206 protein-coding genes and 2 tRNA genes (1 of these 208 cut by a window edge) are annotated in these 230686 nt (G+C 58.2%); 76 read left to right on the forward strand and 132 right to left on the reverse strand.

Translation table 11 applies throughout. From position 1 onward, the window contains the following. Positions 1-283: 283 nt before the first annotated feature. The 4 genes from purT to CLR77_RS09945 are packed head-to-tail and all read right to left on the reverse strand — an operon-like array spanning position 284 to position 2830. Positions 284-1477: a formate-dependent phosphoribosylglycinamide formyltransferase gene (gene purT, locus CLR77_RS09930; protein ID WP_097460505.1), complete on the reverse strand. Its 1194-nt coding sequence runs from the start codon at positions 1475-1477 to the stop codon at positions 284-286. A 27-nt stretch (positions 1478-1504) separates the two neighbouring features. After that, positions 1505-1705, reverse strand: a complete 201-nt coding sequence (locus tag CLR77_RS09935; RefSeq protein WP_097460506.1) for a DUF1289 domain-containing protein — start codon at positions 1703-1705, stop codon at positions 1505-1507. 4 nt (positions 1706-1709) lie between these two features. Further along, positions 1710-2237, reverse strand: coding sequence for a gamma carbonic anhydrase family protein (locus CLR77_RS09940; protein ID WP_097460507.1), 528 nt, complete (start codon positions 2235-2237; stop codon positions 1710-1712). Between the two features lie 11 nt (positions 2238-2248). Further along, complete coding sequence (locus CLR77_RS09945; RefSeq protein ID WP_097460508.1) at positions 2249-2830, reverse strand: NUDIX hydrolase; 582 nt, start codon at positions 2828-2830, stop codon at positions 2249-2251. 314 nt (positions 2831-3144) lie between these two features. Between CLR77_RS09945 and CLR77_RS09950 the strand changes: the two genes are divergently transcribed. Next, positions 3145-3687 (forward strand): NUDIX hydrolase, encoded by a 543-nt coding sequence (locus CLR77_RS09950; RefSeq protein WP_097460509.1) that lies wholly within the window; start codon positions 3145-3147, stop codon positions 3685-3687. Positions 3688-3701: 14 nt separating this feature from the next. Here CLR77_RS09950 and CLR77_RS09955 read toward each other — a convergent pair whose 3' ends face one another. Next, positions 3702-4013: an NGG1p interacting factor NIF3 gene (locus CLR77_RS09955; RefSeq protein ID WP_097460510.1), complete on the reverse strand. Its 312-nt coding sequence runs from the start codon at positions 4011-4013 to the stop codon at positions 3702-3704. A gap of 661 nt (positions 4014-4674) precedes the next feature. Continuing rightward, entirely contained in the window at positions 4675-8574 is a 3900-nt protein-coding gene (gene purL, locus CLR77_RS09960) for a phosphoribosylformylglycinamidine synthase (protein ID WP_097460511.1), read from the reverse strand. A 448-nt stretch (positions 8575-9022) separates the two neighbouring features. Between purL and mltF the strand changes: the two genes are divergently transcribed. Continuing rightward, positions 9023-10462: a membrane-bound lytic murein transglycosylase MltF gene (gene mltF / locus CLR77_RS09965; RefSeq protein ID WP_227519876.1), complete on the forward strand. Its 1440-nt coding sequence runs from the start codon at positions 9023-9025 to the stop codon at positions 10460-10462. A gap of 24 nt (positions 10463-10486) precedes the next feature. Here the strand turns inward: mltF and CLR77_RS09970 are convergent, their stop codons facing one another. Next, positions 10487-10960 carry a regulatory protein RecX gene (locus CLR77_RS09970; protein ID WP_097460513.1) on the reverse strand — a complete coding sequence of 158 codons (474 nt, stop codon included), beginning with the start codon at positions 10958-10960 and terminating at the stop codon, positions 10487-10489. 224 nt (positions 10961-11184) lie between these two features. Here CLR77_RS09970 and CLR77_RS09975 point away from each other — a divergent pair, with 224 nt between their 5' ends. Continuing rightward, positions 11185-13884: a DUF349 domain-containing protein gene (locus CLR77_RS09975; RefSeq protein WP_097460514.1), complete on the forward strand. Its 2700-nt coding sequence runs from the start codon at positions 11185-11187 to the stop codon at positions 13882-13884. Positions 13885-13940: 56 nt separating this feature from the next. On the opposite strand, the gene CLR77_RS09980 is transcribed toward CLR77_RS09975, so the two are convergent. Then, positions 13941-14207: a late competence development ComFB family protein gene (locus CLR77_RS09980; RefSeq protein WP_097460515.1), complete on the reverse strand. Its 267-nt coding sequence runs from the start codon at positions 14205-14207 to the stop codon at positions 13941-13943. 255 nt (positions 14208-14462) lie between these two features. Between CLR77_RS09980 and CLR77_RS09985 the strand changes: the two genes are divergently transcribed. The 4 genes from CLR77_RS09985 (at position 14463) to CLR77_RS10000 (ending at position 21258) form a co-directional block, all read left to right on the forward strand. Further along, on the forward strand, positions 14463-15671 hold the full coding sequence (locus tag CLR77_RS09985; protein ID WP_097460516.1) for an acetyl-CoA C-acetyltransferase: 1209 nt from the start codon (positions 14463-14465) through the stop codon (positions 15669-15671). A gap of 26 nt (positions 15672-15697) precedes the next feature. Then, entirely contained in the window at positions 15698-17848 is a 2151-nt protein-coding gene (locus tag CLR77_RS09990; RefSeq protein WP_097460517.1) for a 3-hydroxyacyl-CoA dehydrogenase NAD-binding domain-containing protein, read from the forward strand. A 305-nt stretch (positions 17849-18153) separates the two neighbouring features. After that, a complete protein-coding gene (locus tag CLR77_RS09995; RefSeq protein ID WP_097460518.1) occupies positions 18154-20340 on the forward strand; it encodes a carboxy terminal-processing peptidase in 2187 nt (728 codons plus the stop codon). A gap of 21 nt (positions 20341-20361) precedes the next feature. Beyond that, entirely contained in the window at positions 20362-21258 is an 897-nt protein-coding gene (locus CLR77_RS10000; RefSeq protein WP_227519877.1) for a helix-turn-helix domain-containing protein, read from the forward strand. A gap of 63 nt (positions 21259-21321) precedes the next feature. On the opposite strand, the gene mtnA is transcribed toward CLR77_RS10000, so the two are convergent. After that, positions 21322-22389: an S-methyl-5-thioribose-1-phosphate isomerase gene (gene mtnA, locus CLR77_RS10005; protein ID WP_097460519.1), complete on the reverse strand. Its 1068-nt coding sequence runs from the start codon at positions 22387-22389 to the stop codon at positions 21322-21324. A gap of 173 nt (positions 22390-22562) precedes the next feature. On the opposite strand from mtnA, the gene CLR77_RS10010 reads away from it, so the two are divergent. The 4 genes from CLR77_RS10010 to CLR77_RS10025 are packed head-to-tail and all read left to right on the forward strand — an operon-like array spanning position 22563 to position 26167. Beyond that, on the forward strand, positions 22563-23906 hold the full coding sequence (locus CLR77_RS10010; RefSeq protein WP_097460520.1) for a TRZ/ATZ family hydrolase: 1344 nt from the start codon (positions 22563-22565) through the stop codon (positions 23904-23906). Positions 23907-23951: 45 nt separating this feature from the next. Continuing rightward, positions 23952-24683, forward strand: coding sequence for a bifunctional 2-polyprenyl-6-hydroxyphenol methylase/3-demethylubiquinol 3-O-methyltransferase UbiG (gene ubiG, locus CLR77_RS10015; RefSeq protein WP_264754692.1), 732 nt, complete (start codon positions 23952-23954; stop codon positions 24681-24683). Then, positions 24684-25376, forward strand: coding sequence for an HAD-IA family hydrolase (locus CLR77_RS10020; protein WP_097460521.1), 693 nt, complete (start codon positions 24684-24686; stop codon positions 25374-25376). It begins immediately after the preceding gene. 20 nt (positions 25377-25396) lie between these two features. Continuing rightward, on the forward strand, positions 25397-26167 hold the full coding sequence (locus CLR77_RS10025; RefSeq protein WP_097460522.1) for a YciK family oxidoreductase: 771 nt from the start codon (positions 25397-25399) through the stop codon (positions 26165-26167). Here the strand turns inward: CLR77_RS10025 and CLR77_RS10030 are convergent. The 4 genes from CLR77_RS10030 to CLR77_RS10045 all read right to left on the reverse strand — a co-directional run bounded on the left by CLR77_RS10030 (position 26157) and on the right by CLR77_RS10045 (position 29582). Beyond that, positions 26157-26357: a DUF2788 domain-containing protein gene (locus CLR77_RS10030; protein ID WP_097460523.1), complete on the reverse strand. Its 201-nt coding sequence runs from the start codon at positions 26355-26357 to the stop codon at positions 26157-26159. The two genes, CLR77_RS10025 and CLR77_RS10030, sit on opposite strands and share 11 nt — an antisense overlap. Positions 26358-26457: 100 nt before the next feature. Beyond that, positions 26458-27231, reverse strand: a complete 774-nt coding sequence (gene yaaA, locus CLR77_RS10035; RefSeq protein ID WP_097460524.1) for a peroxide stress protein YaaA — start codon at positions 27229-27231, stop codon at positions 26458-26460. A 21-nt stretch (positions 27232-27252) separates the two neighbouring features. Further along, positions 27253-29298: a tetratricopeptide repeat protein gene (locus CLR77_RS10040; RefSeq protein ID WP_097460525.1), complete on the reverse strand. Its 2046-nt coding sequence runs from the start codon at positions 29296-29298 to the stop codon at positions 27253-27255. Between the two features lie 38 nt (positions 29299-29336). Then, positions 29337-29582 carry a glutaredoxin family protein gene (locus CLR77_RS10045; RefSeq protein ID WP_097460982.1) on the reverse strand — a complete coding sequence of 82 codons (246 nt, stop codon included), beginning with the start codon at positions 29580-29582 and terminating at the stop codon, positions 29337-29339. A 130-nt stretch (positions 29583-29712) separates the two neighbouring features. On the opposite strand from CLR77_RS10045, the gene rdgC reads away from it, so the two are divergent. Continuing rightward, on the forward strand, positions 29713-30639 hold the full coding sequence (gene rdgC / locus CLR77_RS10050) for a recombination-associated protein RdgC (protein WP_097460526.1): 927 nt from the start codon (positions 29713-29715) through the stop codon (positions 30637-30639). Between the two features lie 4 nt (positions 30640-30643). On the opposite strand, the gene CLR77_RS10055 is transcribed toward rdgC, so the two are convergent. Then, positions 30644-33391 (reverse strand): bifunctional acetate--CoA ligase family protein/GNAT family N-acetyltransferase, encoded by a 2748-nt coding sequence (locus CLR77_RS10055; protein WP_097460527.1) that lies wholly within the window; start codon positions 33389-33391, stop codon positions 30644-30646. 171 nt (positions 33392-33562) lie between these two features. Here CLR77_RS10055 and CLR77_RS10060 point away from each other — a divergent pair, with 171 nt between their 5' ends. Next, positions 33563-34492: a histone deacetylase family protein gene (locus tag CLR77_RS10060; RefSeq protein ID WP_097460528.1), complete on the forward strand. Its 930-nt coding sequence runs from the start codon at positions 33563-33565 to the stop codon at positions 34490-34492. Between the two features lie 58 nt (positions 34493-34550). Here the strand turns inward: CLR77_RS10060 and fliS are convergent, their stop codons facing one another. From fliS to CLR77_RS10085, 5 genes are all read right to left on the reverse strand, one after another. Then, positions 34551-34946 (reverse strand): flagellar export chaperone FliS, encoded by a 396-nt coding sequence (fliS, locus tag CLR77_RS10065; RefSeq protein WP_097460529.1) that lies wholly within the window; start codon positions 34944-34946, stop codon positions 34551-34553. Positions 34947-34979: 33 nt separating this feature from the next. Then, the gene (fliD, locus tag CLR77_RS10070) at positions 34980-36986 is read right to left on the reverse strand and encodes a flagellar filament capping protein FliD (protein ID WP_097460530.1); all 2007 of its coding nucleotides are present in this window, start codon (positions 36984-36986) and stop codon (positions 34980-34982) included. Between the two features lie 115 nt (positions 36987-37101). After that, the gene (locus CLR77_RS10075; protein WP_097460531.1) at positions 37102-37596 is read right to left on the reverse strand and encodes a flagellar protein FlaG; all 495 of its coding nucleotides are present in this window, start codon (positions 37594-37596) and stop codon (positions 37102-37104) included. Positions 37597-37664: 68 nt separating this feature from the next. Then, the gene (locus CLR77_RS10080) at positions 37665-39773 is read right to left on the reverse strand and encodes a flagellin N-terminal helical domain-containing protein (RefSeq protein ID WP_097460532.1); all 2109 of its coding nucleotides are present in this window, start codon (positions 39771-39773) and stop codon (positions 37665-37667) included. Between the two features lie 246 nt (positions 39774-40019). Beyond that, positions 40020-42068: a motility associated factor glycosyltransferase family protein gene (locus CLR77_RS10085; protein ID WP_097460533.1), complete on the reverse strand. Its 2049-nt coding sequence runs from the start codon at positions 42066-42068 to the stop codon at positions 40020-40022. Between the two features lie 370 nt (positions 42069-42438). Here CLR77_RS10085 and CLR77_RS20510 point away from each other — a divergent pair, with 370 nt between their 5' ends. Together CLR77_RS20510 and CLR77_RS10105 are read left to right on the forward strand one after the other, a co-directional pair. Beyond that, on the forward strand, positions 42439-44577 hold the full coding sequence (locus tag CLR77_RS20510) for a flagellin N-terminal helical domain-containing protein (protein WP_097460535.1): 2139 nt from the start codon (positions 42439-42441) through the stop codon (positions 44575-44577). A 601-nt stretch (positions 44578-45178) separates the two neighbouring features. Beyond that, positions 45179-45577 (forward strand): class I SAM-dependent methyltransferase, encoded by a 399-nt coding sequence (locus CLR77_RS10105; RefSeq protein WP_143269396.1) that lies wholly within the window; start codon positions 45179-45181, stop codon positions 45575-45577. A 72-nt stretch (positions 45578-45649) separates the two neighbouring features. Here the strand turns inward: CLR77_RS10105 and CLR77_RS10110 are convergent, their stop codons facing one another. The 15 genes from CLR77_RS10110 to pseB all read right to left on the reverse strand — a co-directional run bounded on the left by CLR77_RS10110 (position 45650) and on the right by pseB (position 65348). Continuing rightward, positions 45650-47374, reverse strand: coding sequence for a glycosyltransferase (locus CLR77_RS10110; RefSeq protein WP_097460538.1), 1725 nt, complete (start codon positions 47372-47374; stop codon positions 45650-45652). 41 nt (positions 47375-47415) lie between these two features. After that, positions 47416-48603 (reverse strand): glycosyltransferase family 4 protein, encoded by a 1188-nt coding sequence (locus CLR77_RS10115; protein WP_143269397.1) that lies wholly within the window; start codon positions 48601-48603, stop codon positions 47416-47418. Between the two features lie 16 nt (positions 48604-48619). Then, complete coding sequence (gene asnB, locus CLR77_RS10120; protein WP_158227166.1) at positions 48620-50437, reverse strand: asparagine synthase (glutamine-hydrolyzing); 1818 nt, start codon at positions 50435-50437, stop codon at positions 48620-48622. A gap of 47 nt (positions 50438-50484) precedes the next feature. After that, positions 50485-51678: a class I SAM-dependent methyltransferase gene (locus CLR77_RS10125; RefSeq protein WP_097460541.1), complete on the reverse strand. Its 1194-nt coding sequence runs from the start codon at positions 51676-51678 to the stop codon at positions 50485-50487. A gap of 44 nt (positions 51679-51722) precedes the next feature. Further along, positions 51723-54056, reverse strand: coding sequence for an HAD family hydrolase (locus CLR77_RS10130; RefSeq protein ID WP_097460542.1), 2334 nt, complete (start codon positions 54054-54056; stop codon positions 51723-51725). Positions 54057-54236: 180 nt separating this feature from the next. Continuing rightward, on the reverse strand, positions 54237-56504 hold the full coding sequence (locus tag CLR77_RS10135; RefSeq protein WP_097460543.1) for a hypothetical protein: 2268 nt from the start codon (positions 56502-56504) through the stop codon (positions 54237-54239). Continuing rightward, the gene (glf, locus tag CLR77_RS10140) at positions 56501-57664 is read right to left on the reverse strand and encodes a UDP-galactopyranose mutase (RefSeq protein WP_097460544.1); all 1164 of its coding nucleotides are present in this window, start codon (positions 57662-57664) and stop codon (positions 56501-56503) included. Before glf ends, CLR77_RS10135 begins: the two co-directional genes overlap by 4 nt. After that, the gene (locus CLR77_RS10145) at positions 57661-58617 is read right to left on the reverse strand and encodes a glycosyltransferase family 2 protein (protein WP_198962733.1); all 957 of its coding nucleotides are present in this window, start codon (positions 58615-58617) and stop codon (positions 57661-57663) included. The genes glf and CLR77_RS10145 overlap by 4 nt, the downstream gene beginning before the upstream one ends. A 69-nt stretch (positions 58618-58686) precedes the next feature. After that, a complete protein-coding gene (locus CLR77_RS10150) occupies positions 58687-59349 on the reverse strand; it encodes an HAD family hydrolase (RefSeq protein ID WP_097460545.1) in 663 nt (220 codons plus the stop codon). Continuing rightward, complete coding sequence (locus tag CLR77_RS10155; RefSeq protein WP_158227167.1) at positions 59346-60362, reverse strand: ATP-grasp domain-containing protein; 1017 nt, start codon at positions 60360-60362, stop codon at positions 59346-59348. The genes CLR77_RS10150 and CLR77_RS10155 overlap by 4 nt, the downstream gene beginning before the upstream one ends. 8 nt (positions 60363-60370) lie before the next feature. Further along, positions 60371-61423 carry a UDP-2,4-diacetamido-2,4,6-trideoxy-beta-L-altropyranose hydrolase gene (gene pseG / locus CLR77_RS10160; protein WP_158227168.1) on the reverse strand — a complete coding sequence of 351 codons (1053 nt, stop codon included), beginning with the start codon at positions 61421-61423 and terminating at the stop codon, positions 60371-60373. Next, positions 61413-62531 (reverse strand): pseudaminic acid synthase, encoded by a 1119-nt coding sequence (gene pseI, locus CLR77_RS10165; protein ID WP_097460548.1) that lies wholly within the window; start codon positions 62529-62531, stop codon positions 61413-61415. The genes pseG and pseI overlap by 11 nt, the downstream gene beginning before the upstream one ends. Further along, the gene (gene pseF / locus CLR77_RS10170; RefSeq protein WP_097460549.1) at positions 62492-63211 is read right to left on the reverse strand and encodes a pseudaminic acid cytidylyltransferase; all 720 of its coding nucleotides are present in this window, start codon (positions 63209-63211) and stop codon (positions 62492-62494) included. Before pseF ends, pseI begins: the two co-directional genes overlap by 40 nt. Continuing rightward, positions 63211-64350: a UDP-4-amino-4,6-dideoxy-N-acetyl-beta-L-altrosamine transaminase gene (gene pseC, locus CLR77_RS10175; RefSeq protein WP_097460550.1), complete on the reverse strand. Its 1140-nt coding sequence runs from the start codon at positions 64348-64350 to the stop codon at positions 63211-63213. The genes pseF and pseC overlap by 1 nt, the downstream gene beginning before the upstream one ends. After that, positions 64347-65348, reverse strand: a complete 1002-nt coding sequence (pseB, locus tag CLR77_RS10180; protein WP_097460551.1) for a UDP-N-acetylglucosamine 4,6-dehydratase (inverting) — start codon at positions 65346-65348, stop codon at positions 64347-64349. The genes pseC and pseB overlap by 4 nt, the downstream gene beginning before the upstream one ends. A 262-nt stretch (positions 65349-65610) precedes the next feature. Here pseB and CLR77_RS10185 point away from each other — a divergent pair, with 262 nt between their 5' ends. Beyond that, entirely contained in the window at positions 65611-67614 is a 2004-nt protein-coding gene (locus CLR77_RS10185; RefSeq protein ID WP_097460552.1) for a tetratricopeptide repeat protein, read from the forward strand. A gap of 31 nt (positions 67615-67645) precedes the next feature. On the opposite strand, the gene CLR77_RS10190 is transcribed toward CLR77_RS10185, so the two are convergent. Genes CLR77_RS10190 through arsS form a run of 3 tightly spaced genes read right to left on the reverse strand, consistent with a single transcriptional unit; the run spans position 67646 to position 70029 of the window. After that, positions 67646-68323, reverse strand: coding sequence for a TIGR04282 family arsenosugar biosynthesis glycosyltransferase (locus CLR77_RS10190; RefSeq protein ID WP_097460553.1), 678 nt, complete (start codon positions 68321-68323; stop codon positions 67646-67648). A gap of 10 nt (positions 68324-68333) precedes the next feature. Then, positions 68334-69116, reverse strand: coding sequence for a TIGR04283 family arsenosugar biosynthesis glycosyltransferase (locus CLR77_RS10195; RefSeq protein ID WP_097460554.1), 783 nt, complete (start codon positions 69114-69116; stop codon positions 68334-68336). Next, positions 69067-70029: an arsenosugar biosynthesis radical SAM (seleno)protein ArsS gene (gene arsS, locus CLR77_RS10200; protein WP_097460555.1), complete on the reverse strand. Its 963-nt coding sequence runs from the start codon at positions 70027-70029 to the stop codon at positions 69067-69069. The genes CLR77_RS10195 and arsS overlap by 50 nt, the downstream gene beginning before the upstream one ends. Before the next feature lie 274 nt (positions 70030-70303). Here arsS and CLR77_RS10205 point away from each other — a divergent pair. After that, positions 70304-70380, forward strand: a tRNA-Arg gene (locus CLR77_RS10205). 262 nt (positions 70381-70642) lie between these two features. Here the strand turns inward: CLR77_RS10205 and CLR77_RS10210 are convergent. The 7 genes from CLR77_RS10210 to CLR77_RS10240 form a co-directional block, all read right to left on the reverse strand. Beyond that, entirely contained in the window at positions 70643-72019 is a 1377-nt protein-coding gene (locus CLR77_RS10210) for an aspartate aminotransferase family protein (protein ID WP_097460556.1), read from the reverse strand. Between the two features lie 116 nt (positions 72020-72135). Beyond that, a complete protein-coding gene (locus CLR77_RS10215; RefSeq protein WP_097460557.1) occupies positions 72136-73002 on the reverse strand; it encodes an alpha/beta hydrolase in 867 nt (288 codons plus the stop codon). After that, positions 72999-73763, reverse strand: a complete 765-nt coding sequence (locus CLR77_RS10220; protein WP_097460558.1) for an MtnX-like HAD-IB family phosphatase — start codon at positions 73761-73763, stop codon at positions 72999-73001. The genes CLR77_RS10215 and CLR77_RS10220 overlap by 4 nt, the downstream gene beginning before the upstream one ends. After that, positions 73756-74649 carry an HlyD family secretion protein gene (locus tag CLR77_RS10225; RefSeq protein WP_097460559.1) on the reverse strand — a complete coding sequence of 298 codons (894 nt, stop codon included), beginning with the start codon at positions 74647-74649 and terminating at the stop codon, positions 73756-73758. The genes CLR77_RS10220 and CLR77_RS10225 overlap by 8 nt, the downstream gene beginning before the upstream one ends. Next, positions 74646-75422 (reverse strand): ABC transporter ATP-binding protein, encoded by a 777-nt coding sequence (locus CLR77_RS10230; protein WP_097460560.1) that lies wholly within the window; start codon positions 75420-75422, stop codon positions 74646-74648. The genes CLR77_RS10225 and CLR77_RS10230 overlap by 4 nt, the downstream gene beginning before the upstream one ends. 75 nt (positions 75423-75497) lie before the next feature. Then, complete coding sequence (locus CLR77_RS10235; RefSeq protein ID WP_097460561.1) at positions 75498-76619, reverse strand: FtsX-like permease family protein; 1122 nt, start codon at positions 76617-76619, stop codon at positions 75498-75500. Beyond that, positions 76619-78025: an efflux transporter outer membrane subunit gene (locus tag CLR77_RS10240; protein WP_097460562.1), complete on the reverse strand. Its 1407-nt coding sequence runs from the start codon at positions 78023-78025 to the stop codon at positions 76619-76621. Before CLR77_RS10240 ends, CLR77_RS10235 begins: the two co-directional genes overlap by 1 nt. A 308-nt stretch (positions 78026-78333) precedes the next feature. On the opposite strand from CLR77_RS10240, the gene CLR77_RS10245 reads away from it, so the two are divergent. Beyond that, complete coding sequence (locus CLR77_RS10245) at positions 78334-79053, forward strand: response regulator (RefSeq protein ID WP_097460563.1); 720 nt, start codon at positions 78334-78336, stop codon at positions 79051-79053. A 29-nt stretch (positions 79054-79082) separates the two neighbouring features. Continuing rightward, positions 79083-80210 carry a sensor histidine kinase gene (locus CLR77_RS10250; protein ID WP_097460564.1) on the forward strand — a complete coding sequence of 376 codons (1128 nt, stop codon included), beginning with the start codon at positions 79083-79085 and terminating at the stop codon, positions 80208-80210. 18 nt (positions 80211-80228) lie between these two features. Here CLR77_RS10250 and CLR77_RS10255 read toward each other — a convergent pair whose 3' ends face one another. The 4 genes from CLR77_RS10255 to CLR77_RS10270 form a co-directional block, all read right to left on the reverse strand. Beyond that, positions 80229-81152, reverse strand: coding sequence for an FAD:protein FMN transferase (locus CLR77_RS10255; protein ID WP_097460565.1), 924 nt, complete (start codon positions 81150-81152; stop codon positions 80229-80231). A gap of 22 nt (positions 81153-81174) precedes the next feature. Beyond that, positions 81175-81423 (reverse strand): DUF4266 domain-containing protein, encoded by a 249-nt coding sequence (locus CLR77_RS10260; protein WP_097460566.1) that lies wholly within the window; start codon positions 81421-81423, stop codon positions 81175-81177. A gap of 20 nt (positions 81424-81443) precedes the next feature. Further along, on the reverse strand, positions 81444-81953 hold the full coding sequence (locus tag CLR77_RS10265; RefSeq protein WP_097460567.1) for a peroxiredoxin family protein: 510 nt from the start codon (positions 81951-81953) through the stop codon (positions 81444-81446). A gap of 86 nt (positions 81954-82039) precedes the next feature. After that, the gene (locus CLR77_RS10270) at positions 82040-83551 is read right to left on the reverse strand and encodes a DUF3570 domain-containing protein (RefSeq protein WP_097460568.1); all 1512 of its coding nucleotides are present in this window, start codon (positions 83549-83551) and stop codon (positions 82040-82042) included. A 244-nt stretch (positions 83552-83795) separates the two neighbouring features. Between CLR77_RS10270 and dsbD the strand changes: the two genes are divergently transcribed. After that, positions 83796-85640: a protein-disulfide reductase DsbD gene (dsbD, locus tag CLR77_RS10275; protein ID WP_158227169.1), complete on the forward strand. Its 1845-nt coding sequence runs from the start codon at positions 83796-83798 to the stop codon at positions 85638-85640. Positions 85641-85660: 20 nt separating this feature from the next. Here dsbD and CLR77_RS10280 read toward each other — a convergent pair whose 3' ends face one another. Further along, entirely contained in the window at positions 85661-86596 is a 936-nt protein-coding gene (locus CLR77_RS10280; protein ID WP_198962734.1) for a YHYH protein, read from the reverse strand. A gap of 125 nt (positions 86597-86721) precedes the next feature. Continuing rightward, on the reverse strand, positions 86722-87687 hold the full coding sequence (locus tag CLR77_RS10285) for a hypothetical protein (RefSeq protein ID WP_097460570.1): 966 nt from the start codon (positions 87685-87687) through the stop codon (positions 86722-86724). An 875-nt stretch (positions 87688-88562) separates the two neighbouring features. On the opposite strand from CLR77_RS10285, the gene CLR77_RS10290 reads away from it, so the two are divergent. Both CLR77_RS10290 and CLR77_RS10295 read left to right on the forward strand, forming a co-directional pair. Next, on the forward strand, positions 88563-89714 hold the full coding sequence (locus tag CLR77_RS10290) for an SIR2 family protein (protein ID WP_097460571.1): 1152 nt from the start codon (positions 88563-88565) through the stop codon (positions 89712-89714). A 98-nt stretch (positions 89715-89812) separates the two neighbouring features. Further along, positions 89813-90688 carry a DUF5677 domain-containing protein gene (locus tag CLR77_RS10295; RefSeq protein WP_097460572.1) on the forward strand — a complete coding sequence of 292 codons (876 nt, stop codon included), beginning with the start codon at positions 89813-89815 and terminating at the stop codon, positions 90686-90688. A 398-nt stretch (positions 90689-91086) separates the two neighbouring features. Here CLR77_RS10295 and CLR77_RS10300 read toward each other — a convergent pair whose 3' ends face one another. Beyond that, the gene (locus CLR77_RS10300) at positions 91087-92304 is read right to left on the reverse strand and encodes a methyl-accepting chemotaxis protein (protein WP_097460573.1); all 1218 of its coding nucleotides are present in this window, start codon (positions 92302-92304) and stop codon (positions 91087-91089) included. 271 nt (positions 92305-92575) lie between these two features. Between CLR77_RS10300 and atpD (CLR77_RS10305) the strand changes: the two genes are divergently transcribed. The 8 genes from atpD (CLR77_RS10305) (at position 92576) to CLR77_RS10340 (ending at position 98846) form a co-directional block, all read left to right on the forward strand. Next, the gene (gene atpD, locus CLR77_RS10305) at positions 92576-93994 is read left to right on the forward strand and encodes a F0F1 ATP synthase subunit beta (RefSeq protein WP_097460574.1); all 1419 of its coding nucleotides are present in this window, start codon (positions 92576-92578) and stop codon (positions 93992-93994) included. After that, the gene (locus tag CLR77_RS10310; protein ID WP_097460575.1) at positions 93991-94401 is read left to right on the forward strand and encodes a F0F1 ATP synthase subunit epsilon; all 411 of its coding nucleotides are present in this window, start codon (positions 93991-93993) and stop codon (positions 94399-94401) included. The genes atpD (CLR77_RS10305) and CLR77_RS10310 overlap by 4 nt, the downstream gene beginning before the upstream one ends. Continuing rightward, positions 94398-94670 carry an AtpZ/AtpI family protein gene (locus tag CLR77_RS10315; RefSeq protein WP_097460576.1) on the forward strand — a complete coding sequence of 91 codons (273 nt, stop codon included), beginning with the start codon at positions 94398-94400 and terminating at the stop codon, positions 94668-94670. Before CLR77_RS10310 ends, CLR77_RS10315 begins: the two co-directional genes overlap by 4 nt. A 27-nt stretch (positions 94671-94697) precedes the next feature. Next, positions 94698-95369 carry a F0F1 ATP synthase subunit A gene (locus CLR77_RS10320; RefSeq protein ID WP_097460577.1) on the forward strand — a complete coding sequence of 224 codons (672 nt, stop codon included), beginning with the start codon at positions 94698-94700 and terminating at the stop codon, positions 95367-95369. Between the two features lie 108 nt (positions 95370-95477). Continuing rightward, the gene (gene atpE / locus CLR77_RS10325; protein WP_097460578.1) at positions 95478-95744 is read left to right on the forward strand and encodes an ATP synthase F0 subunit C; all 267 of its coding nucleotides are present in this window, start codon (positions 95478-95480) and stop codon (positions 95742-95744) included. Positions 95745-95768: 24 nt separating this feature from the next. Further along, positions 95769-96515: a F0F1 ATP synthase subunit delta gene (locus tag CLR77_RS10330; protein WP_097460579.1), complete on the forward strand. Its 747-nt coding sequence runs from the start codon at positions 95769-95771 to the stop codon at positions 96513-96515. After that, positions 96508-98010, forward strand: coding sequence for a F0F1 ATP synthase subunit alpha (locus CLR77_RS10335; RefSeq protein WP_097460580.1), 1503 nt, complete (start codon positions 96508-96510; stop codon positions 98008-98010). Before CLR77_RS10330 ends, CLR77_RS10335 begins: the two co-directional genes overlap by 8 nt. Then, positions 98007-98846, forward strand: coding sequence for a F0F1 ATP synthase subunit gamma (locus CLR77_RS10340; protein WP_158227170.1), 840 nt, complete (start codon positions 98007-98009; stop codon positions 98844-98846). The genes CLR77_RS10335 and CLR77_RS10340 overlap by 4 nt, the downstream gene beginning before the upstream one ends. Here the strand turns inward: CLR77_RS10340 and djlA are convergent. The 5 genes from djlA to CLR77_RS10365 form a co-directional block, all read right to left on the reverse strand. Continuing rightward, positions 98821-99606, reverse strand: coding sequence for a co-chaperone DjlA (gene djlA / locus CLR77_RS10345; RefSeq protein WP_097460582.1), 786 nt, complete (start codon positions 99604-99606; stop codon positions 98821-98823). The genes CLR77_RS10340 and djlA overlap by 26 nt on opposite strands. A 61-nt stretch (positions 99607-99667) precedes the next feature. Beyond that, on the reverse strand, positions 99668-100429 hold the full coding sequence (locus CLR77_RS10350; protein ID WP_097460583.1) for an ABC transporter permease: 762 nt from the start codon (positions 100427-100429) through the stop codon (positions 99668-99670). Continuing rightward, the gene (locus CLR77_RS10355) at positions 100426-101352 is read right to left on the reverse strand and encodes an ABC transporter ATP-binding protein (protein ID WP_097460584.1); all 927 of its coding nucleotides are present in this window, start codon (positions 101350-101352) and stop codon (positions 100426-100428) included. The genes CLR77_RS10350 and CLR77_RS10355 overlap by 4 nt, the downstream gene beginning before the upstream one ends. 411 nt (positions 101353-101763) lie before the next feature. After that, the gene (locus CLR77_RS10360; protein ID WP_097460585.1) at positions 101764-102066 is read right to left on the reverse strand and encodes a GNAT family N-acetyltransferase; all 303 of its coding nucleotides are present in this window, start codon (positions 102064-102066) and stop codon (positions 101764-101766) included. A 72-nt stretch (positions 102067-102138) separates the two neighbouring features. Continuing rightward, entirely contained in the window at positions 102139-102837 is a 699-nt protein-coding gene (locus CLR77_RS10365; RefSeq protein ID WP_097460586.1) for a pirin family protein, read from the reverse strand. Between the two features lie 146 nt (positions 102838-102983). Here CLR77_RS10365 and CLR77_RS10370 point away from each other — a divergent pair, with 146 nt between their 5' ends. Further along, entirely contained in the window at positions 102984-103895 is a 912-nt protein-coding gene (locus CLR77_RS10370; RefSeq protein ID WP_097460587.1) for a LysR family transcriptional regulator, read from the forward strand. Positions 103896-103899: 4 nt separating this feature from the next. Here the strand turns inward: CLR77_RS10370 and CLR77_RS10375 are convergent, their stop codons facing one another. After that, positions 103900-104562 carry a cupin domain-containing protein gene (locus CLR77_RS10375; RefSeq protein WP_097460588.1) on the reverse strand — a complete coding sequence of 221 codons (663 nt, stop codon included), beginning with the start codon at positions 104560-104562 and terminating at the stop codon, positions 103900-103902. Positions 104563-104642: 80 nt separating this feature from the next. Then, complete coding sequence (locus CLR77_RS10380; RefSeq protein WP_158227171.1) at positions 104643-104954, reverse strand: glutaredoxin family protein; 312 nt, start codon at positions 104952-104954, stop codon at positions 104643-104645. Between the two features lie 74 nt (positions 104955-105028). Between CLR77_RS10380 and CLR77_RS10385 the strand changes: the two genes are divergently transcribed. After that, positions 105029-105739 carry a haloacid dehalogenase type II gene (locus tag CLR77_RS10385; protein ID WP_097460590.1) on the forward strand — a complete coding sequence of 237 codons (711 nt, stop codon included), beginning with the start codon at positions 105029-105031 and terminating at the stop codon, positions 105737-105739. Here the strand turns inward: CLR77_RS10385 and CLR77_RS10390 are convergent. After that, positions 105724-107334 carry a GMC family oxidoreductase gene (locus CLR77_RS10390; RefSeq protein WP_097460591.1) on the reverse strand — a complete coding sequence of 537 codons (1611 nt, stop codon included), beginning with the start codon at positions 107332-107334 and terminating at the stop codon, positions 105724-105726. The genes CLR77_RS10385 and CLR77_RS10390 overlap by 16 nt on opposite strands. Before the next feature lie 151 nt (positions 107335-107485). Next, positions 107486-108502 (reverse strand): histone deacetylase family protein, encoded by a 1017-nt coding sequence (locus CLR77_RS10395; RefSeq protein ID WP_097460592.1) that lies wholly within the window; start codon positions 108500-108502, stop codon positions 107486-107488. Between the two features lie 393 nt (positions 108503-108895). Here CLR77_RS10395 and CLR77_RS10400 point away from each other — a divergent pair, with 393 nt between their 5' ends. The 3 genes from CLR77_RS10400 (at position 108896) to CLR77_RS10410 (ending at position 112988) form a co-directional block, all read left to right on the forward strand. After that, positions 108896-110527 (forward strand): long-chain-fatty-acid--CoA ligase, encoded by a 1632-nt coding sequence (locus tag CLR77_RS10400; protein WP_097460593.1) that lies wholly within the window; start codon positions 108896-108898, stop codon positions 110525-110527. Continuing rightward, entirely contained in the window at positions 110524-112263 is a 1740-nt protein-coding gene (locus CLR77_RS10405; protein WP_198962735.1) for an aldehyde dehydrogenase family protein, read from the forward strand. The genes CLR77_RS10400 and CLR77_RS10405 overlap by 4 nt, the downstream gene beginning before the upstream one ends. 95 nt (positions 112264-112358) lie before the next feature. Continuing rightward, on the forward strand, positions 112359-112988 hold the full coding sequence (locus CLR77_RS10410; RefSeq protein WP_158227172.1) for a TetR/AcrR family transcriptional regulator: 630 nt from the start codon (positions 112359-112361) through the stop codon (positions 112986-112988). Between the two features lie 36 nt (positions 112989-113024). On the opposite strand, the gene CLR77_RS10415 is transcribed toward CLR77_RS10410, so the two are convergent. Beyond that, the gene (locus CLR77_RS10415; protein WP_097460595.1) at positions 113025-113504 is read right to left on the reverse strand and encodes a nuclear transport factor 2 family protein; all 480 of its coding nucleotides are present in this window, start codon (positions 113502-113504) and stop codon (positions 113025-113027) included. 143 nt (positions 113505-113647) lie between these two features. Here CLR77_RS10415 and CLR77_RS10420 point away from each other — a divergent pair, with 143 nt between their 5' ends. Next, on the forward strand, positions 113648-114226 hold the full coding sequence (locus CLR77_RS10420; RefSeq protein ID WP_097460596.1) for a TetR/AcrR family transcriptional regulator: 579 nt from the start codon (positions 113648-113650) through the stop codon (positions 114224-114226). A gap of 80 nt (positions 114227-114306) precedes the next feature. Here the strand turns inward: CLR77_RS10420 and CLR77_RS10425 are convergent, their stop codons facing one another. After that, positions 114307-115248, reverse strand: coding sequence for a GGDEF domain-containing protein (locus CLR77_RS10425; protein WP_097460597.1), 942 nt, complete (start codon positions 115246-115248; stop codon positions 114307-114309). Positions 115249-115579: 331 nt separating this feature from the next. On the opposite strand from CLR77_RS10425, the gene CLR77_RS10430 reads away from it, so the two are divergent. Continuing rightward, positions 115580-116803 (forward strand): ABC transporter substrate-binding protein, encoded by a 1224-nt coding sequence (locus tag CLR77_RS10430; protein WP_198962736.1) that lies wholly within the window; start codon positions 115580-115582, stop codon positions 116801-116803. A gap of 56 nt (positions 116804-116859) precedes the next feature. Here the strand turns inward: CLR77_RS10430 and CLR77_RS10435 are convergent, their stop codons facing one another. Beyond that, on the reverse strand, positions 116860-117729 hold the full coding sequence (locus CLR77_RS10435) for a LysR family transcriptional regulator (protein ID WP_097460598.1): 870 nt from the start codon (positions 117727-117729) through the stop codon (positions 116860-116862). Between the two features lie 122 nt (positions 117730-117851). Between CLR77_RS10435 and CLR77_RS10440 the strand changes: the two genes are divergently transcribed. Then, entirely contained in the window at positions 117852-119240 is a 1389-nt protein-coding gene (locus CLR77_RS10440; RefSeq protein ID WP_097460599.1) for an MFS transporter, read from the forward strand. Here the strand turns inward: CLR77_RS10440 and CLR77_RS10445 are convergent. The 10 genes from CLR77_RS10445 to CLR77_RS10490 form a co-directional block, all read right to left on the reverse strand. Continuing rightward, positions 119205-119888, reverse strand: a complete 684-nt coding sequence (locus tag CLR77_RS10445) for a VC0807 family protein (RefSeq protein ID WP_097460600.1) — start codon at positions 119886-119888, stop codon at positions 119205-119207. The genes CLR77_RS10440 and CLR77_RS10445 overlap by 36 nt on opposite strands. A gap of 142 nt (positions 119889-120030) precedes the next feature. After that, positions 120031-121296 carry a hypothetical protein gene (locus tag CLR77_RS10450; protein WP_097460601.1) on the reverse strand — a complete coding sequence of 422 codons (1266 nt, stop codon included), beginning with the start codon at positions 121294-121296 and terminating at the stop codon, positions 120031-120033. Between the two features lies 1 nt (position 121297). Next, entirely contained in the window at positions 121298-122011 is a 714-nt protein-coding gene (locus CLR77_RS10455) for an ABC transporter ATP-binding protein (RefSeq protein ID WP_097460987.1), read from the reverse strand. A 78-nt stretch (positions 122012-122089) separates the two neighbouring features. Beyond that, entirely contained in the window at positions 122090-123319 is a 1230-nt protein-coding gene (locus CLR77_RS10460) for an ABC transporter permease (RefSeq protein ID WP_097460602.1), read from the reverse strand. After that, entirely contained in the window at positions 123319-124536 is a 1218-nt protein-coding gene (locus tag CLR77_RS10465; protein WP_097460603.1) for an ABC transporter permease, read from the reverse strand. Before CLR77_RS10465 ends, CLR77_RS10460 begins: the two co-directional genes overlap by 1 nt. After that, positions 124533-125297, reverse strand: coding sequence for an outer membrane lipoprotein-sorting protein (locus CLR77_RS10470; RefSeq protein ID WP_097460604.1), 765 nt, complete (start codon positions 125295-125297; stop codon positions 124533-124535). Before CLR77_RS10470 ends, CLR77_RS10465 begins: the two co-directional genes overlap by 4 nt. Next, complete coding sequence (locus CLR77_RS10475; RefSeq protein WP_158227173.1) at positions 125294-125908, reverse strand: TetR/AcrR family transcriptional regulator; 615 nt, start codon at positions 125906-125908, stop codon at positions 125294-125296. Before CLR77_RS10475 ends, CLR77_RS10470 begins: the two co-directional genes overlap by 4 nt. Positions 125909-126137: 229 nt before the next feature. Next, positions 126138-127523 carry a hypothetical protein gene (locus CLR77_RS10480; protein WP_097460606.1) on the reverse strand — a complete coding sequence of 462 codons (1386 nt, stop codon included), beginning with the start codon at positions 127521-127523 and terminating at the stop codon, positions 126138-126140. Between the two features lie 96 nt (positions 127524-127619). Further along, entirely contained in the window at positions 127620-128435 is an 816-nt protein-coding gene (locus tag CLR77_RS10485) for an SDR family NAD(P)-dependent oxidoreductase (protein WP_097460607.1), read from the reverse strand. A 13-nt stretch (positions 128436-128448) separates the two neighbouring features. Next, positions 128449-129471: a fatty acid desaturase family protein gene (locus CLR77_RS10490; RefSeq protein ID WP_097460608.1), complete on the reverse strand. Its 1023-nt coding sequence runs from the start codon at positions 129469-129471 to the stop codon at positions 128449-128451. A 112-nt stretch (positions 129472-129583) separates the two neighbouring features. Between CLR77_RS10490 and CLR77_RS10495 the strand changes: the two genes are divergently transcribed. After that, positions 129584-130006, forward strand: a complete 423-nt coding sequence (locus tag CLR77_RS10495; protein ID WP_097460609.1) for a helix-turn-helix domain-containing protein — start codon at positions 129584-129586, stop codon at positions 130004-130006. An 85-nt stretch (positions 130007-130091) separates the two neighbouring features. Here CLR77_RS10495 and CLR77_RS10500 read toward each other — a convergent pair whose 3' ends face one another. Next, positions 130092-130325 carry a DUF5062 family protein gene (locus CLR77_RS10500; RefSeq protein ID WP_097460610.1) on the reverse strand — a complete coding sequence of 78 codons (234 nt, stop codon included), beginning with the start codon at positions 130323-130325 and terminating at the stop codon, positions 130092-130094. A gap of 460 nt (positions 130326-130785) precedes the next feature. Here CLR77_RS10500 and CLR77_RS10505 point away from each other — a divergent pair, with 460 nt between their 5' ends. Beyond that, positions 130786-131949 (forward strand): methyl-accepting chemotaxis protein, encoded by a 1164-nt coding sequence (locus CLR77_RS10505; RefSeq protein WP_097460611.1) that lies wholly within the window; start codon positions 130786-130788, stop codon positions 131947-131949. 68 nt (positions 131950-132017) lie between these two features. On the opposite strand, the gene CLR77_RS10510 is transcribed toward CLR77_RS10505, so the two are convergent. The 6 genes from CLR77_RS10510 to CLR77_RS10535 form a co-directional block, all read right to left on the reverse strand. After that, positions 132018-133352 carry a ferredoxin reductase family protein gene (locus CLR77_RS10510; RefSeq protein WP_097460612.1) on the reverse strand — a complete coding sequence of 445 codons (1335 nt, stop codon included), beginning with the start codon at positions 133350-133352 and terminating at the stop codon, positions 132018-132020. A 374-nt stretch (positions 133353-133726) separates the two neighbouring features. Beyond that, positions 133727-135166: a carbon starvation CstA family protein gene (locus tag CLR77_RS10515; RefSeq protein ID WP_097460613.1), complete on the reverse strand. Its 1440-nt coding sequence runs from the start codon at positions 135164-135166 to the stop codon at positions 133727-133729. Positions 135167-135277: 111 nt separating this feature from the next. Next, positions 135278-135970: a response regulator gene (locus CLR77_RS10520; protein WP_097460614.1), complete on the reverse strand. Its 693-nt coding sequence runs from the start codon at positions 135968-135970 to the stop codon at positions 135278-135280. Beyond that, the gene (locus CLR77_RS10525) at positions 135967-137637 is read right to left on the reverse strand and encodes a sensor histidine kinase (protein WP_097460615.1); all 1671 of its coding nucleotides are present in this window, start codon (positions 137635-137637) and stop codon (positions 135967-135969) included. The genes CLR77_RS10520 and CLR77_RS10525 overlap by 4 nt, the downstream gene beginning before the upstream one ends. Before the next feature lie 55 nt (positions 137638-137692). Continuing rightward, positions 137693-138130 (reverse strand): acyl-CoA thioesterase, encoded by a 438-nt coding sequence (locus CLR77_RS10530; protein ID WP_097460616.1) that lies wholly within the window; start codon positions 138128-138130, stop codon positions 137693-137695. A 12-nt stretch (positions 138131-138142) separates the two neighbouring features. Further along, positions 138143-138730, reverse strand: a complete 588-nt coding sequence (locus tag CLR77_RS10535) for a TetR/AcrR family transcriptional regulator (protein ID WP_097460617.1) — start codon at positions 138728-138730, stop codon at positions 138143-138145. 156 nt (positions 138731-138886) lie between these two features. Between CLR77_RS10535 and CLR77_RS10540 the strand changes: the two genes are divergently transcribed. The 4 genes from CLR77_RS10540 to CLR77_RS10555 all read left to right on the forward strand — a co-directional run bounded on the left by CLR77_RS10540 (position 138887) and on the right by CLR77_RS10555 (position 143282). Further along, the gene (locus CLR77_RS10540; protein ID WP_097460618.1) at positions 138887-140110 is read left to right on the forward strand and encodes an oxygenase MpaB family protein; all 1224 of its coding nucleotides are present in this window, start codon (positions 138887-138889) and stop codon (positions 140108-140110) included. Positions 140111-140297: 187 nt separating this feature from the next. After that, on the forward strand, positions 140298-140927 hold the full coding sequence (locus CLR77_RS10545; protein WP_097460619.1) for a peroxiredoxin: 630 nt from the start codon (positions 140298-140300) through the stop codon (positions 140925-140927). Positions 140928-141179: 252 nt separating this feature from the next. Next, the gene (locus CLR77_RS10550) at positions 141180-142241 is read left to right on the forward strand and encodes a Glu/Leu/Phe/Val family dehydrogenase (RefSeq protein ID WP_097460620.1); all 1062 of its coding nucleotides are present in this window, start codon (positions 141180-141182) and stop codon (positions 142239-142241) included. 396 nt (positions 142242-142637) lie between these two features. After that, the gene (locus CLR77_RS10555; RefSeq protein ID WP_158227174.1) at positions 142638-143282 is read left to right on the forward strand and encodes a response regulator transcription factor; all 645 of its coding nucleotides are present in this window, start codon (positions 142638-142640) and stop codon (positions 143280-143282) included. A 14-nt stretch (positions 143283-143296) separates the two neighbouring features. Here the strand turns inward: CLR77_RS10555 and CLR77_RS10560 are convergent, their stop codons facing one another. Continuing rightward, a complete protein-coding gene (locus tag CLR77_RS10560) occupies positions 143297-144169 on the reverse strand; it encodes a formylmethanofuran dehydrogenase subunit E family protein (protein ID WP_097460622.1) in 873 nt (290 codons plus the stop codon). Positions 144170-144385: 216 nt separating this feature from the next. Continuing rightward, the gene (locus CLR77_RS10565; protein ID WP_097460623.1) at positions 144386-144610 is read right to left on the reverse strand and encodes a hypothetical protein; all 225 of its coding nucleotides are present in this window, start codon (positions 144608-144610) and stop codon (positions 144386-144388) included. A 63-nt stretch (positions 144611-144673) separates the two neighbouring features. On the opposite strand from CLR77_RS10565, the gene CLR77_RS10570 reads away from it, so the two are divergent. Beyond that, on the forward strand, positions 144674-145420 hold the full coding sequence (locus CLR77_RS10570) for a DUF1223 domain-containing protein (protein ID WP_158227175.1): 747 nt from the start codon (positions 144674-144676) through the stop codon (positions 145418-145420). A gap of 56 nt (positions 145421-145476) precedes the next feature. On the opposite strand, the gene CLR77_RS10575 is transcribed toward CLR77_RS10570, so the two are convergent. Further along, positions 145477-145860, reverse strand: a complete 384-nt coding sequence (locus tag CLR77_RS10575; RefSeq protein WP_097460988.1) for a DUF2750 domain-containing protein — start codon at positions 145858-145860, stop codon at positions 145477-145479. 330 nt (positions 145861-146190) lie between these two features. Between CLR77_RS10575 and CLR77_RS10580 the strand changes: the two genes are divergently transcribed. Beyond that, positions 146191-146979, forward strand: coding sequence for a substrate-binding periplasmic protein (locus CLR77_RS10580; RefSeq protein ID WP_097460625.1), 789 nt, complete (start codon positions 146191-146193; stop codon positions 146977-146979). Positions 146980-146992: 13 nt separating this feature from the next. Continuing rightward, positions 146993-147940, forward strand: coding sequence for a haloalkane dehalogenase (locus CLR77_RS10585; RefSeq protein WP_097460626.1), 948 nt, complete (start codon positions 146993-146995; stop codon positions 147938-147940). Between the two features lie 135 nt (positions 147941-148075). On the opposite strand, the gene CLR77_RS10590 is transcribed toward CLR77_RS10585, so the two are convergent. Further along, a complete protein-coding gene (locus CLR77_RS10590; protein ID WP_097460627.1) occupies positions 148076-148717 on the reverse strand; it encodes a hypothetical protein in 642 nt (213 codons plus the stop codon). A 439-nt stretch (positions 148718-149156) separates the two neighbouring features. Between CLR77_RS10590 and CLR77_RS10595 the strand changes: the two genes are divergently transcribed. From CLR77_RS10595 to CLR77_RS10655, 13 genes are all read left to right on the forward strand, one after another. Next, the gene (locus CLR77_RS10595; RefSeq protein ID WP_158227176.1) at positions 149157-150431 is read left to right on the forward strand and encodes a sulfite oxidase; all 1275 of its coding nucleotides are present in this window, start codon (positions 149157-149159) and stop codon (positions 150429-150431) included. A gap of 72 nt (positions 150432-150503) precedes the next feature. Beyond that, on the forward strand, positions 150504-151244 hold the full coding sequence (locus tag CLR77_RS10600; protein WP_097460629.1) for a c-type cytochrome: 741 nt from the start codon (positions 150504-150506) through the stop codon (positions 151242-151244). A 202-nt stretch (positions 151245-151446) separates the two neighbouring features. Beyond that, complete coding sequence (locus CLR77_RS10605) at positions 151447-151785, forward strand: DUF2956 domain-containing protein (RefSeq protein ID WP_097460630.1); 339 nt, start codon at positions 151447-151449, stop codon at positions 151783-151785. Between the two features lie 182 nt (positions 151786-151967). Then, positions 151968-153395: a F0F1 ATP synthase subunit beta gene (atpD, locus tag CLR77_RS10610; RefSeq protein WP_097460989.1), complete on the forward strand. Its 1428-nt coding sequence runs from the start codon at positions 151968-151970 to the stop codon at positions 153393-153395. Between the two features lies 1 nt (position 153396). Continuing rightward, positions 153397-153810 carry a F0F1 ATP synthase subunit epsilon gene (locus CLR77_RS10615; protein WP_198962737.1) on the forward strand — a complete coding sequence of 138 codons (414 nt, stop codon included), beginning with the start codon at positions 153397-153399 and terminating at the stop codon, positions 153808-153810. Next, positions 153807-154151, forward strand: a complete 345-nt coding sequence (locus tag CLR77_RS10620) for an AtpZ/AtpI family protein (protein ID WP_097460631.1) — start codon at positions 153807-153809, stop codon at positions 154149-154151. Before CLR77_RS10615 ends, CLR77_RS10620 begins: the two co-directional genes overlap by 4 nt. 24 nt (positions 154152-154175) lie before the next feature. Further along, positions 154176-154466, forward strand: a complete 291-nt coding sequence (locus CLR77_RS10625; protein WP_097460632.1) for an ATP synthase subunit I — start codon at positions 154176-154178, stop codon at positions 154464-154466. Then, entirely contained in the window at positions 154463-155182 is a 720-nt protein-coding gene (locus tag CLR77_RS10630; RefSeq protein WP_097460633.1) for a F0F1 ATP synthase subunit A, read from the forward strand. Before CLR77_RS10625 ends, CLR77_RS10630 begins: the two co-directional genes overlap by 4 nt. Further along, positions 155179-155457: a F0F1 ATP synthase subunit C gene (locus CLR77_RS10635; protein WP_097460634.1), complete on the forward strand. Its 279-nt coding sequence runs from the start codon at positions 155179-155181 to the stop codon at positions 155455-155457. The genes CLR77_RS10630 and CLR77_RS10635 overlap by 4 nt, the downstream gene beginning before the upstream one ends. Before the next feature lie 2 nt (positions 155458-155459). Continuing rightward, complete coding sequence (locus CLR77_RS10640) at positions 155460-156239, forward strand: F0F1 ATP synthase subunit B family protein (protein WP_097460635.1); 780 nt, start codon at positions 155460-155462, stop codon at positions 156237-156239. Further along, positions 156229-157758, forward strand: coding sequence for an alternate F1F0 ATPase, F1 subunit alpha (locus tag CLR77_RS10645; protein WP_097460636.1), 1530 nt, complete (start codon positions 156229-156231; stop codon positions 157756-157758). Before CLR77_RS10640 ends, CLR77_RS10645 begins: the two co-directional genes overlap by 11 nt. Further along, complete coding sequence (locus CLR77_RS10650; protein ID WP_097460637.1) at positions 157745-158647, forward strand: F0F1 ATP synthase subunit gamma; 903 nt, start codon at positions 157745-157747, stop codon at positions 158645-158647. The genes CLR77_RS10645 and CLR77_RS10650 overlap by 14 nt, the downstream gene beginning before the upstream one ends. Positions 158648-158946: 299 nt before the next feature. Further along, complete coding sequence (locus CLR77_RS10655) at positions 158947-159435, forward strand: Panacea domain-containing protein (protein ID WP_097460638.1); 489 nt, start codon at positions 158947-158949, stop codon at positions 159433-159435. Positions 159436-159480: 45 nt separating this feature from the next. Here the strand turns inward: CLR77_RS10655 and CLR77_RS10660 are convergent, their stop codons facing one another. Continuing rightward, positions 159481-160077 carry an ATP-dependent Clp protease proteolytic subunit gene (locus tag CLR77_RS10660; RefSeq protein WP_097460991.1) on the reverse strand — a complete coding sequence of 199 codons (597 nt, stop codon included), beginning with the start codon at positions 160075-160077 and terminating at the stop codon, positions 159481-159483. Between the two features lie 280 nt (positions 160078-160357). Here CLR77_RS10660 and CLR77_RS10665 point away from each other — a divergent pair, with 280 nt between their 5' ends. After that, a complete protein-coding gene (locus CLR77_RS10665) occupies positions 160358-160555 on the forward strand; it encodes a hypothetical protein (RefSeq protein ID WP_097460639.1) in 198 nt (65 codons plus the stop codon). 77 nt (positions 160556-160632) lie between these two features. On the opposite strand, the gene CLR77_RS10670 is transcribed toward CLR77_RS10665, so the two are convergent. The 5 genes from CLR77_RS10670 to CLR77_RS20010 form a co-directional block, all read right to left on the reverse strand. Then, positions 160633-161271 (reverse strand): LysE family translocator, encoded by a 639-nt coding sequence (locus tag CLR77_RS10670; RefSeq protein ID WP_097460640.1) that lies wholly within the window; start codon positions 161269-161271, stop codon positions 160633-160635. Positions 161272-161326: 55 nt separating this feature from the next. Beyond that, on the reverse strand, positions 161327-162910 hold the full coding sequence (locus CLR77_RS10675; protein WP_097460641.1) for an ABC-F family ATPase: 1584 nt from the start codon (positions 162908-162910) through the stop codon (positions 161327-161329). A 202-nt stretch (positions 162911-163112) separates the two neighbouring features. Next, positions 163113-164171, reverse strand: a complete 1059-nt coding sequence (locus CLR77_RS10680; protein ID WP_097460642.1) for an NAD(P)-dependent alcohol dehydrogenase — start codon at positions 164169-164171, stop codon at positions 163113-163115. 31 nt (positions 164172-164202) lie between these two features. After that, positions 164203-165303 carry an alkene reductase gene (locus CLR77_RS10685; RefSeq protein ID WP_097460643.1) on the reverse strand — a complete coding sequence of 367 codons (1101 nt, stop codon included), beginning with the start codon at positions 165301-165303 and terminating at the stop codon, positions 164203-164205. A 144-nt stretch (positions 165304-165447) separates the two neighbouring features. Beyond that, positions 165448-165642 carry a hypothetical protein gene (locus tag CLR77_RS20010; RefSeq protein WP_143269400.1) on the reverse strand — a complete coding sequence of 65 codons (195 nt, stop codon included), beginning with the start codon at positions 165640-165642 and terminating at the stop codon, positions 165448-165450. 250 nt (positions 165643-165892) lie between these two features. On the opposite strand from CLR77_RS20010, the gene CLR77_RS10690 reads away from it, so the two are divergent. After that, positions 165893-166798, forward strand: coding sequence for a LysR family transcriptional regulator (locus CLR77_RS10690; protein WP_097460644.1), 906 nt, complete (start codon positions 165893-165895; stop codon positions 166796-166798). 4 nt (positions 166799-166802) lie between these two features. On the opposite strand, the gene CLR77_RS10695 is transcribed toward CLR77_RS10690, so the two are convergent. Then, positions 166803-167705 carry an alpha/beta fold hydrolase gene (locus CLR77_RS10695; RefSeq protein WP_198962738.1) on the reverse strand — a complete coding sequence of 301 codons (903 nt, stop codon included), beginning with the start codon at positions 167703-167705 and terminating at the stop codon, positions 166803-166805. Between the two features lie 120 nt (positions 167706-167825). Here CLR77_RS10695 and CLR77_RS10700 point away from each other — a divergent pair, with 120 nt between their 5' ends. The 4 genes from CLR77_RS10700 to CLR77_RS10715 all read left to right on the forward strand — a co-directional run bounded on the left by CLR77_RS10700 (position 167826) and on the right by CLR77_RS10715 (position 172962). Beyond that, the gene (locus CLR77_RS10700; protein WP_198962739.1) at positions 167826-169286 is read left to right on the forward strand and encodes a pyridoxal phosphate-dependent decarboxylase family protein; all 1461 of its coding nucleotides are present in this window, start codon (positions 167826-167828) and stop codon (positions 169284-169286) included. Next, complete coding sequence (locus CLR77_RS10705; protein WP_097460647.1) at positions 169276-170514, forward strand: ATP-grasp domain-containing protein; 1239 nt, start codon at positions 169276-169278, stop codon at positions 170512-170514. The genes CLR77_RS10700 and CLR77_RS10705 overlap by 11 nt, the downstream gene beginning before the upstream one ends. A gap of 63 nt (positions 170515-170577) precedes the next feature. Then, positions 170578-172179, forward strand: coding sequence for a hypothetical protein (locus CLR77_RS10710; protein WP_097460648.1), 1602 nt, complete (start codon positions 170578-170580; stop codon positions 172177-172179). A 135-nt stretch (positions 172180-172314) separates the two neighbouring features. Next, a complete protein-coding gene (locus CLR77_RS10715; RefSeq protein WP_097460649.1) occupies positions 172315-172962 on the forward strand; it encodes a hypothetical protein in 648 nt (215 codons plus the stop codon). Between the two features lie 8 nt (positions 172963-172970). Here CLR77_RS10715 and CLR77_RS10720 read toward each other — a convergent pair whose 3' ends face one another. Together CLR77_RS10720 and CLR77_RS10725 are read right to left on the reverse strand one after the other, a co-directional pair. Then, positions 172971-173594, reverse strand: coding sequence for an L-threonylcarbamoyladenylate synthase (locus tag CLR77_RS10720; protein ID WP_097460650.1), 624 nt, complete (start codon positions 173592-173594; stop codon positions 172971-172973). A gap of 72 nt (positions 173595-173666) precedes the next feature. Next, positions 173667-173999, reverse strand: a complete 333-nt coding sequence (locus CLR77_RS10725; RefSeq protein ID WP_097460651.1) for a BolA family protein — start codon at positions 173997-173999, stop codon at positions 173667-173669. A 146-nt stretch (positions 174000-174145) separates the two neighbouring features. Here CLR77_RS10725 and CLR77_RS10730 point away from each other — a divergent pair, with 146 nt between their 5' ends. The 4 genes from CLR77_RS10730 (at position 174146) to CLR77_RS10745 (ending at position 181631) form a co-directional block, all read left to right on the forward strand. Then, the gene (locus tag CLR77_RS10730) at positions 174146-176305 is read left to right on the forward strand and encodes a DNA topoisomerase III (RefSeq protein WP_097460652.1); all 2160 of its coding nucleotides are present in this window, start codon (positions 174146-174148) and stop codon (positions 176303-176305) included. 323 nt (positions 176306-176628) lie between these two features. Then, positions 176629-177342 (forward strand): response regulator transcription factor, encoded by a 714-nt coding sequence (locus CLR77_RS10735; protein WP_097460653.1) that lies wholly within the window; start codon positions 176629-176631, stop codon positions 177340-177342. Positions 177343-177481: 139 nt separating this feature from the next. Further along, positions 177482-179017, forward strand: a complete 1536-nt coding sequence (locus tag CLR77_RS10740) for a FecR family protein (protein WP_158227177.1) — start codon at positions 177482-177484, stop codon at positions 179015-179017. 10 nt (positions 179018-179027) lie between these two features. Beyond that, complete coding sequence (locus CLR77_RS10745) at positions 179028-181631, forward strand: CHASE2 domain-containing protein (RefSeq protein ID WP_097460655.1); 2604 nt, start codon at positions 179028-179030, stop codon at positions 181629-181631. A 67-nt stretch (positions 181632-181698) separates the two neighbouring features. On the opposite strand, the gene CLR77_RS20310 is transcribed toward CLR77_RS10745, so the two are convergent. Then, positions 181699-183036 (reverse strand): fibronectin type III domain-containing protein, encoded by a 1338-nt coding sequence (locus CLR77_RS20310; protein ID WP_143269402.1) that lies wholly within the window; start codon positions 183034-183036, stop codon positions 181699-181701. A 233-nt stretch (positions 183037-183269) separates the two neighbouring features. On the opposite strand from CLR77_RS20310, the gene CLR77_RS10755 reads away from it, so the two are divergent. Next, positions 183270-183797 carry a GNAT family N-acetyltransferase gene (locus CLR77_RS10755; protein ID WP_097460657.1) on the forward strand — a complete coding sequence of 176 codons (528 nt, stop codon included), beginning with the start codon at positions 183270-183272 and terminating at the stop codon, positions 183795-183797. 1 nt (position 183798) lies between these two features. On the opposite strand, the gene CLR77_RS10760 is transcribed toward CLR77_RS10755, so the two are convergent. The 4 genes from CLR77_RS10760 to rmuC all read right to left on the reverse strand — a co-directional run bounded on the left by CLR77_RS10760 (position 183799) and on the right by rmuC (position 187095). Then, positions 183799-184620 (reverse strand): hypothetical protein, encoded by an 822-nt coding sequence (locus tag CLR77_RS10760; protein ID WP_097460658.1) that lies wholly within the window; start codon positions 184618-184620, stop codon positions 183799-183801. Between the two features lie 102 nt (positions 184621-184722). Further along, the gene (locus CLR77_RS20125; RefSeq protein ID WP_158227178.1) at positions 184723-184881 is read right to left on the reverse strand and encodes a hypothetical protein; all 159 of its coding nucleotides are present in this window, start codon (positions 184879-184881) and stop codon (positions 184723-184725) included. Positions 184882-184978: 97 nt separating this feature from the next. Continuing rightward, on the reverse strand, positions 184979-185419 hold the full coding sequence (locus tag CLR77_RS10765; protein WP_097460659.1) for an acyl-CoA thioesterase: 441 nt from the start codon (positions 185417-185419) through the stop codon (positions 184979-184981). A gap of 59 nt (positions 185420-185478) precedes the next feature. Further along, positions 185479-187095, reverse strand: a complete 1617-nt coding sequence (rmuC, locus tag CLR77_RS10770; RefSeq protein ID WP_227519879.1) for a DNA recombination protein RmuC — start codon at positions 187093-187095, stop codon at positions 185479-185481. 284 nt (positions 187096-187379) lie between these two features. Between rmuC and CLR77_RS10775 the strand changes: the two genes are divergently transcribed. Then, positions 187380-187751: a hypothetical protein gene (locus CLR77_RS10775; RefSeq protein WP_097460660.1), complete on the forward strand. Its 372-nt coding sequence runs from the start codon at positions 187380-187382 to the stop codon at positions 187749-187751. 7 nt (positions 187752-187758) lie between these two features. Here the strand turns inward: CLR77_RS10775 and CLR77_RS10780 are convergent, their stop codons facing one another. The 6 genes from CLR77_RS10780 to CLR77_RS10805 all read right to left on the reverse strand — a co-directional run bounded on the left by CLR77_RS10780 (position 187759) and on the right by CLR77_RS10805 (position 195384). Continuing rightward, positions 187759-188634, reverse strand: a complete 876-nt coding sequence (locus CLR77_RS10780; protein WP_097460661.1) for an efflux RND transporter periplasmic adaptor subunit — start codon at positions 188632-188634, stop codon at positions 187759-187761. Between the two features lie 14 nt (positions 188635-188648). Further along, the gene (locus tag CLR77_RS10785) at positions 188649-188849 is read right to left on the reverse strand and encodes a DUF1656 domain-containing protein (protein ID WP_097460662.1); all 201 of its coding nucleotides are present in this window, start codon (positions 188847-188849) and stop codon (positions 188649-188651) included. Beyond that, a complete protein-coding gene (locus CLR77_RS10790) occupies positions 188839-190947 on the reverse strand; it encodes an FUSC family protein (RefSeq protein WP_097460663.1) in 2109 nt (702 codons plus the stop codon). The genes CLR77_RS10785 and CLR77_RS10790 overlap by 11 nt, the downstream gene beginning before the upstream one ends. Beyond that, entirely contained in the window at positions 190944-191471 is a 528-nt protein-coding gene (locus tag CLR77_RS10795; protein WP_158227179.1) for a MarR family winged helix-turn-helix transcriptional regulator, read from the reverse strand. The genes CLR77_RS10790 and CLR77_RS10795 overlap by 4 nt, the downstream gene beginning before the upstream one ends. A 239-nt stretch (positions 191472-191710) precedes the next feature. Next, positions 191711-193957 carry a YbcC family protein gene (locus CLR77_RS10800; RefSeq protein ID WP_097460665.1) on the reverse strand — a complete coding sequence of 749 codons (2247 nt, stop codon included), beginning with the start codon at positions 193955-193957 and terminating at the stop codon, positions 191711-191713. Then, positions 193954-195384, reverse strand: a complete 1431-nt coding sequence (locus CLR77_RS10805; protein ID WP_097460666.1) for an NADH-quinone oxidoreductase subunit L — start codon at positions 195382-195384, stop codon at positions 193954-193956. The genes CLR77_RS10800 and CLR77_RS10805 overlap by 4 nt, the downstream gene beginning before the upstream one ends. A 101-nt stretch (positions 195385-195485) precedes the next feature. Here CLR77_RS10805 and CLR77_RS10810 point away from each other — a divergent pair, with 101 nt between their 5' ends. Further along, entirely contained in the window at positions 195486-196373 is an 888-nt protein-coding gene (locus CLR77_RS10810) for a LysR family transcriptional regulator (protein WP_097460667.1), read from the forward strand. A 68-nt stretch (positions 196374-196441) separates the two neighbouring features. Here CLR77_RS10810 and CLR77_RS10815 read toward each other — a convergent pair whose 3' ends face one another. The 16 genes from CLR77_RS10815 to thrS form a co-directional block, all read right to left on the reverse strand. Further along, entirely contained in the window at positions 196442-196855 is a 414-nt protein-coding gene (locus CLR77_RS10815; RefSeq protein ID WP_227519904.1) for a thiol-disulfide oxidoreductase DCC family protein, read from the reverse strand. Positions 196856-197156: 301 nt separating this feature from the next. Beyond that, positions 197157-197233 (reverse strand) — tRNA-Pro (locus CLR77_RS10820). Positions 197234-197327: 94 nt separating this feature from the next. Further along, complete coding sequence (locus tag CLR77_RS10825; RefSeq protein ID WP_097460669.1) at positions 197328-198671, reverse strand: DUF58 domain-containing protein; 1344 nt, start codon at positions 198669-198671, stop codon at positions 197328-197330. Next, complete coding sequence (locus CLR77_RS10830; RefSeq protein WP_097460670.1) at positions 198668-199660, reverse strand: AAA family ATPase; 993 nt, start codon at positions 199658-199660, stop codon at positions 198668-198670. The genes CLR77_RS10825 and CLR77_RS10830 overlap by 4 nt, the downstream gene beginning before the upstream one ends. Then, positions 199657-200904 (reverse strand): DUF4350 domain-containing protein, encoded by a 1248-nt coding sequence (locus CLR77_RS10835; protein WP_158227181.1) that lies wholly within the window; start codon positions 200902-200904, stop codon positions 199657-199659. The genes CLR77_RS10830 and CLR77_RS10835 overlap by 4 nt, the downstream gene beginning before the upstream one ends. Then, positions 200901-202352: a DUF4129 domain-containing protein gene (locus CLR77_RS10840; RefSeq protein WP_097460672.1), complete on the reverse strand. Its 1452-nt coding sequence runs from the start codon at positions 202350-202352 to the stop codon at positions 200901-200903. Before CLR77_RS10840 ends, CLR77_RS10835 begins: the two co-directional genes overlap by 4 nt. After that, entirely contained in the window at positions 202342-203328 is a 987-nt protein-coding gene (locus CLR77_RS10845) for a stage II sporulation protein M (RefSeq protein WP_143269404.1), read from the reverse strand. Before CLR77_RS10845 ends, CLR77_RS10840 begins: the two co-directional genes overlap by 11 nt. Then, complete coding sequence (locus CLR77_RS10850; RefSeq protein ID WP_097460674.1) at positions 203325-204008, reverse strand: RDD family protein; 684 nt, start codon at positions 204006-204008, stop codon at positions 203325-203327. Before CLR77_RS10850 ends, CLR77_RS10845 begins: the two co-directional genes overlap by 4 nt. An 81-nt stretch (positions 204009-204089) precedes the next feature. Then, a complete protein-coding gene (locus tag CLR77_RS10855; protein ID WP_097460675.1) occupies positions 204090-204449 on the reverse strand; it encodes a MerR family transcriptional regulator in 360 nt (119 codons plus the stop codon). After that, positions 204427-204732, reverse strand: coding sequence for an integration host factor subunit alpha (gene ihfA / locus CLR77_RS10860; RefSeq protein WP_097460676.1), 306 nt, complete (start codon positions 204730-204732; stop codon positions 204427-204429). Before ihfA ends, CLR77_RS10855 begins: the two co-directional genes overlap by 23 nt. A gap of 4 nt (positions 204733-204736) precedes the next feature. After that, positions 204737-207109, reverse strand: coding sequence for a phenylalanine--tRNA ligase subunit beta (gene pheT / locus CLR77_RS10865; protein WP_097460677.1), 2373 nt, complete (start codon positions 207107-207109; stop codon positions 204737-204739). An 86-nt stretch (positions 207110-207195) separates the two neighbouring features. Beyond that, positions 207196-208194, reverse strand: coding sequence for a phenylalanine--tRNA ligase subunit alpha (gene pheS / locus CLR77_RS10870; RefSeq protein WP_097460678.1), 999 nt, complete (start codon positions 208192-208194; stop codon positions 207196-207198). Positions 208195-208303: 109 nt separating this feature from the next. Beyond that, on the reverse strand, positions 208304-208663 hold the full coding sequence (gene rplT, locus CLR77_RS10875; RefSeq protein ID WP_097460679.1) for a 50S ribosomal protein L20: 360 nt from the start codon (positions 208661-208663) through the stop codon (positions 208304-208306). A 32-nt stretch (positions 208664-208695) separates the two neighbouring features. Continuing rightward, entirely contained in the window at positions 208696-208887 is a 192-nt protein-coding gene (gene rpmI, locus CLR77_RS10880) for a 50S ribosomal protein L35 (protein WP_097460680.1), read from the reverse strand. Between the two features lie 96 nt (positions 208888-208983). Next, the gene (infC, locus tag CLR77_RS10885; protein WP_227519905.1) at positions 208984-209526 is read right to left on the reverse strand and encodes a translation initiation factor IF-3; all 543 of its coding nucleotides are present in this window, start codon (positions 209524-209526) and stop codon (positions 208984-208986) included. Further along, complete coding sequence (thrS, locus tag CLR77_RS10890) at positions 209526-211451, reverse strand: threonine--tRNA ligase (protein ID WP_097460682.1); 1926 nt, start codon at positions 211449-211451, stop codon at positions 209526-209528. Before thrS ends, infC begins: the two co-directional genes overlap by 1 nt. Before the next feature lie 171 nt (positions 211452-211622). Here thrS and CLR77_RS10895 point away from each other — a divergent pair, with 171 nt between their 5' ends. Next, positions 211623-212366, forward strand: coding sequence for a ParA family protein (locus CLR77_RS10895; RefSeq protein ID WP_097460683.1), 744 nt, complete (start codon positions 211623-211625; stop codon positions 212364-212366). A 16-nt stretch (positions 212367-212382) separates the two neighbouring features. Here CLR77_RS10895 and CLR77_RS10900 read toward each other — a convergent pair whose 3' ends face one another. From CLR77_RS10900 to CLR77_RS10945, 10 genes are all read right to left on the reverse strand, one after another. Then, positions 212383-213375 (reverse strand): TAXI family TRAP transporter solute-binding subunit, encoded by a 993-nt coding sequence (locus CLR77_RS10900; protein ID WP_097460684.1) that lies wholly within the window; start codon positions 213373-213375, stop codon positions 212383-212385. A 227-nt stretch (positions 213376-213602) separates the two neighbouring features. Continuing rightward, the gene (locus CLR77_RS10905; RefSeq protein ID WP_097460685.1) at positions 213603-215993 is read right to left on the reverse strand and encodes an efflux RND transporter permease subunit; all 2391 of its coding nucleotides are present in this window, start codon (positions 215991-215993) and stop codon (positions 213603-213605) included. 51 nt (positions 215994-216044) lie between these two features. Continuing rightward, positions 216045-217199 (reverse strand): WD40/YVTN/BNR-like repeat-containing protein, encoded by a 1155-nt coding sequence (locus CLR77_RS10910; protein ID WP_097460686.1) that lies wholly within the window; start codon positions 217197-217199, stop codon positions 216045-216047. Positions 217200-217398: 199 nt separating this feature from the next. Next, the gene (locus tag CLR77_RS10915; protein ID WP_097460687.1) at positions 217399-218784 is read right to left on the reverse strand and encodes a DUF1329 domain-containing protein; all 1386 of its coding nucleotides are present in this window, start codon (positions 218782-218784) and stop codon (positions 217399-217401) included. Positions 218785-219052: 268 nt separating this feature from the next. Further along, the gene (gene pepN, locus CLR77_RS10920) at positions 219053-221689 is read right to left on the reverse strand and encodes an aminopeptidase N (protein WP_097460688.1); all 2637 of its coding nucleotides are present in this window, start codon (positions 221687-221689) and stop codon (positions 219053-219055) included. Beyond that, on the reverse strand, positions 221656-222564 hold the full coding sequence (locus tag CLR77_RS10925; protein ID WP_097460689.1) for a DUF2797 domain-containing protein: 909 nt from the start codon (positions 222562-222564) through the stop codon (positions 221656-221658). Before CLR77_RS10925 ends, pepN begins: the two co-directional genes overlap by 34 nt. Before the next feature lie 18 nt (positions 222565-222582). Next, positions 222583-222846, reverse strand: coding sequence for a YeaC family protein (locus CLR77_RS10930; protein WP_097460690.1), 264 nt, complete (start codon positions 222844-222846; stop codon positions 222583-222585). Between the two features lie 104 nt (positions 222847-222950). Continuing rightward, positions 222951-223826, reverse strand: a complete 876-nt coding sequence (locus CLR77_RS10935) for a rhomboid family intramembrane serine protease (RefSeq protein WP_097460691.1) — start codon at positions 223824-223826, stop codon at positions 222951-222953. Between the two features lie 15 nt (positions 223827-223841). Next, positions 223842-224843, reverse strand: coding sequence for a metallophosphoesterase (locus CLR77_RS10940; RefSeq protein ID WP_097460692.1), 1002 nt, complete (start codon positions 224841-224843; stop codon positions 223842-223844). 56 nt (positions 224844-224899) lie between these two features. Continuing rightward, complete coding sequence (locus CLR77_RS10945) at positions 224900-225784, reverse strand: NAD(+) kinase (RefSeq protein WP_097460993.1); 885 nt, start codon at positions 225782-225784, stop codon at positions 224900-224902. Between the two features lie 96 nt (positions 225785-225880). Here CLR77_RS10945 and CLR77_RS10950 point away from each other — a divergent pair, with 96 nt between their 5' ends. Then, positions 225881-226801: a DUF1853 family protein gene (locus CLR77_RS10950; protein ID WP_097460693.1), complete on the forward strand. Its 921-nt coding sequence runs from the start codon at positions 225881-225883 to the stop codon at positions 226799-226801. Positions 226802-226834: 33 nt separating this feature from the next. Here the strand turns inward: CLR77_RS10950 and CLR77_RS10955 are convergent, their stop codons facing one another. Next, positions 226835-228070, reverse strand: a complete 1236-nt coding sequence (locus CLR77_RS10955; RefSeq protein ID WP_097460694.1) for a DNA repair protein — start codon at positions 228068-228070, stop codon at positions 226835-226837. Positions 228071-228249: 179 nt separating this feature from the next. After that, positions 228250-230298: an FAD-dependent oxidoreductase gene (locus tag CLR77_RS10960; protein WP_097460695.1), complete on the reverse strand. Its 2049-nt coding sequence runs from the start codon at positions 230296-230298 to the stop codon at positions 228250-228252. A 148-nt stretch (positions 230299-230446) separates the two neighbouring features. Here CLR77_RS10960 and CLR77_RS10965 point away from each other — a divergent pair, with 148 nt between their 5' ends. Continuing rightward, on the forward strand, positions 230447-230686 hold the start of the coding sequence (locus tag CLR77_RS10965) for an AraC family transcriptional regulator (RefSeq protein WP_097460696.1). The gene runs 837 nt beyond the window's last position; 240 of the gene's 1077 nt are visible here — the first part of the coding sequence; it begins with the start codon at positions 230447-230449; its stop codon lies off the right edge, out of view.

Consider the following 230686-nt stretch of genomic DNA (forward strand, 5'->3'; position numbering starts at 1 on the left):
TGACGAGCTCTGACCTTAATGTTTCTTACCGAAACATCCCAGTCAGCGCCCACACGAATTACTTGGTCAACTTGTTAAAGAGCTGCGAGCTTTCGCTCAATCAAGGCCGCGTATTCTACCGTAACCTTGTTCGCAGTCAACTGTTTTTTCTCGTTTCCTGCTACTCTCAAATCTGCTTGCTTCGTTACCTTTCGGCCGTTGCTGCCTTGAGAGTGGAGCGCATTCTACAGCCATTGCGGAAAGAGTCAACGGCGTTTTGTAAAAAAATTTCACGGTCTGTTTTTCAATGACCTTCAGGAAGCTCTACCTGAATTGCTGCTGCCGCTTTTGAGGCTTTGCTGCGGGCAGCGTCTATCGACTCGTCCCGTGCCAAAACCACCCCCAAGCGGCGGCGCCCATGAATCTCAGGTTTACCAAAGAGCCTCACCTGAGTATCCGCTTCGAGAAGTGCCGCCTCAATATTATGATAAATCGGTTGCCGGGACTCACCTTCCACCAGCACAACCGCGGAAGCGCTGGCTCCAAACTGGCGTATCCCGGGAATAGGAAGCCCAAGGATTGCCCGCGCATGCAATGCAAATTCAGACAAGTCCTGGGAAATCAACGTCACAAGCCCTGTATCGTGCGGCCGGGGCGAAACCTCTGAGAAGTAAACCGTGTCGCCCTTAATAAAGAACTCGACACCAAAAATACCCCACCCTCCCAGGCTTTCAGTCACCTTGTCCGCCATTTCCTTCGCCCGGGCGAGCGCCACGTCGGACATTGGATGAGGCTGCCAGGACTCACGATAATCCCCATCGACCTGGCGATGCCCTATAGGGGCACAGAAGGAAACACCCGCAGCGTGGCGCACGGTCAACAACGTAATCTCGTAATCGAAATCAACAAAACCTTCGACGATAACGCGTCCTTTACCCGCACGCCCACCTTCCTGAGCGTACTGCCAGGATTTCTCCCTATCGGCGTCGACACGCACGACACTTTGCCCTTTGCCGGACGAACTCATGATCGGCTTAACGACACAAGGCATACCGATCTCATCTATAGCTGCATCAAAATCCTCACGATTATCCGCAAACCGGTATGGCGATGTGCGCAACCCCAGCTCTTCCGCCGCAAGACGACGAATGCCTTCGCGATTCATCGTCAAGTTCGCTGCCCTCGCAGAGGGAATGACATGGTAGCCTTCTGCTTCGAGCTTCAGCAGCTCACCAGTGGCAATAGCCTCGATTTCGGGAACAATAAGATTAGGTTTCTCTTCCTCGACAATTCGCCGCAGCGCTTCCGCATCCAGCATATCGATAACATGACTGCGATGTGCGACCTGCATCGCCGGCGCATCGGCATAGCGGTCGACAGCGATCACCTCCACACCAAAACGCTGCAACTCAATCACCACTTCTTTGCCCAGCTCTCCTGAACCAAGAAACAGGACCCGGAACGCATTACTTTTGAGAGGGGTGCCTATGGATACCATGCCATCATGCCTCATAACCGTGAAATATTAGCGATCACCGCCCGCCTGCCCTATGTAGGCAACGCGCTCGCGTGCGGCCACCTGCTTCATTACCGCGCGCCGTTCATCATCTGTCATCGACCACCACTGGCTAATCTCCTCACCAGTTCGATGACAACCTATACAAATATCCCGCTCGTCAAGTGCGCAGACACTGACACAAGGTGAGCTGACTGGGCCGGAACTCATCGAATCAAGACTCCTGGGGCCTGAGATCACGCAGATAACGCGCCGCGTTCTCCGCGTAATGAAAAGCACTCATTTCCAGTATCTTACGTTCATTGCCCGAAAGCTCACGCTTCACCTTGCCCGGAGAGCCGACCACCAGCGAACCATCAGGCACCACCATACCTTCCGGGATCAGCGTATTGGCGCCGATAAGACAATGATGACCGACACGCGCCCCGTTCAGCACCACAGCATTGATGCCGATGAGACTGTAATCACCGATTTCACAGCCGTGCAACATGACCTTGTGACCAACAGTCACACCCCGCCCCAACGTCAGCCTTATGCCGGGGTCCGTATGCAGAACGGAGCCATCCTGAACATTGGATTCAGGCCCAACGGTAATCAGATCGTTATCACCCCGGATCACCACATTGAACCAGATACTGCTCTTTTCCTGCAGCAACACATTGCCAATTACCGTGGCGTTGTCGGCTACGAATTGGCCTTCGCCCTCAAAGCGGACACGGACATCCCCAAGACTCAATAACATCAAACAACTCCTTAACCAGGCGGCTCCAGCATATCGATACCCGCGTCGAACGCAGCATTCAGCAAATCGACCAGGACAATCGCAGACATCCCCCAGATGTGATAACCCTGCCACTCATAACAAGGCACATACAGCGTGTAATCAAGAAAAGACAGCGTATCCGTTCTCAGACGGCGATCTTCCAGAAAGAAAGAGATGGGCACACTGAATACCGAATCCAGCTCGTCCAGGTTTGGCGTAAATGACATGCCCTCGGGAACCAAGCCGACAAAAGGTGTCACGATAATGCCATAACGGGATACGACCTGACTGAGCATCCCCAGCACCCTGACATCCTCACGCATCAAGCCGATTTCCTCCCAACTTTCCCGCAAGGCGGTATCCAGCAGAGTAGCGTCTTCACGGTCTCGCTTCCCCCCAGGGAACGCGACCTGCCCTCGATGCGTTTTCAAGTGCGCCGCCCGCTGCGTAAAGATGATCTCAGGTTCCACAGGATTGTCTGTCACCGGAACCAGGATACCCGCTTCCGGATAATCGAGCGTCAACTCCCGTGGACGGTAGCGCGCCAGTCGATGCGCCAATTGATCTAACAAATGAATCACCTTTAACTAACGAAATCCGGGGACCGCCAGCAGCTAGAGCGATCGGTCAAGAGGCTCCACAGAGGTATCGAAGGATTATACTGAAGGCCGGATCCAAGGGTGCTTTCGCTCATGCCAGAGAGCACTATAAAGTTGGACGATGCCGTGTCATCCGCTACCAGTCAAGCCTGCTCATCTCAAATGAGCGGAGCGACAACACCTTTTACGAAGGCGCGGCAGCACAACTGAAACTTTGTTACTCTAATACCCCATGTGCGCGCAAACCCAACCTTTAGGTTTGTCCGCCCCCCATGACGAGGTAGTGCATGAAATACTGCAGTAACTGCGGCCAAACGGTTGAACACATCATCCCCGAAGGTGATAACCGCCTTCGTCACGTTTGTCCTTCCTGCGGCACGATTCACTATCAAAACCCGAGAATTATCGCGGGTACGATTCCTGTTTGGGGGGAACAGGTCCTACTGTGCCGGCGCGCCATCGAACCCCGCAAAGGATTCTGGACATTGCCTGCAGGCTTCATGGAGAACGCCGAAACAACGACAGAAGCCGCGATCCGAGAGACCTGGGAAGAAGCCTTGGCGCGAGTGACCATCGGGGGTCTTTATACGATGATCAACCTCCCCCACATTGATCAGGTCCACCTCTTTTTCCTGGCAAACATGACCAGCGAAGCCCATGGCGCAGGAGAAGAGTCTCTGGAGGTTAGACTCTTCGGCGAAGATGAAATTCCCTGGTCTGAGCTGGCCTTCCCAACGGTCAAACAGACCCTGGAGTTGTATTTCGCCGACCGGCAGCGCGACGAGTTCCCGGTCTACGTACACGACATCCGCCGCCCCCGCCGGGATTGATTACCCGACATACGCTAGAATTCAGCAAGCTTATAAACCTCGTAAGCGGGCTCTTCATAAGGATGCGCCTGCTTCAAAGCCTTGATGGCCTCCTCAATGAGCCCGTCATCACAAACCAGTTCGACCTTGTATTCCTCGATCTGCTCAAGCTGCCCCGGTTCACCCAAAAAGGGGTGACTTCCAGCCAGTGGACGAAACTGCCCCGCCCCCAAAACCTGCCACGCACAGCTATCGTAATCACCAATACGCCCGGCCCCTGCATCGAAGAGCGCCTGCTTCGTTTCCGTCAAATGCGACACCGGAACGAAATAACAAATCTTGTACATAGCTCCCCCTTCACAAAACCCTTTGATCAGTTCCCGCAGAATCCTGAAAAGCTTTTCATAATATGCCTGCTATTCCGCTTCCATACTATTGACAACTTCCAGAAATGAGCGGAAACCGCTCTGCTATTCCCTGATTACAGACGAAAAATTGACCGATTACGTTACTCACAAAATCTGTGGATAACTCTGGGGAAAAAGTCTGGGTACCTGGCTCTAATCCGCACGGTTATGCGCCTTGGCTCAAATTGGCGACAAATTCACCTAAAGAATTTTTCTTTTAAAATTCATGCAGTTAAATTATTGGCGAACAACTGAACAGAAAGATATGAAGCAGAGTTCATTAATAAAGTCTACCAATTTCGGGATGTGAATAAATTTTTGATGTCAAGCCAAAAGGTGCCTTTTCACTGCCACAAATTCAGCACTCACAGCAGGCACGACACGCCATTAAAATGTCAACCTCAGAATCGGAAGTTTCGACTGGTTACAGGGCATGGCGAAACGTTACGAGCCGTAACAGAAGAAATGCGCCCAGGAAAGAAGATCCCAAACTCTTCACGAGCGAGGCGTGAGAAAGAAAATTTCCCCAAAAGGGAACAAATAAAAAAGGCGGTGCAGAATACTTCCTGCAACCGCCCTCAAAGACCGATCAAGACCGGCTTCAGCCAAGCCAGACTCGCGCGTTCCGGAACATACGCAACCAGGGCGCATCTTCAGACCATCCAGCCGGATGCCAGGAGTTTTGCGTCGCCCGGAATACCCGCTCAGGGTGGGGCATCATGATCGTTACACGACCATCGCTGGAACACAGCCCTGTAATGCCGGCAGGCGACCCATTTGGGTTGCGCGGATACGTTTCCGTGACCTGGCCATAGTGATCCACATAGCGCATGGACACCAATCCAGCGGCCTCAAGGCGTTCTCGTGCTCCTGGCACGAACTCCGCCCGCCCCTCACCATGCGCCACTGCTATGGGCATCCGTGAGCCAGCCATGCCGGACAGGAACACGGACGACGAATCCTGCACCTCAACCATGACAAAGCGAGCCTCGAACTGCTCCGACCGGTTCCGAACGAAATGCGGCCACGCCTCAGTTCCCGGAATCAATTCGTGCAGGTTGGACAACATCTGGCAGCCGTTACAGACACCCAGCGTCAATGTGTCAGCACGCTCAAAGAAAGCCGCAAACTGGTCTCGGGCCCGGCTGTTGAACAGAATCGACTTGGCCCAACCCTCACCGGCACCAAGCACATCGCCATAGGAGAAGCCGCCGCAGGCTGCAATGGCCTTGAAATCATCCAGCGTTACGCGCCCGGACAGGATATCGCTCATGTGGACGTCAACGGCAGTAAAGCCTGCGCGATCGAATGCCGCCGCCATTTCCACCTGACCATTAACACCCTGTTCCCGAACGATCGCCACACGCGGCCGCACGCCGGTCTGGATAAACGGCGCGGCAATATCGTCGTTTTGATCGAAGGTTGTGACAACAGACAACCCAGGGTCATCCGCATCATTCAACAGATCGAACTCTTCGCGGGCACTGTCAGCATTGTCCCGCAGAGACTGCATCCGGTAGCTGGTTTCCGCCCATATCCGATGATAATGAGTCCGGGTCTGGTCGAGCACGGGCTCACCATCGAAGGTAAAACGGATCCGGTCACTGTCATTGGTGGTACCGATCACCGACACCTGATCACCCAGGCCGGCAGCCGTAAACTGTTGCAGGACGAAGTCACAGTCAGCGCGACGAACCTGAAGCACGGCACCCAACTCTTCGTTAAACAGTTCCCGCGGGAAATGACTGGCATCTTCGGCCAAGCCATCCAGCCGGATATCGATGCCACAGTGCCCGGCAAACGCCATTTCGGCCAGCGTGACAAAAAGCCCTCCATCAGAACGGTCATGATACGCCAGCAGTTTGCCGTCCTGGTTCAGCCCCTGAATCACTGCGAAGAACGCCTTGAGGTCTTCCGGATCGTCCACGTCGGGAGCGACGGCCCCCACCTGCCGATAAACCTGCGCCAGTGCCGAGCCGCCGAGACGATTCTTGCCACCCCCCAGGTCGATCAATATAAGATCGGTCTCCCCGGCATCCGTAACGAGTTGCGGCGTCAAGGTTCGACGCACATCCGTCACCGGAGCAAATCCGCTGACAATCAACGAAAGCGGTGCCGTAACGCGTTTTTGCTCACCGTTGTCCTCCCAAACCGTCTTCATGGACATCGAGTCCTTGCCGACAGGAATGGTAATACCCAACTGCGGGCAGAGTTCCATGCCCACCGCCCGAACGGTTTCGTACAGGCTTTCGTCTTCGCCCGGATGTCCGGCGGCGGCCATCCAGTTGGCGGACAGACGAATATCGGAAAGCGCCTCGATGGCCGCCGCAGCCATATTGGTAATCACTTCACCAACGGCAATGCGGCCTGAGGCCGGCGCATCGATACAGGCTACCGGCGTCCTTTCCCCCATGGCCATCGCCTCACCGCAGTAACTGGTAAAGGACGCCGCGGTCACCGCAACATCTGACACCGGCACCTGCCAGGGGCCAACCATCTGATCACGCGAAACCAGTCCAGTAATCGTGCGATCACCAATTGTTATCAGGAAACTTTTGCTGGCAACGGACGGCAATTTCAGGATGCGCTCTGCCGCTTCATTCACATCGATGCGCGAGGAATCGAACATCGGCTTGGTAAACAACGACCGCTGAACACTGCGATGCATGCGCGGCGGCTTACCGAACAGCACGCTCATGGGCAGGTCGACGGGCAGGTTGTCAAAGTAACTGTCGGCCAACTCCAAGTGTTTTTCTTCCGTCGCTTCGCCGATGACGGCGTAAGGGCAACGTTCACGACGACAGATCGCATCGAACTTTTCCAGGTTCTCCGGCGCGACGGCCAGAACATACCGCTCCTGGGATTCGTTACACCAGATTTCGAGCGGCGACATGCCAGGCTCATCACTGGGAATCTTGCGCAAATCGAAACGACCGCCCCGACCGCCATCCTTGACCAGTTCCGGCATCGCATTGGAAAGACCGCCAGCCCCTACATCGTGAATAAAGCTGATCGGATTGGAATCGCCCAACTGCCAGCAACGATCGATCACTTCCTGACAACGGCGCTCCATTTCCGGGTTGTCCCGCTGGACCGACGCAAAATCCAAATCCTCATGGCTGGAGCCGGAATCCATCGAAGACGCGGCGCCGCCCCCGAGTCCAATCAGCATTGCCGGGCCACCCAAAGCGATCAGTTTGGCGCCGACCGGGATCTCTCCCTTCTCCACATGCTGTGCACGGATATTGCCCAAACCACCAGCAATCATGATCGGCTTATGGTAACCACGGACTTCTTCACCCGCCGCACTGGCGACACGCTCCTCGAAGGTCCGGAAATAGCCGGTCAAATTGGGTCGACCAAACTCGTTATTAAAGGCTGCTCCACCGATGGGGCCTTCGAGCATGATATCCAGGGCGCTGGAAATACGATCGGGCTTGCCGAACCCACCTTCCCAGGGCTGCTCAAAACCGGGGATGTTCAGGTTGGAGACCGTAAAACCGGTCAATCCGGCCTTGGGTTTGGCGCCACGCCCGGTCGCCCCCTCATCGCGAATCTCTCCACCCGATCCTGTGGAGGCCCCGGAATGCGGCGAAATCGCGGTGGGATGGTTGTGGGTTTCGACCTTCATGAGGATATGGATATCCTCTTCCTCATAACCGTACTCACTACTGGAGGCGTCAGGGAAGAAACGTTGGGCGCGGTGGCCGCGAATGACGGCAGCGTTGTCCTTATAAGCAGACAGGACGCCCTCACTCCGCATCTCATAGGTATTGCGGATCATCGCAAACAGGGATTTCTGTTGCGCTTCACCATCGATGTCCCAGGACGCATTGAAAATCTTATGCCGACAATGCTCCGAATTCGCCTGGGCGAACATCATCAGCTCGACATCCGTCGGGTTCCGCTGCAATTCCTTGAAGGCATCGACCAGATAATCGATCTCATCATCCGCCAGGGCCAGGCCGAGTCGCTGATTGGCCAACACCAAGGCGTCATGGCCGCCTTCCAACAGGTCGACCGACGTCATGGGCCGCGGCTCGTCGTGACCAAACAGGAGCTGGGCGCCCGCCATTTCATGGAAGACGCGCTGCGTCATGCGATCATGCAGTCGGGCTGCGATGGTCTCGCGCTGCTCCAGCGTCAGTTTCTCCACCGCCTGAACATAATAGGCAATGCCTCGCTCGATCCGGCGGATTTGGCGCAAACCGCAATTGCGGGCGATATCGGTGGCCTTGCTCGACCACGGCGAAATGGTGCCGGGCCGGGGAACCACCAGAAACAGGACACCGTCGGTAGACTGGGATTCGGCATGAGGACCATAGGTCAACAAGCGATCCAGGATGTCCTGCTGAGCACTGTCCAGCTCAGCCGAGACATCGACGAAATGCATGAATTCGGCGTACAGGGACGAAACGCCGGGAACCAGGTCCCGAACCTGCTGCAGTAACTTGTCCGAACGAAACGCCGAGAGGGCTGGCGCGCCTCGCAATTCCAGCATCGTAAACTATGCCTCGCGCTGATCTGAAAATGGGTCTGAAGAGAAGGCCAATATGATAATGGAAAGCGCTGCGCGGATACAGGTAATGCCACCCCAAGCCCGCCTAAAATAGAAAAGACGCCCGAGAGTACGTATTTGTCGCAACTTCCACCAAACCCTTACCCAGTGCGCACTTCGTTACAGATTTACAAACTTTTTCACCGACGCCACTACCGTGGGATTGACTAAAAAATGACAGGTCGGCGATCATTCCCGAACTCAGGACGAGTTCTGCTGCAACCGAGTGTAGTGACAATGACGGGAGCGTATCCGGTGCCGGGGCGCAGATCCCTAACGAGAGGTCGGGGCTTTGGCCGACCGCAAACGTCAGAGGGCGATGGAGTTGGCAATAGCAACGAATTTCAGCGCAAAGACCGCTGTGGGGCGAACGTGGGCCTCAGGGTTGGTCATGTTGGCTGGTTGCCTGCTTTCAGCCTGTTCGCCGCCGTCGACACTCGAACGTATCCATCAGGAAAAAGTCCTTCACATCATCACCCGCAACGCGCCTTCCGTCTATTATGAAGGCCGCGATGGTCCTGCCGGCTTCGAATACGAACTGGCCAAACGGTTTGCCGACGACCTCGGTGTGCGCCTTCAAGTGCGGGTTGCCGACAACCGCAGCGAAATCTTTTCTGTCCTGAACAAAGGCTACGCGAGTTTTGCCGCCGCCGGTCTCGCGATCACGCCTGAGCGGGCCAAGCGCTACAAGCTGTCACCCGTTTACCTGCACGCGCATCCCATGATCGTCTATCGCGATGGGACACCGCGTCCCGACAAGCCCGAAGACCTGGTCGGCCGCTCCATCATGGTCATTGCCAACAGCAGCCATGTGGCCGATCTGAAAGCCCTGCAAAAACGCTATCCCGGCATACGTTGGGAAGCGCATAAGGACATGGACACCGTCGACCTTCTGCAGGCGGTGAACGACGGCAAAACCGATCTCGCGGTCGTCGATTCCAACGAACTGGATATCAACCAGGCCTTCTTCCCGAAAGTTCGCAAGGGCTTCCAGTTTGCCCGTGAGGATTCCTTTGCCTGGTTCTTCCCTGCCAGCGAGGACAACTCCCTGGTCGACAAGGCCAAGGCCTTCTTCAAGAAAATCGAGGCTGACGGCACCCTTGCCCAGCTCCGGGAGCGCTATTACGGACACCAGAATCGCCTCAGTTATGTCGGCGCCAGGACATTCGTCTATCACGTCCGCAATCGATTGCCGAACTATGAGGATGTCTTCCGGGAGGCTGCCAGCACCTACAAACTGGATTGGCGCCTGCTCGCTGCGATTGGCTATCAGGAGTCCCACTGGCGTCCGAATGCCGTCTCGCCCACCGGCGTGAGAGGCTTGATGATGCTCACCCTGGATACCGCCCAGGACCTCGGCATCAACAACCGCCTGAATCCGGAAGCCAGCATTCTGGGCGGCGCGAAGTATTTCTCGCAGATCCTGCAGCAGATACCCGACCACATTCCCGAGCCGGATCGCACCTGGTTTGCGCTGGCCTCTTACAACGTCGGCTACGGTCACGTGGAAGACGCGCGCATCCTCGCGCAAGCTGCCGGAAAGGATCCCGACAAGTGGGCCGACGTCAAAGACTACCTTCCGCTGCTGGCACAGAAAAAATGGTATAGCCGCACCAAGCACGGCTATGCGAGAGGCCAGGAAGCAGTGGTCTATGTACAGAACATTCGCCGTTACTTCGATGTCCTGGCCTGGATGAACCAACCGGCGAGTAATGGCGAAGTCGTTGCCAGCCAAACCGAGCTGAAACAAGGCGGCACGCCGGATAAGCAGCACGCCATGGCCGACGTCAAATTGCCGGCGGGCCTCCAGCTCACACCGCCGACGCTGTAACGACCGAGGCGATAGGGGCCGGCCCTATTCACCGCCGGATTGCGTCAGTGCAAAGTCGATGTGTTCCATCGTAAAGCCCCGTTGCGCCAGATAGCGCCCCTGGCGACCACGCTCGCTCCAGTCGTCAACCACCTCGCCGCCGAACCTACGGACCCGCATCCGCAGCGCCAGCTCGCGCCATTCGGCATCAGGGACCGCAGCCAACGAAGCAGGCATACCCTCAATCCCCCTTTGCTGCAGTTCGGCCTGAATCCGTTGTGGTCCGTACCCCGCCTCACAACGCTGACGCACGTAGATATCGGCAAATCGCTCATCGTCGAGCCAGCCTTCACGTTCGAACTCATCGAGCACCGCGACAATCGTCTCCGCGTCATAACGCCGCTGGCGCAACTTGAGGTCCAACTCCAGACGACTGTGCTCACGACGAGCCAACAACTTCATGGCCGTCGCTCGCGCTTTTGCCAGCAGGTCGTTGGCGACACGGTCAGCATCGGTCATAAAACCACCAGTCATTGCGATATAAGGGTCGGGTTTACACCTTTCCGGCTGCACACCGATTCCAGAAGTGAAGCGGAGCATATAGACTAGTCGATCTGAAGTTCAAGTGATTGACTGCCAGTCTCTCCGTTTGGGAAGGTGGGGAGCGGACGGGTGTTCCAGATGCTACGCCTTGCGCGTTGTGCCCGTTGGATGGCTGTCAGAGCCGCATACAGGATGAAGCTATGCCAGCGTTTCTAAAAGGCCTGTTCAAGAACAACAAATCCGCGGAAAAACCTCAGCCAGCGCTGAGCCGAGTACAAAAAGCGGACCCGACCGATCCTAACGTTCGCCAGGAACTTATTGAGCTCGTTCAACAGAGCGACGACACCGCACTGCGACAAGTCGCCCTGGAGCGGCTAAACCGCATGGAATGGCTGATCCCACTGTATCCGGAGGTTTCCCGGCGCGAACGCGATCAGATCGCTGTACAGGTGGCGGAACTGGCCCGCCAACCCGGCAAGTTGGAGCAGGCTCGTGCCGCCCTGACCGATCCGGCACACCGCCAATTATTAGAGCAACTGGCTGCAGCTCCCGATGAAGACACCCTGCCTGAAGCACTGCTAAACGATGCCGCTCAACTTGAGCGACTGGCTGTCGAAGGACGCACCTCCAAGCAGCGCCTGGCTGCCATTGAGCATGTTGAAGACGAGGACGCTCTTCAGCGTATTGCCAAAGCCGCCAAGGGACGCGACAAGACGATCTATCAGACCGCTCGCCGCCGCCTGCAACAAATACGGGAGGCCGCTGCAGCCGACGAAGCGCGTCAGCGAGGCACCGAACTGGTGATTGCCGCTATGGAAGCCCATGCTGCGACTGACTCCACGCAGCTCTATGAGGCCCGCTTCGAAGCCCTGCAACAGCAGTGGAACAATCTGCCTGCCGATATCGAAATCGCGCTGCAACAACGCTATCTCGACGCGTTGCACCGTTGTCGCGAGCGGATCGCCAAGCTGCATGAAGAAGCGGCATCCGAGGCGGCGTCACAGGAAAAGCAGGAACAACGCAAAGCCACGCTGGAGGTACTGGAAAGCACCCTCTCCAGTCTGCAACACGATATACCTGCCCAAGGCCCGTCACTTGCCGGTCTGGACGCCGTGCTCAAGACACAGGAGAACCGCTGGTTGGAAGCCACCCGGGAAACCTCGGTCGAACGCAATGAACAGAAGCACTACCAGGAGCTGATGCATGACCTGCGCGTCTACGTGCAGGCACTGAGCCATCTCGAACGCAGCCGACTGGAACTTCGCGAGGTCCTGGATCAGCCAGAAGGCGCCGAAACAGATGAGGCGGCACTGGCAAGTCGACGCAAAACCCTGCAGCGGCTGCTCCAGGAAATCAACTGGCCTGAAGGTTATGCAGAACCGGAACTGGTCACCGAAGTCCGGCAACGTCTCGGTGCAACCCAGGCCCGGCAACACCGGGTCGCGGAAGACCAGAAAAAGCGCCAGAAATCACTGCGCCAAGCCATGGACGACCTGGACAAGGCACTTGAACAACGGGTCTTGAAGCAATCCCGTCATATCTACAAGGAAGTCCAGCACCTCTTTGCCGAGCTCGATAATCACCACGCCGACCCTTTCAAGGCACGGTTGCACCTGCTCGGAAAGCAACTGCAGGAACTCCGCGACTGGGAAGGCTTTGCCACGCGCCCCAAGCAAATCGAACTGTGCGAACACATGGAGTACCTTGCTGGCCAGCACATGGTGCCGGAAGCCAAGGCCGAGCGAATCAAAGAACTGCAGAAGGAGTGGCGCGAACTCGGTGGATCATCCGACCAGAAGCTCTGGCAACGCTTCAAGGATGCCTCTGACCGCGCCTACGCACCCTGCCATGACTTTTTCGTGGCTCGCTCGGAACTCAAGCATGCCAATGTCCATAAACGGCAGATGATCTGCGACCAGTTGGTCGAATTTCTGGAAAATATCGATTGGCACGGTTGTGACTGGAAAGCGGTGGACCAGATCCACCGGCGCGCCCGGGAAGAATGGCGGTCAGCCTGGCCTGTCGACTTCCGCGAGAACCGCCCGGTACAAAAGCAATTCGACCGTCTGTTGCGCGACATCGAGCACCATCTCAGCGAGGAATATGCACGTAACCATGCGCTGAAGCAGGATATCGTCGATCGGGCAAGAAGTCTGGTCGATGCAGAGCCCCTGCACAGTGCCACAGATGGCGCCAAGGCTCTGCAACAGGAATGGAAAAAGATCGGGATGACCCGCCCTCGCGACGATCGCCAGCTTTGGCAGGCTTTTCGGGAAGCCTGTGATGCCGTTTTCGCACGACGCGACAAACAACGGGCCGAACAGGCTCAGCATAACAGCGATCAACTGGCGAAAGCCGACGAAATCCTGAAGGACATGGCGCAATTGCAGCAGCAGGAGTCGATTGACAGCATCAAGGTCGATGAACTTCGCCGCAACTTCCAGGGCCTGACCCTGCCGCGGGAGCACAAACAGGGGATATTGAAGCGCTTTGGTGAACTGAGTGACCAACTGAAAAGCCGAATCAACGACCTTGATCGCAAGGAACACCTTCAGCATTGGCTTCAGTTCCTCCAGCAACATGCTGGCGGCGAAACCATTCGGGAACCGGCGGAATGGTCGGCATTTCCCTGGGATACTGCACCTCAGGACCCTCAGGAACTCGCCATCAGGGCGGAAATCGTGGCGGGCCAACCCTCTCCGGAGGAGGATCAGGCCCTACGCATGCAGCTTCAGGTCAACCGGCTAGCTCAAGGCCTGAATCACGGACAGACCTGGCGGAGCCCAATGGAGGAGATGGGCTTTCTCGTTGCCTGCTGGTGCCGCATCCCTGCCGATTCCAGCGACAACCGGCAGCACTGGCGCGGCAGGCTGGAAGCGGCATTACGGTCGCTGGCATAAGCGCCGCCTCAAACCACCCGGTCAGCGCCTGACCACCGGAGAGGTCGTCCCGGTTGTCAGGCGCGCTGATGCGTCAAAACAAACTCCATGGCATCCTTGACCACCTCGCGTACCCGCTGCTTCATCTCGACCATTTCCTGGTCCGCCAGATAAAACACCATATCCACGCTGTGCCGGTAATAACGCGGTGGCAGGCGGTTCAAGGCGACGCAGACCACATCTTCGGTGAAGTCTTCCGTCCACTCCTCATGCTCCGGCATGCCTTCCAGCACTTCGACGACCAACCGCTCATAAAAGTTATCAATGCTATCCAGAATCGACATTGTGCAGCCCTGTTGTGTATGTAGCCTTGCAGTTAATACAGTCCTACCGTTAGTGCAGCCTTATCGTTGATGCAGTCCCTTTAATAGGGTTAACCGCCAGTCATTCGTGCAACTGTGGATTGGCGCAGGCCTTTGCCCCCATTGAGCTATTTCGCCAATCCATTTGGAGTACATCGTCATTACCGATGCGACCCTTTACCAGTATGGTTGATGATAGCCAATATGGCGTAACGCCCAATAAATAGAGAGAGCCCCATGACGATCGATGCCTTTATCTTCGATGCCGTCCGCACACCGCGAGGACGCGGCAAGAAAGACGGCACCCTGCATGAAGTCAAGCCGGTAGCCCTGCTATCGACAGTACTCGATGCCTTGCGCCAACGCCATGACCTGGATACCTCCCAAGTCGACGATATCGTAATGGGTTGCGTCACACCGATTGGGGATCAAGGCGCCGACATCGCCAAAACCGCCGCTATGGCGGCAGACTGGGATGAATCCGTCGCTGGCGTGACACTGAGCCGCTTCTGCGCCTCCGGCCTGGAAGCAGCCAATCTGGCCGCCATGAAGGTTCGCTCAGGCTGGGAAGATTTGGTGGTAGCCGGCGGCGTCGAATCCATGTCGAGGGTTCCGATGGGATCGGACGGCGGCGCCTGGGCCCTGGACCCGGCCACAAACCTGCACACCGGCTTCATGCCTCAAGGCATTGGGGCCGACCTGATCGCCACCCTGGAAGGTTTCAACCGTGAGGACGTCGATCGTTTTGCGCTGAACTCCCAACAAAAGGCCGCCCATGCCAGCAGCAAAGGCTATTTCGAAAAGTCCCTGATTCCGGTCCGGGACCAGAACGGTCTGATCGTGCTGGATCACGACGAGTTTATTCGCCCGGGCACTACCCTGGAAGGGCTCGGCCAGCTCAAACCCTCTTTCCAGATGATGGGCGAAATGGGCTTCGACGGCGTCGCCCGTGAGAAGTATCACTACGTCGAACGCATCGACCATGTCCATACGGCCGGCAATTCCTCGGGAATCGTCGACGGCGCCACTGCCATGCTGATCGGCAGCGAAGCCAAGGGACGTGAACTGGGTCTGAGACCCCGAGCCCGAGTGGTTGCCACGGCCGTCACCAGCACCGACCCGACCATCATGCTCACCGGCCCTGCGCCGGCAGCCCGCAAGGCCCTGCAAAAGGCCGGGATGCGAGCCGATCAGATCGACCTGTTTGAGGTCAACGAAGCTTTTGCTGCTGTGGTCATGCGTTTCCAACGGGAACTGGACGTGCCTGACGACAAAGTGAATGTCAATGGTGGAGCCATCGCCATGGGCCATCCGCTGGGTGCTACAGGCGCCATGATCCTGGGAACGCTGCTCGATGAACTGGAGCGCCGCAACCTCCGGTTCGGCCTCGCCACACTCTGTGTCGGCGGCGGCATGGGTATCGCCACCATTATCGAGCGCTGCTGAGCATCGGCTACCGGAGACATCGCATCATGACTGCTATTCGTTACGAAAAAGACAACGACAACATCCTTACCCTGACCATCGACATGCCTGGCCAGAGCGCCAACACCATGAACGCGGTCTTTCGTGAGGCGCTTGAGGAAACGGCCCACAAGGTGGCCGCAGAAGCAGACAGCCTGGCCGGCATCATTATCACCTCGGCCAAGAAGACCTTTTTTGCCGGCGGCGACCTGAACGAACTGGTGGCGGTCTCACCGGCGGACGCCAATACCTTCTTCGGGATGGTGCTCGCGCTGAAGGCCCAGATGCGCAAGCTGGAAACCCTGGGCAAGCCTGTCGTCGCAGCCATCAATGGCGCAGCGCTGGGCGGAGGCCTGGAAATCTGCCTCGCCAGTCATCACCGTATCGCCCTGGATGACGACAGTATTCGACTCGGCCTGCCGGAAGTTACCCTGGGTCTGCTGCCCGGCGGGGGCGGCTGCTTGCGCCTGCCGCGCCTGCTCGGCCTCGAAAAATCCCTGCCCTTCCTGCTGGAAGGCAAAAAGGTGTCCCCCAAAGACGCCCTCAAAACCGGTCTCATCGACGAACTGGCCAGCGATCGTGACGATCTGATGGCAAAGGCCCGCGCCTGGATCAAGGCGAATCCAGCAAGCGCCCAGCCCTGGGACCAGAAGGGCTTCAAGATCCCCGGTGGCGGCCCGACGCACCCCAAGGTCGCCCAGATGCTGGCCATCGCTCCCGCCATGCTCAGAGGTAAGACCAAAGGCTGCTACCCAGCACCGGAAGCCATTCTCTCTGCCGTCGTGGAAGGCTTATCCGTCGATTTCGATACTGCCGAGCGCATCGAGAGCCGCTATTTCACCCAGTTGGTCACCGGCCAGGTCAGCAAGAACATGATCGGCACCTTCTGGTTCCAGTTGAACGACATCAAGGCCGGAGGCAGTCGCCCCGACGGTTTCGAGCGCCGCAAGATCGGCAAGGTGGGCGTACTTGGCGCAGGCATGATGGGTTCCGGAATTGCTTACGCCAGCGCCAGTCGTGGGCTGGACGTTGTCCTGAAAGACGTGTCCCTGGCCAATGCCGAGAAAGGTAAGCAGTACAGCGAGGGCCTGCTGTCCAAGAAGGTCTCCCGTGGCAGGATGACCCTGGAGAGCAAGCAGTCCGTGCTCGACCGCATTCATCCCACGGAAAGCGCCGCAGACCTGGCCAGCTGCGACCTGATCATCGAGGCAGTCTTCGAAGATAGTGCGCTGAAGGCGGGTGTGACCAGGGAATCGGAACCCCAGTTGGCGGAGGGAGGCATTTTTGCCTCCAACACCTCGACCATCCCGATCACGCAATTGGCCGAAGCGGCGGACAAGCCGGAAAACTTCATCGGCCTGCACTTCTTCTCTCCCGTCGACAAGATGCCGCTGGTCGAGATTATCGTGGGCGAAAAGACCTCCGACGAAACCCTGGCGAAAGCCTTCGATTACGTTCTGCAGATCGACAAGACGCCGATCGTCGTCAACGACAGCCGGGGCTTCTTCACCTCCCGGGTTTTCGGGACCTTCGTCAACGAAGGTGTCGCCATGCTGGGAGAGGGCTTCCACCCTGCCTCCATCGAAAATGCCGCCATGTTGGCCGGGATGCCGGTCGGGCCACTGGCCCTGTGCGACGAAGTGAGCCTGGGCCTGATCACCCATATCCGCGACCAGTCCCGCAAGGACCTGGAGGCGGAAGGCAAAACCTGGAAGGCACACCCGGCGGAAGCCGTGATCGACCGGATGTTCAGCGAATTCGACCGCAAGGGCAAAGCGGCGGGCGCCGGCTTTTACGAATATCCAAAAAGCGGTCGCAAGCATCTGTGGCCCGAACTGGAAAACGTGTTCGTCGATAAGGAAAAGGCGCGCAATGCCGATCTCCAGGACCTCAAGGACAGGATGTTGTTTATCCAGTCGCTGGAAACCGTGCGCTGCCTGGAAGAAAACGTTCTGCGCAATGTCCGCGATGCCAATATCGGCAGCATCTTTGGTATCGGCTTTGCCGCCTGGACGGGAGGTGCGCTGCAATACATCAACCAATATGGCGTACGAGCCTTTGTGCAGCGAGCTGAAGACCTTGCCAGCCGCTTTGGTGAGCGTTTCTCACCGCCACGCATGCTGATCGAACTGGCGGAACGCAACGGTCACTTTGAGTAATGGCAGATGGGATGTACGTCGATTTTCCGGCGTACATCCCGTATCGAACAGCTTTCATCCCCGCCAATCTTGATCTCGGTTGCCTGATTGTCATGTAAACAGGTTCAAATTCGCACTCAAGCCGGTAGCGGTTGACGGCATGCTTGCCTACAATGAAGCGATTGGCCACGTTCTGTCATGGCACGGTGCCGGAACAGGATGACGGAAATCTCCGGTGACTGTGACGGTGACGGAAGGACGTAGACCAAACGCCGAGTGAATCGTGCCTATCACTCTGATTTCCCTGATGACGAATCGTAACCAGCATGCCCTTGACCAGACTCAGTCTCGATCTAAGACAAAGCCGTAAAAACACGCCGCGCTTCCATCTCTTCACCCTGCTTTTTGCCCTCCTGTTCAGCCTGGCGCCGACACTGGCCTCAGCAAAGAGCGGCATACCGGAATCGCCGCAGGAACCGAAGACTTATATCCCTGCGAAACCAACGGTGGAACAGGCGCGAGCCAATATCCTGATCGCCAGGGCATTGCAGTTTACCCATTACCTGCACCTGAAAATCGATGACAAGCTGGCGCACAAGGTCTTCAACGATTACCTCAATGATCTGGACGGTCAGCACCTGTATTTCCTGCAGAGTGACATCGACCATTTCAACCAATATCTGCCGACGTTCGCCACGGACCTGAAAACCGGCCAACTGGACCCGGCGTTCGACATCTATAATACCTTCGAGCGACGCATCATTCAGCGCATCCACTACATGCTGAACCTGGTCAACCAGGGCATCGACAAGCTCGACTTCAATAAAGAACAAACCATGCTGCTCGATCGCAAGGATCAGCCGTGGGCTACCAGCCAGTCTCAACTGGACGCTGTGTGGCACCGCCGCTTCAAGAACGCGGTATTGAGCATGCGGCTGGCCGGCAAAGACGACAAGGCCATCGTCAAAAGCCTGCGTCAGCGCTACGAGAGTCAACTGGGGCGCGCCTATCAGGTACATAGCGAAGATGCCTTCCAGTCTTACATGAATGCGCTGTGCGGCGTCTGGGACCCGCACACCATGTACTTTTCACCGCGCACCTCGGAAAATTTCAATATCAATATGAGCCTGTCGCTCGACGGCATAGGCGCAGTGCTGCAGAGCGACAACGAGTACACCAAGGTTGTGCGCCTGATTCCCGGCGGCCCGGCTGCGCGTCAGGGGCAACTGAAACCGGCTGACCGGATTATCGGTGTCGCCGAAGGTGCTGATGGCGAAATGAAAAATGTCGTCGGCTGGCGACTGGATGATGTGGTATCGCTGATTCGCGGTCCCAGCCAGTCTGTCGTGCGCCTGGAAGTGATTCCTCCGGGTGCAACCGATGAGTCTCACGCCAAGGTTATCCAGATCACCCGCAGCAAGGTGAAGCTCGAAGAACAGGCGGCGCAGAGTCATCGCATCGAATTCAAGCGTGACGGCAAGACCTGGCACATCGGCGTCATTGAGCTGCCGGCCTTCTATGCCGACTTCCAGGCCATGCAGCGTGGCGACCCCAACTACAAGAGTACGACCCGCGATGTCCGCCGACTGATTGCCGCTCTACAGAAGAAAGGCATCGACGGCCTCGTACTGGACCTGCGCAATAACGGCGGCGGCGCCCTGCAGGAGGCCAACGAGCTGGTCGGCCTCTTTATCGGCGATGGCCCCACCGTGCAGATCCGCAATTCCGACAACACCGTTGACGTGCTGACAGATCCAGATCCCAACGTGGTCTATGCCGGTCCCCTCGTCGTGCTGGTCAACCGCCTGAGCGCCTCTGCATCGGAAATTTTCTCCGGTGCCATCCAGGACTATGGCCGGGGTCTGATCGTCGGCTCCCAGACCTTCGGCAAAGGCACCGTTCAGGCCGTTCGTCCGCTGAACCATGGCCAGTTGAAGATCACGCAGTCCAAGTTCTATCGGATTTCCGGGGCAAGCACCCAACGTAAGGGCGTGACACCCGATATCGTATTGCCCGGTCGCATCGATGATTCCGAGATCGGCGAAGACACGCTGCCGGCCGACCTGCCCTGGGATCAGATCCCACCGGTGCCGCACGTACACTATTACGACTTCCAGAAAATCCTGCCGAAGCTTCGCAAGGAGCACGATGCACGCTTCGACAGCAACCCGCATTATCAACTGCTGCTGAAGGAAATCGCCTTCCTCAAGGCGCAGCGTGAGCGGAAAACCATCAGTTTGAACTACGAAAAACGCAAACAGGAACAGACGAAGCTGCAGAACGAGCAACTGGCGCTGGCGAACGAACGACGCAAGCTCGACAACAAGGCGCCGTTCAAGAGCTGGAAAGCCTTCGATACCTGGCAGCAGACCCAGACAGAAGACCCTGAGAACAAGCAACGTAATGATTTCGTGGTCAAAGAAGGCGGTGAGATCATCGTCGACATGCTGAACCTGAACAGCAAGATCGCTTCCATCAACGATGTAACACCCACTGAAGTGGCAGCGCAATAAGGCGCACTAGAGGGAACCAGGATGGCTACCGATGAAGAGAAGGCGCACGCACTGGAGGATTTGCTCAAGGATTCGCTGCACACACTCGAGTCCCTGAACGAACTTCAGCGGCTGCAATCTCTGGATTCGGAGACTCAGGAAAAGGAGCCATCACCGGAACCCTCGGCGAAATCGGCAGAAAAAAAGGCGGCACCCGACAAAAGTGCCGCCCGCCCTCCGGTCTCACAGGAAGAAGCCTCTCTGCTAGACCGGATTGGCGAGTTCACCGGTTCTGCCTTCCGCTTCGCAAGACGCACGACGGACACCTCTCTTAAGGTCGGGCGGGCGCTCATGCGCTCGCAGGACCAACTGAGAGTGATGCTGGCCGCCGGCGAATCGTTGCGGGATGTCCGTGAAGTGGCTGGCTTGACACTCAACGAATTGAGCGAAGCCCTCAATCTCAACGACAAGACCCTGCTCGAAGCCGTCGAGAACGGCACCGCAACGCTGTCCTTTGAGTTGATTCTGCGCTTGGCCGCACTCTTTGCGCGAAACGATCCCATTCCTTTTGTCCTTCGTTACTCCCGTACCTACAGCCCGGAAACCTGGAAAATCCTGAATGACTGGGGTGTCGGACGTCTTCCCCTGCAGTTCGAACGCGAACGGCAGTTCATCAACATTTTCCGCAGCCAGGATTCCGCCCGGAAGCTGTCTGATGAAGGTTTTGCCAAGGTACTGGAATTCACGCGCTCGTCGTTCGAGATGTCGCTACACTTCATCGCCGAACAGGAAGCCGCCTTAGCGAAGGCTAAATCGGAGTTGGAAGCGGATCACCACACCACAAAGAAAACCGCTTCGGGTAAGGATAAAGGCACAAAACCAAAGGCCGGAAAAGAACACCGCGGCAAGAGTGCCTCATCCGGTAAGACGGCCGACTGAACCTGCCGGCCTCAGGGTGTGACGGCTCTCGACTCCCCACCGATATCTACTGCCCGCCGATCTCTACTTACCGCCAAACAACGCCACCATTTTCTCCTGCGTGGGCTGTTCAATGACGCCTTTCTCGGTAACGATCACGTCGATCAGGTCGGCAGGTGTGACATCGAATACCGGATTGAACACTTCGACATCCTCCGGTGCGATAGCGATACCGCGGATTGCCCTCACCTCTTCACCCGTCCTCTGCTCTATAGGGATGTCCCGGCCGGAGGCCAACTGCATGTCGACCGTGCTGCTCGGCGCCACCACCATAAAGCGAACCCCGTGAAAGCGGGCCAGAACAGCCAGCCCATAAGTACCGATCTTGTTGGCAACGTCGCCATTGGCGGTAATCCTGTCAGCACCGACAATGACCCATTTAATGCTGCCGCCAGCCATCAGGTGCGCCGCAGCGCTATCGGCATTCAAGGTGACGGGAATGCCGTCGCGTTGCAGTTCCCAGGCCGTCAGACGGGCGCCCTGCAGCCAGGGCCGGGTTTCATCCGCATAGACGCGACTGAGCTTGCCGCTCTTCCAGAGACTGCGAATGACGCCCAAGGCCGTCCCGTAGCCGCCCGTCGCAAGCGCGCCGGTATTGCAATGGGTCAGAACGGAAATCGGTTCAGGCGCATCGCGGCCGATCACTTCCAGGGCCAGGGCCCCCATATGCAGGTTCGCCGCCAGGTCTTCCTGGTGAATCCTTACCGCCTGACGCTCCAGTTGCTCGACGGCTTCCAGCGCCGAGGCGACTACAGCCAGTGGCTCTCGCATCCGCCGTAGCGCCCAGAACAGGTTGACCGCTGTCGGACGCGACTCGGCCAGGTTTTCGATGGCGGATTCGATACGGGCCAGCCAGTCCTCACTCTCCAGGGCCGATCGCGCCGCCAGCACCACGCCGTACGCTGCGCTGATACCGATCGCTGGCGCTCCGCGAACCACCATGTCCCTGATAGCGGAGAAGACTTCGTCGGCAGTCGACAATGTCAACCAGCGTTCCTCTCCGGGCAGGAGGCGCTGATCCAGCAGCGCCAGGCTGTCTCCCCGCCATTCCAGGGCGACGACGCCGATATCCCTTGTTGTCTCTGCTTGCATGACGTGACACCTCTCAGTCGAATGCCGTGCATTATAACGGAAGCAGGCGCCGGCGCATGCGGTCCTTAACCGTGGCTGACGGTGGTTGCGGACGGCGCCTCTCGCTATACTGCCGTCTTTGACGAAGCCGCACTGTTGCGGCGATTTTCGGTGCTGATACCAGGACTCGCATCATGAGTGAAACTGCCGCCGCGCCTCAGGCGATCGACCTTTTGATTTCCGCACGCTGGATTGTGCCCGTGGTGCCGGAAAACATCGTCCTGGAGCACCATGCCGTGGCTGTCGATGACGGTCGCATTATCGCGGTGCTGCCCCTGGCGGAGGCCGAAGCGCGCTTTCAACCGAAACAGAAAAAGGCCTTGGGCCGACATGTGCTGCTCCCGGGCCTGATCAACATGCACGGCCACGCGGCCATGACCCTGTTCCGCGGCCTGGCCGACGACCTGCCGCTGATGACATGGCTCAACGATCATATCTGGCCCGCGGAGCGTCGCTTCGTCGATGAAAACTTCGTTGCTGACGGTACGCTGCTGGCGATTGCCGAGATGATTCGAGGTGGCACCACCACCTTCAGCGATATGTATTTTTTCCCCGAGGTGACCGCTGAAGTTGCGCACAGCCACCGCATCCGCAGCCAAATCTGCTTTCCTGTACTCGACTTTCCCACCAGTTGGGGAAGCGGTCCCGAGGAATACCTGCGTAAGGGCCTTAACCTTTACGATCGCTATCGCAACAGCGAATGGATCAACGTCGGTTTTGGCCCTCATGCACCCTATACCCTGTCCGATGGCCCGATGCGGCAAATCGTTTCGCTGGCCGAAGAGATCGACGCCACGATTCAGATTCACCTGCACGAGACGGCGTTTGAGGTCCAGGAAGCCATTAATAACACAGGCCTGCGGCCGACCCAGAGACTCGCTGAACTGGGGATGCTGACGCCCCGTACGCAGTGCGTCCATATGACTCAGATCGATGATCATGACGTCCGGCTACTCGTCGAGTCCGGCGCCACGGTGGTCCACTGCCCGGAGTCCAACCTGAAACTGGCCAGCGGTTTCTGCCCGACAGAAAAGTTACGCGCCGCCGGCGTCAACCTCACCCTGGGCACCGATGGCGCGGCCAGCAACAACGACCTCGACCTGCTGGGCGAAATGCGCACCGCGGCTCTTCTGGCCAAGGCCGTATCCGGCAACGCGGCAGCGCTCAACGCCCATCAGACGCTGGCGATGACAACCATCAATGCAGCCAGGGCCCTGGGACGCGATAATGACCTCGGGTCATTGGAAACCGGGAAACTCGCGGACATCATCGCCATCGATCTCAGTGACGACCTTTGCCAACCGGTCTACGACCCCGTCTCTCACCTTGTGTACAGCGTCAATTCACGTCAGGTGTCCCACAACTGGATCGGTGGTGAGCTGCACCTGGAGAACGGTGAGTTGCTGCGGATCGACCTGCACAGCCTGAGAGAGCGGGTGGCGGATTGGGCAACACGTATTCGCGCTGAAGACCGTTAACGGTCTTCCGAAGTTAAGACCAGATTTCCACGACAGGATCTTTCGATGAATCAAGAAAGTACACAACAGGCTATGCCGGGCAATGTCGACCGCGGCGAGATTGCCAAGTTCGAGGCTCTTGCCAGCCGCTGGTGGGATCCCAGCAGCGAGTTCAAGCCGCTGCACGACATCAATCCGCTCCGCCTCAACTTTATTGACGAGCGGGTATCACTGGCCGGGAAGCGGGTTCTGGACGTGGGTTGCGGCGGCGGGCTGTTGTCTGAAGGCATGAGCCTGAGAGGCGCCCACGTCACCGGTATCGACATGGGTGAAGCGCCACTCTCGGTAGCGCGGCTGCACGGCCTCGAGTCCGGGGTTAAAGTCGATTACCGGCAAACCACCATCGAGGCCCTCGCCGATGCGGAACCGGAAAGCTACGACGTGGTGACCTGCCTGGAAATGCTCGAGCATGTGCCCAAGCCTTCGTCTGTCATCGAAGCTTGCGCTCGCGTGTTGAAGCCCGGCGGACACCTGTTCCTGTCAACGCTGAACCGCAATCCAAAATCCTGGCTGTTCGCGATCGTTGGTGCGGAATACGTTCTGAAGATGCTGCCGCGCGGCACCCACGACTGGAAAAAGTTCATCCGCCCCTCCGAGCTGGCCGATTGGGTTCGCGAAACCGGACTGGATATTCAGGAAGTTACCGGCATGACCTTCAACCCGATCACCAAGAGCTACAAACTGGGTCGTGACGTCGATGTGAATTACCTGATGCATGCGGTCAAAACGGAGTCATAGATGCCGTCGTCAGATGCCGTGTTGTTCGACCTGGACGGAACCCTCGTCGACACTGCGCCAGACTTTATCTACTGCATCAACCTGTTGAGGCATCGCCGCGGCCTGCCCACGCTGCCCGACGGCAGCATCCGGCCGTTCGTATCCAACGGCACCCGAGCCATGATTCAAGCCGGCTTCGGATTGACGGGGGAAGCGCTCGACAACACGCCCCTGATCGACGAATTTCTGGATCTGTACGCCGAACACCTGACCCGGGAAACCCGGCTGTTTCCGGCGCTCGAACAGACACTGGACTGGCTGGACGAGAGCGGTATCGCCTGGGGCATCGTGACCAATAAGCCGCGCCGTTTCAGTTCGCCGCTTATCGCAGGCCTGGGGCTTGAAAAGCGCTGCCGTGCCCTGGTCTGCCCGGACGATGTTATTGCCCGCAAGCCAGACCCCGAGTCCCTGTTGCTCGCCTGCCGGCAACTGGATGCGCTGCCGACCGCCAGTCTCTATGTCGGTGACCATTTTCGCGATATCGAAGCCGGCAGACGGGCAGGGATGAAAACGCTGGCAGCTGCTTGGGGTTATATCGACGATATCGCGACCGTAGCCGACTGGCAGGCCGACACGATTCTGGCGCAATCCACGGATCTGTTACCCTGGCTGAAGCGACGCTATGCGACAGCGCGCAGTGCCGCGCTCGACTGAGATCCAACGCGAGGTGAAACATGTTCGATTATCAAGCCCCCGCAGACTTGCTTAAGGAGAGGGTCATTCTGGTCACCGGCGCAGGCGATGGCATCGGACGCGCGGCGGCCCTGTCCTTCGCCGGACACGGCGCCACGGTGATCCTGCTGGGCCGCACGATCAGCAAGCTGGAAAAGGTCTATGACGACATCGAGGCCGCTGGAGGTCCCCAGCCAGCGATTGTACCGTTGAACCTGGAAGGTGCGACGGCCCAGGATTACGCCTCGGTTGCGGACAGTATCGATGAGAATTTCGGTCGACTGGATGGGCTTCTGCACAACGCCAGCATTATCGGCCAGCGTACTCCCCTCGCCCAATTCGAACCCGCTGTCTGGCAGCAGGTTATGCAGGTCAATCTGACGGCCCCCTTCCTGCTGACACAAGCCATGATTCCACTGCTGCGCCAGTCGAAGGATGCCTCGGTGATCTTCACATCCTCCAGCGTGGGCCGCAAAGCCAAGGCGTACTGGGGGGCCTATGCCGTGTCGAAATTCGGTACTGAAGGGCTGATGCAGCTGACGGCGGACGAGTTGGACGAGCCGTCGTATTCCATCCGCGCCAATAGCGTCAATCCGGGAGCCACCCGCACCTCGATGCGAGCCTTCGCCTATCCGGCAGAAAATCCGTCCGACAACCCTGCGCCGGAAGACATCATGCCCGTCTATCTCTACCTGATGGGACCCGACAGCAAAGGGGTGACCGGCCAGGCATTCGATGCGCAATCCCGGCCGCCAAAGGCTCCTACACCTTAAGGAATTCAACCAGTACGGTCTTGACCAGGAATGCCACCACGCCCAAGCCGAGCACGAAAAACAACATCATGGTGCCGAAGCGGCCAGCCTTGGACTTCTTGGCGAGATCCCAAACAATAAACGCCATAAAAGCGATCAGACCGCCCACCAGGACGGTCACAGAGATATTCGAGAAGGTTTCTTCGGTCATTACAGCCTCCGGAAAGGAGGCGGCATTATACATTGATTATTTTTTAGACTGTAGCCCAAGACCTGGGCCATAGCCCAGGCAACCGACAGAGCGCCCTATCTCACGCTTCTCCGTCGCGCAAAAAGACCCAGGTATCGCCTTTAGACTGTTCCGGACTGAAGTAGTATCCGCCGGCATTGAAGTCTTTCAACGCCTCCGGGTCCGTCACTCGGTGACGAATGATGTAAGCGCTCATCATGCCCCGTGCCTTCTTGGCGTAAAAGCTGATCATCTTATACTGGCCGTTTTTCCAGTCACGGAACTGGGGCGTAATGACCCGGGCATCCAGGCCCTTCGGCTGGACTGAGTGAAAATATTCATTGGAAGCCAGGTTGATCAACACTTGATCGTCCGCTGCCAACTCGCTCCGCAGAGCCTTCGTCAGGCGCTCACCCCAGAACGCATAAAGATCCTTCCCCCGCTGGTTGCGGAAGGATGTGCCCATCTCCAGGCGATAAGGTTGGATCAGGTCGAGCGGTTTCAACAGCCCATAGAGGCCGGACAAAATCCGCAGATGCTGCTGCGCAAACGCAAAATCGTCGTCGGAGAAAGTCTCCGCTTCCAGCCCGGTATAAACATCCCCCTTGAACGCCAGAATAGCCTGGCGCGCGTTGTCCAGGGAGAACGGCAGCTGCCATTGCTGAAAACGTGCCGCGTTCAGGTCACCCAGTTTCGCGCTGATCTTCATCAGCTCGGAGACCTGATGCGGCTCAAGCAGTTTGAGTTGATCGATCAGCTCACAGGAATCGTCCAGGAAAGCCGGCTGGGTGTGCTTCTCGGTAGCCAGTGGACTTTCAAAATCCAGCGTTTTCGCCGGCGATATAACAATCAGCATCGTGTTCCTATCCTGTTCCGTTCAACGAGTGACAGTACGTTCCAACAGATTCTCAAAGGCATCGAATATACGACGTACATAAGGATTCTTGTGCGCCAGAGGGCCATTCCCGGCTTCCGGATGAACCAGCATGGTGGCATTGGCCTCAAAGACCAGAATGCGACCGTCCGGCATCAGCGAGAAATCGATGCCGCCATAGTCGAGGTCGAGGCGCTCACCGATTTCCTGTATCGCGCGAAAACCCGCCTCGCCCAAAGCCCCCTGGGGGTTTTCCAGAAAGGCTCGTTCCTCTTCCAGCTTCCCCTGTGCCGAGACCATGTCGGCGCGGTAGTAATGCACCAGCCAGTCATCGGAAATCGCGAGGTGGTAGGGATACGGGATGCGGTCGACAAAAATCATCCGGTATTTCCGAAAACAGCCCTCCGCAGACCGGTAATCGATAAAAGGCGAAACATAGACCGGCCCGGATTGCCGCGCCTGAAACGCCGCGACGTCCTCGGCGGTGGACAGGCGCTCCAGCCCCACCCCGCCATGAGTATCGACCGGTCGGACCAACAGCGGCAGGTCGTCCATCCGGCGAGCATTCCAGGCGTCCGGTGTGGCCAGGCGCTGCACGTCGGGAACGAGCAGATTATCGATGCCAGCCAGCAAGGCCGGTAGCCGGTGCCGGGCCGTAAGCACCACCTTATCCGGTGGATTCAGCAAGGGACGGTCATTCTGTGCCAGGAAACGCTGCAAGGGCACCTCAACAGGTCCCGTCACATCTGGATCGCCCATGGCATTAAAGACAAGATCGTACGCCGGAAGCTGCGCCATTTGCGCTTCGTCCGCATATTCGATCATCCAGTCGATCAGGTTATTGGTTCGCTCGCTGATCAGGTGCGTCAGGTTCAGGTTGCCCTTGCCCGCATCGAACAGGATGAGCACGCTCCTGCATGCCTGCCGGGAATAGCGCTGAAACAGGTTCTGCCGGGAGTAAGCGGCCCGGCGCAACTGCAGCGCCTCAGCCGATCGCCCCGCCTCCAGGAGCAATTCGGAGAGGTTGATCTGCGCGCTGACATGCCCGGCATCGAGGGACAGCACATCGCGATAGCAGGTTTCCGCGCCGGATAAAGATCCCTGCCGCCCCAACACGACACCCAGGTTGTAGAGCGCATCCACATATCCCGGCCGCTGCTGGAGCGCTCGCTCGAAATGCGCTCGCGCCAGATCCAGTTGCTGCAGCCGTGTCTGAATGACGCCCAGGTTAAACATCACTTCCGCATTGCCCGGCGCAACGGCTTCTGCCAATTCAAAGCAACTGTTGGCATCTGTCAGCTGATCATGCTCCATCAGCAAGCGACCGAGCGCCATGTAGGCCGGTAAAAAATCCGGCTGTAACCGGATAGCGCTCTCAAAGGATTCGGCCGCCCGCCCCACCTGCCCCTGGAGCTGATAGATCGTCCCCATATTGTGACGGGTTTCAGGCAGCTCACCCCCAAGCGCACGACCATAGCTCTCCAGCGCAAGATCCAGGGCACCCTTGTCCTGATAGGCACTGCCCAGGTTGTGATGGGCATCAGCGAATTCCGGCTGCAACAGGATCGCCTGCCGATAATTGTCGATGGCGTCATCCAATCGTCCCTGTGACTTCTGCAGATTGGCGAGGTTATATCGTGCCTCAAAGAAGTCCGGCGTAATCGCCAAAGCGCCCTTGAAGTTCGCCTCAGCCGCGCCGAAATCCCCCATGGCCTGCTGGGTATTGGCCATTCCAAAAAGCACTGATGCCGCTTCAGGTGCCATTTCCCGCGCTTTGACATAGCACGCCAGGGACTGCTCAAGCTGTCCCTGCGCGCGGAATGCCATCCCCAGCGAATTCAGGTAGCCCAGATTGCCTGGAAATAACTCATGTGCGCGGAAGATCAGGGAAACGGCAAGTTCCGAATCGCCCAGCTGGCAGGCGGCATTGCCGAGCAGGTGCAGCGCATCCGCATTATCGGGGTCCTGCTCCAGCACCTGCTGATACAGCTCGATAGCTTCCGCCAGGCGGCCCGCCTGATGATGCTCCAGGGCTTTGCGGATATCCATGACAACCTTTTATCAGTAGAGGGTGGGGGCAGCGAGCCTCAAACGGGCGTCGTTCCAAGAAAAGTCAGGACGTCGTCCACCGAGAAGGGCCACCCCAATTCGGTCCCATCGTCGGAACGGCGTAGAACAGGGATACGAGTGCCATAACGCTCAACCAGCTCCGGCGACGAGGCAATATCCACGACATCCACAGACAGCGGCACCCGCAGCGGCGTTCGCTGCAATATTTCCTCCGCCGCCTCACACAGATGACAACCTTCAGTCGTATAGAGCGTCAGCGTCAGATCGGACATTATGGAAATCCTTGCGACAGTACTTGGCACGCCATCAATAGCGAAACATCGACGGACAACTTTACCCGATTTCAGTTCTTTCCCATAATGCGCCCCTTTCTTTTGCCAGGGAGCGACCGTTATGTGGTTTCGCAATGCCAGATTCTACCGTTTCACCAAGCCCGTCGAACTGACGGCGGAGACACTGGAAAACGCCTTGGCGCAGGCCGCTTTCAAGCCCTGTGGCCCGCAGGACACCTTTCGCCTGGGCTGGACCGCTCCGCTGGGGCGCCACGGCCAACAGTATGTGCACTCCGCCGGCGGATACCACATGGTCTGCCTGCGGAAAGAAGAAAAACTGTTACCCGCTGCCGTCATCAAGGAAGTGGTTGCCGAGCGCGTCGAACAGATCGAGCACGAACAGGCTCGTAAGGTCCGGCGCAAGGAGAAGGATGAGATTCGCGAACAGGTGACGCTGGAAATGCTGCCCCAGGCATTCTCTCGCTCGCGCTTGATTTTCGCCTATCTGGCACCTCAGGAAGATCTTCTGGTCGTGGATGCCGGCTCAGCAAAGCAGGCGGAAGAGCTGACCAGTTTCCTGCGCAAGACACTGGGTTCCCTACCGGTCCGGCCGCCGGCGGTCGAGCAGGCCCCCGCCTTCACCTTTTCCGGTTGGATGACCGAAACACTGGACATGCCACCCTCGTTTTCCCTGGGCCTGGAGTGCGAACTCAAGGACAGCGGCGAAGACGGCGGTGTCGTCCGTTGTCGCGGACTGGATCTGCGCAGCGACGAAATTCGCAACCACCTGGAAACCGGCATGCAGGTCACCCGTATTGCAATGACCTGGGATGACAGCCTCAGTTTTGTGCTGGACGAGGAGCTGGCGCTGCGCCGCCTTCGCTTCGGCGACACCTTCCAGGAACGCCTGGACGATGTTGAGGCCGATGATGCTGCCGCGCGCTTCGACGCCACCTTCAGCCTGATGACATTGGAGTTCGCTCGCCTGATTCCCGCGCTGCTCGAAGCCCTGGGAGGCGAGGACCGTTCTGCGCTGATCGAAGCCTGAGGCTTCAGCGATAAGGGTGATTGCCCAGCCGCTCCTTCTGCCACTCGCTCTGTGGCTGATTGAGCGGCAACTTCACTTCCATCACTTCTTCGTCCGTGCTGTAACGAATCGAGAACCCCAGCCGTTCGGCCAGATGCAACATGGGCTGATTGTCGGGCATCACATTGCCGATCATTTCCACGGTCCCGCGGGAGCGGCAATAGTCGATCATCTTTTGCATCAGGGTCATGCCTAACCCCTCCCCGGTCATGTCATCACGCACCATAACCGCGAACTCGCACTGCAGGTTGTCGGCGTCGGTCCAGACACGCACCGAACCGAGGGTTTCCTCGCCGATGCCGTCTTCCCGCTCTGCATTGGCGATGAAGACCATTTCCCGGTCATAATCTATCTGCACCATCTGCACCACGTCTTCGTGGGAAAAGTGTTTCCTGTACTGGAAGAAACGGTAGCGGATGGACTCGGCCGACTGGCGCTCGTGGAATTCAATATGCTCGGGCTCGTCCTCGGCGCGAATCGGTCGCACAGTGACCTTGCGACCGGATTTCGGCAGGATGATCCACTCCTCCAATTCCCGCGGATAGGGCTGGATGACCAGCCGTCCAGGCTCAGCCAGATCGATCGCCACATCCACCGCTATCGCACCTTCCCGACTGAACAGCAAAGGGAGGATCTCCAACCCCTTGATCTCAGGAATGTCGATCACGATCTGGGAGAGTGTGACCAACGTTTCGCAAACAGCCCGGATATCCTGCTCGGGCCGAAAGCTGTACTCCTTGAGCAGCCGGTACATGTGAGTCCGGCTCAACAGCTCACGCGCCAAAACCATATTCAGGGGCGGCAGTGCGATCTGCCGATCCCCCATCACGTTGACACTTGCCCCTGCTGCACCACAAACCACCAGCGGGCCGAATACCGCATCCCGCGTAATGCCGACACTGAACTCGATGCCTCCGAGCATGGCCTGATCGGCGCGCTGAACGGCAAATCCCAGAAAACCGCTATCGGGAAAATGTTCGCGGTATTCATGAATCAGCAGTTCGGCAGACGCGCGTATGGCCTTGCCTTCATTCAGACGCCTGATTGTCGCCTTATAACGTCCACGCCCGGTTTTTTCCTCCATGAACGGATGGCAGCTCTTTTCATGGATCAAGGTAATATCGATCGGTTCAGCCAGACGATGAAAAACATCGAGCACTTCTTCCACATCGTCGCAATAGAACGCCTCGATCACCGGAATCCCGTAATCGGCGATCAACTCCCGGGCTTCGCGATTGGAAAGATGATTGCGTTTCGCACGCAGGGCGCTGGCAACAATATTACGCCCCTTGGAGCGGTCCACCCCGTGATCGCTAAAGGATTCCGGGGTTTCCAACAGAAGGCGCTGGCTGCGCTGGTGATTGACGTGCTGCATGAAGGCCTTGATCGCCTTCTCCGGCGAGAAGAAGGTAGGAATACCGGCCTTGTAGAAGGCATCCCGGGCATCCATCACCGTACTCTGCCCCAACCAGCAGGTGAAGACGTTCAGGCGCGTGCGCTTGACCGTATTGATTACGGCGTCGGCAATCTGAAGACTGTCCTCCGTCAACGACGGCGAATACATCACCAGGACATTCGAGACATTGGGATCCTTCGCCAGCGCTTCGATGGTTTGGGCATAGAGTGCCGGTGAAGCGTCGTAGTTGAGGTCTATCGGGTTTTTGCGCGTCCAGTAGGGCGGCAGCATCCCTGCCAACGCGTCGATCGTTTCGTTGGAGAGCTGCGCCAGCTCCCCTCCCAGATAGGCCAGCTGATCGACCGCCAAGACGCCCGGCCCGACGCCATTGGCCATTACCACCAGCTCATCCCGCCTCACCGGCCGCATCCGCGACAGGGTTTCCAGCGCATCGAAAAGGTCGTCCAGCCCGTGCACCCGAAGCACACCGCCTCGCTGGAGCACCGCATCGTAGATAGGATCGCTGCGAATAATACCGTCCGGCAGCGGGACCGGAAGCCATTCGGACTCGGGCACCCGCCCGCTCTTGACGGCGATCACCGGTTTGGTGCGCGAGGCGACCCGCACAGCGGAGAGGAATCGACGCGGGTTCGGGATATGCTCAAGGTGCAGCAGGATGGCCCTGGTCTCGCGGTCCTGGGCGAGGAAATCGATCAGGTCGTCATGATCGATATCCATGCCATCCCCCAGCGTCAGGAACTGGGAAAAACCGACACCTCGTGCAAAGGCCCAGTCAATAACGGCACTGGCAATGGTACCGGATTGCCCAATGAAGGCGATCTTTCCGGGCAAGACCCCCATGTGCGCATAGGTGGCATTAATCTGCCGCCCAGGCACCATGATGCCGATCGTGTTGGGGCCCAAGACGCGGATACCGGTTTCCCGGGCGGCATCTCGCACGGAATACATCAGCGGCCGCCCAGTCTTACTGTGCGCCCGGGACATCCCCCCTGTCATCACGATCGCCGTTTTAACCCGGGACTCGCCCAACTGACGCACCATTTTCGGGACGGTTTCCGGCGGCGTACAGATAATCGCCAACTCCGGGCAAAACGGCATTCGGCTGACCTTGCGCACACAGCGAATACCGTGCACATTGTCATAATCATGACTATTGATGACGAGAAGCTGCCCCGGATAGTCGGACGCCATGAGATTTCGCAGGACCATCCCACCCAGGTTGGTCGCCCGCTCCGAAGCACCGACGACCACTATGGACTCGGGATTGAACAGAGCTTCCAGATATCTCGTACTCAAGGTCCAACCTCCGATCTGACACCTATCAATGGATACATTTTAGTCACCCGATAGGCAGGGCAGCCCGTCCACGACCTGATACAATCGACTCAACTACCTGTTTCACGCCGATACAAATACGCGCATTTACAACGAGCGCATACCAACAAAGACAAAAGACGTCGTACGCCCATGAGCACAGCCTATATCAGCCACAACGATTGCACCCTGCACGATATGGGGCCGGAGCATCCGGAAAGCCCGCAACGACTGGCCGCAATTCTGAACGAACTGCAAGGGTCGAAGCTGGAGCAGGACCTGGATTTCGTTCGCGCAGAAGAAGTGAAACGCGAACAACTCCAACGGGTTCATCCGGAACTGTACCTGCATCAACTGGACTTAATCCAGCCCAGCCACGGTAAGATTTTCGCCGACCCGGACACCCTGATGTGCCAGGATACCCTGCGTGCCGCCCGGCTTGCCGCCGGCGCTGCTGTTCAAGGCGTCGACATGGTGCTTAGCGGCCAGGTCGACAACGCCTTCTGCGCGGTACGGCCTCCGGGACATCATGCTGAGCGCTCAAAAACCATGGGCTTCTGTTTCTACAACAACATTGCGGTCGCCGCCATGCAAGCGCTGACATTCCATAGTCTGGAGCGGGTGGCGATCATAGACTTTGATGTCCATCAGGGAAACGGCACTGTGGACATTTTTGGTGGCGACGAACGGGTTCTGGTCTGCACCAGTTTCCAGCACCCCTATTACCCCCACAGCCACTGCTTCAACCAGCCGGAAAATGTCGTTAATACACCATTACCGGCACATACACCGGCGGCTCAGTATCGCAAGCAGGTTGAAGCTGACTGGCTGCATCGCCTGCAGGATTTCAAGCCTCAGCTCGTACTCGTGTCAGCAGGCTTCGATGGCCACAAGCTCGACCCCATGGCCGATTTCGAACTGGAGGAAGCCGATTATCGATGGCTTACGGAAATGATTGTCGATATCGCCCGGCAAACCGCTGCCGATCGCATCGTGTCGATTCTGGAGGGGGGATATAACCTGAAAGCCTTGGGTGCGAGCGCCCAGGCTCACATTGAGACCCTGTTCGAAGCCTCTCGCTGAGGCTTCGAGGGCTTCTATCGGCGCTCATGCAAAACCGATAGAGCCCTGCAGTCACGATTTATGCAGACTGCGGTGAAACGACTTCTTCCCGAATGCCGTCCCAGCCTTCCTTAACCTGCCGCAGAAGGCTTGCAACTTCGTCGAGCTTGCTGACATCGTTATGCAGGTTAGCCTGGAACAGTTGCCGCTCCATATAGTCGTACAGGGACTCCAGACGTCCGGCAAGCTCACCACCTTTCTCGAAATCCAGGAAACCACGCAAACCCGAGATAATTTCGATCGCCTTGTTGATAAGGCGATTCTTACCTTCGTAGTCGTTGGCCTGAACCCGCGCCTTCGCCATGTTAATCCGTTCCAGGGCACCGTTGTACAGGAGCTGAATCAGGTGGTGCGGGTCCGCATCCACAACGCTCGTTTGGGTATTAACGCGCTGATACTGTTGTAATGCATTCATGAGCTAACCTCTTCGCGCCTGTTCATGAGTCACTTAACCGGTTTTCGAGGAACTTGAGCTACCCGAGCTGGAGCTGCCGGAAAGCGCTCCCAACTGTGCGGTCAAAAAACTCATCGTGCTGTTTAACTGGGCAATTCTTGAATCAGCAGACGAAAACTCGCTCTGCAACCGCTGCCGGTAGGAGTTCATCCTATCGGTCAGTTTCGTTTGCTGATCGGAAATGTCTTTGAGCTGCGTTTGATAATAGTCGTTTTTGGCCGTAATCAGACCGTTGGTATCCAGGAACCCGTTAATCAGGTTGACCATTCGGTCACCGAGCCCCTGGATATAGGTCACGGTTCCCCGACTACCGACAGTTCCACCGGAGATCTGGACGGCAAGACCATTGGCATCACCGGTTGTCGATGTCAGATTCTGTCCACTACCGGATGCCGCTGCACCATTGATCGTCCCGGCGACATCCGTTCCTGCGGTTCCCTGTGCAACGGACAGGCCCAAGCTGGTCGCCGAACCAGTACCCACAGCCGTGACGTCAATTTTGGAGCTGCTACCATACGTATTGGAGGTCAACGTCAAGTTGTTGTTTGCGTCAAGTCCAGCGGTAACAGATAGCCCGGCCGACTTCAGTGCATTATTCGAATTGAGCTGGTTCTGGATTTCGTTTACCAGATCCTGCGCCGTCGCATAAGTCCCCTGGGTTAACGTCAGCGATGCCGTGGTCGTGCCGTCAACCTTGAGCGACAAGGTGTTATTCGTGCTATCGATCAGCGTATTGCTACCGATGGCGACCGAGCCAGTATAGCCACCCTGCGCCGCCAGTTGCGTCACATTGACCGCATAAGTGCCCGGTTTAGTATTAACGCTTCCAGTGAGATAACTGACCTGCGAATCGCTGGTTCGCCCCTGAGTACCGAACAGGGCTGCCACATCCTGCGGATGCGCCTGCAACTGACTGGTGAATTTCGTCTGGTCGAAGGACAGCTGCCCCGTCTGGGGATTCGTGGAGATACCCACTTCTGCCAGCGAGCTGATGGCGGCACCGGCCGACGACGGTAACAAAGACGACAACTGCTGCCGAATCTGCGACATTACACCGTTGACGGTTGAATCCCCCAGGAACATCCCCGCGCTTTTAGTGCTCGGGTCATATTTGGTGTCAGTTGCAACCAGGGATTGCAGCTTGTTGTAGGCATCGACAAAATTCTGCACATACGAGGCAGCAGTCGATGTATCCTGAGCAATCGTCAGGGTGGCAGGGCTTCCGTTTGTCAACGTCGACAGATTGAGCGTAACGCCTGGAATGGCATCAGAAACCTGGTTCGACGACCGCGTAACATTAATGCCGTTGATGCTGAACGTCGCATCCTGGGCCGCAACCGTCTGCGTTAGGTTGTTGGTCGTACCGTCATAAGCCAACTGGGACAGACCGCTGCTATCGGTATTATTGCCATCACTGTCCTGCACCGATATGGAAATCGCATTCGCCGTACCCGTCTGCTGCGCACTCATCACGAGCCGATAGCCTGAGCCGGTATTCACCACACTAGCGCTAATACCGAGGTTGCTCGAGTTGATGCTATTGGCAATGCCAGACAGCGTATTATTGCTACTGTTGACCGTAATGCTCTTAGTAGTACTCCCCACCTTGATCGTCAGCGTGCCGGTACCGACCGCGGTTGTATTGGAGTCGGCGAAAGTGCCTGTCGCCAGCGATTGCGCCTGGGCGAGGCTGGTGACGGAAATCGTGTATTGGCCCGGCTGCACAGTAGCAGAGTTATCGACGGTCCCGCTGACCGCACTATTGGACGAGGTGGCCTTGTAGGAAAGGAGTGCATCCGGCTGACTCAGCACCCGCGCCGGTAGACGCAAGTCCGTAATATCGCTCTGGATTTTACCAAACTCTGAAATCTTGGAGTTGATATCGTCCTGTTTGGCGGTCAGGCGTTTGGTTTCCGGGTCGCTCTCGGCCGTGACCAACTTGTCAAGAAGACTGCTGGTCAGTACACCGGACCCAATACCCAATGAAGAGATGCTTGCCATGACAAATACCCCAAACTCTTAAATCGGCTGAATATCGCCGCCTAACCGTTTATCGGCAAATAGGGGCAAAACTTTGCCCCTATTTGGTAACAGAATGTCACTGATAAACCGTTTTTCAGGCTTTAACCTTAAAGAGGCTCAATGGTTCTTCCTGCTGCAAACTTTGAGCCAACTTCAGAGCCAATTCTCCCGGGATCTGCCTTACGACCTTCTGAGTTTGCTGATCTATCACTGTGATTACCGTCTTACCCGTGGACTTATCCACCGAAAAGTGGAGGTCACGACGGGTGGACTGAACGTAATCATTGAGTTGCTTGATCGCCCCCTGAACAGCAGTTTCCTGCTTCTTAAGCTCCTGCGGCGTAATAGCTGCCCTGGGCGGAGCTGAAGTTGCGTTGCTGCTTGTTGAAGGTGACGTTGCCGACGGCTTCACCACACCTGCGCCAGGCTGCGCATGCGCTGTAGCGAAAGCCGGCTGAGCAGTACTGGATGAGACTGGCGAAACGGTAGCACTGGAATTGCTTGAAGGGACAGCCGTCGACACCGTGGGTACGCGAGACGCCACGTCGGCCGGGTTCACATTCACTGTAGTCAATTTAACGTCACTCATGACGCACCTCTGCCCTCAAACGGCTGAGCTGGCCCTCCTCACGGAGAGCCAGCCCTCACCTTACCGCGTTATTGCAAGAGCGAAAGAACCTGTTTCGGCTGGGCGTTGGCCTGGGCCAGGATGGAGATACCCGCCTGCTGCAGCACCTGAGCCTTGGACAAGGCTGCCGTTGTGGAGGCGAAGTCCGCATCCTGAATCCGCGACTGCGCAGACGTCAGGTTGTTACTCAGGCTCTGCAACGTTGTTACCGTACTGGAGAAACGGTTCTGAACCGCACCCAAGGTCGCCTGATTGGAGGAGATTGTCGAAAGTGCGTTATCCACCGCCTGAATGGCCTTGTTAGCACCGTCGACCGTGCTGACATCCAGATCGGAGATCTTGGTGCCGGTTTCCGCTCCGCCAAAGCTGCCAACATTGAAGCCCGACTTGGCGATGTTGGCGGTTTGGCTACCAATCGTAAACTGCCCGGCAGACTGTAACGAAACCGAGGAGACGTTTGTCGCAGCCGTCAGAATACTACCCGCGCCAATCAGGTCAGTTGAAGACCCTACACCACCGGCAGCAACGTCCACGTTACGTCCATCGGCCGCCGTCAGCGCGAACTTATCAGAGCCCAACGCGGATGCTGTTATACCAGTCTGGCCACTTTTCGCATTAACTGCTGCGGTGATCGCCGCCTGAGTCGAGGACGTATCCGCCCCTGCAGTAAAGCTAATATCTACGCCATTCAGTTTAAAGTCATATGCTGTACCACTCGTCAGGCCAGCAATTTTACCGGAATACACATTGGTAGCATCCGTTGTCGCCGTAACACCGGTTTGACCGGATACGCGGTTTATGGCTGCTGCCAGAGAAATACCACTTGCTGATGACTTTGTAGTGGATGCAGTATCGTCTGAAGCGAGCGTCGCCCCTACATCGATCCCATTGATCTGCAAATCACCCGAGGCCAGTGCGCCACGGGTAGCCGTCGTATCAGCATGGGAAACCGCACCGCCATTTACCCCGCTGAAGGTACCAGCAGAGAAACCCGCGTCCTTCCCGATATCACCGGTTGTCGTCGACAGATTAATGTCGTTACCAGCGGTACTATGAAGCGTGACCGTGCCGGTAAACACGGCATTGGTGCTAGCTCCAGCGGACGCCAAACCGTATGCGCTCGCATTGTTAGTGCCGTCGCCTTTCAGCTCGATGTTGCGACCGTCTGCTGCCGTCAAATCAATACGGAAACCATCGCTTGTGGCAACCACAGAAGCGGAGACGCCGGTAGCATCCTGTTTTGTATTGATGGCATCTGCGACACCCTGCAGATCGGTTTTGACATCCGCGCCCGAAGACAACGTAACGGCAATCGTCTGCCCGTTGATGGAAATATTGCCACTTTTGCTGGCACTTGCAGCCGTAACGTCAGTCCCCTCGGCAACAGTCGCATTAGCTTGTGCCGTAACACCGGATTGCGCAGAAACCGCGTTGATGGCAGCCGCTTTTGCAATGGCGCTCGCCGACTGATCGACGGTGGAAGCCGTATCAGAACTTCCTGCCGATGCACCAACAGACACGCCATTGATGACAAGGTCACCCGACGCCAACGCTGGGTTAACACCTGTCGCCTGACCAGCGATTTGCGCGCTCGACAACTGACTGCTTATGCCTGCGGATTGCGCCGTACCCAGCGTGGTGGTATCTACCTTGGCAATGCTCACGCTAATCGTTTGACCAACGTTGGCACCTGTCTGGAACTGGGCATTCTGGAAGCTACCATCCAACAGTTTCTTACCGTTGAAGTTCGTCGTTGTTGCGGTGTTCTGGATTTCCGCTTTCAGCTGCGATACTTCCTGCTGCAACGACTTACGGTCAACGGAGGTATTCGTATCGTTAGCGGACTGAACAGCCAGCTCCCGAATCCGCTGGAGGTTATCGGTAATCGAACTCAAGGCACTGCCAGCCGTCTGCGCCAGCGAGATACCATCACCCGCATTACGAACAGCCTGGTTGGTACCGTTGATCTGCGACTGAAACCGAGTTGCGATCGCCAAGCCCGCAGCATCGTCAGCAGCACTGTTGATACGAAGACCCGAAGACAACCGTTGCAGGGCCGTCTGGTAGCTACCCTGCGACTTATTCAGGTTGTATTGCGCGTTCAGTGACGCGATGTTGGTATTGATAATCTGGGGCATGACGCTTCTCCCGTCTAACCTGCGCTTTATTGATAACCGGTTTGATACCTGGTTGTGAAGCGGTTGAGCTTAATGCTGCTGCTCTCGCCTTCTGTAGTGGTTAGCGGGCCGCTCTTAGAATTCTTTAGGCTCTAAAGCGAATTTTATTGTTACTGAATGTAATGAGGTCATTTAACGAACTGAAGTCGATGCCAAAGCCTTGGGCGCATTACTGCTCCTACGCAACACCCTTATGGCAAAGTGACATCAGACACCTTCAGCAAAGACTTCTTCGTTACCAATAGCCTGCCGGATCCAGGGATCATCCTGCTCGAACGATTTGCCAGTCACTCGCTCAAAATGGTCAGGCAATGCCTGCAGCGCATCAATAAAGGCCGCCCGCCAAACTCGGATGAATTCCTTGCGCCTGTCTCCCCGCCCCATCATCCAGGCATAACTCAGACCGACAAGGATAAACACCCGCACACTGCCTCGGACAAGGTAATACAAACCAGGGGATTTCTTTTCCAACTGCTCTTCCAGGTAGTCATTGATCTGCGAACAGAGACGGGAAACCTCCCACAAGCTATTAAGGGAGCCTCCTCGCAGCATCGCTGTCAGGTCTCGCGACGCTGCGCGCAAGATTTCGCCGGCAAATGCGATCCGTTCCGCTACAGTTTCGCGCGGCAAGCTTTGCGCTTCGGGAGCAAAGAGCTTCGCCAGCAGAGCGCCCTGACCACCTACGCCACAGCTCGACAAACGCTCTAGGATCTGCTCATTGGACAACCAATCCGCCCCTTCAATCTTCGCGCCGTCAGCGCAGGCATGGATCGCTACGGCGTCTCGGTTCTTCCGTCGTACTTCACCGATAACCCGTTCAGTCATGCGCAGCGTCGAAAAGTAGATCGGTGTCGTGTAAACCGGCTCACCCTGCCACCCTTTAACCTCCATCTCTTCAGACGGATCAAAGCCAATATCCGAGAGATTCCCTTTATCCTCAGCCTGGTAGATCGACCGTTTTGAGTGATGGTAGCGACGATCGTGATAACCGAAGTCCATGCCAAACAGGTAAATATCCTGGAAACCAAGATGCAGACTCAGTGCGAGCGCCGCGTTCGTACAAGTGGGAACCCCATGGGCAATGACAGGGTTGCCGTCACCAAAAAATTGCGCAATGCAGTTCTCTTTCTTGAAGTAGATCCGGCTTTGCCCGAACAGGTCGAAGATCAGCGGACAGACATGGGACACTGAAATCAATCTCAAGCGTTTGAGGGTTTCATGATCGAGTGCATCGAGCACGCGAAACGTCACAAAGTCGGACTCCAGCTCGACATGAAAGTCCGGCTCGATCCCGTATTGCAGCAAACTGCGCAATGCAGTCCCACAGCTCACCAGTACGACTTTCTCCCTGAGCTGGCGTATGACGTCGATACGGTCGTCCAACGACGGGCCGTTCCCTACCAGGAACACCGGCATTGACTCAGCACCATCCAGATGGTCAGGAATAAACGGCACCTGGCGGTTAAAGGTATGCAGCGCATTGTTGAACTGTCGGATTTCATCGTCGTAATGTCCCCACGACGAAAGAAACAGCATCATGTTGTGATTGAGCTTGTCGACGATGCGGTTACATTCTGCGTCGCCTCGGTGGGTGAAAAACATCGTACCCACGGGATAGGCTGGGCAATGGCCGATAAGCGCATTCCACAGATCGGAATAGATGCTATCCACCTCCCCCGTCATACCAAGAATAAAACGGATACTGCGGCCAGCCTGCCCCATGAAAGGACGACAAATTTTCTCCCAATCCACGGCATAAAGACTGGCGGCAAAGATGTCAGGCTGAGGCTCTACGATAATGGCGTGTTGAAGCTTTTCCTGCCGGCATAGCCCTTCGACCTGCAATCCGAGACCAACCCCCATAAAAACCATCAAGGGATAAAATTCGAGGGAATAACCAGGCTTCTGAATATCGGCCTGATAGGGCTGAACGAGTTCCCTTAAACGACTGTGCATGAACCTCGGGTAGTAAAGCCCTCCAGTATTGATAGGCGCAACCGTTTTTAGCAATTTCCCCGGCGAGAAAACCTCTCTGAAAGAGGCCACCTCTGCTTTCGCAAAGGCCTTTCCCTGATTCCCATAAAAACTGCCAGACTCCCCAACAATATCAACTTCCTGATCTTCAGGCAGGATATTGAGACGGTAACGAGACATCTTATATTCCGCAAAGAACATATAGATGTTGGGGTAGTGTTCTCGAAAGAACTTCAGGTTTCGCGCTCGTCGCTCAATGAATGCGGTCGCTGCATTACTCACTCTTGGTTTGCTCCTGATAGATCCCGGACAACTGCAAGGCCCCAACGCGGTCGGGTCGATACTTTACGCTGACGGAACTATAGGCACCTATACCTTGCAAGAGCAACTCATTAACCCACCACCTCCAAAGCGGCAATTTCCTGCCACCTCCTTCGTTAACGGCGACAAAATCCCAGCGAATCATCGCCGCTTACAGAATCCCAGAATTAAAAAAAACATCCAGAAATCTGTTTTTAAAAGATTTTTAAAAATTGGCACACTCATCGCTTATACACGGCAAACCGCAAGGTTCATTGCTAACGAACAAGCCGGTCAACGACAGCCCCGAGACCTAAGGGATCGCCGGCTGGTATAGGTTAAGGAGGGTGTCATGCCTCAAATCATCAATACCAACATTGCATCGATCAATGCACAGCGTAATCTCGATAGGTCTCAGTCCGACTATCAGACCGCACTGCAGCGGCTGTCGTCCGGCCTTCGGATCAACTCCGCGAAGGACGATGCGGCCGGCCTGGCGATTTCAACCCGGCTTACCACTCAAACGCGAGGGCTGGCCGTCGCCATTCGAAATGCCGGGGACGGCGTTTCGCTGGCACAGACAGCGGAAGGCGCCCTGGGGTCCATGACCACCAGTTTGCAGCGTATTCGCGACCTCGCGCTGGAATCGGCAAACGCCACAAACAGCAGCGTCGACCGGGAAGCGCTCAACCAGGAAGTTCAGCAGCTCAAGAGCGAAATCAAGCGCGTCTCCGAGCAGACTAACTTCAACGGCACCAAGCTTCTCGATGGCAGCTTCTCGGACGTCACCTTCCAGATCGGTGCCAACCGGGGCGAAAGTGTGACCTTCGGCATCGCCGCCGCCACCACGGATAAGCTGGGAACGTCGCAAACCGACGGCATCAGCTCCAATCCGAGTAGTGCGGACATGGCGGCAGGCGACCTGGTCATCAATGGTATTGCCGTACCGGCATCCACCGGTGCCGACGACTCCTACTCGAGCGCAGGCAACACCGGCAGCTCTATCGCAAAAGCCGCAGCCATCAATAAGGTGACCGACCAAACCGGCGTCAAAGCGATAGTCAACGCCAACTCTGTCGGCGGTTCAACGGCTTTCAGCTCTGCGGGTAGCCCCTCTACCACCGTGACCATCAACGGCGTCAGCATTTCGCTGGTCACCAGTTCCTCGCTGTCTGCCAAGGTCAACCTGGAGAACGTTGCGGGTGCCATCAACGATGTTTCGGGACAAACCGGCGTCAGAGCAGTTACTACCGGAGACCCCAAAACCGGCATAGAGCTGATTGCCGATGACGGTCGAAACATTACGATCGACGCGTCGGGTAGCACTGCGGACCCGAAACTCTTCGGTCTGACGGATATCGGCGGCTTTGGCACCGCAAGCAACGTCAAAACCATCGCTGGGACCTTCACGCTCGTCTCACCTGACGGCAGCAATATTAAGCTCGATACAAGCACCGGTAATATCGCGAATGCGGGATTACAGGTCGGTACCTTCAGCGGGGACAACAGTGGCGCCGTCAGTAAGACGGAGAACAGCAATGCCATGCAAACCGGAGACCTGGTTGTCAACGGTGTCCCGGTTGGCGGCAGCTCTTCCAGCGACGACACGGCTTCGCCGGACAATCCAGCGGGCGCGAGAGCGACCAGCGCCATTGCAAAAGCGGCGGCCATCAATAAGGTCACCGTGCAGACGGGCGTCACCGCGAAGGTGAATGAGACGATCTACAACGGTTCGGCGATCACCACATCGACCACCGCTGAAGCGGCCTCTTTCGACCTCAACGGTGTGACGGTGAACGTCTCCTGGTCGGGTAGCGACTCCCCTGCCGACAGACAGCGTGCCATTGTCACCGCCATCAACAACAAGGCGGGACAAACCGGTATTTCCGCAGAGGCCTTCGGCAGTACCTTCCGGTTGATCGCCCAGGACGGACGAAACATCGTACTGGACAACTTTAACGTCACGTCAGGCGGTCCCGCAGGCAACTCGACCGACCTTGGCTTTGTCGGCGCGGACGGAACAACGGCCATCAGCACGGGCGCGGCCACCGCCAACGATGTCACCCGCGGTTCCGTTACCCTGGAATCTGCAGGTCAGATCAAACTCGGAACGCTTACCGGCGCCATCGCCAACTCCGGTTTCGAAGTCGGAAACTATGGTTCATCCCAGGATGGCGAGCTGGTGAAAGACATCGACATATCCACAGTCGCCGGCGCCTTAAAGGCCCTGACCTCTGTCGATAACGCGCTGAACCAGATCAACTTCCAGCGCGCGCAGCTCGGTGCTATCCAAAACCGTTTCGACTCGACGATCTCGAACCAGCAGATCGCTTCGGAAAACCTGACGACAGCCAACTCGCGCATCACCGATGCGGACTTCGCCGCCGAAACGGCAGCGCTGTCCCGATCTCAGGTGCTACAGCAAGCCGGCCTGTCGATCCTGGCCCAGGCGAACGCCCAGCCGCAGCAGGTGCTGAAGTTGCTGCAGTAACATTTACACAGTCACGATATAAAATAATTGTAAACATTTAGTATCTTCGCATGGCCCGGATGCTTGATCCGGGCCTACTGTTCCAAAAGCGCCCCAACCCCCTTCATCGAGTGCTAGTTCAGAACTAATCTACCAACAGCTTTCAAATACGCTGAATTGTATAGACAATAAAAACTCAGGATGGGCAGGGTAATACAATATGAAAGACTACAGCATAGTGACGAAAGATCATTTAAAATATTGGTTTTCGTCAAAAAACCTCTGACTATCAATTAAAGTCCATAATTTAAAATCTATCCAGGATACAAATATTTTCGCCTACGATGGAACAGGTCTACGCCGACCTATTTGGCGTCGACTATCTATACAAAAACATCCCTGAAATGAAGCACTCCTATTCCTCTATCCCAATCAATGCACACTTAGACCATAAAGATCTCGACCATTTAATAAGTCGAACTTCAGACAAAAATATAAAACTAATATTGGAAGTCGGATCTTTTTGCGGGTCATCTGCATGTTATATCGGGCAATATCTGAAAGAAAACAAATTACCAGCCATCATAACTTGCATTGATGCTTGGTGCGGCGACATTAATATGTGAAAAAATCCAACTTTAAAGAAATTATGTGTCAACATGAAGGGCAGCCAAAGATATTTAATAATTTCATCTGGTCAGTTAAAAACTATGACTTTCAGGATGCAATTATCCCCCTAAGGGCATATTCTGGTGTCGCCGCAAGGATGATAGAAGTTCTTAAATACAATGTCGACATAGTTTATCTTGATTCAGCTCATGAAGCTGGCGAAACTTTCATGGGAATCAATTTATACTACGACCTGCTACGAGAAGGAGGCGTGATATTTGGCAACGATTACAATATACTCCCGGCCGCACGCCATGATGTTGACTTATTTTCAAAAGCCATCAAACAAGAAATCGGCTTCTGCTCATGCAAGGAATCAAATAACCCAACATGGAGCTTTGTAAAGCAATGAATCTAATTATGGAAGGAGCAACCTAATAGTTAACTATAAGAAATCACCACCTGCTAGAGCGCAGAATTTTCTTCAAGCAATTGGGCTCGAGCATGCATTTACATCAAAAGCTCTTCGGGAATGACAACCTATGTCTTCGGCTTCTACTCTTTCGCAGGCAGCAAGGGTTTGTTTGGCCAAAGTAACCGAATCCCTATTTTCGAGAAGATATTTACGCGCCTGACTGCCCTCCCATTTTCTGCGATCAGGGTCAGTTAAAAGTTCACTACAACGAGCCGCCATTGACTCCCAGTCCTGAAATTCGAAAACGTTACTATGTAATACGGGAGCCATCGCTTCCATAACCCCCCCTACTCTCGTAGCGACTACCGGACACCCAACCGACTGCGCCTCCAGAATTACATTGGGCATCCCTTCCATCCGAGAAGTTAACAAGAGAAGATCCGCCGCCCTCAAGAATGGATACGACAAATCCTGCATGCCAGCAAAATGAAGCTGCCTAGTCAAGCCTCGCTCAGCAACGACCTTCTGAATCTGAGATTTTAAGGCTCCATCGCCAACTAAAATGGCATGAGCATCCGGGTGCCGAGACAACACTCGTTCGAAAACATCAACAAAACCTTGAGGACACTTCTCTTCAGAAAACCGCATAACGCCTACGATTAAGGGCGACGTTGCTCCGAGATTGAAACTTTTACGAACATCACTATGCACACTTGAAACCGGCGTAGATACCGCATTTGGCACTACTGAGATTTTCCCCGAGTCCGAAGCAAGACCCAGCCAACGACGGTACGACTCCGCTCCGGACTGACTGTTATTACAGAGGTAAACTCCCGGAAGCTCCAGCAGGGAGCGATAGACACCTTTAAGCTCATGTTTTTTTATAGGAAACCCCCTCAAACCTGGGAATTGACTAGGCGCCACATTTCGGCCTGACATCAAGATCTTGGGTACACCGCTAGCTACAGCGGCAATCGCGGCCACAATATTCGAGTAATCCAGATAGGAAATTAACAGCTCGGGCTTCCGGTCCCAAAGAATTGTCGCTGTAGCGACCATCTCATGTAACGCCGGTAAAACAAAATAGGGCCCCAGATAACTTGCAATAGCTCGTTCTCGACTATCTTCTTCAACTATAGACAAATAATCCCGCTGCGTAGGAAGGATAAAACGGTTGACCCCTGCAAGTCTCATCTCATTCGCCCACGAATCGGTCTTGGGCTGATCTTTACCGATTGTAATAAAGTCGACTTCCCACCCAAGCTTACGCAAACCCAACGCTAGCAAAACAAGCTGTCGCTCAGCACCCCCCTTGGCCAACGCGTAATTCCATAACGCAACTCTATTTTTAACAGGCTTAATAGACTCCGCCCCTCGCATATCATGGAGCGCATGTCTAAGCCTGGAACGCCAGTAAACACGAGCTTCCGAACGGACTTGTTTATCACCCGACAACAAAGGGTAATCTCTGAATTCGACGAAAGGCATAACTACCGGAAATTCTCCATACCTCCTCACCTGCCTTTTAATTTGACGAAAGAATCTTATAGGATCCGCGAATACGACAATCGTTGTTTCAAGAGGGTCGAGCTGGCTCAACACATCCGGCGAGTAAAGAGGAATCCCTGATACCGTCCCCTTGGAGTCGTCCTTCGCTAACCCATCTATTATCCCATCAAACCGATAAGGCGCTTGGAGCAGTAGATACTGCATCGCGCCACCTAATCCCCAAGCATAAGCTTTCCTCTTACCCTCGATAACATCTTTATGGAAAGCTAGGCTTTTACGACTCATAGCACTCTCCCCCAAAGGGTTCCATCAATACAGGCGAAACATCACAACCTGTCCGCAAGCAGATATTTAAATAGCAAATTAGCCTTATTTCGCACGCGTTCCAGACCAAACATTTCACAATATGCGGCAGCAACATCACGACGATTCCACGACCGCGAAGTCAATCGCTTGATACCCTCTGCAATATCAAAGACATCATCAAAGCGTTTAATTTTTACGCCCGTTACATCATCAAAAACGTATTCCTCTATTCCAGTATTTTCAGCAACTAGCAACGGACACCCGGATTCAAGACACTCAACGGCAAACATGGAATGCCCTTCATAGCGAGAAGCTAAGATTGCGCCTGAAACCCGGTAAATCAAGGAAACGACTTCTAAATGCGGCAAATAGTTAACAAAGAGAATGTATGGTTCGATACCTAACCGGACGGCCATATCAAAGAGATTTCGCCTCTCATCCCCATCTCCGATAAATATAATTTTGTTATTGGAAAGGAAGTCAGGATCTTCTTGAACGAGAGCATGAAGTGCTTGCAGTACATTAGGAAAGTTTTTTTGATGAACGCCCTGCCAAGACATACGCCCCAACAATAAGAGCGAGCGGGGACCAGAGGAAAGCCATGCGGATATCTCCGGCGTTATATGAAGCAAGTCCGGCTTTACAGGAGACGGAAAGTTTGGCAGCAATGCATAGTGTGTAGCAGATTGATACTGAGGATTGGTTCTATAGTGCTTTTTATGGAATTCAACATAGTGCCAAGTCGTCGACCAAACATGGCCAATTCGCTCATCCAGTCGCTTTGCGCACTCAAACATATAGCGATAGTACTCGTTGGGTCCGCTTAAAAATGTTTCTGTTTCCGTCGCTGCATGTATTCGGACAGCAACCCTGGAAACTGGCACATCAACGACGTCAAGCAGCACCAAACCCTTATTGCTACTTTCGTATGTTTCAAAAATCACCGCGTCCCAATCACCGTGCAAGCTCTTTACAAAGAGCTTTTCCAGTTCTTCCAAGGAGTCGGTTACAAAGGAATGCAGCCGGACCCCGTAATCAGCCAGCCAATTAGGCAATAGAGCTTCTCGATAACTAATAACGTGGATTTCAAATCCCAGCGAGGCGTAGGCGGCTACAGCATTGATGGAAGCATGTGAATATCCGGACTCGCTAGGAAAAAAATCCGGAACTACGACAAGAATTCGGGTCATTGTAAAGTCACGCGACACGGTATGATCCGTCCGCTTATCCTTGTAATTTAACCTTGTAGGGATGGCTACGTAGCCATAATTCGAGTACTAAAAATGCCCATGCATGATAAAAACCCGACTGAGTCAAACGCTCATGAGCCCAACGCAACAGAGTTTCCCTTGGAATCCAGTTTGCCAACCGGCAGTCGGGCTCAGCGATAAGCGTCATAAGACGATCCAGTACACCATTGCGCGCAACTGAATTCATTGGATCTACACCGAAGCCTTTTTTGGGCCGGTTTAGCCACTGCGCAGGGACATATCGCTCTGCAACCTTTCTTAAAACCCTTTTTCCTCTACCGTCGCCCCACAACGCCGATTGATCCAAGCCTGCGGCAAAGCCCGCCACATCCACGGAAAGATAAGGCGTTCGACACTCCAGTGAATGCAACATACTCATGCGATCGACCTTAGCCAGCACTGTCGGCAAATAATTTTCGACATCAGCTTCCCTGAGTCGATTCAGCAGAGGCCGGGGATCGAGATCTATCTTCCTGCGGCTTTGTATGAGGCGATCCGCTACCATGGAAGGAACCGTACCAAAAAGGTCCTGAAGCTCTGCGTCGATGTAATACAAAACCCGGTGGGAATAGTAATCGCGTCCGATGTGCCAGCGACGTGCAGCTATCTCCTGCCCCCGACCAGCAGCAGCCTCAATACATTGAAAATACCTACCATAACCGCCAAACATTTCATCACCGCCGTCACCGGTTAGCGCCACGGTTACCTGTTCACGGGCAAGCTGCGAAATAGCATAAGTAGGAACACAGGAGCTATCGGCGTTAGGCTCATCCATTTGATAAGCCAAGTCCGCCAAACGACCAAATTCTTCAGGGTGAACAAATTGCTGGTGATGCTCTGTACCCAAGTGACGAGCCATCGCCTGAGCGTCCTCATGCTCACTCTCCACGACGCCGCTAAACCCTATGGAAAAGGTCTTGATCGATCGATTTAGCTTGCGGGCAACCAAAGCGACAGTGGTGGTTGAGTCAATGCCTCCGGAGAGAAATGCGCCGAGAGGTACATCTGACAGAAGCCGACCACGCAATGATCTAACCAGGAGTTCCTCCAGCTCGTCAGCCTGCTCGTCGATCGATGCAGTGGCAGAATGATCTCCAGCGGTGATAAAACTGTGGTATCTGGTCACCTCTCCAGGCCCAAAGTCTCCTACTCGAAGATAACTGCCTGGCGGAAGCTTCGAGCACTTGGAATAAATTGTGTCTGGAGCAGGAATGAACTGAAACGACAGGTAGGAAGCAATAGTGTCAATCGAGATTGACGCGTCGAACCCAGGAATGACAGTTAGGGCCTTCAATTCTGAAGCAAATGCGAACAACCCATCCTGGAACGTGTAGTACAACGGTTTCTCGCCAAACGCATCCCGCGCAAGCAAAAGCTCTCGGCGTTGCTCATCATAGAAACCGAGCCCAAACATTCCCTCGGCAAACGTCAGGAACTGCGCCCCTTGATGCGACAATCCTTCCAGAAACACTTCTGTATCAGAGTGACTTGAAAAGTTGGCGCCTCGGGCTTCAGCCTGCCTTCGCAGAAGGGGGAAGTTGTATAACTCTCCGTTGAACGTCAATGCCTTAGTACCATCACTTGACACCATCGGCTGATGGCCCGCCTGCGTAGTGTCGATAACACTCAGGCGGCGATGGGATAATGCACAAAAGCCATCTTTGGACGACCAGATGCCCTCGTCGTCAGGGCCCCGGTGAATCATTGTTGAGGCCATAGCACCAGCCATTTCCCGCAACGACTCACGACTTCTTCGACGGGAAATATCGAGAACGCCCGCAATTCCACACATAACAACTTCCGTTCTTGGGGCGGCCATCGCACAGCCACCGAAATGGGTTACAGCCGAGTCAGAATATAAGGATAGGCATTCCAAAACGTTTTCACGCCACTTCGTGCCAGAGAAAACGCGATCTGATCAAAATAAATACTGGCCACCAAAATTTGAGCCCCGTCTGGAGCATCTTTGATGTACTTGTCCAAAGGAATCACCTTGATCCCATCACGCACACCACTGTCACTCGTCGTGATAAAGCCATCCGGGCGCCGGCCTAACTGCCGCTCTACCGCCTCGCAAACTCTATCGCCTCCGGCACCAGCGCCATAAATATAAATGGGGTTGCCGCCGTTGAGGCTTTTGAAGTCCGCCTCATGGCGTAAACTGACGACTTGCCAGTCAAGCGATGCGGGTAAAGGGATCCGATCAACCTCACGAGAGCAGTTCGGACCGAAGAAGAGGTATTCGGTGTTAGCCTCTCCCATAACGACTCGCGATAGTTGAAGCCCCTGCCGCTGGACACGAGGAATGACATCAAAGACACGGGTATATTCCATGGGCCAGCCACCCAGCCAGTCCTTGATATCGTGATAAAGATCCATCCCCCGATTCTTCTTATAATTCCTAGCGTGGCGAATCAAGCGCCCCAAGTTCAGTGGGTTGTATTCCAAGATAAACCGCGAAACATAGGAAAGTTCGAACCAGCGCCGCCTGATCGCACTTGCCTTGATATACCGCTGTTTGATATCCAGCCAATATGAGGGGTCTTGAGCCGACCAGTCCGAGTCATAAAGCGCGATATAGAAGAGCCCATCAGACGCCACGCAACGCGCAGCGTTGTCGAGGGCATGCCAAACGGCGCCAGTATGATGTAGAACCCCCCAGCTATAGACCAAGTCATATTTCCCAAGCGACGCCATGAATTCGTCGTCCAGCACAGACCCTTGCATGATCTTCCAGTTATCGGGCCCCCCTAGCATGGCATGCAGACTTTTCGTCGCAAAAACCGAATCAGGATCGTAGTCAAAGCTGACCACTTCCGAAGCACCCGCCTCTATCATAGCCATGCTGTGGATACCGCTACCGGAGCCAATATCCAAAACCCGCATGCCTTCCAGATTTGTTCTTCCCAGGAATTTGAGTAAGTGAGATTTGGCCTGCTCCACCCGCTCACGTGATAGGTTATGCTCTAGAAAGCTTTTCCAGTTCTTACCGAACTCAAATCTGGCTTCATCTTTTTTAGTTGCTGTATCCATGAATACTTGAACCTCAAATTAATACAAAGAGCCAACAGATCCTGTCAGACGGAGAAAATGGTCGGTGAACCGGGGTGATGCCGGTCAATCTGGTGCCGGATATCATCAACAAAAGCGGCAGAAGCTATAACGAAATGTTCGGCCTTGAGAACCTCGGGATCGGTTATCTTTCTGACCGTAAACCCTTCAACGTTAAAACTCCCCATCATTGCCTTACCATCAACAACGGCATCAACAGCTATTCCAGACCGCCGCAATCCCGGCAAAAGACTCAGGAAAAATTCGCCCGCGCCATACACAACAACATTACGAACCCCTTCATCCGACAAATTCCCCAATATCCGCTCGACGTCCATTTGATGCTTTCCATACGCAGAATCGATCTGCAACATTTCCGAAATCCACTTTTCATCCACTTTAGTGATGTCACCTTGCGGCCAAGGGCAGGACAAAATGAACTCATTGATATTTCGGGAAAAGCGACGCCAGAAAATTTCCTTTCCCTGAAGGGCCAGCTCTTTCTGTGTCTGGTCGTTGATAATCGTGTAGCTGTTTTCGGTGCCGAAATTATCCTCATGTACCAAATCACCGAGATGCGCGACCTCTACCGGATGAGGCAACGTAACCAGTCGCTCCAACATCTTCACAAAAGCGACACGGGTTTGTTCGTCCGGCAACGGGACACCATGTCGAAAACTCCAATGTTGGTAGCACTCCACACCCGCCTCAAACGCAGCAATCCAGCGCTGCTGATCTTGAGAGTACTCACCCTTGGCAAGAACGGGTTCAACATTGCCATCCGTCTGTCTGCGATAACCTACGGTGGACTGGCCGGCTCCCACCATGACAGTTTCGAAGATTTCGGGGGAGCGACAGAGAATCGCGATCGCCTTTTTTGTCTCTGCCGTCATTGGTAAAAACGCACTGAATGGAACCTGCGTCGCCCGCTCAAACGCCCGCTCATTGGCATAGAGCAGAAAATTCTGTTTGGCCGCGGGCTCCAGCACCGAGTTCATTTGGGTTTGAATAGTACCTCCTGGCCCCATATCCACAGTGACAAAGTTGGCTTCTCCTTTGAGCAAATGGCCAAAGTAGTCCGAAAGTAGTGATCGAGCCTCAGCAACCAGCTTATAGATGACCGGCTCATGACGTCGGAAATGCTCACCAAGCAGTTCCAAAAGAGATGTATTTCCGACAGCAACTGAGGCCAGCTTTGTCACCGGCAAATGCGCAAAATCCTTTATCCACTGTTCATCCGACGGCATACCCAATTCAGCGATAAGATTTCCCAGCGTATAGTTCCGACGCTGAAAAACCTTAGTGACATCTTCGACAAATCGACTCAAATCTAACGCAGGCAAATAGGTGGAACGACGAGAAACGTATGCAAGGCAAACGTCTATGTTGTCATCAGACTGGGCCGCCAGTTCCGCCAGCATACACTGCCTTATCAGCGCCCCTTCCCTCATCAACGAGACAACCTTAGCGACCCCCAAGCTTCGAGAACGCTCAACCAGCCACCGGGAAAAGCCGGCAAGCACGGGCCCCAGGTAGCATGCGCCATATAGGAAGAAGTACGTTTCCTTTTCACCTAGCTCATCAGGCCGACAAAGCGCAGCAGACCTTCTGGCATGGCGAACTTCGAGAGGTAACCCCACATTGAAGGCATCCTCCCGTCGCAATGTCGCTAATACCCAGTCATCCACTTCAAAATGGATCGCACGGCACCCGGCAGCAACAGCAGAGCGGAAGTCCGCCTGAATATTGTCACCAATATGCAATAGTTCACCGGGTTGAACGTTGAGCTTGTCAATGACATGCCTGAAAAGCCTACTGGAATGCTTGGTATATCCAACGGTGCTGGAAACAAAGAGTGGGGGGTTTACCAACCCTTCGGGCAGGAAGGGGCTGACCGTTTCCATTAAGAATTGCTCAGGCAGATACATATCGGAAATAAGCGCAATCGAAGCCCCTTGAGTCAACGCGAGCCGAAGCAGCTGAAAGGCCATGGGATCTGGCTTGATCACCTCACGCTCAACCTGAAGCTCCAGCTCCCTTAACCGTTTAAGCACCGACGGCTCAAGGGCTAAACAGTCGAAAATTTCCTCAAACCGTATATCCTCCCTGCTGGACCTCGACCGGGCTTGCCGCTCAGCTTCACAACGCATATGGCGATATTCCCAGGGGTCCAATCCAGCAATAAGCCCCTCCGCAAGCGCCAACTCCCCCACTCTTTCAAAAACGAGAGTCGGGTCCGAACACTTCCGGCGAATCAGCGTATCGAACAGGTCAAAGGACACCACCCGAACGCTGCCACTTTCAAGACTACGTTGAAGTGTTTGAAAAATTTCGCTTGCGCCAATCCAGTCGTTTTTCATCGCCTACAACCAAGAAGTTCGCTAATCAGCGGCCCCAGATAAACCGGAGTGAGGACCACCAGAACAATCAAAACCGCCACTGCGGTAGGACCAAGTACCTTATCCATCATTTTTTGACACCCAAACAAATTCAGCCAATTCCGTGCCAATAACGCAGACTCATGGTCCTTAAACATGGCATCAGAAACGTGCTGAATAAATCGACACAGATGCCAAGATACCCCGCTCTGCCGCTTGCAGCATGATGACTTCTTCGATCTGCTCAGCAAATGCCACGGATGCAATGACAAAGCGGGTCACCCCTTCGTCAAAAGCCTTAGAAAGAGGAATGACGGTCACGCCCCCCACCCGGAATGTCCCCGCTTCTGCTTTGCGGTCTATCAAATGGGTTACTTCCACCCCAAGTCGACGCAGTTCGGGAAATAGCGCTTCGAAAAAGAGACCTGCACCATAAACAGCACACCGGCGAACTCCCTCCGATGCCAGTCTCGCCAATATCTGGCTGATAGCCCTAGCTTCATCGGATTCGCCGTTCAAACCTCGAACCGTACGCAACCAATTCGGGGCCATTCGGGTAATACTGCCTTGCGGCCACTTACATCGGTCAAAAAAGAGACTGGGATTCTCATTGTATTGCTGCCAAAAGACCCCAACATCCATCTCAGCAATCAATCTCTCCGCTGAATCACTGCAAATCTTGCCGTTACTTCGCAAACCAAGATTGTCGGCGTGCGTCAGATCGCCGAGCCAGGCGGCTTCTGCAGGTAAGGGAACATCAATTACCCTGGCTAACAGAGACGCAATGACTGTTCTTTGCAGAGGCATCTCCCGCCTATCGCATACAGTCTCCAGATACGCCTGTATGCCCTTTTCGAAAGCACTGCAGGCCGATCTCAACCGTTCATCGGTGACGGGTTGATCCAGAACCGGTTCGACACGTCCGTCAGGAAGGTCTGAATACCCCAACGTTGATCCGCTGGTGCCAGTCAGCAAAATTTCAAAGATTTCCGGATTGCGTGCGAGAGTATTCACTGCGTCTCGCACCCGGTTGCCGCCACTCAGGAAGGCCAGAAAGCCTAACTCATCGATCGACTTCAGCGCTCTGGGATGAAGGAAAAACAACAACGGCGTGATTTGAGTCTTCCCGGCCCCCAGCCCTCTGGCCAAGTTGCGTAAAATGCTGCCCCCGCCCCCAAAATCGAAGACACCCACACGCTCGCCTTCACCCGTTAACTGGGCGAAATAACGCTGTAGACGCTGTCTCGCGAGAACAACCGCCTGCTCAACCATGTATTCGTGCTCCTGTAACCAGGGCACCAGTTCCCCAGACGCCACCTCACTGGCAAGTCCGAGATCTTCGCAAACATCCTCAGCCGAGGCGTACGTCCTCTCCATGACACGACCAACGTCTGTTGCCAGTCGCGTCAAATCCAAGCCTGCAGCAAAGGTCGCTCGGCGCGATATAAAGATGTTTGCAAGCGGTAGCGATGACGACTTATCTGCCCATACTTGTCGGCAGCAGGCTTCGAACAAGGCACCCTCCCGCATAGCGAAAAGAATCCGGTCGAGCCTTAGCGCTTCAGCCAGGTCATATACCCACGTAGCAAAGGCATGCATAACCGGCCCCCAGACCAATCCTCCGAAGTCGAAGAAAAACGCTTCCAGGTCGTGATCATATGGGTTCAATAGGGCCGCTTGGTATCGTAGTGGTGCAGCCCAATCGCCATCGCCTCCGACATAACGGCTTTCAAGTTCCAGCAGTTGGCGGGCATAGTCAGAGGGATAGAAGCGCAAGGCCTGACACCCCAAGCGCTTGGGCGCTCGATAATCCCCCTGTTCGTGATCCCCGACATGTAACAGTTCGCTGGGCACTAATGACAACTCATCCAGAATCAGGCGAAACAACGCACCTGTCGCCTTGGTGGCATTGAAGTCGCTGGAGACAAAAAGAAGACTGTTCGCCGTAGATGCCACAGGCGACAGCATCTGACGAATCACGCTGGGAGGCAGGTACATATCCGATACAAATACCACTTGCTTGCCAGCCGTAAACGCGAGTTCAACCATCTGACGAGCCAGAGGACAGATACAAGCGGCTTCAAGTTCCAAGCGAACTTCTATCTCTTTCAATGTACTGAGAACCTCGCCCGACCACGGAAGGTAACTCAGAATAACGTCAAGGCTGACATCTGCCTGCTGCGATAGCGAACGGGCCTTATTTTCAGCGGCAATGCGATAATCCGCATAAAGCGCCGGTTCCATACCAGGTAACAGGCCTATCTGGATGGCCTGCTGCCCCACATCGACAAACAAGGCTCGGGGCGATGCATATCGGCGAAAAATCAGCGTGTCGAAAACGTCAAAGGAGACGCAACTGACGGCATCCAAAGCTGCCAAAAAACGTCGCATCAAGACAGAACTGTCGCCGCGTCCCACTCCCGAACTCATCGCGAAACCTCCAAGGCCGCAAAGCGCTCCAAGGCATTGGCCACAGCATCATCCATGTTCAGATACCGGTACTCGCCGAGTCGCCCTAAACACTGAAGTCCCGGAATGGTTTTCACCAAGTCGGCATAGCGTTGATAGCGCTGGCGATTCTCTTCGGTAAACACGGGATAGTAAGGCACGTTTCTGGTTTCATCGTGCCGGTCATAGGCCTGGGGATATTCACGAACGATGGTCGTTCGTTCAGAGACTTGTCCGGTCAGTTGCTTGAACTCGGTAATCCGGGTCAGGCCGGGCGCATTGGGGAAATTCACGGTTGCCACTGGCTGGAACTGTGGAATATCCAGTGTTTCGAACCGAAACTGCAGCGAGCGATACGGCAACTCTCCCAGACGATAGTCGAACAGCTCGTCCACCATGCCGGTGTAAATCAAGCTCCCCGCAAAAGGCTTCCCATCAAGAAGGATGTCAGGCGCCGAAATCGTAACCCGCTGTCTCAGCGCTGTGTCCAAGGCAACGTCGATGCCGGGCTGATCGAGCATGCGTCCAATCAGGGCGCTGTATCCCTGCACGGGAATGCCCTGATAGGGATCCTGGAAATAGCGATCGTCCTCCGAAACCACGACCGGCACTCGCGCACTCACGTCGGCGCTGATCTCGTCCGGTCGGCAGCCCCATTGCTTGGCGGTATAGTTAACGAAGACCTTCTCATAGATGAAGTCGGCAAGTGACTTGAGGTCATCGTCATTCGAGCGTCTCAGCTCGAGTATGGGCACCCGCGCGTCCCGGCCATAAGCCGCGACCAGCTTTTCTTCGAGACGCGACGCCTGCGGAGCGCTGAAACAGCGCCGCAGGCTGGTGAGGTTGAACGGAATGGGGATCAGCTCACCGTCGACTTCGCCCAGCACACGGTGCTCATAGCGTCGCCATTCGGTGAACTGGCTAAGGTAGTTCCACACGGCAGCATGGCGGGTGTGAAAAATATGGGGCCCGTAGGTATGAATGAGGATACCGGCGTCGTCATACTGATCGTGGCAGTTTCCAGCGATATGGTTTCGCTGCTCGAGAACCAGTACTCGCCACCCCAACTGACTCGCCAACCGCTCCGCCATGACGGCGCCGGAAAAACCGGCACCCGCAACAATGGCGTCATAGCGACTCATGCCACGGCACCAAACAAGCGCTCACACACCTCTTGTGGCTGATCCTTGTGGGCATAGGCAAAACGGTGTCGGTCATCGAAGAAGCAGCCGTCTTCACTCGCCAGGGTAATAAAATCCCTGAACAGGCTGTCCTTGCCCTGCTTGAGGAAGAAAAGCGCCGCGGCAAAGCGATGATGGGCCTTTCCGGCAGCAATCACACCAGGCTCAACGCCAAAGCGGGCAGCGTTTTCCACAGACTGGACCTGATCGTCCACCACACGGATGCGGCGTGCATCGGACTTCGCGTTCTGGCCGCAGGAGCTGCCCGCATGCAAGCGGTAACGCCCCAGCACCCGATCGATGCGATCGACGGTTCCGCCGAGATAGCCCGCATTGAGGATATGCATGGGATAGTCGAGCAGGATCTGACAACGGTCGTCCACGACCTTATCCAGGTTATCGTGGCGACGGAACATCACGGAACTTGCGTTGAGGAAGCAGCCGTATTTCACCAAATGTTCGACATTGGCCACCGGCGGGACATAACGTGCGTTGTAGTGATCACGGCTGTAAAGATAGAGCGCCTGCCCGGAGTCGTGATCGAACACTTCGGCTTCGTGATAGACAATCGAGCAACCTGGATGCGTATCCAGATAGGCGGTCATTGCCTCCAGCTTGCCCGGGTACGCTATATCGTCGCCATCCATATAGGCGATATATTCACCGCGCGCTTTTGCCAGCAACCGTTTCTGGTTGAAGGCTAACCCTCGGTTCGTTTCATTGCGAAAAAGACGAAATCGGCGATCACCTTCCGCTACCGACAACATCCGCGTCCAGCTATCGTCTGGAGACGCGTCATCGATGATCAACATCTCTGTTTCGAAAGGTGTTTGCTGCGCGCGCAGACCTTCCAGACACTCGTTAACCATCGCACCCAATCGATAAACCGGAACGATGACACTGACCTTCACCATGACGACTCCACTACTGCACTATTTCTTGTTATCGGCGATGACCTTCCAACCTTAAGCGTGGAAGTCAGCTCAGTCCCGGAACCGTTCCACCAGTTCAGCAGGCGACGCGACCTCCATGACCGGTGTCCAGGGCGATGACGGCTCCGCCGCAAACCGCCCCTGCCGAAGCCGTACGGCATCGACACCCAGCCGATCAGCCATGCACAGATCATGCCCTGGATTGTCCCCTATCATCAGCACGGGGCCGTCATAATGGCCTAACAGGGGCAACACCGAGGCTGTATCAGGCTTCGGCGCCTGTTGTGACCAGCAATACACTGTCTGGACAGCCCACTGCGCCACTCCCAGGGCATGGCATTTCCTTGCCTGCATGGACGGCAAACCGTCGGTCACGATGACCACCGAGCCCATGGATGCCAGACTCTTCAGAAGATCGGTCGCACCGGGAAGCAAGGCGATAGCGGGGTCATGCTCCCGATAGATACCCACCAGATGCTCGATGAGATCGCTGGATTGAGAACGCCCCAATGCGGACAGGCACTGGTCCAGGATCCTGTCCCGTCCGACCGTCAGAAAGTGATGATGCAACCAGGCAGCGATGGCCTCTGCTTCCGACGCATCTCGCGCCAACTCGCCAGCAACCGCCGTCAACCCCGAGAGGACGTAGTCCCTCTCCAGATAAAGCGTGTCGTCCAGGTCGACCAGGAAAAGCCGGTAATCGCTCAGTTTCATGGGTCTTTTGGTCCATCGAAAGACAGCACATCCCCACTATCGATAAAATAATCGGCACTGTACCGCAGCATTGTCAGCCCCACCCGTATCGGCCGCGAACGCTCAAATCCATCACGGTCTCCCTGTACCAATGCCACCAAGCGCTCAGGTGTTGCCAGACCGGCTTCGATACCGAGCGCGCAAGCCCCGCCAAAACGGGGGTTGATCTCGATAAGCCAGGGTCCGTCCCCCGGCGAGAAGAAGGCTTGCAGGGTCACCGGACCGTAGAGGTCTATGCGGTCCCCCACATCCAGGACCAGTCGGTCCAGCGCAGGCTCAGCAACCGTGCGGCTGACTTTCGATTCACCCGCCACGATCTCCAGTCGCTCGCGAACAACCCATTGAACCGGCGTCCCCCGAAAATCGAAAAGCGCATCGATAGTGTATTCCGGCAACGCCTGGAAAGGCTGAACCAACCATTCCGAGTCCGATGAATGGGGTGGCATTTCGCTCAGAGAGTCGACCCGGCGGCTCCCCTTTCCGCCAGCACCAAATCTCGGCCGGACAAAAACCGGGAAATCAGGCTCAGCCTCAGGGGCGACCGCCGGCAATACAGGCACGCCCTCCTGCAGACACCATTGGTGGAAAGCGATCTTATCCTGACAACAAAGCACAGAATCCAGCGGCGACGCCATCACCCAGATCTTCGCCTCCGCCAGTCGCTGCGCGCCGCTCAGCAATAACGGCAGTTCAGCATCCCGTGTCGGCACGATCACGCGTACAGAACGCCGCTGGCACGCCTCAATCAAATGATCGATATAATCCGGCGCGCCGTCGGGGCGGCCGAGAAAAGCCTCGTCGGCGGCATAGAGGGCCGGCGCACGGGCGGACACATCCGTGGCGACCAGCTTCAGCCCCACGTCGTTCAATGCCATCCGCAGACGACGGGCAAGGTCCACTTTGGCGGATGCGCTGGTCATGAGCCAGTGTCCGCCGGCAGCCCAGGCGGGAATACCCTCAATCACACTCGCCATTGCCACCATCATCGCCCCTTTTGCCGAATCAGGCTCAGCATCTTCTGGGCGAGACGCCGGCTACCGAGGCCGTCCACCCACCCCGAGGCTTCCCGAATGGCGCTCTCGCGCCATCGAAGATCTTGCCAGAGCCCCCATGCCTGACGAGCGATCCCGGCGGCATCGGAAGGACCCACCTCCAACACCTGACACCAGGAGGCGTGGCCCGCCAGCGTCTCCGCCAGACGTCGCTGATTGTCCGCCACCGCGACCGCAAGCGTCGGTACTGCCGTCGCCGCCAGTTCATACACCGTTGTACCCAGTGCGGATACGGCCAGACCGGCCCGGCTCATCAATGCGTGCATGTCCGCGACATCGTGGAGGTGCTCCACCCCCGTGCCGGATTCAGCCAGCGCTGCCACTTCCGCCACCCGATCTGCCGACATCGCCGGCCCAGTCACCACCCAAATCGGACGAGGCACATCCTCGGCCGGACGGGAGGCGAGCATGGCGCGAAGAACCGGAACGGTGTATCCCATGGGATCGGAGGCACCAAAATTCAGCAACAGGCCGGGGCGATCGGCAAGGCTGCCCGAAGCCTTCGCCGCAAAGGCGGGCCCCAGAGGCGCATACGTTTCCCCCAACCAGAGCGCCGCATTCGGCGCGGACGTTTCATACCCCAACCTGGCCGCACCGGGAAGCGCGTTGATAATGGCGTCGGCTGTCTGTACGGGAGGGTTGTTGAGATCGTCGACCACAACCAGCGGCCGGGACCGACGACGCAACGATTGTCGCCACGCCTCGCCAAAGTCATAGCCGTCAATAACCAGGAGATCGACAGCCTGCGCATCCAGCATAGGGTTTACCGTGGCAACGGTGAGAGGGTCCTGCTGATGCAGCATGACGCCGGCCGCGTCGCAGCGACGGGCCAAAGCCCGGTCTAGAGGCGCAGAGAAGACCAGGGCCCGCGCGCCCTGGGACTGGAGCGCCTGGGCCATGGCCAGGCAGCGCATCAGATGGCCGCCACCCACACGTTCGCCGGCCGCGACCAGAAAGCCGATCGTCGGTGATTCATTGCTCATTGTCCGCCACATGTATCCAGTCCAGCGGTGTCCCCCGCTGCAAGTTACAGGCGGCGCGACGCCCGAGAACCCGATCCCACTCTCTTGGCGGCAGACCATAGCCGGGACGGATCACTTTCAGGCAATCCTCAGTCAGGATCTCCCCTTCCAGGATGTCCCGTGCCACATATATGGACCGCCGAAACTTGAACGAAGCCTGCTCCGCCGCCGCCCCGCCGTAGTGAACCTGCCCCAGGGCGGCATAAGCCCGGTGACATTCCTCGACGAGCAGGCGCATCTCTGCCGGTTCCATGGAAAAGGCCGCATCCACCGCATCGCTGTCGCGAGACAGCACAAAGTGCTTTTCGATGACGCAGGCACCCAGCGCCGTCGCCGCAACGGCGACACCGATACCCAGCGAATGATCACTTAACCCCACCGGCACACCAAATCGCTGATGCATGTCCGGCATCGTCCGCAGGTTCGCGTTCTCCGCCGTGGACGGATAGGTGCTGGTACATTTCAGCAAGACCGGCGGTTGAGCCTTCACCGACGCGATCACACCAAGCATTTCGGCAATTTCCGCCTCACTCGCCATGCCGGTGGACACGATCATCGGCTTGCCGGTCTCGGCGACGCGTCTCACCAAGGGGAGATCCGTCATCTCGAACGACGCGATCTTGTAACAGGGCACATCCAGCGATTCGAGGAATTCCACTGCTGAGGCGTCGAACGGCGAACTGAAGGCCAGCATGCCCCGGTCAGCCGCCCGCTGAAAGACGGCCTGATGCCACTCCCAGGGCGTGTGCGCCTTGTCATAAAGGGCATGCAGGGATTCGCCCTTCCAAAGGCTGTCATCGTCCTCGATCCTGAACCCCGGACCTTCGACGTCCAGCGTCATGGTGTCGGCGGTGTAAGTCTGGAGTTTGATGGCATCCACCCCACAGTCCGCCGCCGCATCGACCAGTGCCAGGGCGGTATCCAGAGACTGCTGATGGTTACCCGACAACTCCGCCACGATCAGCGGCGGATTGGGGCCGCCATAGGACTTTCCGTTCAAAGAAAGGACGTTGGGATTCCCCAGGGATTTCACGGTGAAGCGACCTCTCTCTGCAGGCTTTTGCGCCATGCCTGATGCAGCAGTTCAGCATGTTCCCAGTCTTCGGGCGTATCGATGTCCAGCACCCGATGGCGCGGCAAAGGTAGCGCTATCGCATGTTCTGAGAACAACGGGATCGATTCCAGATAGGCTTCCGGGCGAGCCCAGTAGAACTGCCCGGCATCATGCCAGGCCGGCTCCAGATCCTGGGAACGACAGGGTACGTACTCCGGGAAAAACGGCTCGGTGCCACCGTCAGGAAAGCGCCGCAGCGCACGTTGTATCGGGAAGGCAAAGGACGTCACGGCAAAGGCATAATAGCGGTTGGGCTCTTCTTTAAGCGCCTGCAGCCCCGCCTGTAGATCCTCAGGCTGCAGGAAGGGCGCGGTCGCGTATAGGCAGCAAACCCACTGAAGGGAGATACCTGCATCCTGAAGCCACCGGACCGCATGCGCCATCACCGACCCCGTCCCTGTATGGGCATCACTCAGCGCAACCGGTCGAACAAAAGGGGTCTCAGCACCGAATTCCCGGGCCACCTGAGCAATCTCTTCGCTATCCGTTGACACCAGAACCCGGTCAAAGCAGCCGCTGTCCAGGGCGGCCCGAATCGACCAGGCGATCATCGGTAGCCCATTGAAGGCGCGAATATTCTTGCCGGGGATGCGCTGACTTCCACCTCGGGCAGGAATAATGGCAACGCTTTCCATCACAGCACCTGCTCCAGCGTCTGTATAACGATGTCCTGCTGCTCATCCGTCAAGTCTGGATACAGCGGCAGACTGATCGCCTGATGGTAGAAATGTTCAGCGACCGGAAAGTCGCCTTCCCTAAAGCCGAAACGTTTTCGGTAGTAGGGGTGAAGATGTACCGGCATGTAATGGACCTGAACGCCGATCCCCTGCTCCCGAAGTGCCGCAAACACCCGGGCACGCTCGGCCACATGTATCACATACAGGTGCCAGGCACTCAAGCAACCGGGGTCTGCCGGAGGCAAACCAACCGGCAATTGAGTCAATTTATCGTGGTAACGCGCGGCCAGCTCACGTCGCCGCTGGACGAAGGATTCCAGTCGCCGCAGCTGAGACAGGCCCAGCGCCGCCTGGATATCGGTCATCCGGTAGTTGAAGCCCAGCTCGTGCTGCTCGTAATACCAGTCACCGGGTTTAGGTGCCTTCAAGGCCGAAACGTCACGCTCCACACCATGGGAGCGCAACCGTCTCAAGCGCGCGGCCAGGGCCAGGTCGTTGGTCGTCAACAACCCACCCTCGCCGGTGGTGACAATCTTGACAGGATGAAAACTGAATGTGGTCAGGCGAGCCGTACGGCCATCACCGATGTGCCCCAGCGAATCAACAGCGCCCAGCGCGTGAGCCGCATCCTCGATCAGTGCAACGCCATACTCATCGGCCAGCGCCGCGATTTTTACGCGGTCTGCAGGGCGCCCCGCGTAGTGTACCAGAATGATGGCCTTCGGCAGCCTTCCCGCATCGGCAGCACTTTCCAGCCTTGTGGCCAGCTGCTTGGCACAGAGGTTTCCGGTATCCGCTTCCACGTCCACGAAATCGACATCGGCGCCGCAGTACAAGGCACAATTGGCAGAAGCGACAAACGTCAGCGGAGACGTCCAGACAAGATCCCCGGGGCCAATATCCAGAGCGGCGCACGCCAGGTGCAGAGCTGCGGTTCCACTGCTAACCGCTACCCCCTCGGCGACACCGCAGCGGTCGGCAACGGCACGTTCAAAAGCTGGTATCGCCTGTCCCTGCGTCAGAAAAGCCGAGCGCAATACATCGACAACCGCCTCGATGTCACCCTCATCGACACTCTGGCGTCCGTACGGAATCATTTCATGACGGCCAGATTGAGCGCCCGGATTTCTTCCACCGTCAGGAAGTGTGGGTTGTTATCCGAGCTGTAACAGAATCCATTTTCCGCAGGCGTCCCTTGCTCGCCCAAGGCATTTTTCTCGTAGTCGAAGGTCTCGCTGAAGAAACGTATCGAGGGCTTAATCACAAAGTGGTCTTCGAAAACCAGGGTATTGTGGCTGTCGTCCTGCGGGCACATGGTCTCATGCATTTTTTCGCCTGGGCGGATGCCAACGACCTTATGGCGCATGCCCGGCGCAACGGCTTCCGCCACATCGACGATTTTGACCGACGGTAGCTTCGGGACGAAAATTTCACCACCGTGCATACGTTGAAAACAGCGGATCACGAAATCGACACCTTGCTGCAACGTGATCCAGAAGCGGGTCATATCCTTGTCTGTAATCGGGAGATAGGTGTTGCCGTCTTCAACGAGTTTTCGGAAATAGGGAACGACGGACCCCCGAGAACCCACAACATTGCCATAGCGCACGACCGAAAAGCGGGTATCGGTGGCGCCGGCGAGATTATTTCCCGCCACAAACAGCTTGTCCGATGCCAGTTTGCTTGCGCCATACAGGTTCACGGGATTCGCGGCCTTGTCGGTCGACAGGGCAATGATCCGGGTGACCTGATTCGCCAGGCAGGCTTCGATGACGTTCTCGGCACCGTAGACATTCGTCTTAATACATTCCATCGGGTTGTATTCCGCCGCCGGCACCTGCTTCAGCGCCGCAGCGTGAATCACAAAGTCGATGCCTCGCGTGGCAAGAATCAGCCGGTCCTTGTCACGCACATCGCCCAGGAAATATCGCATGCAGGGGGCGTCGTACTTTTGCTGCATTTCATACTGTTTCAACTCGTCGCGCGAGTAGATGACAATGCGCCGGGGTTTATACCGCTTGAGCAGGGTATCAACGAAACCATGGCCGAAAGACCCGGTACCGCCCGTGATCAGAATGGACTTGCCATCAAACATGCATTTACCCCGTCTACACCGTTGCTACTGCCCCGGATGCCAAATAACCGACATCTTGAAGTTAGGATAGCAAAACCTTTGCCACAATCAGCAGCCCGTTTCTGTATTTCTCCGATAAACAGCAGCTTAGCTTGATACTGAAACTTCAACCATCCCACCTTTGCCGAAAATGGCACGCCTTTCGCTACAACCACCTCAAACCGCCAGAACCTGGCACAGATTTGCCGCCCCGCGTGGCCGGCGCAAGACGAGGTGATCAACCATGCAAGCACAACGCCGTCATCAGAAGGACCAGGCCGAACAGTCTGCCGACGTGGCCCGCAAGCTGATTGAGGCCAACCTTTGCTATCAGGAGTCAAACGACCCCGAGGCCAGCCACTCCCATCGTCTGCAGGCCCGCCGTGAAACCCGGCAATTGCTGAACGAGGTACTGGCGCGCGAGCCGGCGAATGCTTCCGGACTGGGTCTGATGGGCCGCGTTGAAATGGACGACGGCCACATGGACAAGGCGCGGGAATATTATGAGGCCAGCGTCAAGGCCGATCCCGGCAATGCGCAACTGGTGACAAACCTCGGTTACTGGGCCTTGCTGGTCGATGACGCCCAACTGGCGCTCGACTACTTCACCGAAGCCCTGGCCATCGACCGGCAGTCGACCACGGCGTTCTGCGGTGCGGCGCATGCCCATCGCCAGCTCGGGCATTTCGACGTCGCCTACCTTCATTACCGGCGACTGATCGATCTGGCTATCGAGTGGCCATCGATTTTCGCCGGGATGCTGGAGTGCGCTGAAAGCCTCCAGATCGACGCTGCCGACCAGGCCCTGGCCGACGACGCCATCCGCCTCCTGCAGCGTGACGAGCTGCCGCACCAGAACCTGTCCCACTTTATCTGCGCCATCCTGCACCAGCAGTATGACCTGGACAATCCGCACGCCGAGATTTTCCTCGACGCCGCCAGTGAAGACGAGCTGCTAATGCTCGCGCTGGAGCGCACCCTCCTCGCCGATATCAAGGTCGAGGAATTGGTGACCATGCTGCGCCAGGCCATACTGCTCGAAGTGCGGAGCACCGGCACGCTGCGTGAATCCCTGCAACGTCTGACCCTCGCGCTGGGCGTCTATGCCGAACGCATCGGCTATGCGCTGGTACCGTCGGAGGAAGAGGTCCAGTTCATCGGCGATCTGGACCGCATGATCTACCAGAGTCTCAGCCAACGCGGCCCCCTGGAAGACACCTTCGGCGCACTGATGATAACCGCCATGTACAGCGCCATTTTCAACCACGATTATGCGGTCATGCTGGGTCACACGGAGCTTGAGGACTGGCCTGCCGCGATGCGGCCGATGTTGGCCGCGAGCTACTTCAACCGTGCCGAGGAAGAGACCTACCAACACAATTTCGATGAGAAGCAGGAGCAACTGGGCCAGGCCCGGGAAGACCTGCCTCATGCCTGGCCCTGCTGGTCAAACCTGTCGTTCTTCAACAGCCGCTCGCTACGGGAAGAACTTGAGCAGACACTCGGCGTCAGCACCCAGACCTTTTCACCGGTCATTCGCGTCCTGATGCTGGGCACCGCCTCCGGTCAACGTGCGCTGGAAATGGCCCGCTACTACGAAGACGTCGAAATCATCGCCGTCGACGAAGAACTGGCCAACATTGGCCATGCCACACGCCGTGCCCGCGAACTGGGTCTGGAGAATATCGTGTTCTGGCCCTGGTCACTGGCCAGCCGATTTATCAACGACGGCCACCGGGTGCATTTTATCGCCCTTAACCGTGCCCCTTCGGAGCGTGTTCGCGATATCGACATCAGCACACTGATTCGCGATGCACTGGTCCCCAATGGGGTGATTCACCTGAATACCGGTCGCCCCACAGCCAGTCGGGCCGATGAGCAGATCCGGATCCTGATCGAACAGCACCGGCTGTCTCCGACCCGGGATAACCTGCTGCGACTGCGTCGCATGGTCATCAACAATCATGAAGACGAGCAGTGGGCGGAACTGGTAAAGGAGAAAGATTTCTACGCGACAGCCGGCTGCCGCAGCCGCTGGTTCCATCCGGAGAGCAATGAGCAGCTGAGGAACCTGCTGGACGTGCTCAGCAGCGAAGTCGACTGGAAGCTGGTCCGCGCCACCGATGAGGATCAGCATGAACTGGCTACTGCGCCGGTGCTGGCCCAACTGCAGGCCCAACGTCAGGGCAACAGCGTGAGGAGCCTGGTCGGACACGGCCTGAGTCTGTACTTCCAGCGGCGCCGCTAGGTCAGGCGCTGCCACTGACTCCAGTGCGGGATCAAGGTCCCGTTTCGCGGGCCGGTATCACCGGCCCGCCATTTTTCCAGGCGAGAAAACGCTGCCAGTCATTGGCCGTGTCAACATCCCAACGCGATCGTAACAGCGTAAACGACAGTCCATTCCGGCTCAGGGCTTCACAGGTTTGCCGCAGCGCCGAGGAACTGCCCCAGGTCACCCCGTCCAGCATCGAGGGTTGAGTACGGCGAGCGCCGATAAGGACATAGCCGCCATCTTCCGCCGGTCCCAGAACCACATCCTGACGTTCCAGAGACGCCAACGCCTGAGCCACATAGGTTGACTCGACCACAGGACAGTCGCTGCCGACAATCACGACCGATTCATAGGTCTCCAATCCATCAGCTAGCGCATTCAGCATCCGCTTTCCCAGATCGGCTCCCCGTTGCACCAAAACGCCGATCCCCAGGCGCTGAACCTGACGTAACAACGGGGCGGCATCGACCGTCGCAGGACCGGGCGGGCGGTCCCAGGCAATCGCATAATCCCAGGGGCGCTGCGGCAGCTTGGCCAGGCGCAACAGAACCGTCTCGGCCAGCTCCACATGGGCCTGGCAAGCGCCGACTCGCCCCAGCGAGGGAATCAGACGGGTTTTGACACTACCCCGCCGGGGCCATTTGGCAAACTGAATAACCAGGCTCGCCTTCTGTTTCATGTCCATCTACTTCTCTTTACCTCTGCCTGAATGCAGAGTGGGAATCATCCATTGGCGGAGAACAACGCTGCGACGCCGGATAGTAACGCTGCGCCAGGACGGCGGGATCCGCACCCCGCCAATACTGCCACCGTAACCGCCACATGAGCGCAATCGTCCTCCATATTCCCTTCTGCTCCCAGCGCCGGCTGTCCGTTGCTACCGGCGACCGGATCAGGAAAGGTCGCGCCCGCTCAAGCAATCGCCGTGACAGCGCAACATCTTCCATCAACGGAATCCGTGCGTAGCCGCCCACCGCATCAAACCAGGCCCGCCGGACAAACATGGCCTGGTCCCCGGTCGCGATACCGGTCCAGGCAGAACGCAGGTTCATCAGCAAAGCAACGATCCGCAGCAGAGGGTGGCGCCCGGAAAGACAGACATCGAAACGTCCCCATCCGGCATCGGAGCGCATCGCGGTCCTGAGTTGCGCCAGCGCATCGGGAGGCAGGAGGCTATCGGCATGCAGAAATAACAGCCAGTCGCCACGGGCAGCGGCTGCCCCCGCATTCATCTGGGAAGCCCGCCCTTTCGGCGCGGCCAGGACCGCATCCACGTATGGGGCGGCTCTGGTCGGGGTGCCATCCTCGCTGCCGCCGTCGACCAGAAGGATCTCATGCCCCCTCTCCCGCCATGCCTGAAGACCGGCCAGGGTACGTTCGATTCCGGCGGCTTCATTCAAGGCTGGAATGACGACGCTGATCACCCCATTACTCCAGGGCGCCGCCGCAGCTGCTGCCCTGCCCGGCCGTACAGCCATAGCAATGGTCGGCCACGGCAATCGGCAGGCCATCCAGACGCTGCGCCAGCAGGTCACGCAAGTGTGCCCGTTGACGATCGGTGGCGATCAGCGGCATCTCCAGCATCTGGTTGAAATCACAATCGTAGACATAGCCTTGCCAATCCACACTGATCAGCGAACGACACATGACCGAACCCAGGTTTTTTTCGGCGTAGCTGCTCTTGAGGAGCCCCATGTAGTCCTGGAACTGCCCCTTGGACAGCAACACGCTACCAAAGCGGCTGATCGGCATATTGGTGAGCGTCAGCAATTGATTGAAGCGAATACCGAAACGCTCCAGCAACTCCCGCTTGTAGTCCGCCTCCAGGGCAGCCTGCGGCGGCGGCAAAAAGGGACCGCCGGGGTTATAGACGAGATTGAGCAGCCGATCGCTGCCAGGCACACCGTAACCTTTTGCGTTGAGGCGCTGCAGTCCCTCGATACTGCGGGCATAGACGCCCTTGCCGCGCTGCTGATCGACGTTGGACTCCTGATAACACGGCATCGATGCTGTCACCTCCACCGACTGATCCGCCAGGAAATCCGCCAGATCCTCGAATCCGGGCTCGGACAGAATGGTCAAATTGCAGCGGTCGATAACACGCACGCCCCTGCGGCGGGCCTCAGACACCAGATAGCGGAAGTGGGGGTTCATTTCCGGCGCACCACCGGTGAGATCCAGGGTCCGGATAGACTGGGCATCGATAAACGCCAGCACCAGATCCACCAGCTCCCGGGACATCTGTTCGGTGCGGGTCGGGCCTGCCGCCACATGGCAGTGTGTGCAACTTTGATTGCAGGTGTAACCCAGGTTGACCTGCAATGTCTCGAGCGTATCCCGCCGCAGCGGCGGAAAGTCCGAGAGCATCAGCATGGGACGGGTATCCAGCATAAGGACTCCTTTTACAGCAGCCCCTGTCGGGCCACGACTTCTTCATTGATACGCTAGAGCCAGGCAAACCGATGCACAACCCTTTTCATGCACAACCTTTTCAGCGATGTAAAAGTCGCCGGATAACGGTCATTGGCTTGTTAGCCCCGGATTCGGCGGCTATGATACCGCCTTCGCGTCTGGGGACATCGCCCAAGGCACAGAAAATCAGGGTATCCAGGCAGGCCGTAGCCATCGGATCAGGATAGCCCGAAAGACGCTGAATTCGCAAAAAAGCTCCGTAGCTCAATTGGATAGAGCGCACCCCTCCTAAGGGTGAGGTTGCCGGTTCGATCCCGGCCGGGGCTACCATTCCCAACATCGCACGCCCGATACAGCAAACCTCCGAACGACACTTTAATACTGGGACACGTCAAATCCCTGCCTGTTACAGCCGATTTCAGTGAACGTCTCGTCCTCCGTTTATCTGGCGGGAAGCGGTGAGGCGGCGCACCAATAGGGAAAAAGCGCGATCAAGGCGTGCTAGACACCTGAGGGGGAGTCTTCAGGCGTTGAACATCATCGCCTGAAGACCGATACGGCAAGCTCGCCTCCATCAGGGGCGAGCCTTGACTCAGACCGCTTTGGCGCGGGTCAGCAGTTGATCCAGCAGGACCAGCGCCTGATCGATCTCTTCACGGCTGATATGCAGTGACGGCGCCAGGGTGATGACGTTCTTATAGTAGCCGCCAACGTCCAGCACCAGCCCCATCTTCTGCCCCTTCCAGTCCAACTCACCGGCCAGGCCGATGTGAACCATACGGTCGAGCAGTTCCCGGTTCGGTGTGAAGCCGTCTTCCTGACAGATTTCAGCACGCAAGGCGAGCCCCAGGCCATCCACGTCTCCGATTTCCGGATGACGCTTCTGCAGGTCGCGCAAGCCTTCCAGGAAGTGCTCGCCCTTCGCCATGATCATCGACTCGTAGTCCTGTTCGGCCGTCATGCGCATCACTTCCAGTCCAACCGCCGTGCCCAGTGGGTTGGAAGCAAAGGTCGAATGGGTCGAACCGGGCGGGAACAGGGTCGGATTGATCAACTCTTCGCGGGCCCAGAGACCGGCCAGGGGGTTCAAGCCATTGGTCAGCGCCTTGCCGAACACCAGGATGTCGGGCTGAACATCGAAGTGCTCGATCGACCACAGCTTACCCGTGCGATAGAAACCCATCTGGATCTCGTCGACCACGAGCAGGATGCCGTATTGGTCCAGCACCTTTTTCAATCCGCTGAAGAAATTGCGCGGCGGTATGACGTAGCCGCCTGTGCCCTGGATGGGCTCGACATAGAATGCCGCGTACTCGGCCTGCCCCGCCTTCGGGTCCCAGACACCGTTGTATTCGGTCTCGAACAGGCGGGCGAACTCCTGCACGCAGTGCTCCCCATACTCCTCGACAGTCATCCCCTTGGGACGACGGAACGGATAAGGGAACGGCAGGAATTGGGCACGCTCGCCAAAGTGGCCATAGCGGCGGCGATAGCGATAGCTGGACGTGATTGACGAGGCGCCCAGAGTACGCCCGTGGTAGCCGCCCTCGAAGGCAAACATCAGGCTTTTCCCCTGAGAGGCGTTACGCACCAGCTTCAGGGAGTCTTCGATGGACTGGGAACCGCCAACATTGAAGTGCACACGACCGGCATGACCGAATTTCTTCTCGGCATCGACGGCGATGGCCTTGGCCAGTTCGATCTTGGTCGGGTGCAGATACTGGCTGGCGACCTGGGGCAGGACATCCAGCTGGCGCTTCATGACCTGGTTCAGGCGTTCGTTGCAGTACCCGAAATTAACCGCCGAATACCACATCTGCAGATCGAGGAAAGGCGTGTTATCGCTATCGTAGAGATAGCTGCCATCTCCGCGGGCAAAAATCTTGGGCGGGTCCACATAGTGGACCGTGTCGCCAAAGGAGCAGTAACGGGCTTCGTCGGCCAGCAATTGCGCGTCGTTATTTATCATGCATGATCACCTTAAAAAGGCCCGATAACGCGCATCGCGCGCCAAACCGGGCGAGCCAGAACCTGCCTCGCATTGTGAGGCGTCAACCTTGAGTCAGAATTAATGTTGTGTGGATACTATGTGGAGACGCCCGCCGAAACCGGACGCATGTCATCTCCGGCAGGCGCACCCCCTGCCAGGATGTCCTGAAAGAACGCCACTGAACGCTCGATCACCTGCTGTCGTTCCTGATCGATCGTGATCAGGTGGTAGCTGTCATGTAACAGCGAGAAGGACACCGGCCCCCGGACCTTGTCGGCGACCAGCTGCGCATTGCTGACATCGGCGATATCGTCTTCTGCCGCATGCAGAATCAGGCAGGGGGACGTGACCCGGGGCAGATCCTTACGCACCTCCCGCGCCAGCAACACCATTTCCGCCAGCGCCGGCCAGGGGTTGCTTGCCAGGCCCGCCTCCGTACTGTCGCCGCTCATCATGCTGGCCGCCACCCGGGCCCGCAGCCGTTCATTCTTCAGGCCATAGGGCGGCTGCTCGTCAAAACAGCGGTCCTGGAACAGCTTGAAGCGCTTGAACCAGGTCAGGAGGAAATTGAGACGCCTGGCATAGAGAGGGATGCTCCAGCCGTCATAACGGAAGGTGGGACCGTAGACGCCGACGCCGGCGATCCGATCGCCCTGCTCGGCCGCCAGTTTCAGCGCCAGCACCGCGCCCATGGAAAGCCCACCGACGAACAGGTGATCGACCCGCTCCCGCAACTTGTCGGCGGCGGCCTCGACACTGGCATACCAGTCCTGCCACGTCGTCGCCAACAGGTCTTCCTTGGACCCGCAGTGACCGGCCAACTGCACACCAGACACCGTGAATCCCGCGCCGTGCAGCCCCTTCGCCAGAGTCCGCATTTCGTTGGGTGTCCCGGTCAGGCCATGGATCAACAGAACGCCTGCAGGACCGCCCTCCAGCACATATTCGACATTCTGGATCATGCCACCCCCCAGGCTTCGACCGCCACTTCCTGCATCACATGGGGAAGCAGGTCAAGTGCGTCCTGGAACCCCTTGATCGGGTGAAACGCCAGATTGTGCTCACGACAGTGATCGATCAGACGGTCCTTCGCCAGGACCACATCGACCCTGGACGAAACGCAGAAGTCCGAGGTGCCATCCCCCACAAACAGGATCCGCTGGCGGTTTGCCTGCAGTGCAGCCGCCCGGCGACACTTACAGTTCCCGCTGGCCTGGCGGCAGTCGTCGTTGGCATAGGGAAACTCCAGATACCATGCCTGCTCGCCCCGCTGCAGCAAGCGATTGGCCCTGACCGGCAGATGGTCGAGATCAAACCGGGCCAGGATGCGGTGAATGGCATAATCAAGCCCATCGCTCACCACCTGAACCTCGATCCCCTGCGCTTCCGCCAGGCGAACGAACCCGGCGAAATGGGGATCGATGTCGATCGTATCCAGTAACTGGTCGATTTCCGCCTTGGTGGCAGTCAGTCGGGCGATCTGCCCGCTCATGCAGGCTCGCGAACCGATATCGCCGCGCACCCAGGCCGCCTCCAGCGCCTCGCAGCCGTCCCCGCCGAAGCGCTCGATCAGGGCGTCAGAGACGTCGCACTGGCTAATGGTGCCATCGAAGTCACACAGGATGATCCAGGGGGAATCCGCTCCGACCGGCCGCAGGCGATCCAGCACATCGGATGTGCCGGCACCGGCGATGGCGACTTGTACAACGTCTGTTTCACTCATGGAATTTCACCATTACATGTTGTCCGATCAACAAATGGGGAGAAGCTTTCAAGCTTAAAATGCAGTCCACGACCCGCCGCTGCTGCGACTGGGGGTCGACACCCAGCCGTGCCACGCGTAATACCTGCCCGACCCGGACCAATGTCGCAGGAATCGGATGCGCACCCGGTTGTGCATCCAGCGTCAGGGAAGCCGCCATACCGACATGCAACCGGTGGACATAGGCCTCGTTGACCTCGGCCCGCACGATCAGCGGGCGATGGGGAAGCAGTGTCAACACGGGCTTGTCGCCGCCCGGCTCCACACGGCTCCCGGTCTGCACATGGATATCGATAACGGTGCCATCGACCGGCGCCCGCACCGTCAACCACTGGGCCTGCTGCCGCACCAACGTCAGATGTTGTTGCGCCAGCGCCACCGCCGCCCGGGCAACCGCCAGCTTCGCCTGGAGTCGCGCCACCGCATCCTGTGCGCTATCGGCTCTTTCCTGCTCGGCCGCACCGGCCCGGACCGCCGCCGCCCAGCGCTTACGGTCCCGCTGCAGGCTTGGCAACTGCACCGCAAGAACGTGCTCTTGTGCCTTAGCCTGCTGTAATCGCGCTCGGGCAATATCCACATCCAGTTGAGCCGCCCGGCCGTCCAGGCGTAACAACACCTCCCCACGATGCACCTTCTGCCCGGGAGACACCTCGAGATCACTGACCATACCGCAGGTCTTGGGGAACAGAGACAGCAAGCCCCCGCTGACCGTCACTTCACCGCGCCCCATAGCCGCATAATCCGGCGCAGCGGTGACATGCTCCGCGCGCGAATCCGAACACGCCGCCAGTGTCAGGCTCAGGACCGCCATCCAGAAAATCCGTCCAACGTCGTTCAGCGCCCTCATCGTCTGTCCCCCTGAAAGGGCAGCGCCCCAGTATGATCGTCGCTGTGCATGCCCGGCCGGCTGCCGGTATCTCCCGGGCGCCAGTCCCGGTTAATCACGCCATCCTCCATCGCCAGCACACGGTCGGCCCGCTGGATCAGGCGCGGATCGTGACTGACGCAGAGCACCGTCGTACCGTGATCGACCGCGATACGGCGCAACAGGTCGATCACCGTCTGACCGCTGACCGCATCCAGTGCACTGGTCGGTTCATCGGCAAACAACAACTGGGGACGCTTGGCCAGCGCGCGGGCAATGGCGACCCGCTGCTTTTCGCCCCCCGAGAGCTGTGCCGGCCGCATACTGCCCCGGTGGCCGATGCCGACCTCGTCGAGCGCCTGCCGGGCCCGTTGGCGGATATCGGCACGGGACAACCCCATGTAGCCCAATGGCAGTTCGACCTGCTCAAGCGCCGTGAGTGCCGAAAAAAGGTTGAATCCCTGAAACACGAAGCCGGTATGCTTCAGGCGAAAACGTTCCAGCGTACGGGAGTTCTCGCCAGAGAGTTCCTGCCCCAGAGCCCGGACCCGGCCTTCATCTGCCGCCTGCAATCCGGAGAGGATCGACAGCAGTGTGCTTTTGCCGCAGCCAGAGGGACCGGCCACCAGGGTCAGTTCCGCCGGTCGGACACTGACGGAAAAACGCCGCAGGACCTGAATGCTGACCGCACCCGACTCGAACGACTTGCTGATGCTGTCCGCCTCCAGGCTGAATACCGGTGCTGTCGTCGACAACCTCTCGCCTCCTCTAAAACTGTGCCATCGCCCGTCTTGGGCTTCGCACCATCGCCGCGGTCATGTCATCGCACATCAGCGCAACAACAGCGCCGGATCTGCCCGCAACAGGGCCCGCATGGCAGCAATACCCGAAATAACCGCCAGCAGCATGACCGACAGCGCACAAACGACCGCCACCGCTGGACTCATAGCCACAGGAACATCGTTGTGGTGCGCAAGCCAGAGCAATCCTGCACTCAGGCCGCCACCCAGCAGCAGCCCCAATCCGCCGACCCAGGCCGCCAGCTCCAGGACCACCCAACGCAGCGCGCGAACCCCGACACCCAACGCATTCAAGGTCGCAAACTCCCGTGCCGATCCCGCCACCACAGCCATCAGTGCCTGGCTGGCGATCACGACGCCGGACAGCAACACGATCGCGGCCAGGAACAACACCGCCACACCAGCGCCGGTATCGAGCAGCCAATAGAGCTGCGAGCGGCGGGCGAAGGCCGATGAGGTCCAGACCGAATAGGGCCCGAAATCCGAGTGATGATTCAGCCGTTGCGCCACCTGCGCGGCTTTTCCCGAATCCCGTATACGCGCCACCCAATAGGTGGTATACCCTGCCGTGTGATCCAGGCCAGTGGCGGTATTCCAGGACGTAATCATGTTGACGCCCCCCAAGGCACGCAGTCCGGCAATTGCCGCGACGATATGCACCGGGTAGCCGTCAATCCTGCCGTAGGAGCCCACCTGGGCGCCCAACTGATCCAGGTCCGAACGGTCGACGATCACCGCCCCCGGCTCCATCAGGCGCTGCCGCAGTGCGGGTGTCAGCAGCTTATGAAACACCAGGCCGTGGCCCTGCAAATCCACGCCCGAGACATAGACCTCCACATCGCCGCCGTGCTTTGCCCGCCAGTAGCCGTCGACAAACAGCAAGGGGTCCACGGCATCCACTTCCGGGTCCATGGCCATCAACGTCGCCACATCACCGCCGATGGGATGTCCCAGGCTGACACTTTGTGTCCCCGGGTAACCGGCCCAGAGGTTGCCGGCCGAAGCCGTCACATAGACCGCCGCGCTGCCGAAAATTCCCTGCACCAGCGCCGCCTGGACCAGCAGCAACATGGCCGCAAAACAAACGGTCAGGATCGCCGGCAGAAAGCGGCGCCACTCCCGCAGCAACATCTTCCGGGCCAAGGCCACCATCAGGCGCCTCCTGCCTTTGGTGGCAATGGCGGGCCACCGAAAGCCTGATAGAGCGTGACGAAGGCCAGCGCCTGATGATCACGCGCGCTATCCAGCTGGCCTTCGGCCTCCAGCTTCAAACGTTCGACCCGAAGCATTTCCAAGGGGCTGGCCAGTCCCTGCGTCACCAGGCCCTGTTCAGCATTCGCTGCCTCCGTCTGCGCCTGCAGCGCCTGCTCTCGCAACGAAACCTGACGCGATGCGGTGGTCAGGCCGGCAAAGGCGTTCTCTACATCGGCGACCGCCTTCAACACCGTGTCCCGGTAGGCAAAGGCAGCCGCCCTCAACAACGCCCCGCGGGCATTTTCCTCAGCCTTGCGGCGCCCCCAATCGAACAGGGGAATATTGATGATCGGCCCCAGCAGCGGGGTTGCCCGGAAATTCGGCAAGCCGCTGTGGTAACGGGACAGGTTCGTCGACCATAAAATGCCGCCTTCCAGGCTGACCTGCGGGTACCGATCCGCACGTGCAATGCCCAAGTCACCGGCGGCCTGCAGCACCTGTGCCTGGGCCTGTTGAATATCCGGCCGCGTCCGCAAAAGGTCCGCCGGCAATAACGCCGGACTCGGCGGCGTGATGGCGGGTAGAGGCTCCGGCCGGAACCAATCGGCATCGGGTTCCGCTTGCCCCAGCAGCACCGCCAGTCGCTGGGCATGCCGCTGCACCTGGGATTGCACCATTAGCGCCTGGGTCTCGACATCCGCCATGTCGGCGCGCAACGACGCCAGATCGGCATGGGCCGTCAAGCCTAGCCTTATGCGCGTCTGCAACAGGTGCTCGCGTTCTCGGTCCAATTGAATCAGTCGCTGGAGATGCTGGGCCTGGCGCTGCGCCGCCCCCAACTGCAGATACTGCGCCGCCACTTCCGCGACCAGGGCAACACGGACACTAAGCCGATTGGCCTCGGCTTCGTCCACAGCGCCCCGCGCCTGCTCAAGTACGGCCTGGCCCCGCCCGAATAACCCCAGTTCCCAGGAGGCATCCAGACCGAACTGAAAATAGGCATCGGTGGTATTCGGCGGCTGGGCGTTCTGGGTGCCCGCCTGCACCGTTGGATAAAACCGGTGCTGCCGGTCATCCAACCTGTAAGTCGCAGATTTGAGTCGGGCCCGCGCCTGCGCAAGAGACAGGTTATGCGCCAACGCACGCGCCACGAGACGGTTGAGGCGAGCATCGCCAAAAGCCGTCCACCAGGAGTGCAGATCCGGTTGGCGAGCCTGGGAGGCGGCCGCAGGCCCCTCGCGCCAATGCGTCGGCAGCGCCACTTGGGTCGAGGGTGTCGGCAAAGGCGCGCAAGCGGCCAGCAGAAGGCAGGCGCCCACAACCTGAAAAAGCCCCTGGCATTTCGACTTACACCCTAATCCCATGCACCCGCAATCCTAAGCAATCCTTAACATCCCTGATCCACAGTGCTCCCAGCGAAACGCCCATTGTGCAAAACGAAACTTGTCTCAACGTTAAGGCTTTGTGCAGATCTGATGGAGATCATTACCGGTGTTAATGCCCCGATCCGAAGACTGTCATCGATGAAACGGCATGATGTTGGGATTTTTTGGCAAAACGGCTGTCTAAAGCTCGAGGAAATCGGCTTCAATACTTTGGACCGGCTTAACGCCTTTATGCTTAGATGTCTTTTGAAACGGACTTGACGCTACCCTCTATGACCGCACCCGCAATGACCACCAGGCTTCCATCGACGGCGCCCCTGATTCTCATCATCGAGGACGAAGTCGACATCGCCGAGATTCTCGATGCCTATTTCCAGCGCGAGGGTTTCCGCACCCTGCACTGCGACAACGGCCAATGGGGGCTGCAGATGCTGCGACAGCGTCGCCCCGACCTTGTCATGCTGGACATACGAATGCCGGGCCAGAACGGCATCGACGTCCTGCAGGCGATCCGGGCCGAAGGACGGACACCGGTCATCATGCTGACGGCGCTGACCGATGACGTGAACAAACTGCTCAGCCTGCGCCTGGGCGCCGACGACTATATTTCGAAGCCATTCAATCCGGCTGAAGTCGTCGCCCGGGTGCACGCTGTCCTGCGCCGCAGCCTGGCCCCCTCGGAAGCCCCTGAGGAGCGCCTGCATCTGGGTAAGCTGGTGGTCGATCAGGGGAGTCACTCGGCCTTCGTGATGGACGATGACGGCACCGCGACCCAACTCCCCCTGACCCTGACCGAATTCCGCCTGTTGGCATTCCTGATGCGCAAGCCCCGCCGCTGCATGACACGACTGGAGCTGATAGAAGGCTGCCTACCCGAAAGCGATGCCCTGGACCGTGTCATCGACTCCCATCTCAGCAAACTGCGACGCAAGCTGAGCGACGCCGGTTGCGGCCAATTGATCGAAACCGTTCGCGGTGTTGGGTATCGCCTGTGGCCAGACCGTTAAATCGTCTCGGGATTCGATTCGGCGTTTACATGGCGCTGACGGTTCTGCTGTCGATCGGTGTGGTGACTGGCGGCCTGGAGTGGCAGAAACACAAGGAGCAACAGGCCTTCCATCAAAGCCTGCCAACCGCCGTTAAACAGGAACTCCAACAGCTGCGCGACAGCGGCAGGGATCACAGCCAGCGCCTCGACGAAATCTACGACCAGTACTGGCCAGCCCAGGGACCTGGGCTTTCCGTCGAGGTGATCAGCGGGCTGGCCCTCAGCCTGCTGCTGGGACTCGCGGCTGCCGTGCTGTCCGCGCGGATATTCATCCGGCCGATCACTTCCGTCGCCGAAGCCGCCCTGCGCATTTCCCAGGGCGACCTGACGGCCCGCACCCGAGGATTCGCCATTCGCGGCGAATTGGCGGAACTGAGCCGCAACTTCAATCAAATGGCCGACACGCTGGAAACCCTGGAGCGGGAGCGCAAGGACACCGTAGCGGCCATCTCCCATGAATTACGGACCCCGCTGACCATTCTCCAGGGCCGGCTTCACGGTATCTGTGACGGCGTTATCCCGGCCAGCGACCAGGAACATCGCAAGCTGCTGGATCAGGTGCAGCACCTGGTACGCCTGGTCGATGACCTGAATACCCTGGCGCTGGTCGATGCCAACCGCCTGTCGCTGCAATGCACCGATCTCGACCTGGGCGAACTGGTGAATGAACTGCACGCCGTCTACGCCGACCGGGCCCGAGACCACGGCGTACAGCTGGAGGTCGTGGTGAGATCGCTGTGGGTCCATGCGGACCACAACCGTCTGCGCCAGGTCCTGGATAATCTGGTGGAAAACGGCCTGCGTTACGCCGCTTCCGGCAAGTGGCTGCAAATACACGTCAGCACGCACCGGGATCAGGCGGTGATCAGCATCAGCGACCGCGGACCGGGTTTACCCCAGGGCATCATCGATCGCGTATTCGATCCCTTCTTCCGGGCCGACAATTCCCGCTCCCGAGCTTCCGGCGGAAGCGGGCTTGGCCTGGCAGTGGCGCGCAGCCTGATTCAGCAGCAGGGCGGCAGCATCATGGCCTTCAACCGGGAGGACGGTGGTGTGGTTTTCCGTATCGAAATGCCGCTGGCGATGCCGGCCATCCGAAAGGGTGCAGCTGCCTGAGAGGCCGGCTCGCGGTTTTCAGGCCCGTTGAACCCAGTAACGCCCCCCCTGACTGGCCAGAAAGGTTTCCGCCTCGTCGCCCTGCAGCATGGCAAAGGTCGCCAGCATACCGGCCAGCGTACAGGTGGGTTGTGCGACCGATACGCTGTAAGGCGCATTGGGCACCGGCCAACCGGTGCGAGGGTCCAGGATGTGGCCGTAACGCACCCCGTCCCGCAACAGGAAGCGACGACTGTCGCCACTGGTCGCCAGCGCTCCCTGCTTGAGAACGATGGCATCGGCCGCCTGGGCGATGGCCCGGGCATTTTCTATACCGATGCGCCAGCCCGAACCGTCCGGGCGCGGCCCCGAGCACACCAGGTCGCCACCGAAATTCACCAGCAGGCTGTAAGGTGCCCCGGTCTCTCCGATAGCCTGCTGCAACAGGATCAAGGTCCGGTCAACGGCATATTCCTTGCCGACACCACCGAGATCGAGTTCCATACCCTCCGGCATCTGCAGCCAGGGCGCCCGCCACTCCACTCTCTGCCAGCCGATCCGCGGCAATAGCCTTGCCACGGCCTCCGCCTCGGGCAGCCGATCGCTGCCGTCGAAACGCCATGCCTGACGCAGGATGCCCGAAGTGACGTCAAAGCGGCCGTCGCTAAGACTGAAACACTGCTCGGCATAGTCCAGCAGGCGGGCCGTTTCCTCATCCACGGCGACCGGCTGACCGCCGCCACGATTGATGCGGTCGATGATATTGCCGGCGACATAGCGGCTGAATTTCTGTTCGATCCGCCAGGCTTCCTTCGCGGCGATATCCGTCAGCGTACGTGCCACCGGTTCGTCAACACCGTCCATCAGGATCTCGCAGGGGCTGGCCATCGCCTGAAAACGGCCAACCCAGTATCCGTCCTGCCAATCAAGGGACGGCAAGGTCCGGCTGCACGGCGCCGTCATATCGGGTTACCCGCACGGCCGTTCAGTTGCACCCACAGCCCCCGCCGCCAAAACTCTGGCCACCGCTGGTCCCTTCCTTACTGAAATAGATATGTTCATCATAGGCGTGCTGAATAGGGTTCGAGATAAGCTGCATATCCTGGCGCGCCAGCAAATCCCGCTGCCAGGGCTTTACGCCCAAATCGCTGCAGCCTCCCAGCAAGCCCGTCATCAGGCCGATCAACACGCCGGTCAACACCACGGCACCCGGTTTCATCTTAGGTTTGTGCATGCGTATTCCCCCTCCCTCGGTCAGTCCTTGCCGGTGGTTTGCAGCAGTTTGGCAATCGCCGACTCGTAGGCAGCGACGCGGTCGCCATGAAACCCGATATGCTTGGCGCGGATACGTCCATCCGGACCGATCAGGTAACTGCTGGGCATTCCCATAACACCGTAGGCGTTAGGGGTTTTCCCCTGGGGATCGAAAGCGACGGTGAAATCAGCCGGTACCTGCGCGAGGAATTGCTGCGCAGCGCTGCTGTCCTGGTCGAGATTGATGGCGACGATTTTCAGACCTCTGTCCTGGAAACGATCCATCAACCGATTCATCCAGGGAAAAGACTCCCGGCAGGGACCGCACCAGGACGCCCAGAAATCCACCAGCACGACATGCCCCCGCAAACTCTTCAGATGGACGCTGCCATGCCGGGTCGGCAACGTAAAGTCCGGTGCGGTCGAAGCCTGTACCAAACCGCTGAACAGGCCGCCGGCGATCATCAGCAACACCAAAACGGCTATCTGAAGGGAGTGTCTGTTTTGCATTCGGAACCTCAAACCTGTTCGTTATGACCGGGATTCTAGGCCGCCGTTGCTTAACGGCGGCTTAGGTGATCGGGGCGTCCGCCGGCTCAGAAGCTGAAGGTCAGCTCGCCGATAAACGCCTTGGTATCGGGATAAAGCGTCTGTGCACTGAGCTTGCCGATGCCGGCAGGCCCGGTGTTGTGCTCGACGTAATAGGCCAGCCGCAACGCCACTTCCTGATCCTCGTTGATATGGTCGCCCCACTTGAGGCCGATGGTGCGGGTGGTCATATCCCCCAGCCGGTAATCGGCACTGGCCGCATCAAGCAGGACGTTGCCGCTGTTGTACTGGGTCGATGTCAGGTAACGGTGGTAGAAGTCGGCCTTGGTCTGACGGTAGAAACGCACATCCGGCTCGAGGTAGCCGTCACCCAGCTTCCAGCGATAGCTCAGGGTGAAGGTGTTGGAGGTCATCCCCCAGTCGTTGCGCCCGTAGCGATAGGAGCCATCGATGATATCGCCATTGCCCAGCATGTATTTGCTCTGCCAGTAGACCGCCTGCTCCAGTTTGGTCCGCAGTCGTTTTTCGTAGACGTAGACGAAGTTGCCATCGGCGCCGACCAGGTTGCCGCCGTAGTTCGTCCCCGCCTGATCGTCGATCACGCTGAGGATCTTATAGGGGTCGGTCAGGTTGCCCTTCGACTGCGTCACCGAATAGTTGAGCTGGGTCAGCCAACGCCGGCTCAGCACCTGCGTGATCCCGAACATCGCGCCGACGATATTCTTGTTCTCGCTGCCGGCACCGCGGGTTGCGTTATATTCGTTCAGGAACTGTGCGGTGGTCTTGTTGAGGGAAATCGGCATGCGGCTGAAGGGCGTCGGTGTGCCCCCGATAGGCTGCACCGTATCGCGGGAATAGGACAACCCCAGGTTCAGCGTGGTGTTCTTCTCGTTGAAATAGCGGGACAGGCCGCCGGTCACACCGATCGACGTATAGTCGTGCTCGTCCGAATAGTGGCCCCCGAGGTTGTAGAACCAGTCGCGGTTAATGGTATCCGTCCAGGCGGACGACACCGACAGCCGACTGTCCTTGAAGGATTTATCGAGCGGCGTTTCGCCAGGCGCAATCCACTGATCGCTGGTCGATGTCGAAGGGGTTGTGGTCGCCGTTGTTCCCGTCGTGGTGGAGACCGGCGTCGAAGATGCGGTGGACATCGTATGCACCGTGGACCGCGTAGCGGCCGTCCGCGGCGCATTCTTGACGCTCGCCGCGCTGACACCGCTGCTGGTACCGGATGGGCTGGTGAAGACCTGCACCTGATCGCTGGGTGTCGCGCCAAAGGGCGAGGCGCCGCTGAGGGAATCGATCACCAGGTTGATGCTGAAGCGCTTGTTTTCGTCGATATTATCGACGGCGCTGATCGAAGGTTCCGTCGCCCGAACCCTGCCATCGGCTTCCTGGTAATGCAGGATACCGGCATTGACATCCCAGGTACCGGGCTGGCCGCTGGCCTTCGCGGGCAACGACTGCAGACCCAGCAAGGTGCAGGTCGCGGCAGCCAGGGCCAGGCCGACCGGACGGGCGTTTTCAGACCGGGGTGTCTTTTCCGGGGACTGCATGAACGGGCGCCTCCTTCGAAACCGGGCACGGGGTGGAACCGACTGGCGAAAAGGGGCAGCCAGAAGTGCGTGCCGGGGTCACAAAAACATGTGGGTTATCGTCGAATCCCATTCCGGCAATGGCCGTAACAGGCCCGGGCATTCTAAAAACGCTTCACTTAAGAATTACTTAGGAGGCAACACTCTTAAGCCGGTTTTAAGGACCTGCGCACAGAATCCGCTGATCCGAGTCGAGGAGACCGATATGCGTCGTGCGATACAACGGCTGATTCCGGCACTGCTTACCGCCCTGATCCCGCTGATGTTTGCCACCGCCAGCCAGGGGGCAACATCGGCACCGAGCGCAGGGGCTCATCCGGATCCGACGTTTCTCCCGGTCAACAAGGCGTTCAGGCTGACCCTTCAGCGACAGGGCGACCATGTACTCGCGCACTGGGATATCGCCGAAGGCTATTACCTGTATCAACAGCGGATGGGTATGCAGATCGCCGGTACGCCGGCATCGAAGGCGACCTTCTCGCCGGCCCCCACCTACAAGAACGATCCCTATTTCGGGCGTGAGGCGGTGTTTCACCACCAGGTGACGCTGAGCAAACAGCTGACGGCAGCGCCCGCCGGACCGCTTCAGGTCACCGTGCGTTATCAGGGGTGCGCCGAGGCGGGGCTTTGCTATCCGCCGCAAACTCGGCAGCTCAGGGTATCCCTGACCAAACACGTCAACAGGGTGAAGCGTCCTACATCACCGATCAGTACCGCCTCGGTCTCAGCCATACCGGCAACGGCCACACCGGACAGCGCCGACGGCCTCTCACGTTTTCTCTCCCACGCAAGCTGGCCCTGGGTCATTGCGACTTTCTTCGTGCTGGGACTGGGGCTGACCTTTACGCCCTGCGTGCTGCCGATGGTGCCGATCCTGTCTGGCATCATTGTCGGCCAGCGGGAACGGCCCTCCATGCCCCGCGCCTTCAGCCTATCCCTGGCCTACGTACTGGGCATGTCCCTCACCTACGCGAGTCTCGGCGTATTGGTCGGTTACTTCGGTGCGCGCGCAAACCTGCAGGCGTGGATGCAGCAGCCGCCGGTTTTGATACTGTTCAGTGCGCTCTTTGTGCTGCTGGCGCTGTCCATGTTCGGCTTCTATGAACTGCAGTTGCCGGCCGCGGTACGTGATCGCCTGGATGCCCTGAACCGGCGCCAGGAAGGCGGCCAGTTGCTGGGCGTCGGGTTGATGGGCGTCTTATCCGCACTGGTTGTCTCCCCCTGCGTATCGGCGCCGCTGGCCGGCGCCCTGCTCTACATCTCATCGACCGGCAATGCACTGTTCGGCGGCCTGGCGCTATTTGTACTGGCACTCGGCATGGGCGCACCGCTACTGGTGATCGGCACGGCGGGCGTGCGCATACTGCCCAAGGCCGGCGCCTGGATGGAAAGGGTCAAGCAGGCCTTCGGCGTGGTGCTGCTGGGTGTCGCGCTCTGGTTACTGGAAAGGATAGTGCCGGCGCCTTTGAGCCTGGTTTTATGGGCCATGCTGCTCATCGGGGTGGGCATACATCTCGGGGCCCTGGGGAATCATGCTTCAGGCTGGAAACGCAGTTTCCAGGCACTGGGCCTGATGGCGCTGGTGTGGGGCATTTTCCTGCTATGGGGTGCAGCCCAGGGAAGAGGCAGTTTCCTCCAGCCGCTCGGCCCAGGACTCCAAACCGCCAGCATCGAACCGGCCGGTCCGGAAACCCATTTCCACAAGCTGAGCAACCCCAGCGCCCTGACACCGATACTGGCCCAGGGCAAACCGGTGATGGTCGATTTCTATGCCGACTGGTGCGTCAGCTGCAAACTGATGGATCAGGATGTCTTCGACACCCCCCAGGTAGCCCAACTGCAGCGCAAGCTCGATTTCGTCCGCGTGGACGTCACACACTTCAATGCCGCGCAACAGGCCCTGCTGAACCGTTATGGACTGGTGGGGCCGCCCGCGGTCCTGTTCTTCGACGGACATGGCCGGGAAATCCGGCCGGCACGGCTGGTGGGAGAGACCTCCCAGGCGGATTTCCTGAAGGACGTTCGCCAGAGGGTGTTGGGGGAAAGCTAAGGGAGACAACCTATACCCCATCAGGGGAAGCTGCTGATCTGCTGCTTCTGCGCCGCCGTCAAATCGGCGGTCACCGGCGCGCCCTTAAAGCAGCCGATGGTGTAGGGATATTCCGCGGTCAGCACGTAGTGATACATGGTGACCAGGCTGCCATGCCACATCACCGCGCTGGTCGTGCCGTGACAGGCATCCAGGTCACTGGTATGGAGAATCTGACCTGAGGCCAGATCCCGTTCCCCGTAGATGCCGAAACCATCGAGGGCATAGCCCACCAGTCCCGAGGTCGTCTCGTTCGGCATGCAGGAGGACGGCCCATGGAAGTGATACTGTCCGGTTTTCTCAGGATGACCGCCGCAATGGTCCTGCACCTCATGGGCCACAGCATCGTGACCGCTGGCATCGAGTGCATCGTAGATGGCCACACCGTCAGTGGTGAAACCGATCATGCCCATCGGCACACAGGTCGGTGTCGCGGCCACGACCGGGTCGGTCGGCAACGTAATCTGGATCGTCTGCGCCTGAATGGCATTGGGATTGGTGTCGTACTGGTAAGCCGGATCCGTGGACTGGATCGGAAAGATGCCTGTGGTCTGGACAGACGGATCCGGCAAATTGTTTGAGGTAATCGTCATTGTTGTGCCGGAGACACTGACCAGCGTTTGCGCTGCCAGCCAACTGACACTGCCCGCTACCGAGACTTTCTCCGACGGATACCAAAGACTCCCCTGGATCCAGGGGCCATCATGAAGCACCGTCTTGGACCACGATGTCTGACAGGACATCACATAGCCCACCTTCGGCGTCAGTGCGTACAGGCCATCGCCCAAGGGCAGGCTTGCCACCGTCGTTGTTGACGTCGTCGTCGGGGTAGAGGTGTCTGCCCCCGCTCCTCCGCCACCACATCCGGCCAACATCACCGCCAGACTGACGGCCAAACACCCACGCGCGACCTTCATGGCTTACACCGTTTTTTGTTGTTTCAGACAGCATAAACGATGTTTCGAGGATACCGCCAAGGCGCCATCGCAAATCGAATCGAACGTTTCAGGTATTTGGCAGCGAGTGTGACGTGGTACGGGTTTTATGAAGGCCGGTGTCTCTCACTCGGTTCCCTCTTATCCGCCTTGTACCCGACCCACAGAAACAGAAAGGGAATCACATAGATAAGGACATTGCCAAGGACATTACCGCGGACGCCAGTCCCGGCTACCGAGTAGGGCCCACCGAACGCCTCTGCGGTTATCCAGACCATCAGGGAATACAGGATGCCGACGGGAATCAGCAGGCGCAGCCATCTGCCGCTCAGCAGGCCCACGGCAATCAGGGTCTCGGCCAGAGCCACCAGAACGGCAACCAGGACCGGCCCCACGGCATGAACCAGTTCGGCGACGAACGAAAGCCAGACAGCAATCCAGTGCGGCTGACCCGGAATCACCGATGTGATCTGGCTGGCGAAATGCAGCAGGAACGCCGGAAGCCATTTCAACACCGCGTCGAACAGCCACAGCAGGCCGAAAGCGACCCGGGCCGCATGCCACAAACGCCCATCCGCGCTGTGCACATCCGTCCCAGGGCGTTCAAGCACAGGGGCAACCGACAACAGGAACAGGAAAGCGATGGCATAGGCCACGAAAACACCGGGATCGGTCTGCCCGCCCGCATAGGGATATCCGAAGCCGTCCAAGAACACCCAACAAACCAGGCTATAGACGATACCTGCAACGGCCGCGAGGGCGACATTTTTTCGAACCAACAGCGCCACGCCGAGCAGGATAGCCACCAGAACCATACCCCCCGCCGCGATCCCGGCGCCGACGGCTTCGGCTCCATGCAGCCCAATCGTCTGCAGCGGACGGAGCCATTCGGGTACCGCTGAAGTGGATTTCGCGAGCGCATGAATGAAATTGGCCTTGGCGCCGGGAACAACCAGCCAGGCCATCGCCTGAAATCCCGCGTTGACCAGCCAGACCAGGCCGAACACCCCGACCAGAAGATGCAGTTTGGATTCCTGCGCCGTATCGAATGAAACCGCCCTATCAGCTTTCATGCTCATCTCCACAGAGACAGGAATCAGGAGGATCGTGCCCACTCGGACAAACCGTTAAGCACTCATGTCGGCGGGGATTATCAGGCAACAAAGACCTGACCGACCGTCTCTGTAAATGACAACTGGGGGGCATCAAAGTTCAGGCAACGCAGTGCGCTGGCTCCCAACAACCTATGGAGATAACCGACAGCTGTCGCCAATTCCCGGCAGTCCCGCCGAGAAAATTGCCGGACAGCCTGTTTTTGTTTACGAAATGGACTTATCGTATCTGTGGATATACGACAGTGGATTACGCGGTCCACGGTCATCGCTTTCAGAATTTGTCGTCGAATTCGAAATAGTGGCTGCAGGTTTTTCGTTTTAAAACAGTCTATTGCTGGAATATTCGGTTATTGCTGGGTAGGAGATGGGCGGCATCATGATATATGACAGCTGTCGTTGAATTACCTGTTATGCAATTTTTGAGCTCCTAATGAACACGAGAGATATGATTGGCACCTATGCTGCCCATGGGGGCGCTTGGAATCACCTCAAGAAAAACCTTATTCGCGAAGGCCTGAGTGAAGCCTTTGCAGAAGATTTTATATCACGATGCCGATATCGATTAGGTAGGGAGACTGCTGAGAAAGCTCTGCGGGTATACGATTACTGGCTTGCATCTCAGCGTGAGAAAAAGACTAAATTATTCATGGTCTTATTGTCGCCCTGAATGGAGCTGCACGACGCCGGCCGTAGCCCTTTGGGGCGTTTTAGGCAGACAAAGCATAACCAGTCGTTCCAGTTCGTTCCGGCCCTGGCGGGCCTCCACCGGACCGGTTTTCCGTTGCACTCCAAACCGGCCGCTGAACATTGGCGTTAGATGAGCAGATAAGCAAATGAGTGATTCACCAAGATTCAGGATTTTCATTATTGGCGCAGGCTTTTCTGTTCACGCAGGCTTGCCGCTTGGTGAGCAGTTGTTTGAATTTGTTCGACAGTCCGTTAACCGAAAATACGGCTCTGAGAACAAGCTTGAAAGAGATCTGGATTGGTACCTCAAGTATAGGGAGCGGTGTGATCACATTTCTTGTGATGCACCTGTAGATTATGAAAAATTTATGTCCTACTTGGACTTAGAACACTACCTGGGGTTACGTGGAAGTGATACGTGGAGTGACGAAGGTAATGAATCTCAGTTGCTGATTAGAAATGGCATACAAGAAGTTATTTACTCGCGGACACCCAGCACGCCAACAGATGAGTGCATAAGGTTTTGCGAACAACTACGACCTCAAGACATAGTTTTAACTTTTAATTACGATACTTTGATTGAGGATACTCTCGATTTCTTAGAGAAGCCTTATCGTCTCTTCCCGAGCCGTCTTAAAGAAGTAGGGATATCATCATCAATAGTTGATAGTGAAGCCGAGGCAGATGAAATATGTATAAGCAAACTGCACGGCTCAATCGATTGGTATGACAAAATCCCGTTTTTAAAAGATAGAGAACATGCAAGCCAATATGAGTACCCGTGGGAGTCTAGACATCCAGTATTTAAAGATGGCACTGCCGTTTTAAGCTCGCCCCTGATCGATGGGCTTTCCCATGAAGACGATCCACTTAGATATGTTTACCGTGTTGATGATCTATCACAACTCACGAAAGCGCAATTCTGGCAATGTTCTCCGTTGATTTTGTCGCCATCTAGCTCGAAAATTCTCTATGCGAACCCTCTAAAGTCGCTCTGGAGAGGCTTGCAGCAGGCTGGTGGTTTGAACTTTGGTCTGGGCGTTGTTGGGTATTCTTTGCCTCCCTATGATGAGTATGCTCGCCAAGCGCTGTACCATCTAATGCGCAACTACACAGAGTTTGAATATGACTTAGAAATGATGGGCCTTACCAAGGGCCCAGCAAGAATCCTTGATTATTCTCCGCCTGGTTCCTCTGATTGGAAGATCCGTAGGAATTATTCATTCATGAACTGGGAGAGAACTGAATTAAACACTTCCGGCCTCAATGAGAAAAGTATTGATTGGTTAATGCAGTAACAACATCATCTAATCAGTTGCTGCACGCGGATAAATTACTCGCTGCGCTCCTAATTTACCGGCGAGCAAGGCGTTAGCCATACGAAAAAGTACTGAGCATGGATGAAATAGAGAAAATCATAAGCCGATACGATGAGGAATACGTAGGGCAAAGCTTACGAACACTAGATGACATAAATAGATTTACTGGAACTTTTGTTCGGGATGTGGCAGAGATTTATGACTGCATTACTAGAATTCGAAATGTTTATCGCAACTCTACGGGTTTCAGCTTAGAAGATGCTCCAATTTTGGGCTTGCTAACTAGGATATGGAAGCTGCTCAAAGAGATTGTAAATTACTACGAGCAAGATAATGCTGAAATTATAAGTATTCTAGAAAGGCCATTAATCGAAGCCGCAGTGACAGCAGAATACCTGCTGATGAGCGATTCAGATGTAATTGAAGATTACAGAAAGTGCTCTTACAAAGACCGATTGAGGATACTTCGTGAACTCAAAGAAGGTTCTCGCTTCTTTGAGACAAAGGCGGGAAAACGCCTGCTCAAATCTGTTCAGGAGAAGATGGATCTGGAGGGCTTCTCAGAAGACGATTTCAAAGAGCAAAAGAAAAATCGATGGAGACTCCAGGGCAAGACATTCTTCGATATTTTCAAGGAAATCACGGACGAGGATCTATACAAATACACTTACGGAATGATGTCAGAGTCAATACATGGTTCGTGGAACGAATCTATGGATTGGTGCCTTCAAAAGAATGAAGATTCTACGTTTACCGTATATCCGTTCTACCATGAGGCTGATGTGAGATATATATGTCCAACACTCAAGTTTTGCAATGAGTCATACCGACTCTGGTTAGAGCGAATTGATTGCCTAGATGAGAACATGATTAATGTCCTCGATTGGATCGAGAGAGTAAACACAAGAATATTCATGATATTCGATCAAAAATATGATGGACCAAATGGCTAATCGGGTAGCCGGGGGTATCTAGCCCCCAGCCCCAACAACACCCTGCATGCGGCTCCGCACAGGGCGTTTCACTTGGAATGGTGAAGCTTGATCCACCCATCACGAAGGGACACAAGACCCGCAGATTGCAGGAAGGCATTGGATAATGCTTGTTGTATTCCCGGTGTCTTGGAACTTCGCCATGGTCCTTTGCTGGTAATGCCACAAGCCACCGCCGCTCGGACCTCAACACGGGTTCTACCCAGTTTAGTGGACGCGCATCGCTAACTCCACAAGTGACCGGCTCCCCTCTAGCTTGTCCCTTCCAAGTTTCAAATGAAGTTCCGCGTGAAGCCAACCGCTCCGATGTTCGATTGCCCTGAATGAATTCCCCTGCCACATCAGTCAGTGAAAACCAGCTAAACCCGCACCACCGAAACCGCCTTCTCCAGATCGACAATAAGCTGTTGCAAACGCTGGCTCATTTCTGCGCTGTCGACCATACGCTGAACCATGTTTTCAGTGGTTTCGCGAATGCTGTCGATATTCTGTTGCACGGCATCCGTTTCGCCGGACTTGGCATCGGAGGCCTGGGCGATTTCGCGGACGCTGGTGGTGATGGTTTCCACTGCTGCGGTGATTTCCTGCAATGCCTTGCTGCCGGCGTTGGCGCGTTCCACGCACTGGTGTGCACTGTCTGAACTTTGCTGCATGCTGTTGACCGAGGCCTCCAGCGCACTCAGCAGGCGACCGATGGTTTCCTGGATCTGGTCGGTGGAATCCTGGACCCGTTGGGCCAGGCTACGAACCTCGTCCGCCACGACAGCAAAGCCGCGGCCGTGCTCACCCGCTCGCGCCGCCTCGATAGCGGCGTTCAGCGCCAGCAGGTTGGTCTGTTCGGCGATACCGCGGATTTCGTTGACTGACTTGCCGATTTCCTGGCCGTTGCGGGACAGCACTTCCACGCTGGTCGCCGAAGACTCGATATCCCCCGCCAGCTTTTGAATGGCCGACGCCGTTGTGTCCACCAGTTGTTTACCTTCGCCGGCGATCTGGTTGGCCTGCCCGGACTGGGTGCGCGCCACATCGGCCTGACCGGCGATATGCAGGAAGGCCTGCAGCATGTCATTCACGACATTGGCCGAGCGGTCGGCGCCGGACTTCTGCCTGACCAGTTCGTCACGAGCCTCGAGCGTGGAGGTATTCATCCGCTCGACTTCCTCGCGCAACTGCACCACCGCCCCTTTCATGCTGCCAACCACGTCCATGGTCCGGGACTGCATGGCATTGAACGCTTTCGCCATCTCGCCGATCTCGTCTTCCGAAACGACCGTCGCCCGGCTGTTCAGGTCGCCATTCTTCTCCACATCCACCATGATCTGCTTGAGCTGGTTGACGTGCTTTTCGATGAACGAAATCAGGATCTGCGAGATCAGCATCTCCAGCGTCATCAGCACGATGACCACGCCAGCGAAGCCCGGTGCGTATTGCGGGAAGACATCCCAGAAAGACCGATGTCCCTCATTCGCCAAAAGGTTCAGGGAGTAAATTACCAGCAACATCAGGACGGAAAGGACGAAGATATTAACCAGCCAGAACTTGTACTTGAGGCGAAGATTTCGGAAAAATGCTTGCATCGACCAGCAGACCTTCTGTGAATAATCTGTACGACATAGAGGCGCGATACCGGCCCCCTTGCCAGTATAGATGCCAGACACATAACTGCCATTCCAATGCGCAGCGACTCATAGACTTAGCGTTCGCTCCCAGCTTTACGCCCGCCACAGTTTAACGCCTCCGCCCTGTCATTGGGCCAGATTGAGGCGCTCTCCTGATCAGGATCAAAGCATTTATTCTGCACGCGTTTTCTAATGCGGTATGTCCCTCATTCTGTAGCGAATATTCGCCATGGCGACGCCCAGCGCATCGATCAGTGCCCCAGAGGACGCCCCCGCAGACTGGCCGGTGATCGGCCAGATCACGGCCGTCCATGGTCCGGTGGCCGTGATGCGCTGCGACAAGCTCCCTCCGTTGCGCCAGGCGCTCTGCGCGCCGATCGCCGGTGAGCGCTGCCTGTTCGAGGTTCATCAACATCTCGACGAACATCACGTCCGGGCGATTACGCTACACAGCACCTCTGGCCTGAGCCGTGGTATGGCGGTGCACGACACCGGCGCACCACTGCATGTGCCTGTCGACCCCAGTTGTCTCGGGCGTCTGCTGAATATCTTCGGTGAGCCTCTCGATGGCGGCCCGCCCCTGCCGGCGACCCACTATCGCAATATCCACGGCGAGCCTGTCGCCCTTGAGGACGCCATCGCCACTGGCAGCGTTCTGGAAACCGGCATCAAGGTCATCGATCTGCTTTGTCCTTTCATTCGCGGCGGAAAAACGGGACTGTTCGGCGGCGCCGGCGTCGGCAAGACGGTGCTGATCATGGAGTTCATGCATGCCGTCGCCACCCTGCACGAGGGGGTTTCCGTGTTCGCCGGCATCGGCGAGCGTATCCGCGAGGCCCACGAACTCTGGCAGGAGATGGACCAGGCGGGCGTTATGCCGCAGACGGCCATGCTGTTCGGTCAGATGGACGAATCCCCCGGCGTTCGTTTCCGTGTCGGCCTGTCGGCCCTCACCTATGCCGAATACCTGCGCGACACCATGCAGAAGGAAGTCCTGTTCGTGATGGACAACATCTTCCGCTACGCCCAGGCCGGCAGCGAAGTGTCCAGCCTGCTCGGCCGCATGCCGGCAACCGTGGGCTACCAGCCCACGCTCACCACCGAGGTGGCGGAACTGCAGGACCGCATCCAGACCACCCGCCAGGGCTCCATTACCGCAGTCCAGGCCGTTTACGTGCCGGCGGACGACATGACCGATCCCGCCGTAAACGCCATCCTCAGCCACCTGGATACCACCGTCATCCTTTCCAGGGCCCAGGCTGCCAAAGGTATCTATCCCGCGGTCGATCCACTGCAATCGACCAGCAAATTGATGGACAAGTACACCCTGGGCGATCGTCACTACCAAATCGCCGAGGGTGTTCGCGAGCATTTCTCCCGATACCGCGAACTGGAAGACATCATCGCCATGCTCGGTATCGAAGAGCTGTCCCCCCAGGATCGCCAAGTCGTCATGCGGACACGCAAGCTGGAACGCTACCTGACCCAGCCCTTCGCCGTCACGACAGCCCATACCGGCATAGCAGGTGTGTCAGTACCGTTGTCGGATACGTTGGATGACTGCGAAGCCTTTCTACGCGGCAATTACGACGACCTGCCCGAGGAACGCTGCTACATGCGGGGCAGCCTCAAGGGAGGCCAGCCATGAACCGTTTTCTGTTGGTCCTGCAGGACAGTCGACACGTCGAGGAAATCCCGGACGTTTCCTCCCTCGTCGGCGAGGATGCCTCTGGCAGTTTTTCCATCCGGGCCAATCATGCCCCTTTTATGACCATACTCCTGACCGGCCTGGTCCGTTTCCGCCGGGAGGATGAGGCATGGGAATACCTGGCGCTACCCGGTGGACTTCTGGTCGTCGACAACAATAGGGTCACGCTCTCTACCCGTCGCTATTTCCGGGGCGACGATTACGAAGCCGTGGCAACTCGCCTGCGGGAAACGCTCGACGCCGAAGAAGACAACCTGCTGACGGTGCGCGCCAGCCTGCGGCATATGGAAGATGAAATCCTGCGCCGTCTCTACGATGTTCAGCGTCAGGACCGCTTTAGACCGTGAAACAGGACGACGAACTGGAACGCCGTATCCGGCGTCAGGGTCAACGCCTGGACAGGGCAAAACGGGAGCGCCGCTCTCTGCTTGCGGAAACCGTCCATGTGGGCACCCTCGGCCTGGTCTTCGTGCTGCCGGTGGTGGCGGGAGCCTATCTGGGCCGCTGGCTGGACAGCCTGATGTCGGGTTATTCGATGCGCTGGACCCTAAGCCTGATCATCGTCGGCGTCGCGGTGGGCATTTACAGTGTCTACCGGACGCTCAAGGAGCCTTGAGATGAGGCCATCAACAGGAGAGCATGCATGGAAAGCTCAGCCCTGAGCCCCGGCGTGGTTTTTCAGCTCGGACCGCTGATCATCACCAGCACCGTGATCACCACCTGGATCACGATGCTGGTGATTACGCTGTTCTGCCTGATTGCCCGCTCGCGTCTGCAAGAGGAGCCGGGACGGCTGCAAACGGTTCTGGAAGGCATCGTCAGCGCCATCGAAAATGCCGTTATCGAGGTCGAACCCAGCCACGGGGCGCGGATTATGCCGTTCGTCGGCAGTCTCTGGATTTTCCTGGTGATCGCCAACCTGACGGGCCTTGTCCCCGGCCTTCATGCCCCGACCCGGGATCTGTCGACGACCGCCGCCCTCGCCTTCCTGGTGTTTCTCTCGGTCCACTGGTATGGCGTCCGGATACAGGGCTGGCGCGGCTATATGCGGCATTTCCTGGCACCCAATCCGCTGTTACTGCCCTTCAACCTGATCAGCGAAGTCAGTCGCACCGTCGCCCTGGCGGTACGCCTGTTCGGCAATATGATGAGCCTGGAGATGGCCGCCCTGTTGATCCTGGTGGTCGCGGGCTTTCTGGCACCGGTCCCCATCCTGATGCTGCATATCGTCGAGGCGCTGGTACAGGCCTATATCTTCGGGATGCTGGCACTGATTTATGTGGCGGGTGGTATGCAGTCCCAGGGTGAGTTGTGATGTTTTGAGCCTCTGGCGCTGAGTGAACAGACAGAGAGTGCGGGCAGGTATCTCGAAGTGAGGCCCGACGCGCACCTCCCCAAATTGGCAACATAGCGAGAAACGACAATGACAGACCTGGCAACCTTTTCCACCGCCTCCACGGTGGCCGTGACTCTAGCCATCGCCATCGGCGTTATCGGCCCAGCCCAGGCGATGGGGCGCGCCATCAGTCAGGCCCTCGAAGCCCTCGCCCGTCAACCGGAGGCGGAACGGTCGATCATGCGAACCCTGTTCATTGGCCTGGCCATGATCGAGTCCCTCGCCATCTATGTGCTGGTTATCGTACTGATCGTGCTGTTCCGCAATCCGTTGCTGGAATACCTGCTGAAATAGCCACGACTCACAGAGGCTTAGAACGTGGAGCTGAACGCATCGACCTTCTTCCTGGAAATCGTCAATTTCCTGGTCCTGATCTGGATCCTGCAGCGCTTTCTCTACCGCCCGGTGATGTCCGTGATCGCCCGCCGACAGGCCGCCATTCGGGCCCAGGTGGACGAAGCCGGCAAACTGCGGGAGGACGGAGAAGCGTTGCGTCAGCAATACGAAAGCCGACTGAGCGACTGGCAACAGGAACGTGAGCGGGCAAGACTGGATCTGGACGCCGAAATCGACGCATTGAGGACACAGCGTCTGCAGGCGCTGAACGCCGAGCTGGCGAAGGTCCGCGACAAGGCGCAGCTGACACTGGAGCATCAACAGCAGGAAAAACAACGTGAAAGCGAAGCCACAGCGCTGGAGCTGGCCGCAGCCTTCGCGACTCGATTACTGGAACAAATGGCCGGCCCCGCACTGGAAGACCTGCTGATCGACCTCACACTCCAGCGGCTGTCGGCACCCACCGCGGACGATGGCATTGCTCTGAGCCAAACCTGGAGTGCCCCGCCGACTGATATCCTGGTGGAGAGCGCCTACCCGCTGACCCAGGCGCGCCAACAAGCCCTGTCGGAAACCCTTAAGGCGGCAGCTGACCTCTCCGTGCCGGTTGTTTTCCGGCAGTCGTCCGACCTGTTGGCTGGCCTGCGCATCACCCTCGGCAGTTGGATGTTACAAGCCAACCTGAAAGACGAACTGCGCGGTTTCACGGAGTTCGTCCGCCATGGATAAGCCGGTCCCCAAAACGGCGAAGCACACTACGCCGTTGCAGCGGCAGGCTGACTGGGTCGCCGATTACCGCTTCAACGTGCGCCTGCTTGAACGGGGTGAAGTCCTGTCCGTCGGCGACGGCATTGCCTGGGTGGCCGGCCTGCCTTCGGCCGCGCTGGACGACATCCTCCTGTTCGAAGACGGCAGTCAGGGTTTTGTCTTCGATCTCAGCGAATTCCGCATCGGCGCGGTCATGCTGCATCAGACACCCCGCCTCACAGCGGGCACCGCCGTCCACCGCAGCGACCATGCCCTAAGCATCCCGGCTGGCACCAACCTGATTGGCCGGGTGGTGGATCCCCTCGGGCGTCCGCTGGACGGAAAACCGGAACCGGAGGTCGTACGCCGGCAGCCACTGCAACGACGGTCGCCACCGATTATCGCCCGGGAAGTGGTGAATCGCCCGCTCTATACCGGTATCAAGATCATCGATGCCCTGGTACCCATCGGCCGAGGGCAGCGCCAGTTGCTGATCGGGGACGAAGGGCTGGGACGCACCTCGATCGCGCTGGATGCAGTCATCAACCAGCGTGGACGCGACATCCTCTGCATCTATGTGCTGATTGGCCAGAAACGTTCCACCGTGGTCAACGTCATCGACACACTCCGCCGCTTCGACGCCCTTGCCTACACGACGGTCATCGTCGCCGAAGCCAGCGCCCTGCCCGGCCTGCAACACTGGGCACCTTTTGCAGGCTGCGCCCTGGCGGAGTATTGGATGCAACAGGGGAAAGACACCCTGGTGGTCTACGACGACCTGTCGACCCACGCAAAAACCTACCGCGAACTCTCGCTGCTGCTTCGCCGCCCGCCGGGCCGCGAAGCCTACCCCGGCGACATCTTCTCGGTACACGCCCAGTTGCTGGAACGTGCCACCAACCTCAACCCCCATTACGGCGGCGGCAGCATGACGGCACTACCCATTGTCGAAACCCTGCAAGGGGAAATCGCCGCCTATATCCCGACTAACCTCATTTCCATCACCGATGGTCAGATTTACCTGGAGCGACAACTGTTTACCGCGGGATTCCGGCCGGCCATCGATATCGCCCGCTCGGTCTCCCGGATCGGCGGTAAGGCGCAACACCCGGCCATCAAGCGCGAAGCGGGCCGCATGAAGCTGGACTATCTACAGTTCCTGGAGTTGGAGATTTTCACCCGCTTCGGCGCACGACTGGAGGCCAGTATGGAAGCCGCGATCCGGCGTGGCCGAGCCCTGCGCCAGATGCTGAAACAGGAGCGGCTGGCACCGCTGTCGGAAAACGTGCAACTGGCCTGGTTGATCGCCTTCAATGAGCGTTTTTTCGACGGCCTTGAAGCCGCTGGGTTGGATACACGGATGACCGACCTGACCAACCGGGTAGCCACGACCACATTGACCGTGGACAGTGCCCGCGAGGAATGGCTGGATGCCCTACGCCGGTGGTATCCGGCTGCGGAAACGGAGGCCTCATGAGCCGAAGGCACGATCTCGAATGGCAGCGGCATCAGCTGAACGACCTCAACAAGATTCTCGGGTCGATCAAGGCCCTGGCCTTTATGGAAACCCGCAAGATCGGCAACATGATCAGCAACTTGCACGGACTGGTGCAGCAGATTGAAAACGCCGCCGCGACGTTTCTCGCTTTTCACCCGGAATTTCGTGCCAAACAACCAGGGACGACCGTCACAGTGGTTATCGGCTCAGAGCGGGGGTTTTGCGGGGATTTCAACGAGCGCCTGCTACCGGTGCTGCCGGTGACCGACGGGCCGGTGATTGCCGTCGGACGCAAGCTGGAGGCCCTGCTGGCAGAACATCACGACCACCTGACCCTGCTGCCGGGCTCGAATATCGCCGAGGAAACCAGCGACGTGCTGGGAAAGCTGACCGACACGCTTGCAAGCCTTTCCCGGGAGGTGGGCTCCCTGTCATTGTCGGTACTTTATCAAGCCGACAATCGGGAAGCACCGACATTGACCGCGCTGCTGCCGCCATTTGCGAATTTACCGGCACAACCTGCACGGGGGCTGCCGCCCTATCTCAACCTGTCACCCACTGAATTTTTCGCCGGCCTGACAGAGCAGTATGTGCTCGCATCGCTCAACCGCATGCTGTACAGCGCACTGTTGGCGGAAAACCATCGCCGGGTTCAGCATCTGGAGGGCGCGGTGCGACATTTGCAGGAGAATGTCAGCACCCTGGGCCAGAAACTGAACACCCTGCGCCAGGAGGAAATTACGGAAGAAATCGAGGTCATCCTGCTCAGCGCAGAACCGGACTCCGAGGCTACGGAGTCGCCCGGGCGGCCTTGATCACGTCATAGGCATGGGTGATTTCGCGGGTTTTCTGCTCCGCCATGTCACGCATACTTTCCGGCAGCCCCTTACTGGCCAGCTTGTCCGGATGGTTCTGGCTCATCAGACGGCGGTAGGCCTTCTTGATCTCTTCGTCGCTATCCGAGGGCGATACGCCCAGCACCTCGTAGGCATCATCGATCTGCTGACGGCTCGACGTCTGACTGCCAGCCCCGCCTTGCGCCGAGGCACCGCGGAGCATGGCTTCGAGCTGACGCACCTCGGCTTCTGTCAATCCCAACCCGCGTGCCACCCGCAGCAGCATCTGGTGCTCGGCCGGGTGCATCTGGCCGTCGGCGGCGATCGCGGTCAACTGAACCTGCAGGAACATCTGCAACAGCACGCGATGGCCGTGGGTCAGTTGCATCACCTTGGCAAGTTCCGCATCCAGGTCGAAATCCGCCGACTTGCCGCGATTGAACGCCTGCTTGGCCCGTTCGCGATTCTCCGGAGAGAGACGGAAGCGATCGAACAGCACCTCCGCCGCCTGAATCTCCTCCCGCGTGATAACGCCATCGGCCTTACACATGGCCCCCATGACGGCGAAGGTCGACTCCATATACTGGGACTGCGCCTGGGCCAGGCCGCCCTGCACGTTCAGGTTAATGCGACGGGCCTTCTTGGACAGCCAATAGCCCAGCGCCACGCCGACGATCAGCCCCGGGAAACGCCCGATATCGAAGCCGATCAGGCCCAACACAATCATCAGAATGTACATCGTCAGGTCAAACCTATGCCGAAAAGAAGGAGGTCTCTGTGCGCCGACACTTCTCGGCACCTCAGGACTTGAGTCGGTAGCCCGTTTTGAAGATCCAGCTGATGGCAGCGATGCAGGCCGCCATGAACACCAGCGTCATCCCCAGACTGATCCCGACATTGACGTCGGAAACGCCATAAAAGCTCCAGCGAAAACCGTTGATCAGGTAGACCACCGGGTTGAACAGGGAAACCGTCTGCCAGAACGGCGGCAGCATCTTGATCGAATAGAAGCTACCGCCCAGGAATGTCAGCGGCGTGATAACCATCAACGGTATCAACTGCAGCTTCTCGAAGCCATCCGCCCAGACACCGATGATAAAGCCAAACAGGCTGAACGTGATCGAGGTCAGGATCAGGAAGCCGATCATCCATATCGGATGCTCAACGCTGTAGGTGACAAAGAAGCGAGCGGTCAGCAGGATAATCAATCCAAGGATGATCGACTTGGTCGCCGCCGCCCCCACATAGCCGATCAACATTTCCAGATGGGAGATCGGCGCCGACAGGATTTCGTAAATGGTGCCGGTGAACTTCGGCATGTAGATGCCGAAGGATGCATTGGCGATACTTTGGGTCAGCAATGCCAGCATCATCAGGCCGGGAATGATGAAGGCACCGTAGCTGATACCGTCGATTTCCGTCATGTGCGAACCGATAGCGGAACCGAATACGACGAAATAAAGCGATGTGGATATCACCGGCGAGGCGATGCTCTGCATCAGCGTACGCCGGCTGCGCGCCATCTCGAACTTATAGAGCGCGCTGACTCCATGAAGATTCATGAGCGTCCCCTTACCAGATTAACGAAGATCTCTTCCAGAGAGCTCTCCCGCGAACTCAGATCCTTGAAATCGATGCCATGGCTGTTCAGCTGGCGCAGGAGACCGGCAATGCCGGTATGTTCGCTTTGACTATCGAAGGTGTACACCAGCTCATTGCCTTCGTTCGTCAGTTCCAGCGGCAGCCCGCTCAGCTCGGCGGGAATCTGATCCAGCGGATTCTGCAGGTGCAGCCGGAGCTGCTTCTTGCCCAGTTTTTCCATCAGGGCATGCTTTTCCTCCACCAGGACGATCTCGCCCTTGTTGATCACCCCGATACGGTCGGCCATTTCTTCGGCCTCCTCGATATAGTGAGTGGTCAGGATGATGGTAACGCCGTTGTCGCGCAAACCCCGCACCAGTTCCCACATATCCCGGCGCAGCTCGACATCGACACCGGCGGTCGGTTCGTCGAGAAACAGGATTTTCGGCTCATGGGAGAGTGCCTTGGCGATCATGACCCGCCGCTTCATACCCCCGGAAAGCTCCATGATGCGCGAATTCCGCTTGTCCCAAAGGGAGAGGTCTCGCAACAGCTTCTCGATATAGGCCGGATTTGGCGGCTTCCCGAACAGGCCGCGGCTGAAAGAAACCGTCGCCAGGACGCTTTCGAAGGCATCCGTCGACAATTCCTGGGGCACCAGCCCAATCATCGAGCGGGCGGCACGATACTCGCGACGGATATCGTGGCCACCGGCCAGTACCTGTCCCTGAGTGGCGTTTACGATGCCGCAAACAATGCTGATCATGGTGGTTTTGCCCGCCCCGTTGGGACCGAGCAGGGCGAAAATCTCGCCCGGATTGATGGCCAGGTTAACGCCCTTGAGCGCCTGGAAACCGGTATCGTAGGTCTTGCTCAGGTTGTTGACCGAGATGATCGGCTGCACAGGACCTCCTATTGAGTGAATAGCAGAAACGCTGTAGCCAGTTCGCTAACAACGCTCCCCGGAAAACGCGGCTCAAAGAGCACCGTCGATAAAATACGGGATGAATCACTACTGAATGAAGCCGGCATTGATAGACACCAGCTCCGACGCGATCCGCCAAGCATGCGGCGGCAATGGAAATGGCGGCGCCTTCAAAACGGACTCGGCGCGACACAGCTACAGCAAACGCGCATCAGGGCGATGTGGGTACGATTTTCGGGATTTCAAGCATAACATGCCAGCTCAATCGTCATCCTTGAAGCCTGCCGTCATCGCCGCGTACTGTTCGGGCGTCAGGGCCGGCAAATGCTTCACAAACGCTGTGATGCCCCAGATCTTCTGGTCATTGTGGATGGTCCCCGGGCTGACATCTCAGGGCGCCTCGGCCATCACGTCAGCCCATTCCGGGTGCCGCTCGTACTGTGCCCTCACATAGGGACACTGGGGAACGATCCGATAACCGCCGGCCCGCGCGTCTGCAATCAGACGCTCCACCAGCACACGTCCCACACCCCTGCCCTGCATGGCATCAGGTACGCCGGTATGAACAGCCACCATCAAATCCTTACGCAGCCAGCGGTAATCCAGCACCGCTGGCTCCTCAATGCCGTCCAGGCGGACCACATAGCGGCCTTTTTCGCCGAGATTTTCCTGCAATACCGTTAGATCGCTCATTTGACGCCTCCCTGGCTTCCCTATTTTGGGAAGCCTCATTGCCAGCCAGAACCCGTCATCGCCGGGCAACCACTAAGCCACCATATCGAAAACCAGGATCTCAGCCCGATCGCCATCGGTAAACCGTAGGCTATCGACATCCTTCAAGGCAGCACCGTCACCGGTTGCCAGCTTTTCGCCGTTCAGCGAAAGGCCACCGCGAACCACCTGTACCCAGGCGATACGGCCGGCTGCGATCGGCAGTTCCAAAGGTTCGCTACCATCCAGTTTCGCTGCATAGAGGTTGACGTCCTGATGGATCAACACCGAGCCGTCACGCCCATCGGCACTGCCGACCAGCCGCAACCGTCCATCCAGTTCCTCCGGCGCAAACGCCTTCTGCTCGTAGCTCGGCGTCAGCCCCTGTTCCGCAGGCATGATCCAGATTTGCAGGAAGTGCACCGGTTCCTCCTCGGAATGGTTGTATTCGCTGTGACGAATACCGGTGCCGGCCGTCATCCGTTGCACCTCACCGGGCACGATGATCGAGCCGGTGCCCAGGCTGTCCTTATGCTCCAGGGCGCCATCGATGACATAGGAAATGATCTCCATGTCCCGGTGACCATGGGTATCGAAGCCGGCCCCCGGCGTTACCCGGTCTTCGTTGATGACCCGCAAAGGGCCAAACCCCATATGGGCCGGATCGAAATAGTGGCCGAAGGAAAACGTATGCTTGGACTTCAACCAACCGAAACTGGCATCACCACGATCTGCTGCTCGCCGAATATACATGAGGTCTCCTCCTTGGGTTGTATCGTCGCTTTGTCGCTAGAGAACAGCATAATCCAGGCATAAAATTAGACAATACATACAACATAAGCCTTTGTGTCGCCTAATATGCAACAATCAAAGTAATGCGATCTTTTGGAGACCAGGCGATGGATAAATTTGCGAGCTTGAATGCCTTCCGACAGGTGGTCGAATCCGGCAGTTTTGCGCAGGCAGCGCGGGAACTCGGCCTGTCCCGCTCGCAAGTGAATCGCCTGGTCATTAACCTGGAAGACGATCTGGGGGTGAGTCTGCTGGTCCGCACCACCCGCCACGTTGGGCTGACCCCGGCGGGGCAGGCCTTTTACGAGCGGGCCCGCAGTATTCTCAACGAGCTGAGTGAAGCGGAACATCAGATCCAGTCTGATCAGGAAGAACCCCAGGGCGACATCAAGATCAACGCCCCGATGTCCTTCGGCATCCTGCACCTGGGGCCGGCGCTGATCGATTTCATGAAACGGTACCCGCGCATACGGGTGCACCTGGCGCTAAACGATCACTTCGTCGACCCGGTATCGGAAGGGTTCGATATCACGGTCCGGATTGCGGAACACCGGGAGCAACCCTCGCTGATCGACCATGAAATCGTCGAAGTGAAACGCATTCTGTGTGCGGCGCCGGACTTTCTCGCGGAACACGGCACCCCTGCGGCCATTCAGGACCTGTCAGCCCTCCCCTGCCTGCATTACGGTAACCTACTGGCAGGCGGTAGCTGGCACTTGTTCGGTCCGGAAGGTAGCGTTCAGGTGAGGGTTAACGGAGTGCTCTGCTCGAACAACGCGGAGGTACTGAGGGACGCCGCCATCAACGGCCTGGGAGTTGCGCTGCTGCCAACCTTTATTGTCGGACCGGAGCTGCAGACGGGTCGCCTGGTCTCCGTACTCCCCGACTACCATGCGCAGCCTATATACCTGCGCATGATCTATGCCCCCAACCGGCATCTCTCGGCACGGATCCGGCTTCTGGTGAAATTCGTGCAGGCGCGATTCGGAGACCGGCCCTACTGGGATCTGGTCGAATAGCGTTTCAGCCCGTCAGGTGGCCGGTTTTGACGAATAACAAGGCGCCATCGTCCAGGGTATAGGGGCGATGCTGGCTGAGATGCGGGCTGCGCAGCCAGCTTCCCCGGGGGTATGCGCCATGCTCGTCATGGAAGGTCCCGTTCAAGACAAAGATCTCTTCGCCACCCCAATGGCAGTGGGCATCGAACCTGGTGTTCGGCGCCCAGCGCACCAGCGCCACACGCTCGGCGCCATGCTGGTGAAGCGGTTGTACCGACACGCCCGGTGCCCGCCCAGGCAACCACTGACCGCGATGGGTGTCGCGCACGACCGGTACCTGGTCCTCAGGGGAAAACTGGCAAAGTTTGACGAGTATCTGCGCACCGTCCTTTCCAATGCGGGGGGCGTGGCGGGTCCCGATGGGATTGCGCACATAGGTACCGGCCGGATAGCGTCCATGTTCATCGGCGAATTCGCCCGCCAGCACCAGAAACTCCTCACCCCCTCCATGGGTATGGGCCGGGAAAGCCGACTGGGGTAGATAGCGGACCAACGACGTGGCACGGGCAACCTCATCACCCACCCGGTCCAACATCATACGTTCCACCCCTTTTGCGGGCGATGGTACCCACTGATAATCGTCCGGCCGGATCACGGCACGCTGGGTGAAATCGGCATTCAATTGCATGGTTCCCCCTCTCCCTTGCGGGAAATAACCTGATGTCAGCTTACGGTGCCGGAACGGCAACGGACCACGACCCAGATCAATTATCTGGTCGTATCGTAGAGACGCTGGAAAACTGCCGGGTCAAACCCGGTCATGGGTTTGCCGCCGACCAGGATGAAAGGTGTTCCCCTGGCGCCAAGACGGCGAAACATGGCCAGCGCTTTAGGGTCCTTGTCGATATCAAAGGACAGGTAACGGATATGATGGTCCCTGAAGTACTGCTCCGCACCCAGGCACGCCGGGCAGAAATCCTGAGTAAACATGTACACCGAGGGTTGCGCCGTCGCGGCCTCCCCCGCCCGCAGGGGCAGCGAAAACAGCCAGACCATCAGCAACAGGACAGTCTTTTTCATGGCAGTTATGATGCCTTTGTGGAAAAGTGAACCCGCATTGGGGCGCCCCATATTCTAGTCATTCAGGAGGCAACATGACGACCCCGGACAGGGAAACCATCCAGGTTCTGGCTTTCGACGTCTTCGGTACTGTGGTCGACTGGCATGGCAGTGTGGCCCGGGAAGTGGAAAGCCTGGGCCTCAACATCGACGCAGATGCATTCGCCCTGGCATGGCGCGCCGGCTACAAACCAGCCATGGCACGGGTGATGTCCGGCGAGCTCGGCTGGACCCTGATCGACGACCTGCACCGACTGATCCTCGACCAGATCCTGGAGACCTTCGGCGTCACCGGGCTGACCGAAGATCAGAAACGCCACCTCAACAAGGTCTGGCACCGGCTCGATCCCTGGCCGGACACCCTGGCCGGACTCCACCGGCTGAAGTCCCGTTATATGTTGTGCACCCTCTCCAACGGCAATCTCGGCCTGCTCGCCAATATGGCGAAACGCGCCGGGCTGCCCTGGGACTGCATCCTCTCCGCCGAGGTCTTCCGCAAGTACAAACCTGACCCGGACACCTACCTTGGTGTGGCCAGGGTGTTCGATGTGCCACCGTCGGCCGTCATGCTGGTCGCCGCCCATCAGGAAGACCTTGAAGCAGCACGCCAGTGCGGATTACAGACCGCCTACATCGAGCGGCCGCGGGAATTCGGCCCCTCCCGGGACAAGGACATCAGCCCTCACCCAGACAACACCTATCATGCCCGCGACCTGATGGATCTCGCCGATCAGCTGGAAGGCTGATCGGCACGGATCAGGTCCACCGCCTTTTCCGCAATCATGATGGTCGGCGCATTGGTATTGCCGCCGATAATGGTCGGCATGATCGACGCGTCCACTACCCGCAGCCCCTCCACCCCGCGCACCTTGAGATCCGGCCCCACCACTGCGGTATCGTCGACACCCATGCGGCAGGTACCCACGGGGTGATACACCGTATCCACCCGCTTACGCAGAATGGCACGAATCTCGTCGTCACTTTTTACATTCGCGGTAAACAGGTCTCCCGTCATGAATCGCGCCAGGGCCGGTGCCTTCATCAGTCGTTCGGTCATCTTGTAGCCCTCGACCATCTGCGCCATATCATCCGGATCTTTCAGGAAGGCAGGGTCGATCAGCGGCGCCGAGTCAGCGTTGGCGTCCTTGAGGCGGACACTGCCGACACTTTTCGGCCGCAGCAGGCAGACGTGGCAGGAAAAACCATGACCGGTGTGCAGGGTGCGCGCATGGTCATCCACCAGGGCTATCACAAAGTGCAACTGGATGTTGGGAGCCGCCAGCGACGGGTCCGTTTTCAGGAAGCCACCACCTTCCGCGAAATTCGATGAAATCAGTCCACGCCGCTCTCGCCGATAGCGGGCAATCTGCTTTAGCAGGTGCCAGCCCCCCTTGGGTGACAAACCCAGCAGGTTATCGTCCCGCGACTTGTAGGCGAAGATGAAATCCGGGTGGTCACGCAGGTTCTTTCCCACCTCCGGCAGATCATGAACGACAGGAATCCCGTGGACCTTCAACTCGTCGGCATCGCCGATTCCTGACAGCATCAGCACCTGGGGCGACTGCAGGGCACCGGCGCTGAGCAGCACCTCCTTGCGCGCCCGCACCTGCCGCAACTGGCCGTTCTGACGAAATTCGACACCGACCGCCCGCTTGCCCTCGAACAGGATACGCTGAACATGGGCCCCGGTTTCCACCTGGAGATTCGAGCGCTTGCCCAGATGGGGCTGCAGATAGCCGCGAAAACTGCTCCAGCGTTCGCCGTTCTGCTGGGTAACCTGATAGATGCCGACACCTTCCTGCTCGGGCCCGTTGAAATCGTCGTTGATGGGATAACCGACCTGACGCGCGGCCTCGAGGTAGTAATCCTGAAAAGGATTATCCGTCTGCAGCTTGCTGACACTGAGAGGGCCACCCCGACCGTGCCAGTCGTTGTGAATGTCGTGATTGTTCTCGGATTTCTTGAAGTAAGGCAGGACCTCGTCGAAGGACCAGCCGGTATTGCCCAATTCGGCCCAGCGATCGTAGTCGGAGCGATGCCCCCGGATATAAACCATGGCGTTGATCGCCGATGAACCACCCAGCACCTTGCCCCTGGGCTGAAATCCCTTTCGGCCGTCGAGACCGTCCTGCGGCACCGTTTCGAAGGCCCAGTTGTTGATTTTCTTGGGCACCATCAGGACCACTGCCGCCGGTGTCGTGATCAGCCAGTGGTCGCCTTTGCCGGCACCGCTCTCCAGCAAGGTCACCGAAGTCCCTGCATCCTCCGTCAAGCGGCCAGCCAGCACGCAACCTGCCGAACCACCACCGATAACGACGTAATCCGTAACCGATTCAGACATCCTGAAACCCTCTTGTTGTTGTTTTTGAAGGAGTGCCGAGACACGACATCCCTATCGGCGGCCGGGTCATGACGGCCACCCTGTCATACCGGATCAGTTCCAGAGGAAACAACGGCGTTCAGGTTTGAACGCCGTTCAGACCGCCGAACATCTACCCATTGAGTCCCTTGAAGAAGGCACCGACATTCTGCGCCAGACCTTCGAGATAATAACCACCTTCCTGCACCACCAACGTCGGTACGCCGGCGTCGGCAAAACGCGCCCCCAGTCGCTGGAGGCCGTCAGTGGAGACGGAGACCTTTGCCTGCGGGTCGTCGCGATAGATATCAAAGCCCAGCGGCAGCACCAAGACATCGGGGGCGAACAGCTTCAGCGCCGTCATGGCTTCGTCGACACGGGCGAAGAACACCGATTCATCCGAACCATGCGGCATCGGCAGGTTGATATTGAAACCTTCGCCGGCTCCGGCACCACGCTCTTCCTCATAACCCGCCACCACCGGATAGAAGTTGGTGGGATCGCCATGCACCGAGATATAGAGCACGTCGTTACGCTCATAGAAGATTTCCTGAATGCCCTGCCCGTGGTGCATATCCGTATCCAGGATGGCGACGCGGGAAAATTTCTTGCGCAGGGCTTCGGCAGCGATAGCGGCATTGTTCAGGTAACAGAAACCGCCTGCCGCATCGCGACGGGCATGGTGTCCCGGCGGCCGGCACAGCGCATAGGCGCGTGAGTCGCCGGCCAGGATACGGTCCGCGGCGGATAACGCCGATTGCGCTGACCAGTAGGCAGCGTCCCACGTGAAGGGCCCGATAGGGCAACTGCCATCCGCCAGGTAAAAGGCAGCCTCAGCCAGAATCCCTTTCCGCGGATTTGGCGAGCGCACGAAGACATTGGACATGACCTCGTCGCCCCAGTCGTCCGGAATCTCCTTCCAGCGGCGATGGGCGGATTCCAGAAACCGCAGATACCCCAGATCATGGATGGCGGAGATCGGTGCCATCCCATGGTCGCTGGGTGGGGAGACGTTGTATCCCGACAGCGACAGCCCTTCCAATAAATGTTCAGTGCGCTCGGGGATTTCCTGGGGTGCCCGCATCTGGCCGCGGGACAGATAGGTACGGGGAACATGACGTTTCTGATCGGGGTGATAGAACACCTGCATGAGTTAGCCTCCCTTCTCCATTGGCGTCACGTTCGAGGGTAGCGCCTAAGCGGCACGCGAAACAAACCTCGCGTTCGCGGGTGTCATTACCGGCGACCTCTTCCGCACTCTAACCAAAATCTGGACGCTCGACCAAATTTTATTTGACAACATTCATGAATCGGTGAACTCTCGAACCCAACAACAATAATATTCGGCCAAGAGGCCGGCAGGAGGATCTCCATGTGCGACGGACACGAACACCATGTCATGCCTCCGGGCAGGCACCCCCCATCGACGTATTCATCCCGGACTCCCGGCACGTCCACCACAGGCACAGCACGCCCGTTTCCAGCCTCATCGACACCGACACTTTTCCGGCACAACGCCATTCCGACATAAGGAGCGGTACCCATGCTTGGCCAAATGATGCAGCAACCCCTGCTGATCAGTGCTCAAATCGCCCACGCAGCGCGTTATCACCATGACACTGAAATCGTCTCCGTCGAAACCAGCGGCGGCAAACACCGCACAACGTACGGCGAAGTGGAAAGGCGTTCCCGCAAGCTCGCGTCGGCCCTGCTCGATCTCGGCCTCGAAGCGGGCGACCGGGTCGCCACCCTGGCCTGGAATAACTATCGTCACCTGGAAATCTATTTTGGCGTTTCCGGTGCCGGTCTCGTGTGTCACACGATCAATCCGAGGCTATTTGCCGACCAGCTGGTCTATATCATCAACCATGCCCAGGACCGTGTACTGTTTGTCGACAAGACCTTCCTGCCCATCGTGCAGGGCATCCGCGACCGCCTGGAGCACCTCGAACACCTGATTCTTCTGAGTGCGGAAGATGCCGACGCCAGCGAGGCCCTACCCGGCATCGGTTTCTATGACGAACTGGTCGAGCGCGGCAGTGAAGACTATGTCTGGCCGACCTTCGATGAGAACACCGCCTCCAGTCTCTGCTACACATCAGGCACTACCGGCAACCCGAAAGGGGCGCTTTACTCCCACCGCTCCACGGTGCTGCATTCCCTGGCCATCGCCCTGCCCGACAGCATGTGCCTGAGTGCCCGCGACTGCATGATGCCGGTCGTGCCCATGTTTCACGTCAATGCCTGGGGCATCCCCTACGCCGCGGCCATGATGGGCTGCAAACTGGTTTTGCCGGGCCCGAACCTCGACGGCGTCAGTCTGAAGAATCTGATCAACGGCGAGCAGGTCACTATTGCCGCCGGTGTTCCCACACTCTGGCAGGGCCTGATCAGCGCCCTTAAAGAGTCGGGTGAAACGGTGCCCAGCCTCAACCGCACCGTGATCGGCGGCTCTGCTTGCCCACCCTGGATGATCGAATCCCTGTATCGCGACTACGGTGTCGAAACCCTGCACGCCTGGGGCATGACCGAACTCAGCCCGGTCGGCTCCGTGAATACCCTGCTGCACAAGCATTCCCGGCTGTCCGAAGACGAGCAGCTGGTAATGCGCCGTGGCCAAGGCCGTCCACCGTTCGGAATAGACCTCAAGATCATGGACGACCAGGGCAACGACCTGCCCCGCGACGGCCAGGCACAGGGCGACCTTTATGCCAAGGGCCACTGGGTGATCAACGGCTACTTTGACGTCGCCGACGCGCCGCCCCATAGGGACGGCTGGTTTCCCACCGGGGATGTCGCAGTGATCGACGCGGACGGCTACGTCACCATCAAGGACCGCTCGAAAGACATCATCAAGTCCGGCGGCGAATGGATCAGCTCTGTCGAACTGGAGAGTCTGGCTGCCGGCTTCGAGGGCATTGCCGATGCCGCTGTCATCGCCGCCAAGCACCCGAAATGGGATGAGCGGCCGCTGCTGATTGTCGTCCCGGAAGCCTCTTCCACACTGACCGAGGACGATGTGATGGCCTTGTTCGAAGGCAAGGTGGCGTCCTGGCAAAAGCCGGATGCCGTCATTTTTGTCGAGGCACTACCTCGCAACGCAACCGGCAAGATCCGCAAGAATCAGCTGCGTGAGATTTATGAGGATTATCTGCTCAAAGGGGATGCCTCATGAGCAGTACCCAACCGAAACTTGCGGACTGGATGATCGAGCTGGACCGGGACATTGCCACTCTCGATGGAGCAAAACAGGCCTGGACCCGCACTAGCATCGCCGAGCGCATGGCGCTGCTATCTGCCGTTCGCGAATGTCTGTATCCGGTGATCAGTCGCTGGGCGGAACTGGCAGCGCAACACAAGGGTATCCCCGAAGGCTCGCCACTGGCCGGCGAGGAATGGACATCGGGGCCCTATGCGCTCATGTCCGCCTGTAACGCGCTGCTTGAAACCTTCAGCAAGCTGCAGGGCAAAACCTATATCGACGAGTTGCCGGTGCGTGACGTCCCGGGCGGTCGCATCGCCATGCGCGTCCTGCCCCACAATCTCTGGGATCGTTTACTGATGAGCGGTGTCACCGCCGAAGTCTGGATGGAGCCGGGAATCACCAGGGACAATCTCAAGGAGAACACCGCATCGGCCTATGACATCCCGGAAGGCCAGCGTCAGGGAAAACTCAGCCTGGTGCTTGGCGCCGGCAACATCGCCGCCATCGCACCACTCGACTGCTTTCAGAAGCTCTTCACCGAGAACCAGGTCGTCATCCTCAAACTGAACCCGGTTAACGAATACCTGCGCGAAGTGCTCCAACCGGCGCTGAAGCCCCTGATCGACCGCAACGTGCTGCGTATCGTTACCGGCGGCGCGGAGGTTGGCGAATACCTGAGCAATCACCCTGCGATCGAGGAAATTCACATCACCGGATCAGGCATTACCCACGATGCCATTATCTGGGGGCCGGGGGAAGAAGGCCGGCGCAACAAGGCCGCCGGCACACCACGCAACAATCGTCGCATCACCTCGGAGCTGGGAGCCGTCTGTCCCACCATCGTCGTGCCCGGCCCCTGGAGCGAGGCGGACCTGCGATTCCAGGCTGAACAGGTGGCTACGCAGAAACTGCACAACTCCGGCTTCAACTGCGTCGCCTGCCAGATGCTGCTGGTGCCCGAATACTGGCACCAGACCGAGGCCTTCCTGGACCAGTTGCGCGGTACTATGGCAACGGCGCCGGACCGGCCACTCTATTACCCCGGCGCCAAAGACCGCATCGGCACCTATACCGAAAAATATCCCAAGGCCGAACGACTGAGCGCACCGCAAGCGTCGGCGGACCGGGTTATCGTCCCACTGCGCGGGCAAGGACACGACCACGCCCACAACAACGAAGTCTTCGCACCGCTGATGACCGAGATGCGCTTACCCGGCGACACGGCAGAAGCCTATCTGCGCAACGCCATCGAGTACTGCAACACTCATCTCCATGGCACCCTGGGCGCCAACATCGTGATCCATCCGGCGACCATCAAGGAGATCGGCAAGGTGCGCTTCGATGAGCTGATCGCGTCGCTCAAGTATGGCTGCATCGCGATCAACACCTGGACCGGCGTCGGCTTTCTCACGGTTCAAGCCGTCTGGGGCGCCTATCCCGGCCATACGCTCGATGATGTGCAAAGCGGTATCGGCTTCGTCCACAACACCTATCTGTTCGACAGGCCGGAACGCACCGTGGTCACCGCGCCCTGGCGCCCCTTTCCGCGCAACCTGTTGAGTGGAGAGCTGACCCTGCTGCCCAAGCCGCCCTGGTTCGTCACGCACAGACGCGCCCATATCGTCGGCGAGTTGCTGACCCGCTTTCTCTACAAGCCCGGCTGGCTCAAGCTGCCCCGGATCTTCATCAACGCGCTGCGGGGATAAGGCAGCCGTGCAGCGTCAGGCGACAAGTGGGGCCGGTTTTGCTAGTCTGCCGCCCCATTTTCCACCATCACCGCCCTGACGCACGGAGTGAGGCAGTGACCCAATCGACAACCGCCAGCCAGCAAAGGCCCCGCAACCCTCGGCCCGAAAAGTACGCCGAGCGCAAACGCGAGCTGGCACAGACGGCGCTCAGCACCCTCGCCGAACTCGGCTATGCCCGCACCAGTTTGCGGGACATCGCCAAGGCTTCAGGCTGTTCTCTCGGCGTGATCCACTATTACTTTACCGACAAGGTGGAGCTGATCGGCTATTGCGTGGGCCTGTACAAGCAGGATTTCGTCGAAGACATCAACCGCGCCGTGGACAGTGCCTGTTCAGCGGAGATGCTGCGTCGCCAGATGTTCCAGGTGCTGGTGTGCTCGGTTCGCGACAACCCCAAAGAACATCGCCTCTGGTACGACATCCGCGCTCAAGCCCTCTTCGACGAGACCTTCCGTCCCGCCATGTGGGATATCGACAGTCAGATCGAAGCCGCCACGGGGCGCTTTCTCTCCCGTCTTGGCGAACTCAGCCGGCGCCCGGTGCGGGTGGATGCGGGGACGGCCTACGCCCTGCTCGACGGCCTCTTCCAACGCTATCTGCTACGCCACATCATCGGTGAAGAGCGCGCCTGTGAGCGTTTCGAGAAGGATCTGGCTACCGTAGTCGATGGTATGCTCGGCTAACCCACGCCCAACCCCGGGATCAGCCACAAGGCCATATCACAATCCCAGCTCGCTCAACCCCGGATGATCGTCCGGCCGGCGCCCTTGCGGCCAGTGGAATTTCCGCTGCTCGGGCGTGATGGGCAGGTCATTGATCGACGCATGACGCTCCGTCATCAATCCGTTCTCATCAAACGCCCAATTTTCATTGCCGTAAGCCCTGAACCAGTTGCCCGCATCATCACGCCACTCGTACGCAAAGCGCACCGCAATGCGGTGTCCTTCAAAAGCCCAAATTTCCTTGATCAGCCGGTATTCCAGTTCTCGATCCCACTTCCGGCGCAGGAACGTCACGATCTGATCCCTGCCGGTCACGAACTCGGCACGATTACGCCAGCGACTGTCCGGCGAGTAGGCCTTCGAGACCCGTTCCGGATCGCGGCTGTTCCAGGCATCCTCCGCCAGCCGGACCTTTTCCCTCGCGGTTTCATGCGTAAACGGCGGCAGCGGCGGACGATGTTCGAGGGTATCGCTCATTCTGATGTGCTCCTATAGCGGATGGAAACAACGTTGCGACCCATCATCCCCGACAGCACCAAAGGTAGACAGATCTGTCTACAGATTGACATAGACAGACCTGTCTGTCACGATCCTTTTCGCACGCCAAACCCGGAGAGGCCATGGCCCACCCTCAAGGCAAAACCGCCAAACCCGCACGCGACCGCATCCTCGAAACGGCCAGCCGGCTTTTCTATCAGGAGGGACTTCGCGCCACCGGCATTGACCGGATCATTGCCGAATCCGGCGTGGCCAAGATGTCCTTTTACCGCCACTTCCCGTCTAAAACAGACCTGATCGTCGCCTTCCTGAACGCACGGCATCAGCGTTGGATGAGCTGGTTCAAGGGTGAAGTGGACAGGCGCATCGACTCGGAAGGCCGCCTCGACGTTATTGCCGAGGTGCTGGAGGAATGGTTTCAGCAACCCGATTTCAGAGGCTGCGCCTTTATCAATACGGTCGCGGAATCAGGGTCATCCTCCAGCAGAGAACGGGAAATCGCCGTACAACACAAAGCCGAACTGGCCGACTATCTGGAAACCGTGGCCCGCAAGCTCGGCCTGCCGGAGCCGGCAGCGATGGCTGAAGATATGATGGTGATTATCGAGGGCACTATCGTGCGGCGGCAGATGACAGGCGATCGCAGGGTAACATGGGCGTGTCACCGCCTGATCCAAGCCATCAGCCGTCCATACACCTAGGCAAGCAACGTGTTTCCGGACGAGCGTGTCTCATCCGGAAGTACCGCCACGAATGTCACGCCTACGCGGGATTGAAGCCTTTACTGATTGAACTCAGCCCGATTACGTCCGTTCTCCTTGGCCTTGTAGAGCAACCGGTCAACATCCTCGACAAAGGCCATGGCTTCCGTGTTATGCAACGGAATAATGGTGCCTACGCCCAGGCTGACGGTCAGATCAGCACCAATACCGGATTTTTCGTGAGGGATCTGTGCATCGCGGATCATCTGGATGCAACGCTCCGCCACTTTCTTCGCGGCGTCGGCATCGGTCTCCGGAAGGACCAAAACAAACTCTTCCCCGCCAAAGCGACCGACGAAATCCCGGGCGCGGGTGGCGGCTTTGGAGAGGAGCGTGGCAACCTGCTTCAGGCAGTCATCACCCTGGATGTGGCCATAGTGGTCGTTGTACTGCTTGAAGTAATCGATATCGATCATGATGACCGACAGCGGCTGGTGATTGCGTCGCGCATTGACCCATTCGACATCGATAATCGAATCGAACATGCGGCGATTGGCCACACCGGTCAAACCGTCCTTGAAAGACAGCTCCTCAAGCTCCTTCTGCAAGCGAACCAGTTCCTGCTCGGTTTTCTTGCGCTCATTGATATCGAACATGAAACCGATCAGGGCGTCGACGTCGCCGTCCCCGTTGCGTACCACATGAACGACATCGCGAATCCAGATGTAGTCTCCATCCTTGGTCAGGGCCCGGTAGTCGGCCTCATGGTCCGTCCCGGCCTTGGACTGCGCCACACAGAAATTGACCACTCTTTCGCGGTCTTCCTCATGGATACGCGATGCCCAGTCATCGATCCCTTTCCAGCTATCCTGCGGCCAGCCCAGCAGGGCTTCAATCTGAGGGCCGATATAGGCAAAGGTTAAATCACTCCAGTTGATCTTCCAGGGAATAGCCTGCGTCGATTCCAACAGCGTCTTGTAAACCGCGCTGTCGTCCTCCATCTCACTTCTCACATCTGTCATAAGTCGTTATCGCATCAGGCAAAAAGAGGTATATGAAAGGCGGGAAACACCCATTCTGCCGTCAAAAACGGGCAGGCCTTCCGGCATCGTTAATGAGCGCGCACGGGCCACTCGGAAGGGCTTGGCCAACCTCCTTGGCGCTACGGCATAACGTTTATAGCATGAGGAAGGTGGCTCCATATATGAACATAAATTCTTATACTACAGACTTAGAGCAATTTGCTTGCCTTCACGGTAACGACCGGAATAAAGTCAGAAAATGCGTGACCCTTAATCGGTCAACGCTAGCTCCGCAGATAACAAGTCCAATCCGTATTCGAGGAGAAAGAGCGTGAATAAGAATAAAATGCTCAGTAGTCTGGCCCTTGCGACAAGTCTCATGGTCGCGGCGGGCACAGCGAGCGCGGCGAAATTTTCCGACAACGAGATCAAGATTGGGGTGCTCGGCGACATGTCGGGCGTGTATTCCACCGGCTTTAGCGGAAAAGGTGCCGTTGACGCGGTACAGATGGCAGTCGACGATTTTGGCGGCAAGATTGACGGCAAGCCCATCAAAGTCATTTCCGGCGACCACCGCAACAAGGCGGACATCGCCTCTGCAACGGCACGTCAGTGGATCGACCAGGATCATGTGGACATGATCGCTGACCTGACCAACTCCGCCGTAGGTCTGGCCGTACAGCACCTGGCAAACGAGAAGAAGGTCATCACCATCAACACGGGTTCGGCATCATCGGACCTCACGGGCAAAGCCTGCACCAAATACGGCATCCACTACGGCTATGACACCTATGCCCTGCCTCACGGTACGGCATCGGCCATCGTCAAGAATGGCGGCAAGAAGTGGTACTTCATCACGGCTGATTACACCTTTGGCCATTCGCTGGAAGCCAATACCGCTGCCGTCGTAAAACAGCATGGCGGTGAAATCCTCGGTCAATCGCTGGCGCCGCTGGGCACCAACGACTTCTCCTCCTACCTGTTGCAGGCTAAAGCCTCTGGCGCCCAGATCATCGGGCTGGCCAATGCCGGTAACGACACCATCAACGCCATCCAACAGGCACACGAGTTCAACCTGACGGACAGCGGCGTGCAACTGGCAGGCCTGCTGGTGTTGCTGAGCGACGTTCAGGGTCTGGGACTGCAGACGGCACAGGGCCTGTTGTTCACGACTGCCTGGTACTGGGATCATGACGCGGCTTCCCGTGAGTGGGCTGAGCGCTACATGAAGAAGTACGATCAGGCGCCGACCTTCCCCCATGCCGCACTCTACTCCGCGACCATGACGTACCTGAAAGCCGTCAAGGCTGCCGGTACCGACAATCCGGACAAGGTGCGTGCTGAAATGGGCAAAATGAAGATCGACGACTTCTTTGCTCAAGGCGGTCATATCCGCCCGGATGGACTCCTGGTGCACAAGATGTTCCTGGTCCAGGCCAAGAAGCCGGGTCAAGCCAAAGGCAAATGGGATCTGCTGAACGTGGTTCGGGAAATTCCGGCCAATGAAGCCTATCCGCCGATCAGCGAAAGCGTCTGCCCGCTGGATAAGATGTAAGTATGGGACGGGGGTGAGGCTGAATGCCTCGCCCCCTTCAAGCCTTTCCTGCCAGATTACCCCGCCGCCTGAAACACCCTCACGATGGACTCGATCACGGCCCTGACGCGTGCCGTTCGGTTCAGGTCTCCGTGCATGACCAACCACAGATCGAAAGGCCTGAACCGCTCGGGCCAGATACGAACCAGATCCGGATACTGCTCGCCCATATGCGTCGGCAATTCCCCTATCCCCAGACCGGCGCGTACCGCCTCCGCCAACATCAGGCCGGAACTGACTTCTAGCACGACTCGCGCCTTGTGGATCGGTTCGTCACAGAGCGCCTCGCTCTGATGGGCGGAGACCCGGCGCTGGTAAATCACCACATCATGACCCGCCAGCGCCGTCCCTGGCGAGGGTTCACCGCGCTCGGCCAGATAATCCCGGGAGGCATACAAGCCGCTTTCCCGACGGGTCAGGTGACGTGCAATGAGGTCAGGATCTGTCGGACGCACGGGCCTGATCGCCAGGTCCGTTTCCCGCCGGGTCAGATTGGTCAGTCGTGTCGAGGTGCTGAGAATAACGCGGATGTCAGGATGGCATTTATGCAGATCCTGCCAGGCCCGCATCAGATATACCTGAGCGATCGTATCAGTGCTGGCAACTCGCACCGTGCCCGATAGGCGTTCATCGAGCCCCTGCATTTGTCGTTGCAGTTGGTGAGCGGAACTCTCCATGCTCTCAGCCGCCGCAAAAGCCAGCTCGCCCGCTGGCGTCGGGGTATAGCCCGTCGGCGTTCGCAAGAACAAACGCGCATCCAGGGAGCGCTCCAAAGCCGCAAGGCGACGCCCCACCGTGGCCTGATCGATCCCCAGCTCCGTTGCCGCGGCCCGCAATGTGCCCTGCCGATAGATGGCGAGAAAAACGCGCGCGTTATCCCAGTTCATGCTTGATCCTTGCCACAGCAGTGATGCATTTTTGCATCAGTCTACCGCATGGATTCCGATTTTTCGCATACCAATAACGCCTTACCATAGCGTCTACATCTATCACGCGCAGGATCGCCACCATGTCCACTTCCTGTTCAACGGCAATAGCATCTTCCGACGCCGGAACCCGCCGAAGCCATTGGCCGCTAGTCACGGTGGCGCTTGGCTTCGTGATGGCCATGCTGGATGTCACCGTCGTCAACGTCGCCCTCGATCACCTCCAGTCGGATCTGTCGATTCCCCTCTCCGGACTGCTGTGGGTGGTCGACGGTTACACCCTGACCTTCGCTTCCCTGCTGTTGACCGGCGGAGCCCTGGCAAACCGCTATGGCGCCCGGACCATCTATATGACCGGACTGGCCGTTTTCCTCACCGCCTCACTGATGTGCGCCATCGCTCCCAACGGTGACGTACTGATTGCAGCACGCCTGGCGCAAGGGATCGGCGCAGCGCTCTTCATGCCGAGTTCGCTCAGCCTCCTCAGCCAGTCCTATCCCGATGAGAAGGAAAGAATCACCGCACTGGGCATCTGGTCCGCTATCGTCTCGGTGGCTGCGGCCAGCGGCCCCATTGTCGGCGGAGCCATCGTCGCCACGCTCGGCTGGCGCGGGATCTTCTGGCTCAACGTGCCCATAGGACTGCTGGGGCTGGTGATGGCTCGCCGTCACCTCGCCCCATCACCACGACGCGCGCAGGCCTTGAACCCAGTCAGCCACACTCTGGGAATGCTGGCACTCGGCACGCTCGCCTTCGGCTTGATTGAGGGGGGTAACCTGGGCTGGTCTTCGCGAAGCATCATCGCGGCCTTTGTCCTGGCCCTGTTTGCCACAGTGGCCTTCGTTATCCGCGAATGCCGCGAAGCCTCGCCGATATTTCCCCGCGACCTGTTTCAGGACGCCCGCTTCGCTGCAACCAACGGCTTCGGCTTCCTCATCAATCTGGGTGCGTTTGGGCAAATCTTCCTGATCAGTCTCTACGTCGAGCAGGCCCGGGGCAACGACGCCTGGCATACCGGTCTGAACCTGCTGCCCCTGATGGCGATGTTTACGGCCGGGAACCTTATCTCCGCCCGCATCTCGTCCCGCCTCGGCACACGCATCCCGATGCTGTTCGGCGTTGCGGCAGCGGCCATCCTTTGTCCCGTCGTTGTCATCACTGGAATGCGTTTGCCCTATGACCTTTTTATTCCCCTTCTGATGGCCGCCAACCTCGGTGTGGGTATCGCCATCCCGGCCATGACGACCACGGTCATGCAGGTGGCGGGCCAGAGCCATGCCAATATCGCTGCGGCAGCGCTCAACGCCAACCGACAGGTCGGCACCCTGATTGGGGTGGCGGCGATGGGGGTTGTTCTGCATGCATTGCCGGACTGGCATAAGGCCCTACCGGTGGCCTTTGGCGTAATAACGCTGGCGTATGCGGGGGCTGCGCTGCTAGCGGGACGATACCTGGGTGGCAGCCATCGATGAAGCCTGGGCGCGCTGCTTCATCCTCTTCCGGTACCACAAGGTCCACAGGACCAGCGCGCCGGTTATGCCGTACTGCACAAAGGGGGAAATCGCCAGGAAATGCTGGATGGGGAGGGTTTCCGCCATGTCGACGCGAACGGCCGCTTCAACCACCATCCCCGCCCCCCACATCAACGTCATTACCCGCATGCCGGCACGAAACCAGCTCAGGTCCTGCCAGCGGCGATCCCAGGTTGCCACCGCTTCGGGAACGTCGCCGGTGGTCATTTCACGGGCCAGATAAAAAATAATCGGCCTCGGCAGGACCAGGGACACCAGAAAGACCACCCCAACCAACCCCGTCACCAGCGATTCCCTCACCAGCAGCAAACGCGCATTACCGCCCATCGCCATCAGGCCCAGCCCCAGCGCAATACCACCCAGGACCAGAACGGCCATGACATCCAGCCGCCGCCGTTTAAGGAGGCTCCAGACGCTCTCGATCAACGGCGGCAGACCGGAACAGACCAGGGCGATAAAGTTGCTCGTATGCCCCTTGAGCAGCGCATAGATCAGATAGGGTGCCAGCGCATTGACGAGCAAGGTGCGAACAATCTCGAACCGGACGGAACGGGATGGCGTCGAGGGGGAGTTAGAGTTCGATATCAACGACAGGGCTTCCTTGGCATTTTCGAAGAGGAGCGAACCCCATCATAGGCGCTGCATTTTTCGCAAACAACCAGCCGGATACAGGCTGATCATCGAGCGGGAAGCGCGCCGGCTTGACGGAGGCCACTCCTGTTTCAGGCGCTCAAAAATACTGGTTCAAGCGCAGATAGACTTCCCGTGACGGCGCCAGATAGACGCCACTGGCGGCAGACGTTTCCAGCCCGCCGAACTCCGTACCCTGGGGGCCCATCGGCAGTTGCCCCCCTACGATCAAGTCGGTGTTCTCACGCAGCGAATCCGTCATCGTCAGCACGGCCAAGGCGCTGTGATCCCGGACATTGACAATGACACTGGGAGCCACCTGAAAAAGCGGGGTCCACTCCAGCGTACCACCTACCGCCAGGTAGTCGACCCCGGTATTGAAAACCTGGCCACGATCCAGGCGCTGTTGCAGGTCCTGCGGTATATCCGATATCACATAATCGTGACCGGAGAGACCGAAGCCGTTGCGATAGTATTCGACAAACCCGTTGGCGTTGCGGTGCCACAGGGTGAACGCATTGCTGATCACCGCATCCAGGGATATGGCAACGCCTCCTCGATCCTTCAGGGTGGGCACCGCTTCGAGACTCCAGGTAGCATCACCAGCGGGGACCGACAGGTTTGCCCCCAACACGCTATCGCCGTAATCCCGGGCGAGCAGCCAGTTACTCTGCATCGGATATCCCACGCGATGCCAGTGCAGGGCCGCAGAGCTGTTTTGCGGATGCAGGGTTCCGTCAGCCGTTGAACGACGCGGTACGACGATGCCCTGGAGGTCGGAACCGTCGTCGAACAGCCACTGACCATACAGCATATCCGCACCTCGCTTGTACTCGGTGTCCGTCGCTGTGGGTGCAAAGGGGTCGAACAGGTCCATCGGATGAAACACCTGGCCGCTGCCCCAGGTCAGCGCCTGACGACCAACGCGGAACACCAGATGCTGGCTGGCATAGCCGAGCCACACGCGATCCGCCCGCAAATGACTACGGGTCCGGTTCCCGTTGATCCCTGAGGGGTCCAGCCGCCACCAGTCGCTCTGCGCCAGGGTTTCTGTCGGATCGGTCACTCCCGCACCCGCCAGTTGCCGGTCCACCGTAACACCACTGCCATGCTGCCAATCAGCCAGATAGTGAAGATTCCCTTCCCACTGTCCCCAGTGCTGCTGCACCATCACACGAAGCTCCGCACTGGAAGTGCTGCTATGAGAAAGACCCTGTCGCGCCGCCAGACTGTTGCTCGCTGTCGCATCCTGTTGCTGTTGTAACTGCAGCCTCGCGTGGACATCCGCCGCCCCGGCATCCGGCGCCGCCACCCCCATCACGGCACACATGAGGAGCGTGAAGAACGAATTTTGCCGGATCGTCATCCTAAACGGCCGGCGCCATTTCATCTTCAGATACCCGTACATCCTGGTCGATCTGGCCGTCCGTCAGCACGATGCGACGGCGCGTGTGGGCAATGACACGCGGATCGTGCGTGGCGACGATGAAGGTAATGCCGGACTCCTGATTGAGTTCTGCCATCAGCGACAGCAGGGATTCTGCGGTGGCGGAATCCAGGTTGGCGGTGGGCTCATCCGCCAGCACGACGGAGGGCTTGGCCGCCAGGGCCCTGGCAACAGCCACTCGTTGCTGCTGCCCACCGGAAAGCTGGGCCGGACGCCGCGACTCCATACCCGTCAGGCCAACCTGGGCCAACAGCATCCTCGCCCGCTGCCGGCGCTCGGCGGCGCCCACACCTTGCAACTGCAGGATAAACTCTACGTTTTCCTCCGCGCTCAGCACCGGAATCAGGTTATAGGCCTGAAACACGAAACCGATGCGTTGCAGGCGCAGATCGGCAAGATCGCCCTTACTCAGCTGCGACAGGTCCTGACCAGCGATCTTTACGCTTCCTTCCGAAGGGTTATCGAGGCCGCCCAGCACATTCAGCAAGGTGCTCTTGCCCGAGCCGGACGGTCCGGACAGGCTGACGAAGTCACCCTTTTCCACCTGCAGGTCGACACCACGCAAGGCATCGACGGGAACGCTGCCCTGGAAATAGCGTTTTTTCAGGTTGCGACACTCAACAATGACTTCCATGAAAACCTCTCCCGCCCTTTTGCCGTTCACAAAACACGCCCTGGTGGCGCGGCTGACTGCCGTTCCGGTCATCGTTCGTCATGTCCTGGACATCGCCTCCTGAGGGCTGTAACGCCCCGCTCGCCAGCTCGGCCATAGGGAAGCGAGCATACTCAGCCCCCATATCACGACGCTCAGGAGCAGATACTCGGTCCCATCGATGCGGGGATAGAGCACGTGCTGCGCGCCCAGCCATTCGGCACCCTTTGCCAGAAAACCGAGATTGATACCATCGTGCAACGCGCCGACAGTCATCACCGCCGCCAAGACGCCCAAGACAACCCCCAACCCCACCAGCAGGCAGGATTCCGCCAACACCTCACGCATCACATCGCCAGGGCGCAATCCCAGTGCCTGCAAAAGACCAAATTCCCTGACCCGCTCGAAGACGGACATCAGCTGCGTATTGACGATACCCAGCGCCATCAGCACGAACATGATCCACAACCAGACCATCACAAAGCCGTCGGACAGGTTCGACACGGCCTTGGTGAGCGGCTGTAAAATCTGCCAGGGCTGGATATCCAGAGACGGGGCAGCTTTACGCAACGCCTGGATGGCAGGAGTCAGGTCCGACTGGGTCGGCGCCTTGAAGGCGATTTCGGAAAGACGCCCCGGCGCTTTCAACAGCCGCTGGGCGGCAGCCCTACCGATAAAGACGACGCTGTCTTCCATATCCCGCGGTGCCTGGAACAGGCCCACGACCCGGAAGCCTCCCTGCGCCAGGGCGTCATCCATACCCAACCCCATCAGGACCACACGCTTCCCGATCCCCGTTCCCAGGCGGTGGGCAAGATGCTGGCCCAGCAGTATGCCGTTACCGGAGGTACCGCTGAGATAGGCTCCCTGGGTGACCGAAGTGGCGATAAAAGACAGCCCGCGTTCCCGCTCCGGGTCAATCCCCACCAAGGTGATCGGCAGCGTCTTGAATTCGCTTTGGACAATACCCGGTGTGCGGACACGGCCAGACCACCGGGACACATGAGACCCGTTCAGCACCTTGACCAAGGCACCGTCAGCAGGCGGTGTGGCGAAACTGTGCTGGATGGCGGGATCATCCCTATAGCCCTGCGCGTGTATCTGTCCGTCACCGGTCAGCAGGTTCAGACTCGCATCACGACTGCTCCGTGCCCACGCCTCCAACAGCGAGGAAAAGGCCAGGATCGACCAGACGCCCACGGCCACCACAGCCAACGTGATAAGGGTACGGCGACGATTGCGCCAGACATTACGCCAGGCTAGCGGTAGCAATAACAGGAACCGGTTCATCAGGTGGCCCTCATGGCAGTCATCGGGATCATCCGCTGTATGCGCCGGTAGGGAATGAACCCCGTCAGCAGGATACAGACGCCGATCACCAGGGGACCGGCGAGCGTGCTGAACGCCGATAGCCTGGGGTACATCAACCCGGGCAGCCCCCATTGGGCGAATAACGCCTCACCACCCAGCGACAGGCCGTGAATGCTGTACCAGCCAGTCACCGCCAGGCCCAAGACCAGACCGGCCAGCACTCCGAGCGCAGCGAGCAGCGACAACTCCATCCAAACCATCCTGCCGAGTTTTGCGGGCTGCATACCGATAGCCAGCAGGACGCCAAATTCCCGCGTACGCTCGAAAACTGACATCAACAGCGTGTTGAGAAGGATAAAGACCACCACCACGATCAGGCTGACATACCAGAGGCTGGACGTGCTGGCATCCAATTCGATAGCCGCCTTCAGCCCCGGCTCCAGTGCCCCCCAGTCTTGTATGGTCAGGCCCTCCTGGGCGATCCAGGGCCTTGCATCCGCCACGGCCTCATTGACTGCCGCCAGCGAGGGGCCGCCCAACACCAGAGTGTTGACTCGTTTCCCCATGGCAAAATCCGTCTGGAATCGCGCCAGGGGAATCAGGCTCATCTGCCGGTCCAGGTTGTCGTTACCGCTGGCAAAAATACCCTCGACCTTAAGGACGTCGGCCGCCAGGGAGCCATCCCGGTCGGCCCCCAGAAGCGTCACTGAATCACCGACACCGACATGGAGATCCCGTGCCAGCCCCTCGCCCAGCACAATGCTCTGGGCGTCCCCCTCCTGCAGGAAGTGGCCTTTACGGATCGTGTGCGCCAGTACCGACACCTTGGCCTCCGCCTCGGGTGATACGCCAACGACCGCCGCGCCGTAACTGCGGTTGTGGCGAGACAACACCGCGTAGGTCATAGCCCGCGGCGCCACGGTGCTGATACCGGTTTCGGCTTCCAGGCGCTGTATCAGCGCTGCCGGGTGATCGATCGTCTTGCGTAATTCAGGGTCATCCGCGTACTCCGGCGGCTGGACCTGGGCATAGCCGTCGTAGAGCTTCAGCACATTTTCTTTCATGGTGCTATAGGTGCCTTGCTGCAACGCCAACAGGAAAATGGTGACAACGCAGGCAAAGGCAATGGTCAGTACACTCAACACAGTGCGCCGGGGTTGCCGCCAGAGATTGCGCCATGCAAGCCGGGCAATCATTGCAGACTCCAGGGCCGGGGGTTGCGCAAGTTGGACTGGGTAAACAGATAACCGGGTAATGTCAGGTTAAAGCGCCCCTTGGACACCTCGATCCGGGTCCAGTGGCCGGGCTTGTTCAACGGCTTCATCTCCATCCCCACCGGATAGGGACGGTCTCCCAGGCGACCGACCTTGAAGGTCGTCATTTCCCGGACCGGCTGCATATCCTGGTCATAGTAGGTCTCGTCGAGAATGACGCCGTCGTCGCGGATACGCAGGACCTGCTTGCCCCAGACGACCGCGGCGTCGGGCTTGGGTAGCGCTTCGATGGTGTAGACCTTGTGCCCATCTGCCGTCTCCGACTTGAGCAGCCTGTGCCGGTAGTCGGTCAACACCGTATTGGCCTTGGCCAGATCGTTGTAGGAGAAGTCCGAACCCATCCAGGATTGGGCCATCATGCTGGCCGGCAGCTTAATGATCTGGTTGAGTTTTGGATTGAACAACCACATTGCCACCCCCAGTTTGAGGGTGGCATTGCCGGCGTCCTTGGCCGGTCCGGTAAAACGCACCAGTGCATCATCGTCGCCACGGGTCCAGGATTCCATGGCAAGGTCCCGGCTCCAGTCGGGGCGATGAATGCTCATATGGATTTCCGTATAGGATGTGGTCCCTCGCCAGTTGTCGAACGCCGACTTCACCAACGCCGACGGGTCCGGTGCCGCCTGCACTGCCGCTGCGCCCCAGCCCAGCCCAAGAACAACCAGCATTGCGCCAAATTTCATGCCTTTCCTCCAGGTTGAAAGGGGGGGTGCATACCCCTGAACAGGACATCCAGATAGCTATCGAAATAGTTCATCGCAGGCAGGTCCGGTTTGAGCCAGCACTGCAACATCAAACCATCCAGCGCACCGACCAGCAGCGCTGAAAGAGCCGGCACCTCAAGGTCAGCCCGGAACTCTCCACTGCCCTGCCCCACGCGGATGATCATTTCCACCAGGCGTCGGAATTCGTCATACAGATGACGCATCGCACCGGCAAAACGCTCACGCCCTTCACCCGAACCGGCGGCCGCCCAGACTTCCAGCGTCAGCGGATACAACTCCAGATTGCTGGCCAACGATTCCACCGTGACCCGGCCAAGCGCGCGCAACTTTTCGCATGCTGTGGGCGCCGCCTGCAACGCCGCCATTCCCTCTGCCATCGTGCGCTGGTTGAACCATTCGAAGGTGGCGTAAAAGAGGTCTTCCTTGTTTTGGAAGTAGGCGTATAGGGAGCCTTTACTGACACCGGCCTGCTCGGCCACGTCGTCCATGGAGGTCCCCTGAAAACCTTTACGGGCAAACACTTCCACTGCCGCCTCGGTAATGGATGCCCGCTTTGCCTCCTTATCCACAATTCTCGCCATACGCCTGCCATGCACGATTGTTAGGGGATGTTTTCGCTGCTCATTTTATAAATGACCGACCAGTCAGTCATAAAATAAACCAAAGGGTGCCAGCCGGTCAATAAAACACCACCACATCCATTTTCAGGAGAAGCGGCAAGCAAAATCAGCGAGGTAGCAATAGAGAAGGGAGAAAGGGGGCGAGAGGCGCCCCCTCTTCTCAGGCGGGCACGGGCAGCTAACGGAGTTCCAGCGCGTATAAGGTCGCGTTCTCGAGTGTCACTCTCAGGGCAGCCTCGCCCTGGAAAGCAGGCGTCAGCCAGCAGTCCATGTTATCCCGCTGCTCCACCGTTTGAGAAGCAACGCTGCGCCCCCCTACTTCGAAGTCCAGGCGCACGGTCCCCTGCCGGCAGTCCAGGTTCAAGCGCAATTGCCGCCCCTCAAAATCCATGGATTGCAGACACAGCTCCCCCCGCGCGGAATAGGCTCCGACCAGCCGTTCTTTCGGCACCTGCGCGCACCGGATCTTCCAGGTTGGCGCGTCCAGATGCATGGGTAAGTCCTTCTCGCCGACCCCATGCTCGAAATTGCTGTCTGAATAATAGATACGGATTTCGTTCTCTTCGAAAACCGGCGCCGACGCCGTCGTCACCATGCCCCCATCGGCTCCGAAGTTCAGGTCCCAGGGAATCAGCGGCGTATCGCTAAGGCGACGCCATTGTTCGCCATCCGGACTGTAGGCCAGGAAGACCTCCATTTTTCCCTTATTGGTACCGTGGGGCAGCTCGCGATCGATCTCGAATAACCATAGAAGCCCCAGGTAGCCGTCGCCGTAGGCGAAGGGACACAGGCCATAGAAATCTGCCCATGAGAAACCGCGGGATTGGGCAATGGCATGCTCATCCGGCCCCGGTACCCAAAGAGTCTTCACCTCGCTCCATTCGCGGAAGTCGTCGCTGGTGCTGCGGCCGACGCAGCGCAAGGTCCGGTTCTCGTCATCGATGACATAGGTCTTGACCATGGCCGTATAGCCAGACCGGTCCTTGAAACAGGGAGCCACATCGCTGGCCCATATCTTATTGGTGTGCGAGTTCTTATAGAGCAGTGTCGAAATCGCCGGATTATCCGGGTATTCGACAAAACGCTTACCGCTTTTCGAATACAGGACACGGTAGCCTTCCTCACCGAACACGAACATCTTGTAGGGGGCGTCGGTCTCCGGCTCGTAGATCACGCTGGGCATGTGATAGCCGGCCACCAGGTTGGTCAGTTCCAGCGATTCGTCGTCATCCTCCCCGACCGCCGGTCCAGGGATGACGCCAATCCGGTCGTTGCCCTGGACCATCGCATGGGCAGGCGCAGACAGGTCGGTCCGGTTGAGCAGCGGCCGGGTCCAGTTGAAGCCATCACCGGAAACGGCGTAGCCGATGCGCTCGGCAAAGTGGCACTGGTAATACATTTCGTAGCCATTGGCCGACTTAAACACCGAACCGTAAAGGTTGGTCCTATGCCCCTCCCAATGGAACTCAGGTGTCAGCAGGCCCGGACTCGGCGCGATTTCCGCCTGTCGATAGGTAATATTCGTTGCCGCCACTCGGCGGTCATCGGGAAACAGGACCAGCATCAAATCACCTCGACATCGTAAGAACCCAGACTTCAACTTATGTCATGGATTCCGGCCCATCAAGGCGATCGCCGGTCGCTCCTCTTAAGAGCAGGCCTAGGCTGCCGTTTTGCCACCATCCACCGGCCAGACGGCGCCATTGACGAAACCCGCTTCATCGCTGGCCAGAAACGCCACCACACTGGCGATATCGGCCGGCGCTCCCAAGTGGCCCAGAGGCACCGTAGCTATTTCAGCTTTCCTCGCGGACACTGGACTTTCAGTCGCCTCAAACTCAGCCGCCAACATGGCCGTATCCACCGGCCCGGGGCAAACCGCGTTGACCCGAACCCCACACCGCCCCAATTCGACCGCCAGCGCCCGCGTCCAGGACAACATGGCGCCTTTGCTGGCGCTGTAGGCGCTATAGAGTGGCTGTCCAATCAATGCCAGCTCGGACGCGACATTGATGACACTGGCCCTTCCGCTATTTTTCAACATGGGCACCAATGCCCGGGTTATCCGGAAGGCAGCCCTGAAATTTACCGCAAAGAGGGAGTCCAGCAACGCGTCGTCACTCTCCTCGAATTTCCGGGTACGACTGATCCCGGCCGCATTCACCAGGATGTCGCAGCCTTCCGCCAGCACCGTACCGGCGAGTTCTGCGAGCATTCCGTCCAGGGCCAGCGGGTCCGCAATATCTACCTGATAAGGCAGAAAGCGTCCCGGCGGATGCAGCACGTCGATGGTCGCTCGCAAGCGGGCCTGCCCCTGACCATCGCGATCCAGACCATGCACCCAGGCACCGCGGGCAACCAGCGCCTGGGCAATGGCACCACCGATGCCTCCGGCAGTGCCTGTTACCAACGCCCGCCGCCCTTGCAGCGAAGGCGGCACTGCCTGAGCCGCTATTGGTTGCACCTGCTCACTCATGTTGCGATCTCCTTTAGATCACGGTCAGGAAAGACACCCCATGGGCGCCGATAAAGTCATCCGCCCCTCGAACACCTTCGCCCGGCGAGCCATAATCGTCAGCATGGACACGCCGCACCCGGTTGCGGTGCCAGGTACCCAGCAATTCGCTCAATGGCATAACCGCCACCGCCTGACTGCCATAAAGCTCAAGATGGGTCGCGGGCAGCCGATACCAAGGCACGGAGGCGCGCTCATGGTGGGCGTTGTGGTAGCCGAAATTCAGCGTCAGCAGATTGAGCACGGGCCAGCGCCGGGACACCAGGTTGGAGAAGGTGTTGGCCTGTTCGTAAGCGCGGCCCCTGTTATCCAACGGTACAGGTTCGTTCTCCGCAACGAAAAACTGCTCAAAGGTGTGATGGAAGGCATCGAAAAAATTGAGCACATGCAACAGCAGGCCATAGGCCAGGAAATACAGCAGGAACGCCTTGATCGACCAGGCAGCAAGCGCTACCAGCAGAAGGCTCCGCACCAACAGCATCCCCAGCGCCCGTCGCAGATAACGGCGCTGGGAGGCCACAAAAAGCGGTCGCCACACCACCTGCAGATGCATCAGGATTTCCGTGGCGGGAATATAGGCCCATTCGAGGACCTCCAGTACCCGCCTTACTACTGGCCAGCGAGCCAGAACGGCCTTGAAATCGAAACAGGCAATATCCGCCCGGTCACGATGATGCCGAATATGCAGATGCCGAATACGTTCGAAAGCGGCATAGGAAGAGCCCGCGATGAAGCTCATCCACTCACCGACGAACCGGTTGGCATTGGGGCGGGCAAAGAGTGTGTAGTGAGCGGCCTCATGGATGAGATAAGCCGCCAGAATCATCGTATGAGCACACAGCAACACACCAACGATATTAAGCAGGCTGCTTTGCTGGCCCATCAAAACGAAGGCAGCGAGCCACCCGAACGTCGTCCACGCCAGGGCCAGGCTGTTTGGCAAAATACCCTGTTCTTCCCGGAAAAGCTTTCGCTGCTGCGAAACGGCGATCGTCACCTCAGTCACCTCCTGAGAGGGCAAAGCCAATTTACATTAAATTTTACATATAAATTTATATATACTTTTATATAAAAACAACCCATATCCAAGCCAGGCAGGAAAGAATCGAATGAAAACGCCCCAAACCACCGGGTCAGGCCAGCATCAGGGCCCTCCCGCCGCGGACACCCTCAACGGGCAGCGCGCCCGTTTTCTGCAGGCATTGCAGCAGCTGGATGAAGCCTGGGTGATCGCGTTTCACGAAACCGGTCTGAGCGACGTGTATTTTTCACGGTTGTTCACCGAGTTGTGGGAGCGTGGGGACAAGGCCGTATCCAAAACGGACGCCTATAGCCTCGTCAAAGGCGTCAGCCCCCAGACCGCCATGAAATACGTGCACAAAGCCATCAAGGATGGCCACCTGGAAGAGATCGACAATCCAGATGACCGGCGCTCACGCCTGCTGCGCATGTCACCGGCACTGCAACAACGGTTCGAGGAGGTAATCGACCGAGCCCGGTCAGCTTTTATTGAGGTTTTGGCGAAGGAGTGAATGAGTTGCGCAAATGTCCGGGAATGAGGCGAGCGGATTAACCGCCTCCTCTCCAACGGCATCGTCAATCCTAAGAGGGGTCCGTCTAAAGCTTGGACGCCCAGATTGCGATCTTATGCCGCATGGACTGCTGGGAAATCTGGTCTTGGGGAATCGGCTGTATCACCTTGTCATGGACCAGTAGACGATAAATGTATTCGATTTTTTCATTCGCCGAATCAGTCGGCTCAAACTCTACAACGCCTCGTTGCTCGCCATATCTCATGCCTTCCTCAATGGCCTTTTTCACCAATTCCTTTTCGTTTTTCAGTTTCTTCATAGCGACCTCCGAAGGTGCCTGTGTGGGAACCACGGGGGACAGTGTAATCGACAACTGTCATGCCGCGCGATGCCCGCACCCGCGTATGCACCCAGAATCCCTGTAGCGCCAACAGCCAGCAAAAGAAAATCCTGCCCGTTGCGTGATCCGGGAGAAACCGCTCAGCGTATTGGGTCTGGTTAAGCACTACAGCCGGCCAACGGCAGGAGAAGGTATTAGCGCGTCTTAGGCGTCTTCACTGTTTCCGGCATACCGAATGGACTCTCGTCGAATCAGAGGCAGGCGGGTGATGTTTCAAACTCCGCGTTGCAACGGGGTACAGAAACGCAACTCCAGCCGTCTCCGCGTTATCTGCCGACCGCTGAAACTTACTGCATGAAATAAAAATGGTTTGCGCTATTTGCGAACCGCAACCGGTGCACGTCGTCCATTTGACTGAAGAACCCTCCGAGGAGGAGAAATGAGCCGCTTTTCGCTGAAAATTCCACAACTGCTGACCCTGGCATTGCTGGCATGGAACATACTGGTGGTCACTTTGGCGATATACCTGCGTCCAGATACACTCCCTGACGATATAGCGTTAACACTGCTTGCAGTCGCCCAGTTGCCGGCAGCCTGGATCATGGGGAAATATCTCCAGCGATACCTTCTCGGCTATATCGACGAGACAGACAGGATGGCGCGTGGGGACCTGACAATCAGCCTTTCAAACCAGAGTCTTTGCTGGTGTTTCAACGCACTGGCCAATTCATTGAACAAGGCGGTTAAGGGCGTCAACGACATCACCTCCAGCGTGGTTCAGGAAGGCACCCGTATCTCCGAGGCCGTACAGCAGATTCAGTCGAACGGCTCTTCGGTCACCCAGGTACTGGACCGCCATGTCGGGGAGACGAATCAATTAGCCACAGCCGCACAGGAAATGTCGGCAACCTCCACATCTGTTGCCAGCGACGCTGCATCCGCGGCACGGGCAGCGGAACAGGCCAACTTGCAGGGCAACGAGGCGAAGGCTGCTGTCGTAACCGCCATCCACAACATCAAATCGCTCGACACCGAAGTGGATGCCGTTGATAGCTACATCCGTCGAATGGGCGAGGACACCGATCGTATCGCCAGCGTCTTGTCCATTATTGGCGGCATCGCGGACCAAACGAACCTGTTGGCACTCAATGCGGCCATTGAGGCCGCCCGGGCCGGGGAACAGGGACGAGGCTTCGCTGTCGTCGCCGACGAAGTCCGCTCATTGGCGGCAAAAACCCAGGGCTGCACGACCGAAATCGATGAGATGCTAACCCGGCTAAAAGACAGCGCGAAAACCCTGGAAGGCGCCATGGGGCGCACCCGGACCAGCTTCGAGACCTCCAGCGAAAGCGTCATCAATATCGGCAGCTGCCTGGACTCTGTGCTTAACGCCATCATCAGCATCCGGGAACATAACGATCAGATGGCGGCCGCGGCGGAAGAACAGAGCGCGGTCTCACAGGAAATCAATCAGAACATCGCTAACATTCGGGAGATGGCGATGCACCTCCTGGATCTGAACCGCAATTCAGATGAAGCCCCGGCTGCCGTGCGGTCGGCAAACGACTCCTTCATGGGGAATGTAGCGCGCCTGATCCTTTAAGATCGGCCCGGTAGAGAAAAGTGCGGATGCCCTGCAAAGCCCTGCACGGTATCCGCACTGTTCTAGCACTACCGCATATGAAACAACTCCTGATGAAAGCGATCCGGCGGCAAGCCATGGCGTATAAAGTCATCGCGCAGGGCCTTACCGAATCCCGGAGGGCCACAGAACCATAAGCTGGCCGACGACCAATCCGGCACTGCCTTGCGAATAGTCTCCCCATCCAGACGCCCATCCTTACTGTCGACCAACAGGTGCAGGTGCACGCCGGCCGCCTCGGCGTCGGCCTTAAGCTTGTCGATGGCCGCCTGCTCGAAATCTGCGGTGGTATGAAAGAGGTCGATGGCCTTTTCATCCGGTGCTCCGGCCAACTGTTTGAGACGCGCCACAAACGGGGTAATCCCGATGCCCGCCCCGACCCAGATCTGGCGTGGCTGCCCGTCGGCAAAATCAAAACAGCCGTAGGGCCCTTCCACTGAAACCGGCAAACCGATTTTCAGGTGCTCCCGCAACCGGCTCGTATGATCGCCCAGGGCCTTGGTGATAAAGACGATGTGGGGATTCTCCGGGGTCCAGGCTGACGCAATCGTATAGGGATGTGCGCCTTCCTTGCGGCTGGACCTCACAAAGGCAAACTGACCCGCGGCATGGCCGGGCCAGCCTTCCTCAAGTCGAATACCGGTTTCCAGCACCCGCATTTCCGGATAGTAGGTCAGGGCGTCAACGGTCCCCAGCACCCGACGACCGGCCCCGACACGGCCCGCCAGAATCCAGAATGCGGCGGCGGTACCGGACAGCAGCAGGATCGCCAGTAACCAGCCGATAGGTTGCGCCCAGTAACTGGTTTTGGTGAGAATCAGTGCGTGATACACCAGCACCAGGTAGCCGACAGCCAGCCATTTGTGGGTTTTCTGGAACAGGTGATAGGGGAAACGTTTGATCAGGGCCAAGACGATAAGCACCACCACCGCATAAAAGGCCCACTCCCCCAAATTTTCGGCAAACCCACGCTGACTGCGCAGCCATCCGTCTACGTGGCCGAGACCTTGCCCACCGCCGGTTCTGCGCGGCGGACGTGTCAGCCATCCCCAGCCGACCATCCATTTGGTTCCCTGCGCCCACCACCAATGCACGATGGCGACAACCAAAGCGGTAATTCCCAGCCATTTATGCAGGCGATACATCTTGTCCAGACCGTGAAACATGGGTTCCAGCCGATGAGGACGTAACGCGAGCAGCATCGCGATACTCATGACGCCGATGCCGATCACACCGCTATATTGAATAAACACGGCGCGAAACGAAAAATACGTGAAAGGCTCCGGCACCCAGGTATCGGCGAAGAGCCAGAGAATTGTCGGAACCACCAGTATTGCCAGAAATGAAAGTCGGATTGCCTTCATTGCCACCACCCGTCATCCAGCGCTCGGAGGGAGATAGAGAGGGACGTCCTGGGGTCTGCCGGATGCAGTATTATCGATACAGGGTCCCCAAGACGCCGTTTTACGAGTGTGTGACCTTTACCGGACCGCCGCTATCCTTTTACGGCATAAAACAGCCATCTCTTGATATGGCAAAGGTCAATGTGGAGAACGCCATTGACACGGCAGGGTTAAATCGACGAACCAAAGAATGGGCGCTGTTACCAAACGAATGGGGGGATCTACCCGGCGGGGATAGGACAACGCGCAAAACCTTCCTGACGGGAACGCATTGCGCGCAGAGAAGATCATCGCGTCCACCGCCCTATCCCAAGACAGGGCGGTGAACTTCAGGGTCAGGCCTGTTCCGGCGCCAACGCCGTTACCTCGACCTCATCCTGGTCACGGCGGCCACGCAGTAGCAGCCAAGCCAGAACCACCAGGGAGGACGCAATCCCGATGGGGCCGGCCACGCTCAGCGGCAAACCGAACCCGATTTTTGCCGACAGCAGGTAGGCATTGACAACACCGGTCATAAAGGTCGCCGGGATAGTGCACACCCAGTGGAACTTGTCGTGACGCTTCAACCAGGCAGCAGCTGCCCACAGCATCATTACCGCAGTCATCTGGTTGGCCCAGCCGAAGTAACGCCAGATCACATTGAAGTCCATGCGACTGATCAGGAAGCCGACAGCAAACAGCGGGATGGCAAGCATCAGGCGCTTGACGATCGGCTTCTGGTCGAACTTGAGGAAGTCGGACAGAATCAGGCGAGCAGCCCGGAAAGAGGTGTCGCCGGAGGTAATCGGCAAGACCACCACCCCCAGGATGGCCAGAACACCGCCGACGCGGCCCAGCAGCGAGTTCGCCACTTCATTGACGACGGCAGCAGGACCACCATGCGCCAGTGTTGCGTTCAGGGCTTCCGGGCTGTGATAGAAGGACATGCCCAGGGTCGCCCAGATCAGCGCGATCACACCCTCACCGATCATGGCACCATAGAACACGAAGCGGCCGTTTTTCTCGTTTTCCATGCAGCGGGCCATCAGCGGAGACTGGGTTGCGTGGAAACCGGACAGCGCGCCACAGGCAATGGTGATGAACAGCAACGGCCACAGCGGCAGGTGCTTGGGATGCAGGTTTTCCAGCGTGATGCCGGATGCATAGAAGGGCTTGTCGCTCACCATCAGTCCCACCAACAGGCCGACGGACATGAAGACCAACAGGGCGCCAAATACCGGATAGAGGCGGCCGATGATCTTGTCGATCGGCACCACCGTCGCAATCAGGTAGTAGCCGAAAATGACGGCCACCCACACCGGCACGGATGTGCCAGAGAGATTGCCCAGCAGCTTGGCCGGCCCCAGGACGAAGACCACACCGACCAGCAACAGCAGAATGACGGCGAAACCATTCATGAAATGCTTGGCGGCAGTGCCCAGTTCCCGCCCTACGACGGTCGGCACCGAAGCACCGCCGGCACGGACCGACAACATGCCGGAGAAATAATCGTGCACGGCACCGGCGAAGATGGAGCCGATGACGATCCACAACAGGGCGACGGGCCCATACAGCGCGCCCAGGATAGGACCGAAAATCGGACCCAGGCCGGCAATGTTCAACAGTTGAACCAGGTACACCTTCTTGGTGGACATGGGGACGAAATCAACACCGTCGTTATTGGCAATCGCCGGTGTCTGACGTTCGGGTTTGATACCGAAGATCCGTTCGATGATGCGTCCGTAGATGAAATATCCGCTGAGTAACAGCGCTGCTCCCAACAGGAACCACTGCATGGCTTCCCCCTTTTTGTGTTTGTAGGGTTGGTGACGGGAGCGAGCCTAAGGGCGGGATGAGCGGTCGGCAGCCATTTTTTGGCTGAGCGGTCGAAAGCCGTAAGTGAGCGGTCAAAATGGCAGGAGGTATTTTTCCTTCAGTTGTTTCAGGTAACGACGCGACACCGGGATGACCGATCCATGACGGGTTTCGATCTCAGCACCGCCGTCCTTTTGGGCAATCGCCTTGATGGCATCGGGATTGACCAGATACTGACGATGGATACGGATGAGCGGCAGTCGGGCTTCCAGGGTCTTCAGTGGCAACTGGCAATGCAGCGTCTCGCCACCCGCCTCCACCTGGATTCCGGTCAGGTCCACATAGGCACAATCGATATCGTCCGGCGCCACCAGCCGAACCGTGCTGCCCTGATAACAGGCCAGTCGCTCCAACGGTGCGACCTCGCCGATTCCCCGGGCCTCAATGCGTTTGAGGGTGCGGGCTAAACGCTCCGGATCAACCGGCTTGAGCAGGTAATCCAGTGCCGCTTCGTCAAAGGCATCCAACGCATAATGCTGATGGGCTGTCACGAAGACCAGTAACGGCCGCGGGTCGACCAGCAGGCTGCTGACGTCAACGCCAGACAGTCCCGGCATGTCCACATCCAGGAAAATCACGTCCGGATGCAACGACTTTGCCTGCAGCAGCGCCTCCTTGCCATTCCCTGCTTCCCCAATCACCTTCACACCACCGGCATCCTCCAGCAGTGCGGCCAGCTCCTCCCGGGCAAGGGGTTCATCATCCACGATCAGGGCACGAATCACGACAGGGTACCTCTGGGCCAACTCAGCTCGGCACGGGTGTATTGCCCCGCCTGGTGTTGGAGCTGGAGTGTACAAGAGACGCCCAGGGCGGCAAAGCGCTCGCGAACCAGGGTCAGCCCAAGGCCGTCCGTCTGCTCCGGCATCCGGGCGGCACTGTCTTCCACCACCACACAGATGCGATGCCCATCCAGACGCGCCGATAAAAGCACCTGTCCACCTTCTTCCGCTCGCCCGATACCGTGCTTGATGGCATTTTCCACCAGGGTCTGAATGGCCAGCGCCGGCACTTTCTCATCCTCCAGCGTCTCGTCCAGCTCCTCGATAAAACGGAGACGATCCCCGAAGCGCGCCTTTTCTATCGCCAGGTAGTGACTGACATGCGCAAATTCCTGCACCAGGGACACAGTGACGCTATCCCGTCCCAGATTACCGCGCAGGAACGCTGCCAGATGCAATATCAGGTGGCGGGCTTCCTGCGGAGCGCGGCGCAAGACGGCCGCGACCGTATTGAGACTGTTGAACAGAAAGTGCGGATTGACCTTGGCTTCCAGTGCGCGCAGTTCGGCTTCCGCCAATAGCGTCCGGCTGGCCTGCAACTGGCTGTGCAGGATCTGGTTGGACAAGACACCGGCGATCCCCTCCCCCAGGCTGCGATTAAGGTTGCGGAACAGTTTCCGTTTGGGCTCATAGAGTTTGATGGTCCCGATCACCTCATGCTCCCCCTTCAACGGCACCACCAGCGAAGATCCCAATTCGCAGTCGGCGGAGATGGAGCATTGATAGGGAATGGTCAGGCCGTCGGCAAAGACCACCTTATTGTCGCGAATGGCTTCCAACGTAATACCAGAGGAAATCGGGCGTCCCACTTCGTGATGCTCCGCCCCGACGCCGGTAAAGCCAAGGATCTGGGTGCGATCGGTAATGGCAACCGCCGCCACCCCGGTTTCATCCTTGACGACATCGGCGATGGCCTGGGCCGAACGGGCATTGAAACCGTCATCCAGCAAACCGACACAGCGCCGAGCAATACGCAGCGCGCGGTTGGAGATCCGTGACGCCAATTCGTCGGTCTGGAACTTGGCATCACGAATAAATCCCATGAACAGCGCGGAACCCAGGGAATTCGCCAGCATCATCGGCAGCGAGATCGCCTTGACCAACGCCACGGCCTGGTCGAACGGCTTGGCCATCACCAGGATAATCAGCATCTGGCAGCCCTCTGCCACAATGCCCAGCACCAGCGCCTGCCAGGGATTGAATATGCGCTCGGTCTGCCCCCGCCGCTGCCAAAACGCGTGGACCAACCCGGCCAGCAGGCCTTCCCAGGTTGTGGAGATCGCACACGCCAGATCGGTAAAGCCACCCAGCGAGTAGCGATGCAGGCCGCCGGTCAACCCGACAGCTGTCCCCACCAGAGGACCGCCCAGGAGTCCACCCAGAATGGCACCAATCGCCCGGGTGTTGGCAATCGCATCCAGTGTCTGCTGACCGAAATAGGTCCCCATGATGCAGAAACCGGAAAAGATCGCGTACACCATCAGCTTGTGCATCGGCCAGCTGGACAGGTTGGCCAGTGGCCGGAATAACGGAGTTTTCGAAAAAAGATACGCGATCAGCAGATAGACACTCATCTGCTGAAACAACGGCACAACCAGTTGTACGTCCATCGTCTCCATCACGGAATCGGTTGGGTGGGCAGGGACAGGATCCAATGAAGCCGCTTCAGATGCCGGCCAGGTTCACCAGTTTACCGCAGGGTTCCTCGAAGGCTTCCCGGAAAAACGCCGGGATAGCCATTTTTTCGTGGGAGTCGGCCTGAACCATCACATAGGTGATATCGGACACTGCCACCCCTCGCCCTGTTTCATCGTCGTAAAATGCCAGACGGAAGCTGAAGGAGGTATGACCGAATTGGAGAGGCTCGACGGTGATACGCAGTACGTCGTCGAACCTGGCTGACGACTGCCAGTCCGTCTTGAGGGACACCACCTGGTTGTCGATGCCCTGCTCCAGCAATCTGTCGTAGCTACCGAAAAGCGCACGGTAATATTCAGTGACAGCCAGGTCGACATAGTCCCCGTAGCGGGCATTGAAGACCACTTTCTGGGGATCGCACTCGGCATAGCGCACACGTATGAGCATGGTAAATTTGTCAGGCATCGGTGACTCTCCTCAGCGCCCTGCCACGGAAAAAATCAGGGCCTCGGCCGTGGGGGCCAACTCCAGCAAGCGGTCGCCCCGGCCATCGCTGAGAGCATATAGGATAAGCTCGTTGATCCCCGTGACAATCGCTAGAGCCAGGGGCTGTCCGAGTTCTTGTAAAGCAACGCCACTTAGCCGTTGCCGCTCCACCTGTTGCTGCAAAAATCCCGCAAATTGTTCAGCCACACGCCGCCGCACCGCCAACCCGGTTTCCCCGAGGGAGGCCAGCTCGATATAGAGTGCCTTCATCAATGCCGGTTTCGCCTGAATCGCCGTCAGATAAGCCCGGGTGATATCCCGGACCAACGCTGGCCACGCCTGTTCCGGCGCGCTGGCGTGAAGGATCACCTGCATCATGTCCCGGCTGGTGTCTTCGCACAAGGCGAGAAGGCAGGCGTCCTTATTGGCGAAGTGCTCATAAAAGGTACGCCGTGACACCCGCGCCGAAGCCGCGAGGTCCGCCAGCGTAATATCTCGATAGGCTTTGTGCGCCAACGTATCGGCGAGTCCCGCCAACAGTCGCTGGCGGTGGTCGTTCGTGGTGGGAACCGTCGTCATACGGCGATTCTAGGTTACATCGAAGAACGCGTCCATGAACCAAACATCAGGCTCGCCACCAAGATGGTACTCATGAGTACCAATTCGGTGGCGACAGCACTATAGTGGTACCGAGAAGTACCAACTATCTGATTACCACGTATACAGGAGGGCCCTATGCCAGCCTCGTCCACCCCGCTACGTCATGGAGCAAACCGCACTGAAGCCGCCAGCATCGCCCGCCCTCTGGCGTGGTTGATAGGTGACAGAAACCTCGCAGAACCCGACAAGGAGCAATGGCAACACCTGGGACAGACCCTACTGCAGGGCGATCCGCTAGCCGATGACGTGGTGAACTGGTTGCACGCTACCGGCTTCAGCACCGGCCGCCACCTGTTCGAACAGGCCCTCAACCGCGGAATCAACAGCCTCGCCAATCCTCCGCCAGCCCTGCAGGCACTGTTTGCCCGAGTCGACAAATCGCCGGAATGGCTTGACCGGGAACGCCTCCAACGTGGACTCGATGCCAGCGCCCGGTCGGGCAAAACGGGCATGCGAGTCTTACGCGATCTCGGTCTGATGGCGGGTTATCAGGCCAGCGCGATCAATCAGACGCTGGTTAAAACGGGTGCACTGGAGAAAGGGGCGTCGCGCCGCATCGCGGAAACCACCAAATGGTGGATGGACTGCATGACTCCCGGTGGCCTGGATCGCAACGGCGAGGGTTTCAAGACCACGCTGCGTGTACGGGTGATCCACGCCCAAATCCGCCGGCAACTGCTGAACCGACAGGATTGGGACTGCGCACGCTGGGGATTACCCGTCAACCAGTTGGATATGCAGGCGACCTATCTCGCCTTTTCCGTGCTTTTCATCCTCGGGCAACGTCTCATGGGTACATTGGTGTCATCCCGCGAGGCCGAAGACATCATGCATCTATGGCGCTATATCGGCTGGTTGATGGGGGTCGATTCCACGCTGCTCAGCGCGTCGCTCAAGGACGGCTACATCGCCCTTTACCAGAACCTGCTCAGCCAGGCGACCGCCGACGAGACCAGCCAGCAGCTTGGCCGCGCCCTGATGGATGAACCTCTGGGCAGGCACTACCCCCATTTTGGCTGGCTTCTGGCACGCTGGGATAAGCAGGTCCACTTGAGCATGGTGCGCTGGTTTGTCGGGCGGCGGGGCATGAAGGCCTTAGGGCTCCCCGTATGGACCCTGCCCTGGTACCCACTGATGTTTGCACCGGCAAACGCAGTATGGTGCCTGTTGCAACGCGCCCTGCCCGGGGGGCGACAACGGTTGTCGCGCTGGGGACGGCAGGCTCAGAAACGGCAACAGGATATCCTGTTTGGACAGGAACACCGCGACATCACCCAGGTGGCAGGCCATCAGGGATAAGACCGAGACATCATTGATGTGTGTCAACGATGGCAGGCAACCTCTCCATAGTTTCATACTCAGAGTGCTCAGTTTGTGTCACGCTGGCCATTCCCCTGGATTCCAGTGTGAATCCCCTGTCATCGATTCCCTCACGGGTGCGAGCGAAAGACACATCGCATCCCTCAGTCCTCAAAAGGAGATTGATATGACGCTGCATATCGGCGACACAGCCCCCGACTTCGACATCGATACCACCCAAGGCAAGATCCATTTCCATGACTGGATCGGCGATTCCTGGTGTTTTTTCTTCAGTCACCCCGCAGATTTCACCCCGGTCTGCACAACCGAAATGGGCCGCACCGCCCAACTCGCAAAGGAGTTCGAGGCACGCAACACCAAGCCCCTGGGCCTGTCCACCGATACCGTGGAAGAGCACAACAAGTGGATTCTGGATGTGAATGATACCCAGAACACCACACTGGAATTCCCCATCGTCGCAGACCCGGACCACAAGGTGGCCCAGCTTTACGAAATGATTCACCCGGGCGAGAGCAACACTGCGGCCGTACGGTCCGTGTTCATCATCGACCCCAAAAAGAAGATTCGCCTGATGATGACCTATCCGATGTCGGTCGGCCGCAATTTCGACGAGATCCTGCGGGTCATCGATGCACTGCAGATTGGTGACAAGTACACCGTCGCAACCCCTGCCGACTGGCAAAAAGGCGACGACGTGATCATTCCTCCCAGCATCAGCAACGAGGACGCCCAAAAGATGTTCCCGCAGGGCTGGGACGAAATCCGTTCCTACCTGCGCCTCACCAAACTGAAGTAACGATTCGGTAAACCGCCAGCCCGACGGCCCCTGCCACCCCGTGGAGGGGGCCGTCTCCTCTCCCGCTCCCACGTCTCATACCTATTGGCAAGTCCTCGGTGATTGACGGCATCTGCAAAGCGCCTTAGGCTCAAAAAGTGACCCGCCCCAAAAGGGTGCGCCACACTGAAATCAGTTGACCGGCTACCCGCTGGCATAACAACAAGACAACCGCCCAGACCGCGATCCGGTTCGGCGGAAGAGGATTTCGTCATGACACCCTTTAGCCATCCAGAATTCGACAACCACGAACAGCTGACGTTCTTCTGCGATCCCGACACCGGCCTTCGCGCAATTGTCGCTATCCACAACAGCAATCGCGGCCCAGCCCTCGGCGGCTGCCGCATGTATCCCTATGCCAGCGACGAGGCGGCGCTACGCGATGTGCTGCGCCTCTCACGCGGAATGACGTACAAATCCGCCCTCGCCAACCTGGACCTTGGCGGCGGCAAGTCGGTCATTATCGGCGATCCGCGCAAGGACAAATCCGAAGCCCTGCTGGAATCCATGGGACGTTGCCTGGAAAGCCTAAACGGCCGCTACATCGCCGCCGAAGATTCCGGCACCAGCGTACCCGACCTGAGGATCATGGGGCGCCAGACGAGGAACGTGGCCGGTATCACCGATCACCCCGGCTTCGACGGCAAGCCCAGCAACGGCGACCCGTCCCCCGCCACGGCCTATGGCGTCTTCACCGGTCTGCAGGCGGCCGTTCGCCACAAGCTTGGCCGAAGCGATCTGGAAGGCCTCACCGTAGCCATTCAGGGGTTGGGCAACGTGGGCTTTCGCCTGGCACGCCATCTCAAGGACGCGGGCGCACGCCTCTGGGTCTATGATATCCAGCCCGACAATCTGGCTCGAGCCGTGGACGAACTGGGTGCCACACCGGTCACTGCTGACGAAATCCTCGGGCTGCCCGTGGATGTGGTCGCTCCCTGCGCCCTTGGCGCTGTTTTCAACGACGACAGCATTCGCAACCTGCACGCAAAGGTCATCGCCGGTGCCGCCAACAACCAGTTGGCCGAACCCCATCACGACGAAATGCTACGCCAGCGGGGCATCCTGTACGCCCCGGATTACGCCATCAACGCCGGCGGCATCATCGATATTTTCTACGAACGCCACGGCGGCGGTCCGCAAGCGGTCAGGCAGCACCTCGACACCATTGCCCACACACTCACCGAAATTTTCCTGCGCGCCGACCGGGAAGACCTGCCCACCGGCCATATAGCCGACCGTTTGGCCGAGGAACGCTTCAAGCTCCGCAACAGCTAAGTCCCGACCTTGAAGACACCAGGGCCATCCCAAGGATGGCCCTTGGTTACAGACCTGAAGCTACCCTCAGAATAGGGCCACGCCTGCCATGTTGGGCGTCGCCACCATGTTGGCCATCCGACGCGCTGTCCCACCACATCCCATAAACCCCACAGTGCGATTAACAGGTTGCCGACCGCAGGTTGCGTATCCATCCAACGCCGCCGCCAATTGAAATACCTGTCAGCGCCTGGGATTGCTCCAGACCCCACAATCATCTCGGTACAGTCAATAACTCAAACGTTTTATTTTGTGTTTTGATATGATACAAATGTGTGCTTATTGCAATTTTCGGACCCCCCTGCCAGCTCTGAAGCGATTTGTAACGTTGCCCAAGGATTTAGAGTCAAGCGAACGGTGAAAAAGATAAATCGGCTGGCACTCATTGCTCACCACGAAATCGTTCGGTGCGGACTATCCTCACTCATCAATCGTTATCCCAATTGCCACATAGCCTTCGAATGCGGGGACAGCGATGAATTCGAACGCTTCGCGAGCGAACACTCCCTCGACCTGCTCATTCTCGACATGTCGTTGGGGCGGATACCGGGACTGGATGCGCTTCAGCGGATACGACAGACATTCCCCAACTTACCCATTCTGATGCTGGCGGAGACGGCTCTCCCCAGCCTGTATAAGGAGGTCCTTTCTGCCGGCGCCAACGGTTACCTCTTAAAACACGAAGCGCCGTCGGAGTTGAAAAGAGCCATCGAGGCCGTGGCGGAGGGCAAGCAGTATGTCTGCCCTTTAATGGCGGAGAGACTCGCCTGTAACGATAAAGTCGACTGGAAAACCGGCCAGCTCAGTCCACGCCAAACAGAAGTTGCAAAATGCCTGGCGTTGGGTATGACGGTAGCAGAAACCGCAGCAAGGCTGGGCATGAAGCCAAAGACCGTGTCCTCCCACCGCACAGAAATTTTCTCGAAATTAGGGCTGCGAACCACTGCCGACCTTGTCCTTTTCGCCTTGCGTACAGAGCTGATCTCCCTGGACGGCGGTTAACGGCAGGCACCGCTTTATTGATCGGGAACGACAGGACGTTCACGGTAAGGATGATTTTTCAGGCGCGTATCGGTACGCGCAAAGGGATGCGGAAAGCTGAGCGCCGGGTCAACCCAGTCAGACCGCTTGAAGTTGGGAATGACCTTCGCCTGATAGCTGTCTTCAAGGGGATGCGACAGGATATCGTTGACCTGGACCCACTGTTGATGGCGCATCAGGTCGACCTGATAGGGTGTCGGATTGCCGCCGGCATTTTTTACCACGGCCTTGAGCGCCTCAATCTGCTTCACAGAGACCTTTGGCGTCCAATGGATTACTCCCGGCAGCATCACCGGCTCATCGGGAATATTGTTGATCCCCCGCTTCCAGGTCGCCAACACAGCCTGATGGGTATCCTCCCGGTATAGGATGATCGCGTGGCTGTAGCGCTTATCCCGGAAGAAACCCAGGTTACCGTATTGCAGCCGCGCACCGGTAAGGAACGCGACACCGTCCGACCAACAGGGCGACTTTCCGCTGATACCACCCAATACGCTGCGATCGATGATGCCGTCCGGAAACAGGATCTTGAAGGCAACCCAGGCAGCATTGGCGACGTGGATGGTACCCTCGCAATCGTGCCCGTGGAACTTGATCATATCCTTGAGCGTAACCGGGTAGGTATAGGGGTAGTAACGCCCCTGAGTGCCTTGGGTCGCGAGCATTTCAAATGTCGGTGCGTAGGGTTTATCGACCATGGAGGCGTACCAGGTCGGCGACCTGTCCGGCGCCTCTACGCCGGTTTCGACAAAAATGGTCTTTCCTTGGCGATAGGTAGGTTCGGCCGCACTGGCAACGGCGCTGAAAAGAATGAAAAAGGCAACCCAAACACTCTTTGAAACAGACATGGGGTTCTCTCCCTGTTTGCCCGGACTGCGTCAATTTTTGCCAAACGATACCTAGGATCGATCTTAACAATATTCCCGAATTGCGCATGTTGCACAAGGGACGATTCCTTGGCCCACTCGGGAGATCTACCCCCAAAAAAAGCTGGCGAGACAGCAAGACCTCTCAGGCATGCGCATCATGATCATCGCAACGGACGGCGTCTTCGGCCGGAGATATCAGCGCCTTGAGGCCTGCGGATTGGGGAGGTCCGTGATGGTACCGGCTGCCAACTCGCCCGCCATACCGACAGATTCGCTCAGCGTAGGGTGAGCATCTATGGTCAGCGCAACATCATCGGCCGATGCCCCGAATTCGAGGGTAGGGTCAACCGGCGTTGACGCCAACGATTTTAGCGCCCAGTAACCGGCTTCGGCCTGCCGCCCCTTCCCTTTCGAGACCACGCTGTAACCGAGGACACTTTCGTGTGTCTCTGCTTTATGTCGAACTCAAGGGACATGACCTCCATGAAAACGCACTTCCTGGCAGGCCTACTCTGTTGCCTGTTGACCGGCACGGCCGTTGGCGCCAACGCTCATTTTCAGAGCGGACCCGGTGCCGTCGCGGTGATTGAGCTGTTTACGTCGGAGGGCTGCAGCAGTTGCCCACCTGCCGATGCCTGGCTAAACCGCCTGCAAAAAGCGCCCGGACTCTGGCAGCGGTTTATTCCAATCGCCTTTCATGTGGACTACTGGGACGCACTGGGATGGATTGATCCCTTTGAAAGTGCTGCATTTTCCGCCCGTCAGCGCGCCTATCGCACCAACGGCCAACTCAGCGCCGTTTATACGCCTGCAATTATGTTCCAGGGCCATGAGTTTCGGAGTTGGTGGCGATATACCACGCCGCCGGATATCACACTGCCGCCGGTCGGTACGCTCGAGGTGCAGGTCGCAGGTCACCGTATCGCAGCAACCTTTTCACCCTTGACACCGTCAAGCCGCCTTCGGGCAACGGCAGCACTGCTCGGTTTCGGTTTAACCACCCAGGTGCCTGACGGCGAGAATGCGGGGCGCACGCTACATCACGACTTTGTGAATCTCGGGCAGAGCACCCAAACCGCCACACCTCAGCACAACCAGTACCATTGGCAACTTTCGCTGCCGACGCCAAAGGTCAAAACCGCATCCCGCCTGGGAATCGTGGTTTGGGTCTCATCGGAAAACCAGGAAACGCCTATTCAGGCGACCGGTGGCTATTTGACGCCGCAATGAAGTCCGTTGCGGCTAAGGGGAGCGTCTGCATAGACAGCCCTTGGCAAATGAATTGTTTACAGGTTCGACAACTCTTCCTGCAAGTCATTCTTCAATTCCGAAGGTTCTGTGATCCAGAGCGTTTCGTCGGTGCCGGGAAACACACCAATCTCCAGACCATCCTTCTGCAGACCGGGTATCCATTTCTTGAAGAAGTCCGGCAGTGCGATACTTTTGGGCGACAAACCACCAGAATCTTTGGCGTACTCAAGCGCAAAATCAGAGCTGGGCCATACCGGCAAATACTCAAAACCATCATCTTCAGAATAGATTTTCAGGAACTGATTCTCGGCATTGATCAGTATCCAGATTTCCCGTTCTTCGCCGACCTTACTCAAGAAATAATCGAACCGCTCCTCGCCGTTCAACCCCAATACCGCCTTCAACTGTTCGTCATTCATACACAGACCTACGACATGATGATCTTCAATAAAAAAGCGCCGCATTGCGGTTTTCCCACTCCGCGCCGCTGTAAAAATACGCCTGAAACCCAAGTAGATTACGCGTGTTTTGAGATGCTGAACATGGTTCACTCAACCTGATTTGCCCCCGGGAACCGAGATGCTACCAAGAGCCAGGCATGATATTGAGATTACCCCATTGCTGACGCATTCCGTTCCACCCGGTGGGATAAACGGCAATTCCAGGATCTGATCGCGACCATTCCTTTGTTGACAGCCGCAATGGAACAGCGACTATGATTGAACCAATTGCAGTCACCCACAAAAACAATGTCCAGACTACTGCTGTTGGCAATTCTCAGTATGCTGCTGATCGGTCGCGCCGACGCTCGAGACAGCGTGTCCGTTTATGTCGCCTCGCCCAACTGGCAGCCCCTCACTCTCGAACTGACCCGTGACTTCTTTCGTCATTACGATATCGACCTCTCGGTCATGTCCCCCTCCACGCCCTGGCGGCGAGCGATACAGGAGATGCGAGCTGGCCGCCTCGATATGATTCTGACCATTTACAAGACGCCGGCCCGGTCTCGCTATATGGCCTTTACCGTCCCCTTCGCCCAGGTTCCCACCGCTGTTGTGGTGACAGCAGAAAGCCCGTTGTCCTCAGCAGGCATCGACGAATTGGTCGGCTTACGGGGTTTGAAGGTCAGGGGTGCCAGCCTGGGTCAGGCCTTCGAACGTCATCGCCAAAAACTGAACGTCGAGGACACGACGGACGAAGAGATGATGATCAGAATGCTCACACAGAAGCGTGCGGATTATGGCGTAGGCGCCCAGTATAAAATCCAGATAACGGCACAAAAAATGGGTTACACAGACCGGATAAGGGTTCTGTCGCCGCCCCTCAGCTTCAGAGGATTACGGATCGCCTTCTCCCAGAAATCGCGCTACGTGAAGTTTCTCGCCCCGTTTGATGCTTACCTCCAGGAGCGGTTGCAAGAGGACGACATTCAACAACGTATCAAACAGGTTCAGAGGTCACTGGCCGGCAAAACCAGTCAGGGTAACGGACGAGCCTATTTGCCCGGAGTCCAAGTCACAACAAGCCGCCAAGAATAAAAGGAATAGCGCCATGGACTATGTACGCACCCCCGATGATCGTTTCAATCGCCTGCTGGACTACCCCTTCGAACCCCACTACGTGGATGTCGGCGGTCTACGAATGCACTACGTTGACGAAGGCCCACGGGACGCCAAACCGATTCTTATGCTCCATGGTGAGCCATCCTGGTCCTATCTTTACCGGCACATGATTCCCATCTGCGCTGCCGCTGGTCACCGGGTTATCGCGCCGGACCTGATCGGTTTTGGCAAATCGGACAAGCCGCTGAAGATGGATGACTACAGCTATCAAAGCCACATGGACTGGGTAAAGGCCCTGATTGACCAGCTGGACCTGACGGATATCACCCTCGTCTGCCAGGATTGGGGCTCCCTGCTGGGCCTGCGTCTGGCCGCCGAAAATGAAGCGCGCTTCCGAGCCATAGTGGTCGGCAACGGCATGCTCCCCACGGGTGAGCAGAAGGTGCCGAGGGCGTTTCAGCTGTGGAAAGCCTTTGCGGTCTACAGCCCCTGGTTCCCCATCTCCCGTATCGTCAATACCGCCTGCTTCAGAAAGCTGGGGCCGGACGAACTGAAAGCCTACGATGCCCCCTTCCCCAGCAGTAACTACAAAGCGGGCGCCCGCGCCTTTCCGCGCCTGGTGCCAGTGAGTCCGACCGATCCGGCATCCGACGCCAACCGCCAGGCCTGGAAGGTACTGGAGCAATGGAAGAAGCCATTCCTCACCACCTTCAGCAACGGCGATCCCATTATGCGCGGCGGCGACAAGTACCTGCAGGAACGCATCCCCGGCGCCAAGGGACTACCCCACCAAACCCTCGTGGGTGGTCATTTCCTGCAGGAAGACTCGCCGGTACAGTTTGCCCGGGCGATCAATGACCTGTTGGCAACAATGGGGACGGGGGAGCAGGCACGGGGAGCCAAACGTACGGAGTCAGTGGTGGCGGAGGAGTCCTGAGAAGGTGCCGACGACCTGCACCCGGAAGTTGCCCCCAATGCCGAGTTAGGCCACGTGGATGAAGCCTCGGAGAGCAGGTCGATCTGGCGGGTATCGCGTCTACAGGCAAAGCGGACTGATGTTCCTGCTACCCCGCTACCGGCCAATCACTTGAAAATAGTGCGGAAACAGGCGTTCCTGGGCCTCAGCCTGATAGGTTAATAGCGTAAAGCCAACGCCGCCGACATCAAAGTGATATGGCGCTGGCGGCCGTTGCCCGGAGACAATCTCAATCAACGCCTCTCCGCCCGACGCATCCTTTAGCAAGAATTGATCGGTAGTCCAGGACACGGTAACCGGAGCCGGCTCCGAGTGCTTTGCCCCAAGATACGCCAACGAAAAATCCTCAAATCGCAGTTCGAGGTTTTTGATCTTCAATACTCGCTTCTTGAGCGCGGGGAACAGGAGAGCTTCGATATCAGCATAAAGTGCCGATTCAACCTCGCCTCCGGCATTGAATCCGGTGGACGGCGTTTTGAAGTGGCCCTGGTAAACCTCGATCTTTTGGGTCGGCTGATTATCGCCGTGAAAGAATAAATCGATACTTTCGACGTCCGGCCCCCATGACACCATCCTGCTTCCGTCAGCCGGAATCTGCTCAATGCGCTGCATGATGCTTTTTATCGCATCAGCATCGTCGATGGTGACGGAGCCAACCACATCTTGTACGGAAATCGATTGGTACTTTTTGATCTCCAGCCTTGTGCAGCCCGTTGTGTTGAACCAGGGTTTTGTCATTGTGGTTGCTTCGCTATGTCAACAAAGTCCATGCGTTTTCTATTTCTATGTTCCCACCAAATGGTCTCCGCGCTGGAGGCCGAGTAATTGGACTATAGCGCAGAAGGGCCGTCTGCTCGCTCCAACTCCCTGTTTTCCGCCGCCAACAGGCTTATTCAGCCGCACTGATCTGCCTTCGCACCTTGAATATTGCGACCTGAGCACGCTGTTGGAATGGGCGTCCCTGTAGCGCTTTCTTTTTGGCTCTTTTTCAGTTCTCAGCTGCTCGACGGGGGCCCTGACAGGCCGTCAGGCCGCTTCTGGCGGGGCCTCCGGCGAAAATTCATCACCCTCATCCACCAGACTTGAAAAAAATTTAATTTTGTGCTTAGAATCCAGAACAACGGCCGTATCGCACGACAACGAAAACAAGATATCGATGGATCGATGGGAGGCTCACATGTCTAATGATTTGAGTCGTTTTCTTATGTCACGTCGCCGGTTTGGAGCCCTCGCCGGTGCTTTTGGCCTGGCGGTCGGGTTCGCACCGACCCTGATCAGCCGCGCTTTTGCTCAGGCCAAGGAGACGGCCGATAAGATCATTCACGGCAAGTCGCCGGAATTGATCATCCACAACGCCAAGCTCGGTGTCACTGAAACCCCGCTTGAGCTGCTGCGCAAACACAAGCACACCCCGAAAGAAATTCTGTTCTCCCGCTATCACTACCCCCACGAGGGTAACGCCGCGTGGTACGCAACGACGGCGGCACCACCGGCCGAGCTGGTCAAGAACTGGTCGATCCGCGTCGACGGCCTGGTCAAGCGGCCGCGCACGGTGACTATCGCCGATCTGCAGGCTATGCCGCAGGAGCAGCGTGTCGCAGTGCTGCAGTGTGCCGGCAACGGCCGCTCATTTTACGCCGCCAAGCAGAAGGTCGCTGGCGGTCAGTGGCAGAACGGCGGCATGGGCAACGTGGTGTGGGAAGGCGTGCCGCTGAAGCCGTTCCTCAAGGGCCTGGAGATGGAACCGTCGCCGGCCGCTCGCTGGCTGACGGCAGAAGGCTGGGACCAGCCGGCAACCCGCGTAGGCACCGACTTCGCCAAAAGCTACCGACTCGATGACGAGGCGCTCGACCACGCCATACTGGCACTGAAGATGAACGGCGAGCCGATTCCCGCAATTCATGGCGGGCCGGTGCGGCTGATCATTCCGGGCTTCTACGGCAACATGAACGTCAAGCTGCTGACGGTACTCATGCTCGCCGCCGAACAGTCGCCGAGCACCTACCAGTCGATGGCCTACCGCATGCCGTTGGTGCCGGTCGAGCCAGGCACCTTCGGGGCCAACGACTACACCCTGGAGAACAGCAGACCCACCTATGGCCAGGCCATCAAGAGCGTAATCTTCTCACCTCTGCCCAGCGACAGTCCGAAATCCGGCATGGTCGAGATTACCGGCGTCGCCTTCAATGACGGCATGGCGCCGATCACTTCCGTTGAGGTTTCCGCCGACGGCGGCAAGTCGTGGCACATGGCGAAGATAGAGACGCCGGAAAGCCCGTGGGCATGGCATCACTGGTCGGTGAAGACCAGGATCGGCGCCGGCGAGCAGACGCTGATGTCACGGGCGACCGACGCACTCGGCCGCACTCAGCCGATCAACGGCCTGGCGCGGTGGAATCCCCGCGGCTACGAATGGAACGGTGTTGAACGGAGCGCCGTGAAGTTCGCCTGATCCGGACCACCGGGGGGCCGCGCCGTCTGTGCGCGGTCCCTGCGCCCCTGCAACTCAGTGGACGGAAATCTGATGATGCATCAACGCAGGCACCGTTCCCGGCTTTTTACGCGCGCAGGCGGAGTGATCCTTGCTGCCATGCTGCCAAGTGCTGCGGCAGCGGCCGAGATCGAACTGCCACCCGGCCCCAACCGCGACCTCGTCTACGGCACCTGTCGTACCTGTCACGACCTGCAATACCTGAAAGATTCGGCCGGCATCCCGAAGAATGCCTGGAGCGACCTGCTGGACAGCATGAAGCAGTATGGCTTGCGCATCCCCCCGGACCGCCGTACCAAGATCCTCGACTATCTCGGCACCTACCTGGGCCCAAATCCGCCGCCGGCACCGACCCAAGCAGCCGTGGAGTCCACCACTGCAAAGGTTGACGGCAAGACCCTGTTCAACGAGCAGTGCTCAAGCTGCCACCAGCCGAATGGCGCCGGCCTGCCGGGGAACTTTCCACCACTTTCCGGCAACCGGGACCTCATGCTCAACCGGCTGTTTCCGGCGTACGTCGTGATCAACGGCCTGCAGGGCAAAATCACCGTTAAAGGCAAGGAGTACAACGGCGTGATGCCATCGTTCGCGCACCTCTCGGATGCCGAGATCGCGGCAGTGATCGAGTACGTCCGCAAATCCTGGGGCAATGACGCGTTGCGCCCGGCCGACATGGCGCCACTCGACGCCGCGGCGGTCGCCAAGGTCCGGACGACGCCGAAAACCCCCGACGAGGTCCACGCGTACCGGGCCAGCCTTAAGTCCTCACGCTGATGCCCATCAAAAGGGTCAGATTGATTTTAAAATGATCAGTTTGATCACATAGAAATCGACCTGCCCCCTTTAGCGCTATCCTTTTACACGCCAAGACAATCACCACCAATCAAACACGGGACACATGGATCGTGGAAAATTCGACGCAGCCCCCTGCAATGCGTTCCAATAGCAACATCGCAAACAACCCGATCCGAGTCCTATGGCAAAAATCAAAAAGCAGCAACCGTCACCGCAAACCCAAGAGGATGCCTGGACCATGGCAAACGCGACTCAGCGGCCCGGGCAAAGCAAGGAGCAGACAAAACTGATCGCGCAGGGTATAGAGAAAGGCATTGATCAGTACAAAAAACAGCAAAAAGCCAAAGCCCGGGAAAAAGACAAACTGCGCAAAAAGGAAGAACGCCAGACAGCGACCGAATGCGCGGAACAAATCCCTCCAAAATCCGAGGTCCGCTATCGAACCCCATGGTTACCCTGGACGTTGCTACTGATCACTTGGGCCGGAATAGGTGTCTATGCACTGGGCTTCGGGGGGTAAACAGCACGAAAAAGGCACCCCCCTATCCGAGCTACACACCGCGACACCAGCCCCTCTCTCACTCTTGACTCAAATCACCCCACCGCCAATTACCACGCCACACACTTCCCTTTCGCTTCCAACCCACAGATCATGTGTAATAGGTCAATGCAAACCACATGCGTTTCAAGGACAAAGCGGATATGACGTCGCAGGCAGGCACCGGCTCGCTCCCGAGCGATACCAACTACGGCCAGATCACCCGTATCCGCGGTAGCGTCGTCGATGTGCGTTTCCCCGACGCCCTCCCCGCCATCAACGACGCGCTGGTCACCGGCGCCGATGACAACGTCGTTATCGAGGTTGCCACCCATCTCGATGGTGAGACGATACGGGGTATCTCGCTTTCCAGTACCGACGGCCTGGCACGGGGCGACCGGGTAATGGCAACGGGCGGAATGCTGGATGTGGCGGTGGGTGAGCGGTTACTGGGGCGTATGGTCAATGTGCTGGGCAACCCTATAGACGCTGGCGAGCCCTTAACCGGCGGACCGCGGCGGGGTATTCACCAGCCGCCGGTGCCACTCGCCCAACGCCGCATCAGTACTGACGTGTTCGAAACCGGCATCAAGGCGATCGATCTGCTGGCGCCTTTGGAGATGGGGGGCAAGGCAGGGTTGTTCGGTGGCGCCGGGGTGGGTAAGACGGTGGTCATTACCGAGCTGATCCACAACATGCTCAAACGTTATCAAGGCATCAGTCTGTTCTGTGGGATCGGAGAACGCTGCCGGGAAGCGGAGGAACTGTACCGGGAAATGTCCGAGGCCGGGGTTCTGGATCATTCGGTGCTGGTGTTCGGACAGATGAACGAACCGCCTGGGGCGCGGTTTCGGGTGGCACACGCGGCGCTGAGTATTGCCGAGTATTTCCGGGATCAGGCACGACGGGATGTGCTGTTGCTGATGGACAACGTGTTCCGCTTTATCCAGGCGGGTAGCGAGGTGTCTGGGCTGATGGGGCGGTTGCCGTCGCGGGTGGGCTACCAGCCCACCCTGGCCACGGAGCTGGCTGAGGTCGAGGAACGGATCTGCAATTCGGCGACGGGTGCCATCACCTCGGTACAGGCGGTTTACGTACCGGCGGATGATTTCACCGACCCTTCGGCGGTGCACACCTTTGCCCATCTGTCGGCGTCGCTGATCCTGTCCCGCAAGCGGGCCAGCCAGGGCTTCTACCCCGCGGTGGACCTGCTGCGCTCAAGCTCCAAGATGTTGACGCCAACCGTCGTCGGCGAGCGCCATTACCACATTGCCCTGGCCGTGCGCAGAACCCTGGCCGAATACGAAGAGCTGAAGGACATCATCGCCATGCTGGGATTGGAGGAGCTGTCCGAGGCTGACCGCCGCACCGTATTTCGCGCCCGCCGCCTGGAACGATTCCTGACACAACCCTTTTTCACGACCGAACAGTTTACCGGCAAGCCGGGCAAGCTGGTTCGGCTGCCGGAAACCCTGGATGGCTGCGAACGCATCCTGGCCGATGAGTTCGCCGAACACCCGGAGCAGGCCCTGTATATGATCGGCACCATCGACGAAATACCAGCCGTCGCCCCGTCGGTCAAGGAGACTTGAGATGACCGGACCCGTCACCCAGTTGCGCTTGAAGGTATTGCTGCCTTACCGCGTTCTGATCGACGCGGTAGCAACGAAGATCATTGCGGAGGCGGACAACGGTTTCTTCTGCCTCAAGCCACGCCATGTGGATATGGTGGCAGCGCTGGCGCCAGGCCTGCTCTCCTACCTGAATGAGAACAACGAGACGGTTTATCTGGCCGTTGATGAAGGCGTTCTGGTGAAATGTGGCGACGAGGTCCTGGTCTCTACGCGGGATGCAGTGATCGGTAACGACCTGGCCAGCCTGCAGGAGACCGTTGAGACTCGCTACCGGCACCTGGACGAACAGGAGCGACAGGCCCGCTCCGCAGTCGCCCGGCTGGAGGCAGGGGTGGTAAGACGCTTTATCGAAATGGAGAAATTGCTGTCATGACCCCGGAACGCAACCGTCGCAAACCGCTAGCCGAGCAGGTTCGCGGCAAGGCGGAACGCCGTCTGCGAGCGCAGGGGCGGCGGCCGAATATCTTTTTCGGGCTCGGTCTGTTCGGCATCATTGGCTGGTCGGTGGCGATGCCGACGGTGGGCGGAGCAGCCCTGGGGCTCTGGATCGATCATCGCTGGCCCGGCCATGTGTCCTGGACACTGACGCTGCTTTTTGCCGGCGTCATTCTGGGCTGCCTCAATGCCTGGCACTGGGTGCAAAGAGAGACGGAACACGATCAGGCGAATGCCGATAATGTTGACGACACGCACGAGCCACCGACCCAAAACTGACGGAAGCAGAAGGAGAAACAACCGATGAACGCATGGACGATCATCGTAGCCACCCTAGGCGGGCTGCTGCTGGGCCTGTTCTTCTTTGGAGGTCTCTGGTGGACCGTGCAGCGCATTCCGGCCGCCAGTCACCCGGCGGCATTGCTGATGGGAAGCCTGGTGCTACGTATGGGAGTGGCGCTGGCCGGTTTCTACGCACTGTTGCAACTTCACTGGCAGGCTGCCCTGCTGGCACTGGTCGTGTTTACCCTAACCCGTATCTGGCTGCGCTACCGGCTGGGTGATGCCCGGATCAAACGGGAGTCCACGCCATGAACCTGAGCCCGGATGCAGACGTGCTCTGGCAGTGGGGCCCGTTGAAGCTCAATCTGACCCTGCTCTATACCTGGCTCGTGATGGCACTCCTGCTGCTGTTGGCGCGGCTAGCGACGCGAAACCTGAGCGATGACACCAGGATGAGCCGCTGGCAGAACCTGCTGGAAGTGATCGTCAGCGCCCTGCGCGACCAGATCCGGGATGTGGGTCGTCAGGACCCGCTGCCCATGCTGCCCTTTATCGGCACCCTGTTCCTGTTTATCGCCCTGTCCAATCTACTCGCTATCGTGCCGGGCTATTACCCGCCGACAGCCTCACTCTCCACCACAGTGGCGCTGGCCATCTGCGTGTTCGTCGCGGTGCCGCTGTTCGGTATCCGCCGCCAGGGGTTGGGCGACTACCTGCGCCAGTACCTCAAGCCCTCGCCGTTCATGCTGCCATTTAACCTGATCGGTGAGCTATCGCGCACCGTGGCCCTGGCGGTACGCCTTTATGGGAACGTCATGAGCGGCGCCGTGATTGCTGCCGTACTGCTGGGTGTCATTCCCCTTTTCTTCCCCGTGGTGATGCAGGCATTGGGACTGCTCACCGGAATGATCCAGGCTTACATCTTCGCAGTGTTGGCGACGGTCTATATCGCGTCCGCCAGTACGGTTCACCAGAAAGTGGATACCTCGCCCCCGACACCCGATTCGAACACAGGAGACACACCATGATGGACCCCACCTGGATCGGCATCGCCTCGATCATAACCGCCGGTTTGACCATCGCCATAGGCTCCATCGGTCCCGCCTTTGGCGAGGCCCGCGCCCTGGCCCAGGCACTGAGCGCCATCGCCCAGCAACCGGATGAGGCCAACACCATTACCCGCACCCTGTTTGTGGGCCTGGCGATGGTGGAGTCCACCGCGATCTACTGTTTCGTGGTGTCCATGATCCTGATCTTCGCCAACCCCTTCTGGGATTACATGGTGTCCAAGGCCGGAGGCTGAACATGGAGATCGACACCTTCACGGTGATCGCCCAGATCGTCAACTTCCTGATCCTGGTCTATCTGCTAAAGCGTTTCCTCTATCGCCCGGTACTGGATGCCATGGACCGGCGCGAGGCCGGTATCGCCCAGCGACTGCAACAGGCGGCTGACCAGTCCGCCATCGCAACCCAGGAAGCGGAGGCTTTTCGGGCCAAGTCCGACGCGCTGGAGGCGCAGCGGGAAGGCCTGCTACGCGATATGCGCCATGAAGTGGAAGCCCGGCGCGATGCCATGCTGGAAAGCCTGCGCGACGATGTGGCCGACACCGGTCGCCGCTGGCGCGAACAGGTGGAACGGGAGCGCCAGTCCTTTCTGCGGGAACTGCGCCAGCAGCTCTCGGCACAGGTGTGTCATTTAAGTCGTGAGGCGCTGCAGCAACTGGCGGATGCCGAACTCGAGGCCCAAATGGTCCGCGTTTTCCTGCATCGACTCCCCGACCTGCCCGAAGAAGACCGACAACAGTTCAGGGAAGCCGCCGAACGTCAGGAAACCCTGTCCCTGGTCAGCGCCATGCCCCTGGCAGAGGGCCTGCGAACGGAACTGGCGATGGTGGTGCAGACCACACTGGACCTACCCCGGCCCCCTGCATTCAAAGAGGACAGCCAACTGATCTGCGGCCTGGAGCTGCGTGCACCCGGCTATCAGGTCGGCTGGTCCCTGGCTGAACACCTGAACGAAGTGGAATCTAACCTGCGCACCCATCTCGCCACGGCCACCCTGGAGTTGCCCCATGCTGGATGAGCACTGGAGGGCCGTCAGCACAGCACTCGACGACGAGTTACAGCGCCACCAAGTCCTCCGTGCCCGGGAGGCTGGGCGGGTGACGTTCGTTGGGCGCGGCGTGGCGCTGGTCGAGGGCCTACCCGGCGTCAAGGCGCAGGAGTGGGTGAGCTTTGCCGGTGGCGCCGAGGGCATCGCCTTCAACCTCGACCCAGACGAAGTCGGCGTGGTGTTGTTGCGGAATACTGACCTCGGAGCAGGCACCGAGGCGCGTCGAACCGGGCGGGTAATGGACGTACCGGTCGGCATGGGCCTGCTGGGGCGGGTTGTCGATGGCCTTGGCCGCCCGCTGGACGGGGCCGGCCCGATTGAAAGTACGGAACGCTGGCCCCTGGAGCGCCCTGCGCCTGCCATCCTCGACCGGGCACCGGTGCAGCGGCCGCTGGAAACCGGCATCAAGGCCATCGACGCCCTGATCCCCATCGGCCGCGGTCAGCGTGAGCTGATTCTCGGCGACCGACAGACCGGCAAAACCACCGTGGCGGTGGATACGCTCGTCAATCAGGCGGACAAGGGGCTTATCGGCATCTACTGCGCCATCGGCCAGCGCAGTTCCTCAGTCGCACGCGTCATCGAAACCCTCCGCAAGCATGATGCGCTCTCGCAAACCGTCGTGGTCGTCGCATCCGGTGAGGAGCCTCCGGGCATGCAGTACATCACGCCCTACGCCGCCACCAGCATTGGCGAATATTTCATGGCCCAGGGGCATGACGTGGTGATCGTTTACGACGATCTCAGCGCGCACGCCAACACGTACCGGGAGCTGTCTCTGCTGCTGCGCCGGCCGCCGGGCCGTGAAGCCTATCCTGGCGATATTTTCTACATCCACTCCCGCCTGCTGGAACGGGCCACCCAACTCAAACACGATCTCGGCGGCGGCTCCCTGACCGCACTGCCGATCATCCAGACGGAAGCGGAAAACCTGGCGGCCTATATCCCCACGAATCTGGTGTCGATCACCGACGGCCAGGTCTACCTGTCGCCACGATTGGCGCAGAAGGGCGTGTTGCCCGCCATCGATGTCGGCAGGTCGGTGTCGCGGGTCGGCGGCAAGACGCAGCTGCCGGCATTCCGTCACATTGCCAGCGAACTGCGGCTGGCCTATGCCCAGTTTGAAGAACTGGAAGCCTTTGCCCGTTTTGGTACACGCCTGGACGAAGATACCCGCCAACGCATCGAACGGGGGCGTCGCATCCGCGAAGTGCTCAAGCAGGGAGAAGAGCAACCTCTGACCACCACAGAACAGGTGATCGTCCTGTTGGCGGCAACGCAGGGCCTGCTGGACCCAGTCCCCCTGGAACGGATTGCCGAGGCGGAAGCGCGCATCCGCGCAGTGGTGGCAGAACAGGGTCTCAGCTTCGGCGAAACGATTCACGCTGGGGAGCAACTCAGCACAGAGCAGGTCACCGAGATCGCCGCACTCCTCACTGAAGCTTTGCGCGGCGGTTTCCATGAGGAGGAGCCTCATGGCCGCCCTTGAGGAACTGCGGCATTCCATCGAAACCGTGACGGACCTGCAGACAGTCGTCCGCACCATGAAGTCGCTCGCACTGGCCAGCATTCACCAATATGAACAGGCGATGGCCTCCCTCACCGACTACACCCGAACCGTGGAAATGGGCCTTTATGTCGTCCTGCGGGATATGGCCCCTCGCGGGCGGTTACCGAGGCCGCCCGCCCATGCCCCCCGTGCAGTAGCCATTATCTTCGGCTCCGACCGGGGCCTGTGCGGACGCTTCAACGAGGACATCGCCCACTACGCGGTGGAGCGCCTGAACGGCCTGCATATTCGCCATGAAGACAGGCTGCTGCTCAGCGTCGGCACCCGCGTGGACGGCCATCTCGCTGATCGTCACCACGCCACCCAGGAATCCTTTACGGTTCCCTCCTCAATCATGGCTATCGGCGATACCGTGAGACAACTGGTGCAGCGTGTCGATCACTATCAGCGACTGCAAGGCAACACCCAGGTCCTCCTGTTCTACAACCGCAACCTGCCCAACCGCCGTGGCCGCGAGCCCCACATGCTGCGCCTGCTGCCGATCGACCTGGAACGCCTGCACGCCCGTGTTCCCGAGCGGTGGCCCGGGCGTTCCCTGCCAACTTACACCGAGGCGCGCCCGGCCCTGCTCGCCGCCCTCACCCGCCAGCTTATTTTCAGCTCTCTGTTCCGCGCCTGCACCGAATCCCTCAGCAGCGAACACAGCAGCCGCCTCGCAGCCATGCAGGTGGCCGAAAAAAATATCGACGAACATCTCACCGAACTCGGCACCCGTTTCAGCCAGGAACGACAGGAGATGATTACGGAGGAGTTGCTGGACCTGATGGGCGGCTTTGAGGCGCTGACAGGGAATCAGGCGCCAGGATAATCGAAAACCCGGTACTTCAAGGTACCATGACAGTGCCGAAAGGTACCGTTGCAACATGGTATATCCACACTGCAAATTCGCTATAAAAACCCTTATCCATTAGATCAAAAACCACCTCTAACAGATGACAAAACATGGATTTTTGATCCATGTCAGCATATCGTCACAGCCACTCCCGTTAATTTGAGAAGGTCTCTGCGTCGGCTCGTGCCTCAACGACGGTCAGGCGGGCATGCGCGGAAACCATAGGAGAGCAGTACGGAGGGACCTTACTGGATAACAGGCCACAGGGTGCAGCCATGGAACCCAGCAAGCTTTATGCGGTATGCGATTACATCATCCTGTTCATGGAGGAAGAGGGGCTCTTCCTCAATGTGGTGAAATTGCAGCGTCTCCTCTACATCGCCCACGCCTGGCATCTCGCCTTTCACAGCCACACGCCGCTTCTGAGCGAGGGATTCGAAGCCTGGAAGTTCGGACCGGTCAATCGCACCATTCACAACCGTTTCAGGGGACGATCCAGCTTTTACTCCCCCATCACCATAGCCGACCGCTGGTTTAGCGATCCGGCCGAGCCTCTGACGATCCTGTCAGTCTCCGAACGCGAACACCTGGACAATATCCTGAACATCTATGGGGACATGACCACGCTGGAACTGGAGGAAATGCTGCAGCACGAAGACCCCTGGCGCCTGGCCCGTGTTGGACTGTCACCGGAGGAAACCAGCAGCCGGGATATTCCCGATGAGGTGATTTACGCCTATTACAAGCGCGTGTCGCAGATTTGACCTTCGCGCTTCCCGGCAGGACGCCCGGGAAGCGCGAAAAGAGGACTATGCCAGATCGGTCTGACGCTCTATGATCCGGGAGATGATGCCGTACGCAATGGCCTCTTCCGCGTTCATCCAAAAGTCCCTTTCGATATCTTTGGCCACCTTCTCGTAAGGCTGTCCTGTCTGAGAGGCAATCACACGGGCAATCCGTTCGCGAGCCTTCAGAATCTGCTCTGCCTGGATCGCCAGGTCAGACGCCTGACCACCGGCACCGCCTGCCGGCTGATGGATCAGGAAACGGGTGTTGGGCAGGCACACGCGGCGCTCTTTCGGCGGCGACAGGAAAATGTGTGCGGCTGCACTACCGACCCAACCGGCACCGACGACTGTCACTGGCGCGCGGATAAAGCGCATCATGTCGTGGATGGCATCGCCGGATTCCACGTGGCCGCCAGGCGACGAGATGATCATGGTGATCGGCTCGTCCGATTCCTCGGAGAGCGCCAGCAGGCGCCGGCAAACCTCATAGGCCTTCTTATCGTTGATTTCGCCGAACACCAGCACGGTACGCGATTTGAATGCCAGTTGGTCTTCCAACCGGCTGTTTTCGGTCTGCGGAGCCGGTTCTTCTGCTTTTGTCGCAAGTCTGAAGGTCATGATCGATTCCTTGATAATGGGGAGGCAAACGCCTTGGGCCCCGATAATGGCCATGTCGAACGCCAAAGAAAAGCCAAGCCTTTCATAGGACGGTATTCCATTCAATAACTGCGCCTATGTCAGCGGCGATTTAATGATCAGCGTTAAGGCAAAACTAAGGGAAATACGCCATACTGAAAAAATCCAGAAGCCCGAAAAGGCGTATCTGGATAAGCTAGCCCATTCGTGTTCCTTTTCAACATGAGGGGCGGGCCAAACTCATCGGCAGAGGAGTCACGCGATGAATGTAGGATCTTCCTCATCGGCGTTGGCACAGCAGTACCTGCAGCTGGCATCCAGTCAATCACGCCAGCAGGTGCAGTCAAATACGACGAATACAGCCCCAACCACTACCCAGAAATCCGAAGAGGCCGGCGAATCCAAGGCGGCACAGGCAGCGGAAGGGGAAACCGGCGGACGGATCAATACCTACGCCTGATATGTCCAATGTTCCAAGCTTCAGAGAGCCCTCTTCGTGAGGGCTTTTTTATGGCTCATCGTCGAGAGACTGCGCACTCAGGCCCGCTGGCGATGATCGATGGCAAGCCGCACCGCCAGTCCGGCCAATACCGAACCCATGACATAACGCTGCGCCGCCAGCCAGCGGGGATTGCGCCCAAACCACCCGGCGATACCTGCCGCCGACAGAGCGATCATCAGGTTGACGATGAAACTGATCGTGATTTGCGTGGCGCCGAGAATCAGGCTCTGGGCAAGCACAGATCCGTGTTGCGGCGAGATGAACTGCGGGAAGATGGACAGGTAGAAAACGGCAATTTTGGGGTTAAGCAGACTGGTCAGGAACCCCATCATCATCAGTTTCCGCGGGGGCTGCTCCGGCAACACCCGGGGCTCGAACGGCGAGCGGGCGCCAGGCCTGAGCGCTTGCCAGGCGAGATACAACAGATAAAGCGCCCCGGCCCATTTCACCAGGTCGTACGCCACCGGAATTGCCACGAACAGGGCCGTCAGCCCCAACGCCGCCGCCAGCATATGCACCACGAACGCCGCCACCACACCGAACAGTGACATGACCCCCGCCGCGCGCCCCTGACAGATGGAACGCGATATCAGGTAAATCATATTCGGCCCCGGTGTCAGCACCATCAGCAAGGCTGCACCGCCAAACAGGAGCCACTGATCGAGAGGAATCATCCGATAATCTCCAAACTCGTAGTGAACCTTCAGCAAAGCCCCGAGACGTGCGCCCTCAATACCCCTGGCTACGCAGATAGTCTTCGTAGTTGCCGCTGAAATCGACAATTCGACCCGGCTGCATATCGATGATACGGGTTGCCAGGGACGAAACGAATTCCCGGTCGTGACTGACAAAAATCAGGGTACCCGGATAGTTTTCCAGCGCCAGGTTCAGCGCTTCGATCGATTCCATATCGAGGTGGTTGGTCGGCTCGTCCATCAGCATGACATTGGCTTTCTGCAGGACCATCTTGCCGAACAGCATACGCCCCTGCTCACCGCCGGACAGCACCTTCACCGACTTCTGAATCTCATCATTGGAAAACAGCATACGGCCAAGCGTACCGCGGATCAGCATCTCACCGCCCTGAGTCCACTGTGCCATCCACTCATAGAGCGTGGCATCGGCCGCGAAGTCCCGTGCATGGTCCTGGGCAAAATAGCTGATTTGGGCGCTGTCGGTCCACTTGACGCTGCCTGCATCCAAGGTCAGCTCGCCCATCAAACAGCGCAGCAAGGAGGTCTTGCCGATACCGTTAGGACCGATGATAGCAACCCGCTCGCCGGCATCGATCTGAGCGCTGAAACGCTTGATCAGCGGCTCTTCGCCATAGGAAAAACTGATATTTTCCAGCGTGACCGCCTGGCGGTGCAGCTTTTTCTCCTGCTCAAAGCGGATAAAAGGGCTGACGCGGCTGGACGGCTTGACCTCGACCAATTCGATTTTCTTGATCTGCCGGGCCCGGGAGGTCGCCTGGGCAGATTTCGACGCATTCGCGGAAAAGCGCGAGACGAACGCCTGCAGCTCGGCAATCTGCGCCTTCTTCTTGGCATTTTCGTTCTGGACCCGTTCCCGAGCCTCCGTCGACGCTCGCATGTAATCGTCGTAGTTGCCGGGATAGACCCGCAGCTCGCCATAATCCATGTCCGCCATATGTGTGCAGACACTGTTCAGGAAATGGCGATCGTGGGAAATGATGATCATGGTGCTGTTACGCTGATTGAGGATCGTCTCCAGCCAGCGAATGGTATCGATATCCAGGTGGTTGGTCGGCTCGTCGAGCAGCAGGACATCCGGATCCGAGAACAACGCCTGCGCCAGCAACACCCGCAATTTCCAGCCTGGCGCGACGGCGCTCATGGGACCCCAGTGCTGCTCGAGCGGAATACCCAACCCCAGCAGTAACTCACCGGCACGTGCCTCGGCGGTATAGCCATCGTACTCGGCAAACTGCACTTCCAGGTGCGCCACTTCGATACCGTCTTCGTCGCTCATCTCCGGCTTGGCGTAGATGCGGTCGCGCTCCAGCTTGATCCGCGACAGTTCGGAATGTCCCATGATCACAGTGTCGATGACACTGTATTCCTCAAAGGCGAACTGGTCCTGCCGCAGCTTACCGAGGCGAACGTTCTGTTCGACCATCACCTGCCCTGATGAAGGCTCCAGGTCGCCTCCAAGGATTTTCATAAACGTGGATTTACCACAGCCATTGGCACCGATCAGGCCGTACCGGTTGTGGTTGTTGAACTTGACGCTGACGTTTTCGAATAACGGCTTGGCGCCAAACTGCATGGTGATGTTTGCGGTCGAAATCACGAAAAATCCAGATAGAAGCGAGGGAATAAGGGTACTGCAGACCGAGCGAGTCACTTTGGCAAGCGAGTGGGCGGGCGGCAACCTGTCAATCGTGCGCGATTATCGCATTTGTGGGAGGTGGGCGTCACCTTTAACGGGAGTGAATCAGGCCGGACCTCGCGACTCGAAGTCCGGCCTCGATCCAAGTTCCTGCCAGAACCAGTTATCCGGTGCTCTTCAACGTCGCCATGTCGATCACGAAACGATATTTCACGTCGCTCCGCTTCATCCGCTCATAGGCTTCGTTGATGTTGTGGATATCGAGCATTTCGATATCACACCGGATGCCGTGCTCGGCGCAGAAGTCGAGAACTTCCTGGGTTTCCGGCATACCGCCGATCAGCGAGCCGGCCAGGACGCGGCGTTTGCGGACCAGATTGGCCGCGTTCAGGGTGGGGTCAATCGGTTCAATCAGCCCGACCAGGATGTGCACACCGTCGTAGGTCAGCGTCTCCAGATAGGGATTAAGATCATGCGGCACCGGAATGGTGTCGAGCAGGAAATCGAGGCTGCCGGCCGCGGCGGCCATCTGTTCAGGATCGGTGGAAATAATCACATGGTCGGCACCCTGCCGCTGAGCCTCTTCCCGCTTGCCTTCAGAGCGGGTGAAGAGCGTCACTTCGGCGCCCAGCGCCTTGGCGAACTTCACGCCCATATGGCCTAAACCGCCCATACCGACCACGCCCACCTTGTGGCCGGCCTTTACCCCGAAGTGCTTGAGCGGCGAATAGGTGGTGATACCGGCACACAGAATCGGCGCCGCAGCCGGCAGTTCCAGGGCATCCGGCACGCGTACGACAAAACGCTCGCTCACCACCACGGCTTCGGAATATCCGCCGAAGGTCTGGCTTTGGTCGTGACGGTCGCGACCGTTATAGGTCGACACGAAACCACTTTCGCAAAACTGCTCGAGGCCGGAATCGCAGGCCTTGCACTGGCGGCATGAGTCAACCATACAACCCACGCCAACCCTGTCGCCCACCTTAAACCGTGTAACGTCACTCCCGACAGCGGTAACCTTGCCGACAATCTCATGGCCCGGCACCACCGGATAGGTGGTGCGCCCCCAGTCATTCTCGGCAAAGTGGATGTCGGTATGGCAGACACCGCAGTACAGAATATCGATGGCGACATCGTCCGGACGCGGCGCCCGTCGTTCGATCTGCAAAGGCGCCAGGCCCGACGTTGCGGACTGCGCGGCAAATGCGTGGTACTTCGACATAGAGTGCTCCTCGTATCTGATAACCCGGGCGTTAAGCGCCCTGCTCGTCCAGCGCGGGATAATCGGTGTAGCCTTCCGCCCCGCCACCGTAAAGGGTTGCCGGGTTAAGCTCATTGAGCGGCGCGTCCAGTGCATACCGGCGAACAAGATCCGGGTTGGCAATGAAGGGGCGACCGAAAGCGACCAGATCCGCCGCATCGTCCTTCAAGGCAGCTTCGGCCGACGCCTTATCATAGCCATTGTTGGCCATGTAAACGCCGTGGAAACGGTCTCGCAACGCCCGGAAGTCGAAGGTCGGATCGACCTTCCGGTCGCCACCGGTAGCCCCTTCGATCACGTGAATATACAACGGACTCAACGTATTCAGCGCTTCGACGACATAATTGAACAGCGGCTGAGGATGGCTGTCCTTCAAATCGTTGAAGGGCGACACCGGCGACAGGCGCACGCCAACTTTGTCGGCACCAATGGCGTCACAACAGGCCTGCATCACTTCCAGCAACAGGCGCGCACGGTTTTCGATGGACCCCCCATAGGCGTCGGTGCGCTGATTGGCACCGTCGCGGAGGAACTCATCCAGCAGATAGCCGTTGGCGGCGTGGACTTCCACCGCATCGAAGCCCGCTCGCACGGCATTCAGGGCCGATTTTCTGTAATCCTCGATCAGGGTCGGAATTTCGTCCAGTTCCAGGGCGCGGGGTTCGGACACATCGACCATGCCCTCGGCGACGAAGGTCTGTGCCTTGGCCTGGATAGCTGAGGGCGCCACGGGCCTCTGGCCGTTCTCCTGCAGCGACACATGGGAAATTCGCCCCACATGCCACAGTTGCAGCACGATCCGGCCGCCCTTGGCATGAACCGCATCGGTAACGTTTTTCCAGGCCGCGACCTGCGCCTCACTGTAGATACCGGGCGTATTGATATAGCCCTGGCCGTCCGGGCGGATCTGTGTCGCTTCAGCAATGATCAACCCTGCGGTCGCCCGCTGAGCGTAATAGTCGACGGCCAGTTCGGTCGGTGCCAGACCAGCGCCGGCACGGTTTCGAGTCAGGGGGGCCATCACCATCCGGTTCCGAAGTGTCATGGCGCCCAGTTGGAACGACTCGAACAACAGACCTTGTGCTTGTGTCATGGTTTACTCCTTGGTAGCGATGGGCATCACCGGGTTGGCCTACGGCGATACGTCCTGAAAATAAAAAAAGCCCGCGCCTCTGGCAGGATGGGCGCGAGCAGAAGGGGAGCGTGTCAGGCTAACGGCTCCTTGAGTGAGCTCATATCAATCACAACGCGATACCTCATGTCGCCCCCGGGGCAGGCGCTCATCGGTAACATAACTGTCCAGAGAGGCAATAACACCGACATCCAGGAAAACCCGCCCGATACAACCAACCGGCAACTGACCGGCAACTGACCGGCAACTGACCGGCAACTGACCGGCGCATGATGCAGCGGATCCCACTATCTTCGCCATGCCGAAACACACCGTTTTCAGAGGTCCAGGGCAACCCCCACATCGGCCACCAGATGCCGCGGTGTGATGTTGGAAAACGCCGATGAATGCGGGGCCCATGGAGACGCGGGAGCATACCGGTCTCGCAGGCAAAACCTTACCTGCTCGATTGCAGGCAGGATTCTAGAGGACGGATGACTGGTTGAAATACTTATTTTTTGTACCATCAACCATAATATTTATTATAGGTCGACTATACAGAGATTCCGCCATGAGCCACCTGATCCAGCTCCGCACCTTCTTGGAAACCTATCGCAGCGGATCGCTATCTCGCGCCGCACAACGTCTCGGCATGACGCAGCCGGCCGCCTCAGCGCATGTACGGGCGCTCGAAACGACCCTTGGAAAGTCGCTCTTCAGCCGCCAGGCTCGGGGCATGACCCCAACGCCCATTGCCGACGAACTGGCCCGCTCGATCGCCATCCATCTCGATGAACTGGAAGGTAGCCTGGAAGCAATGAAGGCGCACTCCATGGATATCCGCGGCACCCTTCACCTGGCTGGCCCGGCCGTGCTGACGGCGTCCCATATTGCCCCGCTGCTCGCGCCGCTGATGGCAGAAGGGATTTCGTTCCGCATCCAGACCGGAGGTCGGGAAACCCTGCATGCACTCCTTCGCGAAGGCGCCGTTGACCTGGCCATCACCGCCTCGGTCTCGAACAGTCCGGATGTCGCCTTCGAGGAGTTCGCCCGCGAGCGTCTGGTGCTGGTCGCCGCGCCGGATATGGCCCGCCGTATCCTCAGCCGCAAGATCACCCGCGAGACCCTGGAAGCGTTTCCAGCGATTGCCTACGACGAGGAGTTGCCGCTGATCCGCGAGTTTTTCCAGAGCCAGTTTGGCGTGTCCCCTGTCTGGCGGGCACAGACCACAGCACCAGACCTGCGAATCGTCGATGAATTCGTCCGCGCCGGCGCCGGCTGGTCGGTACTGCCGGACTACTTCTGTCAGAGAAGTCTCAACAAAGGGCAGATGGTTGCGCTGCTGCCGCCGGCAAGCGGACCGGAGAAAACGCTTTACCTGGCCTGGAACAAGAGCGCATTACGCCACCCGCGTGTCGCTTTTGTCCGCGACCACTTGCTGGCGGCGCGGGATCAGATCGATACCGCGCCCTATTAGGAGGTTATGAGCGGGCGATGAAATCACTCATTTGCGCCAGCACGATATCCGTCTGCTCGCGGTGGGGAGTGTGACCGCAGTGGTCGATAATCGCCGCCTCTGCCCGGGGTGATTGCGTAACGATCGCGGTCACCTGTGCCTCGGTGGCATACTGGTCTTCCCGCCCCTGCATCACAAGCATGGGGACGTCGATGGACGGCAACACATATTCGATATTCCAGGGCTGAAACGGCTGGCTCAGCCAGGTTCTGGCCCAGGAGTGAAACACCCAATCGGTCTTGTCGCCGTGATAGCGCGTCAGGTTCTTGAGTTTGCCGGCTGCGTAAGCCTCATCGGCCACACGGATACCCGCCAGGGTTTCGGGCTCGATAAAGACGTGGGCGGCTTCGGTAATCGCACCGCGTAAACGGGGATTTTTCTCGGCGGCATGCAGTAGCGCAATGGAACCCCCATCGGAATGCCCGATCACCCAATAATCCTGATCCGGAATCAGCTTATCCAGAACGGCAGGCAACTCGGTCAGCGCCGCCTGGTGCAGATAATGAATCGTCCGCTCCCGGTCCATGGGCGACGATTGGCCATACCCCTGACGATCGTAGACCAGTACCGGACAACCGGTTCGTTCGTTCAGTCGCTGAGGATAGTCGCGCCATTGAGCAATACTGCCCAACCCTTCGTGCAACAGCACCAGCCAGGGTTTATCGGTGGCACCGGCGAATTGGGTGTAGTGAATCTGGAGGTGAGGGGCGAGCGTCAGAAAGGGCACGGCAACATCCTGGACAGTGAGAAGTTGTAAAGGTGAGCAGCGGTGAAGATTACTCAACAGGACACCCTGGCGGCAACCGCTTGCCACAGAGATGTGGGCGGCCAGATACCCGGATCGCCGCAAATGGCGCTCGAACGACATGGGTCCGTTTCTTGCAACACACTGGATAGCGCGGTGTATCCTTATGCCAGAGAACCCTTATTCTATGGGGAGAGCCGGACAAGGATGCCGAGGTACCGCCCAACGACTATAGAGGCCCGTGTGACAACAAAGAGTCTGGATCCCACCGACTGGGACGCCTTTCGTGGACAGGCGCACCGGATGCTCGACGATATGATCGACTATCTGGCGCAGATCCGGGAACGTCCGGTCTGGCAACCGATACCGGATACGGTGCGCGAGCAGCTTCGCGCGCCCCTGCCTGTGCCTCCATCTTCACTCGAGGATGCCCATAACACCTTCATGCATGCGATCCTGCCCTATTCAGTGGGCAACGCGCATCCCGGCTTCATGGGCTGGGTGCACGGTGGCGGTACGCCAGTGGGGATGCTTGCGGAGATGCTGGCCGGAGGCCTCAACGCCAACCTTGGCGGCCGTGACCAGATGCCCATCGAGGTGGAACGCCAGGTCCTGCAGTGGGTGCGGGAACTGTTCGGGTTTCCGGACAGCGCCAGCGGCATCTTCGTAACCGGCACGTCCATGGCGAACCTGATCAGCTTGCTGGTCGCTCGAACGGCGACGCTCGGCGAAGACGTTCGCCAGAACGGCATCGATGCTGCCGGGCGCAAACTGGTCGCCTATGCCTCCGAAGCGGCGCATAGCTGCATCTCCAAGGCCATGGACTTCTGCGGCCTCGGCACCGACGCCCTGCGCCGGATACCTCTCGATGCGCAGCAACGCCTCGACACCCAGCGACTCAGGCGGGCCATTGGCGAGGACCGGGCACGCGGGCTGGTCCCCTTTTACCTGGTCGGTACCGCCGGCACTGTCGATACGGGCGCAATCGACGACCTGGAAACCCTGGCCGATATCGCCCGACAGGAAAAACTGTGGTTCCACGTCGATGGCGCCTTCGGTGCGCTAGGAGTCCTCGCTCCGTCACTGGCGCCACGATTCAAGGGCATCGAACGAGCCGACTCCATTGCCTTCGACTTTCATAAATGGGGACAGGTGCCCTACGACGCGGGCTTTATCCTGATCCGTGACGGCGAACAGCATCGGCGCACCTTCACCACTCCCGCCGCCTACCTGTCGCGGGAATCTCAGGGACTGGCGGCAGGCTCTCCCTGGCCCTGCGATTTCGGCCCGGATCTGTCACGTGGTTTCAGGGCCCTTAAGGCTTGGTTCACGTTGAAGGTGTATGGTACCCGCCAGCTTGGCGAGATGATTGCCAACACCTGCGACCTTGCCCGCTATCTGGCTGAACGCGTGGAAAATGAGCCGAAACTGGAACTCCTGGCGCCGGTATCACTCAATGTCGTGTGCTTCCGCTATCGAGGCGAAGATATGGACAACCTGAACCGGGCCCTGGCGGTCGCGCTTCAGGAATCCGGTGTTGCGGCGCCCTCGACGACAACCCTGAATGGACGAATTGCCATTCGGGCAGCTATTGTCAATCACAGAACCAACACCGGCGACATCGACAACTTGCTGGAGGCGACGCTGGCGCTTGGCGCCAAACTGACTCAATTTTCGGACACAGAGACCACGCATGACTGCTGAGACGCCTGACAATACGACGACAACGCCCGAGCTGCCGCCTCATCTCGGCTTGGCAAACCTGATGACTCGCGCCTTTCTCGGCGAAGACCTGGGACCGGTCGGCGCCGAACTGCTGAACCGCGCACAAAATAACCCCGCCGACGCCAATGCCCTGATGGACCTGTCCATCGTGCTACAGATGCGCGGCGACCCCGAGACAGGGCTGGCGATTCAGTCCCAGGCGTTATCGTTGCAGCAGTTCTATCAGATCCCTGCAAGCCAGCCCGGCGGTCCACGTCTGCTGGCCATCAAAGGGCCCGGCGAAGTCATGTGGAACACGCCGCTGGAGTTCCTGACCGAAGATTCCGACATTGCCCTGGACATGCTTTACCTGGCGCCGGAGTTACCCGTCCCGCCCGGTGTTCCTGATCACGACATACTGATGATAGCCGTGGCCCAATGCGACCGTAACCGCGCACTGCTGGCCTCCTTGGCTGATCTGGCCGAGGAGTGGCCGCGACCTGTCATCAATCAACCCGCTCGCATCTCGCAGCTGACTCGTGACAATGTCTGTCACCTGCTGAGCGGCATTCCGGGCGTCATAATGCCGCTCTCCGTTCGTGTGGAACGGTCCACACTGGAAGCTGTCACCCGGGGCGAGACCCGGATCCAGGATCTGCTGAGCGACGGTGATTTCCCGATTATTGTACGACCGGTGGATTCCCACGCCGGCCGGGGACTGGACCGGGCGGACGACCCCGCGGCCCTGGCAACCTATCTGCAACAGTCTCCGACGGATCAGTTCTATGTTTCCCGATTCGTCGACTACCGCCAGCAGGACGGTCGCTATCGCAAGGCACGCGTGGTGGTCATCGATGGCCAGCCCTTCGTCGCCCATATGGCCATCTCCGATCACTGGATGATCCACTACCTGAACGCAGGCATGGCGGAAGATGCAGAAAAGCGCGCGGAAGAAGCCCGCTTCATGGAGAACTTCGACACCGACTTCGTCCCCCGGCACCAGGCAGCGCTGGACGAGATCACACGGCGGCTGGGGCTTGACTACTATGCGCTGGACTGCGCGGAAACCGCTGATGGTCAGCTGCTGATTTTCGAGGCGGACAGTGCCATGGTGGTTCATGCGATGGACCCCGCAGACGACTTCCCCTACAAGAAAGTGCAGATGCGTAAGGTCTTCGACGCCTTCCGCAGCATGATCGAAAAAAGGTTACAGACGGCGCAAGCCTGATGGGAAAACGGATAGCGGTAGCGGCCGCCAGCCCGAACGCCCGCATCACGAACAGGTAAGGTGATGAAAGCAGTCACGCCCTCCCTGGCGCTGCAGGACAATGTGAGTGACAAGGACCACGAAAGACTGGCGGGCACGGCCAATGCGGTTTTAATGCCAAAAGCCTTTCCATCCACCCCTGAGCTGCTGGTGTCGGGCGGCGATCCACGTATCGAGCTCGACCGCCAATCGGGCGCCAATCGCTATGGCTGCGCCCCCCTTCCCGACCCGGCGCTACTGGCATTCGGCTCATCGACAGCGTCTGTCATTTCCGCAGAGGGCTTCACCGCGGCCGATTACCTGCGCCGACGCATTGCCCATGAAGCACTGCTGACCCCCGCTGAAACCTACAACCGCGAACTCGAGCGTATCCGCCGGGAACTGCATCAGCTCCTGGGATTGGGCGAGACCGATATTATCTTCGGCGCCTCCGGCACCGATGTGCACCTGATCGCTGGACAACTGACGGCTCACATCAGCGAACGGCCTGTCCGCGCCGTCATGGTGGAGGCATCGGAAACCGGAAGCGGCGTCCCTCAGGCGCTATCGGGATGCCACTTCAGCACTCAAGCCGCGCTGGGCATGACGGTCCAACAGGGCACGCCGCTGAACGCGCCGCTTCACCCTGTCGTCGACAGCATTTCCTTACGTGACGCCAATGGCAGGCCCCGTCTTGCCGCCGATGTCGATGCAGAGGTGGTCGCCCGAGTCGAGGACGCCATCCGGTCGGGATTTCATGTCCTGCTGGTGATGGCGGACCTGTCCAAGAGCGGCCTCATTGCCCCCAGCGCGCACTGCATTACCGATATCCGTCAACGCTGGCCGGCAACCGATATCACCGTACTGGTCGATGCCTGCCAGTTTCGCCTGGCACCGGCCACACTGAGAGCCTACCTGGGCGAGGATTTTCTGGTCGCGATCACCGGCTCCAAATTTCTGACCGGCCCAACCTTTAGCGGAGCCCTGCTGGTTCCCGCCGCGCTGGGTAAGCGGTTCGCCGAGCACCCTCTCCCGGCCTCGCTGAGGCACTACTGCGCCAGGGGAGAATGGCCGCAGCACTGGCAAGGGCGATACACGATGGATGATGTCGCCAATTTTGGCCTTCTGTTGCGCTGGGAAGCGGCCCTGCAGGAACTGCGCGCCTTCAGCAACCTCCCGGGAGACCGTATAGAAAGCCTGCTGCAGGCCTTCGCCGAAGCCGTCGAAACACGCCTTCAGACCGACGCCGCGTTCGAGGCCGTGATGCCCCCTCCTCCGGACCGCCAACCGATAGCCCCGGATAGGTGCTGGGATCGCCTTCCCACGATGTTCACCTTCAAGCTCATCCGCTCAGAAAGCGGACGACAACGTCCCCTGGATATGCAGGAAACCCGGCGAATCTATACAAAACTTGCACAAGAACCAAGGAATACCGACACCCCACCTTGCACGCACAGACGGGTCCAGCTTGGCCAACCTATACACTGCGGCAGCGAGGCAGGCCGGCCGATCGGCGCACTGCGCCTCTGCCTGAGTTCCCGACTGATCGTCGACGCCCTCAGCCGGGGCGACACCGGCGTTCGCCAATTGATAGACGATGCCTTCATCGCGCTGGATAAGACGGACTGGCTGATACGTAACCTCTGAAATCCCCGTTGGCTCAGGACCGCGCAGGACAGCTCTCTCCCCAGATAACCGGTATTCCCCTTTGTATGCTCCGGGCACGATTCCTGCTTCGTTTTTTGATGTCATCGGAAATTTGGCAATCGAAGGGGTATTATCATGGGTCTGCTGCAATCCGTCCTTGCCGGTAGCAGTAAGCAGTCCCGCCTGCAGCAGGCCATGCGCGGGCAGGCTCAGGTCAAACCTGCGCAGGACAGCAATAACGCCGGGAACACGACCAGTACTGACGCCAGTCTGACGCTCCGCAGTCAGAATCTCTACATCAATTACAACAAGCGGGTCGATCTGAACCAGTACAAGTCAAACGTGGGTAACGACACCAACTTCGTCCGCGAAACCCTGCGGCACAAAATTGCCGAATACGGGCTCAAACCTGCCACCAAGCTGACGTTGACCAAAGTCGAAACCGGCGGCGTGGCGCTCAGCGGACATGTGCCGCCAGCGACGCTGCAGCAGATCAACAGCGACCTGAACCAGAATCGCAACTTCGTTGACGCCGTCAATCGCCTGAGCGTCAATCAGCCAACACTGAACTACGTGGATAATGTGGTGAAGGTCTCGAAAGCCTACGGCGCCAACAATGCGCTGTTCGACTCTCTGATCGGGGAACAAGGCAACGGTAACCTGCAGGATATCGCACAGCGTTACCAAAACCTTCAGCAGACACGGCAACCGAACGCCGCCGAGGCCGCCGTCGCCGCAATGAACGGCAACGGCTTCAAACTGACCATCAACGAAAACGCCTGACCGGCACCTTAGCCGCCAAACGGCTCGGGATCGCCCTTGCCGACGCGCAGCACTTTTGGCACTTCATCGCTGAGGTCGACGACGGTGGTCGGCTCGGGTCCACAGAAACCGCCGTCGATCACCAGCGCCAGTTCGTGCTCGAGCTTTTCGCGAATATCTTCCGGATCGATCATCGGGTCATCCTCTCCGGGCAGAATGAGCGTCGTGCTCATCAGCGGTTCGCCCAGTTCGGCGAGCAGATCCTGAACGATGCGGTTATCCGGGATACGGATACCGATATGCCGACGCTTCGGGTGCAGGAGACGCCGCGGCACCTCGGAGGTGGCATTGAGGATGAAGGTATAAGGTCCTGGCGTATAGGTCTTGAGCAACCGATAACTCACGTTGTCGACCCTGGCGTAGGTACCGATATCCGATAGATCCCGGCACACGAGCGTAAAGTTGTGCTTATCGTCCAGGCGACGGATCCTCTTGATCTTCTCCGCCGCGTTTTTGTCCCCCAGGTGACAGCCGAGCGCGTAGGCCGAATCCGTTGGATACGCAATCACGCCCCCATTCCGGATAATCTCGACGGCCTGGCGGATCAAGCGGACCTGCGGATTTTCCGGATGAATCTGAAAATACTGGCTCATGCCTGTGGTTCCCTCTTGGACAATGTGCACCTTGGTCTTCTCCCAACCCTGGAGGCCGAAATGCGGGTTAATTCAGGACGCCGGCTGACGCTCGTGCTTAGACCCACCCATACAGTTGGGCGACTCGGGCGCAGGCGCCTCGCGATCGGCCCATTCCTGGCCGGTGTAGAGATGCAGCGCCAGCGCATGTACGCCGCTTCGCAACTCCTCGGCCAACACTTTATAGACCGCCTGATGACGGGCAATCTTGCGCATATCGGCAAAATCGTCACTGACCAGCACGATCTTGAAGTGCGTCTCCGAGTTACGCGGGACACTATGGTTGTGGCTCTCGTTTTCCACTTCCAGCCACTGCACCTGGAAAGCACCCCGTAGTTTTTCGGTAATGACCTGTTGAGCGGACATCAGTGTCTCCCGACAGTAAGTAAACGATTGGACCGGATGCCATATTGTAACGGATATGGCACGTCCAGGTCGCGCCGTTCATCGCTTGACAGGCTTGGCAGCATCGTCCATCTTGCTTGCCCGCTTTATGATAAGCCCAGTATCCCGTGCGCCTCTATATCGCAGAAAAACCCAGCCTGGGAAGAGCCATCGCCGCCGCCCTACCGGGACCGCAACGACGTGGTAACGGCCTGATTCGCTGCGGCGATGAGGCCGTGGTCAGTTGGTGCGTGGGACATCTCCTGGAACCCGCCGAACCGGGCCACTACGAACCACGCTGGCTGCGCTGGCGCATGGAAGACCTGCCGATTTTTCCCCGCCAGTGGGAGGTGACCCCTAAGCCGAAAACCGAGCCCCAGTTGCGAATCCTGGGGCAGCTGCTGCGCGAAGCCAGCGAAGTCGTCCACGCCGGAGACCCCGACCGCGAGGGCCAATTGCTGGTTGATGAGGTCCTGCGTTTTTTCAAGGTCACCTGCCCGGTCCGCCGCGTCTTTATCAACGACCTGAATGGCGAGGCTGTCACCAAGGCCCTGGCAAACCTGCACGACAACCGCGAATACCGCCGCCTGTCCTATTCCGCGCTCGCCCGTCAACGGGCCGACTGGCTCTACGGTATGAATCTCAGTCGCGCCTGCACCCTGCGCTACCGCCAGGACGGCGAGCGGGGGGTCTATTCCGTCGGTCGTGTGCAGACACCGGTTCTCGGTTTGGTGGTCCAACGCGATGACCAGATCCGCGACTTCCAGCCCAAACCCTTTTTCATCCCGGAAGCCGAGATTCATCCGTTCGAACAGTCCGATCAGAGCTTCAAGGCCCGCTGGATACCGGATGAGCGTTACCAGGCGGCGTTGGACGAGGATAATCGCCTGCTCGAACGCGAGGTCGCCGAGCAGATCTGCAACGATGTCAGGGGACAATCAGGGACTGTTGTCGAGTCCCGATTTCGCGACCGCCAGGAGGCGCCGGCATTACCGCTGTCGCTGTCGGTATTACAGATCGAAGCCGCGCGGCACTTCCACCTCAGCGCGCAGCAAACCTTGGATGCCGCTCAGAACCTGTATGAAAAGCATCGCCTGATCACTTACCCCCGATCCGATTGCCGCTATCTGCCGGAAGGGCACTTTGCCCAACGCCTGGGAGTGCTTCAGGCCATCCGCCACAATCTGCCCTCGTTAATGCCAGCTGTGGATGGTGCCGATCCGGACAGACGCAGTGACGCCTGGAACGACCGCAAGGTGGACGCTCACCATGCCATCATTCCCAGCCTCCGCCAGTTGCCCGCCGCTAAGCTGTCAACGGCCGAGCAGCAGGTGTACGAGCTGGTCTGCCGCTTTTACCTGATGCAGTTCTATCCACCGGCGATACACCGCGAAGGCAAGCTGGTCTGCCGTTTTGGCCAACACCGTTTCCGGGCGACGGAAACCGGTATCGTTGACGCTGGCTGGAAAAAACTGGAATTGCGCTCACGCGCGGCACCGGAACAGGAAAAACCGCCCCTGCCGCGCCTCATGGAAGAAAGCCGCGTTCAATGCCGCGACACGACTATCCTCGAGCGCACCACCCAGCCGCCGCTGCCGTTTACCGATGCCACGCTGCTATCGGCCATGACCGGCATCGCCCGTTTCGTCAAGGATACCGACCTACGCAAGACGTTGCGTGAAACCGATGGACTGGGTACCGAGGCAACCCGGGCCGCCATCATCGAAACGCTGTTCCGACGCGAGTACCTGATCAAGGAAGGACGCTATATCCATGCCACGGAAAAAGGCCAAAGCCTGATTCACCGTCTTCCCGACACCGTTGTACGACCGGATATGACCGCTGTCTGGGAATCCACCCTCGAAACCATACGCTTCGGCAGCGGCGACCCGCGCGAATTTATCGCCCGCCTCCAACAGCAGATTATCAACCTGCTGGGAAGCTTGGGCGTGGATTTCAACACTGCCGCTCCAGCACAGAAGGCTTCCGCCCGCTCACCCCACTGCCCCCAATGCCGCGCCCCCATGCGACAACGGGAAGGCCGCTACGGTCCCTTCTGGGCCTGTACACGCTTTCCCGAGTGCCGGGTCACCCGCCCCATCGATCAGGCCGGAGAAGCGACGACCGATGGCACCAGCGAACCGCCCATACCCTGCCCGAAATGCCATGCACCGCTGAAACGCCTCCAAGGCAAACGGGGTTGGTTTTGGGGCTGCAGTAATTACCCCTCCTGCCGATTAACATTGTCTGACCTTAACGGCAGGCCCGACGTCACTCCGCTAAAGTAGGTCATGGCAGACACTTTTTTCGGACACCTGTCCATATTGATGTCGGATGTCACTGATATCCTGATAATATTGTCAGTCCATGCAAAAGCGTTACGCAGTGCAACAGAATAGAACTGAATCACGTTTCAGTATTTGTAAGAATGGAGCGTGAGAAAAACCATAATAAAAAAACGCCACTGGCGCACCCGCCTCAAGCAGGCTTCACTTAAAGGCAGCACTCAAAGAGTACTGACCTACCCACGGCGAAGGCTTTGCCGTGGATGCCGGGCAACGCAAGACACAGCCGGGAAAGCGAAGGAATGGGTGAATTAGGGGGATCAGAAATGCGCATAGCGCTACTCGAAGACGAACAGGAACAGGCTCGCAATGTGCGCGAACTCTTGCGTAGCGCCGGTCACGACTGCGATGTGTACGGTACGGGACAATCGTTCCTGAGCGGTGTTTCGCATCGCAGCTATGATCTGCTGATCATGGATTGGCAGCTACCGGATATGGATGGTATCGACATCCTGAAAATCCTGCGCCAACAGATAAGCTGGCCCATACCGGTGCTGTTCCTCACCCAGCGTGACAGCGAACTGGATATCGTGAGCGCGCTCGATGCCGGCGCTGACGACTATTTGACCAAGCCGGCCCGTCCTGCCGAGTTACTGGCACGATTGCAGGCCCTGGCGCGGCGCAGTAACCCGGACACGGATAAGGTCACCCTGGAATACGGTCCCTTCAAGATCGACACCCAGGGCAGGACCATTCATCTCAACGGAGAACGCCTGACGCTGACGGACAAGGATTTCGACCTGACCCTGTTCCTGTTTCAGAACCAGGGACGCCTCCTCACGCGCGAAGTACTCCTGGAGCGGGTTTGGGGCCTATCGCGGGACATCAACACACGCACCGTCGACACCCATATGAGCCGCCTCCGTCGCCGTCTCGGCGTCAAACCGGAAAACGGTTTCCGCATCAAGACCATCTACCAGCGCGGCTACCGCCTGGAGACAGTCAGTGCCGATTCGGCCATATCCGAAGAGGAAGACTGATATCGTGAGCCGGGTGTTGTGCCGTTGTTCCCGGAGGGTCAGCCACCATTGCGCCCTACCCGGCCTGTTAGCCCTGTGGATGGCGGTATCGCCGACTGCATCGGCCGACGTATCGATTGCATTGGGCTCGGCCGTCGGTATGACAAGTTCCCTTTCGACCGGCTCAGGACAGGTTGCTCAGGGAGAGTGGTCCTACACGCTGCGGCCAGGCGACAACGTGCGCAGCCTGAGCAAGGAAATGCTCGATAACCGTCACACCTGGCTGGAGCTCCTCCGCCACAACAACATCAGCTCGGTCTCTGATCTGCACACCGGCTCCATGCTTCGCATCCCCCTCGACTGGCTACGCCAGAGGCCGGAACCGGCACGCGCCCTGGCCGTCACCGGCCATGCGCTCTTTCGTACACGGGCCGACCAGAACTATCAAACGCTGAGCCGCGGAACGCGACTCGATGTCGGCGACGAAGTTCGCACGGAAGATGGTCATGTCGTTATCCAGCTCGCGGACCAATCCATTGTCCGGCTGGGACCGCGCTCTTCCCTGACGCTCAATCGCCTGACCCGCTTTGGCAAAACCGGGATGGCCGACACCCGCATGCGCCTTGAGCAGGGCAATCTAAGTACGCGGGTTCACCCGTTGAGTGACCCTCGCTCCCGTTTCGAAATCGAGACACCTTCTGCTGTAGCAGCCGTTCGGGGCACCGAGTTCCGCCTCGCCGCAAAACCGGAAAGCACCCGGCTCGAAGTCACCAAGGGCAAGGTTGCGTTCTCCAACGAATACCATCAGGCACTGGTACCGGCCGGTAAGGCAGCCTTCATCAGTGGCATCGATCCCATCGTTATTACAGACCTTCCAAACGCACCCAAGCCGCCGGCGTCGCCGGGCAAAATCCAGAAACTGCCGCAAACGCTAACCTGGCAGCCAGTTCCCGCCGCATCCGGCTATCACCTGAACATTTACAACAGGGAAAACGGCGCCTGGGTGGCCAGTGCCAAACTCGAGCACCCGGTCTATCAACTCGCCGGACTCGATAACGGAAAATACGACGCCCAGCTGTCAGCCGTCGACATCAATGGCGTCCAGGGCTCAGCCAAGCCGGTGAACTTCTCCGTCGACCTCGAAGCCCATGCGGCCGACCTGACAGCGCCGGCTGCCGACGCCAAGACGGCCGCCCAGCGCCCCCTCTTCAAATGGAACTTCCGGGGCGAAAATGAAAAGGCCAGAGTTCAGGTATCGAACGCCGAAGATTTCCAACAAATCGTCGCCAGCAGCGAATGGAGCCCGGCAGCCCAGGCCTCACTGGCACAGCCCCTGGCTCCGGGACAATACTACTGGCGCGTACAGACGCGAGCCGGCGGCAACAGCCGGGCCCAGAGTGCCACCCGGTCCCTCGTCGTACTGGGCAGCATACCCGAGACCCACATCATCACCATCAACTATGTGGATAATCAGGTTCGCATCTTTTGGGAGAAGATCCCGCAGGTCGAAAGCTATCGTCTGCAACTGGCGTCGGACCCCAACTTCACACAGATCCTGCGGGAAGAAACACTACAGGAAACCAGCGTCGCCGCCCGACTGGTACCAGGGCAGCATTATTTCGTCCGCATCAAAGGAGTACCCAAGGGACCGCTGGGTAGTCACTGGGGTCCGGGCCGGGAACTCTACGTGAAGTGAAATCACGCTGATGATGGACACGGACCGCCCTAGCCTCCGAACAAATCGGCGCCAGGCACTGCTGGCCCTGGTCCTGCTGATCCTGATGTTGCAGCTGACCGGCGTAATCCCTCAGCTCAACCTCGGCCTGTACGACGCCATGATTGACGGAGATCGCCTCCCGCCAGCCAGAGACCTGGCCGTCGTCGCCATCGACGAACGAAGCCTGCGGGAACTGGGCCAATGGCCATGGAATCGCCAGGTTCATGCAGCCCTTATCAAGCGCCTCGACCAGGATGGCGTCAAAGCCATCGCCTTCGACGTTCTGTTTACCGAAAGTTCTCCCAATCCATCGGACGACCGAGCACTGGCATCGGCTATGCGCCAGGCACATAACGTTGTCCTTCCTGTCCACATCTACCCGGTCAGTGCGGAACAACCCTTATCGGAATTCCTCCCCACCCCGGAACTGGCCAATGCCGCCGCGGCTCTAGGCCACGTCAATGTCCAACTCGACTCCGATGAAGTGGTCAGAGGCCTGTATCTGCGCCAGGGGCTGGGAGAGGCGGTCTGGCCAAGTCTCGCGGCAGCCCTGGCAACGCTGACTCACCCGGAGGTCAAAATACCAGGCCCGGATGTTTCCGCGCCCCCTTTTGTGAACGTTCAGCAGGACTATGTGCGCACGCCTTTCGCGCCGTCACGCGCCGCTATCCCCACCTACTCCTATGTCGATGTTCTCGAAGGCCGCGTTCCCGCATCGTTGCTGCAGGGCAAAGCCGTCTTCGTGGGTGCAACGGCCGCAGGCTTGGGCGACCGCTTACCCACCCCTGTCTCAGGGGGAAGCGCCCCCATGAGCGGCGTACAGTTCCACGCCAACGTTTACTCGGCACTGATCCAGCACCGCCTCATCCACAGCGTAAGCGGCCTTTGGCAAGTGCTGCTGCTCGCCCTGGTTATTCTGGTAAGCCTGCAAAGCCTGACCCGGCTGGCGCCCCGCTACGCGCTTCCTTTCGTTATCGGACTTTCCAGCCTGATTATCCTGTGCAGCGCCGGCTTACTCTACAGCAGCAGCCTCTGGCTGCCTGTCGGAGCCAGCGTACTGGCGTCATTGCTGGCTTGGCCGGTTTTTACGGCACAGCGCCTGACATTGCTCAACCGCTTCCTGAGCCAGCAGGTCAATCTTTTGGGCCGACAATCCCGGGATACCTTTTGGACAACACGGGAATCGCCCCCCCAGATTTTGGCGCACCTTGTCGAGTTGCTGCTGCCTGCAGGTTGGTGTCTGGTGGAGGATGGCGAAGTCCTTGAGGAAAAACACCTGGCGCCACGCGATTGCCCGCAAAATCCCTCACCAGTGACGGGCAGTTGGCGTCACGAAGGGCCAACGAGCTGGCTACGCATCCGCCGCGGAGACCACCACTTCCTCATCGGCCTGAAGTGGTCCACCGGCATCAACTATAGGGAATTGCAGCGCTACGTCGACCCTCTGACCTTCACTGACCAGCAGCCACTGCGCCCGCGATTTCGCCCCTCGGAGCGCCTTATTCGCAAGATCGAAGAGGTCCAGCAGGCCTCCGTCGCTCTGGCTAATCTCTACGCTTTCACGACCCAGGGCTTTGCCCAGATGCCCAACGGCATCATGGTCGTTGATGCGCTCGGAGTGATTCGTTTCGTCAATGGGCATGTCGCCAGTTGGCTGGGAGAACCTCAGAGCAGCTTGCCTGGTATGGCCCTGGCCCATCTGCTGGACAGCGTTGACCCCGGCGGCGAACACCGCTGGCATGACACCGTCGGTGACACCCTGCTTCACGGCCAGCGACGGGCTCTGGAAATGCGCGTGCAGGCGCGCGATCTCCTGATCGAATTGGTGCCCTTCACCTTTCCGGCAACCCGGGAGGCCGGTGCCATCGCCAACATCGCTGACGTCACCACAATCCGCGACCAGCAGCGACAGCAGCGCGAAGCCATCGATTTCATATCCCATGATGTGCGATCTCCACTGGTATCCCAACTGGCCTTGATCGAACAGCTTAAACGCAGCGGAACCCCAGTCGAACCCGGACAGCTCGAACAGATTGCCAAGCTGGCCAAACGGAGTTACCAGCTCGCGGAAGAGTTCGTGCAACTCGCCCGTGCCGAGCAGATGTCCTCCGTGCGATTCTATGAATGCGAAGCTCTCGCCATCGTCGAGAATGCAACTGACGCGGTACAGGAACAGGCGATGGCGAAGTCCATTACACTGGACCTGAAAGGCACTGAAGATCTCTGGATCTGGGGCAATGCCGAGCTGCTTGAACGCGCCATCATCAATTTGCTGACCAACGCGGTTCAGCACAGCAAGCCCGGAAGTCGGGTTCATGTCTCTGTCGAGCCCATCAACGATAGCGTGCTGGTCAGTGTCGAGGATAACGGCAGCGGCATTGCTCCGGAAGATATGCCCCATCTGTTCGAGCGCTTTCGTCGCCCCCGCCAGAATGAACTGCGTGGCAAGCTCGGTACCGGATTGGGGCTATCCTTCGTCAAGGTGGTCGCAGACAAACACGGCGGCGAAATCGATGTCAGCTCGACCCTCGATGTCGGCACCACCTTCCGCCTCTGGCTACCCGCCGCGACCGGCGAAGAAACCACCGAATAACTCTCGCCCCACGCCAACGAAAACGCCGGCCCTGGGGCCGGCGCTGAATCTGTAAAACACTTCCCCGTCAGATCGTCTTGGTCACCACACTGGACATGGGACTGATATTGCCGTTGGTATCGATGGCCTTGACGGCGAAGTACCACTGGCCACTGCTCAGGTTGGCGATGGTCGCACTCATCGTGTAGGCATCATTGATCGTCATCGTCTGGTTCAGGTTTGAAGGGTCCTGACCGTAATCGATCTCATAGCCTTTCAGTTCCGCCATGCTCAGCGAGGTGCCGTCTTCCCGGGTGGAAGGCGCCTGCCACTGCAGGAGTGCGCTATCGGCCGCGACACTGCTACCGGTCGAGCTGGAGCTGGAGCTGGAGCTGGAGCTGGAGCCGGTGTTGGTGATCGTGGTTGTCGTGGAAGACGTGCTCGAAGACGAACCGGTACCCGAGGATGTCGTCGAAGAGCTGGAGGTTGAGGAACCACTGCTGGTCGGCGCCGACACATACAGTTGAGAGGCGCGGGACTGTGTCACCGCCAGCGACTGCTGAGCCAGGGTATCGGTCGTGGTGCTCTGCAACGATGCAGCGAGAACCGCCGTTTCCATTTCCAACTGGCTGATGGTTACCGCATTTGAGGTGCTGCCGGATGTGGTCGTCAGGTCGCCGTTCTGCAAGATCTGGTTGGAAGCCGTCTGCAGGACCTGCTCAATAGAAGACCATCCAGACTGGTTAACCAGCGCCAGGAAGGCGGCATTGGTCACGGCCAACTGAATAGCATCCGTCGAGGTGGTTGCGCTGTTCAGGTGCGTCAAATCGGGCGGCGCCAGTTGAAGGGTGCCGGCATTCAGGCCAAACCAGTTCTCCACCTGACTATAGGCAGTCTGCAGATTGCTTCCACTGAGACCTTCGGGCGAGCGCTGCGCCAGACTTACGGCCAGTTGGGAAAGAGGCGTCAGGTAAACTTGAGGACTGGTGCTGCTCAGGTCAACGGCCGCACTCAGCTCAAAGCTACTGGACAGTGGAAACGCCTGACCAAAGGGCACCTGGCCACCATTGACATCACAGCTAGGCGTCACGTCGCACACCATGGTTGTCCGATCGTCGGCCTTCAATTCAATCACGACCCAGCCGTTCAATTTCGTCAACACCGGCAGTTGGAACTGGCCACGGCTATTCGTGCGAACGGCCTTACCCATTTGCTGACTGGTCGCCCAGTGTCCGTGAGAGTCTTCCGAGATCTCCCAAGCCGTCACAATACCGTTCTGGACAACCCCTTTTACCGCACCACCGGAAATCGTCACGGAACGGGTAGTGGCGGAGGCCGTGGATGAGATGCTGGACGCGCTGTCCATGCCGCTACCGCCATTGCCGGTGCCGCAGCCGGACAACAGCAACCCGGAGGCTGCAAGCATTCCAACAAACGCAGGCTTTAACAATTTTTTGGCGATATTTGACATATTTTTTCACCGACTTATTGACTCACGATGAAATAATAGCCAAGCCAGATGTGAAATTGTGTGTTTTACGTCATCTTTTGCCTACCTTTTACGACGTTTTTTTGACGCACACATTTTAACCCTGCCTTACTTGTGCCTTTCGGGCCCATCCCGCAGGATAGAGACTGACTCCCGTCGCAGCCGCCGCCATGCAATCATTCGACAACCAGGACACACTGCCCCTTCAGCTCACATTGCGCCCCTATAAGCGCGACCAGGACACCCTTCTCCTTTGTCGCATTTATCGCGAGGCCGTTATGCGCCTGGGCTCGCCCTACTACAACGCGGCGCAGCGCCAGGTATGGGCCCTCTGGAGCCAGTCACCACAATTGGTGGAGCGCATGTTGTCGCAGGGGTGGACGATAGTCGCCGTGAACGGCGGAGAAATGGCGGGCTTCGCACAGCTGCACCCGGAGAGTTACATCAATATGCTCTACGTTGCGCCGAAACACTGCCGGCAAGGCATCGGAGCGGCGCTGTTAAAAGCACTGGAAGAGAAGGTTCTGGTCGCGGGGTTACCGGTCGTCCAGGCACACGCCAGCCTGGTATCGCGGAACCTGTTCCGGAAGATGGGTTACCGTGCCCTCGCTTATGCGCCGGTAACCCGTCACGGTATCGAGCTCCCCCGACACCTGATGGAGAAAACGCTGAGCCAAGCCACCTCTACAGGAAAATGACTCAGGGATGCTGCATCTGTCGAATCAGCTCTCCAAGCGTTCGTGCCGCCTGAGCCGCTGCATCGGGATTGTCCGCCATCCGAAATAGTGGCGAATCATCGCGCGGATCGTATACCCAGCACTCCAGACGGGTCGCCAGGCAATCATCGCGCACCAAGGGGCTCACCCCGTAAACCGTCATCATCGACAGGCTGACCGCTGCCTGGCCATGCTCGTCGAAACGCGTTTCCTGAATGAGCAATTGCCCAGCCTGACCCGCACTCACCCGATAACGGACACCTTGACGGGCATTAGGGCGCTGAATTCGCTGCCCGCCAGTCCAGGCATGAGTTGCCAGAATGCTATTGAGGTGCGAAATCAGCGCATCGCGGGGATTATTGGTGAGATACAGCTTTTCCAGCTGTTTCAGGTTTTGCTCATCGCCAGTCGCCTTGATGGTAGCTACCGGCTTCTTCGAGGACAGGGTCGAATGGGCTCGCTGAGACTCATCGATTGCCGTGATCATCTCTAACGCGCGCGTGTAATGGGCTCCCTTCTGACCCGCCGCCACCACGTAGGCATCCAACGCATCCCGAGCCTCACTCAACTGCCCTGCGTGATACATCACCCGCCCCCGGAGAAACAGGTATTCGTCCGGTTTCTTCTCGACCTTGAGGGCTTCGATATGATTGAGATAGCGAGAGGCATCGTCCCAGCGCTGCGTTTTCACGGCCTGTTCTGTCGCCAGGACCAGGCGACGCATTTCATCCTGGGGAGGCAACGCCCAAAGAGATGTCGCATAACAGCACAGCAGCAGGATTGCTGCCGACAACGCGTTTTTCATAGGCCACCACCTCGGATCCGGTCACGACCGCTATCATCTCCACTCGGAGGACAGGACGCAACCGCCTACTAGGGACTTCAGACCAAAGTCACTGCCACCGGATCAGTCGACGATAATGGTTTCTTCTGCAGAATCATCATCACCGTCGCACCCAGGCAGAGCCACCGGAGGACGGCCGCTCCAGGGAAACGCAGCCATTCCACGTTGCTGGAGACCACGCCAGGAGACATACGCCAGAACCTGCATTCTGTGCTTCATCATAGGGATCAGTGCTCGTCTCTTTGTTGTTATTGCACCCATTTTAAAAGTGGCACCGATCCCATGATGTGAACCAGTCTTCATTCGGACAAGCCCGTCATCAGCCTGCCCGATGTATGCTGAGCGCCTCCAGCTTCTGTCGCAATTCCCCCTCGACGGGGACCGCCGCGTGGGACGCCATGTCCATCAGGGCAAAAGTCACCATTGCGTCGGCGACCAGCGTTTCCGTCCCGTGCAACCAGATGGTCTGCGACACCCGACAGCTTTTTTTACCAATACCTTCGATACGGGTTCTGATTTCGAGATGCTCTCCGGGGAAGGCTGGTCGCCGATAGTTAATATTGGCGTTAACCAGGACAAAGGCGAGTCCTCGCTCCGTAAACGCTTCCACCACGTCATTAGCCTCGAACCAGGCCCAGCGAGCCTCTTCCAGGAACTCCAGATAGCGGGCATTGTTGACGTGACCATAGATGTCGAGATGGTAGCCGCGCACCTTGATCAAGGTAATATGAGCGGGTTCGGCCTGAGCATTGGGCAGCATGAACATTCCTTGGGCAAAAGGCACATTATCCGGAGAACGAGGTCACGGCTTCAGTCGGCCTAGGGCGCCGACTCCCGATCGTCCGCCACCGGCGCGTCGATATCGACATCCACCTCAGCCTGATCCATGACGGCTTTCGGCAACTCCTTCCGCACCCTCACGCCCAGTTCGACAAAACGGTTGGCCTGGGAAATCAGGTTGCCGCGACCTCGAGTCAGGGTATTCATCGCCTGGTCGAACGAACCCTGCGCCGTATGTAACTGCTGCCCCAAGCGCTCCATATGCTCGACAAAGACGCGCAGCTTGTCATACACCGCACCCGCGCGATCGGCTATCTGGCGTGCATTCTGGCTTTGCCGCTCGTAGCGCCAGATATTCTCAATGGTGCGCAGCGTCGCCAATAGTGTTGTTGGCGTCACCACAACGATCTTGCGTTCGAAGGCATCGGCAAACAGCTTCTCGTCATACTGGAAAGCAGCGACAAAGGCCGGCTCGATGGGCATGAACATGAGCACGAAGTCCGGGGAATGGAGACCGTGCAATTGACTGTAATCCTTCTCGCTGAGACTGCGGATATGGGACCTCACCGCCTCGACATGGGCCCGCAGGGCCTGGTCACGAAGCTCGTCCGTCTCTGCGCCAACATATGCCTGATAGGCCTCCAGGGAGACTTTTGAGTCGATAATAATATGTCGCTCGTCCGGCAGATGGACGACCACGTCCGGTCGCAACAACTGCCCGTCGTGATCCCGGTAACTCCCCTGGGTATCGTATTCCACTCCCTTGCGCAGACCGGAGCGCTCGAGAACCTTCTCCAGGATCAGCTCCCCCCAGTTACCCTGGATCTTCTTGTCACCGCGGAGTGCCTTGGTCAGGTTCGACGCTTCCTCGGTGATCTGTCGATTAAGCTCCTGGAGCGACTTGATCTCGCCACGTAACGCCTCGCGATCGCGGGTTTCGTTGGTGTAAACATCATCGACGCGCTTGCGGAAGTCCGCCAGTTGATCGCGAAACGGGTTGAGCAGGCTGGATAAGTGGTTCTTGCTTTGTTCGCTGAAGCGCTCGCTCTTCTGATCGAAAATCCGGTTAGCCAGATTCTCGAACTCCTGCTTGAGCGCTTCACGGTTCTGTTCCAGCAACCGCAGTTTTTCAGCCGTGGAACGCCGCTCTTCCTCGAGAGTGACTTCCAGTTCTCGGGTTTTGACCCGTTCAGCGCTTAGCGCACCCTCTATCCCGGCACACTTCTCCTGCCAGCTATCCCTCTCCCGCTGAAGCTCGACCACCCGCTTCTCCAGGCCGCCAATATCACCTTCCAGGCGCGACAGCCGTGATTGCTGTTCCAGTAGCTGGCGACGCCCGGTTTCAACTTCGGCCTGTACAGCGTCATGGCGGGATTCCAGGTCCTTTCGCCCACTTTCCAGATGGCGACAATGCTGTTCATGAAGCGCCCCCTGCTGCTCCGCCTCGCGCAGTCGCACCATAAGATGCTCGCCGTTGTCCTGGGCAATGCGCAACTGTTCCTGCAGTTGATCACGCTCTTGCATCAATGCCTCGAGCACACCACCAGAGTGCTGACGCCGCCACAGAGCTAGCGCCAGCAGAACCACACCCACCAGCAAACCGCCGAGAACCAGTGGATACCACGCAGATAATGCCGTCATTTCAGCCGGTTGCACCAACACCACTCCTTACATAACAAATTTGCCAAGTTTGTCTCTCTCAACCGCCCGGGGCATGCTACATTTGTGGAAGAGACCTTTGTAATCAATTGTTACAAACTGTTCGAATGATTGATCATGCACGCCATAATACGGGTAGGCTTTCTGGAAACTCCAGTCATGCAGCACCATCCTGCGTCTTCCGTCGTATAACGATCAGGACAGTGAAGGAAAACTCGGCTAGATGGGCTGAATGCCCCGATAGAAGCGTGCATGGAGTGCTTTAACCGTTAGAGACCGTCGTGGAGTTGGTGGACGTGGTCCTGAAATCCCTTTGGCGCAGACAGTCACGAGCCTCGCAGGCATCGGAGCCCTCCCAGCGAAAAGCCGGATTTTCGCTGAGCGACGCCTTGAACTACACCTGTGAACACCACTTGCAACGCCTGCAAAAACTGATAGAACTCCGCTACGGCAACAACTTCGATTATCAACAGGAATTGGGCCTGAAAAAGCTGATCCGCTTCGCCTCGCAGCTGCAGGAGCAGGACATCCAGCGTGAACTACTTCTTTTCTACCTTAACTGCCCTCCCCAGGTACAAACTTTCCTGCGCAGCACCGATGTGCTGGACGAAGCACACTACCTGAAAAACACTCCGCTTCCGAAGCGTGACTGACAGGCTTTCAGCCTGCAGCCAAGACTCCCTTTTTCGGCACATCCACGCTGACGGTACAGGTCATTCCCGCCGCCAGGGTGACCCCTGCCGGAACCCTGACCAGGCGAATACGCACAGGAATCCTCTGTGCCAGACGAATCCAGTCAAAACTGGGATTGACGTCAGCCAATAACCCCCGATCCTGGCCATTCGTAATCGCGCGCGCGATTCCCTCGATCCGCCCCTCGAGGCGGGGACCACCGCTCATAAGGCGCACAGAAACCCGATCTCCCTTGCGCAGCCCCTGGATCTTGGTCTCTTCGAAGTACCCTTCGACACGGAATGAATGACGATCGACCACGGCCATCATCGCCTTACCTGCACTGGCGTAATCTCCCACGTGAACCTGCAGGTTGGTGACATAGCCGTCAACAGGCGCCTGTATTTCGGTGCGAGCCAGGTTGAGACGCGCCGCCGCAACGACGGCTTCCGCCGACCGGACCCGTTGTTGGGCCACCAGTGCTGAAGCTTTTGCCGCCTGCAGACTCTCGTCTGAGATAACGTGATGGCCAAGGTGCTCACGGCGACGAGCCTCCGCCCGCTTCTGCGTATAATCGGCCCTGGCCGCATCCAGGCTCGCTAGCGCTTCCTGCAGGGCAATGCGATAGCGACTCTGATCGACGACAAAAAGCACCTCACCTTTTTTGACCAACCGGTTGTCACCGACATCGACAGCAGTCACCAGTCCGGAAACATCCGGTGACACCGAAATCACATCTGCCTGGATCCGAGCATCCCGGGTCCAGGGACCATACATATAATGATTCCAGAGCCTGTAGGCGAGCACCGCAGCAATCACTACAGTCACCATCGTGACACCTACCCGCAATCCTTGACGCCACATTGCCCCCCTCCTATTCAAAAGCGCACATAGAGGCCCACCAAGCTAAAGACCGCCACAATCAACCCAATTCGAAACAGCGCAGGATGCCAAACCCAACGGAAAACCCCGATTCTGGCCAGCATCAACTCAACGCCCGCATAACCAAACAGCACCAGTAGCAGCTGCAGGAGCAGCCCCGGAATCAGGATGCCGCTGAAAGTGAATTCATGAGGCATGGATAGCGCCCTCCACGGCGGTCAGCGTGAGATCCGGGGTAGCGAGCGCATCCCAATCCAGTAATGCCAACTCAAGTGCCAGCAACGCCGAAAATCGTCGTGCCGCAGACACATCAGCTCCCTGTAATGCCTGCGCCAACTGAAGGCGCCTCGCCTTCACGGCAGGCAGGATATCGCCAACCGCGAAATCGGCCCGGAAAGCCATCGCCGCCGCTACCTGCGACAGGAAACCGGCGTCGATAACGGGATCGTTCTCATCCCGCAACTGCAACAACGCCAACCCCGCCGCCAATACCGTCAGCCCTTCATCGACCCACCGATTGCGAATGGCCTCCCCCTGCATCGGCTGGGTCAGGATTTGCGCCAGCCGGTCCCGTACCCGGCTTTCGAAGCGCGCCCTCGCGTGCTCATCCTCATCAGACAACGCCCTGCCGACCTCCCGGATCAGACTGTGCCGCACACGGCGCTGAACCCAGCGGCTCTGAGGCGGCATAAAGACGGCATAAGCCAGAATGGCCGCGCCCAATCCGATGAACGTCGCCAGACTCTGGTTGAACAGCTGTGTCATATCGAATGTCATTGTGTTGGTCAGGTTCTGCCCGGTCAGCAGCATCAAGCCGAAACCGGTACCGATTCCGGCCGTCTCCTGCCGAGCCATCCACCGGGTACCGATCAGCAGAAACGGCAGCATCGACACCGCGAGCAACAGGAAACCGTCCATGCGAGGCAATACCAGGCCGTAGAAGGCAACCGCAGCCAGGAAGCCCAGGGCAAAGCCCTTCGACATGCCAACGGCCGCTTTCACCGGGTCTGGAGAAGCTGCAAACAGGGAGCTGCCGACAGCGGCCAGCATGATGGCGTAGAAACCGTAGGTCCAATCCGAGGCAATCCAGAAGACCCCGACGGCCAATACCGCAGAGAAAGCCCTCAACCCGGCCAACGACGCCAGCAGGGGGTCAACCTGCGAGGCCGTCGGAGGAATCTCGCGCTCCACCGCATCCTGCGCGGCCGACAGCGCCGCATAACTTTCCATGTACGCCAATACTTCATCGCCGAATTGGCGCAGCTGAAACATCGCTGCCAGCAGGGCTTCATTCGACGACACCGCCAGCGTTTGAGAGAGCGAGGCCAGCGTCGCCTCGACACGCACATCCCAGTTCGACAGCAGCTCGCGAAGGCGAGAAGCGACAGGAACAGCCTCTTGGGCCGATGCCGGAATCCCTCCCGTCACCGTGCGCAGGGCACGATCAAGCTCCGCCGCCATACTGTCGAGCAGCAGCAGGCTCTGGTCATCCGCATAAGGCATCGCACGACGCACACGGTGATAGCTGTGCAATGAGGTCACGGCCTGCATAAAGTCCGCATTAAGACGACGCAGCCTCCCACTCCGCAGCCGGCTATCCGGGGCCTCGAAGTGACTGCCGCCTCGCAGCAGTTCCAGATTGACCACATCGCCGGCGAAGCTCATATGCGCCTCGCGCAACGCCCCGGAAGTCATTTCGGTAGTCAACACCTGCTGACACAAGGTGAGGAAGCGGCACACCTGACCACGTACCAGCCCGATCAGGCTCGATACTGTCGACCTGGGAAAAACAAGCACGCTCAACAGGCCGCCACACAGGATACCCAGACTGACAACGGCCACACGGTCGATGGCCACGTGATAGGCTAGCGCAGGCGTCTCGACGGCGGGAAAACCCACCAGGCAGACGGTATAGCCCGCCAGGATGAAGGCATAGGCACGAAAACTCCGATACCAGGACGAGCCCACCACGGCCAAACCGACCCACACCGCCACGGCCACCGTGAATAACAATCTTTGCTGGGCAAACAGCATGACGAAAACAACAGCCGCTGTGCCGCCTGCGACGGTACCGAGGATTCGGTAGAAGCTTTTCTCCAACACCATCCCAGCCTGGGATAGCGATACGATCAACACGGTAACCGCAGCGCTGCCGGGACGATCCAGGTCGAGACGGAAAGCCAGCCCCAACGCCAGCAACACGGCGCAGGCAGTGCGCAGTGCAAACAGGGTCTGCGCCCCTTCCTCTCGCAAAGCCTGAAGAAACTCCGCACGTTTGGGCAAACGCTGACTCACGGATTTTCTCCCGCATGCCCAAGGTTGTGCAGTTGACGGCGAAGCCCCGCTTCCAACTCCGCCCTTTCTACGGCATCAAAGCCCGTGTAGCGCTGTTCCCAAAGTCGCCACATGATGGGCTGCGCCGCCTTCAGGCACTGCTCCCCCGCCGCAGTCGGCAATACAAAAACGCGTCGGCGGTCGGTCCCGTCCCGCCGACGGTGAATCAGGCCGCGCTGTTCCAGGTCATCGCAAAGATGCGTAATGTTGGTCGGTCGCTCCCCTGTGGCCTTCGCGAGTCCCGAAGCCGTCAACGGATCATCCTGGCAGGAGAACGTCATGACCAGCACCTGATACTGGACATAGGACAGCCCCAGCGGTTTCAGGCGCTGATTGGACAACTCCATCATGCGCTTTTCGACGTTGGCGGCCAGGCGAGACACAAACGCCTGTTCAAAGGGATAGCCCGGAATCCGGCTTCGCAGACCTTCCAGCACACGCTCCAAAGCTTCCAATGTATCCAGTTCGGTTGTCTTTTGGACCATACCCCGCCTCCCGCACATTCGCATGCTGCCGAACACTTAATCCATAATCAAATATTCCAATTTTGGATTTTATAGACACGCTCCCCAACTGGCAATACGCAGTATCGCGAGAGTCTAACGATCAGAAAGATTTCAGCGCCCGGCGAAAGGCAGCTCGCCATCGATAACTTGTTCCCCTGAACAGGGATATCTCCCTGCGTTAGCTGCCTGACCTCTTACCCGGAGACCATCACATCCAGCTATACCGCCCGATACTGCCCCTGGTAAAGCCGCCACAAACAGCCATCCTCATCCAGACGCAAGAGGGTGAGCCAGTGGTTGTCCACTAACTGTTGCACGACGGGCTGACGCCTCACAATGGCTTGCAGTGAGTCGGCGGGAGCCCGGACAACAACACACAGACGTTGTGGCCGGTGACGCCAGTTCTCACCATCATGCACGGACTGTAAAGGCAGCCCGATGCGCAGGTCGCCGCCCTGGCCTTCCAGCACGCCGACCGCCCCCACCAGGTTGTGCAGGATCTTGTTTCCACTACCGTAATGCTCGGGATCGGAAACCGAAGCGTTGTATTGCATGTTGATCCAATGGGTAACCACCATGGGAGCAGTGAGGATGGCCTCGAGCCGGGCAAACCCTTCATCCTGCTCCCAGCGATAGTCATGCAGAAAACTGCGACCGTCGAAGCTCAAATGCCGTGTACGGTCACGCGGGGCGACGATAAAGCAGGCGTTATCGGCCAAGCCCCATTCCGGACGCACCTGCGATCCGTCAAACCCGCGCCGACGCAGGGACTCGCCATCTGTCTCCCCCAGCCGGGGGGCGCGCTCCGCCCGCGCTTGACGGGACGCGGCCACAAGCCATTCCTGAACCGTCTCCTGTACTGGCGAGAAACAATGGAGTTCATCGCTGGTGGTGTCATGCAGGGCCGCGATGAAGCGGCAATCGTCGGGCAAATCGATACCCTGTTCCTGCTTCAACAGCGCGCGAACCGCAGGATCGTTTACCAGTTGCGCGAGCACTCGCACATTCAATTCGCCGCTCTGGCCACCGCAGGCACCGCAGTCCAACCCTGCGGCATGGGGGTTGTTACAGCTGGTGCTGCCATGCCCAACCAGCAGTACCAGTGGCGCCGGCCGGGTCAGCTCCATCGCTTTGAGGATATTCGCCACAAGCGCCGCTTTACGGTGGTTGTCGAGTGGGCCATCTGCATCTTCCAGCACGAACACCCCATCATAGTCGCGGAGCCGACGGTTCAGGGCGGGCGCCGGTGCCGAGGGCCACAGGCTGCTGCGTAGCAGCTTGAAGACATAACCCAGTCCAGCCGACTCGACGGCACCAAAGGTGGCAGGAGAAGCTTGCGTCAACCGATGCCAGCGCCCTATACGCTCCAACACGCCCTGATTCTGCTGAGCCGGAGCCGCTTCCGTCACCCATAAAGTGGGCGCCAAAAGTCCTGGCAGTTGTGGCCGGCGATAGTCACCGCCAGCCGGCCGATAGCCGATAGGTAGTCCGAAAAATCCGGCAAACCCCCGCGTCTCGATAGCTGGATCCTGAGCTTCCAGCGCGCGACGCATGGGTTCGGAGCGGACATCGATACAGAACACCGCCTGCAAGCGGGGCGACTCGCCAGGCGAGGGCTGCACTGCCAGCTCCCGGGCCAGTTCCTGCTGATACGCCATTTCCTGCGCCCGCTGCCAGACGCAGGCAAGGCGCTGATGCTCGCGGTGCGCCTCAATCATCATTGCCAGCGACTGACGCTGCCATCGCGACAACAACGCAGGCCCGGCGAACTGCAGCGTGATCCATTCCCAGGCAAGCCGAATGGCCAGCAATTCGCCTAACCTGTTGGTGGTAACACCCGTCTGCCCCGCCTGCCAGTGAAGATAGGCCGCCGCGGAGGCCCAACCGTTAATGTCGAGCAACCAGCCATGCCCCAGGTCCGCCGCCATCGTGTCGTCAAACCCCAGCGCCTCCCGGGCCATCACCAGCATACGCTCGGGGCTTTCCGGCAACTGGCCGAGCAAGTCCGGCAGCGTGGGACAATCCATCAACAGAGCCAGTCCCTTTTCATCGCGGCAGTGGGCCAACCAGTGCTGGTAGAGGCATCCGTCCGACTCCCAGTAAAGCGCGCAGCACCGACTGATCTGATCGACGACCATGTCCAGCCAGCGCAAACCGTTGGAGCGCTGGTAGAGGGCCGCCAATGAATGCCAATGAGCGGGTGCCGGCAGGTCATCAGCGGCCCTCACCTGCTCGGCATCCACACCGGCCTCCGCCGCCGCCTCGACGAGCACGGCATCGCCGATACCCTGTGCGCGATAGTGGCTGATCGGCATCAGGCAGCGAATACCTCCCAGCGCCGCGAGCTTCGCCGCCACCTCCTCAAAAGGCCGTTCGATCATTGGCCACCAGGGGTTCACGGCAATCAGCCGGTCCAGGGGCCAGGCAGGTGCGATGCGTTGACAGGCGTTATGCAATGCCTTCATGACAGAGACTCCTTTTTCACAATGGCACAGGTCGGTTGCTTGATAGCCGGTGCGGGCCACAGCCTGAGCGTGGCGCGCGTCGCCCAGTGGTCCAGGAATAAACCAGCGTAGAGCCAGTGCCTCAGCGTCACCGCACGACGGTCGTCCAGTCGCCGGAATCCCGCCACCAATACCAGCGCCAGACACAGCACCCAGGCCGTAGCCATCCAGCCGGGAGCGGCCAGTGGCGGCAACAGGTGTTCAAAGAGACTTTTCTGAACCAGATAGACCCCCGTCAGCAGCAGCGCCCTCCCGGCTCCGGCCAGCCAAAGCAGCGGAGCGAACAGCGCCAGGACGGCGGGCGCCACTCCGGTGAGTAGCAGGATCGCGGTCAGCAGTACCGCGACGGGCAGGTTGGGCCGCAGCATTCGCGCGCCGACATGGCGTTCGACCAGTACCCGATTCACCCCATCGCCGGCATAGAGAAAGCTGTGTGCCTTGTAAAAGCTGTGAGCAACCAGATGCAATAACGCCAGGGCGTAGAAGCCGAGGGCGCACTCGAGCAACATCAGCCCCATCTGCGCAGAGGTGGACCAGGCAAGGCCTTCCTTCACCGACGTCTGCACGCTCATCGCCAATGCTGCCGTCACCAGCGTCGTTCCGGCTACCACCAGGATCAGCGCCTGAGCCGCCGGCGACCCGCTGATCAGCGGTGCCGCCAAAATCAGCACATAACCACCCAGGTTAATGACGCCGGCATGCAACAGCGCAGACACCGGCGTCGGCGCCTCCACCACCTGTATGAGCCAGCCATGCACAGGAAGCTGCGCGCATTTGATCAGGGCCGCCAGCGCGATCAATACCGACGCGGTTTTTTCCGCTCCGGTGAGGGGACCCGACACGCTAAACAGTTCGTTCAACCAGAGGCTGTGGTGTTCCAGGTATAGGATCAGGAAGGCGCCGCCGAGTGACAGCTCAGCCAGTCTGGCGAAGATGAATTTCTTATGCGCGGCCAGCTGTGCACGTGGGCGCTCCGGATAGAACAGCAGCAATTGGTGCAAAGCCAGGCTGATACCGACCCATCCTGCCATAAACACCAATACGTGATTGGTGACGACCACCATCACAACGCCTGACAGCAGCCACTGCAAACCCCGCAAAAACGCTTCCTCGCGGGCATCTCCGGCCAGATAACGGTATGAGAAACGCAGCACCAGCCAACCAATGCAGGTCACCACCAGCAGCACCACGGGAGAGGCAGGATGCTGACTGAACCAGTGCGAAGGCACCCCATGACCGAGCCACTGCAAGAGAGCGTTGAGCAGGGCCAGAAGGAAACAGAGCCCTCCCACCCGCATCGCCATTGGCCAGCGAATTCTGCTCAGGGCTGCCAGCGGGTAACTCAACACCAGCAACGTCAGCAGAACATCCAACAACACAACTTTCATTCCTCGCCTCCTCGTCAGCGGATTCGGGAAGGGAGTATCACTGGGACAGAAAGTTAAGTAAAATAGATTTAATACTACAAACCGTTAATAAAAAACGAACGATGAGCCGACTCAATTACCACCATCTCTACTATTTCTGGCAAGTGGCACGCAGTGGCAATCTGACACAGACGGCGCAACAACTGCATATTTCGCAGTCCGCTCTGTCCACACAGATCAGGCAGCTCGAGGACAGCCTGAATCAGCCACTCTTCTTCCGCCAGGGACGCAAGCTGATCCTCACCGAAGCCGGTCAGCAGGTGCTGGGCTATGCCAACGATATCTTCGCCAAGGGGGAGGAACTGGAGGCGCTCATGCGTCGCGGTATCAGCCCCCAGCAGCAACAGTTGCGCATCGGCACAGCAGCTACCATGTCGAGGAATTTCATTGAGGAGTTCATCTCGCCACTGCTGGGGAATCCATCGCAGCGCTTTAGCCTGCAGAGTCTGTCGATGCCCGCACTGCTCGATGGATTGGCCAACCATGAACTGGACCTGGCGCTGACAAATACCAATGTCGGCTCCGATCCGCAACGCCCCTGGCAGGTTCAGCGTATCGCCAGCCAACCCTTGTCTGTCATCGGCCCTCCCGAGCTAAAACCCGAGACCGAATTCCCCAAGGGCTACGAAAGCCTGCGGTGGCTCCTGCCCGGGCAGCGCAGCGAGATGCGTCAGGGCTTCGCGGCATTCTGCAGTCTCTGGCATTTCGCCCCGAACATTCAGGCGGAGGTCGACGACATGGCAATGCTCCGCCTGCTGGCGCGTGACAGCGGCGGCGTGGCGGTGATGCCCAGTGTTGTCGTGCGGGACGAGTTATCAAGCGGGAAGTTGGCGGTGTATTTCGCCATCCCGAATGTGTTTGAGCACTTCTATGCCATCACGGTGCAAAAGCGCATTCAGCCCGATGCACTGCGCCTGGTTATCGACCAGCAAAAACATAAGTGGGACTGAAGCGTTTCTCAAGGAAGAGCGCTGGTTAGCAATGGACTTCACTATGCCCACGGACAAATGAACGCGAGTCAGCGATGGTTGACGCGAGCACAACCTCTTCTACTATCTGAGCCCTCATCGCTATCACTCAAGGGTGTTGTGGAACAGCGACCATACAAACGCTCAAAACGCCGGGCAGCCCAACGTCGGTATAGACGCTCCACAAAAACGCGCCAAAGCGGCAGGGCCAGCAGCTGCCAGATACCACCCAGCGCCGTGTGCTGCCACGCCCTTATGCTGGCATCGACACCAGTCAACCAGCGCCCTTCTTCCGTGCGCAGATGCAATACCCGCAGCAGCGCTTCAATATCGGGTAGGGCTTCGTCCGTTGAGGGCAACCCATGGATGTCGATCAGCTGCAAATTTGGCCCTTTCAAGCGCTGAAGTACTGCCATTTCCTTTCGACAAAGCGGGCAAGCACCATCGAAATAAAGATAGTCCATCACATCACCTCTCCTGACACCGTCTAACATACGCAGCTCGCCATATGGCGGATTCGTCAGGGGCATAAAACAGAGTATCTGTTGTGAGGACACTATCAGCATTACCTGCGGCGCGTATGGCACCAATCCGGACAGCGACGCTACCAGGAAATATGTCGACAAGCAGGGAAAGATGGCCACAGGGACGCAGCCGACTGAAAGTGGGAAGCTCGCTTCTGCTGGGTTATTGCATCACCTGCGAACGCTTTCCAAAAACGACAAAGCCCGGCTCTTCCGAGCCGGGCTTCGTCATCGAAATAATTGGTCGGGACGGAAGGATTTGAACCTTCGACCCCTTGCACCCCATGCAAGTGCGCTACCAGGCTGCGCTACGCCCCGACGGTCGCTAAGAGTATCAACCTCAGCGGCTGCGAATATTACACGAAGCTTTTGGCAAAATAAACAGTTGATCCTGCGAAAAAAGGCCGCCGGACTACAGGCTCCGTGCCTGCTTGATCGCCAGGTATCGGTTGATCACATTGGTTGTCAGGTCGCGAGGTGTACTGTCGACAAGCAAGACCCCCTTACCACGTAACCTGTCCTGCATTGCTCGCCGCTGCTGGGCAAAAACGGCGCTCCCCGTCACCCGCATGGCCGTGTCGAAATCGACTACGTCCAGTTGCCGGGAACGATCCAGAACCGGTTCGCGCAAATTGGCGACGACCACAAGGTGTCGGCGACCGACCAGTTGCACGAATTGCTGGATATCGCCATCGTCCTCGCCCCGCAGGTTGGTCAGCAGCAAGACCAGGGAGCGCTTGCGCTGACGTGCCATCAACGACTCTGCCGCCGCCAGATAGTCAGATGCCCGGTTGCCGGGATACAGGTCGTAAAACTGATTGAGCAGCCGCGAAATGCGCGCCGATCCCTTGAGCGGCGGAATCCAGCGCTGCTCCTCGCCAAAGCTCAACATCCCAACGGCATCGCCATGGCGCAACGCCACATAGGACAGCATCAGGGCGGCATTCAACGCATGGTCGAAATGACTCAGCCCCTCGTCTCGCGACATCATCCTATGTCCGCTGTCGAGGAGCAGTACGACGTTCTGATCCCGCTCATCCTGGTAATCCCGCGCGACCAGCGCCAACCTGCGCGAGGTCGCCTTCCAATCAATCTGACGCAGTGTGTCGCCGTCCCGGTAATCCCTTAACTGAAGGAATTCAGTGCCCTGCCCTCTGCGCTGCCGGCGGTGGGTGCCCGGCAACTGCCGGGCGGTTTCCGCCTGCAGCAGCTGATAACCGGGAATCGCACTGAAATCCGGGAATACGCGACAACGGCTCTCCAACGGATACCAAAACTGAAGCTCCCAAAAACCGAACATCGACGGTACGCGAGCCTCCACACCGGACAACGTCAGCGGTCCACGCTGCATGGGACGAAGCCTATAGGTCACCCGCGTTTGCCGTCCGAGACGCAACTCACCAACCAAAGGCAAAGTACGCACTTCATGACCTTGTGGCACCTCGTCATAGAGACTGAACGCCATAGCCCGATCCTCAGCCGTTGTCAGCGTCAGGCTCACTTCCACGTCGCGGCCAACGGCCAGATTGACCGGCACTTCCCGCTTCAGCGTCCATGCCGGCGCCCGGCGCGACGCTAGCAGGTCTATTCCGCCAACCAGCAAGACCGTCGCCAAAACAACGTAGCCCAGATGCTGGGCTTCATTCACATGACTGACCCGAAACACAGCCATCACCGCAAACACCAACCCGAGTGCCATGACAGCAGACAGCACCCACAGCAAGCGTAAGGAGGGGCGACAACGCTTCAGCTTCATTGCCGGGGCGCTGCAACGCTGTCGAGCAGTTGATCGAGCACCTGATCCGCCTGGACGCCTTCGATTTCCATGTCAGCGCTCAATTGCAGCCGGTGTCGCAATACGGGCTTGGCAATGGTCTTGACGTCGTCCGGGATGACAAAATCCCTGCCTGCCAGGAAGGCCTTGGCTCGCGCTGCCATAACCAGATTGATTGCACCACGCGGTCCGGCTCCCCGCAGCAGCCCCCGGTGCTCCCGGGTGGCCCGGCTCAGTGCTACCGCGTAGCTCAATACAGCAGGGTCCAGCGTGACGGCACGGGCGCGGGCCTGCAGTCCGAGCACCTGCTCCGGCCCGGCGCAAACGGTCACGTTCTGCATGTAATCCATTTCGCTGGGTGTCGACGCAACCGCCTGGACCAGTGCAATTTCATCCTGCTCTTGCGGGTAATCGATAAACACTTTGAGCATGAAACGGTCGAGTTCGGCCTCCGGCAAGGGATAGGTCCCTTCCTGCTCTATAGGATTCTGCGTGGCCAGTACCATAAACGGCTGCCCCACCTGAAGGGATTTGCCTTCAATGGTCACCTGATGCTCCTGCATAACCTCCAGCAGTGCCGCCTGGGTCTTGGCCGGTGCGCGATTGATCTCATCGGCCAGCAACAAATGCGTAAACACCGGTCCCCGGCGAATCTCGAAACGCCGTTCGTTCATGTTATAAAGCGCATGCCCGGTGACATCGCTAGGCATCAGGTCCGGCGTAAACTGGATCCGTGAAAAACGCCCGCCGAAGGTTCGTGCCAGCGCTTTGACCAGCAACGTCTTGCCCAGCCCCGGCGCCCCTTCGAGCAGCACGTGCCCTCCCGCCAGCAACGCTGTCATCACTTCGTCGATCACAGCATCCTGCCCCAGTACGACACGTCTTAACTGGGCAACAATCTGCTCTGCCAGCCGATGGTCGTCCTGAAACGTCGTTTCTGCTTCGGGAGAACTTTGGGGTGCATCGGTCATAATCGATTCCTGATTGCCTGCAACATATTTACGGTATGCGTAAAAGCGTCTCCGTCATTGGTAGACGCCGACATGGCCTCTGCAATACGGGACGGCTCAAGTCCGGTTATACCGGCCAGAAAGGACCACCGGTCGTCCGCCGATAACCGGGCGAAGTCTGCCCGGTGACGCTTGCCTCCCTCGATCACGTCCCGCCGCAATGCCTCCAGCAGCGACCCGGAATGACCGGTTCGCCAAAGATAGCGGGCCGAGGCGTCGAGATGTTCCGCCAACCGCCGACGCTGACGCCCTTCAACCGACTGCAAAGGGCCGAAGCGCGTTCCACGACGCCAGAAAAACACCAACAGCCAACTGGCAAATGCCACCAACAACAAGGCCGCAACCGACCACAGGTAACGCCAGAGTGAAGGCCCCTTTTCGTTGGTCAGCCACCAGAGCGTGCCGTCTGTCGTTAACTGCCACAGCATGTAGGCATGGTCGTAGCAACCGATGTAACGATTGCTCCAAAGGCGTGCGGAGGCCAGCAACGTCACCTGTCCCTTACCGACATTGAATTGGGCGAAGCGAATACCGGTTTTGTCGCCCAGCAGGGCTGCATCGGCATCCTTGGGAACCCGCAGCCGCAGCTGACCGGGAACGGCAATATCGAGAGGGTGCTTATCGCCGTTGAAATGAAACCGGATGGGATGCCCCAGATTCTTGCAGTCCTCTGCCGGTTTATAGGCTGGCCACGGATTCTCCGGGGGCTTTCCCGCTTCCGTCCTGTCATTTTTGCCAGACTCTGAGGTCTTGCGATCACGTTTCTTGGGCTTGAGAGGCTGCTCCCTCACCTGCACCCCCAACGCCTGAAAGATTGGATCTCTCGTGCGTCCGTCGACCTGGATGAATGGATTTTCCGCCGCCATGATCAGTTGCCCGCCTCCGGCCACCCAATGCAGCAAACGCGCGCTACGTGCCGGCGACAGCATCCCATAGGCATCCAGCACGACCATCGCATCATTCCGCGCCGGAAACTTGCGGCTTCCCGGCTGCTGATCCAGGACGGTCAAACCCTGCGTCTTCCTGACATGCAACCCCTGGGCGGACAGGAACTGCCGCGCCGCCAGATAAGGAGCCCGTATGGCTTTGTCTGTGAACCCCATATCCATGGTATGTTTTTCCCAGCGCAGCCGGCTCAGGCCAAGCAGAACAAGGGCACACAACAGGAGTAGCGCCATCGTTCCCCACAACAGGCGCCGGCTCACGCTGACACTCCTGCTGACACGGCCATCTCCCTCTGCACAGCTTCCCAGCCCGCGCGCAGGCGGTTGAAGGTCGCATCGGGCAGCGGGCGATGTGCGTAAGCAACCAGCAACCATTGCCGGGTCAGATCGGCAAGGAACTCGGCCCCGTCCACGTTTTGCGCACGGGCACGGCGTAAACAGTCCGTTTCAGTATCACCTGTGCGGCAGACCAACCCCCGCCGCTCGATCAGCAAAAGCAGGAACTGCCGGTAGAGTGCACCAATAACGGCGCGCTGATTCCCACTCGACCACAACATCTTTAAACGATCCGCTTCCGACTCCGGACCAGAGGTATCGGCATCCTTATCCAGGAAGGTCGGCACCTGCGCAGCCTCCGGCACGCCCTGAGCACCCACCGAAGGAAGCCGCATTCGCCAGTGCCGGTATTGCAGCAGTAGTATGACCAGTATTGCCAGCGCCAGGGCCCAGACCCCGTACTCCAGACGTTTTGCCCAAGCAGCGCTCAGCAGATTCAGCCCCTTTCCCTGCGTCTGCTCTTGGCGACTCCAACCCGGCCACACTGGCGTTCGAACCGTCACCCGATCATGGAAGTCGGGGCCTGCCAACACCGCCTTGACAGACTGCTGTGCGCTTGCGGGCGTCAAGCTTCGGTCAGCGGCATACGCGGATTGATGGACGAACGCTCCCGTACAGAAGATCGCCAGCAGACAGGTCGCAGCCACCCGACCGAGACGCCCGGCAATGCGCCGAAACAGAAGCTCCAGGTCCCAGGCCTCCAGATTGGTACGCCGATTGAGGTACAGGGCAAAGCCGCACCCCACATAAAAAGGCGCCACCAGCATCATGCCGGCCAGCGTTGTCATAAAGACCAGAGGGGCATTGTCGAACAGCATCTTGACGGTCAAATCGCCGAAGATGGCCTGCGGGACCATCACTTTCAAGACGATCCCTATCGAAAGCGTGATCAGCCACTCTGCATTGGAGGCGATACACAGTAACCAGAAGGCCGTGCCGGCATCCTCTCGATGCAGCACCTGTATGCGCGAACGATATCCGCGACCCCGCTGCCCTTCCAGCACAGCAACCGGCATGTCGAAAGAGCGGTAGGGGTTGAAGCGACGCCAGGTCAGCAGCGCAAGGGCATGCTTCCCGGCCAGTGCCGGCCATGCCTTTATCACAGCCCGCAAACCCGGGTCCTCTCCGAACACTCGCCGGCTAAGGAGATAGAGAGGAGCCATTTCATACAGCGGCTTCAGCCACCAGAAAAGACCCAGCTTCCAGCCGACGGACAATGGCAATGACAGAAGGACCAGCGCCACGGGCACCGCCAGTGCCAACCAAGCGACCTGGAGGGAGCGCCACCAGCGACGCACTAACACGCAGCCCAGGTCGATGGCTTCCGGCGCCGGCCGGGGACGGGGGACGAACTGGATATCCTCAGGTCGCACGACGGCGTCCCGCAAAAAGGAAATAGAAGATCACGCTGGACCAGAAGAACAGTCCGGCCGAATATTTGTACCAATTGGGCAAGGCATTATCCGAGGACCAGAACGCCTCCAGACTTGCTGCAATCACCAGCATTCCAGTCACCCCGTAAAGCAGGGACACACCCACCCCGGCCGCTTCACGCAACGCTGTCAGGCGAGTCCTGCTGCCGGGCATGATCAGGGCCGCACCAAGGCGCAGGCCTGCCGCCCCCGCCAACGCGATAGCGGTTAACTCGAAAGCCCCATGCCCCACGACGAAAGGAAAGAAAGTTTGATGGTACCCCACGTTCTGCATATGCGCAGACAGCCCGCCGAATATCAGGCCGTTGAAAACCAGCTCAAAAACAGCCCCCATCATCAGAAAAAGTCCACTGGCAAAGCAACGGAAGGCAATGGCGATGTTATGGAAGATGTAGAAGCCAAACATCTGAATATTGGTATCCGACGCGCGTGCCTGCCCGAGATGCGCCAGACGGGGGTTATACATGGATTCGAAATTCGCAACCTGATTGGGATCGAACAGGCTATAGACGAGTTTGGGGTCCAGATGAATCGCCAGATAGGCAAACAATGCTGGCACTACCAGCAGAAGAATCGCCGGCACAACAACCCGCCATTCCCGCCGGACCAGACGTGGAAATCCGGCCATCGCAAATTGAATCACACGGTCACGAAAGCGATCCCGGCGCACGTACAGTTGATGATGTGCCCGTAACACCCAGTCGTTAAGACGATCGACCAACGCAGCGCCGTAGTTACGCGACTGAGCCTGCGCCAGGTGCTGGCAAAGCAACCGGTAGAGCAGAGGGAGTTCGCCGGTGTCCGGGATATTATTGCGGGATCGCTTCAACGGATGGGTCTTTTCGAGCGCTTCCAGTACCGCAGCAAATTGCGCCCACTGGGCCCGGTGCATCTGCTCGAACTGCTCCTGCCTCACGCCGATCGCCCTATCAGGCTGTTGGCAAATGCCCTGAGACGATTAACGCCCTCTTCCCCGGACTGATGGGTCAGTGGCCCCAGGATATCCGCCAGTTCAACCTGCCGGTCAGCCGACAACTGCTGACGACGCTCGGCGAAGTCGATCAGCCCCCTTTGCTCGACGGTCGACAACGCTACAGGCAGCGGACTCGCTCCGGCATCCGGATCGGGAGCAGCTATAGCCGGTCGCGGCTCGAAGACCACCAAGGTTCCGGCCGCCAAGTCGCCCAGACGCTGAAAACGCTGAGTCATCAACATACTGAACAAACCAAAGACGTAGAACGTCGGCATGATATCGATAATACGAAGCAAGTTACGGATCATAGCGCCACCGAAGGTCAGTGGCGTGCCATCCGCAGACAGGACCCGCAAACGGCAATAGCGCTTGCCAGGCGTCTGGCCACCACGCAGGCCTTCAAATAGTACCGGATAGAACCATTCGAGAAGGAAATAGATAATCAGGAACAGGCCAGATCCGACTCGGCCAAGAAAGTGCAGCGGGATAAAGAAGGCGAGATAGATACCGCAGCGAATCAGCAGGTCAAGCAGGTAAGCATGAAGACGCGCAGAAGGACCAGCTGGCGTCACCACCAACTCAATGCCTTCGGGGGTTTCCAGCGGTAAGCGAGTATCCAGCATCCTTGGTCCAGACTACAAGACGCGGCACATCCTTTGCCCAGGGCGCTCCAGGACAGGCAAAACCCAAAGGCCAGCCATGTATCAACTGGCCTTGAGAACTTCCAATACTTCTTCCAGCTCAGCGATCATCTGACGGATCAACTGCTTGTACTGACTGGCATCGTCCTTAACCTCGGTACTGCTCAACTTCTGCTTCGCACCACCGATGGTGTAGCCCTGATCGTAGAGCAAGCTGCGGATCTGCCGAATCATCAACACATCACCGCGCTGGTAATAACGACGGTTACCACGACGCTTGACCGGCGATAGTTGAGGAAACTCCTGCTCCCAGTAACGCAGCACATGGGCCTTCACGCTACAGAGATCAGCCACTTCCCCAATGGTGAAGTAGCGTTTTCCAGGAATTGGCGGCAGTTCGTTATTGTGGCTGGGTTCCAGCATAAGCTTCCACTTTCTGCTTTAATTTCTGGCCCGGGCGGAATGTCACGACGCGACGTGCGCTAATCGGAATTTCCTCCCCCGTCTTGGGATTACGTCCGGGACGCTGTTTTTTATCTCGCAGATCAAAATTGCCGAACCCGGACAGTTTGACCTGTTCGTTGTGGCTCAGCGCATCCCTGATTTCATCAAAAAAGGCTTCAACCATTTCCTTGGCTTCGCGCTTGTTGAGACCAAGTTCCTCGTACAGGCGTTCAGCCATATCTGCCTTTGTCAAAGCCCCCATTACACTAGCTCCTCAACGTTGCACCCAGCTCAGCCCCCAGATGCGACACAACCCTATTGAAGAGGTCCTGAACCTCCTCATCGTTAAGTGTGCGCTCGGGGTGCTGCCAGAAAAGGCTCAGCGCAAGGCTCTTCTGACCCTCGCCGATATTGCCGCCTTCATAGACATCAAACACTCGCAAGCCTGTAAGGTACTCGCCAGCTTGAGCCCGGATCGCTGTCTCGACCCCAGCATAGCTTGTCCCCTCTGAAACAATAATAGCCAAATCGCGACGAACTTCCGGGAATTTTGAAAATTCTTTGAAATTAGGCACATAACCAGTGAGTACTGGATTTAAGAATAGCTCAAAGAGAAAAATCGCGCCATCCAGATCAAAAGATTTCTGAATTGCTGGGTGAATGGCACCGATGAGTCCAACCACTTGATTGTTATGTACTATTTCAGCGCACTGCCCTGGATGGAGTGCCGCATGCCGCCCGGGACGATACTCAAGGCGCAAACCGAGTACAGCCGACAGGCTCTCCAGGTCGCCTTTTACATCGTAGAAATCGACATTGCCCCGCGCATTCGACCAACGCTCCGGCAAACGGCCACCGCAGACAACACCGGCCAGCATAGGCTCCTGCTCAATGCCCTCACCCTCTTTCACGAAACGCAACCCTGTTTCGAACAGGCGGACGCGCTGCTGCTGACGATTCTGGTTATAGCTCAATGTCTTTAGCAGACCGGTCCAGAGGGTTGTCCGCATCACCGACATATCGCTGGAAATGGGATTTGCCAGCATGATGCCCTGTTGCTCTGGATTGAGCAGTTGCTGAGCCTTCGGATCGACAAAGCTATAGGTGATCGCTTCCTGATAGCCCAGAGACACCAAATGATCACGGACGCGCGCGAGCGGTCGCTTCGCCTCGGGATGGGGACGAAGGCTCAGCCGGCCGACACCTTCGGTTACCGGAAGGTTGTTGTAGCCGTAAATACGGCCGATTTCCTCGATCAGGTCGATTTCCTGACTAATGTCCGGACGGAAACTGGGCACAGCAACCAACCAGCCGTCGGCCTTGAGCTTATCGATGTGCAGACCAAGACGCGTCAGGATTTCCTCGATCTCGGTTCGGTTGATAGCCAATCCAAGAATTGCCGCGACACGCGCTTCCCGCAGATGGATCGGCGCTGCTTCCGGTAAATCCTCTTCACTGAGAGCTTCAATGATCTCGCCAGGCTCTCCACCCACGATATCCAACAAGAGTTTCGTAGCCCGCTCCATGGCAAGGCGCTGCAGGCGATAGTCGACACCGCGCTCGAAGCGATGGGAAGACTCGGTATGAAGACCGTAGGAACGGGCTTTACCGGCTACGGCAATGGCATCGAAGAAAGCCGCCTCCAGGAAGAGATCCCGGGTCTTTTCGGTGACCCCCGAATGCTCTCCGCCCATAACACCTGCCATAGCCACGGCCTTGGAGTGATCTGCGATGACGAGCGTATCTTCGCTCATCGATATTTCCTGGCCATCGAGCAGGCGCAGTTTCTCACCGGACTCGGCCATGCGAACCACGATGCCGCCATCCAGTTCGGCCAAATCAAAGGCATGCATAGGCTGACCCAGCTCGAGCATCACGTAGTTCGTGACATCCACCGCTGGATCGATGGAGCGAATGCCGGAACGACGGAGGCGCTCACGCATCCATACCGGAGACTCCACGCTGAGATCGACATTTCGGATGATGCGTCCCAGATAACGCGGACAGGCCTCCCAGGCACGTACCCGAACATCCAGAATATCGGAATGAACCGGCGCAACCGGCTCGATCACGGGCTCCGATACCGTCAGGCGGTTAAGAACGCCGACCTCGCGAGCCAAACCACGAATGGACAGGCAGTCGCTGCGGTTGGGCGTCAGGTCGACGTCGATAGTGGCATCGTCCAACCCCAGATAGTCACGTAACTGGGTCCCCGTCGGCGCGCTTTCAGGTAGCACCATCAGGCCCTCGTGATTGTCGGACAGCCCCAACTCAGACTCCGAGCACAACATACCCTGCGATTCCACGCCGCGCAGCTTGGCCTTCTTGATTTTGAAGTTGCCCTGCAGGATCGCGCCAATCACGGCGAAAGGCGCCTTCATCCCCTCAAAGACATTCGGCGCGCCACAGACCACCTGGTGAGTCATGGTACCGTCTGACACTTGGCAAACCCGCAGCTTGTCCGCATCCGGATGCGGCGCCAATGCCGTAATCTCACCGACGATAACCCCGGAGAAGGAGCCCGCCACCGGCTCTACATCATCGACCTCAAGTCCAGCCATCGTAATCTGGTGCGCCAGTTCCTGGGTATCGATGTCCGGGTTGACCCACTCACGCAACCACTGCTCGCTGAATTTCATGTTCCTGCCTGTCCTGATCCGGTAAATGGAAAACGCTGTGCCGACCTGCGTCGCTCACGCTAAAAGGCGACAAATAAAGGCGCTACTCAACGGAACTGACGCAAAAAGCGCAGATCGTTCTCAAAGAAGGTTCGCAGGTCATTAACGCCGTAACGCAACATCGCCATACGCTCGACACCCAGACCGAAGGCAAAACCGGAATATTTCTCGGGATCGATCCCGCAATACTCAAAGACACGCGGATGAACCATGCCGCAGCCCATAATTTCAAGCCACTTGATATTACCCTCGCTATCCCGCCCCCACTCGATATCGACTTCCGCGGAAGGCTCCGTGAACGGGAAATAGGAAGGCCGGAAACGTACCGCCAAATCCCGCTCAAAGAAGACGCGCAGGAATTCCTCGATCGTGCTTTTCAGGTCGGCAAAACTGACCTTTTCCTCGACCAGAAGACCTTCCACCTGATGGAACATCGGTGTATGAGTCATATCGGAATCACAACGGTAGACGCGCCCAGGGCAAATGATACGGAACGGCGGCTTGCCCTGCTCCATAGTGCGAATCTGCACCGGCGACGTGTGCGTCCGCAGCAACTGCCCGGGATTGAAATAGAAGGTATCGTGCATGGCACGAGCCGGATGGTGCGCGGGAATATTCAGGGCTTCGAAGTTGTGATAGTCGTCTTCGATTTCCGGGCCCTGCTCAACCGTGTAGCCGGCGCCGGAGAAAAACTGTTCAATACGCTGAATGGTCCGGGTGACAGGATGCAGGCCACCCAAGTCCTGCCCCCGCCCGGGCAGCGTGACATCAATGGACTCCGACGCCAAGCGGGCCTCCAGGACACTCGATTCCAGCGTTGCACGCCGGGCGTTAATCGCCTCCTGAATCTGCACCTTAGCTTCGTTGATTCGCTGACCGGCTGCCGGCCGCTCTTCGGCGGACAGCGCACCCAAACCTTTGAGCAGTTGCGTGAGCTGACCTTTCTTGCCCAGCAGGTCGACACGAAGTGCGTCCAGTGAAGAGAGATCGTTCGCGTTCGCAACCGTCTCCAGACCCTGACGAACCAGTTGTTCGAGATTCTCCATTGACTCCGCTCCAAACAAAAATAGGGGAAGAGCAAGCTCTTCCCCTATTGTCATACGCCGTGAAAATGCTTCGGCGTCACATTACCTCGGCAACAATCGATGCAAGAGCTCAACCGGCCAAAGCGGCCTTGGCTTTTTCCACGACTGCCGCAAAAGCCTGCTGCTCATTCATCGCCAGGTCAGCCAGGACCTTACGATCGATCTCGACTTCGGCTTTCTTCAGACCAGCAATCAGACGGCTGTAGGACAGGCCGTTCATGCGAGCACCAGCGTTGATACGGGCAATCCACAGGGCACGGAACTGACGCTTACGCTGACGACGGTCGCGGTAAGCATACTGGCCGGCCTTGATAACAGCCTGTTTGGCAACACGGAACACACGGCTACGGGCACCGTAGTAACCCTTAGCCTGCTTCAAGATTTTCTTGTGACGACGACGAGCGACGACACCACGTTTTACACGAGCCATGTCTTAATCCTTCTTCCAAATAACCAGGTCAGTTAGCCAGCCAACATACGCTTTACGCCCGCGACATCAGAAGCTGCAATCAGCTTGGTGCCGCGCAGCTGACGCTTACGCTTGGGGCTTTTCTTGGTCAGGATGTGGCTCGTATAAGACTGCTTGTGCTTGAAGCCCTTCGCAGTCTTCTTGAAGCGCTTGGTCGCGCTACTTTTGGTTTTCATTTTAGGCATTACACGTACTCCGCATTCGTCATTAATCGCGCGTAACGCATAAACAGAAAAAACCTCCTGCCCAGAAGGGCGGAAGGTTTCTTCACGCCGTTTGCGTTACTTCTTCTTTTTCGGGGACAGCACCATGGTCATCTGGCGGCCTTCCATCTTTGGCCGCTGTTCGACGACCCCGATCTCACCCAAATCGGTTTCGATCCGATTGAGGAGTTCGAGACCAAGCTCCTGGTGTGCCATTTCACGACCGCGGAAGCGGATCGTGACCTTGCCTTTGTCCCCATTCTCAAGGAAACGTATCAGGTTGCGCAGTTTTACCTGATAATCCCCTTCTTCCGTCCCTGGTCGGAGCTTGATTTCCTTAATCTGCACCTGCTTCTGCTTTTTCTTCGCAGCCGCCTTGGCTTTCTTTTCCTCGAAGATCTTTTTGCCGAAGTCCATGATCTTGCACACGACCGGATCAGAGTCGGCAATCTTGACCAGATCCAACCCCGCTTCCTCTGCGGCCTTCAATGCCTCTTCAATAGGAACAACACCTACCTGTGTTCCATCAGAGGCGATCAAACGAACTTCCGTGGCAGTAATATTCTCGTTGATGGGCGTGCGCGCAGGGCGCTCGCCACGAACGTTTCTCTTATTAATAATCAGATCTCCGCTTTGGTTCTGCTTTTGCGCCGGACTTCCGCCTGCAATGAGGCTATCCATTCGTCCAACGCGAATGTACCCAGGTCTTCACCGGTTCGAGTGCGTACCGCAACAGAGCGATTTTCCACCTCTTTGTCGCCGACAACCAGCAGGTACGGAACCTTGTTAATCGTGTGCTCGCGAATTTTAAAGCCGATCTTCTCGTTTCTCAAGTCAAGCTGCGCACGAAAGCCAACGTTGTCAAGAATTTCGACCACTTCTCGACAATAATCATGCTGATTGTCGGTGATACTCATGACCATGGCCTGGACCGGAGCCAGCCATGCAGGGAAGGCGCCTTCATAATGCTCAATCAGGATACCAATGAAGCGCTCGAAAGATCCCAGTACGGCACGATGCAACATAACCGGCGTGCGACGCTCCTGATTATCCGCGACATACTGAGCGCCCAACCGGCCAGGCATCGAGAAATCCACCTGTATGGTACCACACTGCCAGACCCTGCCAATGCAGTCTTTCAGGGAGAACTCGATTTTCGGCCCGTAAAAGGCTCCTTCTCCCGGCAACAATTCCCAGTCGAGACCCTGGCGATTCAACGCTTCTTCCAGCGCCGCCTCAGCCTTATCCCAGATTTCATCGGACCCCACACGCTTCTCTGGACGCGTCGACAGCTTGTACAGTATCTCGGTAAATCCGAAGTCCGCATAGACTTCATGCAGTAAGGCAATAAAGCGTGTCACCTCTTCCTGAATCTGCGACTCTTCACAGAAGATATGAGCATCGTCCTGGGTAAATCCGCGGACCCGCATCAGCCCGTGCAATGCGCCCGACGGCTCGTTCCGGTGACAGGAACCAAATTCCGCGAAACGCAGCGGCAACTCCTTGTAGCTTTTCAGGCCCTGATTGTAAACCTGGATGTGACAGGGGCAGTTCATGGGCTTGATCGCAAAGTCATGCTTCTCGGATTCCGTGGTAAACATCTCGTCCGAGAATTTATCCCAGTGACCCGACTTCTCCCACAGGGTACGCGATACCACCTGCGGCGTCTTGATCTCCTGGTAACCGTGATGGCGCAACTTGTCGCGCATGTACTGCTCAATCTGCTGATACAGGCTCCAGCCCAGCGGATGCCAGAACACCATGCCAGGCGCTTCCTCCTGGGTATGGAACAGGTTCAGCTTCTTGCCCAGCTTACGATGGTCGCGTTTCTCAGCTTCTTCCAATCGCTGCAGATAGGCTTTCAGCTCCTTCTTGTTACCCCAGGCTGTCCCGTAAACGCGCTGCAACTGCTCGTTGTTGGTGTCCCCCCGCCAGTAGGCCCCAGCGACCTTGGTCAGCTTGAAGGCTTTCAGCTTGCCGGTACTCGGCACATGAGGCCCCCGGCACAGGTCGACAAAATCGCCCTGCTGGTAAAACGACAGCGCCTCGTCTCCGGGAATGTCCTGAATAATCCGGACCTTGTACTCCTCGCCCATCGCCGTAAAGCGCTGAACAGCCTCATCACGGCTCAGCTCAAAGCGCTGAACCGGTAAATCCTGGGCCGCCAATTCCTCCATCCGCTTTTCGATCTTTTCCAGATCGTCCGGCGTAAAGGGACGCTCAAAGCGGAAGTCGTAATAGAATCCATTGTCGATAACCGGCCCTATGGTGACCTGGGCACTGGGGAACAGCTGCTTGACTGCCATCGCCAGCAAATGGGCAGTGGAATGGCGGATAATATCCACACCCTCAGCATCACGTTCAGTGACAATAGCCAGCAGCACATCGCTACTGATGCAATAGGACGTGTCGACCAATTTACCGTCGACTTTACCCGCGAGTGCGGCCTTGGCCAGACCCGGCCCAATATCGGCCGCAACATCGGCAACGGTGACAGGTCCATCGAAGCGACGTTGTTGTCCGTCAGGAAGCGTAATAACTGGCATTGCTGTGTTTCCCCAATTTTTCAGTGGTGACCCGTACGAAAGATCACATGAACCGTAATCGAACGCGGGATTCTAACAAGTCGCAGGCGCCGTGACCATGCCGTAACCACCTTCTCCACGCATTGGCGGCAGAGTTTGCTATGGTTGTCGGACCGGATTAGGGAAGACCTCATGAAACTCATTGCCTTTCACAACATCAAAGGGGGTGTCGGCAAGACCGCGAGCGCCGTCAACATAGCCTACCAGGCCAGCGCCAGTGGTATTCCCACCCTGCTTTGGGACCTTGATCCCCAAGGCGCCGCCAGTTGGTATTTTTCCCGGCAGGCGCCGTCAGACGCCAAGGCGGCCAAGCTGGTAAAGGGTAAAACCCCTATCGGTCGCCTGATCACCGAAAGCGGCCTCCCCCAACTGGACCTGATCCCGTCGGATGTGAGCTTCCGCAATATGGATCTGCAACTGGAAAAGCACGGGCATGCCAACGCACTGCAATCTTGGGTCGAACCCCTGGCCGAGGACTACGCACTGGTCATCCTCGACTGCCCTCCCAGCCTGTCACGACTGGCGGAAAATATCTTCGCCGCCGCCGACCGCATCTATGTGCCGATGATTCCGACCTGGCTATCGGTCAACAGTTGGGAGCAACTACAGGCTTTCGTCAAAGACAAGGGTCTCGACCGGAAACGGTTCCATCCCTTTTTTACATTGGTAGACCGGCGCAAACGCCTGCATCGCGAATTTCTGGAGAAGCCGCCTGAAGACATAAAACGACGGCTGGCAGGCTATATCCCCTACGCCAGCGATATCGAGCGCATGGGCGAATACCGTCAACCGGTGGCACTGTTTGCCCCCCGATCTCCGGCCGCGCTCGCTTATCGGCTGATGTGGGAGCAGATGAGAAAACAGCTGAAATTGTGAAAGATGCCAGCGGCGACTAACGCAACAGGCCGACCTGACGGTAGTAATGTAGCGCACCGGCGTGCAGCGGCGCACTGAGTCCTTCGGACACCATCGCCTTCTTCTCCAGGTGTTGGAAAGCCGGGTGTTGCTCCTTGAACTCTTCGAAGTTCTCAAAGATAGCCTTTACAACACTGTAGATAACTTCATCTGGCACATCCGCCCGTGCCACCAGAGTCGCGCGAACCCCGAAGGTTTTGACGTCTTTCGGATTACCTCGATACATCCCCCCCGGAATGACCGCAGCACTGTAATAGGGACTCTCTCGCACCAAGGCTCTCACAGCGGGATTATCGACGGTCACCAGCACGCTGTCGCAACTGCTGGTCGCTTCCTTGATGGCACCGGACGGGTGGCCCACCGTGTAGACAAAAGCATCGATGCGGTTGTCGCACAATGCCTGGGACTGCTCCGACGGCTTGATTTCCGAAACCTGGGCAAAGTCGTTCATAGTCCACCCCATCTGGTGCATCAGCACCTCCAGGGTGGCTTGCTGGCCGCTGCCGGGCGCCCCGATGTTGACACGCTTCCCCTTAAGATCGGCAAACTTGCGTATGCCGCTATCACGCCTGGCAACAATGGTCAGGGGTTCGGAATGCAGGGAGAGGACAGAGCGTAGGCCCTTGAAAGGGCCGCGCCCCTTGAAGACACCGGTGCCGGTATAGGCGTGATACTGCCAATCTGACTGCACGATCGCCAGATCCAATTCTCCATCACGAAGCGCATTCAGGTTATAGATTGAGCCACTGGTACTATCTACCGAACAGCGGATACCGTTTTCTTTTCGCGCACGATTGACCAATCGACAAATTGCGATGCCTGCCGGGTAATAAACGCCCGTAACGCCACCCGTACCGATGGTGATGAAGCGGGGATCCTTGGTTTCAGCCTGAACCGAACAGGCCACCAGAAATGCCGCTGAAGCAACCACCGCCACCCACAGTGAACGGAATGTATGTCGAAGAGCCATTGAGTGTGTTCTTGGTTTTTTTTGCCGGTATGACAACGGGATAAGACACGCCCCTATCTCGTTGAGCCACTCACCTTAAAGTAGTCGAATAGCATCTCGAAATAAAGGAAAGAAATTTCAACTAACTCTCTGTCCTGCAAAGCAAAGCAAAAACGCAACTGCAACTATCGGACAGGCTGAAAACAACAAGGCCCGCAAAAGCGGGCCTTGTTGTTTTACTGAACGGCTCAGGACTTAGCCGCAGCCGCTCTCGCCTTGGCAACCATGCGGTCGGGCCGCAGCAGGAAACGCGCCAGCGCCGGCAACAACCAGATGGCGCCGATCATGTTCCACAGGAACATGAAGAACAACAGGATTCCCATGTCGGCCTGGAACTTGATCGGGGACCAGATCCAGGTCACCACGCCCAGCGCTAACGTGATGCCTGTAAAGGTGACTGCCCTACCGGTGGAGCGCAACGTCTCGAAATAGGCATCCTGCAACGTCTTGCCTTCCAACAGGAACTTTTCGAGTTTGGTATAGATATAGATGCCGTAATCGACACCGATACCAACCCCCAAGGCAATAACCGGCAACGTCGCCACCTTGATACCGATATGCAATTGCGCCATCAGCGCTTCACACAGCACGGAGGTCAATGCCAGCGGTACGATAACGCAGATAGTGGCCCGGATGGAGCGGAACGTGATCAGGCACAGACAGCTGACAACCGCGTACACAAAGAACAGCATAAGGTCTTTCGCCTTGGCGATAACCTGGTTCGTCGCAGCCTCGACACCGGCATTGCCAGCCCCCAAGACGAACTTGTACTGATCGTTGTTATTCTTCTGGGCAAACGCCTCGGCCACCTTCACGACTCGATTGAGCGTTTCTGCCTTGTGGTCCTTGAGGAACACAATCAGCGGCGTCAGGCTACAGTCCGTATTGATCAAGCCACTGGGCACCTCGCGCAGAGAGGAATTGATCACTCCCTGGTTCGGGGACAATTCATACCACTTGAAGTTGCCCTCGTTGAGCGCCTTGGTTACCAGCTTTGAAATATTGGCAAGCGAGGTTGTGGAGTCGACCCCCTTGGTATTTTCCAACTTCCACTGCAACGCATCCATGGCATGTAGCACAGGATAGCTGGTGCACTGCTGCTTTGGCGTCTCCACCATCACCACCAGGATATCGGCACTGGTGCTGTAATTCTTGATGATGTAGGCATTATCCTGGTTGTAGACCGAGTTCTGCCGAAGCTCCGGAGCTCCCCTCTCCAGGTCGCCGATTTTCAGGTCCTGCTTGTAGTACATACCGATGCCGAGACCCAAAAGTGCAATCAGCAATGAAATCGGTGCCACCCCGGGGTGCGAGAAGAACGACATCAGGCGCCACTTACGATCAACCTTCTCATCATGATTCTGTACGTGCCGGACGCCACTTTTGCTAATGCCAATGTAGGACATCACCAGCGGATGCAGAACCAGGTTGGTGATAATAATCACCGCCACACCGATACCGGCCGCCACCGCCAGGTCCTTGATGACATCGATCTCGATGAACAGCAACGTCAGGAAGCCAATGGCGTCACTCAATAACGCCACCACCCCAGGAATGTAGAGTTGCCGGAACGCCAGCCGCGCCGAGGTCAGCGGGTCGAACCCCTTGGCGGACTCCAGCGCCATGGCGTTGACGACCTGGACCGCATGACTGATACCTATGGCAAAAACCAGGAACGGAACCAGTACCGAGTAGGGATCCAGGCCGTAGCCGAGCAGATGCAGGATACCCAACTGCCAGATAACCGCAATAATGGACGTCAGCAGGGGAATCATCGTGCCAGCGACACAACGGGAATACCAAAACAGGAAGACGCCCGTCAGCAGGATCGTAATGACCGCGAATAGAGCCACATACTGAATGCCGGCAATCAGGTCACCCACCAGCTTGGCAAAGCCGATGATATGAATTTCGATGTTCGGGTTCTGCTTCTCGTATTTCGCGCGAATCTGATCCAGGCGCTTGGACAGCTCCGAATAACTCAACTTGGCGCCGGTCTGCGGGTCCTTCTCATACAACGGAGCATAGATGATGGAGGATTTGAAATTATCCGCCACCAGACGGATTCCCTCCGGTGAACGCAGTACATTCTGCCGCAACTGCTCAAGGCTGTGCGGGGAACCATTATAGCCGTCCGGAATGACCGTTCCGCCCTGGAAGCCCTGCTCCGTCACTTCCAGCCAGCGGATATTCGGCGTCCAAAGGGATTTCAAGCCCGAACGGTTAACACCTTTCAGGTAGAAAATATCGTCATTGATATGCTTAAGCGTATCCATGTAGCTCTTGGTGAAGATGTCGCCATCCTTCACGCCCACCGCCACACGGATAAAGTTGCCCAGATTGTCCAGGTCACCCCGGTGTTTGAGCATATTGACGATATAGGGATGCTTGAGCGGGATCATGCGCTCGAAGCTGGCATTCGGCTGAATCTTGACGGCGTTGTAACCCAGGAACAGGGTAAGAAACAGGAAAAACACCAAGATCAGGACGCGATTGTTGAAAATCAGCCGCTCCAAAAAGGGCTCGGCCTTCGGCGTCAAAAGATAGTGTTCACCCTTGTCGTGCTTGGGGTTAGACATTCAGAAATCCTCTTACTGAAACTCTGGTGGCATCGGGGGCATTAACCGCAATTACATGGGTTTGCCGGTGCCATCCGGCCCCGCCAGCTCGGTACCTTGTTCGCCGACGAGCAGCAGGTTGTCGTTATTGAGCAGTACAGCCGAGAGCAATGCCTCTCGGTCCGCACGCACATGACTCCTGAAGGTCTGGCCAGCGTCGCTACTGACCAAGACGGACCCATCGTTGCCAACCAGGACAATACGTCCTTTGCCATCGGCCACACCCGAGTTCAAAGTCGCGTCAGCGTCCACCGGTACGGCCTTCCAGCTTTTCCCCAAGTCATCGGAACGAAACACGTGCCCACGCAGGCCAAAGGCCAGCACCTCATTGACATTGCCGGTACCCAACGCACCGAAGAACGAACCGCCGTAGGGGCTCTTCACCGACGACCAGGTCATCCCGTCATCCGTCGAGAGATAGACCGTACCCGCCTCGCCTGCGATAAAAAGGGCTCCGCCCTTGACCTGAGCGATGGCGTTAAGGTGATAGCCGTCAGGGTTGGGAACGTGATCAGCCCAGTTGTGCCAGGTCTGACCACCATCATCCGTATGGAAGATCAGCCCATAGGCGCCAATGGCAAAGCCGTATTTGGCATCGCGAAACCATACGTCCAGCAGAGGTTTCCAGGGACCAACCTTCTCATCCGACTTTGCATCTTCCAGAGAAAACTTCAGATTTTCGAGCGAGTCCTGCAATGCTCTCTTCTTGCTTTCAGGCGCGTTGGCTTCCTGCGCCTGCATATCGGTCATCTGTTGCTCGAGCTGAGAGATCACCATCTTCGCTTCCTGGCGACCATCCAACTGCTTGGTCCAGGTGGCTCCCGCATCGCCAGTGTGCAGAATGACGCCGCTGTGTCCTACGGCCCACCCCTGGGTCGGCGTTGGGAAATACACCGCCGTCAGCAGCATCGAAACCGGCACGGAGGCCTGAGTCCACTGCTTGCCGTTATCGTCGGAGTAGATGATGTGTCCGCGCTCGCCGACCGCAACAATGCGTTTTCCCGCATGCGCCACATCGGTCAACAGTTTTTCGCTCGCCAATGTCGTTTCCATGGACGCTGTGTCCAATACATTGCCGACCGCTGCCAGCGCGACCGTACTGGCGCCAGCCAGAGTCAGGCTCAGGCAAACCGCTCCGAAAGTCTTGAGTGTCAACCATTTAGCCATTCAGATTGCCTTTTTTGATGATGTTGATAATTGTCTTGGGGTTCCCGTCACACACCGGCCAGCCATCCCTGCAGACAGGTCATGTGCCGATCCCCTATGCCAGACCGCCCCTCTGGTCCGAATTTATTGTTTGATTATGAGAATAGACCAAAGGCATCAGGCGACAACGCCGCCTGACGCCTCTTTATGCCAATCGGAATTAACGTCCGAAACGACGCAACGAGAATGGAGAGAAGTACCGGGGATCCGGCGCCTTGTTCTCAAACACGTAGGTCGACGGTTCCTCGTTATCCAAACCATGAACGTAATAGCGATGCGCCTGCAGGTCGTAGTACGCGTTCAGCGATGTCCAGACCCCCGGCATGTCGTAAAGATCGGTCAGGAAAGCCATACTGACACGCCATAATTCATCGTGGTTGTCATACTGGTCGACCAGTGCAATACCCCAGCTGTCGGCATCGATATAGAAAACCCGCTTCTTGTAGATGTGGCGTGCAGAAGGCTTCAGGTCCGCCTCCACCACATGGACGCGATGCAACTCCCAACGCGTATACTTCGAGGTCACGTTGGACGCGCCGAGAATCTGCTTGTATTTCAGCTTGTCGGACGCCAGGTCGTAATTGTTGTAGGGAATATAGATCTCGCGGGTTCCCAGGTATTTCCAGTTGTAACGGTCCATGGCACCGTTAAACATGTCCGTGTCGTCCGCGGTCCGCAAGTTGTCCGACGTCGCGATGGGCGAATCGTAGGCCAAGCTCGGTGCCCGCCGCACCCGGCGCTGACCCGCGTTGTATCCCCAGGCTTGACGGGGTTCCTTGATCTGGTTGATCGGTTCGTGAATCAACACCGCGCTGCCCGCCAGGCGGGGCGGCGAATTGGTGAACGCGATATAGTCGAACAGCAGGTTATCCAGGGTGCCTTCGTTACCTTTCGGATTATAAAAGTTGAAGAAGACCTGGTTTTCCGACTCGACCAGTGAATAGTCGCCATTCTGCTGAACCGCCGCCTCACTGAAGCGGTGAGTCACGAACACCCCACGCCAGCGGGTCAGGTGATTCCACATGGCCTCCCAGGCCTTGTGCTCGCTGTCGCCGTAAAGAATCGGGAAGGGATAACCGCCATAGGCGCCGCTGATCCCCGCGCCGTCACCGACCAGGTTGGCATTGGTGGCGTTCTTGTAAATGTTATCCATGACCCACTTGGGAACGGTGTGCGTCCGCCGACTCTGGTAGACGGGCACCTTAAACGTGGTCGGATACTGCTTGATCAGGGCTACCACACCTTTCGACAGGTGGTCCTTGTAGAGATCGACATTCTTCGCCGTAATCGTGAACAGCACCTTGTCATCCGGGAACGGATTCGGGAGATGCTGCCCTTCGTGCGTATAGGATTTGGGCGGAGTCGACAGACCACCGGTCCAGGCCGGAATGGTTCCCGCCTGGTTACCGGCCCGGATGGAGCCAAAAGGCGTCAAATCGGTTTTCAACCGCGCCGCCTCGGCAGGAGAAACACCCGCCTGCGCCAGATTACCCATCAGTGACAGAATAACTGCGCCACCTAAAAGCCACTTTGTTTTTCGAATCATATCGTCTTATCCCACGCGAATCGGATTGCCCTGTTCGCAATCAGGTTGTCTTGTCCTTGTTGTCTGCATCCGTGCCCTGTGCCCGTTGGGGCGGGTACCTGTCCTGAAACATTGGCCAATACGGAGAGCATGAGGCTGCAAGCGCTGCCTACCGTTATGAAGTAAAGGCTAGATAGGCGGAGATCGCCACAAAAAAGCCCGGTATCTCCCTAATTTGAAAAGGGTAGCGGATACCGGGCCATTGTCTATCAGTCTAAAGTGCGATTTTTCAGTCTTTCAGGCTTTTGTGAACCACTTCGTACAGATCGCGGGACAGCGAGCCCTGCTGCATGATGCTTTCAAGCGCCTGCCGCATCTGCGACGCGAAGCGGGCATCGTATTTACGCCACCGGGTCAGGGGGCCTGCAAGACGGGCTGCTATTTGGGGGTTATGTGGATCCAGGCCGATGATCTGTTCCGCCAGGAAGCGATACCCACTGCCATCCTCTGCATGGAATCGTGCTAGATTCTGGTTGGCGAAGACGCCGATCACGGACCGAATCTTGTTGGGATTCTTCCAGTCGAAAGAAGCGTGCCCCAACAGCCCCCGGACGTGCTCGAGCGAACCGCAACGAACACTGCCGGACTGCACCGAGAACCACTGTTCGACCATCTGGGGATCGTTGTGCCACCGCTCATGGAAATGCCGCAGCAAACGCTCCCGTTCCGCGACGAAACCGGAATTGACGATGGCGCGCAGCGCCCCTGCCCGGTCCGTCATGTTGCTCGCGGCTTCGTACTGGTTGAGGGCGATATCACGGGCCATTTCGTCGTCGATATACAACAGCCAGTTGAGCGCCGTATTACGCAGGGCACGCCGGGCTACCGCTTCCGGCTCCAGCGAGAAGGCAGCGCCTCCCGTATTCCGACGGTAACAGGCCAGCAATTCATCTCGCAGGGAGGTTGCCAGTTGTGTCAACACCCGGTCCCTAGCCTCGTGAATGCGATCCGGAGCGGCGGCATCGCTAAGTTCAATCAGATAGGCTTCCGTCGGCAAGGCCAGCATCAGCGATACCAGCGCCTGATCCAGATCAGCATCCGTCAGCAGGCGGCGGTAGGCTTCCACCAGGCGCTCGTCGACCGCATCATCCGAGCCATCCATCAGCGCACGGATCACATCCACGGCCAGTCGCTGACCGGCGTCCCAACGATTGAACCCGTCGCTATCATGACTCATCAGGAACATCAGCTGCTCCCGGGTCCAGGGGTACTGAACGCGCACGGGGGCCGAAAAATGACGCAACAGGGACGGCACAGGACGACGCGGGACGCCATGGAACACAAACCGATGCTCGGGCTCTGTCAGTTCCAGTACTCGGGAGGTCGGGGCATCCGCCTCATCCGCAGACAGTTTCAAGGGTAGATCCCGTCCCAGGTCGTCGAGCAACCCCAGGGCGAACGGAATGTGGAACGGCGCCTTCTCAGTTTGTCCCGGCGTTGGCGGGCAGGACTGGCGAATCGTCAGCGTATAGGTCCCCGCGTCGCGGTCATAATGGTCTTCGATGGTCAGCACCGGTGTGCCGGCCTGCTCGTACCAACGACGGAACTGCCCCAGGTCGCGACCATTGGCATCTTCCATGGCCTTGACGAAATCGTCAGTGGTGACAGCCTGACCGTCGTGCCGACTGAAATACAGGTCAGAGCCTTTGCGGAACCCTTCCGGCCCCATCAGGGTATGGATCATGCGAACGACTTCCGCGCCCTTCTCGTACACCGTGACCGTGTAGAAATTCGAAATTTCCATGTAGGAATCCGGGCGCACCGGATGGGCCATGGGGCCGGCATCCTCGGCAAACTGCGCCGTGCGGATCATATTCACGTCTTCGATCCGCTTAACGGTGGGCGACCCCATATCCGCCGAGAAGCAGGCATCACGGAACACCGTAAAGCCCTCCTTCAGGCTCAACTGGAACCAGTCACGGCAGGTCACCCGATTTCCCGACCAGTTATGAAAGTACTCGTGGGCGACGATGCTTTCGATGCGCTGAAAAGCCAGGTCGGTGGTGGTTTCCGGGTTTGCGAGAACACAGGACGAGTTGAAAATATTCAACCCCTTGTTTTCCATCGCCCCCATGTTGAAGTCGTCCACCGCCACAATCATGAAGATATCCAGATCGTACTCGCGGCCATACACCTCCTCGTCCCAGCGCATGGCGCGCTTCAGGGAGTCCAGTGCATGCTCGGTCTTATGACTGTTACGCGGTTCGACATACATGCGCAGGGAAACGTCCCGCCCCGACTGGGTACGGAAGCTGTCCGTCTGCTCGACCAGGTCGCCGGCCACCAAGGCAAACAGGTAACAGGGTTTCGGAAACGGATCTTCCCAGGTAACGAAGTGACGGCCGCCATCCAGATCACCACGTTCAACCTCATTGCCGTTGGAAAGCAGCACCGGATAGCGCTTGCGATCGGCCTCGATTCGGGTGCTGAAGGGTGCCATGACATCCGGGCGGTCCAGATAGTAGGTAATCCGCCGGAACCCCTCAGCCTCACACTGCGTACAGAACATACCCGAAGATTTGTAGAGCCCTTCAAGCCGCGTGTTTTCCTGGGGACGAATCCAGGTCGTCACCGTCAGTTCAAAGCGGTCGGGAACCGCTTTGACACGGAGAGAGGTACTGTCGACATCGTAGTGATCAGCATTCAGAGGCTGGCCATCGAGCAGCACCCCCTCCAATTGAAGTTCTTCACCATCCAGCACCAGGTCCCGTTCCTGTTCGGCTTCAGGGTTCCGATAAAGATGCTGTATGGCAGTGACACGGGCGCCATCCTCGAACAATTCAAAACACAGGGACACCGAGTCGACGAGAAAAGCCGGCTTACGATAATCCTTCAGGTAAATAGCTCGTGGTTGCGTGTCTCGCATGACTGCTCCTTATGATGGCTGTCGGCGGCATCGAACGCTTCGAGGGCCACGTGATAGGCCGCATATTTACGGATATTGATAACGCCGCTGTCCAGAATCAGATATTGCCCCTTGATCCCCCAAAGCTGCCCCTCGACGACAGGCTCGCGTTCCGGGTTATGGGTCTTGATCTTCGTCGGCCACTGTTCTACCGGGTAACTGAAATGCTGCGGCTCGGCCTCGACGGCCTGAATCGCCTCGTCACCGAAACGGGCTCGGAGGTCCACCAGTTCGGGCGCAATCCGCTCCAGCAAGGCCGGCCCCTCTGTCGCAAGATCCAGGGAAGGCACCTGGTTCTTGAGCATCGCCCGCCAGTCGGTTCGGTCGGCCACATGGGCCTTGGCGGCGACTTCCACCAGCCCGGCCAGATAACGGCTGCTCACCTCGAGCAACGACATTGCCGCCTGGGCCCCCTGATCGATCCAACGTGTCGGAATCTGGTTACGCCGGGTAATGCCGACTTTCAGGCCTGAGGAATTGGCCACATACACCACATGGGGTTGCATACAATGCTGCAGGCCCCACTCCGGTTCACGGCAGGTACCCTGATCGAAGTGGCAGCGCTCCGGGCTGACGATACAGAGATCGCAGGCCGCCAGCTTGCGAAAACAAGGATAACAGTAGCCCTGATTAAAGCTCTTGCGAGTGGCACGGCCACAATGACGGCAGTTGATCTGACCACTAAAGGTCAACCGCAACTGCTGGCCGACCAGTTCGTTGAACGCCACCGAGCTCTCACCCAACGGCAAGGTGTAATGCACCTGATGGTCGACCAGCGTGGCCGTCATTTTCTCTAGATGCCCAACGGCCTTGAGCAGCGAGGTTCGCTCCGACATGATCGACCCCTGGGGAAATCAGTTGAGAATACGGATGGGCGCCACGTCAGAAGGACTGGAACAGGTTTCCCCTTCCGACTTTCGACCGCGATCGATGTAGCCGACGCGGTCCACCTCGGCGACACCGTTGGCATTTTCGTAATACAGCACGGCTTCCATACAAATGGCGCGCTGCTCTTCGGTGAGGGCGCGTCCATCCGGCCATTTACCCAGCTCGACAGCAGTTTTCAGATTGCGGTAGACCGTGGGATCAAGCTTTTTGACCACCTCTTCGAAGGTCATGGGATCTCCTCATTGTTCGCGGTTGCGACACCTCAGTAGAGGCACGCTTCATGCGCGCCATTCTACCAGCCTCCGGATCAATAGTGACCCCGCATGAAGCGTGCCTAGGTTACCCGCCCCCGCGGAGGCGGCACCAGCAAGGCAAAGGCCAGACCACTGATAAATCCGGCGGCATGTGCCCCATTAGCCATTTTCCCAATATTGAGCGCCTCCGGGATCGGCGTAAGCCCCAACAGCATCCAGACCACCGACACGATGATCAACGCTGGAGGGAAATAGAACCTGGGCAGGCGTTGCTGACTGAGCCAGCAATAACCGAGCATGGCATAGACAACACCCGAAAGGCCGCCGAACTCTGGCCCGGTCAGGATGTACTGGGAGAAATTACTGAGAACGGCCGATACCAGAAACAGTGCAATCGCGACGAGCTTGCCGTCTCGCGCTTCGATCTGGCTACCGAGAAACCAGAACATGACGGCGTCGAACGCCAGGTGCGAAATACTGAAGTGCAGGAACACGGGGGTGATCAAACGCCATACCTGCCCACTGGCAAGCGTTGCCATCAGGGCATGCCAACGATCAGCCGTGGACAACAGCGCCACGGGGTCCCAATGGCGGGTATCCACCATAAAAAGGGCATGCAGAGGCCCACGAGTCCCAAAACCAATCGCCCAGGTAATGATCGCTGCCAAAACGACCAGGCCGAGCATCACCGGTGCCTGTGCCGGCCCCGGTTGCCAGCCGGCCGCCCGGACTACCTGCCGGGGCTCGTCGACTGCTTCAACCCGTTCCCGCCACTCCGGACTTGAAAGGTATTGGTGCAGCGCCGTCAGCACCGGCTGACGCCACTCCTCCTCAGCCAGCCAGAGCACTTGCTGGGCCCCTTCTTCGGTCACTCTGTGCGCCACACCCTGGGCGCGTAGCCAGCGGCTGAAGGCCGCCAGGTCGACATTTTCAGGAACCCGGGTCAATACGAACATGCCATTTCCATCTTGTCAGTCTATCTCCTTATCGTGAGGAAACTCTGGACGCTCGACATTTACCCAGACAAATTTCTCTGCCGATAACTGTCGCTCGCCATCCATCCGATAAGCCACCAGTTTGCCGTATTTCACGGCACTGTAATCCAGACAGACAACGTTCGACTTCAAAGGTTTCGGTACACCGGACATCCAATAATGACCCACAAAAACCGGCGGCTGGTCGGCGCCATAGGTCAACAGGTGCCTACACTCGGTCGCCGTCAGCTCGCGGGAGGCAATTTCCGGCGGCAGCGGATCCGGCTGGAAGGCAATGTCCGCGTAGGTTTTCGGATCGTCCGCCCAGAACTTTGTCCGGAAGAAACGACGCACGAAGCCATCCTTGCTGGTGATAGAGGCACCGTCGGGCAACGACATATCGGTTCCCCGCAGCAAACGGTCCATCACACGTCCGGCGAAGGAGCCCTTGACGGTGGAAGCATGGAGGAAGTCTTCATCGATGAGGTTGCCACCGTAGGTTTGCTTGAACGCCTGGATCAACTGGTCGTCCCAGCAGGCGTGTACGACGCGAAAATGTTCAATTTCCAAAAACAGCGGCAACGTGTAGAACCACTCCAGAAACTCGTTCCACTCGTGCGGATAAGCCGCAAACTGGTCGAGTGTTTCAGCAATCAAGCGGTTGTGACGTGGTGTGTGTGCCCGCAGGTAACGGGTTTCGCTGCCCGGCCGGGAGCGCGTGCTGTAGCCCAGGGCATTGTATTCATGGTTCCCCATCACCACCTGGGCGGAACCCCGCTCGACCATATCCCGAACGATATGCAAGGCTTCCCGCACCCGCGGGCCACGATCCACGATGTCACCAATGAATATCGCCTGCCGGCGGCGGTGCTGATAAACGCCATTGACGCGGCTGTATCCCATCTCCTCCAGGAGAAGTCGCAGCGTGTGCGCGCATCCATGGATGTCGCCGATCAGGTCGTAACCCCGGCTGCCACCGGCTGTGTCTGCTTGTGCCACTGCTCTATGCACCACCCATCACTGTCGTGTACCGCTGCCGTAAGGCGGGCATCCTCTCAACTCTCGGAGATTTGACTGGCCCATCCCAGTTTTTCCCGGCAGGTCGCATAGAAATTATGGTTCGTGGGATGAATAAGGCGAATTTTGAACGGTTTCTTGACGATAGTAATGCTGTCTCCAGGCGCACAGGTGATATCGAGCTGGCCATCGCAACTGATACGCGGATAGGTTTCGTTGTCCTCGCCGATGACGATTTTGATCTCACTGTTACCGTCGACCACAATCGGCCGACTGCTCAAGGTATGGGGATACATCGGCACCAGCACGATGGCATCCAGCCGCGGATGCATGATGGGACCGCCCGCCGACAGCGAATAGGCTGTCGACCCTGTCGGCGTCGACACGATCAGGCCATCGGACCTTTGGCTGTAGACGAATTGGCCTTCGACATGCAGATCGAAGCCGATCATCCGCATGGAGCGCCCCGGATGCAGCACGATATCGTTCAGTGCCGTGCCGAAACCGATGGGCTCGCCATTTCGCCGAACGTGGGCATCCAGCAGGAAACGTTGCTCTTCGACATAATCGCCGCGTAGCACGTTAAGTACGCGTTCTTCGAGATCTTCCGGCGTGATATCGGTCAGAAACCCCAAACGACCGCGGTTGACACCGAGAATCGGGACATTGGCCTTGGCCAGCTCACGGGCTGCCGCCAGCAGCGTTCCGTCGCCACCCACCACGATAATCAGATCGCAGATTTCGCCAATCAGCTTGCGGCTCGCCACTTGCAGACCATGGTCGCTCATCAGGGTCGCCGTGCGCTCCTCAATGACAGCGTGATAATCTTCTGCATTGAGCATGGCGATAAGCCGGCGCAGCGTCTCAACGACCCGGACACTGCCCATTCGGCCAATCAGGCCGATATTGTTGAATTGATCCATGCGCTGCCTTACTGCCGCTTTGAATAGGTCCGCGCTCCAGGAGGACGGGACGCTGTCCATCATAGCGAAATCCGTGACGTTACGGAAAACCAATACATGTCGAGAGTAACGGGCGACCTTTTCAGAGATTACTATTGGCAGACCCCCGCCGTCCGACATCTTGCCTGGTTACTGACCAGCCCCTCACTGCTGGCAAACGAATCCCTGGCGGTACAACCCCTTAAGCCGGCCGAGGTCGCCCAGAAGTTGAAGGCCCTCGACAGCCACCCGGAAACGCTACTGAGCCGCCTGGGGGAACGTCAGAGTCACCGCCTCGGCGTCTATTTCGAACAACTCTACCGCTTCGCCCTCGAGCACTTTATGGATTGCGAGGTGGTGTTGCAGAACCAGCAGATTCAGGAAAATCAGCACACTCTGGGCGAGTTGGACTTCATCGTGCGCAGACATCAGGATCAACGTGTCGAGCACCATGAAATCGCCGTGAAATTCTATCTGGGGTATGTGCCGGACTCAGAGGAACCTGACTGGTGGGGCCCAGATAGTCGAGATCGCCTAGGCCGGAAACTTCACCGATTACTCACACATCAGGCCAGACTCTGCGAACAGGCGACAACCAGGACCTTTCTCCAACAACTCGACATCAAGCAGGTTTATCCCCGCATATTCCTACGCGGCTACCTGTTCAACCCTGTGGCCGGCCAACCGGTCCCCGGCCTTCCGCCCGGCACCAGCGAGCAATCCCCCAGAGGCTACTGGTTACGGCAGGCAGAAGCCCAACGCCACCCCTGCCCCAAGGATCGATTGCGCGTGCCACTCCGCAAGCCGGACTGGTTAGGCCCCTTGCAGCTCCCTGGCGACACCCAAGTTTCCGGGGCCTCAGGCGACATCCCAATATCACAGAGAACCGGAGAACGGGCTCATCCCCAACTCTTCGCCGATCTGGAACGGACGGAAAAGGGCTTTTGGCTCGAACGCGAGCGTTTTTTTATCGTTCCCGAAAACTGGCCGGCCCTTTAGGCACCGAGTCTCCCGCAACGACGCAAAATAGCGTTATTCCGCCAAGTGGATATCACAGCGGTCATCCCGCCCGGCGACAAAGTCCGCCGGCACCGCCACCCGGAGAACAGGCGCGCCGCAGGGCTCTCCGTCTTCCAGAAACCGACAGACCGGATGCTCATAATGATCGAGCCACTGACGGTAGGCCGGCTCCGATAGCCCACACTTTTCGGCAGCATAGGCGACAGGATTATCGAAGTAGTCGGAAATCTCGTCATAGGGCAAGGTGATGTGTCCAACACCCGGATGATAGGCAACAACAAACACTTCCTGATTGCGGACACGCGCCATCAGCGAATCGTCATCCGGCTGCCGCTCCTGAAGATCCTGATACTGGCGCTCAAGCGCCGAGACCTGCTCCGCCCGCAAATCGAGTTCTCGCTGCTTGCGCTCCAGCTGTTCCTGCAGCAGGACCGTCTCGGCACTGACCGTTTGCGGAGAAGGCTCCTCGCCGGCTTCTGGCACCATGGCCTGCAGCGACAGGTACTGGGCATTCCGTTCCGCCAGCCGCTGTTTCAGCTGTTCATTGGCGACGCGCAACTGCTCCATTCGCTGCCCGCTTTCCTGAAACTCCCGGCGTAGACTCTGAACTTCGAGTCGATGCTGGCGCTGCAACTCTGCAATCTGATCGCGATGGGCACTTTGCAGCGTCTTGATCCGCAGGCGCTGTTCCCGGATCATCCAAGCCAATTTCTTGCGGTGCTCTGCTTCGGTATCCGGCACCTCGACTCTCTCGCTCTCAGCGGCCGGGGTAAGGACAGGGATTTCCTCCTCGACAACGGCCTCACGCCGCTGAAATCCCAGACGATTAGCCTCTACTGCTTTGCGAATGGCCTGAAAATCATTGCTGCCGGGGGTCATGTCAGGATCCCACAGGTCGCCGGCAACCGCCGGGTCGGGACACTGACTGCGACAGACCAGACGAATGGGGCCGCCCCCCAGGTCGGGGCCTCGCCCACCCTGTTTTCCCAGGGCTTCCACCGGGATATTCCAACTGGGGTCAGCACGCCCCTCTTCATCGAAATAGATACGGAAAAAGACCAGGGACTCAACCGCCAAGGCGGGAGAAATCACCACATAGACGGCTTTGACGTCGGTATCGGTAAGATCGGAGAGGCCGACATAACCATCGAGGAAGGCATCGAATTCTGTCCCCTTCATCTGCCGCAATACCTGCCCGCCGTCCATGAAGTATACGGCGGCATAGTGCGGATCTTGGGCCTGCGGCATGCATTGCTCTCCTGGTAACGCTAAAACGTTTGTTCAGAGTAGCCCAACCAGGGGGAAGGGGTCGAGATGGGAGCTGCGATGCGGGTCAATGACCGCTCGAGTTGTGCACCGACGCACGAAACCGCACCTGAACCTCAGTGCGGTTTCGTCGCCAGTCATGACAGGTTTGGGTCAGTCGCTCAGAGCTCTACGGCAAGGCGGCTGCCCTGATTGATTGCTCTCTTCGCATCCAGTTCTGCGGCGACATCGGCACCACCGATCAAATGCACTTTCTCTCCAGCGGCCTCCAGCGCCGACTGCAGCTCTCGCAACGGTTCCTGGCCCGCACAGAGAATGATCGAATCCACCGGCAGCAGCTTGTCCTCGCCGGCAACGGTGACATGCAAGCCGGCATCGTCGATATAGCGGTACTCGACACCCGGAATCATTTTCACGCCACGCAGCTTAAGCGAGGTGCGGTGAATCCAGCCTGTGGTCTTGCCCAACCCCTTACCGACCTTGCTGGCTTTCCGCTGCAACAGGAACACTTCGCGCGCCGGAGCCGGATGCTCTGCTTCCACCCCCTGGATGCCGCCGCGATGAGCGACGCTCAGGTCCACCCCCCATTCCCGCATGAACTGTTCAGGACTCAGGCTCGCGGACTCACCATTTTGGGTGATGAATTCAGCCACATCGAAACCGATACCGCCCGCTCCGACAACAGCAACCTTCTGCCCCACTTCCCGACGCCCCAGCAGAGCATCCAGATAACTCATGACCTTGGGATGCTCGATGCCCGGGATGCCCGGTACACGTGGCGAGATGCCGGTCGCCAGGATAATGTCGTCGTATCCCGCACCCACCAGGTCCTCCGCCGCGACACGGGTGTTGAGCCTGAGTTCGACACCGTGCTTATCGATCATGCGGCGGAAATAGCGCAGCGTTTCGTGGAATTCTTCCTTACCGGGAATGCGCTTGGCCACGTTGAACTGTCCGCCCACCTCCGGTGCGGAGTCGAACAGGGTTACCTGATGGCCCCTTTCCGCCGCCACCGTGGCGCAGGCCAGTCCCGCCGGCCCGGCACCAATCACCGCAACGCGCTTGACCTGACGAGTAGGGATATAAGCTAGCTCGGTTTCATGACATGCTCGCGGATTCACCAGGCAGGAGGTGAGCTTGCCGCTAAAGGTGTGATCCAGACAGGCCTGATTACAGCCGATACAGGTATTGATCTCGTCTGCCCGATCGTCTTGCGCCTTGACCACAAAGTCTGCGTCCGCCAGGAAGGGGCGCGCCATGGACACCATATCGGCATCGCCTTCGGCCAGCACCTTCTCGGCCACATCCGGCATGTTGATGCGGTTCGTGGTCACCAGAGGAATGGATACAACGCCCTTGAGGTGGCCGGTCACCTTGGTGAAAGCCGCCCGAGGCACCATCGTCGCGATGGTCGGTACCCGAGCCTCATGCCAGCCGATACCGGTATTGATGATGGTTGCGCCCGCCTTCTCGATTTCCTTGGCCAGTTGCACAACCTCATCCCAGGTGCTGCCGTCTTCGATCAGGTCCAGCATGGACAAGCGGTAGATGATGATGAAATCGGTACCGACCCGCTCACGCACACGGCGGACGATTTCCAGCGGCAGACGAATCCGGTTTTCATAACTGCCCCCCCAACGATCGGTACGCTTGTTGGTATGGCTGACGATGAACTGGTTAATGAAATACCCTTCGGACCCCATAATCTCAACGCCGTCGTAACCGGCCCGCTGAGCCAGCCCAGCACAACGCACATAGGCTTCGATTTGTTCTTCCACGCCTTCGTCGGATAATTCGTTAGGCACAAAGGGGTTGATCGGCGCCTGAATAGCCGACGGGGCAACCAGCTTCGGATGATAGGCATAACGCCCGGCGTGCAGGATCTGCATACAGATCTTTCCGCCGGCCTCATGAACGGCCTGAGTGACGGGCTTATGCTTGTCCGACTCTTCCTCCGTTTCCATTTTTGCGGCGCCGGGCCCGACGGAACCTTCACGATTGGGACCGATACCACCGGTAACGATCAGGCCAACCCCGCCACGGGCCCGTTCAGCATAAAACGCGGCCATACGTTCGAAACCATTGGGCGACTCTTCCAGCCCCGTATGCATGGACCCCATCAGAGTCCGGTTGCGCAGGGTCGTGAAACCCAGGTCCAGCGGTTGCAACAAATGGGGGTAGCGCATCTCGCCCGGCGTCTTGGTCGCCATAACTACGTCTCCTCGTGATTTAAAAGGGGCCCGAGCCATACGTTAGATAACAGCATTGGGCGGATGAAGATAAAGTAGAGGGGTTGCGACGACAGCTCAATCTCCTAAAATAACATTCAATTATCTTTAGATAACATGTCGGACAATTATGACCGAGACCCAACGCCCGCCGCTTCGTGCCACATCGCCGCGCCGCAACCGTCTCGGCGACATCGATGTCTGTTACCTGACAGTGATGGCGCGCGCTATCAAGCGCCACAAACAATCACCGACGCCACTGTTCGAGCAGTTCCAGATCAGCGAAGCCCTGCTGTCCACACCTGACGCCCGCATCAGCATTCCCCGCTTCATGCGCCTGGGTCAGGCGGCAGCAATGCAGACCGGCTCC

The organism is Mangrovitalea sediminis (assembly GCF_002514725.1).
Taxonomy (GTDB): domain Bacteria; phylum Pseudomonadota; class Gammaproteobacteria; order Pseudomonadales; family Oleiphilaceae; genus Mangrovitalea; species Mangrovitalea sediminis.

Excerpts from the sequence above, each read along its gene's own strand:
- purT (WP_097460505.1), bottom strand. The coding sequence starts at position 1,477 with ATGGTATCCATAGGCACCCCTCTCAAAAGTAATGCGTTCCGGGTCCTG.
- CLR77_RS09935 (WP_097460506.1), bottom strand. The coding sequence starts at position 1,705 with ATGAGTTCCGGCCCAGTCAGCTCACCTTGTGTCAGTGTCTGCGCACTT.
- CLR77_RS09940 (WP_097460507.1), bottom strand. The coding sequence starts at position 2,237 with ATGTTATTGAGTCTTGGGGATGTCCGTGTCCGCTTTGAGGGCGAAGGC.
- CLR77_RS09950 (WP_097460509.1), top strand. The coding sequence starts at position 3,145 with ATGAAATACTGCAGTAACTGCGGCCAAACGGTTGAACACATCATCCCC.
- CLR77_RS09955 (WP_097460510.1), bottom strand. The coding sequence starts at position 4,013 with ATGTACAAGATTTGTTATTTCGTTCCGGTGTCGCATTTGACGGAAACG.
- purL (WP_097460511.1), bottom strand. The coding sequence starts at position 8,574 with ATGCTGGAATTGCGAGGCGCGCCAGCCCTCTCGGCGTTTCGTTCGGAC.
- mltF (WP_227519876.1), top strand. The coding sequence starts at position 9,023 with ATGTTGGCTGGTTGCCTGCTTTCAGCCTGTTCGCCGCCGTCGACACTC.
- CLR77_RS09970 (WP_097460513.1), bottom strand. The coding sequence starts at position 10,960 with ATGACCGATGCTGACCGTGTCGCCAACGACCTGCTGGCAAAAGCGCGA.
- CLR77_RS09975 (WP_097460514.1), top strand. The coding sequence starts at position 11,185 with ATGCCAGCGTTTCTAAAAGGCCTGTTCAAGAACAACAAATCCGCGGAA.
- CLR77_RS09980 (WP_097460515.1), bottom strand. The coding sequence starts at position 14,207 with ATGTCGATTCTGGATAGCATTGATAACTTTTATGAGCGGTTGGTCGTC.
- CLR77_RS09985 (WP_097460516.1), top strand. The coding sequence starts at position 14,463 with ATGACGATCGATGCCTTTATCTTCGATGCCGTCCGCACACCGCGAGGA.
- CLR77_RS09990 (WP_097460517.1), top strand. The coding sequence starts at position 15,698 with ATGACTGCTATTCGTTACGAAAAAGACAACGACAACATCCTTACCCTG.
- CLR77_RS09995 (WP_097460518.1), top strand. The coding sequence starts at position 18,154 with ATGCCCTTGACCAGACTCAGTCTCGATCTAAGACAAAGCCGTAAAAAC.
- CLR77_RS10000 (WP_227519877.1), top strand. The coding sequence starts at position 20,362 with ATGGCTACCGATGAAGAGAAGGCGCACGCACTGGAGGATTTGCTCAAG.
- mtnA (WP_097460519.1), bottom strand. The coding sequence starts at position 22,389 with ATGCAAGCAGAGACAACAAGGGATATCGGCGTCGTCGCCCTGGAATGG.
- CLR77_RS10010 (WP_097460520.1), top strand. The coding sequence starts at position 22,563 with ATGAGTGAAACTGCCGCCGCGCCTCAGGCGATCGACCTTTTGATTTCC.
- ubiG (WP_264754692.1), top strand. The coding sequence starts at position 23,952 with ATGAATCAAGAAAGTACACAACAGGCTATGCCGGGCAATGTCGACCGC.
- CLR77_RS10020 (WP_097460521.1), top strand. The coding sequence starts at position 24,684 with ATGCCGTCGTCAGATGCCGTGTTGTTCGACCTGGACGGAACCCTCGTC.
- CLR77_RS10025 (WP_097460522.1), top strand. The coding sequence starts at position 25,397 with ATGTTCGATTATCAAGCCCCCGCAGACTTGCTTAAGGAGAGGGTCATT.
- CLR77_RS10030 (WP_097460523.1), bottom strand. The coding sequence starts at position 26,357 with ATGACCGAAGAAACCTTCTCGAATATCTCTGTGACCGTCCTGGTGGGC.
- yaaA (WP_097460524.1), bottom strand. The coding sequence starts at position 27,231 with ATGCTGATTGTTATATCGCCGGCGAAAACGCTGGATTTTGAAAGTCCA.
- CLR77_RS10040 (WP_097460525.1), bottom strand. The coding sequence starts at position 29,298 with ATGGATATCCGCAAAGCCCTGGAGCATCATCAGGCGGGCCGCCTGGCG.
- rdgC (WP_097460526.1), top strand. The coding sequence starts at position 29,713 with ATGTGGTTTCGCAATGCCAGATTCTACCGTTTCACCAAGCCCGTCGAA.
- CLR77_RS10060 (WP_097460528.1), top strand. The coding sequence starts at position 33,563 with ATGAGCACAGCCTATATCAGCCACAACGATTGCACCCTGCACGATATG.
- fliS (WP_097460529.1), bottom strand. The coding sequence starts at position 34,946 with ATGAATGCATTACAACAGTATCAGCGCGTTAATACCCAAACGAGCGTT.
- fliD (WP_097460530.1), bottom strand. The coding sequence starts at position 36,986 with ATGGCAAGCATCTCTTCATTGGGTATTGGGTCCGGTGTACTGACCAGC.
- CLR77_RS10075 (WP_097460531.1), bottom strand. The coding sequence starts at position 37,596 with ATGAGTGACGTTAAATTGACTACAGTGAATGTGAACCCGGCCGACGTG.
- CLR77_RS10080 (WP_097460532.1), bottom strand. The coding sequence starts at position 39,773 with ATGCCCCAGATTATCAATACCAACATCGCGTCACTGAACGCGCAATAC.
- CLR77_RS20510 (WP_097460535.1), top strand. The coding sequence starts at position 42,439 with ATGCCTCAAATCATCAATACCAACATTGCATCGATCAATGCACAGCGT.
- CLR77_RS10110 (WP_097460538.1), bottom strand. The coding sequence starts at position 47,374 with ATGAGTCGTAAAAGCCTAGCTTTCCATAAAGATGTTATCGAGGGTAAG.
- asnB (WP_158227166.1), bottom strand. The coding sequence starts at position 50,437 with ATGTGTGGAATTGCGGGCGTTCTCGATATTTCCCGTCGAAGAAGTCGT.
- CLR77_RS10125 (WP_097460541.1), bottom strand. The coding sequence starts at position 51,678 with ATGGATACAGCAACTAAAAAAGATGAAGCCAGATTTGAGTTCGGTAAG.
- CLR77_RS10130 (WP_097460542.1), bottom strand. The coding sequence starts at position 54,056 with ATGAAAAACGACTGGATTGGCGCAAGCGAAATTTTTCAAACACTTCAA.
- CLR77_RS10135 (WP_097460543.1), bottom strand. The coding sequence starts at position 56,504 with ATGAGTTCGGGAGTGGGACGCGGCGACAGTTCTGTCTTGATGCGACGT.
- glf (WP_097460544.1), bottom strand. The coding sequence starts at position 57,664 with ATGAGTCGCTATGACGCCATTGTTGCGGGTGCCGGTTTTTCCGGCGCC.
- CLR77_RS10145 (WP_198962733.1), bottom strand. The coding sequence starts at position 58,617 with ATGGTGAAGGTCAGTGTCATCGTTCCGGTTTATCGATTGGGTGCGATG.
- CLR77_RS10150 (WP_097460545.1), bottom strand. The coding sequence starts at position 59,349 with ATGAAACTGAGCGATTACCGGCTTTTCCTGGTCGACCTGGACGACACG.
- CLR77_RS10155 (WP_158227167.1), bottom strand. The coding sequence starts at position 60,362 with ATGGCGAGTGTGATTGAGGGTATTCCCGCCTGGGCTGCCGGCGGACAC.
- pseG (WP_158227168.1), bottom strand. The coding sequence starts at position 61,423 with ATGAGCAATGAATCACCGACGATCGGCTTTCTGGTCGCGGCCGGCGAA.
- pseI (WP_097460548.1), bottom strand. The coding sequence starts at position 62,531 with ATGGCGCAAAAGCCTGCAGAGAGAGGTCGCTTCACCGTGAAATCCCTG.
- pseF (WP_097460549.1), bottom strand. The coding sequence starts at position 63,211 with ATGGAAAGCGTTGCCATTATTCCTGCCCGAGGTGGAAGTCAGCGCATC.
- pseC (WP_097460550.1), bottom strand. The coding sequence starts at position 64,350 with ATGATTCCGTACGGACGCCAGAGTGTCGATGAGGGTGACATCGAGGCG.
- pseB (WP_097460551.1), bottom strand. The coding sequence starts at position 65,348 with ATGTTTGATGGCAAGTCCATTCTGATCACGGGCGGTACCGGGTCTTTC.
- CLR77_RS10185 (WP_097460552.1), top strand. The coding sequence starts at position 65,611 with ATGCAAGCACAACGCCGTCATCAGAAGGACCAGGCCGAACAGTCTGCC.
- CLR77_RS10190 (WP_097460553.1), bottom strand. The coding sequence starts at position 68,323 with ATGGACATGAAACAGAAGGCGAGCCTGGTTATTCAGTTTGCCAAATGG.
- CLR77_RS10195 (WP_097460554.1), bottom strand. The coding sequence starts at position 69,116 with ATGGCTGTACGGCCGGGCAGGGCAGCAGCTGCGGCGGCGCCCTGGAGT.
- arsS (WP_097460555.1), bottom strand. The coding sequence starts at position 70,029 with ATGCTGGATACCCGTCCCATGCTGATGCTCTCGGACTTTCCGCCGCTG.
- CLR77_RS10210 (WP_097460556.1), bottom strand. The coding sequence starts at position 72,019 with ATGATAAATAACGACGCGCAATTGCTGGCCGACGAAGCCCGTTACTGC.
- CLR77_RS10215 (WP_097460557.1), bottom strand. The coding sequence starts at position 73,002 with ATGATCCAGAATGTCGAATATGTGCTGGAGGGCGGTCCTGCAGGCGTT.
- CLR77_RS10220 (WP_097460558.1), bottom strand. The coding sequence starts at position 73,763 with ATGAGTGAAACAGACGTTGTACAAGTCGCCATCGCCGGTGCCGGCACA.
- CLR77_RS10225 (WP_097460559.1), bottom strand. The coding sequence starts at position 74,649 with ATGAGGGCGCTGAACGACGTTGGACGGATTTTCTGGATGGCGGTCCTG.
- CLR77_RS10235 (WP_097460561.1), bottom strand. The coding sequence starts at position 76,619 with ATGGTGGCCTTGGCCCGGAAGATGTTGCTGCGGGAGTGGCGCCGCTTT.
- CLR77_RS10240 (WP_097460562.1), bottom strand. The coding sequence starts at position 78,025 with ATGGGATTAGGGTGTAAGTCGAAATGCCAGGGGCTTTTTCAGGTTGTG.
- CLR77_RS10245 (WP_097460563.1), top strand. The coding sequence starts at position 78,334 with ATGACCACCAGGCTTCCATCGACGGCGCCCCTGATTCTCATCATCGAG.
- CLR77_RS10250 (WP_097460564.1), top strand. The coding sequence starts at position 79,083 with ATGGCGCTGACGGTTCTGCTGTCGATCGGTGTGGTGACTGGCGGCCTG.
- CLR77_RS10255 (WP_097460565.1), bottom strand. The coding sequence starts at position 81,152 with ATGACGGCGCCGTGCAGCCGGACCTTGCCGTCCCTTGATTGGCAGGAC.
- CLR77_RS10260 (WP_097460566.1), bottom strand. The coding sequence starts at position 81,423 with ATGCACAAACCTAAGATGAAACCGGGTGCCGTGGTGTTGACCGGCGTG.
- CLR77_RS10265 (WP_097460567.1), bottom strand. The coding sequence starts at position 81,953 with ATGCAAAACAGACACTCCCTTCAGATAGCCGTTTTGGTGTTGCTGATG.
- CLR77_RS10270 (WP_097460568.1), bottom strand. The coding sequence starts at position 83,551 with ATGCAGTCCCCGGAAAAGACACCCCGGTCTGAAAACGCCCGTCCGGTC.
- dsbD (WP_158227169.1), top strand. The coding sequence starts at position 83,796 with ATGCGTCGTGCGATACAACGGCTGATTCCGGCACTGCTTACCGCCCTG.
- CLR77_RS10280 (WP_198962734.1), bottom strand. The coding sequence starts at position 86,596 with ATGAAGGTCGCGCGTGGGTGTTTGGCCGTCAGTCTGGCGGTGATGTTG.
- CLR77_RS10285 (WP_097460570.1), bottom strand. The coding sequence starts at position 87,687 with ATGAAAGCTGATAGGGCGGTTTCATTCGATACGGCGCAGGAATCCAAA.
- CLR77_RS10290 (WP_097460571.1), top strand. The coding sequence starts at position 88,563 with ATGAGTGATTCACCAAGATTCAGGATTTTCATTATTGGCGCAGGCTTT.
- CLR77_RS10295 (WP_097460572.1), top strand. The coding sequence starts at position 89,813 with ATGGATGAAATAGAGAAAATCATAAGCCGATACGATGAGGAATACGTA.
- CLR77_RS10300 (WP_097460573.1), bottom strand. The coding sequence starts at position 92,304 with ATGCAAGCATTTTTCCGAAATCTTCGCCTCAAGTACAAGTTCTGGCTG.
- atpD (WP_097460574.1), top strand. The coding sequence starts at position 92,576 with ATGGCGACGCCCAGCGCATCGATCAGTGCCCCAGAGGACGCCCCCGCA.
- CLR77_RS10310 (WP_097460575.1), top strand. The coding sequence starts at position 93,991 with ATGAACCGTTTTCTGTTGGTCCTGCAGGACAGTCGACACGTCGAGGAA.
- CLR77_RS10320 (WP_097460577.1), top strand. The coding sequence starts at position 94,698 with ATGGAAAGCTCAGCCCTGAGCCCCGGCGTGGTTTTTCAGCTCGGACCG.
- atpE (WP_097460578.1), top strand. The coding sequence starts at position 95,478 with ATGACAGACCTGGCAACCTTTTCCACCGCCTCCACGGTGGCCGTGACT.
- CLR77_RS10335 (WP_097460580.1), top strand. The coding sequence starts at position 96,508 with ATGGATAAGCCGGTCCCCAAAACGGCGAAGCACACTACGCCGTTGCAG.
- CLR77_RS10340 (WP_158227170.1), top strand. The coding sequence starts at position 98,007 with ATGAGCCGAAGGCACGATCTCGAATGGCAGCGGCATCAGCTGAACGAC.
- djlA (WP_097460582.1), bottom strand. The coding sequence starts at position 99,606 with ATGTACATTCTGATGATTGTGTTGGGCCTGATCGGCTTCGATATCGGG.
- CLR77_RS10350 (WP_097460583.1), bottom strand. The coding sequence starts at position 100,429 with ATGAATCTTCATGGAGTCAGCGCGCTCTATAAGTTCGAGATGGCGCGC.
- CLR77_RS10360 (WP_097460585.1), bottom strand. The coding sequence starts at position 102,066 with ATGAGCGATCTAACGGTATTGCAGGAAAATCTCGGCGAAAAAGGCCGC.
- CLR77_RS10365 (WP_097460586.1), bottom strand. The coding sequence starts at position 102,837 with ATGTATATTCGGCGAGCAGCAGATCGTGGTGATGCCAGTTTCGGTTGG.
- CLR77_RS10370 (WP_097460587.1), top strand. The coding sequence starts at position 102,984 with ATGGATAAATTTGCGAGCTTGAATGCCTTCCGACAGGTGGTCGAATCC.
- CLR77_RS10375 (WP_097460588.1), bottom strand. The coding sequence starts at position 104,562 with ATGCAATTGAATGCCGATTTCACCCAGCGTGCCGTGATCCGGCCGGAC.
- CLR77_RS10380 (WP_158227171.1), bottom strand. The coding sequence starts at position 104,954 with ATGAAAAAGACTGTCCTGTTGCTGATGGTCTGGCTGTTTTCGCTGCCC.
- CLR77_RS10385 (WP_097460590.1), top strand. The coding sequence starts at position 105,029 with ATGACGACCCCGGACAGGGAAACCATCCAGGTTCTGGCTTTCGACGTC.
- CLR77_RS10390 (WP_097460591.1), bottom strand. The coding sequence starts at position 107,334 with ATGTCTGAATCGGTTACGGATTACGTCGTTATCGGTGGTGGTTCGGCA.
- CLR77_RS10395 (WP_097460592.1), bottom strand. The coding sequence starts at position 108,502 with ATGCAGGTGTTCTATCACCCCGATCAGAAACGTCATGTTCCCCGTACC.
- CLR77_RS10400 (WP_097460593.1), top strand. The coding sequence starts at position 108,896 with ATGCTTGGCCAAATGATGCAGCAACCCCTGCTGATCAGTGCTCAAATC.
- CLR77_RS10405 (WP_198962735.1), top strand. The coding sequence starts at position 110,524 with ATGAGCAGTACCCAACCGAAACTTGCGGACTGGATGATCGAGCTGGAC.
- CLR77_RS10415 (WP_097460595.1), bottom strand. The coding sequence starts at position 113,504 with ATGAGCGATACCCTCGAACATCGTCCGCCGCTGCCGCCGTTTACGCAT.
- CLR77_RS10420 (WP_097460596.1), top strand. The coding sequence starts at position 113,648 with ATGGCCCACCCTCAAGGCAAAACCGCCAAACCCGCACGCGACCGCATC.
- CLR77_RS10425 (WP_097460597.1), bottom strand. The coding sequence starts at position 115,248 with ATGACAGATGTGAGAAGTGAGATGGAGGACGACAGCGCGGTTTACAAG.
- CLR77_RS10435 (WP_097460598.1), bottom strand. The coding sequence starts at position 117,729 with ATGAACTGGGATAACGCGCGCGTTTTTCTCGCCATCTATCGGCAGGGC.
- CLR77_RS10440 (WP_097460599.1), top strand. The coding sequence starts at position 117,852 with ATGTCCACTTCCTGTTCAACGGCAATAGCATCTTCCGACGCCGGAACC.
- CLR77_RS10450 (WP_097460601.1), bottom strand. The coding sequence starts at position 121,296 with ATGACGATCCGGCAAAATTCGTTCTTCACGCTCCTCATGTGTGCCGTG.
- CLR77_RS10455 (WP_097460987.1), bottom strand. The coding sequence starts at position 122,011 with ATGGAAGTCATTGTTGAGTGTCGCAACCTGAAAAAACGCTATTTCCAG.
- CLR77_RS10460 (WP_097460602.1), bottom strand. The coding sequence starts at position 123,319 with ATGAACCGGTTCCTGTTATTGCTACCGCTAGCCTGGCGTAATGTCTGG.
- CLR77_RS10465 (WP_097460603.1), bottom strand. The coding sequence starts at position 124,536 with ATGATTGCCCGGCTTGCATGGCGCAATCTCTGGCGGCAACCCCGGCGC.
- CLR77_RS10470 (WP_097460604.1), bottom strand. The coding sequence starts at position 125,297 with ATGAAATTTGGCGCAATGCTGGTTGTTCTTGGGCTGGGCTGGGGCGCA.
- CLR77_RS10480 (WP_097460606.1), bottom strand. The coding sequence starts at position 127,523 with ATGCTGGTCCTGTTTCCCGATGACCGCCGAGTGGCGGCAACGAATATT.
- CLR77_RS10485 (WP_097460607.1), bottom strand. The coding sequence starts at position 128,435 with ATGAGTGAGCAGGTGCAACCAATAGCGGCTCAGGCAGTGCCGCCTTCG.
- CLR77_RS10495 (WP_097460609.1), top strand. The coding sequence starts at position 129,584 with ATGAAAACGCCCCAAACCACCGGGTCAGGCCAGCATCAGGGCCCTCCC.
- CLR77_RS10500 (WP_097460610.1), bottom strand. The coding sequence starts at position 130,325 with ATGAAGAAACTGAAAAACGAAAAGGAATTGGTGAAAAAGGCCATTGAG.
- CLR77_RS10505 (WP_097460611.1), top strand. The coding sequence starts at position 130,786 with ATGAGCCGCTTTTCGCTGAAAATTCCACAACTGCTGACCCTGGCATTG.
- CLR77_RS10510 (WP_097460612.1), bottom strand. The coding sequence starts at position 133,352 with ATGAAGGCAATCCGACTTTCATTTCTGGCAATACTGGTGGTTCCGACA.
- CLR77_RS10515 (WP_097460613.1), bottom strand. The coding sequence starts at position 135,166 with ATGCAGTGGTTCCTGTTGGGAGCAGCGCTGTTACTCAGCGGATATTTC.
- CLR77_RS10525 (WP_097460615.1), bottom strand. The coding sequence starts at position 137,637 with ATGGACGTACAACTGGTTGTGCCGTTGTTTCAGCAGATGAGTGTCTAT.
- CLR77_RS10530 (WP_097460616.1), bottom strand. The coding sequence starts at position 138,130 with ATGCCTGACAAATTTACCATGCTCATACGTGTGCGCTATGCCGAGTGC.
- CLR77_RS10535 (WP_097460617.1), bottom strand. The coding sequence starts at position 138,730 with ATGACGACGGTTCCCACCACGAACGACCACCGCCAGCGACTGTTGGCG.
- CLR77_RS10540 (WP_097460618.1), top strand. The coding sequence starts at position 138,887 with ATGCCAGCCTCGTCCACCCCGCTACGTCATGGAGCAAACCGCACTGAA.
- CLR77_RS10545 (WP_097460619.1), top strand. The coding sequence starts at position 140,298 with ATGACGCTGCATATCGGCGACACAGCCCCCGACTTCGACATCGATACC.
- CLR77_RS10550 (WP_097460620.1), top strand. The coding sequence starts at position 141,180 with ATGACACCCTTTAGCCATCCAGAATTCGACAACCACGAACAGCTGACG.
- CLR77_RS10560 (WP_097460622.1), bottom strand. The coding sequence starts at position 144,169 with ATGTCTGTTTCAAAGAGTGTTTGGGTTGCCTTTTTCATTCTTTTCAGC.
- CLR77_RS10570 (WP_158227175.1), top strand. The coding sequence starts at position 144,674 with ATGAAAACGCACTTCCTGGCAGGCCTACTCTGTTGCCTGTTGACCGGC.
- CLR77_RS10575 (WP_097460988.1), bottom strand. The coding sequence starts at position 145,860 with ATGAATGACGAACAGTTGAAGGCGGTATTGGGGTTGAACGGCGAGGAG.
- CLR77_RS10580 (WP_097460625.1), top strand. The coding sequence starts at position 146,191 with ATGTCCAGACTACTGCTGTTGGCAATTCTCAGTATGCTGCTGATCGGT.
- CLR77_RS10585 (WP_097460626.1), top strand. The coding sequence starts at position 146,993 with ATGGACTATGTACGCACCCCCGATGATCGTTTCAATCGCCTGCTGGAC.
- CLR77_RS10590 (WP_097460627.1), bottom strand. The coding sequence starts at position 148,717 with ATGACAAAACCCTGGTTCAACACAACGGGCTGCACAAGGCTGGAGATC.
- CLR77_RS10595 (WP_158227176.1), top strand. The coding sequence starts at position 149,157 with ATGTCTAATGATTTGAGTCGTTTTCTTATGTCACGTCGCCGGTTTGGA.
- CLR77_RS10600 (WP_097460629.1), top strand. The coding sequence starts at position 150,504 with ATGATGCATCAACGCAGGCACCGTTCCCGGCTTTTTACGCGCGCAGGC.
- CLR77_RS10605 (WP_097460630.1), top strand. The coding sequence starts at position 151,447 with ATGGCAAAAATCAAAAAGCAGCAACCGTCACCGCAAACCCAAGAGGAT.
- atpD (WP_097460989.1), top strand. The coding sequence starts at position 151,968 with ATGACGTCGCAGGCAGGCACCGGCTCGCTCCCGAGCGATACCAACTAC.
- CLR77_RS10615 (WP_198962737.1), top strand. The coding sequence starts at position 153,397 with ATGACCGGACCCGTCACCCAGTTGCGCTTGAAGGTATTGCTGCCTTAC.
- CLR77_RS10620 (WP_097460631.1), top strand. The coding sequence starts at position 153,807 with ATGACCCCGGAACGCAACCGTCGCAAACCGCTAGCCGAGCAGGTTCGC.
- CLR77_RS10625 (WP_097460632.1), top strand. The coding sequence starts at position 154,176 with ATGAACGCATGGACGATCATCGTAGCCACCCTAGGCGGGCTGCTGCTG.
- CLR77_RS10630 (WP_097460633.1), top strand. The coding sequence starts at position 154,463 with ATGAACCTGAGCCCGGATGCAGACGTGCTCTGGCAGTGGGGCCCGTTG.
- CLR77_RS10635 (WP_097460634.1), top strand. The coding sequence starts at position 155,179 with ATGATGGACCCCACCTGGATCGGCATCGCCTCGATCATAACCGCCGGT.
- CLR77_RS10640 (WP_097460635.1), top strand. The coding sequence starts at position 155,460 with ATGGAGATCGACACCTTCACGGTGATCGCCCAGATCGTCAACTTCCTG.
- CLR77_RS10645 (WP_097460636.1), top strand. The coding sequence starts at position 156,229 with ATGCTGGATGAGCACTGGAGGGCCGTCAGCACAGCACTCGACGACGAG.
- CLR77_RS10650 (WP_097460637.1), top strand. The coding sequence starts at position 157,745 with ATGGCCGCCCTTGAGGAACTGCGGCATTCCATCGAAACCGTGACGGAC.
- CLR77_RS10655 (WP_097460638.1), top strand. The coding sequence starts at position 158,947 with ATGGAACCCAGCAAGCTTTATGCGGTATGCGATTACATCATCCTGTTC.
- CLR77_RS10660 (WP_097460991.1), bottom strand. The coding sequence starts at position 160,077 with ATGACCTTCAGACTTGCGACAAAAGCAGAAGAACCGGCTCCGCAGACC.
- CLR77_RS10665 (WP_097460639.1), top strand. The coding sequence starts at position 160,358 with ATGAATGTAGGATCTTCCTCATCGGCGTTGGCACAGCAGTACCTGCAG.
- CLR77_RS10670 (WP_097460640.1), bottom strand. The coding sequence starts at position 161,271 with ATGATTCCTCTCGATCAGTGGCTCCTGTTTGGCGGTGCAGCCTTGCTG.
- CLR77_RS10680 (WP_097460642.1), bottom strand. The coding sequence starts at position 164,171 with ATGTCGAAGTACCACGCATTTGCCGCGCAGTCCGCAACGTCGGGCCTG.
- CLR77_RS10685 (WP_097460643.1), bottom strand. The coding sequence starts at position 165,303 with ATGACACAAGCACAAGGTCTGTTGTTCGAGTCGTTCCAACTGGGCGCC.
- CLR77_RS20010 (WP_143269400.1), bottom strand. The coding sequence starts at position 165,642 with ATGGCGAAGATAGTGGGATCCGCTGCATCATGCGCCGGTCAGTTGCCG.
- CLR77_RS10690 (WP_097460644.1), top strand. The coding sequence starts at position 165,893 with ATGAGCCACCTGATCCAGCTCCGCACCTTCTTGGAAACCTATCGCAGC.
- CLR77_RS10695 (WP_198962738.1), bottom strand. The coding sequence starts at position 167,705 with ATGTCGTTCGAGCGCCATTTGCGGCGATCCGGGTATCTGGCCGCCCAC.
- CLR77_RS10705 (WP_097460647.1), top strand. The coding sequence starts at position 169,276 with ATGACTGCTGAGACGCCTGACAATACGACGACAACGCCCGAGCTGCCG.
- CLR77_RS10710 (WP_097460648.1), top strand. The coding sequence starts at position 170,578 with ATGAAAGCAGTCACGCCCTCCCTGGCGCTGCAGGACAATGTGAGTGAC.
- CLR77_RS10715 (WP_097460649.1), top strand. The coding sequence starts at position 172,315 with ATGGGTCTGCTGCAATCCGTCCTTGCCGGTAGCAGTAAGCAGTCCCGC.
- CLR77_RS10720 (WP_097460650.1), bottom strand. The coding sequence starts at position 173,594 with ATGAGCCAGTATTTTCAGATTCATCCGGAAAATCCGCAGGTCCGCTTG.
- CLR77_RS10725 (WP_097460651.1), bottom strand. The coding sequence starts at position 173,999 with ATGTCCGCTCAACAGGTCATTACCGAAAAACTACGGGGTGCTTTCCAG.
- CLR77_RS10735 (WP_097460653.1), top strand. The coding sequence starts at position 176,629 with ATGCGCATAGCGCTACTCGAAGACGAACAGGAACAGGCTCGCAATGTG.
- CLR77_RS10740 (WP_158227177.1), top strand. The coding sequence starts at position 177,482 with ATGACAAGTTCCCTTTCGACCGGCTCAGGACAGGTTGCTCAGGGAGAG.
- CLR77_RS10745 (WP_097460655.1), top strand. The coding sequence starts at position 179,028 with ATGATGGACACGGACCGCCCTAGCCTCCGAACAAATCGGCGCCAGGCA.
- CLR77_RS20310 (WP_143269402.1), bottom strand. The coding sequence starts at position 183,036 with ATGCTTGCAGCCTCCGGGTTGCTGTTGTCCGGCTGCGGCACCGGCAAT.
- CLR77_RS10755 (WP_097460657.1), top strand. The coding sequence starts at position 183,270 with ATGCAATCATTCGACAACCAGGACACACTGCCCCTTCAGCTCACATTG.
- CLR77_RS10760 (WP_097460658.1), bottom strand. The coding sequence starts at position 184,620 with ATGAAAAACGCGTTGTCGGCAGCAATCCTGCTGCTGTGCTGTTATGCG.
- CLR77_RS20125 (WP_158227178.1), bottom strand. The coding sequence starts at position 184,881 with ATGATGAAGCACAGAATGCAGGTTCTGGCGTATGTCTCCTGGCGTGGT.
- CLR77_RS10765 (WP_097460659.1), bottom strand. The coding sequence starts at position 185,419 with ATGCTGCCCAATGCTCAGGCCGAACCCGCTCATATTACCTTGATCAAG.
- CLR77_RS10780 (WP_097460661.1), bottom strand. The coding sequence starts at position 188,634 with ATGTGGCGTCAAGGATTGCGGGTAGGTGTCACGATGGTGACTGTAGTG.
- CLR77_RS10785 (WP_097460662.1), bottom strand. The coding sequence starts at position 188,849 with ATGCCTCATGAATTCACTTTCAGCGGCATCCTGATTCCGGGGCTGCTC.
- CLR77_RS10795 (WP_158227179.1), bottom strand. The coding sequence starts at position 191,471 with ATGGTCCAAAAGACAACCGAACTGGATACATTGGAAGCTTTGGAGCGT.
- CLR77_RS10800 (WP_097460665.1), bottom strand. The coding sequence starts at position 193,957 with ATGAAGGCATTGCATAACGCCTGTCAACGCATCGCACCTGCCTGGCCC.
- CLR77_RS10805 (WP_097460666.1), bottom strand. The coding sequence starts at position 195,384 with ATGAAAGTTGTGTTGTTGGATGTTCTGCTGACGTTGCTGGTGTTGAGT.
- CLR77_RS10810 (WP_097460667.1), top strand. The coding sequence starts at position 195,486 with ATGAGCCGACTCAATTACCACCATCTCTACTATTTCTGGCAAGTGGCA.
- CLR77_RS10815 (WP_227519904.1), bottom strand. The coding sequence starts at position 196,855 with ATGGACTATCTTTATTTCGATGGTGCTTGCCCGCTTTGTCGAAAGGAA.
- CLR77_RS10825 (WP_097460669.1), bottom strand. The coding sequence starts at position 198,671 with ATGAAGCTGAAGCGTTGTCGCCCCTCCTTACGCTTGCTGTGGGTGCTG.
- CLR77_RS10830 (WP_097460670.1), bottom strand. The coding sequence starts at position 199,660 with ATGACCGATGCACCCCAAAGTTCTCCCGAAGCAGAAACGACGTTTCAG.
- CLR77_RS10850 (WP_097460674.1), bottom strand. The coding sequence starts at position 204,008 with ATGCTGGATACTCGCTTACCGCTGGAAACCCCCGAAGGCATTGAGTTG.
- CLR77_RS10855 (WP_097460675.1), bottom strand. The coding sequence starts at position 204,449 with ATGCTGGAACCCAGCCACAATAACGAACTGCCGCCAATTCCTGGAAAA.
- ihfA (WP_097460676.1), bottom strand. The coding sequence starts at position 204,732 with ATGGGGGCTTTGACAAAGGCAGATATGGCTGAACGCCTGTACGAGGAA.
- pheT (WP_097460677.1), bottom strand. The coding sequence starts at position 207,109 with ATGAAATTCAGCGAGCAGTGGTTGCGTGAGTGGGTCAACCCGGACATC.
- pheS (WP_097460678.1), bottom strand. The coding sequence starts at position 208,194 with ATGGAGAATCTCGAACAACTGGTTCGTCAGGGTCTGGAGACGGTTGCG.
- rplT (WP_097460679.1), bottom strand. The coding sequence starts at position 208,663 with ATGGCTCGTGTAAAACGTGGTGTCGTCGCTCGTCGTCGTCACAAGAAA.
- rpmI (WP_097460680.1), bottom strand. The coding sequence starts at position 208,887 with ATGCCTAAAATGAAAACCAAAAGTAGCGCGACCAAGCGCTTCAAGAAG.
- thrS (WP_097460682.1), bottom strand. The coding sequence starts at position 211,451 with ATGCCAGTTATTACGCTTCCTGACGGACAACAACGTCGCTTCGATGGA.
- CLR77_RS10895 (WP_097460683.1), top strand. The coding sequence starts at position 211,623 with ATGAAACTCATTGCCTTTCACAACATCAAAGGGGGTGTCGGCAAGACC.
- CLR77_RS10900 (WP_097460684.1), bottom strand. The coding sequence starts at position 213,375 with ATGGCTCTTCGACATACATTCCGTTCACTGTGGGTGGCGGTGGTTGCT.
- CLR77_RS10905 (WP_097460685.1), bottom strand. The coding sequence starts at position 215,993 with ATGTCTAACCCCAAGCACGACAAGGGTGAACACTATCTTTTGACGCCG.
- CLR77_RS10910 (WP_097460686.1), bottom strand. The coding sequence starts at position 217,199 with ATGGCTAAATGGTTGACACTCAAGACTTTCGGAGCGGTTTGCCTGAGC.
- CLR77_RS10915 (WP_097460687.1), bottom strand. The coding sequence starts at position 218,784 with ATGATTCGAAAAACAAAGTGGCTTTTAGGTGGCGCAGTTATTCTGTCA.
- pepN (WP_097460688.1), bottom strand. The coding sequence starts at position 221,689 with ATGCGAGACACGCAACCACGAGCTATTTACCTGAAGGATTATCGTAAG.
- CLR77_RS10925 (WP_097460689.1), bottom strand. The coding sequence starts at position 222,564 with ATGTCGGAGCGAACCTCGCTGCTCAAGGCCGTTGGGCATCTAGAGAAA.
- CLR77_RS10930 (WP_097460690.1), bottom strand. The coding sequence starts at position 222,846 with ATGACCTTCGAAGAGGTGGTCAAAAAGCTTGATCCCACGGTCTACCGC.
- CLR77_RS10935 (WP_097460691.1), bottom strand. The coding sequence starts at position 223,826 with ATGTTCGTATTGACCCGGGTTCCTGAAAATGTCGACCTGGCGGCCTTC.
- CLR77_RS10945 (WP_097460993.1), bottom strand. The coding sequence starts at position 225,784 with ATGGATCAATTCAACAATATCGGCCTGATTGGCCGAATGGGCAGTGTC.
- CLR77_RS10950 (WP_097460693.1), top strand. The coding sequence starts at position 225,881 with ATGTCGAGAGTAACGGGCGACCTTTTCAGAGATTACTATTGGCAGACC.
- CLR77_RS10955 (WP_097460694.1), bottom strand. The coding sequence starts at position 228,070 with ATGCCGCAGGCCCAAGATCCGCACTATGCCGCCGTATACTTCATGGAC.
- CLR77_RS10960 (WP_097460695.1), bottom strand. The coding sequence starts at position 230,298 with ATGGCGACCAAGACGCCGGGCGAGATGCGCTACCCCCATTTGTTGCAA.